The organism is Nostoc sp. (assembly GCF_036917555.1).
Lineage (GTDB): Bacteria > Cyanobacteriota > Cyanobacteriia > Cyanobacteriales > Nostocaceae > Nostoc.
In genome coordinates, this window is record NZ_JBALDD010000021.1 from 1 (window position 1) to 168196 (window position 168196).

The 168196-nt window shown below is 41.2% G+C and carries 152 protein-coding genes, 3 tRNA genes and 11 pseudogenes; 77 read left to right on the forward strand and 89 right to left on the reverse strand.

Annotation, left to right across the window (positions count from 1 at the left end; genetic code table 11):
• The first annotated feature begins 98 nt into the window (after positions 1-98).
• From V7K60_RS07175 to V7K60_RS07185, 3 genes and pseudogenes are all read left to right on the forward strand, one after another.
• Positions 99-698, forward strand: coding sequence for a transposase (locus V7K60_RS07175; RefSeq protein WP_334924156.1), 600 nt, complete (start codon positions 99-101; stop codon positions 696-698).
• Positions 699-738: 40 nt separating this feature from the next.
• Positions 739-1031: pseudogene (locus V7K60_RS07180) on the forward strand (IS701 family transposase); the annotation flags it as partial.
• 402 nt (positions 1032-1433) lie between these two features.
• The gene (locus V7K60_RS07185; protein ID WP_334924158.1) at positions 1434-2099 is read left to right on the forward strand and encodes a glutathione S-transferase family protein; all 666 of its coding nucleotides are present in this window, start codon (positions 1434-1436) and stop codon (positions 2097-2099) included.
• Between the two features lie 143 nt (positions 2100-2242).
• Here the strand turns inward: V7K60_RS07185 and V7K60_RS07190 are convergent, their stop codons facing one another.
• From V7K60_RS07190 to V7K60_RS07200, 3 genes are read right to left on the reverse strand one after another with little or no spacing between them, the layout of a single operon-like run.
• Complete coding sequence (locus tag V7K60_RS07190; RefSeq protein WP_334924160.1) at positions 2243-2665, reverse strand: hypothetical protein; 423 nt, start codon at positions 2663-2665, stop codon at positions 2243-2245.
• Between the two features lie 31 nt (positions 2666-2696).
• Positions 2697-2990, reverse strand: a complete 294-nt coding sequence (locus V7K60_RS07195; protein ID WP_334924161.1) for a hypothetical protein — start codon at positions 2988-2990, stop codon at positions 2697-2699.
• Positions 2991-3026: 36 nt separating this feature from the next.
• A complete protein-coding gene (locus V7K60_RS07200; RefSeq protein ID WP_334924163.1) occupies positions 3027-3194 on the reverse strand; it encodes a hypothetical protein in 168 nt (55 codons plus the stop codon).
• Positions 3195-3484: 290 nt separating this feature from the next.
• On the opposite strand from V7K60_RS07200, the pseudogene V7K60_RS07205 reads away from it, so the two are divergent.
• A pseudogene (locus tag V7K60_RS07205) lies at positions 3485-3589 on the forward strand (photosystem II protein D1); the annotation flags it as partial.
• 930 nt (positions 3590-4519) lie between these two features.
• Here V7K60_RS07205 and V7K60_RS07210 read toward each other — a convergent pair.
• From V7K60_RS07210 to V7K60_RS07225, 4 genes and pseudogenes are all read right to left on the reverse strand, one after another.
• On the reverse strand, positions 4520-5416 hold the full coding sequence (locus V7K60_RS07210; protein ID WP_334924164.1) for an alpha/beta fold hydrolase: 897 nt from the start codon (positions 5414-5416) through the stop codon (positions 4520-4522).
• 530 nt (positions 5417-5946) lie between these two features.
• A complete protein-coding gene (locus tag V7K60_RS07215) occupies positions 5947-6969 on the reverse strand; it encodes a spore photoproduct lyase family protein (protein WP_334924396.1) in 1023 nt (340 codons plus the stop codon).
• A gap of 103 nt (positions 6970-7072) precedes the next feature.
• Positions 7073-7429: a hypothetical protein gene (locus V7K60_RS07220; protein WP_334924166.1), complete on the reverse strand. Its 357-nt coding sequence runs from the start codon at positions 7427-7429 to the stop codon at positions 7073-7075.
• Positions 7430-7598: 169 nt separating this feature from the next.
• Positions 7599-7773: pseudogene (locus V7K60_RS07225) on the reverse strand (four helix bundle protein); the annotation flags it as partial.
• Positions 7774-7878: 105 nt separating this feature from the next.
• Here V7K60_RS07225 and V7K60_RS07230 point away from each other — a divergent pair.
• Positions 7879-8433: a hemerythrin HHE cation-binding protein gene (locus tag V7K60_RS07230; RefSeq protein WP_334924168.1), complete on the forward strand. Its 555-nt coding sequence runs from the start codon at positions 7879-7881 to the stop codon at positions 8431-8433.
• A gap of 91 nt (positions 8434-8524) precedes the next feature.
• Here the strand turns inward: V7K60_RS07230 and V7K60_RS07235 are convergent, their stop codons facing one another.
• Positions 8525-8728, reverse strand: coding sequence for a hypothetical protein (locus tag V7K60_RS07235; protein ID WP_334924170.1), 204 nt, complete (start codon positions 8726-8728; stop codon positions 8525-8527).
• 273 nt (positions 8729-9001) lie between these two features.
• Positions 9002-9130, reverse strand: a complete 129-nt coding sequence (locus V7K60_RS07240; protein WP_334924172.1) for a hypothetical protein — start codon at positions 9128-9130, stop codon at positions 9002-9004.
• Positions 9131-9238: 108 nt separating this feature from the next.
• Between V7K60_RS07240 and V7K60_RS07245 the strand changes: the two genes are divergently transcribed.
• Complete coding sequence (locus V7K60_RS07245; protein ID WP_334924173.1) at positions 9239-9469, forward strand: DNA adenine methylase; 231 nt, start codon at positions 9239-9241, stop codon at positions 9467-9469.
• 182 nt (positions 9470-9651) lie between these two features.
• Positions 9652-10254: pseudogene (locus V7K60_RS07250) on the forward strand (IS4 family transposase); the annotation flags it as partial.
• Between the two features lie 60 nt (positions 10255-10314).
• Here the strand turns inward: V7K60_RS07250 and V7K60_RS07255 are convergent.
• The 3 genes from V7K60_RS07255 to V7K60_RS07265 all read right to left on the reverse strand — a co-directional run bounded on the left by V7K60_RS07255 (position 10315) and on the right by V7K60_RS07265 (position 14128).
• Positions 10315-10953 (reverse strand): PadR family transcriptional regulator, encoded by a 639-nt coding sequence (locus V7K60_RS07255; RefSeq protein ID WP_334924174.1) that lies wholly within the window; start codon positions 10951-10953, stop codon positions 10315-10317.
• 1200 nt (positions 10954-12153) lie between these two features.
• On the reverse strand, positions 12154-12609 hold the full coding sequence (tsaE, locus tag V7K60_RS07260) for a tRNA (adenosine(37)-N6)-threonylcarbamoyltransferase complex ATPase subunit type 1 TsaE (protein ID WP_334924175.1): 456 nt from the start codon (positions 12607-12609) through the stop codon (positions 12154-12156).
• 130 nt (positions 12610-12739) lie between these two features.
• The gene (locus V7K60_RS07265) at positions 12740-14128 is read right to left on the reverse strand and encodes a gluconeogenesis factor YvcK family protein (RefSeq protein ID WP_334924178.1); all 1389 of its coding nucleotides are present in this window, start codon (positions 14126-14128) and stop codon (positions 12740-12742) included.
• Between the two features lie 174 nt (positions 14129-14302).
• Here V7K60_RS07265 and ruvC point away from each other — a divergent pair, with 174 nt between their 5' ends.
• From ruvC to V7K60_RS07290, 5 genes are all read left to right on the forward strand, one after another.
• A complete protein-coding gene (gene ruvC / locus V7K60_RS07270) occupies positions 14303-14794 on the forward strand; it encodes a crossover junction endodeoxyribonuclease RuvC (RefSeq protein ID WP_334924398.1) in 492 nt (163 codons plus the stop codon).
• A gap of 435 nt (positions 14795-15229) precedes the next feature.
• A complete protein-coding gene (gene infC, locus V7K60_RS07275) occupies positions 15230-15763 on the forward strand; it encodes a translation initiation factor IF-3 (protein ID WP_104908867.1) in 534 nt (177 codons plus the stop codon).
• 353 nt (positions 15764-16116) lie between these two features.
• Positions 16117-19122 carry an MFS transporter gene (locus V7K60_RS07280; RefSeq protein WP_334924180.1) on the forward strand — a complete coding sequence of 1002 codons (3006 nt, stop codon included), beginning with the start codon at positions 16117-16119 and terminating at the stop codon, positions 19120-19122.
• A gap of 185 nt (positions 19123-19307) precedes the next feature.
• Positions 19308-19985 carry a potassium channel family protein gene (locus V7K60_RS07285; protein WP_334924182.1) on the forward strand — a complete coding sequence of 226 codons (678 nt, stop codon included), beginning with the start codon at positions 19308-19310 and terminating at the stop codon, positions 19983-19985.
• 69 nt (positions 19986-20054) lie between these two features.
• Positions 20055-20609, forward strand: coding sequence for a DUF3124 domain-containing protein (locus V7K60_RS07290; protein WP_334924184.1), 555 nt, complete (start codon positions 20055-20057; stop codon positions 20607-20609).
• 203 nt (positions 20610-20812) lie between these two features.
• Here V7K60_RS07290 and V7K60_RS07295 read toward each other — a convergent pair whose 3' ends face one another.
• From V7K60_RS07295 to V7K60_RS07310, 4 genes and pseudogenes are all read right to left on the reverse strand, one after another.
• Positions 20813-21007 carry a hypothetical protein gene (locus tag V7K60_RS07295; RefSeq protein ID WP_334924186.1) on the reverse strand — a complete coding sequence of 65 codons (195 nt, stop codon included), beginning with the start codon at positions 21005-21007 and terminating at the stop codon, positions 20813-20815.
• Positions 21008-21037: 30 nt separating this feature from the next.
• Positions 21038-22591 (reverse strand): cation:proton antiporter, encoded by a 1554-nt coding sequence (locus tag V7K60_RS07300; protein WP_334924400.1) that lies wholly within the window; start codon positions 22589-22591, stop codon positions 21038-21040.
• A gap of 83 nt (positions 22592-22674) precedes the next feature.
• A complete protein-coding gene (locus V7K60_RS07305) occupies positions 22675-22926 on the reverse strand; it encodes a hypothetical protein (protein WP_334924188.1) in 252 nt (83 codons plus the stop codon).
• A 12-nt stretch (positions 22927-22938) separates the two neighbouring features.
• Positions 22939-23220, reverse strand: a pseudogene (locus tag V7K60_RS07310) (putative quinol monooxygenase); the annotation flags it as partial.
• Between the two features lie 167 nt (positions 23221-23387).
• Here V7K60_RS07310 and V7K60_RS07315 point away from each other — a divergent pair.
• Entirely contained in the window at positions 23388-23567 is a 180-nt protein-coding gene (locus tag V7K60_RS07315) for a hypothetical protein (RefSeq protein WP_334924190.1), read from the forward strand.
• Positions 23558-24001: pseudogene (locus tag V7K60_RS07320) on the forward strand (SDR family NAD(P)-dependent oxidoreductase); the annotation flags it as partial. The gene V7K60_RS07315 and the pseudogene V7K60_RS07320, both read left to right, overlap by 10 nt.
• Positions 24002-24120: 119 nt before the next feature.
• Here V7K60_RS07320 and radC read toward each other — a convergent pair.
• Positions 24121-24852 carry a RadC family protein gene (radC, locus tag V7K60_RS07325; protein WP_334924192.1) on the reverse strand — a complete coding sequence of 244 codons (732 nt, stop codon included), beginning with the start codon at positions 24850-24852 and terminating at the stop codon, positions 24121-24123.
• 160 nt (positions 24853-25012) lie between these two features.
• On the opposite strand from radC, the gene V7K60_RS07330 reads away from it, so the two are divergent.
• Entirely contained in the window at positions 25013-25759 is a 747-nt protein-coding gene (locus V7K60_RS07330) for a hypothetical protein (protein ID WP_334924194.1), read from the forward strand.
• A 139-nt stretch (positions 25760-25898) separates the two neighbouring features.
• On the opposite strand, the gene V7K60_RS07335 is transcribed toward V7K60_RS07330, so the two are convergent.
• Positions 25899-26837, reverse strand: a complete 939-nt coding sequence (locus tag V7K60_RS07335; protein WP_334924402.1) for a phosphoribulokinase — start codon at positions 26835-26837, stop codon at positions 25899-25901.
• 277 nt (positions 26838-27114) lie between these two features.
• Here V7K60_RS07335 and V7K60_RS07340 point away from each other — a divergent pair, with 277 nt between their 5' ends.
• Both V7K60_RS07340 and V7K60_RS07345 read left to right on the forward strand, forming a co-directional pair.
• Entirely contained in the window at positions 27115-27276 is a 162-nt protein-coding gene (locus V7K60_RS07340; RefSeq protein WP_334924404.1) for an SDR family oxidoreductase, read from the forward strand.
• Positions 27277-27577: 301 nt separating this feature from the next.
• Entirely contained in the window at positions 27578-29179 is a 1602-nt protein-coding gene (locus V7K60_RS07345; protein ID WP_334924196.1) for an FAD-dependent oxidoreductase, read from the forward strand.
• A 182-nt stretch (positions 29180-29361) separates the two neighbouring features.
• On the opposite strand, the gene V7K60_RS07350 is transcribed toward V7K60_RS07345, so the two are convergent.
• Positions 29362-29484, reverse strand: coding sequence for a hypothetical protein (locus V7K60_RS07350; RefSeq protein ID WP_334924197.1), 123 nt, complete (start codon positions 29482-29484; stop codon positions 29362-29364).
• 97 nt (positions 29485-29581) lie between these two features.
• Positions 29582-29905, reverse strand: a complete 324-nt coding sequence (locus V7K60_RS07355; protein ID WP_334924199.1) for a hypothetical protein — start codon at positions 29903-29905, stop codon at positions 29582-29584.
• Positions 29906-29968: 63 nt separating this feature from the next.
• On the opposite strand from V7K60_RS07355, the gene V7K60_RS07360 reads away from it, so the two are divergent.
• Positions 29969-30631 (forward strand): class I SAM-dependent methyltransferase, encoded by a 663-nt coding sequence (locus V7K60_RS07360; protein ID WP_334924201.1) that lies wholly within the window; start codon positions 29969-29971, stop codon positions 30629-30631.
• A gap of 18 nt (positions 30632-30649) precedes the next feature.
• On the opposite strand, the gene aroA is transcribed toward V7K60_RS07360, so the two are convergent.
• A complete protein-coding gene (gene aroA / locus V7K60_RS07365) occupies positions 30650-31930 on the reverse strand; it encodes a 3-phosphoshikimate 1-carboxyvinyltransferase (protein WP_334924203.1) in 1281 nt (426 codons plus the stop codon).
• Positions 31931-32123: 193 nt separating this feature from the next.
• On the opposite strand from aroA, the gene obgE reads away from it, so the two are divergent.
• On the forward strand, positions 32124-33152 hold the full coding sequence (obgE, locus tag V7K60_RS07370) for a GTPase ObgE (RefSeq protein WP_334924205.1): 1029 nt from the start codon (positions 32124-32126) through the stop codon (positions 33150-33152).
• A 277-nt stretch (positions 33153-33429) separates the two neighbouring features.
• On the opposite strand, the gene V7K60_RS07375 is transcribed toward obgE, so the two are convergent.
• Entirely contained in the window at positions 33430-36471 is a 3042-nt protein-coding gene (locus tag V7K60_RS07375; protein ID WP_334924207.1) for a PAS domain-containing sensor histidine kinase, read from the reverse strand.
• A 392-nt stretch (positions 36472-36863) separates the two neighbouring features.
• Here V7K60_RS07375 and V7K60_RS07380 point away from each other — a divergent pair, with 392 nt between their 5' ends.
• From V7K60_RS07380 to V7K60_RS07390, 3 genes are read left to right on the forward strand one after another with little or no spacing between them, the layout of a single operon-like run.
• Positions 36864-37469 carry a vWA domain-containing protein gene (locus V7K60_RS07380; RefSeq protein WP_104910068.1) on the forward strand — a complete coding sequence of 202 codons (606 nt, stop codon included), beginning with the start codon at positions 36864-36866 and terminating at the stop codon, positions 37467-37469.
• Positions 37470-37523: 54 nt separating this feature from the next.
• A complete protein-coding gene (locus V7K60_RS07385; protein ID WP_334924209.1) occupies positions 37524-38129 on the forward strand; it encodes a vWA domain-containing protein in 606 nt (201 codons plus the stop codon).
• A 26-nt stretch (positions 38130-38155) separates the two neighbouring features.
• Complete coding sequence (locus tag V7K60_RS07390) at positions 38156-38548, forward strand: salt stress protein, Slr1339 family (protein ID WP_334924211.1); 393 nt, start codon at positions 38156-38158, stop codon at positions 38546-38548.
• 91 nt (positions 38549-38639) lie between these two features.
• Here V7K60_RS07390 and V7K60_RS07395 read toward each other — a convergent pair whose 3' ends face one another.
• Entirely contained in the window at positions 38640-38981 is a 342-nt protein-coding gene (locus V7K60_RS07395) for a winged helix-turn-helix transcriptional regulator (RefSeq protein ID WP_334908199.1), read from the reverse strand.
• Between the two features lie 271 nt (positions 38982-39252).
• On the opposite strand from V7K60_RS07395, the gene V7K60_RS07400 reads away from it, so the two are divergent.
• Both V7K60_RS07400 and V7K60_RS07405 read left to right on the forward strand, forming a co-directional pair.
• Positions 39253-39867 (forward strand): hypothetical protein, encoded by a 615-nt coding sequence (locus tag V7K60_RS07400; RefSeq protein ID WP_334924213.1) that lies wholly within the window; start codon positions 39253-39255, stop codon positions 39865-39867.
• Positions 39854-40249: a type II toxin-antitoxin system death-on-curing family toxin gene (locus V7K60_RS07405; protein WP_334924214.1), complete on the forward strand. Its 396-nt coding sequence runs from the start codon at positions 39854-39856 to the stop codon at positions 40247-40249. The genes V7K60_RS07400 and V7K60_RS07405 overlap by 14 nt, the downstream gene beginning before the upstream one ends.
• 210 nt (positions 40250-40459) lie before the next feature.
• On the opposite strand, the gene V7K60_RS07410 is transcribed toward V7K60_RS07405, so the two are convergent.
• Complete coding sequence (locus V7K60_RS07410) at positions 40460-41203, reverse strand: ferritin-like domain-containing protein (RefSeq protein ID WP_334924215.1); 744 nt, start codon at positions 41201-41203, stop codon at positions 40460-40462.
• 186 nt (positions 41204-41389) lie between these two features.
• On the opposite strand from V7K60_RS07410, the gene V7K60_RS07415 reads away from it, so the two are divergent.
• Positions 41390-41965: a thermonuclease family protein gene (locus tag V7K60_RS07415; RefSeq protein ID WP_334924217.1), complete on the forward strand. Its 576-nt coding sequence runs from the start codon at positions 41390-41392 to the stop codon at positions 41963-41965.
• 158 nt (positions 41966-42123) lie between these two features.
• On the opposite strand, the gene V7K60_RS07420 is transcribed toward V7K60_RS07415, so the two are convergent.
• Complete coding sequence (locus V7K60_RS07420; RefSeq protein WP_334924219.1) at positions 42124-43005, reverse strand: carbohydrate ABC transporter permease; 882 nt, start codon at positions 43003-43005, stop codon at positions 42124-42126.
• 24 nt (positions 43006-43029) lie between these two features.
• On the opposite strand from V7K60_RS07420, the gene purN reads away from it, so the two are divergent.
• Positions 43030-43692, forward strand: a complete 663-nt coding sequence (gene purN, locus V7K60_RS07425) for a phosphoribosylglycinamide formyltransferase (RefSeq protein ID WP_334924220.1) — start codon at positions 43030-43032, stop codon at positions 43690-43692.
• 253 nt (positions 43693-43945) lie between these two features.
• Here the strand turns inward: purN and V7K60_RS07430 are convergent, their stop codons facing one another.
• The 4 genes from V7K60_RS07430 to V7K60_RS07445 all read right to left on the reverse strand — a co-directional run bounded on the left by V7K60_RS07430 (position 43946) and on the right by V7K60_RS07445 (position 49242).
• Positions 43946-46528 carry a GAF domain-containing protein gene (locus V7K60_RS07430; protein WP_334924222.1) on the reverse strand — a complete coding sequence of 861 codons (2583 nt, stop codon included), beginning with the start codon at positions 46526-46528 and terminating at the stop codon, positions 43946-43948.
• Positions 46529-47129: 601 nt separating this feature from the next.
• On the reverse strand, positions 47130-47666 hold the full coding sequence (gene pyrR / locus V7K60_RS07435; protein ID WP_334924224.1) for a bifunctional pyr operon transcriptional regulator/uracil phosphoribosyltransferase PyrR: 537 nt from the start codon (positions 47664-47666) through the stop codon (positions 47130-47132).
• A gap of 77 nt (positions 47667-47743) precedes the next feature.
• Positions 47744-48718, reverse strand: coding sequence for an adenosylcobinamide-phosphate synthase CbiB (cbiB, locus tag V7K60_RS07440; RefSeq protein WP_334924226.1), 975 nt, complete (start codon positions 48716-48718; stop codon positions 47744-47746).
• Positions 48719-48801: 83 nt separating this feature from the next.
• Complete coding sequence (locus tag V7K60_RS07445) at positions 48802-49242, reverse strand: Rrf2 family transcriptional regulator (protein WP_334924228.1); 441 nt, start codon at positions 49240-49242, stop codon at positions 48802-48804.
• Between the two features lie 469 nt (positions 49243-49711).
• Here V7K60_RS07445 and V7K60_RS07450 point away from each other — a divergent pair, with 469 nt between their 5' ends.
• Positions 49712-50125, forward strand: coding sequence for an AbrB family transcriptional regulator (locus V7K60_RS07450; RefSeq protein WP_104909531.1), 414 nt, complete (start codon positions 49712-49714; stop codon positions 50123-50125).
• Positions 50126-50231: 106 nt separating this feature from the next.
• On the opposite strand, the pseudogene V7K60_RS07455 reads toward V7K60_RS07450, so the two are convergent.
• Positions 50232-52135, reverse strand: a pseudogene (locus V7K60_RS07455) (chloride channel protein).
• A 473-nt stretch (positions 52136-52608) separates the two neighbouring features.
• Here V7K60_RS07455 and V7K60_RS07460 point away from each other — a divergent pair.
• On the forward strand, positions 52609-52995 hold the full coding sequence (locus tag V7K60_RS07460) for a hypothetical protein (protein WP_334924230.1): 387 nt from the start codon (positions 52609-52611) through the stop codon (positions 52993-52995).
• A 262-nt stretch (positions 52996-53257) separates the two neighbouring features.
• On the opposite strand, the pseudogene V7K60_RS07465 reads toward V7K60_RS07460, so the two are convergent.
• Together V7K60_RS07465 and V7K60_RS07470 are read right to left on the reverse strand one after the other, a co-directional pair.
• Positions 53258-53671, reverse strand: a pseudogene (locus tag V7K60_RS07465) (hypothetical protein); the annotation flags it as partial.
• Positions 53672-53942: 271 nt separating this feature from the next.
• A complete protein-coding gene (locus V7K60_RS07470; protein ID WP_334924232.1) occupies positions 53943-55562 on the reverse strand; it encodes an ArnT family glycosyltransferase in 1620 nt (539 codons plus the stop codon).
• A gap of 608 nt (positions 55563-56170) precedes the next feature.
• Between V7K60_RS07470 and V7K60_RS07475 the strand changes: the two genes are divergently transcribed.
• The gene (locus tag V7K60_RS07475) at positions 56171-57340 is read left to right on the forward strand and encodes a hypothetical protein (RefSeq protein ID WP_334924233.1); all 1170 of its coding nucleotides are present in this window, start codon (positions 56171-56173) and stop codon (positions 57338-57340) included.
• A gap of 13 nt (positions 57341-57353) precedes the next feature.
• Here the strand turns inward: V7K60_RS07475 and V7K60_RS07480 are convergent, their stop codons facing one another.
• Together V7K60_RS07480 and V7K60_RS07485 are read right to left on the reverse strand one after the other, a co-directional pair.
• On the reverse strand, positions 57354-58661 hold the full coding sequence (locus V7K60_RS07480) for a recombinase family protein (RefSeq protein ID WP_334924235.1): 1308 nt from the start codon (positions 58659-58661) through the stop codon (positions 57354-57356).
• Positions 58662-58692: 31 nt separating this feature from the next.
• Complete coding sequence (locus V7K60_RS07485; RefSeq protein WP_334924236.1) at positions 58693-58959, reverse strand: hypothetical protein; 267 nt, start codon at positions 58957-58959, stop codon at positions 58693-58695.
• On the opposite strand from V7K60_RS07485, the gene V7K60_RS07490 reads away from it, so the two are divergent.
• Positions 58948-59274 carry a hypothetical protein gene (locus tag V7K60_RS07490; protein ID WP_334924238.1) on the forward strand — a complete coding sequence of 109 codons (327 nt, stop codon included), beginning with the start codon at positions 58948-58950 and terminating at the stop codon, positions 59272-59274. The two genes, V7K60_RS07485 and V7K60_RS07490, sit on opposite strands and share 12 nt — an antisense overlap.
• Before the next feature lie 209 nt (positions 59275-59483).
• Here the strand turns inward: V7K60_RS07490 and V7K60_RS07495 are convergent, their stop codons facing one another.
• The 5 genes from V7K60_RS07495 to V7K60_RS07515 form a co-directional block, all read right to left on the reverse strand.
• Positions 59484-59936, reverse strand: coding sequence for an Hsp20/alpha crystallin family protein (locus tag V7K60_RS07495; protein WP_334924240.1), 453 nt, complete (start codon positions 59934-59936; stop codon positions 59484-59486).
• A gap of 555 nt (positions 59937-60491) precedes the next feature.
• Positions 60492-61202 (reverse strand): class I SAM-dependent methyltransferase, encoded by a 711-nt coding sequence (locus tag V7K60_RS07500; RefSeq protein WP_334924242.1) that lies wholly within the window; start codon positions 61200-61202, stop codon positions 60492-60494.
• A gap of 507 nt (positions 61203-61709) precedes the next feature.
• Positions 61710-61782: transfer RNA gene (locus V7K60_RS07505), tRNA-Ala, on the reverse strand.
• Positions 61783-61847: 65 nt separating this feature from the next.
• Complete coding sequence (locus V7K60_RS07510; protein WP_334924244.1) at positions 61848-62576, reverse strand: HAD family hydrolase; 729 nt, start codon at positions 62574-62576, stop codon at positions 61848-61850.
• Positions 62573-63460 carry a class I SAM-dependent methyltransferase gene (locus V7K60_RS07515; protein WP_334924245.1) on the reverse strand — a complete coding sequence of 296 codons (888 nt, stop codon included), beginning with the start codon at positions 63458-63460 and terminating at the stop codon, positions 62573-62575. Before V7K60_RS07515 ends, V7K60_RS07510 begins: the two co-directional genes overlap by 4 nt.
• 318 nt (positions 63461-63778) lie before the next feature.
• Between V7K60_RS07515 and V7K60_RS07520 the strand changes: the two genes are divergently transcribed.
• The 3 genes from V7K60_RS07520 to V7K60_RS07530 all read left to right on the forward strand — a co-directional run bounded on the left by V7K60_RS07520 (position 63779) and on the right by V7K60_RS07530 (position 66998).
• Positions 63779-64960, forward strand: a complete 1182-nt coding sequence (locus V7K60_RS07520) for an RtcB family protein (RefSeq protein WP_334924247.1) — start codon at positions 63779-63781, stop codon at positions 64958-64960.
• A gap of 197 nt (positions 64961-65157) precedes the next feature.
• Positions 65158-66078, forward strand: a complete 921-nt coding sequence (locus V7K60_RS07525; protein ID WP_334924249.1) for a helix-turn-helix transcriptional regulator — start codon at positions 65158-65160, stop codon at positions 66076-66078.
• Between the two features lie 107 nt (positions 66079-66185).
• Entirely contained in the window at positions 66186-66998 is an 813-nt protein-coding gene (locus V7K60_RS07530) for a class I SAM-dependent methyltransferase (protein ID WP_334924406.1), read from the forward strand.
• A gap of 235 nt (positions 66999-67233) precedes the next feature.
• On the opposite strand, the gene V7K60_RS07535 is transcribed toward V7K60_RS07530, so the two are convergent.
• The 3 genes from V7K60_RS07535 to V7K60_RS07545 all read right to left on the reverse strand — a co-directional run bounded on the left by V7K60_RS07535 (position 67234) and on the right by V7K60_RS07545 (position 70854).
• Positions 67234-68535 carry a dihydrolipoamide acetyltransferase family protein gene (locus tag V7K60_RS07535; protein ID WP_334924251.1) on the reverse strand — a complete coding sequence of 434 codons (1302 nt, stop codon included), beginning with the start codon at positions 68533-68535 and terminating at the stop codon, positions 67234-67236.
• A 1433-nt stretch (positions 68536-69968) separates the two neighbouring features.
• The gene (locus V7K60_RS07540; RefSeq protein WP_334924253.1) at positions 69969-70379 is read right to left on the reverse strand and encodes a hypothetical protein; all 411 of its coding nucleotides are present in this window, start codon (positions 70377-70379) and stop codon (positions 69969-69971) included.
• Between the two features lie 31 nt (positions 70380-70410).
• Positions 70411-70854: an NAD(P)H-binding protein gene (locus V7K60_RS07545; protein WP_334924407.1), complete on the reverse strand. Its 444-nt coding sequence runs from the start codon at positions 70852-70854 to the stop codon at positions 70411-70413.
• 538 nt (positions 70855-71392) lie between these two features.
• On the opposite strand from V7K60_RS07545, the gene V7K60_RS07550 reads away from it, so the two are divergent.
• A complete protein-coding gene (locus V7K60_RS07550; RefSeq protein WP_334924255.1) occupies positions 71393-71914 on the forward strand; it encodes a hypothetical protein in 522 nt (173 codons plus the stop codon).
• A gap of 41 nt (positions 71915-71955) precedes the next feature.
• On the opposite strand, the gene V7K60_RS07555 is transcribed toward V7K60_RS07550, so the two are convergent.
• Positions 71956-72405 carry a YlqD family protein gene (locus tag V7K60_RS07555; RefSeq protein ID WP_012412623.1) on the reverse strand — a complete coding sequence of 150 codons (450 nt, stop codon included), beginning with the start codon at positions 72403-72405 and terminating at the stop codon, positions 71956-71958.
• Between the two features lie 42 nt (positions 72406-72447).
• Positions 72448-74430, reverse strand: a complete 1983-nt coding sequence (locus V7K60_RS07560) for an AMP-dependent synthetase/ligase (protein ID WP_334924257.1) — start codon at positions 74428-74430, stop codon at positions 72448-72450.
• 229 nt (positions 74431-74659) lie between these two features.
• Between V7K60_RS07560 and V7K60_RS07565 the strand changes: the two genes are divergently transcribed.
• From V7K60_RS07565 to V7K60_RS07590, 6 genes are all read left to right on the forward strand, one after another.
• Entirely contained in the window at positions 74660-74905 is a 246-nt protein-coding gene (locus V7K60_RS07565) for a hypothetical protein (RefSeq protein ID WP_334924259.1), read from the forward strand.
• 922 nt (positions 74906-75827) lie between these two features.
• Positions 75828-76169, forward strand: a complete 342-nt coding sequence (locus V7K60_RS07570) for a CU044_2847 family protein (protein WP_334924261.1) — start codon at positions 75828-75830, stop codon at positions 76167-76169.
• Position 76170: 1 nt separating this feature from the next.
• A complete protein-coding gene (locus V7K60_RS07575; RefSeq protein WP_334924263.1) occupies positions 76171-77064 on the forward strand; it encodes a trypsin-like peptidase domain-containing protein in 894 nt (297 codons plus the stop codon).
• Positions 77065-77081: 17 nt separating this feature from the next.
• Positions 77082-78737 carry a hypothetical protein gene (locus V7K60_RS07580; RefSeq protein WP_334924266.1) on the forward strand — a complete coding sequence of 552 codons (1656 nt, stop codon included), beginning with the start codon at positions 77082-77084 and terminating at the stop codon, positions 78735-78737.
• Positions 78738-78757: 20 nt separating this feature from the next.
• Complete coding sequence (locus V7K60_RS07585) at positions 78758-81550, forward strand: tetratricopeptide repeat protein (protein ID WP_334924268.1); 2793 nt, start codon at positions 78758-78760, stop codon at positions 81548-81550.
• Positions 81543-83051, forward strand: a complete 1509-nt coding sequence (locus V7K60_RS07590; protein ID WP_334924270.1) for a radical SAM/SPASM domain-containing protein — start codon at positions 81543-81545, stop codon at positions 83049-83051. Before V7K60_RS07585 ends, V7K60_RS07590 begins: the two co-directional genes overlap by 8 nt.
• A 4-nt stretch (positions 83052-83055) precedes the next feature.
• On the opposite strand, the gene V7K60_RS07595 is transcribed toward V7K60_RS07590, so the two are convergent.
• Both V7K60_RS07595 and V7K60_RS07600 read right to left on the reverse strand, forming a co-directional pair.
• A complete protein-coding gene (locus V7K60_RS07595) occupies positions 83056-84042 on the reverse strand; it encodes an RsmB/NOP family class I SAM-dependent RNA methyltransferase (protein ID WP_334924272.1) in 987 nt (328 codons plus the stop codon).
• A 360-nt stretch (positions 84043-84402) separates the two neighbouring features.
• Entirely contained in the window at positions 84403-84729 is a 327-nt protein-coding gene (locus V7K60_RS07600; RefSeq protein WP_334924274.1) for a hypothetical protein, read from the reverse strand.
• 530 nt (positions 84730-85259) lie between these two features.
• Between V7K60_RS07600 and V7K60_RS07605 the strand changes: the two genes are divergently transcribed.
• The 4 genes and pseudogenes from V7K60_RS07605 to V7K60_RS07620 all read left to right on the forward strand — a co-directional run bounded on the left by V7K60_RS07605 (position 85260) and on the right by V7K60_RS07620 (position 88211).
• Positions 85260-86681, forward strand: a complete 1422-nt coding sequence (locus V7K60_RS07605; protein ID WP_334924275.1) for a DUF2157 domain-containing protein — start codon at positions 85260-85262, stop codon at positions 86679-86681.
• Positions 86682-86845: 164 nt separating this feature from the next.
• Positions 86846-87556, forward strand: a complete 711-nt coding sequence (locus V7K60_RS07610) for a GDYXXLXY domain-containing protein (protein WP_334924277.1) — start codon at positions 86846-86848, stop codon at positions 87554-87556.
• Between the two features lie 180 nt (positions 87557-87736).
• Positions 87737-88039, forward strand: a pseudogene (locus V7K60_RS07615) (type II CAAX prenyl endopeptidase Rce1 family protein); the annotation flags it as partial.
• Positions 87942-88211, forward strand: coding sequence for a hypothetical protein (locus V7K60_RS07620; protein WP_334924279.1), 270 nt, complete (start codon positions 87942-87944; stop codon positions 88209-88211). The pseudogene V7K60_RS07615 and the gene V7K60_RS07620, both read left to right, overlap by 98 nt.
• A gap of 196 nt (positions 88212-88407) precedes the next feature.
• On the opposite strand, the gene V7K60_RS07625 is transcribed toward V7K60_RS07620, so the two are convergent.
• A complete protein-coding gene (locus V7K60_RS07625; protein WP_334896781.1) occupies positions 88408-88818 on the reverse strand; it encodes a universal stress protein in 411 nt (136 codons plus the stop codon).
• 89 nt (positions 88819-88907) lie between these two features.
• Between V7K60_RS07625 and V7K60_RS07630 the strand changes: the two genes are divergently transcribed.
• The 5 genes from V7K60_RS07630 (at position 88908) to V7K60_RS07650 (ending at position 93696) form a co-directional block, all read left to right on the forward strand.
• Positions 88908-90110 (forward strand): phosphoglycerate kinase, encoded by a 1203-nt coding sequence (locus V7K60_RS07630; protein WP_334924281.1) that lies wholly within the window; start codon positions 88908-88910, stop codon positions 90108-90110.
• Positions 90111-90248: 138 nt separating this feature from the next.
• Positions 90249-91421 carry an AAA family ATPase gene (locus tag V7K60_RS07635; RefSeq protein ID WP_334924283.1) on the forward strand — a complete coding sequence of 391 codons (1173 nt, stop codon included), beginning with the start codon at positions 90249-90251 and terminating at the stop codon, positions 91419-91421.
• A gap of 11 nt (positions 91422-91432) precedes the next feature.
• On the forward strand, positions 91433-92017 hold the full coding sequence (locus V7K60_RS07640) for a DUF4276 family protein (protein ID WP_334924285.1): 585 nt from the start codon (positions 91433-91435) through the stop codon (positions 92015-92017).
• A 50-nt stretch (positions 92018-92067) separates the two neighbouring features.
• Positions 92068-92685, forward strand: a complete 618-nt coding sequence (locus tag V7K60_RS07645) for an NUDIX hydrolase (RefSeq protein WP_334924286.1) — start codon at positions 92068-92070, stop codon at positions 92683-92685.
• 129 nt (positions 92686-92814) lie between these two features.
• Positions 92815-93696: a TauD/TfdA dioxygenase family protein gene (locus tag V7K60_RS07650; protein WP_334924288.1), complete on the forward strand. Its 882-nt coding sequence runs from the start codon at positions 92815-92817 to the stop codon at positions 93694-93696.
• A 378-nt stretch (positions 93697-94074) separates the two neighbouring features.
• Here V7K60_RS07650 and V7K60_RS07655 read toward each other — a convergent pair whose 3' ends face one another.
• Together V7K60_RS07655 and V7K60_RS07660 are read right to left on the reverse strand one after the other, a co-directional pair.
• Positions 94075-96240: a serine/threonine-protein kinase gene (locus tag V7K60_RS07655; RefSeq protein ID WP_334924290.1), complete on the reverse strand. Its 2166-nt coding sequence runs from the start codon at positions 96238-96240 to the stop codon at positions 94075-94077.
• Between the two features lie 71 nt (positions 96241-96311).
• A complete protein-coding gene (locus tag V7K60_RS07660; RefSeq protein ID WP_334924292.1) occupies positions 96312-98003 on the reverse strand; it encodes a serine/threonine-protein kinase in 1692 nt (563 codons plus the stop codon).
• 184 nt (positions 98004-98187) lie between these two features.
• Here V7K60_RS07660 and V7K60_RS07665 point away from each other — a divergent pair, with 184 nt between their 5' ends.
• Complete coding sequence (locus tag V7K60_RS07665) at positions 98188-99702, forward strand: phenylacetate--CoA ligase family protein (RefSeq protein WP_334924294.1); 1515 nt, start codon at positions 98188-98190, stop codon at positions 99700-99702.
• A gap of 88 nt (positions 99703-99790) precedes the next feature.
• Here V7K60_RS07665 and cax read toward each other — a convergent pair whose 3' ends face one another.
• Positions 99791-100912 (reverse strand): calcium/proton exchanger, encoded by a 1122-nt coding sequence (cax, locus tag V7K60_RS07670; protein WP_334924296.1) that lies wholly within the window; start codon positions 100910-100912, stop codon positions 99791-99793.
• Positions 100913-101689: 777 nt separating this feature from the next.
• Positions 101690-105673 (reverse strand): HEAT repeat domain-containing protein, encoded by a 3984-nt coding sequence (locus tag V7K60_RS07675; RefSeq protein WP_334924297.1) that lies wholly within the window; start codon positions 105671-105673, stop codon positions 101690-101692.
• A 156-nt stretch (positions 105674-105829) separates the two neighbouring features.
• On the opposite strand from V7K60_RS07675, the gene V7K60_RS07680 reads away from it, so the two are divergent.
• Both V7K60_RS07680 and V7K60_RS07685 read left to right on the forward strand, forming a co-directional pair.
• The gene (locus V7K60_RS07680; RefSeq protein WP_334924299.1) at positions 105830-106090 is read left to right on the forward strand and encodes a hypothetical protein; all 261 of its coding nucleotides are present in this window, start codon (positions 105830-105832) and stop codon (positions 106088-106090) included.
• Positions 106091-106610: 520 nt separating this feature from the next.
• Complete coding sequence (locus tag V7K60_RS07685) at positions 106611-107003, forward strand: hypothetical protein (RefSeq protein WP_334924301.1); 393 nt, start codon at positions 106611-106613, stop codon at positions 107001-107003.
• Positions 107004-107156: 153 nt separating this feature from the next.
• Here V7K60_RS07685 and V7K60_RS07690 read toward each other — a convergent pair whose 3' ends face one another.
• Positions 107157-107744, reverse strand: a complete 588-nt coding sequence (locus V7K60_RS07690) for a Uma2 family endonuclease (protein WP_334924303.1) — start codon at positions 107742-107744, stop codon at positions 107157-107159.
• Positions 107745-107897: 153 nt separating this feature from the next.
• Here V7K60_RS07690 and fni point away from each other — a divergent pair, with 153 nt between their 5' ends.
• Positions 107898-108968 (forward strand): type 2 isopentenyl-diphosphate Delta-isomerase, encoded by a 1071-nt coding sequence (fni, locus tag V7K60_RS07695; protein WP_334924305.1) that lies wholly within the window; start codon positions 107898-107900, stop codon positions 108966-108968.
• 96 nt (positions 108969-109064) lie between these two features.
• The gene (gene sppA / locus V7K60_RS07700) at positions 109065-110900 is read left to right on the forward strand and encodes a signal peptide peptidase SppA (protein WP_334924306.1); all 1836 of its coding nucleotides are present in this window, start codon (positions 109065-109067) and stop codon (positions 110898-110900) included.
• A gap of 76 nt (positions 110901-110976) precedes the next feature.
• Here the strand turns inward: sppA and V7K60_RS07705 are convergent, their stop codons facing one another.
• Positions 110977-111534 carry an HPP family protein gene (locus V7K60_RS07705; protein WP_334924308.1) on the reverse strand — a complete coding sequence of 186 codons (558 nt, stop codon included), beginning with the start codon at positions 111532-111534 and terminating at the stop codon, positions 110977-110979.
• A 294-nt stretch (positions 111535-111828) separates the two neighbouring features.
• Between V7K60_RS07705 and V7K60_RS35140 the strand changes: the two are divergent.
• Positions 111829-112016: pseudogene (locus tag V7K60_RS35140) on the forward strand (signal peptide peptidase SppA); the annotation flags it as partial.
• A 406-nt stretch (positions 112017-112422) separates the two neighbouring features.
• Entirely contained in the window at positions 112423-112662 is a 240-nt protein-coding gene (locus tag V7K60_RS07710) for a hypothetical protein (RefSeq protein ID WP_334924310.1), read from the forward strand.
• A 116-nt stretch (positions 112663-112778) separates the two neighbouring features.
• Here the strand turns inward: V7K60_RS07710 and V7K60_RS07715 are convergent, their stop codons facing one another.
• Positions 112779-112973, reverse strand: a complete 195-nt coding sequence (locus V7K60_RS07715; RefSeq protein ID WP_334924311.1) for a hypothetical protein — start codon at positions 112971-112973, stop codon at positions 112779-112781.
• A gap of 206 nt (positions 112974-113179) precedes the next feature.
• Here V7K60_RS07715 and V7K60_RS07720 point away from each other — a divergent pair, with 206 nt between their 5' ends.
• Positions 113180-115321: a MarR family transcriptional regulator gene (locus V7K60_RS07720; protein WP_334924313.1), complete on the forward strand. Its 2142-nt coding sequence runs from the start codon at positions 113180-113182 to the stop codon at positions 115319-115321.
• A 29-nt stretch (positions 115322-115350) separates the two neighbouring features.
• Here V7K60_RS07720 and V7K60_RS35145 read toward each other — a convergent pair whose 3' ends face one another.
• Complete coding sequence (locus V7K60_RS35145) at positions 115351-115698, reverse strand: nucleotide-binding domain-containing protein (protein WP_442944348.1); 348 nt, start codon at positions 115696-115698, stop codon at positions 115351-115353.
• A 201-nt stretch (positions 115699-115899) separates the two neighbouring features.
• Here V7K60_RS35145 and V7K60_RS07725 point away from each other — a divergent pair, with 201 nt between their 5' ends.
• Complete coding sequence (locus V7K60_RS07725; RefSeq protein ID WP_334924315.1) at positions 115900-117498, forward strand: Hsp70 family protein; 1599 nt, start codon at positions 115900-115902, stop codon at positions 117496-117498.
• Here the strand turns inward: V7K60_RS07725 and V7K60_RS07730 are convergent, their stop codons facing one another.
• The 7 genes from V7K60_RS07730 to V7K60_RS07760 all read right to left on the reverse strand — a co-directional run bounded on the left by V7K60_RS07730 (position 117499) and on the right by V7K60_RS07760 (position 121224).
• Entirely contained in the window at positions 117499-117711 is a 213-nt protein-coding gene (locus V7K60_RS07730; RefSeq protein WP_334924317.1) for a PIN domain-containing protein, read from the reverse strand.
• An 18-nt stretch (positions 117712-117729) separates the two neighbouring features.
• On the reverse strand, positions 117730-117885 hold the full coding sequence (locus V7K60_RS07735; RefSeq protein ID WP_334924319.1) for a hypothetical protein: 156 nt from the start codon (positions 117883-117885) through the stop codon (positions 117730-117732).
• A gap of 133 nt (positions 117886-118018) precedes the next feature.
• A complete protein-coding gene (locus tag V7K60_RS07740; protein ID WP_334924321.1) occupies positions 118019-118171 on the reverse strand; it encodes a type II toxin-antitoxin system prevent-host-death family antitoxin in 153 nt (50 codons plus the stop codon).
• A 74-nt stretch (positions 118172-118245) separates the two neighbouring features.
• A complete protein-coding gene (locus V7K60_RS07745) occupies positions 118246-118809 on the reverse strand; it encodes a Uma2 family endonuclease (protein WP_334924322.1) in 564 nt (187 codons plus the stop codon).
• A gap of 125 nt (positions 118810-118934) precedes the next feature.
• Positions 118935-119459: a L,D-transpeptidase gene (locus tag V7K60_RS07750; protein WP_334924324.1), complete on the reverse strand. Its 525-nt coding sequence runs from the start codon at positions 119457-119459 to the stop codon at positions 118935-118937.
• Between the two features lie 503 nt (positions 119460-119962).
• Positions 119963-120478: a L,D-transpeptidase gene (locus V7K60_RS07755; RefSeq protein ID WP_334924326.1), complete on the reverse strand. Its 516-nt coding sequence runs from the start codon at positions 120476-120478 to the stop codon at positions 119963-119965.
• Between the two features lie 113 nt (positions 120479-120591).
• Complete coding sequence (locus V7K60_RS07760) at positions 120592-121224, reverse strand: bifunctional 4-hydroxy-2-oxoglutarate aldolase/2-dehydro-3-deoxy-phosphogluconate aldolase (protein WP_334924328.1); 633 nt, start codon at positions 121222-121224, stop codon at positions 120592-120594.
• Between the two features lie 400 nt (positions 121225-121624).
• Between V7K60_RS07760 and V7K60_RS07765 the strand changes: the two genes are divergently transcribed.
• On the forward strand, positions 121625-121891 hold the full coding sequence (locus V7K60_RS07765) for a hypothetical protein (RefSeq protein ID WP_334924329.1): 267 nt from the start codon (positions 121625-121627) through the stop codon (positions 121889-121891).
• Positions 121892-122371: 480 nt separating this feature from the next.
• Positions 122372-122644: a GlsB/YeaQ/YmgE family stress response membrane protein gene (locus V7K60_RS07770; RefSeq protein ID WP_094348080.1), complete on the forward strand. Its 273-nt coding sequence runs from the start codon at positions 122372-122374 to the stop codon at positions 122642-122644.
• A 271-nt stretch (positions 122645-122915) separates the two neighbouring features.
• Here the strand turns inward: V7K60_RS07770 and V7K60_RS07775 are convergent, their stop codons facing one another.
• A complete protein-coding gene (locus V7K60_RS07775) occupies positions 122916-124166 on the reverse strand; it encodes a nucleotide-binding protein (protein WP_334924330.1) in 1251 nt (416 codons plus the stop codon).
• Between the two features lie 146 nt (positions 124167-124312).
• On the opposite strand from V7K60_RS07775, the gene V7K60_RS07780 reads away from it, so the two are divergent.
• On the forward strand, positions 124313-125143 hold the full coding sequence (locus V7K60_RS07780) for a metallophosphoesterase (RefSeq protein WP_334924331.1): 831 nt from the start codon (positions 124313-124315) through the stop codon (positions 125141-125143).
• 218 nt (positions 125144-125361) lie between these two features.
• Positions 125362-126195, forward strand: coding sequence for a metallophosphoesterase (locus tag V7K60_RS07785; protein ID WP_334924332.1), 834 nt, complete (start codon positions 125362-125364; stop codon positions 126193-126195).
• Positions 126196-126813: 618 nt separating this feature from the next.
• Here the strand turns inward: V7K60_RS07785 and V7K60_RS07790 are convergent.
• From V7K60_RS07790 to V7K60_RS07800, 3 genes are all read right to left on the reverse strand, one after another.
• A complete protein-coding gene (locus V7K60_RS07790; RefSeq protein ID WP_334924333.1) occupies positions 126814-127563 on the reverse strand; it encodes a hypothetical protein in 750 nt (249 codons plus the stop codon).
• A 317-nt stretch (positions 127564-127880) separates the two neighbouring features.
• A complete protein-coding gene (locus V7K60_RS07795; protein ID WP_334924335.1) occupies positions 127881-129341 on the reverse strand; it encodes a DnaJ domain-containing protein in 1461 nt (486 codons plus the stop codon).
• A gap of 110 nt (positions 129342-129451) precedes the next feature.
• Positions 129452-130063 carry a J domain-containing protein gene (locus V7K60_RS07800; protein ID WP_334924337.1) on the reverse strand — a complete coding sequence of 204 codons (612 nt, stop codon included), beginning with the start codon at positions 130061-130063 and terminating at the stop codon, positions 129452-129454.
• 28 nt (positions 130064-130091) lie between these two features.
• Between V7K60_RS07800 and V7K60_RS07805 the strand changes: the two genes are divergently transcribed.
• The 5 genes from V7K60_RS07805 (at position 130092) to trxA (ending at position 134164) form a co-directional block, all read left to right on the forward strand.
• Positions 130092-131180 (forward strand): tocopherol cyclase family protein, encoded by a 1089-nt coding sequence (locus V7K60_RS07805; protein WP_334924339.1) that lies wholly within the window; start codon positions 130092-130094, stop codon positions 131178-131180.
• 32 nt (positions 131181-131212) lie between these two features.
• Positions 131213-131286 (forward strand) — tRNA-Arg (locus tag V7K60_RS07810).
• A gap of 399 nt (positions 131287-131685) precedes the next feature.
• Positions 131686-132216, forward strand: coding sequence for a YdcF family protein (locus V7K60_RS07815; RefSeq protein WP_334924341.1), 531 nt, complete (start codon positions 131686-131688; stop codon positions 132214-132216).
• A 149-nt stretch (positions 132217-132365) separates the two neighbouring features.
• Complete coding sequence (locus V7K60_RS07820; RefSeq protein ID WP_334924343.1) at positions 132366-133529, forward strand: GuaB3 family IMP dehydrogenase-related protein; 1164 nt, start codon at positions 132366-132368, stop codon at positions 133527-133529.
• Positions 133530-133840: 311 nt separating this feature from the next.
• Positions 133841-134164 (forward strand): thioredoxin, encoded by a 324-nt coding sequence (gene trxA, locus V7K60_RS07825; RefSeq protein ID WP_104909616.1) that lies wholly within the window; start codon positions 133841-133843, stop codon positions 134162-134164.
• Between the two features lie 154 nt (positions 134165-134318).
• Here trxA and V7K60_RS07830 read toward each other — a convergent pair whose 3' ends face one another.
• Positions 134319-134912 (reverse strand): MarC family protein, encoded by a 594-nt coding sequence (locus V7K60_RS07830; protein WP_334818919.1) that lies wholly within the window; start codon positions 134910-134912, stop codon positions 134319-134321.
• A gap of 211 nt (positions 134913-135123) precedes the next feature.
• On the opposite strand from V7K60_RS07830, the gene V7K60_RS07835 reads away from it, so the two are divergent.
• Positions 135124-135936, forward strand: coding sequence for a carbon-nitrogen hydrolase family protein (locus V7K60_RS07835; RefSeq protein WP_334924345.1), 813 nt, complete (start codon positions 135124-135126; stop codon positions 135934-135936).
• A 207-nt stretch (positions 135937-136143) separates the two neighbouring features.
• Here the strand turns inward: V7K60_RS07835 and fba are convergent, their stop codons facing one another.
• From fba to pdhA, 6 genes are all read right to left on the reverse strand, one after another.
• The gene (gene fba, locus V7K60_RS07840; protein WP_229485451.1) at positions 136144-137223 is read right to left on the reverse strand and encodes a class II fructose-bisphosphate aldolase; all 1080 of its coding nucleotides are present in this window, start codon (positions 137221-137223) and stop codon (positions 136144-136146) included.
• Between the two features lie 386 nt (positions 137224-137609).
• The gene (locus V7K60_RS07845) at positions 137610-138938 is read right to left on the reverse strand and encodes a sensor histidine kinase (protein WP_334924346.1); all 1329 of its coding nucleotides are present in this window, start codon (positions 138936-138938) and stop codon (positions 137610-137612) included.
• Positions 138939-139333: 395 nt separating this feature from the next.
• Complete coding sequence (locus V7K60_RS07850) at positions 139334-139456, reverse strand: hypothetical protein (protein ID WP_334924348.1); 123 nt, start codon at positions 139454-139456, stop codon at positions 139334-139336.
• A 14-nt stretch (positions 139457-139470) separates the two neighbouring features.
• Positions 139471-139542 (reverse strand) — tRNA-Lys (locus tag V7K60_RS07855).
• Between the two features lie 61 nt (positions 139543-139603).
• On the reverse strand, positions 139604-140473 hold the full coding sequence (locus V7K60_RS07860) for an aldose epimerase family protein (protein WP_334924350.1): 870 nt from the start codon (positions 140471-140473) through the stop codon (positions 139604-139606).
• A 65-nt stretch (positions 140474-140538) separates the two neighbouring features.
• Entirely contained in the window at positions 140539-141573 is a 1035-nt protein-coding gene (pdhA, locus tag V7K60_RS07865; protein ID WP_334924352.1) for a pyruvate dehydrogenase (acetyl-transferring) E1 component subunit alpha, read from the reverse strand.
• A 765-nt stretch (positions 141574-142338) separates the two neighbouring features.
• Here pdhA and V7K60_RS07870 point away from each other — a divergent pair.
• A complete protein-coding gene (locus V7K60_RS07870; RefSeq protein ID WP_334924353.1) occupies positions 142339-144630 on the forward strand; it encodes an IMS domain-containing protein in 2292 nt (763 codons plus the stop codon).
• 266 nt (positions 144631-144896) lie between these two features.
• Here V7K60_RS07870 and V7K60_RS07875 read toward each other — a convergent pair whose 3' ends face one another.
• The 7 genes and pseudogenes from V7K60_RS07875 to V7K60_RS07910 all read right to left on the reverse strand — a co-directional run bounded on the left by V7K60_RS07875 (position 144897) and on the right by V7K60_RS07910 (position 150716).
• The gene (locus V7K60_RS07875; protein WP_334693861.1) at positions 144897-145223 is read right to left on the reverse strand and encodes a hypothetical protein; all 327 of its coding nucleotides are present in this window, start codon (positions 145221-145223) and stop codon (positions 144897-144899) included.
• A gap of 242 nt (positions 145224-145465) precedes the next feature.
• Positions 145466-146425, reverse strand: coding sequence for an orange carotenoid-binding protein (locus V7K60_RS07880; protein ID WP_334924355.1), 960 nt, complete (start codon positions 146423-146425; stop codon positions 145466-145468).
• 209 nt (positions 146426-146634) lie between these two features.
• Positions 146635-147098: pseudogene (locus V7K60_RS07890) on the reverse strand (tyrosine-type recombinase/integrase).
• A gap of 53 nt (positions 147099-147151) precedes the next feature.
• Positions 147152-147790, reverse strand: a complete 639-nt coding sequence (gene dhaL, locus V7K60_RS07895) for a dihydroxyacetone kinase subunit DhaL (protein ID WP_334924359.1) — start codon at positions 147788-147790, stop codon at positions 147152-147154.
• 24 nt (positions 147791-147814) lie between these two features.
• Positions 147815-148891, reverse strand: a complete 1077-nt coding sequence (dhaK, locus tag V7K60_RS07900) for a dihydroxyacetone kinase subunit DhaK (RefSeq protein WP_334924361.1) — start codon at positions 148889-148891, stop codon at positions 147815-147817.
• Positions 148892-149092: 201 nt separating this feature from the next.
• Positions 149093-149968 (reverse strand): MBL fold metallo-hydrolase, encoded by an 876-nt coding sequence (locus V7K60_RS07905; RefSeq protein ID WP_334924362.1) that lies wholly within the window; start codon positions 149966-149968, stop codon positions 149093-149095.
• A 133-nt stretch (positions 149969-150101) separates the two neighbouring features.
• Positions 150102-150716, reverse strand: a complete 615-nt coding sequence (locus V7K60_RS07910) for a hypothetical protein (protein ID WP_334924364.1) — start codon at positions 150714-150716, stop codon at positions 150102-150104.
• A gap of 550 nt (positions 150717-151266) precedes the next feature.
• Between V7K60_RS07910 and V7K60_RS35150 the strand changes: the two genes are divergently transcribed.
• Together V7K60_RS35150 and V7K60_RS07915 are read left to right on the forward strand one after the other, a co-directional pair.
• Positions 151267-151524 (forward strand): beta/gamma crystallin-related protein, encoded by a 258-nt coding sequence (locus V7K60_RS35150; RefSeq protein ID WP_442944349.1) that lies wholly within the window; start codon positions 151267-151269, stop codon positions 151522-151524.
• A gap of 227 nt (positions 151525-151751) precedes the next feature.
• On the forward strand, positions 151752-151916 hold the full coding sequence (locus V7K60_RS07915; RefSeq protein WP_334924366.1) for a hypothetical protein: 165 nt from the start codon (positions 151752-151754) through the stop codon (positions 151914-151916).
• A gap of 280 nt (positions 151917-152196) precedes the next feature.
• Here the strand turns inward: V7K60_RS07915 and V7K60_RS07920 are convergent, their stop codons facing one another.
• The 4 genes from V7K60_RS07920 to V7K60_RS07935 all read right to left on the reverse strand — a co-directional run bounded on the left by V7K60_RS07920 (position 152197) and on the right by V7K60_RS07935 (position 154973).
• Complete coding sequence (locus tag V7K60_RS07920; protein ID WP_442944350.1) at positions 152197-152409, reverse strand: DUF6887 family protein; 213 nt, start codon at positions 152407-152409, stop codon at positions 152197-152199.
• Positions 152406-152588, reverse strand: a complete 183-nt coding sequence (locus tag V7K60_RS07925) for a DUF6888 family protein (protein ID WP_442944351.1) — start codon at positions 152586-152588, stop codon at positions 152406-152408. Before V7K60_RS07925 ends, V7K60_RS07920 begins: the two co-directional genes overlap by 4 nt.
• 180 nt (positions 152589-152768) lie before the next feature.
• Positions 152769-153725 carry a heme o synthase gene (locus V7K60_RS07930; RefSeq protein ID WP_334924372.1) on the reverse strand — a complete coding sequence of 319 codons (957 nt, stop codon included), beginning with the start codon at positions 153723-153725 and terminating at the stop codon, positions 152769-152771.
• Between the two features lie 327 nt (positions 153726-154052).
• Complete coding sequence (locus V7K60_RS07935; protein WP_334924374.1) at positions 154053-154973, reverse strand: COX15/CtaA family protein; 921 nt, start codon at positions 154971-154973, stop codon at positions 154053-154055.
• A gap of 404 nt (positions 154974-155377) precedes the next feature.
• On the opposite strand from V7K60_RS07935, the gene V7K60_RS07940 reads away from it, so the two are divergent.
• The 5 genes from V7K60_RS07940 (at position 155378) to V7K60_RS07960 (ending at position 162750) form a co-directional block, all read left to right on the forward strand.
• On the forward strand, positions 155378-156466 hold the full coding sequence (locus tag V7K60_RS07940; RefSeq protein WP_334924376.1) for a cytochrome c oxidase subunit II: 1089 nt from the start codon (positions 155378-155380) through the stop codon (positions 156464-156466).
• A gap of 78 nt (positions 156467-156544) precedes the next feature.
• Positions 156545-158281, forward strand: a complete 1737-nt coding sequence (gene ctaD / locus V7K60_RS07945) for a cytochrome c oxidase subunit I (RefSeq protein WP_334924378.1) — start codon at positions 156545-156547, stop codon at positions 158279-158281.
• 123 nt (positions 158282-158404) lie between these two features.
• Positions 158405-159031, forward strand: a complete 627-nt coding sequence (locus tag V7K60_RS07950; RefSeq protein ID WP_334924380.1) for a cytochrome c oxidase subunit 3 — start codon at positions 158405-158407, stop codon at positions 159029-159031.
• Positions 159032-160262: 1231 nt separating this feature from the next.
• The gene (locus V7K60_RS07955; RefSeq protein WP_334924382.1) at positions 160263-161450 is read left to right on the forward strand and encodes a serine/threonine-protein kinase; all 1188 of its coding nucleotides are present in this window, start codon (positions 160263-160265) and stop codon (positions 161448-161450) included.
• A gap of 220 nt (positions 161451-161670) precedes the next feature.
• A complete protein-coding gene (locus V7K60_RS07960; protein ID WP_334924384.1) occupies positions 161671-162750 on the forward strand; it encodes a PstS family phosphate ABC transporter substrate-binding protein in 1080 nt (359 codons plus the stop codon).
• A 134-nt stretch (positions 162751-162884) separates the two neighbouring features.
• Here the strand turns inward: V7K60_RS07960 and V7K60_RS07965 are convergent, their stop codons facing one another.
• The 5 genes from V7K60_RS07965 to V7K60_RS07985 form a co-directional block, all read right to left on the reverse strand.
• Entirely contained in the window at positions 162885-163220 is a 336-nt protein-coding gene (locus V7K60_RS07965; RefSeq protein ID WP_334924386.1) for a XisI protein, read from the reverse strand.
• Positions 163208-163624 carry a XisH family protein gene (locus V7K60_RS07970; RefSeq protein ID WP_334924388.1) on the reverse strand — a complete coding sequence of 139 codons (417 nt, stop codon included), beginning with the start codon at positions 163622-163624 and terminating at the stop codon, positions 163208-163210. The genes V7K60_RS07965 and V7K60_RS07970 overlap by 13 nt, the downstream gene beginning before the upstream one ends.
• A gap of 91 nt (positions 163625-163715) precedes the next feature.
• Positions 163716-165545: a tetratricopeptide repeat protein gene (locus tag V7K60_RS07975; protein ID WP_334924390.1), complete on the reverse strand. Its 1830-nt coding sequence runs from the start codon at positions 165543-165545 to the stop codon at positions 163716-163718.
• A complete protein-coding gene (locus V7K60_RS07980) occupies positions 165535-166827 on the reverse strand; it encodes an ATP-binding protein (protein WP_334924391.1) in 1293 nt (430 codons plus the stop codon). Before V7K60_RS07980 ends, V7K60_RS07975 begins: the two co-directional genes overlap by 11 nt.
• A 546-nt stretch (positions 166828-167373) precedes the next feature.
• Positions 167374-167700 carry a hypothetical protein gene (locus tag V7K60_RS07985; protein WP_334924393.1) on the reverse strand — a complete coding sequence of 109 codons (327 nt, stop codon included), beginning with the start codon at positions 167698-167700 and terminating at the stop codon, positions 167374-167376.
• Positions 167701-167874: 174 nt separating this feature from the next.
• Between V7K60_RS07985 and V7K60_RS07990 the strand changes: the two genes are divergently transcribed.
• Complete coding sequence (locus tag V7K60_RS07990) at positions 167875-168141, forward strand: hypothetical protein (RefSeq protein ID WP_334924394.1); 267 nt, start codon at positions 167875-167877, stop codon at positions 168139-168141.
• Positions 168142-168196: the final 55 nt, after the last annotated feature.

Genomic DNA, 168196 nt, shown 5'->3' on the forward strand with positions numbered 1-168196 from the left:
CGCTAGTAAAGTAATTTGGCGTTTTACTACTGAAGACGCTCGTGTCAAACTTAAACATCTTTATCCAATTTTTGAACCCGATCAAACAGGTGATTCTAATGCAATATTTTAGTCTTGCCATGCCACTAGATATGTTGGAATTATCTGCTGCTGCAGGAGAAATAGACCTAAAGTATCTAGATGAATCAGGGTTTTGTGCTTGGAGCGAACCAGGTTACACCTATTACTTCAGAGGTAAGCAAAAACATTTAGAACAAACCAAGCGTCGTGGTCGGAGATTAAGTATTATCGCGTTTCTTCAACCTTTAATCAGCTTTGTTTACAGTTTAGTTATTGGTGTTGGTCGTAAATCTTACATCAAAATGATGGAGTCGGAAGCGACTGAAGCTCAAAAGACTGGGCGGACTAGGGTAATTGTACAGGATAACGGACCGATACACCGATGTCTTGAAGTGCAAAAGCTATGGTCAAAGTGGGAAGACATGGGTTTGTACATCTTTTTCTTACCCGCATACTGCTCCCAGATGAATCCAATTGAATTGGAGTGGCAGCACCTTAAAAAAGACGAACTATGTGGGCAAATATTTGATGATCAGCTAGACCTGGCTTACGCCGTGATTGATGGCGTTAAAGCTAGGGGAGAAAAAGGCAACTACAGTATACAACGTATTAAATTTAACTCTAACAACTCTGGTTAATTTTTCGTTACATAGTTATAAATTTTCCTGCCCATTTACTTACACAATGATTAGTTTAAATTCCCCAGCCTTATTAGGCTTAAAGAAATCTCGTCAAATTGAACCTGAGTACAAGAAAATAGTTCTGTTGATTTTTCTGATCATCAACAATGGAACCATGAATCCGGATGGAAGAATACTTCAAATAATCTGCGTCTCATTGCCCAACCACTCTTACTGTTTTGGTTGATTTATCCCTGGATACATATTTTTCCTAATTCTAATTTATTACTGGGCTTCAATCAATTAATTAGTGCAATGAATCAATTTAAACCCTGTTATGCTTCTAGATAATTTCACTTAGTTACTACTTGCTTATTCCGGAGAGTGACAGAAGAGGGTTAAACTTATCACCGTGGATGCGAGGACGACCAGTACCACCATAAGGTAGAGGCGGTTGCCATGCCAGTCGAAAAGGTCGTTTTCGCTCATATGTAACAATGCTGTAAATAACTGTTACATTGCCACCAAGCGCCAGTGTTGGCAAGGCGGTCATGAGCGACCGCGGCCAACTGATGCCGGCAGCATCAGCCGCGCAAAATGTAACACTATTGATAATAATGTTACATCTGTCTTTTTGCGATAGTTCCGCCAGTGCTTTTAATGCCAGCTTTGACGCTGATATCTAGAGTTGCTGTTCTTGCCGGACAGAACACACACCCAAAGCAGAAAATTGGACTGAAAGGAGAAATCACCATGACCCTAACAATGACACCCACTATTACTGCCTTTGAACGGTCGCCTGATGGCGGCAAGGGACTGGCGCGTGACATGCGCGTTCGCTGGGCGCTCGAAGAAGTGGGCCAACCTTACAACGTTCGTCTTGTTTCGTTCAGTGAGATGAAGCAACCCGCGCACCGTGCGCTTCATCCTTTCGGGCAAATTCCAACCTATGAGTCAGGTGATCTCGCCCTGTTCGAGTCGGGGGCGATCGTGTTCCATATTGCAGAGCGCCATACAGGGCTGTTGCCAGACGATGCGAATAGTCGAGCGCGAGCGATCACATGGATGTTTGCCGCACTTAACACGATGGAGCCGCCAATCGTTGATCGGGAAATCGCCACGTACTTAGAGCGTGATCAGGCCTGGTACGAGCAGCGCCTGCGTGTCGTCGAAGGTCGCATCTGTAATCGGCTGGGAGAACTTTCCAATCACCTTGGAGATGCCAACTGGCTTGATGGCGCATTCAGCGCAGGTGACCTGATGATGGTGGAAGTGCTGCTCAGGTTGAAAGACTCGGGTATGCTGGACGACTATCCGAATCTCTCTACCTATGTCGCCCGTGGCGAAGCGCGGCCCGCCTTCAAGCGTGCTTTCGCCGCTCAATTAGCGGTTTTCACTGGCAAGCAACCGACTGGCTGACAATTGATTCGGTGTTGAACAATGAAATAAAATCCAGAGTAATAAAAGGGATGAAAAGCCGTTAAGCAGTATTTTTAGATACTTTCTTGGGCTTGGTAAAGGCTTTTTTAACAATGGGATAACGAGTTCATGGCGTTCTGGGTCTACCAGGAGTCCAACCAGGGGACTTTCCTCGCTTGCTTGGGGTTAGGTGCAGGTGTTCCAATCCGAGCCAAAACTGCGGCAAAGGCGTTAGCGACTCGACCAGGGGATAATTTCTGGCTTGAGTGTTGCCAAGGTAGAGGGCAGTCTTTGATACTATCTTTCGCCAACCATAACTGCCATGAAAGTAAAGGCATCAAATCACTCCAACGTTCTGACTGCTCAGGGGTGGAAAAATGAGGTAACGTCCAATGTAAACGCTGCTTGATAAAACGATACCAGTGGTCAACCGCGAAGCGACGCAGATACTGATGCCAGATCAAATCAATAGTTGGAGTTTGCTCTCCCACCAAGACTTGCCATAAAGGTTTGTAATTTTTCTGTTCACCAACATCTGTTGTGCGCTCAACTTGAATTACAGACATGGAGTGTTTAGCAGACTCTTGAAAATGAAGATTACACCACACACGTAAACAACTGCCCTAACTTTGGGTCATTGACTTCTATAGCTTGGTCTGGTGTCGGCCCTTCGGGTTCGCAGTCGCCTGCGGGAGGGAAACCCTCCTGCAATCTTCTAGAATCCAAGCTATCGTGCTGTAACCTTGCCCTAGTGTCACTGGTTTTGCTCCAGACATGGGTTGAGCTTGATGTTCGTAAGTACAGTCTTTTAATGTACGCGCACCTCTGTCTTGACCAAGCTGTATGATCTCCTGCTAATACCAGTTGTCCTGTTTGTGGCACAGTTGCCACAACTGCATCAATTTTTTGCGTGGTGGCTCTATGGCCTCATAAATGCTCGACCATTGTCGCCGAAAATACTGGTGATATTTGCAACTCTGTAAATGGGTAAACACTACGTGTGACTAACACTGCATCCATCAAGTCAAATAGCGTGTCTTTGCCGTTACCCAAGAGGCTGTACACTCCACCTCGGAAAAGTTTTACGCTTATCAAATATCATGGTCAATCTGTGTATTTTTCCCTAAATCTCAGCATTGACCAAAACGTGGTCAGTCCTGTTGAACTGACCACTTTTTTTCACCATTTAGTCTAAACTCCAGTTATACCAATTCACAATTTGCAATGGGGCTTCGCCCCGCAACGTTTATGCAATGACGCTCCTACGTTGCTAACGCTGCGAAGATCGCAATTGAAAAACGTAAGATGCAGCAAGACAATCCTTACTTACATCTGTTGCCTCATTTTAGAGAATTGGTGTTACAGATGAAACCGCGCCAACGCAGGGTATGGAAGTAATGCACGAGCGTAATGCTCACAACTTCCCTCTGGATTTGGCTGATGCTGATGGTGAAACTATGGCTCTTTCTGCTCCTGCTATCAATGGTTAATTCTAACCACGTCAAATGAAATCAAAGGCGCTCTCCTTGTGGGGGGCGCTTTGTAGTGTTCATGCTGACGGGGCGGTAGTGTACCCGCCTTTGTATGCGATCGCTCATTAAGTCCAAGTCTGCGTAAGTAGTCAAGAATGCTATTACAAATCTTAAATAAATTCCAGTTCATCTATAAAAACAAATTCACACTCAATTGGTGAGAGCCACGTATGACAAATTGTATTATTGTATACTTTAGATTGAATTATAATCCCTGGTTCAAGATACTTCCTACCCACAAAATCTGAATTTCTAAAATAAAAATTTCCACCTACTAACAGTTTAGCTGGCTTTAACCTCCCCTCTTTTTTACCTTGATAATATGCTTGTGAAAGTTTTTAATTGGTGGGATAATGACGTACATACTTCATTACTGATTACCAATTTTAAGGACTTAAACTTAATTTTAAACTTGAAGATAAGCTTGTTTTGTCTTGCTGTTTATGTTCGACTTATAATTTGATTTTTTGGATATAGAAATGCAAAGCTTCTTTGACATTAGTTTTTTGAGTTTTAGCGATTGCCATAACATGAGGAGCAATCTCTAAATCTTTAATCAGGTCAAAGTCCATGTTTTATATCCTAATTGTTAAATTCTATATCAGTTGATATTCATATATTTACAACAACTCTGCTGCACATTAACGCCCAATATTAATAAACAAGTCAATGTGTAGCAATTGTTTACACTACTTGCAAAAACGCCGTATACACTTTGTTCTTGCTCCTCCTGGCGTTTCCTTTCCCTGTCCTCCCATTGCCTCTGCCGATATTCCATTACCTTTTGCACGAAGATAACATCATCAGTATTCAGCCGATAATACCGAACCCGTTTCCTCGATTCCACAGATCGCCTTGACAGGGTAGACAAACCCATTTGTACAATGATTAAAAGTTTTGATGTTTCCGATACTGCAAAATATGTTTATATGTCATGTGTGGCTGTTCAATTTGGGGCGCATGACCGCAATTTTTCAGCTTAATTAGCCTAGAATTAGCAATATCTTGATGGAACTTTTCTGCATCTTCTAGTGGGAGTATATCATCAGCTTCTCCCCACAAAATCAGTGTGGGTTTGTCAACTTGAGAAATTGAATTCGCCAAGTCGCTATAACCACCACTTTTGACATAAGAAATCATCGCATCATACCAAAGTGGCATTTCTTGATGTAGCATTGCACACCCAATAGCTGAAAGGATTTTTGTATCTAAATTAGGTAAAATACTCCCGACATTAAATGCCAAAATGTGGCGTTGACGTAGGTATTCTACAGCCAAGAAGTCAAAAGGGGGAAACAAGTATTTGCTGAATGTTGGGGCACAAGTGTAACCCAAGCTATTAATCAATACTAACGATTTTACTACTTCAGGATAAGTGAGAGTAAAATCGATTGCGGTTGCACCACCCATTGATGCACCTATAAGTATGATAGGTTGATTAATTAAAGTTTTCCAAAATTCATAAAGATGAAGTTTAATAGTATTTGGACTGTATTGAATTTCTTTGAGTCTTTGTGTAAAGCCATTCCCTAATAAATCTACTGCCCATGTTTCATTTTGAGCAGCAAGTAATGGCAATAGATGACGGAACTCTAAAATAGAACTATCGAAGCCGTGCAGCAGTAAAATTGGCGTTCCTCCACAACCTTTATGAATGTAGGTTGTAAGAATTGGCTGTTGGCTGAGGCAAGTTGTCAAGGCAATTGTTTCAATACTTTTAACAAAAGCGATCGCTTCTGAGTCTTTTAGTTGGTTAACTTGTAATGGTAGAAAATTAGTCAACATTATGTTTAACTAGTAAATGCCTGATTGCAGCCTACACCGTCACTAACCAATCACAAACAACAGATTTACATCCGTCAGCAAAGTTAACTAAAACTTGCCACTGCCCTAAATATCCGTTCCATACTGGCTCACTATCGACCAGGTGTAACTTCAACTTCATAGCGACGAGACAATTCAGCCTTACGCTGCTGATATCGTTCAGTAGGTGTTTTCGCTCGTTTGTGACAGTAGATTTGTAGAAAGTCAGGGTCAGTTGGGTGTAAATAAAAAGCACAAAACTTCCAAAATACACCAAATTTATGGAAAATACGAATCCCTTGCTCACAGATTTAGCAATTATCTGGCAAAAAAGCAGCACCAAAGATGTTTTAAGTAAATCGGTAGAGCGATTGAGCTAACTCTCATCAGTTTGATCGATGTCCCAGAGTGTTTAAAGAAAGTGAAAACGATTGCATTTATTGATATATTATGCGATCCCTCTGTTATCCAATAATTAATTTGCTCAAACTGTATTTAAGCAAAGTAGCCTGTTAAGTCCAATAAAGAATTTCCGCATTTGAAAAGCGCCTACTAATCTCCGTCACAAAAAAGCAACGCAGCGCCTTCATTGTGTCCTTGTCGTAAACGTACTTAGTTCCGCCAAACTTATTACGCTTGACACTGCGTTTTGCCTCATCCATCTCTAATTTTGATTGCGGATACCAAGTTTGTAAAACTTCTTTTGACCCTGGTGTGAACCGATGCGAGATTAGTTCAAAAGTAAGGTTACACTCAAAATCCAGTGCCTCGTTTATCTGGTCAAACAAAGAACTATAGTGCATCTGCCAATCGTCTATCGGCATAATTGGCGCAATAACTAAGCCTACTGGATAACCACCACCGCCACGCTCTAATGGTAGCGCTAACCGTCGCAATGCATTCAGTCTGGATGTTACGGATGCTGTGCCACCTTCAAACCTGCCAGAAATCGGTGCTGCATTAACACTCATCCGACAACGGGTATGCCCATTGTGTGGTAAGTCGAGTAACCCATCCACAGCATCAAATTTCGATACCCAACGTAAATGTGCATTACTACGAGTGCCGAAGTAACGGATACATTCAGCCAGGCTTCCAGTTAGATGCTCAATACCCAATGGATCTGTGTAACAGCTAACTTCAAAACTCGTGTTTTTACCTTGTTGCTCGTAGTTACCTAAGTTATCTAATATCTGCGGTAAGTTAGCAAAAACGCGGATGACAGGTGGTCCCGACAAGCTACCAGCTAAGTAGCAGTATTGACAATGAGCCGGACAACCTTCAGCAATGTGAAACTGCCAATCCGCAGAAGGTGGAATGGGACTCAGTTTAAAAGAACTGGGTGGTGCAGTAACCACTGCTAAAGTACGCTTGGCGATGTTGTAAGTATCCCGCTCTGACTCACCGCGCAGTCCCTTGAGACGATTCTGTGATAATTCTTCGATTGGTAAGTTGAGTGACTGTAGACGTGTAAGAATCTGCTGCCCCCAAACCTCATTTAAGGCAGCAGGTGTAAACAGTACCCGTTCAGGTATCCACAATCTTGGCGATCTTATTTGTGTATCTGATACTGAAACCTGGTCTGTAATTGTATTCAGCAATATCTTTCTCCGTTATTTAGTTTGCTGATTTGTGCAATTAATTTTCAAGGACTTGCTTAATTCGTCGCTCTAACAAGTCAAGATCCAAACTACCTTCATCACGGTTAATTCTACGCACAGTCGAATTAACATTACCTAAATTTATCAATAAATCTTGAAGAATTTCTTGCTGCTGACGTGCTTGGGTAACTTCACGTGGCTCCTGTACTAAATCACGCACAATGGTATCTTCAGCACGAGAGGCGATAATTGGATCGCTTTGCCCTTGAATGTGAACAAAGGTTCGTCGCCCAGGACCTCGTTCTTCTTCTATTGGGATAACTGCTGTAACTTGGTCAGAACGGACATATTTTCCAAATCCTAAATGGACTAGCTCTGATGAAAGTATTTTCATATAATATAGGAATCCTAATTTTTAAATCTTACTTATATTATAAAATCTCCAAAAGCGACTTAAAACCATAGACCATACGGGTTATACCCAATTAAAAGTAGTAGTTATATTTGCTTACACCAATTCTATGTGAGGCTGCTCCCGAACATTAGGTATACCTCCTAACTTCGTCTAAATAACTACATTTGACAGCAAATTTCAGCCAAGTCTGAGTTTCTGCTGCAACAGAAGCTTCTGAATAATTCAATTTTGCAATAAAAGCAGCTTCATAACCACGTTTTCTCCATGCAACTGCTGCGATTTGCACAAACACAACCAGATGAACGACAAATTTGATCAGTCAAAATCTTTCTGAGGAGGGACAGACTTACTCAAACCTTACGAGAATATGGAAATAGTGAGGAGAGCTTGTCATAACCGATAAAACCTGTAGTCTGGAGTTAATAATCATGGCCGATGTGACAAATATAGCGACTAAGCTTGCTGATCTAAAGCTTTTTCAAAATGTTCTATTGGAAACTGAGCAAAAATTAATAGCACAGACGGACGACAATACGATTTGCGAGCGGCTCGAAGGAATGATAAACAGCGATCGCTTAAATCTCGGCGTTATTGAAGCAGCTATTTCTAGATACGGCAACGCAGCAGAACCTCGCGACATTACTCAACAACATGCCCAGAAGGTAAGCCAAATGATGAGCGGTTCCGAGTTAACTCTGTATGACAAGTACTTACAGCTTGAGTTGCTAAAGCATCAACAGACAATGACCGGGCTGGTTCTACATAAGGTTGCCCAGTCCTTGAATGATGACCTTCAAGATTTGATGGAACCGCTCAACCGAGTTAATTTTGAAAATCGTGCTCACCAAGAGATTCTTAAAGGCGTTCTTTACTTCGTTGGAACGCGAGAGATAGCTGGTAAGGAACCTGACATGGGTCTGTGGGCTAGCATTGAACAGGGAATTGCAGCCCTTAAGGGTGCTGTAAGCAGCGCGGTAAGCTAGTAGCAATGAGTGGCAGAGGGCGCGTCATTTATGGGAGCGTGATAGATTCATCTGATTTATGCTACATTGAAGCATACTTTTCAAGAGTGGGCTACGTCACAGGGGTAAGTTTGTCCGAGATAGTCACATTCAGATGATTTTTGATAACGTGCCGATGCGTTACAGCCACAGCCAGTACCTTAAACTCCACCATCCGCTCATCAGACGGGAGCAACTGAACGTCTGGCGTCAGAAACTGCAACAGATTGAGATTTTCAAGTAATAACACAGCAGGTAACAGTAATTGTCTTGCCAACCAGTACGGTGTGAACTTCGGTGAAACCAAGTAGTATTTGTAACCTAATAAAGAAAGTGGTTAATAGTAAGCCCCACTTTCTGAGCTGATCCATTCGACCCAATCAGGCGCATCTGCTACCAGTTGAGCAAATCTGTCTGGGCTGACCTCATCAAACTTCAGCATTACCCCACAACGCTCATCACTCGTGAACGTACTTAGTAATTCTTTAACCTGGTCAACCCCAAACTCAAACTGCTCAATTGCTAACTAAGCATAATATTTAACCCGTTTCTACCAAGAATCACTGAGTTTTGCATCTGTGTCCATACCCAAGCGATTATTACTTCCATCTTCATTAATGGGGGGTGTGGACGGCGGATTAATTCCATATTTAGACTGGATTCTAGCCGCATAAGCCATGCTTACCTTCAGTTACGCCGATTACTTCACCAACCTTTGTCGCTAGCTCAAGTTCTTAGCTGTTTTAACTCTTATAGTAGACTTATCTAGATATTTGCTCTCTTCAAAATGGCTAGTCTTCCACATCCAATTCAGTATCAAGGTAGTAAGAGAAACCTTGCTGCAAATATTCTTGGGTTTGTGCCTAGTAGAGTAGGACGGCTGGTAGAACCATTTGCAGGAACCGCAGCAATACTGATTGCTGCCTCTTTTAAAGGTATTACTCAAGAATTTTGGATCAATGATTTGAATAAACCGCTGGTTAAACTACTAGAGTTAATTTATAGAGAAACCAGGTGAGATAGCAGATCAATATACAAAGATATGGAATGACCAGCATGAGGATTCCATATCTCACTATTTGCAAGTTAGAAAAGAGTTCAATAGAACGAATGAGCCAAAACTATTTTTGTACTTACTAGCTCGATGTCTAAAAGGCGCTGTTCGATATAACTCTAATGGACTGTTCAATCAAAGTCCTGCCTGACCCCCATCGCCGTTGCCGTCGTAAATACGGTGAGAAGCTAGACTGGCGTAATATTTCTGCAGAATATTTACGCCACAGTAGTTGCGACGAAGATATCCGTACTGATATTTATCAAGCCACTCTACTCCATAAGGAGTTCGCCCAGCCTTTGAATGTAGTTATTTTAGTGATAACTCATCTCAAGACGAATGCTTGCAGCCATGTCATTCTTTTTTCTAGTGACCTATATTTGTCCGACGACAAAATAATTGATTACTACAAACTGCACTTCCAAATTGAGTTCAATTTTCGTGATGCCAAACAGTTTTGGGGATTGGAGGATTTCATGAACACCAGTCAAACCTCTGTCACCAATGCTGCCAATCTTTCATTTTTTATGGTTAATTTATCCCTTTATCTTCTGGCTCAGTTTCGTCTCTGTAATCCTGGCTCTGGCATTGTTGACTTGAAAGCTTACTATCATGGGTTTCGGTATGTTTGTGAAATGTTAAAAATGCTTCCACAAAAACCTGAGCCTATTTTATTAGCCCAGATTTTTGTCAAGCTTTCTTCTCTCAGTCGTATTCACAATGTTTCTTGTACCGTTCCAGCCTCGTAAATTGGCAAAGGTATTGGTGTTTAGAAAATAAGGACTAAAGTCCTTACTACCAGCCTCTACTTATTTTTCAGCCAGAATCGCGTAAATTTCTCGTTTAACTTGCTCTAAAAGCTCCCGCACCCGATTTATCCGCTCCATATTGCCACTACGAGCAACCTGCACCACTGCAGCAGCTAACTCTGTGGCGGCATTCCGTAACTCAATAAACTCTTGGGGCTTACCTGTAACAAAACTTTTGAAGGTATCCCAAGGAGTGTCTGAAGGTTCTTGTTGGGCACGTTCTGCCAATAATTGTTTACCCTCATCCGTAATCGTATAAATCCGCTTGCCCCCTTCCTGTGCGCTCTTGAGATAACCACCTTCTTCTAGCAATTGGAGTGTTGGATACACTGAGCCAGGACTGAGGCGACGGAAACCACCATAGCGAGTTTCCATCTCTTTAATCAGGTCGTAACCATGACTAGGATGCTCGGATAACAATTCCAGCAAAATGAACTTGATGTCACCCCGACGAGTCCGATATTCATCTCCCCAACCACGACCAAACATTTCATTGCCAAAGTGTTTCTCATGATGTCTACCATGATGCTTGTCATGATGTTTGCCATGTCCAAACCAAGACTTGACAAGCAATGAATCCTCTTCGCTAACTCCTGCCCATGCAGGTGCGCCAAAACGTGACCGAAAATGTCTAAACATAAGTGAATCTCAAATCAACTTTCTCTAATATACGATATATCGGAATATATCGCGATATATCGGAATCGAATTTTGATGAAGATTTGTAACGAAAGCAACTTTGACTAGCTAAGAGTCTACTTAATACTTCTGGCTTTGTACATTTTTAATTCGGAATCGGGTTTTGGGAAAAGGGTACCGGGTTTGGGTTAAAGGTTTTCCCCTTCCCCTTTTCCCCAAAACCTGAGAAGTATTGAGAGTCTACCCATTGCAAAAATGCTTAATCTACGACGTTTAATCGTAGATTAAGCATTTTTGCTCAACTCTGAAGTAATAGGTGTAGCAAAGAGTTCAGTCCACAGACAAAACCCTGTATTTTTACATGGTTTGGTTTTTTCGTGCCAACCTACTTACTACATCTTGTATTTCTAGATAAAATATGTAGAAATACGAGATGTTTTAGTTAATATTTTCTTGAGATTGGTGCTAATTACAGATGTGAATATAATAATTTATTGCTAATTAAAATTATTAAAACTAATTTTGTAAATTTATAAAATAGTTTATTTTTTTGTATAGATTGTGAACTTAATTGGGGAACACTAAGTGTAAGAAAAGTTAAAATTATACAGAAAGTGATGATTACTTAACTTTTTTTACTAACATTCGCTGCTAAATAATCTAGATTCCTTCTTTGAACCACAGTAGGGAACTAATCGGGTTAAATCGAAGCTGACTAAGTTCTCTCAAAACTCTCATTGAACCCAACAACAGTTTATTTACACTTGCTTGATTCGTATACCAACCATCTAAATCAGTTTTTAACTGCTTATTACAGCAATAAAACTAGTAGATGCTTATATCCCATTTAGTTAAGAATCACTTTAGGTTCAATACTATTCGGATAATATAAACCCGCCTGGATTCAAGGGAGTGAAGGAAAAAATAGTCTCCCTTTTAAAGAAAGCCAGTGTGTTGCCAACTTTCCTAAATTTATAGGGACGGGTGTCAGCAAAGCTGACCACCAGTTTTCTATTGAAGAAAAGCTGATTAAATATTTTTGTTTTGGTTGAGATAACAATGTTAGTAACTGACAGTGGCGAACGTGGTAGTGGCAGATAGGACGAGTGTAAAGTTCTCTCTCGATTGATTATTTGCAGGAATTTTTGAGTGTTGCAGTCAAAAAAGTGAAATCCCTCGTACTTTAGTCGGGAGATGAGCTTAAATTGTGGCAATGACTTTGCTAATGGCACAATTGAATGGTGTGAGTTCGACTTGACGAGTGCCTTCATGTCCATAAGTCAAACTCACGCTCAGATAACTATCTGGCTTGTAGGGCAATCGTTCCGCCCATTCAACTGCCACTATTCCTGGTATGACTTCAACACCTTCCCAGTAACTTTCTAAATTTAAGGTTGCAACTTCTTGCGGTTCTAAGCGATATAAATCCAGATGGTAAAGGGGAAAGCGCCCTTCCGTGTACTCATTAATCAGCGTGAAAGTGGGACTGACAATGGGTTCAGTAATTCCTAAACCTTTACCAATGCCTTGAACTAAAGTAGTTTTACCAGCGCCTAAATCACCTTCTAGTAAAATTACACTGCCAGGTATCAGGGATTCACCAAGAGTAATACCTAAGCGCAGCGTCGCTTCTGTATCTGCAAGAAAAATTTTCATGATTGAGGTATTGGGCATTACTGATTAGTCTAAAAAAATGACAAATGACAAATTTTCACCTTCCTTAATTTTGAATTTTGTTAGCGCAGTGTTAGCGAGTCCGTGTTCGCGCAGCGTCTCGTAGAGAGCGTCATTTTGAATTTTGAATTCCCCGAAGGGACTGACCTCTACCGTACCACCGCAATAATACTTGTGCTAGTTTCTGCGGATTGTGACGTACAAAACCTGTTTCGTCTTCATACAAAACATTAGCTGGAACAATCCGTCGCCCTAGTTGAGTTACAGCTTCTCTATCAAGGAAAACAGGATGGGAGTTTTGTTGGGCGTAGCGGATAAGTGATTGCTCCGAAGGGGATTTTTTATGTATTAATACAGCATCAAATAGCCGTCTTTGTCCACAAGCAGCATCGATTGCTCTGATGTGATCGGCAACAGTGTAGCCTTCAGTTTCTCCTGGTTGAGTCATTATATTGCAGATATAAATACGAGGGGCATCTGTTTGAGCGATCGCATCGGCAATTTCTGGTACTAATAAATTAGGAATTAGGCTTGTATAAAGGCTACCTGGGCCAATAATGATATAATCAGCTTCTTTAATTGCCTTAATAGCTGCTGGTACTGCCGGAGGATTAGCCGGAATGCAGCCAATTTTGACAATTTTACCGCCAGCTTTGGGAATACTAGACTCCCCCTCAATCCGACGACCATCAGCTAATTCTGCCCAGAGGCGAACATCACTGAGAGTTGCTGGTAGTACTTGTCCTCGCACCGCTAGAACTTTAGAACTGGCTGCCACTGCTTGTTCTAAATCTCCAGTAATATCACTCATTGCGGTTAAAAACAAATTGCCAAAACTGTGACCAGTTAACCCATCTCCAGCCCGAAAACGGTATTGGAACAATTCTGTTAATAACTTTTCTTCATCTGCTAGTGCAGCCAAACAATTGCGAATATCCCCTGGTGGTAGCACTCCAAATTCTTGACGCAAACGCCCAGAAGATCCACCATCATCGGCGACAGTGACAATTGCAGTAATATTAGCGCTGTAGGTTTTCAGTCCCCTCAACAACGTAGAAAGTCCTGTACCACCACCAATTACCACTATTTTTGGGCCTCGGTACAATCGACGATGAGCCAGCAAGACATCAATGAGTTCCTCTCCGCCTTCTGCTCTTAGTACCTTAGTAATTGAGCCTACCGTGCGAGTTTGCCCCCAAAGCACTAACAGCAAGCCGCCAAGTATCACCAAAGGCCCACTGATATAGTTCGGTAAGAGGTTGGTGATGACTCCCAAGAAACCTCTAACCAACTCAATCATCCAAAAAATTGGGGTCAGCTTAATCCAAATGGCTAACCCCAAACTTGCCAGCAGTACACCCCCAACACTAATCAACAACCAACGTTTTACCGATAGTCCAGGGGATAACCATTTGAACCACTGGTTGACCCGATAAGAAGTACGAGAGCGCGACTGCTTTTGCAGGGCGTTGAGGGCTTGTCTGAGAAAACCAATTGACATACCTGATTTGGAGCAGTGCTACAAACAATAATTAACAGAAAATTTACACCGCTTGGTTTAAAACACCAGGCGTGAAACTATTATATTTATCAATCCTATTAGACTAAGAGCAAGTCGTGAAGATTGCCAGTATTTCTAGTTAAACAATATCCTGGCTTGGTAAAAGTGAATTTAATGGAAAAACGAATTTTAGGATTAGATCCAGGACTGGCAATTTTAGGATTTGGGGCAATTAGCTGCACACAAAATCTCAAAAAGGTGCAAGAGACTACAGTAAATATGCTGGATTTTGGAGTAATTAAAACGTCAGCAGATGTAGAAATGGGACAGCGCTTATGTACCTTATTTGATGATTTACACACCCTGATGGAAGAATTTCAACCAGATTTAGTGGCGATCGAGAAACTATTCTTCTATCGTATGTCAAGTACTATCCTGGTTGCACAGGCGCGGGGTATAGTCATTTTAGTGTTGGGCCAGCGTCGTCTTCCTTATGTAGAGTTTACTCCGGCTCAAATTAAACAAGCTTTAACAGGCTATGGCAATGCTGATAAGTCAGAAGTGCAAGAAGCGGTGGCGCGGGAGTTGGATTTAGATGAAATTCCTAAGCCGGATGATGCTGCAGATGCTTTGGCGGTGGCTTTAACGGCTTCTTATCAGCTGTAGGTGTGTAAAAAGAGAATAAAGTACAAAAATAGTTCATCAAAAATTTTGGTTTAGGGACATAATGCTTTTTCTAAAAGCCCACGAGCCATCACCGATACTGGACTCTCTTTTAGAAAACGCTCAAGGGCTAGTCCTGATGATGTTGCTCAATGCGATCAGCTACGGTGGGCGGTAACGCCATCGCAAAAAGTCTTGCTAAATAATTGTAATAATATTTAATATGAGTCTAGGTTGTCTAATTTAGATTAATTATTGCAGAGAAATTCTCTCAGACTGAGTAAAATGACAAATACAACGAGGCAACTATTTTATAGATTAGTTACCCTAGAACTGGAGACTATGTTTTCAGTCCTGAGTTACTTCTGTATTTTGCCTCTGAGGCATACCAATTTAGACCACACCAAATCCTTCATTTAAGAGCTCCCACTAATCATAATGGCTGTGATTGAGAAGAAAAGAACTCGCGATCTGCCCCAAATTAACGAACGAATTCGCTTCCCGAAAATTCGGGTAATTGACACTGACGGTGCCCAACTGGGAATTATGCCCCCACAGGAAGCACTACAACTAGCAGAAGAAAAAGAGCTAGATTTGGTGCTAATCAGCGATAAAGCTGACCCGCCGGTTTGTCGGATTATGGACTACGGGAAATACAAGTTTGAACAGGAAAAAAAAGCGCGGGAAGCCCGGAAAAAGCAGCACACGGCTGATGTCAAAGAAGTTAAGATGCGCTACAAAATAGAAGAACATGACTACAATGTGCGTGTTAAGCAAGCAGAGCGCTTTTTGAAAGATGGTGATAAAGTCAAAGCGACTGTGATGTTCCGGGGTCGAGAAATTCAACACAGCGACCTAGCAGAAGATTTGCTCAAGCGAATGGCAACGGATTTGGAGCCTTTTGGTGAGCTTCAACAAGCGCCTAAAAAAGAAGGACGAAACATGATGATGCTCATCTCGCCTAAAAAATAATTCTCTAACTGTTTAATAGACCAAGTTTGAAAATCCCCTGGCTATAAGTCAGGGGATTTTTTCCTTTTTTAATTGAATACAATATGGGCTTTGGATGCATATCTGTGCGCCCAAAGCTCTAAGGTCGTTTAAATTTATCTAAAATCGATAGTCCTGAAGGCTGAATGGGAAACATAGTACTCAGTTGCTCAGGACTTTTGCTATTTCCAGGGGATGAGAAAACAGAGGGGCAGGGGAGAAATAACTAATGCCTAATACTTCGGCTTCTCTACGAGACGCTACGCGAACGCTCAGTACAAGTGCCCAATGCCCAATGCTTAATGCGCGGTGATACTACCAGAAAATAAAACTGCATGGAACTGAAAAATCACTGGTTGGCTGCAAATAAAGTTGCTTTACCACGACTACTACAGTGGGTGAATCTCCGACCAGAGGAGAGCGAACGAACCCAGATAATGTTTCTTTTTTACACAATTATATGTGTAGGATTGCGGTGGGCAGAAGACAGTACGGTGGCGCTATTTTTGGATGAATATGGGACTCATCTACTGCCGTGGATGTATATTGCTAGTGCGGCAATGAGTGCCGGACTGGTTTTTTTATACTCTTGGCTGCAAAAGATTTTTCCCTTACGTCGGGTAATTGTGGCGATCGCACCTTGCATGTTGATGCCATTAGTTTTATTAGTTGTATTACGTTGGGGATATCATTTTTCCTACCTGGCAGTTATTTCGGCATTTCTGCTGCGGCTGTGGGTAGATGCACTTTATGTGGTCAATGACCTTAACACCTCCATTGTCGCCAACCAAATATTTAATATTCGGGAGATTAAACGGACTTACCCACTGGTGAGTAGTGGGCTTTTAGTAGCAGATGTGATCAGTGGTTTTAGTTTACCTTGGTTAGTGCAATACACCACGCTGAATAAGATCATCCTCATCGCCTGTATAGTGATTTTATTAGGATCGGGGATTCTATTTTATTTAACTCATCATTATCGAGCAGCTTTTCCTGAAACCCCACAAAGACTAGTTCCTGAACAACAAGCTTCACGAGAGCGTTTCATTAAAAGTCCGCTGAAGCGTTACGTCTGCCAGTTATTTGCTTTTGTGGGTTTGTTGCAAGTCATTGGCTTGTTAATAGATTTTCAGTATCTGCGCGAACTCCAATCCAATTTGAGCGACCGAGAACTTGCGAGCTTTTTGGGTCTTTTTGGTGGGATGTTGGGACTGTGTGAGTTGTTGTTGCAGTGGTTTATTTCCAGCCGACTCATTGAACGAATGGGGGTATTTTTTACTGCCACACTTTTACCAATCACCGTCGGCTTTTCACTCCCAGGAGTGCTGGTATTGCTGCATTTAATTCCAGCCATGCAATCGCAAAGCTTTTTCTGGGGTTTGATAATTGTCAAATTCTGCGATGAACTTCTGCGCTACACCTTTGTCATGAGTAGCGGCCCCATTCTGTACCAACCGATTCCAGAGGCAATTCGCAGCCGGATGCAGACTTTATCTGGCGGAACTGCCGAAGCGATCGCTACAGGTTTGACAGGAGCGCTAATTTTTGTGACTATCTTGTTTTGTGGGCGGTTTGTACCCGAACCACTACAAAAATGGGTGTTGGTAGCAGAAACAATGCTGATAACTGGCACTTGTTTAACAGTAGTTTGGGAATTGCGATCGCGCTATGTGGAACTGTTAGTCTTGAGTGTGGCACGGGGTCACTTGAGCGCAACCAATGTCGGCTTACGATTTTTTAAACAGGGAGTAGTCAAAGCTTTAGCAGAAAAAGGCAGTGAGGCTGATAAACGCTCTTGTATTGAACTTTTAGCCCAAATTGATTCCCAAGGAGCTGCGGAAGTTTTAGCACCGCTACTAATGAAGTTAACCCCAGATTTGCAGCGCCAAAGTTTGGAAGTAATGCTGATGGGAGGTGTAAATCCGGTTTATTTAGCCGCCATCCGGCCTTTGTTAGAAGAATCCCAAGAAACTAACCCCGAAGTTTTTGCTTTAGCGCTGCGCTACGTTTGGCTGGCTGAACCAAATCCTAATTTAAGCCTCTTAGAAGGATATTTACACCCCCGCCAAAACTCACTCATCCGCGCTACCGCCGCCGCTTTAGTCTTACGCCAGGGAACGCCCATGCAAAAGGTAGCAGCTACCCAAACCATGCGCCGGATGCTGACTCATAAGCAAGAACGGGAACGGGTGAATGGAGTTAGAGCGCTTAGAGAAGCAGTTTATTTACAGGCATTACGGATTCACATCCCGAATTTATTACAAGATGAGTCGTTACGGGTGCGCTGTGCCGTATTAGAAATGATTGCAGCCACCCATTTAGAAGAGTACTATTCGGCACTGATTGCAGCACTTTATTACAAATCAACCCGCAGTACAGCTATGTCAGCCCTAGTGCGGCTAGAAAATGAAGCTTTAGAAATGCTGTTGCGGTTGGCTATCAATATTTACAAACCAGAAGTAGTGCGGATGTATGCTTGGCGCACCATTGCTCAAGTCGGAACCCAGCAAGCATTGGAGATTTTATGGGAAAACTTGGAAACATCCTGGGGTACTACTAGGGATCATATTCTTCGCAGCTTACTAAAAATACACAAACAACCAGGACTTAAAGGTTTAGTAGATCGATTTTATGAAAGTCGGGTAGAAAATTTAATTAAGCAAGAATTAAAGTTTTTAGGTGAAATTTACGCCGCATACATTGACTTCCAAACATTAGACCAAAAAGAAAATCATCAATTCAATCAGAGGATTGTGATTGTCTCGGAATTACTGCAACGCGCCCTTATAGAATTAGAATTGGATGTGAAAGAGCGGCTGCTACTATTACTGAAACTGCTTTACTCGCCAGAAAAGATGCAGGCAGCATCCTTCAATCTGCGATCGCTCTCAGTGGTAAACTTAGCGCGGGGGTTAGAAATCTTAGAGCATACCGTAACTTTGTCTTCAAAGTCTTTATTACTGAATATTTTAGATAACCGACCACAGGCAGAAAAATTACAATATCTTGTCGAAGCCAAGCTCGTAGAATATGAGAACATGGTAGTTAGCGATCGCCTCCACAGATTGCTGATGTTAGGTAATTTCCTTTCTGACTGGTGTCTAGCTTGCTGTTTTCATTATGCTCAAGTGACTCGCATCCGACTGACCAGTTCTGAGATTTTAATGAGTTTGCGTCATCCAACCGGCTTTGTCAGAGAAGCTGCGATCGCATACTTAAATATGGTTTCATATCGGGTTCTCCTGCAAATCCTCCCCCAGTTACAAAAAGATCCACATCCTTTGGTGTCCGCTCAAGTTAAAGAGTTACTCGAAAAATACCAATTCAAAAATTGCAATTAAAAAAACCTCCGCTCGAATAATTTTGTGATTTCCAGTACTGCTAAAGGATTTCAAATAAAAAACATCGAATCGCTGTGCAAGCTATTCTGAAGCAGAGGGAGCAGAATTAATAACTAATGACAAATGACAAATGACTATTTGTTAACCTGTAAACTGAAGTAAAAATTCAAAGAATATCAGGAATCATGTACGTACTCATCGGTGGAGCAGGCTTAGTGGGCTTAAGTTTAGCGCAAAAACTGGTAGAACTAGGACATACTGTTGCCGTAATTGACATTGATCCTATCGCTTGCCGCTACGCCCGCGAACAAGTAGGAGCAATGGCTTTTGAAGGCAGTGCTGTGAGTACAGAAGTCTTGCTAGAAGCTGGGATTCGCAAAGCCGGCTCCTTGGCAGCTGTCCTCAGAAGTGATGCCCTAAACTTAGCAATGGTAACTCTTGCTAGACATTATGGTGTTCCCCACCTTTTAAGTCGGATGCGCCACCCCGATTTTGCTGAACCACTGCGGATAGCTGGAGCCAACCATATCATCAGTACTGTTGAACTAGCGGTTTCAACAATGGTGAATGCCATCGAGTATCCCCAAGTAGAATCAATGATGCATTTTGAGCAGGGACAGATTGAGGTTCTGAAACTTTCCATCCCCAACAATTGCTATGTTGCTGGTCGTAGCGTTGCCGAAATTGCTCAGGATTCGCAATTCCCTTCTGGTTCGCTAATTATTGGCTATCAATCCCATCCCCACGAAGATTTGATGATTCCTAACGGCAGTACAATACTGGAACCTCATTCAACTGTGCTGATTGTGACTAAACCAGGATCTTTACATCAAGTCATTGATTTTATTGAACAAAGATGTTGAGCGCAGTTCCTACCTAACTGTTTATTAGGTAGGGTTAGCTACACATATAAGAAAAATTGGTGAGTTTTGATGAAGCTGTATAGATATATTTATTTAGCGATCGCTGTTATTATTCTTGCATCTTGTGAATCAACACCTAAGTCGCAACCCGATGCCATTCCAGCAACCCCATTCCAAAAAACAGTGACACTGGATAATAATTTTAAGATAGCAAGCAGTCAAACTCTTTATGTTCCGGTCTACTCTCATATCTATCATCACAATCGCCAAGAGATTTTTGAGTTAGCAGTTACGCTTAGTATTCGGAATACAGATTTGACCAATCCGATTATTATTACTTCCGTACGCTACTATAACTCAGAAGGGAAACTAGTTAAGCAGTATTTGGAGCGCCCTATACAACTTGATGCCCTAGCTTCCACAGATTTTTTTATCAATAGAAATGATAGCAGTGGAGGTTTAGGCGCAAACTTCATTGTCGAGTGGGTAGCCCAAACAGAAATATCCGAACCGATAGTGGAAGCGGTGATGATTGGCACTGACTTTCAACAAGGAATTTCTTTTATCAGTCCTGGTAGAGTAATTAAAAATCAAAATAACAATAAGCGATCGCTTTTAAAATAATTCATAATGACGCTCTCTACAAGACGCTAAAAGCGTAGCTTGCAACTCTTACAGAGTACGCAGACTCGCTACTGCTACTACGCTAACGTGTAATTCGTAATTCGTAATTCGTAATTAAGTTAATTCCTCGTTCCGATGCTCTGCATGGGAATGTATTCATTGAGTCTGTGACTCAATCTCTTACTGAAGGCAACAAATCTTAATTAGCCAAAACTTAGAGGTTCATTTACGAAGCTCAAAGGTTCACTCACAAAGCTCAGAAGTTCACTCACAAAGCTCAAAGGTTCATTCACGAAGCTCAGAGGTTCATCAACGAAGCTCAAAAGTTCATCAACGAAGCTTAAAGGTTCACTCACGAAGCTCAAAGGTTCATCAACGAAGCTCAGACTATCCCTCATACCCAATGCCCCATGCCCAATGCCCCATATTTAATCATCTTCTAATTTCAGTAATTGTTCATCAAGAGTTTGTATCCGCCCGCGCACAATTTCTTCTGAGAGAATTCGCTTCCGCATTGCCTCATTGAGCGCTCCTTTTTCTGCCAGCAGTAAACGTCGGCGAATGGCTTCAAGTTTACTGCTCTTGCCACTTCTACCTTCCACCTCATCAGGGCGACGATTATATAGTTCCCGCAGCGTCTTTTCTGCACCAGCAATTCGTACCTGATAAGCCGAACGCATCTCTTCATAAACGGCTTTTGGTAATACCCCTGATTTCAACAGGCTGTCTAATTCATCTTGTGCTGCTTTACCCGTCATCAACTGGGCTTGCAACTCTTCAACCTGTTGTTGAACTTCGGAAAATTTAGATAATTTTAAGCGTTTTACCACCCAAGGCAAACTTAAACCCTGTCCCACTAACGACACCAGTACACAGCCGAAGACTATAGCTATCAAGACTTCTCGCCCTGGCAGTGTTGTAGGTAAGCTCAATGCCAGAGCCATTGAGAGTGAACCTTTGATATTACCTAAAAACAGTAAATGTTGCCAGCGTAACGGAATTGGGCGGTCGAACCAACGAACCACTCCTAGCAGTGGATAGACCGTAAGAACCCGCCCGACTTGATAAGCTAAAACTGCAAGTAGAATTGCAGGTAAAGTCCTCCAGAGCGTTACCAGGTCTATTTCTACACCAATCAACAGAAAAATAAAGGTGTTGACGGTAAAACCGGCATATTCCCAGAAACTCAACAAGGTGATGCGACTAGAAGCAGAAGTATTGCGAGAAAGCGCTAAATTCCCGAAAATTAATCCAGCTACAACTACGGCAACAGCACCTGATACACCTAGAAATTCTCCAGCCTGGAAAGTGCCTAATGCAACTGCTACCGTCAGTAATAGACTGCTAAGGGGATCATCCAAACGGGCGAATACAGGTATGCTCAAATAGCCTAAGACTAACCCCACGAGGCAGCCTCCTAGAGAGATAAATAGGAATTGTTGGATTCCCTGTAGTAAGGTGAGTGAACCTGTCGAATATACTTGCAAAACCAGGTTGAACGTAACTAGGGCAGCAGCATCGTTAAATAAGGTTTCTCCTTCAACGATGGTGGAAAGCCGGGAAGGCACCGGTATTTCCTTGAAGATGGCAATCATGGAAACTGTATCAGTGTTTGCCAGCATTACTCCTACAAATAAGGCAGGTATCCAACTCAATCCCAGTCCAAATTTCAACAGGACGGCAATAATACCACTGGAAAGCACAGCCCCTGGCCCAGCTAGAAGGGCAATTGGTTTAAAGGTGCTGCGTAGGCGACTAACATCTGTATTGATTCCAGCTTCAAACAAGAGAATTGGCAGAAAAAGATCCAAAACAAGGGTTGGATTTAAACCAATCGGCCGAGATAATAGCTCAGTGATGGGCAAACCTGCTAATACTAAACCCATAACATAAGGGATTCGCAACTGCCGGGACAGCAGAGCTACACCTGTAGCAACGAGCAAGAGAATAATTGAAACTTTGACTAATTCGGTAACATCCACTATCGCGTTTTGGAAAATTAGTTTGACTTGACTGATAGATTCTCTCTTCATTCATGCCAAATTAGCAAGTTCAGGGTGTGGGTTCAGAATGGAACAAGCCAGTACTCGCTACCATAGCTCGGCAATCCTACCAGCAAACCCAGAGTCAAAGCGATTGCCTGCGGATCATCTAAGCCAAAAACCTGAAAGTTCAAACTTAATTCATTGGCTACTGCTGCTAGTAAACTTTGATTACGTCCAGCTAAAATTAATTCCAGTCCGTTATTTTTAGCAGATTCAGCAATGAGTTTTCCAGCATAGCCAATTGCACCATACAATAACACCCTTGATGTCATTATTATCACCAACTAGGGATTGTTTGCAATCTGCTGCCATAACCTGACTTCAGGTGGTTCAACTAAAAATTGTCCTGATTTTTCCCCTAAAGCTTTAATATACGGCTGCTTTAAGTGTTGAGCTAAAATTTCCTGACTAACCCAGTTTTCATGTAACAGAAACAAAGATGGGTCGTCAACAGATTGGTGCAAATTATAATTAATACAACCTTCTTCTGTAAGAGTGAGAGCTATTACAGGTTGAAATTCCTGCTTGAAATTGTCTTCCAAACCCGGCTTCAGTTTTAGTCGAGCAGTGACGGTTACTTACCACTAAATGCTTGAGGAGGTAATTGCTTTTTCACACGATTCCATAAAAAATTGAACAGTGGATGCAAAAATGCTTTGCGAAATAAAATGTAGTTGCGTGTCGTTTCGACACCACTTGATAACAAGGCGATCGCCCCACATATCCAGAGGTAATGAATGATGGTTCAACCAAAAATGTTAATCATATTCTCAAGGATGGTGCGGACTCTACAGAAGTGGCAAATGCCTCACTACGCGTCTATGTCAACATTGGGATGTGCAGCGATTACTGGACAAGTCTCCATGAGCCTTTATTAGGCAGAACTCCCCAAAAACCTTTTGACTATGTCTGACACATTTAACTAAGTTATTTCTCAAGGGTATGGTTAAACGGGGGTCTGGAAAAATATTAAACTTGGCCTTTACTGCTGCTTTTCAACCAGGGCCACTGATGGCAGTATACTACGCGAGTAAAGCCTATGTCTTATCGTTCTCAGAAGCGATCGCTAATGAATTAGAAGGTACAGGTGTCTCAGTGACGGCACTTTGTCCAGGCCCTACAGAATCTGGTTTTCAACAAAGAGCCGCAATGGAAGACTCAAAATTGGTAAGCGGTCAAAAAATTATGACTGCGGAAACGGTAGCCCAAATCGGCTATCGTGGTCTATTTGAAAACAAAACTGTTGTTGTTCCTGGAATTAAAAATAAGCTCCTTGCGGAATCTGTAAGATTTACTCCCAGAAAGCTAGTGACTAAAATAGTCAGAAATATGCAGGAAAGCAAATAAGTTGTAACATAGCAATCCTAAATCAAACGCGCAGAAACAATATCCCCAACTTTTTAAAGAAGTCGGGAATCTGCGGGTTGCAATTCTCACAAGTCTTTAATTACGAATTACGAATTATTTTAATCCCCCTGTGGATGCTCATCCCATAAGGTTGTCAATTCCCGTAAACTTTGATGATTGCCATTGCCCAAAATCAAATGATCTAGTACTGGAATGCACAAAAGCTGCGCCCCTGCTAACAACTGACGCGTCAATTCTATATCTTCTTGGCTGGGTTCAAGGTTCCCAGAAGGATGATTGTGGGCAACTATTACCCGCGTTGCACCTTGACGAATAACTTCTCGAAAAATATCACGGGGAGAGGCTAGGGTTTCGGTTGCTGTGCCAATGGTAATTACTTGCGTACCCAATAAGCGATTCTTGACATCTAATAGCACCACTGCAAAACGTTCTTGTGTCTGCCACATCAAATCTTGACTGAGGGTAGCAGCAGCAGCAAGCGGGCTATCAATTAATGTGCCATCGTTGGGACGAGATTGAAAAGCGCGTTTACCCAATTCAATTGCTGCTAAAATGCTTGTCGCCTTCGCTGGACCAACACCAGAAATTTGCATCAACTCAGCAGGGCTAACTTCTCGCAGAACTACCAAAGGATCGCGTTGGTGTTTGCCTAATTCGCTCAAAATATATTGTCCCAAACCCACAGCAGATAGTTTTCCCGGCCCTTGACCAGTGCCTAGAAGAATTGCGATTAATTCGGCTGTGGCTAAAATTTTGGCACCATGCGTCATTAATCGCTCACGCGGACGCTCATTTGTAGGTAGGTCGGCAATTCTGAGGCAATAGGTCATAGCAAACTAAAAGAATAGCCACTAAAGATGTAACTATCTTTATTTATCCCTTGTTTGCTCTTAAAATCATCTTTATTTGAGAAAATCTTTAACCTTGGTAAGTTTCTACGGGCTGCATATCTTGCTCTTAACATTAATCAGTTTAAGGAACATAGTCACAATGAAGCCTGAAATTATCACTGCCATCATGGCTGCAATTGTCGCAATCATTAGCGCCATTATCAGCATTTATGGGCAAACTCGTGTTACACAACTTACCGACCGACTCGCCAAGCAACGTGAAGCTGAATCACGTGAAGCTAAGACTATTGCCTTGATGTCGAAGTATCGAGATCCACTATTACGAGCAGCAATTGATCTTCAGAGTCGTCTGTTTAACATTCGTCAAAGAAGATTTCTGCAACACTTTTATCACCGATCGCCATCTGAGCAAGATTATACTATTCATAACACACTGTACGTCATTGCAGAGTTTTTTGGATGGGTCGAGATTTTGCGGCGAGAAATCCAATTTTTGGATCTGGGCGATCTTGAAATGAATCGTCGTCTAAGTGAACTGTTCGTAAATATTACTCAGGCATTCGGAACAGATAGCCTTGAACCTACTTTTCGACTTTTTAATGGTGAACAGCGTGCTATTGGGGAAATTATGCTAGTGTCTCGCACCAAAGACGAATCAAATAGATATGAGTGTATTGGTTATGCTACATTCGTTAAAAAAATGAGCGACCCGGAGTTTGCCCGATGGTTTATGACGCTCAAAGGTGACATTGAAATAATGGCGAATAAATCAAAGACTGATGAACAACGAATCATTGCTATTCATAGTAAGTTAATTGACTTAATCGACTTTCTCGATCCTAATTATGTTCGTATCGCCCCAAAGTACAGAACCAGAATTGAGTAAGTTTTGTCAATGAAATTTCTCTACAAAAACTTTATCAGCCCACACTACACGAAATGACTGGTTCAAGCATTGAGCTGTGTTTTAAGGTAAACTGCAAGGTAGCGATCGCAAACCCTTTAAACCCCTTCATTTTCGCTGATCACTGATAAATTTGCGTTGCTTTCAGCATGTGGTAGGTAATAATCAACTGAGTCAGAGCCAGAGGATAACTTTGCAGTGTTTCTCCAGTTGTACCAGCAATTTTACCCAGTTCTGGATTACTTTCACAATCGCAAATATTTCGTAGATGGGGCATATCAGAACAAATAATATGCTCTAGCTTATTTACCTGTTCTAAAGTGGCATGACCATCAACTTCTAAAACATCCACAGGTTTACTCATATCCCTGTCTAGCCCCAGGCGGATCGCAGAGTCAGAATTCCCATAGCCAGAGTTGATAATCTGGGTAAAATCTGGGTGCGGAATTGTTGGACGAAGTACCAGACGAACATTCAGGTGTCCATTACTTTCATCATCGTCCTCAGTAGGTGGATAAAAACTAATGACTATATCAGACCATTGCCGCTGCGGACGGATAAATTCTGCTGAATCTGGTTCGCGCTTTTCTAATTCCGCTAATACCTGTTCATCTGTGTAGCCACGCTTTTGGGTGTCTCGCTTAACTTTCCACTTAGCGCGTAGTGTTTCCGGGGGTGCAAGGTAAACTTTAACATCGTAGGAATCACGAGCAGCACGGGTAGAATAACCGAGTAATCCTTCAATAATGACGAATTTATTCGGCTTGATATATTGTGGTGGCTCGAATTTGCCGGTTTTATGGCTGTAAACTGGCTTAAGAATTGGTTGTCCTGTGCGTAGCAGCGACAGATGTTGCTGCATAATATCTAAGTGGTTGCAGTCAGGGTGAAGGGCAGTGATGCCAATTTCTGCACGTTGTTGGCGATCGTAACGGTGATAATCATCTGTACAGATGATTGTGACATTTTCTGGGCCGAGTACCTGAGCAATTCCTCGCGTTAGTGTTGTTTTACCAGCAGCGCTGTCGCCGACAATACCAAGAATTATTGGACGGCTCATCATACCTCCCAGAATAGAAACAAGTTTAGTAATAAAATTACCTACATATAGTTTTTATTCTAGAAGGGTTTAAGCAAGTAACTCAAACAAAAACTTGGTATGCAATATAAAAACACATAGGATATTTGGGCGATGCCTACGGTGGTCACTGAGCTTGTCGAAGTGCGGTAAACTACGCTTTTTGCATAATAACAATTTACATGATTGTTAGAATATCTATAAAGAAGGCTCTCAACGAAAATTAGCAAAAAGATTTAATGTCAGCTTTGATGAGGCAATTGACAGTTTCCTTGATGAACAGCGCCCTCATATCGAACTCAAACGACGTGGCAAACCAGAAGAAGTAGCGGCTGTGATTGCATTCCTTTGCTCTGAGCAATCAAGCTTTGTGGTTGGTTCTAACTATCGAGTAGATGGTGGCTCGGTTGCTAGTTTGTGAGCGAAGCGGGTGTAGGGGAAAGTAGTACTCGACAAAATGACGGGTGAAGGCAAGCAGGGGAAGCAGGGGGAGCAGGGGAAGAAAAGAACTTGATTTTCTTACCATAAACCCAGCAAAGTCGGTTTGACAGACTACTAGTTCTGAACATAATATGCAAGTTGTTTGTTGTTATATCAATTCATAATGAATGGGTGTAAAACCTTGCATCTGTACTCAGATTGCATCAGGTTTTCCGGGTTGAAATCTATTGCAGGATTTTAAAGAATTGGTATAACTCTTATTCTTAATTTAAGAGTTAATTATGAAACAGATAGAAGCAGTTGTTGCCAATATCAACGATCTAAATGATGGTGAAATGCGACAGGTGTCTGTCGGCAAAACAGAAATTTTACTGAGTCGTATAGATGGAAACTTTTATGCCGTCGGTGCACACTGCGCTCATTATAAAGCGCCATTGGCAGACGGGGTGTTGAGTGGACATCATGTTGTTTGCCCTTGGCACAATGCCTATTTTGACGTGACGACTGGCGACCAACTAGAGCCACCTGGCTTGGATGCTTTAGCTTGCTATGAAGTACACATTGAAGGTGAAAACGTCATTGTCAGTGTACCAGAGGAAACTAAAGGATTGCGATCGCCTGCAATGGCGCAATTTGATCCCAACGTTGATGGGCGGACATTTGTCATCTTAGGCGCAGGTGCAGCGGGTGTTCATGCCGCAGAAGCTTTGCGAGTAGCTGGATATCAAGGGCGAATCGTGATGATTACTCAGGAAAATAAGCTGCCCTATGATCGCACAAAGCTGAGTAAAGACTACTTCATTGGTAAGACATCTTCTGAGGAAATGCCCCTGCGATCGCCCGATTTCTTCAAAGAACACGCCATTGAAGTGCTGTTGAATAAGCGAGTTGAACAGGTACAAACATCGGCAAAAGCGATCGCCTTCAGCAGTGGTGATTCGTTAACCTATGATGCCTTGCTGGTAGCAACAGGAGGAAAGCCACGCCAGCTAGATATTCCAGGTGCAGAATTGGAAAACATTTTGACATTACGCAGCTTTGATGATGCCGATCGGATTTTGGCAGCAATTAAGCAAAAAGGACAAGCGGTAGTCATTGGCTCCAGTTTTATCGGCATGGAAACGGCATCTGGGCTGAGTCAGCATGGCTTACAAGTAACTGTTGTTTCGCCGGATTCTGTACCTTTTAAGAAAACCCTTGGCGAGGAAATCGGCAAACTATTTCAGCAAGTCCATGAAGAAAACGGCGTTTCCTTTAAGTTGGGTAGAAAAGCGGTACAGTTTGAAGGTAACGGCAAGGTAGAAGCTGTAATTTTAGATAATGGCGATCGCTTGCAAGCAGATATAGTAGTTCTCGGAATTGGTGTACAGCCTGCAACAGACTTTCTTGAGGGTGTTGATTTGCATGCTAAAGATAGCAGTATTGTTGTTGATGAATACTTGTGTGCAGCTGATGGCATCTACGCCGCAGGTGATATTGCCCGTTATCCCGATTGGCGTACAAACGAATCGATTCGCGTTGAACATTGGCGAGTTGCAGCACAGCAGGGGCGAATTGCAGCTCATAACATGGTAGGGAAAGCAGTCAAATTTAGAGGGCTTCCTTTGTTCTGGACAATGCAATTCAAGTTTCCGTTGCGCTACATCGGACACGCCCAAAGTTGGGATGAAATAATTGTAGATGGAGATTTGCAAAAACAGGAATTCATTGCTTTTTACATCAAAAACAATCAAGTCTTGGCAGTTGCAACCAGCCATCGGGATACAGAAACAGCAGCTATCTCAGAATTGATGCGCTTGAACCAGATACTAACTGTTGAGGAATTACGGCGTGGTACAGTTGATTTGATTCAAAGACAGCCTCAAGTTAATAACAAGCAATAAGTTTGAGACAAGAGTAATTTGCCACCTCCTGCATATATGACGAACATCACTGAGCGCTACTTCAACTGTGCCACAAAAATGGAATCGCCTAAGTAGGCTCTGAACAAAACTTACAGCCGTTTTCATGTATTTGAACCACATCTGTTGTAGGGGCACAAGGCCTTGCGCCCCTACCGCCTGGTCTATTTACCTGAAAATAGCTGTAAACTCACGCTAAATCGTTTCGCCAGTTGTCGTTGAGAGCCTTCTTCATTTTTGTGGGCATCAATGACTTTTTGGCGTAGATCGGTGGAGTAAGCTTTCATCTCAATACACAGCTTGGGTCAACACCTCATGCAGAGCGTTATCATCTTCTTTAAGGTTTGGCATGATTTAAAATATCCTGAGCGATCGCTTTGCTTATCATACTGAGTTGCATTTAAATATAATTTTGGCTTTAAAAAAATCATTCACGAGTATCAAAGACTCGTCCACGAGTATCAAAGACTCATCCACGAGTAAAAAAGACTCGTCCACGAATATCAAAGACTCATTCACGAGTATCAAAGACTCGTCCACTAGTAAAAAACACTCGTCTACGAGTATCAAAGACTCATCCACGAGTATCAAAGACTCGTCCACGAGTATCAAAGACTCATCCACGAGTATCAAAGACTCGTCCACTAGTAAAAAAGACTCATTCACGAGTATCAAAGACTCATCCACGAGTATCAAAGACTCGTCCACTAGTAAAAAAGACTCGTCTACGAGTATCGAAAACTCATTCGCTATTCTCCATGCCCAATCCCCATGACAACTAAAACATTAGGACTCGAACAAAACCTCCACAACTATTTACTCTCAGTCTCTCTCCGAGAACCAGAAATTTTAACCCAACTCAGACAGGAAACAGCCCAGTATCCAATAGGGAGAATGCAGATTGCTCCCGAACAAGGGCAGTTTTTGGCGTTACTGGTGCAGTTGCTGGGAGCTAAGAAAACTTTAGAAATTGGGGTATTTACAGGTTATAGTTCCCTGGTGGTAGCATTGGCATTACCGAGGGACGGTAAGGTGGTAGCCTGTGATATTAGTGAGGAATTTACAACGATCGCTCGGCGTTATTGGCAGCAAGCAGGAGTGGCGGATAAAATTCAACTGCACATTGCCCCAGCTTTGCAGACTTTAGATCGGCTACTGGCAACAAAAGAAGCAGAGACTTTTGATTTTGCCTTCATCGATGCAGATAAGAGCAACTATGATGGCTATTATGAGCGATCGCTGCAATTAGTGCGTCCGGGGGGATTGATTGCGATTGATAATGTTCTGTGGTCAGGCAGGGTTGCCGACCCCCAAGTGCAAGATAATAGAACTAAAAGAATTCGTGCCTTTAATCAAAAGCTGCATCAAGACCAGCGAGTAAGTCTTAGTGTAGTAGCGATCGCAGATGGCTTAACTTTGGCACTGAAAAAGTAAGTTTAGCAAAAATAGCTCTTATTGCTCTAACATTTGGAAGAATCGGGTAAAGTAATCTGGAAAAGTCTTCGCTGTGCAACCAGGATCTTTAATTACAATCCCTGGAACCTTCAAGCCAGTGACAGCAAAAGCCATCGCCATTCGATGATCGTGATAGGTTTCAATTGCTGCCGGGGTAATGGGACCAGGTTCAATTTTCAGTCTATCGGCAAATTCTTCAACCTCAACTCCTAGCCGCCGCAACTCTGTGACAACAGCTTTAATTCGGTCAGTTTCCTTATATCGAATATGTTCTACGTTACGAATAGTAATCGGGGAACTGGCAAAGGGGGCGATCGCTCCTAATGTTTGCACTAAATCTGATATATCATTCATATCAATGTCGATACCTTGCAATTGCTTCGGCCCTGTCACTTCGGTGTAGTCATCCGAATCCTTAATTTGGCAACCCATCTGTTCTAAAACATTCAGCCACAGAATATCACCTTGACAGGATTGTTTGGTCAAATGTTTTACCCGCACCCGTCCACCCGTGACAGCGGCGGCGGCAAAAAAGTAAGAAGCATTTGAGGCATCGGGTTCTACTGTGTAATGTCGAGCTTGGTAACGTTGACCGGCTTTAATCTGAAACTGATTATCGCTGATTTGAATCACCTCTACGCCAAAGTCTGCCATCAGACGACAGGTCATTTTGATGTAAGACTGAGAAACCAATGTACCCTCAACCTCAAAAATCGTATCCTGTTGAGCGTAAGGCGCAATCATCAGCAATGCCGAAAGTTGCTGACTTGTTTGGTTGGCTTTCAAGCGAAAATTTCCGCCAGCGAATCCCTGGCTATAGAGGGTGTAGGGCATAAACCCAGAGTTTCCCTCAAAATTAACAGTTGCTCCACCCGTTTGCAGCACCGTTAGCATGTCACCCATCGGTCGTTCTCGCATCCGAGGAACGCCATCTAGCCGATATTCGCCATTACCCAGTGCCACCAGCGCCGAAATAAACCGTGCCGTAGTACCTGATAAACCCACAAATAAATCTGCCTGTTTAGCTGGGATGTCGCCTCCCCTTCCTGCAACCTGAATCTGAGCCAGATTAGGATTCAGAGTTATGGGAATACTCAATTGCTCTAAACATTTGGCAAAATACTCACTGTCTTCACTAAATAAAGCATTTTCTAAAATGGAGTCACCTTGCGCCAAAGCAGCGACAAGCAACGCTCGATTGGTAAGACTTTTAGAACCAGGAATTTCTACCGTGGCATCCACTGGCCGATTCAGAGCAGGAATTGCAATGGTATCCACTTTAAACCTCTACGTAGGCGGTTAGCTACAACTTTATATCTTGCCATATCTTAAGCAAAAGGAGCAGGGGAGTAAGGAGTGTGAGTTACAAGTAAATAGTGAGGAATAAGATTTTAAAACTTATAATTTATAACTCGCCCAGTAACTCAGCACGGGTTAAACCCTAGCTATCCGCTAACAGGACTGTAGAAAGATGCAATTTATCGATCAAGCAAAAATTGAAGTTGAAGCTGGTAAGGGCGGCGATGGTATTGTCGCTTTCCGGCGAGAAAAGTACGTGCCGACTGGCGGCCCCTCTGGTGGTAATGGGGGACGAGGTGGTTCGGTATTTTTCGTTGCCGAAGAAAACCTACAAACTTTGTTGGACTTCAGATACAACCATCGCTTTCAGGCAGAAAAGGGTACTCGTGGCGGGCCAAGTAACTGCACCGGAGCAGGAGGAAAGGATTTAATTATTGAAGTTCCCTGCGGTACAACCATTTATGATGCTGAAACTGGCGAACTGCTGGGGGATTTAATTGAACCTCAGCAGACTTTGCTGATTGCCCAAGGTGGTAAAGGCGGACTGGGAAATCAGCATTTCTTGAGTAACCGTAACCGCGCCCCAGAATATGCCCTCCCAGGATTACCAGGGGAAATAAAGCAGCTGCGTCTGGAGTTAAAACTTTTGGCAGAAGTGGGGATTATTGGCTTACCAAATGCTGGTAAATCCACTTTAATTTCATCTTTATCAGCTGCACGTCCAAAAATCGCAGATTACCCTTTCACTACTCTCATTCCAAATTTGGGTGTAGTGCGGAAACCTACTGGCGATGGTACTGTTTTCGCCGACATTCCCGGACTAATTGAAGGAGCAGCTCACGGGGCAGGGCTGGGACATGATTTCTTGCGCCACATCGAGCGCACGCGGGTGCTACTTCACTTAATTGATGCCACTAGTGATGATGTGGTTAGAGACTACAACACAATTAAGGAAGAATTACAAGCTTATGGACGGGGTTTAGCAGAACGTCCGCAAATTTTGGCGCTGAATAAAATTGATGCAGTCGATCGGGAAACCGTCGATTTGGAGGCGTTAGCCACCCAACTTAATCATCTCTCCTACGCCCCGGTTTTTGTGATTTCAGCGGTTACTCGCTCCGGGTTAGAGCCAATGTTACAGGAAATTTGGGGAATTCTCGACCAAATGAAGCTTCCTGAAGAAGTGGAAGCATTTAGATAATTACTAATTCGTAATGACGCTCTCTACGAGACGCTGCGCGTAGCTTGCAACTCTTACAGAGTACGCAGACTCGCTCTAAGCGAAGCCATGCCGTTCGCGTTAGCGTCTCTGAAAGAGAAGGCTTTACGCTACGCTAACGTAATTCGTAATTACTACTTTTACAGGGAAAGTAGCTGTTGGCAGCAGAAATACTTTTTTTTACTCACGGGATAAAGCTTTTAAAATTACGAATTACGTAGCTTGCTTCTCGCCTATGGCGAGTATTATCAATTACGAATTATGTTGATGTATTCTGGATCAGGGGAATCTTAATCACAAACTCAGCGCCTTGTCCTAGCTGGGAAATACATTCTAAGGAACCGCCATGTCTTTCTGTAATGATTTGGTAGCTAATGGCAAGACCCATTCCTGTACCTTGACCGATGGGCTTGGTGGTAAAGAAGGGGTCAAATAGTTGTTTTTTAACATCTTCTGGTATTCCCAACCCATTGTCGGTAATCTTAATTGTTACCTGATTTGGCTCCTGTAGTTGGGTGCGAATGCAAATTTGTGGGGAAGTTCTTTGCTCTATGTTTCCGGCATTTTCCCAAGGGATAGGACAAATGATCAATGACTCTTCCAAGGCATCGATCGCATTTGACAAAATATTCATGAATACTTGATTTAGCTGCCCTGCGTAACATTCAACCAACGGTAGTTTGCCATATTCTTTAATTATTTCAATTGTCAAGCGCTGGTCATTCCCCTTGAGGCTGTTTTGCAAAATCATCAGAGTACTGTCGATTCCCTCATGAATATCAACAGCTTTCATTTCGGCTTCATCCAAGCGCGAAAACGTTCGCAGGGAAAGCACAATCTCACGAATCCGGTCTGCCCCAACTTTCATTGAGTTAATTATTTGTGGCAAATCTGATTTCAAAAAGTCTAGTTCGATTTGGTCTGCAAAATCCTCAATTTCTAGCCCAGGTTCAGGATAATTACTTTGGTAGAGTTGCAAAAGTGAAAGTAAATCTTGGGTGTATTCCTTGGCAGGAGTGAGGTTGCCATAGATAAAATTAACTGGGTTGTTGATTTCGTGTGCCACTCCTGCGACTAGTTGACCCAAGCTAGACATCTTTTCAGTTTGAATTAAGTGAGTTTGGGTGTTTTGAAGTTCGCGGAGTGCAACTTTAAGTTCTTCGGCTTGTTGTCGTAATTGCGCTTCCGACTTTAGCAGGGCTTCCTTGGCTTGTTTGCGTTCTGCGATGTCTCTAACAACAGCTACCCGACAGAAAGGCTCTCCTGTTTCAGGATGTTTAACCATAAACAGGCTGCAATCAGTGGGAATTTCTATGCCCGTTTGAAAATGCTTATAGCGAAACTCGCCTTGCCAGAAACCATGTTGAAATATCAAAGGATTAATTTGTTGCTGAAACTCTGCAAAAGCTTCTGGTGAATAAAAATCAACCAAGAATTTGGTTTTGGCTGCTTCCAGGCTACTAAGTCCCACCATTTTCAGTCCGGCGGGGTTTACATAAAGAATTTGCCCTTCCATTGAAGCAATACCAATAAAGTCGCTGCTGTTTTCAATCAACGCTACAAATTTTTGCTGTTCCTCTTCAGCTCGTTTGCGTTCTGTGATATCTAACACCATTGAGGCAACGCCAATCACCTGACCATCAGGAGCCACTAACGGGTTGTTATACCACTCACCGACTATCGTCCTACCATCTTTAGTGACGTTCTCGTTAACACTAAAACTTCCTCCACGTTGTGTTAACAGGGCAATGAGAATCTCATTTACGTGCTTTTTAGCGTTTTCAGGTACTATGATCTCAAAATGATTTCCCAGCATTTCCTCTGTGGTATAGCCAAAGATTCTTTCTGCTGCCCGATTCCATGTCTGAACCTGAAAGTTGGTATTCCATTCAATAATGGCTAAAGGTGTTTGTTCAATTAGCAACGCCAGTCTTTGCTTTGAAGCCCTGAGTTCTGCCTCTGCTTGCTTGTATTCGGTAATGTCGCGATAATACCAAACCCTACCGTAATAGTCTCCTAAAGATGATGTCTCACCACAAGCCCCTTGCTGTTTATGCACGGGTGCAGAATAGCGCTCAAAAATTTTTCCAGACTTGAGGAAAATTTCATCACGACAGCTTTCCTCTGGATGCTGGTAAAGATACTCCACCTTAGCCATAAATTCGTCTGGATTTATTAGTTTGTCTAGTACCCATCCCAGAAGTTGGCGATCGTCACATGTTTCGAGGATTGCAGCAGGAATTTGCCATAACTGGGAGAATTTCTGATTAAATGATGTAACTGTAAGATTTTCATCAATAATTAGAATTCCGTCGATGGAAGCTTCTTGTTGAGCTTGGAGTACAGCATTCATGCGGTGTAGGTCTTTCTCTGCTTGCTGGCGATTGTGCAGCGCAGCTTGCTGTTCGCTGATATCGCCAAGCAACCAACGCCAGCCGATCTGCTGACCCTGTGAATTATACATCGCAACCATCCTGATCCGAGCCGGAAAAGCTGTACCTCTTCGTGGCTGTAGATAGACTTCCCAATCCTGCACTTGCTGCAAATTTGCCAGTTGGTTCATAAAGGTTTGGCGGTCTGATTCAGCGATAAACAGGATGAATGGTTTACCTACTAGATACTTTTGTCTCACAGATAGTAAGGCTGCACTTACATAGTTAGCCTCTTTGATGATGCCGCCTACATCAGTCACTAAGTAAGCATTTGGGGCGAGATCAAACAAATCCTGGTAACGCCGATATTCTAATTCAGCCGTTTCACGAGCGATCGCTAATTCTTTGTTTTGTTGGCGCAGTTCTTCTAGGGTTTCCCGAAGTGCCTTGCAGGTTTCCATCAGATTGGTAATATCAGTAACTCTGCCAGTCACAACCGGAGCTATACTGGCATCATTTTGTAAAATTATGTCTCGAATACTACCCACCAGAAATTTATTACCAGTCTCATCCTCAAAGCAAGACTTTTTTGTAGAGATGAGATGGGTTATACCTTGAGCATCAGTAAAAATATCCTGGTTCTCATTAGTAATATTTGTGGTGAAAACTAATTCATCTTTTTCCTGGAACACCTTAGCTTCTGCTTGCAGAAAAAAATCATAGTCTGACTTACCAATTAATTCTTCTCGGCTATGGCCGACGAAATCACAATAGGTATCGTTAAGTAATACCCAGCGATGTTGACGGTCTTTGACAAAAATTGGGTCAGGTATGGTGTTGATCGTCTGATGCAGAAATGCCAAGGAGAAGTTTTGCTGCTGCGTATTTTGTTTTGACGCGGGGTTATCTAAGAAACTAGGATGGTTCATACCCGAATTTATCTCTAAAATTTAGCTAAACAAAAGCTGTTTAGCTCCGTGTGTGTCAGCGTGAGTATAATTTATTATTCCCAGACTCAATATTGATGCAACAGAGGATTGGGAACACTTCGACATGGTTCGACTCCGCTCACCAGCTGGTTCGACTCCGCTTACTAACCGCTCAGTCCATCGCTGGGGATTGGTAAGATTTTGTTTTCGTAGGGGAACAAAGAGGTTAGGTTTGGTTCGGCGATGCCTGCAGTAAATGCTCACCAAGGCATTCATCAACTGTGGCGTGGCTTTTTTGGGTAGCATAATTGATACAAAACCTTAAAATGCTTGCGGTATCGTCAAATTCCTAGATTAGACTAGAACCACAGGGTAACAATCAAAGGAAGATTATGATGAGCGATCGCGACTATACATTAATTATTGATAAAAGCGGTAGTATGTCTACACCCGACCAAGTGGGTGGCAGAAGTAGATGGGAAATCGCTCAAGAGTCTACTCTTGCTTTGGCCAGAAAGGCCGAACAATTTGACCCCGATGGCATCACCGTTTACGTGTTTTCTGGTAGATTTAAACGCTACGATGATGTCACCTCAGCTAAAGTCGCCCAGATATTTCTCGAAAATGACCCTTCTGGCACAACAAACTTAGCTGGTGTACTCCAGGATGCGCTCAATAACTACTTTCAACGCAAAGCAGCCGGTAAAACCAAGCCAAACGGAGAGACAATTTTAGTGATCACCGATGGTGAACCAGACGATCGCAAGGCTGTGTTTGAAGTCATCATTCATGCTACTCGTCAGATGGAACGTGATGAAGAATTAGGAATTTCGATTATTCAAGTAGGTTCGGATGCCCAAGCAACTAAGTTCCTCAAAGCTTTGGATGACCAGTTACAAAGTGTCGGCGCTAAATTTGATATTTGCGATACCGTCACTTTAGATGACTTAGAAGAAATGAGTCTTGTAGATGTATTGACAAACGCAATAACTGACTAATGTGTTGTTTACCCAAGTCCAATAACTGTTAATTCTTAATTGGAGAATTGAATAATGCTAGAAAATCGTGACTATACCTTGATTATCGACAAAAGCGGTAGCATGGCAACCCAAGATCAAAAGGGTGGTAGAACTAGATGGGTTGCAGCCCAGGAATCTACTTTAGCTTTAGCTAGTAAGTGTGAGCAATTTGACCCGGATGGCATCACCATCTATGTATTTTCTGGTAGATTTAAGCGATACGAAAATGTCACATCCAGCAAAGTCTCACAAATTTTCCGAGAGAATGATCCCTCTGGTACAACCGACTTGGCAAGTGTGTTAAAACATGCAACTGATGATTACCTTCAACGCAAAGCAGCCGGTCAAACCAAGCCAAATGGTGAAACAATTTTAGTGGTTACTGATGGTGAGCCGGACGATCGCAAAGCAGTAATGAGGGTAATTATTGAAGCTTCTCGTCGTATTGATCGAGATGAAGAATTAGCCATTTCTTTTATTCAAGTTGGTACAGATCAACAAGCTACCCGCTTTCTTAAAGTCTTAGATGACGAACTTCAAAGTGCTGGTGCTAAGTTTGATATCTGTGACACAATTACTATGGAAGATATGGAAGATTTGAGTCTATCGGAAGTGCTACTCAATGCCATTAACGACTAGCTATAACATTTATAGGAATTGCAAAAATGGATTCCATTGATAAGCTGTTAGCTGAACTCCAAACTGAATACAAAGAAGTACAACCACAACAGCAGTCAAAATCAGCCACACCCAAATCGTTTATTCCATCATCGCCAAAGTCGTCATCTTTCATAGATAATCTTTTGGCAGAAGTTAAGGCTGATTTTGCCCAAGAGGATGCTGCTATTGAGTTAAAAAGACAGCAAGAATTAGAACAAGAACGAATTCGACAAGAACAACTCAAAGCCGAACAACTAGAGACTTTGAAAGTGGAAGCAAAAGAATGGTTAGCCAAAGTAGATCCGCTTTCGTCTGAAGGACTTTGGTTTGAAAGGTTTGCTGAAAGTTACCCCTCAAAATTAGAGGCAGCGATTGAATATTTAAGAAGTAATGAATAAAATAATTCGTAATTCGTAATTCCTAATTTGGAGAAATCTGCTAGCTAAAATTATAAGGTAGCTAATTATTAATTATTATCTATGCTCAATATTAATGGTGATTTGTTCGAGCTAAATGTTGAACAGCCCATTCGTGCATAGCATAGAGAATTGGTTGCAAAGTTTCTCCTAAAGGTGTTAGAGAATATTCTACTTTGGGTGGAATTTGGGGATAAACTTCTCGATGAATAATGCCGTCTTCCTCCATTTCTCTGAGTTGCTGGGTCAGCATCTTTTGCGTAACTCCAGGTAAAGCTCGTTGCAACTCACCAAAGCGTTTGACGCCTGCCATTAATTCTCTAATAATCAAAACTTTCCAGCGTCCGCCAATCACTTTTAGGGTAGTTTCTACTTCACAAGTCAGCCTGAAATGGTTTTCTGCTTCAGCTTTCATAGTTTTTTTTGTAGGAATCACCTAACTCAGGTTTGCTGGATATACCGCTAGTTATCTGATTATTACTTGTTTTAGGTTTTCCATCACTAGTGTAGCAGCTGCGGGAATATGACAATACAGTAGATACTTGCTGTCTTCCGCAGTCAACTGTAGGCACATGTTTGCTGATTACTGTTACAGTAATCAGCAAAGTGCGATCGCTTGTTTTATAATTGGTAACTAGCTATCCAATCAAGTAGAGCCTTCCAGCAAGGCAATCGCTCCACACTTCATGCTCACACAGGAAACAATCTCAACACTTCAAGCACAAATAGAGCGGTTTCAGCAATACCTGGATTTTCCTAATGCACAACATGAAACCAGCGCCAAACTAGCTGAAATAGTCAGTACCAGAGGGATCTCACAAGATGAGCTTAGACAAGAGATAGCTCAACTTCAACAAAAACTTCATAGATTTGTCAAACTGCTTGAAAAAATTCGCGACAGAGCTAGCGTTGGGGAGTTAACAGTACTGTACTTTGTCAAATCCAATTTCTTTTTAAAGGAAATTTTAGACGACGGATACTGGGTTTTATACTGGAGAGAAGACGCGAAAAAAGCAATTGAACTGCTGACATCAGCTTCTGTTGCTCTATATAAGGAAATCAAAAACGCAGTTAGCCCTGAAACTCCCAAAAAAGACATCAACTATGTTGTCTTAGAAACCCTAAAACATAGTCTAAACTCACTCATTGAAGCAGGGTTACGAGTCAACGCGTTCTCCCAAAAGGAGGTTAACGCATTCGATTTAGGAGACATAACTCCTCAAGAATCAGAAACTGTGTTAATCTTCCTATCAACAATGAAAAAATGGGAACCAGTTTACAAGAGACTTGCAGCATCCTAAATTTCTTGGGAAAAAAGACGTAATCCTTATACATGAAGCACTCATAAGTGAAACTGGCGAGTCATCAAACATAATTAATGAAGGCTTGCTGGACTCTGCTCTTTACTCACCTCAAGTAACTTTTGGGGGAGAGTATTTGCATCCCACAATTTATGAACAGGCATCTGCATATCTATTTCACATAGCCTGCAATCACGCTTTTGAGCAAGGTAACAAACGCGCTGCTTTTGCTGCTATGGTGACTTTTTTAAATGCGAATGATTACGATATTGAAATAACAGAGGAAGAAGCTGAGAAATTAACGGTAAAGGTAGTTACGCATGAAATAAGCAAGGAAGAACTGCCTGCTATATTGAAAAATTACGTGACAAATCTTATTTAACATCATTACATTGCGATCGCTCTTAAGGATCTCTGAGATGTTTTAGATATGTGATTTTAATTATGCAAGTTGCTTGAGCATCAATCGAATCATCGCAACATAAATAAATGCTTCAGTTGTCTCAGGTTATGTTGTCAAATATAGAAACCCCTGGCTAAGGAAAGTTTGAGCCAAGGGTAGTTGATCATTAGATACTCAAGATATCTATAATTACGTAGCTACCAACTCAGAATCGATTTCCGACGGCGCACTATCCTGGACTAGCGATCGCGTTTCGCCATCGCGCTGGAGGATACCGCCAACCATTGCCAACAAAGCGTTCACCTTGCGGGTTCGCCACATATCTACAAGTTTTTGCACTTTAGTTGCAGACATCCGTCGCATCATCGCTTCGTAGAGATAAGCAGCATGTCCAGTTTCATCTTGGGCAATACTTAGCATTCCTAACTTCAAGTTCCGAGCGGTTGACTCGTTATCAGGTAATACTTTTGCCATTCGCTTAAAGTCTTTGCTAGCATCTAACTCCAGAATGTATGTGCTAGCCATAAACATATCCCAATCAATCACAGCAGGTTTGAGCTGTTCTTGAGGGTAGCCCTCATAGAATGCTGCAAAAAAGGGACTACGCTGTTGTGATTTTTTTGTGGATGGAGTTTGGGGTTGACGCTTGAAATCTATAACTTGTTTATTCATCTGTTGTAAAGCGTGGGCAAAAATTTGACCATGCTTAGTTTCATCTGATGCATGTTTTGCTAGTTTTTCGGCTAGCCATGTATCGCCTTCGGCAGCTGCGCGATCGCCAAGTGCAGTTAAAAACGGCACCGAGCCAGATTCGGCCAACTGAAACCCCGCAAGGATGTTGGGGCGGGTTTTAGAATCACGAATTTGAGCAGCAGAGTAATACGCAAAGACACCTGAACCAGCTAGATGCAGAATGTGAGTCAAAAAGTTCATCAGAAATTGCCGTTGACAATTGGAAGGTTACAATTCTTATACTAATCTGCATTTTCTATTCGGTTGTCGCCAGAGGGTCTTACCATTTTGGATTTTGAATTGCCTGTGGCAGTATATCAACAGTTAACAAAAATATCTTTTGATTTTGTTAGTATCATCCCACAGAGGTAATGCAGGTAAGTTTGGATGGAGAAATTAACTAAACCAGTGCGATTTTGGCTTTGTGCAACTATCATAATTTTGAATTTGATCGGCTGCGATCGCTTTATTAGTACTTCTGGAGAACCGGTTGAGCGAGTCAGTGATGGCGATACTTTAGTAGTTAAAGATACTGATGGCAAAAACTTTACTGTGCGCTTTGCTTGTGTAGATGCCCCAGAAATAGCCCATACAAACAAAGAAAAACAGAGTAAACGCACAAGCGATCGCAATCAATTTACTTGGGGTGTGAAAGCCCAAGAACGGGTACAACAACTGGTGCAACAAGGAGGCGATCGCGTGACTTTGAATATCACCGATAGCGATCGCTATGGACGTAAAATTGCCGAAGTACGTTTAAAAAATGGCACTTTTGTGCAACAGATATTGTTACAAGAAGGTTTAGCAAAAGTGTATCGTCCTTATTTAAACAAGTGTCCTAGTAAAGATTTAGTTCAACAAGCCGAAGCTAAGGCCAAGGAACAACGGCTCGGCGTTTGGAGCGATACTAAATTTGTAAATCCTTGGGAATATCGCAGCCTATATAAGAAGTTAAAACTCTAGCTCTTTCTAATTCAATACACAACATTTTTTGGCATTGCATACTTGCAGTATGATTTAGCAACTTCCAAAATTTTCCTCCTGCCTCCCCCGGTTACTGAGCGTAGTCGTTGGCACAGCCTCTCGTAGAGAAGTATGCTCCCCCGCCTCCCCCGCCTTCCCTACTCCTCTCCCCAAGTTTGCAGTTGTAAATAAACTAGTACCAACGTCACTGCTAATAACACAGTCGCTCCTGCTGCTGCATAACCAAAATCAAACTGACCAAAAGCTTCTTGGTAAATGTAGTAAACCAGCAAATTAGTCGAGTTCAGTGGCCCGCCGCCAGTCATCACATAAACTTGCTCAAAACTCCGCAATGTAAAAATTGCAGTAGTAATGATTGCAAATATGACAGTCGGGCGCAATCCCGGCAAAGTAATATACCAAAATTGTTGCCAAGCATTTGCTCCATCTAAATCTGCTGCTTCATAACGACTGGGAGGAATTGCTTGCAACCCTGCTAAAAAAACCACCATATTGAAACCCAGTTGTTTCCAAATACTCATTAAAATAATTACCGGCATTGCCCAAAATGTGTCTCCTAACCAGGGTATGTCTGAAATGCCAAAAAAATCTAAAAGTCCGTTAACTGGCCCTGATGTCTGAAACAGCCAGCGAAATCCCAAACCCGCTGCCACAATTGAAATAATTGAGGGTAAAAAATAAACACTTCGCAGGATGCCCCGCAAGGGAATGGAGCGGTTTAATAGTACTGCCAATCCCAAGGAGATAACTAAACTGGGAATGACCGTGGCGATCGTAAAATAAAAGGTGTTACCCAGGACTTGCAAGAAGTCGGGGTTGAGTAGCAAGCGCCAATAGTTTTTTAAGCCTATCCAATAAATACCTTTTAAGGTGAAACTACCAGCAGTAAAACTGAGGTAGAACAAATAGGCAATCGGCCAAATGATAAAAACACCCAGCAAAATTAATGCTGGTGCGAGAAAAATCCACGCGGCTACTGTATCATTATCCAACCACGACTTAGTAGATATTTTTGGCATCTATAATTAACCCTCTTAGCTGTTATGACCCTCCGTCCTGATTCTATCCTTAGCTTGGTTTCTCCCAGCATTAGCAATGATTGCCAACAATTTGCCCCTTTAAAACTAGGAATTATGGCTTCTGGAAATGGCAGCAATTTTGATGTAGTTGCCCAAGCTATCCAAGATGGGCGGCTAAATGCCCAAATTCAAGTTTTAATTTACAATAATCCCTCAGCGAAAGCAGCTGTCAGAGCAGCTAATAGAGGTGTAGAAACTGTCTTATTAAATCACCGCAACTATCAAAACCGAGAAGAGTTTGACGAAAAAATTGTGCAGACATTGCGGCACTACGATGTAGAATGGGTGATTTTGGCAGGGTGGATGCGACTATTAACGTCAGTTTTCATTGATGCCTTTCCTGAGAGGATTATTAATATCCATCCTAGTTTGTTACCTAGTTTCAAGGGAATCCATGCTGTAGAACAAGCCTTAGCATCTGGGGTAAAAATCACTGGTTGTACAGTGCATATAGCTTGTTTAGAAATGGACAGTGGCCCAATATTGATGCAAGCCGCAGTACCAGTACTGCCGGATGATACAGCAGAAACACTCCACGCCAGGATTCAAATTCAGGAACATCGAATTTTACCATTAGCGATCGCTCTAGCAGCTTCTTCGTCAAAAGTTACACTAAGCTTTTCGTAAAAATACATATATTAAGTAGGGGCGCACAGCTACACATTGGTGTCAACTTAAGCTAAAACCCTTTTCAAATCTCGTTCCCAGCCTCTGGTTGGAAATGCTATTCATTGCGGCAGAGCCGCAAGTCTTGAGGCGGAGCCTCAGCGACGGGCATTCCCAGTCGGAGACTGGGAACGAGATAAGAGACAATCTCCACAAGCTGGTTCTAGGCTGGCTTTCATGTTAAGTTGACACCAATGACAGCTGCGCGCCCCTACTATTCATCAGAGTTAGCTTCAGCAGTTTGATACGCTTGTAGGAGCCTAGCATGATCGAGAGTAAATCCTACTTGCATGGCTATCTGGGCAAATAAATCAATCTCAGATTGTTGCCAATCACGGGGTTCAGAACACTGATGTGCAATTAACAAGCCAAATAGCTGCTCATCTTTAATAATTGGTGCTACTAAATTTGCTTTCACACCAAAAGATTCGAGCAGTTTAATGTGACAATCAGCCAAACTAGACTCATAAATGTTGTTGATTGCGACAACGCGACCAGACTGGTACTTTTCTACATAGCCTTGAGTGAAACAAGGGTCATGGATTTTAGACCGCAAAACTTTGGGATAACCTGGAAGCACTGATTCAGCAATAATAATTCCAAACCAATTAGCGTAAAAGTTATAAACTAACACTCGGTCAGTACTCAGTGCTTTGCGAACCTTTTCCACAGTAGTTTTGATGATATCCTCTTCCTTGAGGGATTGGCGAATGCTGCGGATAATATCCACTAGTAACTGACTTCGCATCCTTTCAGCTTCGATTCGTTGCAGGAGTCTTGCATGGTCGAGAGCAAATCCTACTTGCATCGCTATCTGACCAAATAAATCAATCTCAACTTGTTGCCAATCACGGGGTCTGGAGCATTGATGTGCAATTAACAAGCCAAATAGCTGTTTATCTTTAATAATGGGGGCGACCAGATTTGCTTTGACAGCAAAGGATTCGAGTAAGTTAATATGGCAGTCAGCCAAACCTGCTTCATAAATATTGTTGATTGCGAGAACGCGACCAGACTGATACTCTTCTACATAGCCTTGACCGAAACATGGGTCTTGGATTTCAGCTCGCAAAACTTTTGGGTAGGTGAGAACAACTGATTCAGCAATCACTGTTCCAGACCAATTAGCATCAAAGCTGTAAACCATCACGCGGTCGGTACTCACAGCTTTGCGAACCTCTTCCACAGTGGTTTTGAGGACATCCTCTTCGTTGAGTGATTGGCGAATACTGCCGATAGTATCTGCTAACAACTGACTTTGCACACCCTCAGCCTCGATTCGTTGTAGGAGTCTTGCATGGTCGAGAGCAAACCCCACTTGCATCGCTATCTGAGCAAATAAATCAATCTCAGATTTTTGCCAATCACGGGGTCTGGAGCATTGATGTGCAATTAATAAGCCAAATAACTGTTCATCTTTGAGAATGGGGGCGACCAAATTTGCTTTCACAGCAAAGGATTCGAGTAAGTTAATATGGCAGTCAGCTAAACCAGCTTCATAAATGTTGTTTGTGGCTACAACGCGACCAGACTGATACTTTTCTACATAACCCTGACTGAAACAGATGTCTTGAATTTCAGACCGCAAAACTTTGGGATAACCTGGAATCACTGATTCGGCAATTATAATTCCAGACCAATTAGGGTAAAAGCTATAAACCAGCACTCGGTCAGTACTTAGTGCTTTACGAACCTCCCCCACCGTCGTTTTGAGGACATCCTCTTCGTTGAGCGATTGGCGAATGCTGCGGGTAGTTTCTATAAATACCTGAGCTCGATCTGCCTTTGAATCTACCTGTTTTAGAAGCCTAGCGTAGTCAAGAGCAAATCCCACTTGTATGGCTATGTGAGCAAACAAATTAATCTCAGACTGCTGCCAAAAGCGAAGTCTAGAACACTGATGTGCAATCAATAAACCGAATAGCTGCTTGCCTTTGAGAATCGGTGCTACTAAATTAGATTTGACCGCAAATTGCTCCAGCAGCTCAATATCACCATCACTGAGATTGGCTTGATAGATATCATCAATAGCCCGGATGCAACCATTCTGATATTTTTCTATATATCCTGTTTCAAACCCAGTGTTAGAGACTATAACCCCTAACATTTTCGGTAAACCAGGTGCTACTGACTCTGCGATAAAGGTTCCATTAGAGTTGGAGTTGAAGCAAAAGATGGTTACGCGATCAATGCTTAAAGCTTTACGAATTTCTTCTGAGGTAGTTTTGAGAACATCTTCTTCATTGAATGATTCTCGAACCCAGCGGGTAATTTTTATCGATAGCTGGGAGTAATCAGCTTCTGCTTCTTTTTGTTGTAGTATATCTGAAAGCAACTCTGTGAATAAATTTATGTTTCTCTCTAATATCACTAATTCATCTTTGGTAGTGATGGAAGTTTGAGTAAACTCACTGTCTGGACGTAGCTTATTTTTAATAATATTAGAAGTTGCAGCAGCCTTGCTGACTCGACTAATAGCTCGATTAACTACAAAAACAGCGATCGCACCTGCTAAAATTGCTGTCACTCCCATACCAGTTAACAAGAGTGACAATTGTCTTTGTAGAGCAAGTTCAGTTTCTGTTGAACTTTTTGCACTCTCAAGTCTTACTTGCGGAGTTTGTGTGTTAATTAAATTAATGCCATAGTTGTAAGTAGCTGTTCCAATTGCAACTACAGGAAGCACACTAATACTCAGTGCCCAAACTATTGCTTTAGTCTTTAAACTCCATTTTTGTTGCCACAGTCTTTGTTGATGATTTCGTCTTGCTTGGTTTTGAGAAAAAGACTGACTCATAAATGAAACCTGGATTGTTGCAATTGAGAATCAAGTAAATAACCTCACCACCAAATTCTACACAAAACTTATTCAATAAGGACTGGCTTTCAGGAGTATTTTGAGGCACTAGCTTTCTACTTCATGCCCGATAAGGCTTTTTTGCTCTTTGACCTCAAAAAAGTCGGGTTTGATTAACGAGCTTGTTAACAATCAAATTGCGATCGATTGGTTGTAATGTCTTATTTTCTGATTAGGACTTGTGGTTTTCTGACAAGACAGCTAAACAATCTTTATTTTTTAATGAGGTTTTACAGACTTCTCACAGTTACCCTTACCCGTAGTATCATCTTTGCTTGATTACTTAGAGGAGTTTTCAAGTAGATGAGATGAAGAGTGCTGTTAGCGGATAGCTAGGGTTGAGCCAGTGCTGAGTTGCAAGGCCACCCACAAGGGGCCTTGCTCAAACCCAAGTACATAAATACTGAGTAATTATTAATTTACTCTCTTGCCGAAACACTCACTACTCAGCACTGAGTAGGGTAAAAAATGCAGGATTTAAAATCAGACACAAAGAGTTTCTATTTGCAGCCTCCTGCCCCGTGCCTCCTGCCTCCATAGCCTAATCTGCAATCAACTCTACTGCATCTCGCCCATCACAATTTTGTAAATAAACTTTGACAATTTCTTCTTTAGCTGTAGGCAACTTCTTGCCAATAAAATCTGGGTGAATTGGTAATTCTCGATGGCCTCTGTCTACTAACACAGCTAAACGAATCACCTCTGGCCTACCGTAGTCGTTGACTGCGTTCAAAGCAGCGCGAATCGTCCGTCCTTTGAAAATCACATCATCCACAAGTACAACCGTTTTCCCCGTAAGGTCAAAAGGAATTTTGCTTTTCGTTGGAGTCCGCAATCCAATTTTGTCAAGGTCATCTCGATAAAATGTAATGTCCAAAGCGCCGACTGAGACTGCTACACCTTCGAGCGTCTCAATCTGACGCGCCAATAATTCGGCTAATAACGCACCCCTGGTATAAATGCCAAGAAGCACCAGTTGAGACAAATCACGCGTCCTTTCAACAATTTGAGAGGCAAGGCGAGTCAAGGTACGACGGATTTCTTCAGATGAGAGAATTTCAACTACTTTGGCAGACATAGCGAGTCATAAGTTAGGAGTGATAAGTTAAGAGTTAGGAGTTTTTATTCTTAACTCTTAACTCCTAACTCCTAACTTTACATTTTATTTGGGAGCATTAAGAATACAGTGATCGCTATCCCTAACCATAGCAAAAAACAATATCGAGTCAGCTGCAAAGCATTCTGAATAGAAGTTGCAGTAATCGCATAAATAGCATCTCCTAGCAGTGGTTTGTACTTAGCTACCCCCCGATACCAATTTGTACCCCCCATCTGCACACCTAAAAATGCAGCATAGGCGCACTCACTCCAGCCAGAATTGGGACTAGGATCGTTAATTGCATCCCGACGACAAATTTGCCAAATATGCATCGGTTTACCCGATAGCAGCGCCAGAGTCACGACTGTTAACCGACAAGGTAGCCAAGTCAAACAATCTTCTAACCGCGCACAGAACCATCCTAAATAAGTATAGGGTGCTTCCCGATAGCCCACCATTGAATCAAGGGTACTGCTGGCTTTATATGCTAAAGCCAAGGGAGTTGGCCCCACAAATGGTATAAAGACACCAACAATTGCATAAAAAAGCGGAGCCATTACTCCATCGGTGGCATTTTCTGCAACCGTTTCTAAAATGGCTCGTGAAATTTCTGCTTGTGAGAGGTTTTGGGTATCTCGACCAACGTAATTACTTAAAATCTTCCGAGCCTTCTCCAAATCTCCGACTGTTAAAGGTTGTAAAACTGCCTCCGCTGCTGCTCGCAAACTTCTACCAGCAAAACAACTAGCCAAAAGAATGCTATCTATTGCAATTCCTAAGAGTGGATGAACCCATCTGGCAATTTGAATAATCAAAAAGCCAACAAGACCGCTACCAATTATTAAGATAATACCTAGTAAAATTCCAGCTAGGCGTTGTGTTAGAGAATTTTGACACAAGTGGAGAAAAAACTTGGTCAGGTGAGAAATTACCCACCCCATAACTTGCACTGGATGGGGCCAATCCCAAGGATCACCAATTAAATAATCTAAAAATGCTGCAATTATTAAGATATAGATATTATTAGTCATAAGTCACGAGTCAAGGGTTAAAAGTCAAGGGTCAATATTTCGACTATTGACCAGAGGCGGAGCGTCTCCGGCTCCGCTCTTGACTAAACCACAAAACTAGCTTCTTCTCCAAGGGAAGCTTGCCGACTCCGAGCATCGTAATAAAGGTCTGCCAGAGTAATACTGTATAAAGCTTCTTTGATCTTTTGGTTGAGTCTCTCCCAGAGGCTAAACGTTACCCAATCTTCAGCTTGTGTAGGTGCTGGAGTCTGATGAGGTAAATGGCTGGTTTCGCCAACAGCTTCTAAAATTTGTCCTATAGATATTTGTGCAGGCTCTCTTGCCAATTGATATCCGCCGATGCTACCACGAATTGATTTCACTAAAGATGCACGACGCATTTCTATTAGTAGTTTTTCGAGGTAAGGAGCTGGAATATCTTGGCGTTTAGCGATCGCTCTCACAGATACAGGCCCATATCTTGGCTGTAAACTTAAATCTAGCAACGCCTTCACACTATAGTGTCCTCTGGTAGTTAATTTCATTTTGGCAAGCTTTGTTGTTTGTCCTTTGTCTTCCTTGGCACTGCATCTCCCTTAAAAGAAATTCTGATGGTCAGCTTCTGACGCTTAGACTTCTTTAGTTTGTCGTTTCTAAATAACCAATGACTAATTACCAATGATCAATGACTAAGGATCAGTTTTGCTTATCATTCTCTGACTCAGTTCTCATCCTTAAGAAATAGACAACCTTTAGAGCGTTAGTTTAGAAAACTTAAAACTTATATAGTCTAGCAGTAATTCACAAACTATATATATAGTTATCAGCATTGCCAGCATTCTCTAAAATAGATTGTCTTAGCAATATTGGTAATGGCATAACAATTGTGCATCTGAGTGTAATATACTTGGCTAGGTTGAGATAAAAACTAAAGGATTATGTTCCTGTTAGCTCAACCTCAGCTAAAATAAAATCGATTCAAACACTTCAAACATTCATTTTCGACCTAAGTTGATGCCTAAACAGAAAAAAATTGAACCCTTACTCGGCGAAGAACTGCTCAAAAAAGTCAAAGAGCTAGAGAACGAGAGCAAAGAAGACAAAGCCAAAAAGTGCGGCTACTATACCGTTACCAAAAATGGTATAGAGCGCGTCAATATGATGAAGTTCTTAAATGCCCTAATTGATGCTGAAGGCATTCAGTTAGACAGTACACCCAGTGCTAATGGGCGTGGTGGACGTAGTGCTAGCTATAGAATTAGCGTGCAATCGAATGGGAACTTACTTATAGGTTCAGCTTATACAAAACAGATGAATCTTAAACCAGGAGATGAGTTTCTGATCACTTTAGGCAAAAAGCACATTCGTTTGAGACAGGTAGATCCAGAAGATCGCGAAGATGATGAAGCCATAGAAGCCACGGCTTAATAAATGGTCATTAGTCAATTGTCATTTGTACTGTATGAAAACCAATGACTATAAATAGTCATTAGTCAATGGTCATTTTTGGAAACCAATGACTAATGACCAATGACTAATGACTAATGACTATATCTGTAGTGGGTAAGACTGGTAATAGTGGCGAAGCGCCTTGCGTGTTACTGCTAAATTACAGGTTAATGCAATTTGCTCTTTTTCTAATAAACCTAAAATGCGATCGGGTTTATCTCGTGCTACCACTGGTAATTGATGTAAACCTCGAAGACTCATCCGGTCTAAAGCTTCAGATAAAAGTTCATCTTGCCATGCATAGAGAATTTCAGCAGTACAAATGTCTATGAGGGTTTGACTAGATAAATTATCTGGAATTTCAGTTAGGGAATTTGGGTATGTTTGCCAAATAGCAAGGGCACAGTTAATATCTTCCAAAGAAAGTATACCAACTAATTGCTCTGCTTCATCAAATACTAAAGCACTACGGACGCGATCGCGGGTCATTTCCACAGCAGCATCTAACACTCCCAAAGTTGCAGGTAACTTTTTGGGATAGGGATACATGGCATCTTCTACTAAAATTTGCTGCACAATTTCTGCTTGTTCATCTTTCAATTCCGAAAGACCAATTTGTTGTAGATTAGAGTTAGAGTTAAAAGTTGGTTTAATCCTCTCCACTAACCAAACACTCAAACCCACAGCTGCCATCAACGGTAAAACAATCCGATAGTCACGGGTTAATTCAAACAGCATTAAAATAGCCGTTAACGGCGCTCTTACACTAGCAGCCAGCACTGCTGCCATTCCCACCATCGCGTAAGCTGGGGGAGCCGCCATTTGATCGCAAATTGTCGGGAATGCTACGGCTAACATTTTGGCGTAAGCCGATCCAAAAGAAGCACCTAAAAACATTGCTGGTGCGAACAAACCACCGATGAAACCACTACCCGCACTAATTGCAGTCATCAATAACTTCACCACCAACAACACCACCAATAAGTAGAGTGGAAACTCCACATCTTGAAGCATTGCTTCTACAGTTTCATAACCGACACCCAGAATTTGCGGGAAGTGCAAAGCAACAGCGCCAATGATCGCACCGCCAATAATTGGATGAATCGGCTGAGGAATTCGTCCCAAAAAATCAAAACCTGGAACCTTCCCAGCAAAGCAGGCTTTTGCTAAACGAATTGATTGAGTATAAGCCAGAGAAATTAGGCTGGCCCCTAAACCCAAACCAAGATAAAGAGGTAATTCCAAAGGACTGCGAACTTGGTAAACAGGTAAATCAAAAGCAGGTTGTGCCCCCAAACAAATTTGGGCAATTAATGCTGCTACCACCGCCGCTAGTAGCACCACACTGACAGCAGAAGTAGCAAAAGATGTAGCTCCCATCACCACCTCTAGGGCAAAAAAGACTCCAGCGATGGGAGCATTAAATCCCGCAGCCAGTCCAGCCGCCGCGCCAGCACCCAATAGCAAACGTTGTCGTTCTTGAGATACATTCAGGATCACAGAGAACAACATTCCAAAATTTGCGCCAATTTCGACACTCGGCCCCTCTGGCCCCAAAGAAGCACCACTCCCCAAAGAAACAGATGCAGCCAGCATTTTTGTCACTGGTCTTAGTGGTCGCCTAATCTCTGTTCCCTCAGAGGCGGCGATGAGAGATGAAAGTTCAGGGCCAAAGTCTTGAGTGCGCCAGCGCATCAAGCCAACAATTAATCCGCCAAGGGTGGGAACGCAAGCTAAAGTCCAAGCACCCCAGACGCCAATTTGACCCATTAAATTTTCCAGCATCAACTGGTGAATCAGCTGAATTAAATAGTGAAAGGTGACTACACCCATACCAGTACCACCGCCAATGAGCATGGCTAAAAACAGCACAACTGTTTCTGGGGATGGTTGAAAACGATTAATTAGGTGAGCTAGATGAGCGGAAGGTGTAGGAAAGGCAGGTTGTTCCGTTACCTTCCTTAGTTCAGTGGGAGGCAAGAGAGTCATTGAGAGGCGGGGTAAATGTAAGAAAAAATTTAAATTTTTATCTGTTACTTATCATTGTGAGCCATTATTTAGCAACCGGACAAGTAGACTTTATTTGCTTAACTTCCAAAGCTTTAACTAAAAACGTCATTGTGCAAAATTTTTGTGGGGAGAATGGTTAAATGAGAGAGAATTATTTAAGGGTCAGCGATACCTAAGTTAGGCGTAGCTGCGGCTAGTGGGGTGCGAGCGATCGCCAACGCTATTTTTTCTAGAGACAACAAAGTTTTTTCGGCTGGGTGGACGCACCCGTAAACATTAACTATGAGTCATCCTTGCTTAAATCTAGCTATACTCGTGTTGCCACCATTAAGCCATCCTTGGTAGTAATAGAATGTATGTATGATTGATGCCTGATGTTAGATCGTACATTGAATCTCAATTCAATATAGCTATGGTTATAGAGCGAGAAATGGACTAGGCGGACGAGGTAAATGAATATACACACTTTTGATAATCATTATGTTACTTGCCCAATTTGCCAAAGAAATGCTACGCCCAAACCAGTTAAAACGCGCATGGGCTTGTTTTGCTGTCCTTATTGTCAGGAAAGGCTAGTAGTTTGCCAAAGTGGTCATTATGTCCGCGATCCGTTTACTTGGAGACAATTGATGATGTCTTCGTCGCTACGTCGTCAAAGCCGACCTTTAGCGAGGATTCTCAGAGATTTTGTCCTACTCAAGCGTCCGATGGTAGCTTTGGCTGTAGGTAGTGCCATTTTCTTTGGTGCGATCGCTTTGACCCAAGAAAAGACAAGCTATGATCGCCAAATTCTTCCCACAACAGAGAAAGTTAATGACCCAGGAAACAAATCTCAGTAAATGGATTACTTTTGTATAAATCAAATTCTACTTTGATTTTTGTAATATTATAACTAAATACTTTGATAGAACCGTGTCTTATTGCCCCAAATAGGACACGGTTTTATATTATATCCGCTGAAAGAGCGATCGCTGATTAGGTAAGTACTTTAGTACCCAAGGTAAGTATTTTCAGCACTAAAGTGCTGACTACAAACTTTTGTTTATTTATGCTTATATATCTAATTATCATATCAATTTGAAAATCGGGACACCACAGCATCTAAAATTTACTATCTGGCAATACTTGGGGTGAAAAGATTGCCTGCAACAACTCATAGTAAGGGAGAAAATAAGCAGCCTGTTCTGGTTCCAAACGAGAGCAGATTTCAGTACCAAGCAAGTGAATTAATTGCCGCACCAATTCCCAGCGCACCTTTAATCGAGGATACAACATGATACACAGTGGAAATAGCTCTTGTTGTATGGCACTAACATTGTTCTCCAAAATACAGACCCATAGATATACCTGGAACATCTCTAGATCACGGACACTCGAAATGTTAATGTTAGTGTCACTTAAACGACCTGTATGGCATTGATAGTTGGGATACATCTGCATCACCCGTTCTGCAATCTTGGTCGCAATCTCGCTGCACAACGGCAAAAGTTGCTGGACAGCTTGTAATGGTGGCGCGTCGTCAGTATATTCTGCTGCTGCTTGGTAAGCACCTAATTGCTAAATTGAATGAATGAACTATTTCGTCACATTCAAAGCATAGAGAAATCTATTTCGACAGCAAAACCGCAAAATTACGCATTTTATCATTTCTTCAAACTAAATTGCAGGTTTTTTACACTTTTTGGAAGAAGGCGATCGCTACAAGATTATCATTACCTTTTGGGCAATGATCTGATTTTTTCCTGACAAGGGGACAAGGGGAATAACCATGCCCAATGCCCCATATTTATAGCCGATTAGTATCTTTTGTGACTAATTTCCAACCTTCAGCTTGGTCAACTAGCTTCATCGACTCTAGTTCAAGATTATTGAAAGCAGATGCATGAAGTAGAAAGTAGGGTTGTCCGTTGTAGTGCCAATAATATTCCAGTTCACCAACAGAAGCGGGAATGATGGTGCGATCGCTATAATAATCCAACGAGGGACGATGGTAAGGAAAAGATGTGTAAATCTTCCTCGTAGCTGGATTTGCCCGTACAATCATGGCGGCAACTGGTTTAACTGGATAGGCTTCAGATAATTCCCAAACCCAGTAGTTAGATTTCATTAACAGCAGCAGCGAAATATAACTTCCCCAAAACAAAATCTTCAGAAATTGTCCGTCACCTCGTTCTGCCAAAATAGCTGCTAAAGTCATAGTTAAAGCTACTGCGGCAAAAATCAGTTGTAAATCTGTTTTTGGTGTTGTACCTGCACTGAAATAAATGCTACCAGCAGAAGCAGCCACAGCAAGTATTGCCAAACCAGCAACCCAAGCACGAGGATAAGATGAGAGTAAAGGCGAATTTTCCGTATCTGATAATTGAATACCAAAAGCTAAAGCTAAACTAGGGTAAATCGGGAATAAATACCAGGGAACTTTGGTAATCATAAAGGAAATTACCAGTAGATAAACTCCACTCCACGCCATTACTAGTTTTGCCCAGCTAAGGTTGCGATTTTCCCAAGTTAAGCGGACAGTTTGTGGTAAGAATAATAACCACGGCCATGTGTATTTGAGAAGTTCAATTACATAGTACCAAGGTGGTTCAGAATTACCTTCTACAACTGAGCCAATTCGGCCTAATGATGGGTTTGCAATACCAATTTGGGCGAAAGTATAACCATAGTGAATTAGTTGGGCACCATACCAACCAGCTACAGGTAGAATGCCAATTAAGATTGCTATCCAGAGATAGTAACAAGTGAGCAGTCGTGGCGTATCCCAAAACAGAAATACAAGTGCGATCGCACCGAGTAATACACCTAGCAGTCCTTGAGTTAAACAAATAAACCCAAAGCTAATGCCAACACCAAGACAATAACGTAAATCTCGGCGCGATCGCAACACGCACAACATCATCACCATTAAAAAACTTACCATCGCCCCATCCAACATTGCCAGCCGCCCATGACGCACCACAGGTAGCATTGTTAGATAAATCAAGGCACTATAAATAGCAGCCCAACGTTGGCGAAATATCTCTTGAGCAATGCAATACAGTAAAGGTACAGATGTTGCTGTTAAAATTGCTCCAGGGAGGCGCGTTGTCAACTCATTTTCGCCTCCTAGAGAATAAGCCCAAGCTATTAGCAAATGCATCAAAGGTGGCTTGTCATGATATGGTTCGCCTCCGAGAGTTGGATAAAGCCAAGGCATTGAACCTGCTGGGGCGTGCCAAATTTCACGAGCAACCTGTGCCACAGTACCTTCATCCCAATCTCGCAGTGGCAACCCTCCCAGATTGATGCTAAACAGTAATACTGCTGCCAACAGCAATACTATTAGCCATACCCAATCAATCCATTTTCCAACCGTGCGATGCTGTTTTTCCAGATGACTCCAAATAAAGCTTCCTTCTTGCATATTCTCTGGTAATCATTTTACTTGCTGGTTTGATTACATAGAGACATCTAGCGAATCTCCAATGTTGCCACCCAGTAACAACGTATGTTTTTAACAATTGCTAGTTTCCAAGATTAACTCAAATTTTTATAATTAGCGCTATTTTTTGAAAAATTTATATTGGTTATTTAAATAACATTTAAACCAATAAATGATAAAAACAATACAAGTAGTAAATAATTTATTACCTGCTAGATAGTCCGTAAATAAACTTGTATTTTTTTGTCTATGACGCTTGGTTTAAATTTTATCTACTTAGTTTTTATCTGGTTAATTTCAGGAATTTAGTAAGTAATTACTACTTTAATTCAATAGTGTACTGAATACGTTGAAGAACTATATATAATACTTTTCAATAAAATTTTTATGAATATAATAACTATTTATTGCTTAAAAAATATTTAACAATCAATAATCAAAATTATTGTTGTTGAATAAAATCATCTAAATAAGGGGATTTTATATTTTAAATTTAATTAAGTAGATATAGAATTGCAATATTTATGAGATACAATTTTTTAAGCACTTTTGATAACAATAAATAGCTAAAAAGTTATTGGAGACTGTCAATGAATTTACCTGTAGTTGTAGATATTACTCTTGGCTTAGTTTTTATTTACTTGATTTTGAGCTTGCTAGCTTCGGAAATCCAGGAACTAATTGCCACATTATTACAATGGAGAGCTAAACATTTAAGAACTTCGATTGAATTACTTTTAGCCGGTGGTAGTGAAAGTGAAAAATCAGATATTATTAATGCAATCCAGTTGGTACAGAAACTTTATAACGATCCTTTGATTAATACATTGAATCAGCAAGCTAAGGGTAAAGTAGAAAAGCATTTCCAGGAAATTACCAAAAACCCTGATAAACTAGTATTAGAAAAACAAAGTGGACCTTCCTATCTTCCTTCTGAAACATTTGCAACTACTTTATTAGATACTTTAAAAATTCCTCAGCTAATTAATCATGTTAAACATCCTAGTGAAGAAGCAAAAACCAACTTGTACATGATATTAGCCTCTTATAAAGAACTTAAAAAAGGTATAAACGATCCAACGAGTGCAAGTTACACAAAAATTCAAGAAATTTATGGAGAGATTGACCAGAAATTTATAGATTTTGTTAATAATGAGTTACCGGATGAAGTCCCTAATAATTTAATCAAGAGCCTTGGTGTAATTGCTCAACGTAGCAGAATAAAGATTGGTGATCTCACAGAGGAAGCAAATCAATTTAAAAATGAAATAGAAACATGGTTTGATCGCTCTATGGATCGAGCAAGCGGTGTTTATAAGCGCAATGCCAAAGGAGTTGCTATTTTAATTGGAATATCAGTTGCATTTTTAACTAATACTGATACATTTCACTTGGTTAAAAGACTATCGGAGGATTCAGTTATCCGCTCTACTATTACTCAAAGTGCAAGTCAACGAATCGATTATATCAATGATGAAGCAGCCAGAAGGAATATTGAGAAACTATTAGGAAATGCTTCTATACCGATTGGATGGCAAAATATTAATCAACAGTTTGAGTTATTAGATACAACGAAATCGAATAGAGTTTATATCAGAATTTCACAGGTTTTTAAATTAATTTGCGGTTGGATAGTAAGTGGTTTTGCTATTGCTATGGGTGCGCCTTTTTGGTTTGATATCCTTAATAAATTTATCAATGTGCGGAATGTAGGGCCAAAACCTGTTGCGTATACTAAGGATCAACCGTCTCAAAAATAGCGTTTCAATTAAATCAAAAAATAAAAATAACTTGGAGTTTTAATTCTTTATTCTGAAGAGTAATCTCAATTTGCCTGATAAATTCTCGAAAGTAAAATCTTCGTTCTGTTTCCGACAAATCTAACCAAAATTGTGGTATAGAAACAGCTTGAGCAACAGAACGCAAGTTAACTGGAGGGAGAATCGCCAACTTTGCTTCGAGTGCAGAAATTTCTGTGCGGAGTTTGTAAGCTCTTAACTTTGCTGTTTCGGCATCTAAAATTCCAGTTTCAATTAAAGCGGGTAACTGAGCAAGTATTTCTTGCTGACGAGCGATCGCTTGCCCTAAACTGTTTTTGAATGCATCCAACTGAGGAAAATTCATCCCTGCTACTGCCAGAGGTAAATCACGGCAAACGGTTTCAATGGTATGTTCCAACACCTCTTGGTAGGAAATAGCCTTACACTTGGGGCTTTGGGGACAGCTAGTAGAGCGTAAATAAAGATACTCTTTATCTTGGTTGCGTTGAGTAACACGGGTAACTGTCAGATGTGACTGACACTCAGTACAGACAACCAACCCAGCGAGAGAACGCGGTGCGCTAGCAGTTCGGGATGGTAAACGGCTGTTACGGCGTAAAAGTCGGTCAACTTGGGCTGCTTCTTCCTTAGAAATTATCGGAATATGGGTATTGGAGATAATTTCACCATTTTGGTAAGCTGTATTGCCGCGATAGACTGGATTCGTCAGCCAGCGTCTTCCTGTGGTGACGGAGATTTTCTTGCCGTATTTTTTCGCCAAGTAACGCACTGAACCCCGCAGGGAACCATAGAGTAAAAAGTGTTCAAAAAAATCTTTTACCACTGGTGAAGTACTGCGGTCAATGGTATATTTTCCCTTACCTCTGCGATAGCCGTAGGGAACTTTGCCGGGTGGCGGTGCAACCTCAAGACGATTACGGGCGTGTCCTTGGCGGATGCGGCGACTACGTTGCTGACGTTGGATTGCGTGTAGCAAATTCAGCAAGTTAGCGCCCAGAGGGTAATTTTCGGAAGTGTAGGGCTGTTCAGTGGCGATTACTGCGATTCCCATGACTTCAAGTTGATTGAGATGATCGCTAATTTCCTCTACAGTATCTCCCAATTCTTCCAACCGACGAATCAAAAGATAATCTGCTGGTTCAGTTTGGCAATCGGTAAATAATTGTTGTAATTGCGATCGTTCAGAAGAGTCTGGCTTGCCCAAATCTTCATAAACCCGATCCACCTCCCATCCCCAATCGCCTCGATCGGGAGAAGATTCTAATAGCGGATCGGTGTAAGAGTAAGCAATTATTTTCAAAGGTTTAGCGCAGCATCACAAAGAAATGATATCAGTTGTAACTACTAGCTTGACGACAAAACATTAAGTGATACTGTCCGCCTAGTGCCATGAGTTCGTCATGAGTGCCTACTTCGATAATTTGACCATGTTCTAGTACTACTACTCGATCTGCTAGTTTTGCCAAAGCGAGACGATGGCTAACTACAACAGCTATTCTCCCTTTCGCCAGGTTACGCAAAATATTGTAAATCTCATGTTCTGTTTTCAGATCGAGGTTCGCCCCAACAAATAATAACAACCAAAAATGGGGAGCCACTCTGAAAGTATACTTGATACAATCCCAGGATTAGAACTGTGGCAATTTTATGGCCCCTCAACTCGTAAGGGTGATCGCATTTATTTACACCTATTAATGAAACCTTACGAAACAATATCAGTTAGGGGTATACCAATCAAACAAGTAAAATCGGTGTTTGTTCTTGCTGACGGCACAGCACTAACCTACACAAGTCGCTGTGCAATTATTGATTCTATCCTTAATTCTAATCCGTTAGGAGAATTAACAATTGATGTACCTGAATCAGTAATTAATCCATACGTTACAGTGATTTGTATTGATATTGATTCTTGAGTAATTAATGTAAATTCATTAACAGTACAGCGATCGCTCCAATTCTTAGAGGAAAAGAGAGCGACACCGATAGCGTAGCATTAGCAACGTAGGAGCGTCACAGCACATTAAAGTAGCTTAAATTAGAGATCGCATACAAAAAACCCCAGTCATTTCTAACTGGGGTTTTAGCTATCTCAATCAATTATTGGAGGTGAGTAGTTTCGCACTTATGAAGCAGGTTGTTCTAGATTAACCTTGACAACTTTGTTCTTTTCTTGCTCGGACTTGGGCAGTGTTAAATTCAAGATCCCGTCTTTATAATCTGCGGTAACATTGGTATTTTCAACCCTAGCAGATAGAGGAATTACACGCTGGAACTTGCCGTAGTAAAATTCACTCTTGGTAATACCCTTGTCTTGGGTTTTAGTTTCCGACTTGCGCTCACCGCTAATGCGAACAGCGTCTTGGGTGACTTGAATATCTAAGTCTTTAGCTTCCAGTCCTGGCAGTTCTAGCTTGACATGAATCGCATCATCGGTTTCGTACAACTCAGCAGCTGGTACTCTGATAAAGCCTTTTTCAAGCCGTGCAGAAGGTACTCTGGTATCTCCAAATAAGCCATTGATGTGACGTTCTAAAGCGTTCAATTCTTGCCAGGGGTTGTAACGAACTAGTACCATAACTCTTTCTCGGTAAAATTCAGCTATTGTTTAATCGTTTTTGCACTTGATTTTGTGCTTATGTATTCATAATAAGTATGGTTCAAACTCCTGTAGATTCGGTAATCATCACCTAAGAAAATGATGATTACCGCACTTAATTAGACTAAAAAAAAGATTACGGTTTACTCTAATTTTTCAGTTCGGTAAACCAGAATAATAATTATTAAGACCAATAATAGACCTCTTGCATAAGTCGAATAGACCCCCCTTAATCCCCCCTTCTAAAGGGGGGAAACTTGAAATATTGCCCCATCGCCAACACATCGGGGAGGGTTGGGGAGGGGTGATTCAAGGATTTTTGCAAGAGGTCTAATAATCAACTACCTAATCTGCTGTTGAGTGGTAGGTTTAGCTGATTGGGTTCCACCAAGGTCATCACTGGGAATTACAACCCAATAGATTATCTCCTAGAAGCAACTCTGTACTGTCATTATCTACGATGACTTTTAGTTTTTATGCACAGAAAATAGAAAGTTTTTTTGAGAATCTGTAAAATCCCTACGCAGTTAGGAATTAGGTTTTGACTGTATAATTGAAATCTGTCAAAGAATTATGCCTTTGATATTCAATCCGCACTTGCTTAACGTCAAGCTCAAATTCTAAAAATACGAGTTTTTCTACTTGCTGTAATCCCACATTTTCAAACTGTGCTAATTCTGAGTCTGATAATGGCCAAGGTGGGCCAGAGGGTTCAACTTCTGCATCTTGAACATGAGTAATCAGCAAAAGTGTGCTACCAGGAGCAACAAAGGAGGCAACTGAAGAAATAACCCAAGAACGCACATTCAATGGCAAAGCTTGAATATTACGACATTCAAAAACAAAATCAAAAGCTTGATGCCATTGTGAGGGAATTGCTAACAAATCTGCAACTATATAATTGACAGTCGAATCTGGAAATCGCTCTTGACACCAAGCGATCGCTGTCGGTGAAATATCAAAGGCAGTTACTTCAAATCCCAGATGAGCTAAAGCTTCGGCATCATCTCCCAAGCCGCAACCGATGACTAGCGCCTTTTGCCCAAAAGCGAATGGTTGATGATTCGTCAACCAATCTTGTAGATAAGGATGAGGAGTTAACTTTGCCCAAGGAATTTTTGATGTATCACCTTTAGCTTCGGTATATAACACTTCAAACCATGCCGATGGTTCTGATTTTTGTATAGCTTCGGTAGCTAACTGTTTAACATAAAATCGTAAATCTTCAGGTTGCTGTTCAAACATAAAAACTTGACATTACTAACAATTGTGCAAAACTTCCGAATACCCTAAGTATTGTAGATCAGGAAAAGCGATGCCTACAGTTCACTCTATTACACTATCAGGCAAGGATTTGTCACAGTTAAAATTGTTTTGGCAGTAGTACAGAGCCTGTGATCGCACGTAAAACGCAGCTATATAGTAGCGGAGCCTCTGCTTGGGTGAAAACAGCAAAACAAGAGGTTATATATTTTTGTAATCAGACTGCAAATAAAGTGCTTTAAAGCTATTCTTGTAATTCAAGAGCCTTGGGCTTGCTGTAATAAATTAAATTAGAAAACATATATTTAGCCGAGTTTTACAGGCTGATTTTGAACAATAATTCTTTAAAACTGATTTCAACTCTGGACAATAATTCTTTAAAATTGATTTGATTGCTGAAAGCCGCGAAAATACGTAACTTATGCCCCTGAACTTGGGAAAAATGGACATTAATTCTTTAAAATGGACAATAATTATTTAATGGACATATGGAGAATAACGGATTCGAACCGATGGCCTCTGCGGTGCGATCGCAGCACTCTACCAACTGAGCTAATTCCCCTTAATCGGTGCCAAGTCAAGAGCACTATTACTGATTAACTCAAGACATTATCACCATAGACTATTCTAACATTCAGTTACCGATGGTTGAGCCTGTTTTTGGGAATAAACTTTTTGCACCCGTTCGAGTTCCAAATCGCTAAGATAATCAACAGTCCAGTTACAGCAGCGTTGGAGCATGTGGAATGGGTAAGTATTTGCGACACCAACTACTTGCATAAGCGATCGCTTTGCTGCTTCGATACCTGCTGGAGTATCTTCAATTGCCAGACATTCCTGTGGTTGAAGATTTAATTCGGGATATTCTTTATTTAGGCGTTTTACTGCCAGTAAATAACCATCGGGTTCTGGCTTACTGGTGGTGATGTCATCACCAGCGACGATAATTTTAAAATGTTCAGCTAGTTTAGCGCGATGGAGTATCAATTCTATTTCTTTGCGAAAAGCGCCACTGACTAATCCTAGTTTCAGATTGCGCGATCGCACCTGAAATATTAAGTCTTCTACACCTGGATATAAAGGCAGTTTCTTTATTTTCTCTAGTTCCACCGTATAAGCTTCGGCTTTGCGGCACAGCAACTGAGTTAAATAGTTTTCATTGCCTACTCTACCACGATTAGCGAGTAGCTGCTGAAAACAAGCGCGATCGCTGCGTCCTAAAGAAGCTTGACGCTCACTCACCCTTTGGGGTTGGAGATTTTCTTCCATGAGAATCTCATCGATCAGTTGCAGGTGGATTGGCTCATCGTTAATGATTACACCATTAAAATCAAAGAGAACTGCCTTTAAACTCATGCCATTATGCCAAACGCTGGAGAACCAAGTCCCTCCAAATCATTATTATCTACTGATGTGGCAGTATACTGACGGACATTTTCGGTTGCTATTGGTTTAATGCCGCTAGTTACCTGATTTATCCACCATACATCCTGCGATCGCACTGCTTCAAATCCGGCTGCACCCATATTCGCCTCTACGCTACCAGCAGCATACTCACGAATATATGGCTCCTCAAAAACGTCATTGAGCCATTCTAACTGACGCAGAGTCTTCTGATTCCCATCTAGAATTAGTACTTGTCCTCCAGTTACCAGCAACCGGAAGCTTTCCTGCAGAATTGCTAAAGACACTGCATCTGGTGTTTCGTGGAATAGCAAAGAAGCTGTTACTAAGTCAAATGTTGCATCCCTCAAACCAGTTTTTTCAGCATTTCCGTGTCGCCAGACTATCTCCAAGCCAGCATTTCTAGCTTTATCTTCCGCCCTTACCAGCATATAGGGTGATAAGTCCAAACCAATAACTTCTGCTTGGGGGAAAGCCTGTTTTAACATTAAAGTAGTGGAACCAGTGCCGCAGCCTAAATCGAGTATGCGTCGTGGTTTTACCTTGACGGCATCAACTAAAGCCTGACGGACAATACTTTCATTTGGCGGCAAAACATAGTGGGTAATCGGATCGTAAGTAACTGCTGCATCGTAAGTCAGATATCCGCCAACAATACCGTGAAAGTTTTGATTACTGTAGTACCACGGAATTATGACATCATCTCGTCGATAGCGATCGCTCTCTTTCTCCCAATTAATACTATCAGCGTAACGCCGTAACCCGTCTTCATCAATCAAAAGACGCACTACAGGGGATAAAAAACGTTCCCAGATTGTATCTTGACGCACTGCCATATTGTGTCAGAACTTTAAGGAGCTATTTAAACAAAGTTATTTTCTTTACAAATTTTAATACATTTGGGAAGCATCTGCTTTCTCCCTGTGGTCATATGTTGATGATTGTAATTTATTATGTTACATATGTAATATACAAATGTAACTCCTAAAAGTAGTTCTTCAGCTTCACGAAAATTCAGAGAGCCAAATCAAAGACAATACAACATTTATATTGCTACAACTAACTAAGTAATGGGTTATAAGTCATGCCGATAATTATCACTACCCTATACCCAATCCCAAATCTAAAATTTAAAATCCAAAATAGAAAAAATTATGCCCTACGAAAAATTAGAAATTACCACACCAGCACCCGTCTTATCTTGGGCAAATCACTCTTTGGGGTCGGAAGAAACCAAGATGGCCAAGAATGTGGCATCATTACCATTTGTATTTAAGCACGTGGCATTAATGCCAGATGTTCACTTAGGAAAAGGTGCTTTAGTGGGTTCCGTAATTGCAACTAAAGAGGCAATTATTCCAGCAGCTGTCGGTGTGGATATTGGTTGCGGTATGAGCGCTATCAAAACAGCATTTACCGCCGAACAATTAGAAGGTAAACTAAAGAAAATCCGCTTGGATATTGAAGCAGCAATTCCGACTGGATTCAACGAAAATAAAGACGTTGAAAAATCTGTCAGCAACTGGCAGCACTGGGATGATTTTAAAGACTTGCATCGCGGTGTGCAAGACCTACAAGGTAAAGCAATGAAACAGATGGGTTCTCTCGGTGGAGGAAATCACTTTATTGAAGTGTGCCTCGATACAGAGAATCAAGTTTGGCTAATGCTGCATTCTGGTTCGCGTAACATTGGCAATAAACTTGCCCAGTGTCATATTCACACAGCCAGAGAATTAGCAAAAATGGCAGGTAATTTATTACCTGACCCGGATTTAGCTCACTTTGTCGCTGGTACGCCAGAATTCCAGGCATATTGGCACGATTTACAATGGTCACAAAACTATGCGCGTGTCAACCGCGATGTGATGATGGCGCGTTTTAAGCACATAGTTGAGAAGCATCTGGTAGGTGGGAAGGCAACTAAACCTTTATTGCAGGTTAATTGTCATCACAATTACGCCGAAAAAGAAGTGCATTTTGACGAGGATGTGTACGTTACTCGTAAGGGTGCAGTCCGCGCCCAAACTGAAGACTATGGGATTATTCCTGGTTCGATGGGGGCAAAGTCTTTCATTGTTAAGGGTAAAGGTAATGCCCACAGCTTCTGTTCTTGTTCTCACGGTGCAGGGCGTTTGATGTCTAGAAATAAAGCAAAAAATGTCTATACGCTTGATGATTTAATTGAGCAAACAAATGGTGTAGAATGCCGCAAAGATGAGGGCGTGTTAGATGAAATCCCTGGTGCTTATAAACCGATACAACAAGTTATGGAAAACCAAGCGGATTTGGTTGAGGTTGTAGCAACGCTCAAGCAAGTTCTTTGTGTTAAGGGATAAGTTTGTTGGGTGGGTAATACCCACCTTTTTTATTTTTTAAACGCAGAGGTACGCTGAGGAAGAAATGAGTGTTTTAAGTGAATGGACTGAGCAAATAGAGGCATCTGCTAGCGCTAGCGAAAATAAATTAATAGTGTAATTTTGTCACGCATTAGCTTACTATCTTTTTTGTAGTAGCTCATAAGTGAGTAGGCAACATGAAATCTGAACAACTCTCAGCCATTGATGTGGCAAGTGGAAATCTTGTGCCGATGAGCAGTAAATCTCCTATTTTATCCAGCACTAATCACTGGAACGGGATTGTGCTTGAACAGCATCATTTACCCGCCTTTGAATGTCCAGAGCTTTGCTTACAGCAGCACAGCATTAATATTTGGCTTGGTAATTCATGTCAAATAGACTGGCGACTAGCAGGTGGAAGGTTACACAGTACGCAGATGAGGAGAGGTTTGGTTAACATCACTCCAAAGGGGATTCCGACTCAAGCACGTTGGCACGAGGAAATAAAATTTCTCCTAGTCTCCTTTGATTCCAGTCTATTTAAGAGAGTAGCAGATGATCTGATCGTTGGGAGCGATGTCTACGACAGGCTACGCCTACGCACTATTGAAATTATCCCACAGCGCGGAGTCTGCGATCAGCAAATTTTTCATCTGGGAATGGCACTTAAAGCAGAGCTTGAAGCCGGATATCCATCTGGTAAGCTATATGGTGAATCAGTTGCCATTGCTCTAGCGGCTCATCTCCTCAAAACTTATTCTGGAACACGGCAACCAATTGCAGAGCTTGAAGTTAATCTTTCTGAGCGCCAATTACGGCAGATAATTGATTATATTTATGACAACTTAGCATTAGAGTTAACGTTGGTAGAACTGGCTAGTCTAGTAAATATGAGTTCCTATTCATTCTGTCGTTGGTTTAAACGTTTAATGGGTATATCTCCACATCAATATATCATTAAATGTCGAATTGAACGAGCTAAATTTTTACTTACTTATAGTCAGTTACCTATTATCGAAATTACATATCAAATTGGCTGTTCTAGCCAAAGTAACTTTACGACTATTTTTCGTAAGCATGTAGGAATCACACCCAAAGCATATAAAGAAATGATATAAAATTTGGGATTTGGCAAGATTTCAATATTTTGAAAGCAAGTTTTCAGAAGACAGAAGCTTTACTCACAATTTATTCTCATAATTGTCCAGTGAAAATCGAGAATATCATGCAAAATAGCCAATACGAACAAGAGTATAAGAAAAAAGTAATTGATTTCTTTGATAAGAGAACTAGCTACGACAACGATTACACAATTCATCGCGCTCTGCCTCTATTAAATTTAGTTCAACTTAAAAAGGGACAAGAAGTGTTGGATATCGCAACTGGCACAGGTATCATTGCCATTGCTGTTGCACAAATTGTCGGCTCTGAAGGAAAAGTAATTGGAGTAGATTTTTCTTCAGGGATGCTAGCTCAAGCACAACATAAAATTGAAGAATTAGGCTTGCAAAATATCGAACTTATTGAGGCTGATGCTGAGTATATCAACTTCAAAGATGAGAGTTTCAATGTAATTCTTTGCTCTACAGCAATAGTGTATTTCAAAGATATTCCTGCCGCTCTACGTAAATGGTACCGTTTCCTCAAACCAGGCGGAATTGTGGGTTTTTCTTGTTGTTCTGAGGAATCTTGTGAAGCACCACTCATCATCGAAATTTGTAACAAATATGATATTTTGCTGACAAGTATCAATGAGCCAACAGGTACACCCAAAAAGTGTCATTATCTGCTTGCAGAGGCTGGTTTTGAAAATATTGAAGTTAAAACTCAACAACTAGGTTTCTACCGCAATCTAGAGCAAGTTAGAGAATGGAATGGAGGATGGTTTCATCCCAGAGAAAATCCCTTGTTACAGGTTACATTTGAACAAATGGCAGAATTAAAAGCAGAGTATCGTCAAAAAATTGAAGCAGAAGCAACTGAGCAAGGCACTTGGTACGAAAATCTGACTTTTTTTGTAACTGGTCGAAAGATTTAGAGCAAACTCTAATTTTTTATTGTATTTAGCTAATTCATTAAATCAGCCTCACTGGCAAAATCTAGTAATACTTCATCCAATCAGTTTAGACATAAACTCATGTAGAAACGTGGTATCGCTACATAGTTTGGACATAAAAAATTTAAATGTAGGTATTATTTATTGTTAGCGCTACTCTACGAAAAACTGCTGTTCGCTGATAGCGCTAACATTTAAATTTGGTGTCTTTTCAAAACTACAGTGTCAAAGATTGAGGATTTGTCTCAATCAATTTTGCTAAATCTTGCAAGAACGCCGCAGCATGGGCACCATAAATAATCCGGTGGTCAGAAGTAATATTCACCTGCATTTGTTGCCGCACGCCAAATAAACCGTCAGGTGTTGCTACTACTTGCGGACGGGATGCCCCGATCGCTAAAATTGAACCTTGTCCAGGCGGTAAAATTGCATCAAATTTATCCACGCCAAACATCCCCAAATTGGACAGGGTAAAAGTACCACTGTTGTATTCTTGGGGCTGTAGTTGTTTTGCCCTGGCACGTTCTACCAAAGACTTCCAAGTACGCGATAGAGAATATATATCCACTGCGTCTGCATTTTGCAGCACAGGCGTAATTAATCCGCCATCATCCATCGCTACTGCTACAGAAATATTGATATCAGAATGATAAACAATACCCTGGTCTGAGTAGCTAGCATTTAACAATGGGTGTTTTTGCAATGTCACTGCTACAGCTTTCGCCAGTAGCGCTGTCATTGTCACGCCTTTGGATTTAATTTGTTTATAAAGTTTGTCTAATCCATCGGTGGTAATTGTATAACCGACACGGAAGACGGGCACGGATATGGTGGCTACCATGTTCCGCACTACGGCATTTTGGAAGGTAGTTAGAGGTACGGTTTGACCAGGAACAGCCGCTGCCACGGGTGCGGGTGCTGGTGTCCGAGGTGCTGGGGGTGCAACTGGAGCGCTGGTTGGTACGGGTGCTGGTGGGGCAGCTGGGGCAGTGGCGGGTTGTTTGCCTTTATTAGACAATGCTTCTACATCTTCGGCGACAATGCGTCCGTGGGGGCCACTACCTTGGAGTGTAGTTAAATCAACTTTGAGTTCTTTGGCTAACTTGCGGGCACGGGGTGAAGCTACAAGCCTTCCTTCTTTGTGGTTAGACCCGTTTTGAGACGCTAAGGCAGGTGTTGCGGCTGAGGCTGTGGCGGCAACTGGTTCAGGGGAAGAGGTAGTAGTAGCAGTCGCGCCGCCAGAATTAGCCTGAGATTTGGCAGTTTCAATTTCAGCTTCCGTTTCGGCGATGAAGGCGATCGCAGATCCTACCGGGGCAGTTTCACCAGCTTCAACTATGATATGGGCAAGAAAGCCTTCATAAAAGGTTTCTACATCCATATCTGCCTTATCTGACTCTACAACCACCACTGTTTCGCCTTTTTCCACTTTGTCCCCAGGCGATTTTACCCAAGAGACGATTTTGCCTTCCGTCATAGTGGAACTCAGCGCCGGCATAAATACTTCGTGAATGCTCATAGGGTGGTTTGGAAATCAATGGTTTATGGACTTTAACAGTTTTTGTCAGATCGAATTGTATCTTGATGGGAGAGTTTTAGACTGTTTATATTTTAGGTTGGGCATTGGGAATTGGGCATTGGGGTAAACAGTTCCTCTTTTCCGAGTTCCGTTAACAGCAAGGGCTAAACGCCCCATTGGCACAGCCTCTCGTATAAAATAAAGCTAACAGCACTCCTGAAGGGCATTGGACATTCATTCAGTAAATCGCAAAGTTTTTTTCCAACAGAGCGATGCCTACGGCGGGCTACACCTACGTCACGAGTTTGTAACTTGAGATACATTTCTTGCTGAACTATTTTAACTCGTAGGTTGGGATAAATTACTTTTACTTATAGTTAAGCAACTTTCAACGACTGATAACCCGATGGAATATAAATATCTTTAATAGTTTCATATTTGTGCTCAACAACTTGACGTAGAAAAGCTAATATTTGCTAAATACTAAAAAATTTACGATAAATTAATCGACTACCATAAGCGTTTTAGACTAATCTTAAACCAAAAAAGATAAATACAAATATTGACTAAAACAAAAGAAATACCAACAAATAATAATCGCAACACGAGCTTTTTATTATTCGTTTGGATTCGACATATATTTTTTAATCTATAACTGCTCTCAATGCCAAACCTTCTTCTATAATCTGGATGGATGTAAGATGAATTTATTTTTGGTTGATAAACAATATAAGCCAAATATTCGATTCATATTGCTTTATTTTACCTTTTTTGTATTTGCATATAATCCATCAATCAAAGCTAAAAAGAATTGTCTTTTCCTTGAGTCATTGTACAAGTAGTTTTATAACTAGTCCTACCTTTAAGAAATCGATTTATCCCTACTTTTTTTCCTTAACTACAGTGCTGGCATTACAAATGGAATATCTAAAACCTGCAACCATCTGATAACAGAAATGTTCTCAATACCTCTATCTAAATAAAGTATTTTTATATTTATTTTAAGAGCCTCAAGTTCAGCTAATAAGTAGGTTATGATGGCAACAAAGATTTGCATCTAACCAACGTACTCTTCTTAACGAAGCACATAATTATTTTGCCATTTGTTAATATGTATAAAGTTGCATAAGCATAAAAATAACAAGTACCTTTGGCGCTCCCCTTGAGAAAAACTTTGCGATTTTCTGAAAGTAAAGAAAGCCATTGAACGCGGCTTATCAGTTGCTGAAACGGTAAGCCTGACCGGGATCAGTATGTCCAGTGTGAAGCGGTATCGAATAGCAAATCGAAAAGGCCTCAACTCAAATGTCAAGGTCTTTGTGACGAATTATTTATGATTCGGCAAAACTACCCATATAGTGAGCCTGTAATGAAAAAAATAAAGAGGCTACCCCTTTTGAAGCAGCCTTTTTATACAAAAACAATCACCCTTTTTAAAAAGCAGCAGCAAATTCCTTTGCAAAATCTTCCAGCTTTACTTTTCCCATAGCAATTGGCTTATGCAGGTCATAATCCTGCAGTAATGCGCCACTGTGAATGCTGGCACCCATTTCAACAAAGTTGGCTGCAATATGTGTCGGCATTCCTTTGTTTTCCAAACCGTCTTGCATTTGCTCATTGGTAAAAGTTGCCCATTTTAAATCCGGCTTGCCAATAGCAATGCCTAAGATGTGAGCGGCTTCGTTGGCCGTATGCTCGTCGCTTCCCACATATCGCACTTTCTTGCCAGTAACAGGTGTTTCTATCTCTTGTGTCGCGGCGGTGGCAATATCTCTTGGGTGAACCATTGCAATCCTGTCATCGCCACCATAGTTTGCGCCGATAAAGCCCAGCCCTTTGATCATATCTACAAAGCTGTACAAATTGGTGTAGAAGTTAAGTAGGGCGCAGATGAGTAATGGCTATGTCTGACAGCTCATTCAGAATGCTTTCTGTATGGTGAGAACCAAGGATGAATCCGGTGCCATTATCTAAATGCGCGCCCGTACTGCTGAGATGAACAAGACGCTTTACGCCCGACTGTTGAATGGCTTGGGCATAGTTGCTGCCGATTCTCCGGTAATACTCTACCTGATCGGGTTCGGTAAAGTCTGGCGGCACCATAGCAAACACGGCATCGGCATCGGTAAAAGTAGACACCAGGAAATCAACGTCTTCCAGTGAGCCAATGGCGGCGGTGGCGCCTAAGGCTTCAATGTCTTTTTGCTTTTCCGGCTTGCTGCTAATAACCGTAACCGTATGACCTTTTTGTACTAACTCCTCTGCCAGTGGCTTGCCGATGTTTCCTAAAGAACCTGTTACTATAGCTTTTATAAATATTTCGTTTTTGTTTGCGAGGGTTTCTGAATCGGTTAGTGCTAGTTATTTTGGTGAACTCAATAGTAATTATTAAGATGGGCGTACATTCCTTATAATTTCATTTTTTGAAACTCTTTTCATTTATATAAGTTTTATTAATAAGTCAGGTATTATTTAGAACTAATATGTATGATGAATTGAATTGGCGTAGGCGCAGCCCTTGAGAAAAACTTTGCGATTTACTGACATTAGCTTTTGACTAATGAGAAAGAACAAATGACAAATGACTAATCGATTGACTTTAGGAACCTAAATATGGGTTGGAGGTCTATAATACAGAACTATCCACAATGGTTAGCCAATATCTTGCTCAATCTCGTTTTAGTCATTGACTTGCAAAAACCACCACGAGTTTCTCACAGATTAAATGGGATTACTATTTAATATTCCTCATAACCACTACTTAAGATACAAGAGCTTCTTATAGAGGATATAGGATGCAGTTCAATCTAGAATTCAAAATTGGTAATAAACCTATTTGAAATTCCTGTTTACTTTTATGTCGGCAAAGCTAAAATTCTTTTTGATTGTGATATTAAGTATCTCTGCCACGGCTGGTGCTGGAGTTTATATTATCCAGCAGCAGCAATCTGCACCGATTGTTGAGACTAGTGATGAGCAAACCCAGCAGGTGGGAGCAATACATCAGTCTCAGGAAGTTGCAGCATTCTCAGAGCGTTCTGATTATCAAACTATACCTTTAGAAAAGCTTAACTCATCTCTTCAAGGTAGTAATCCTACTACCCTCGCCCTGAATGCCTTTGAGGACATGGCAGTGGGAGGATCGCGAGAGATAAAGGTAGTTTATCCACAACCAAATCAGGCGTTAGTGACGATTACGCAAATCAAGCGGGGAAATAATTCAGTTGGGACGGTTAAATATCGAGCGGAGATGACAACCTTTGGGCGATCGCTTTTTATTAGCTCACCTCCAGTGTGGCAAATTGTTTGGGCTGGCTCCCAGGTGGAATGTTGGGCTGGGAGCCGCTCTCACACTAAGTTAAATCATATCTGTCATTAGTCATTAGTCATTAGTTACTGGTCACAAAACAAATGACAAATTTAAATGTCGCCGCGAATTTCTTCTACAACGCCATCGCGCAGAACGATTTCGACTTGCATTTTGCTAATCAGGTTATCACCGATTTCTACACGGAAAAAGCCTTCCATTTGGAATTGGTTGACTTCTTGATCTTGCTGGAGAAACTGCACTTGCTGGAGGTTTTGCAGCAACTGATTTTTCTGCTCTAAAAATTCACTCTTCTTTTGATTGACTTGGAGTTGAATATTGTCAATTTGTTGGAGGGTCTGAGGACCAGGTGGTTGCAGACTCTGCTTTTGAATTGCTGCGATCGCTCTTTGTCCTTCAACGTCTAGCTGTTGCAGTTGCTGGTCAAGTTGATTGATTTGGGTTTGCAGCTGCTGTTGTACTTCCTCTTTCCAGAGGGGAGTCACAATAACTTTGACGTTGACGACACGTTTCAGAAGCAAATTAGATTTGGAGACATCCATAAATATTTCACGTTCACTCTTTACAGTTAGCAGGTGGAATCATCAGGCAAACATGCCGTCAATAATATCGCGATAGCGTTCCGTGACGACATGTCGGCGAACTTTTAGTGTTTGTGTCATCAAGCCATTTTCGATGGAAAACGGTTCCAGGATGAGTTTAAACGTTCCGATGCGGTCATCTGGTCGATAGCCTGGACGATTTTGGACTTCTCGATTCAATTCTTGGCGAAATAAATCCTGGATCATTCTACTCTCGAAGTCAATTTTTTGACTATCTGAGGAAGTCACTTGATCGCCCAGCGTATCCAGCGTTAGATTCTGACTTGCTGCCCATTTTTCTAAGGCTTCGACATTGGGGACAATTAAGGCTCCCAGGCTGCGCTGATCTTGACCGATGAGCATAATTTGATCGATGTATGGCGATCGCAAACACACATCTTCGATCGGCTGTGGCTCGATGTTTTCCCCGTTAGTTAATACAATCGTATCTTTAGCCCTGCCAGTCAGCACTAAGTCGTCTTGTGGTGTCAGCCAACCCAAATCGCCACTATCAAACCAACCTTCAGCGTCAATTGCTTTCGCTGTCGCTTCGGGATTTTGGTAATAGCCTTGCATAATCTGCGGGCCTCTCAACAATACTAAGCCTCGCTTCTCTATTGGTAAAGGCGCTTTTGTCTCAGGATCGACGATTTTAGCTTCTGTAGCCGGAAGTGGTAGCCCTGATGCACCAATCAAATTCCGCCAAGGACGCCGCACGTGGGTGACAGGAGAAGTTTCTGTCAAGCCATAGCCTTGCAAAATCTGCACACCAATAATTTCAAAGAAATTATCTATGTGTCTGGGAAGCGCACCACCACCGCTAATCATCTGCTTAACTTGTCCTCCTGTGGCTTCCCGAACTTTGGCATAAACCAGTCGTTCTCCCAAGGCATGGAGGGGCAACAAAGCTGATGCTTGTATTTTAGCTGCTAATCGTTCGACGGTTGAGGCATGAAGATTATTTAAACTCAATCCCTGAGCAACTCGCCGCGCTTTGATATATTTCTCGCTAATACCCAATAAAGAGTTAATTAGGTGTTGCTTGTTCGCTGGTTGTTCCCGAAACTGCTTTTGCACTCCTTCATAAATCGATTCCCACAGGCGGGGTACACCCACCATGTAGTTGGGTTTAAATTGTCTCAAATCCCCTTTTACGGAGCGCAAATTAGTATAAACTTGGGTGCAACCTTGAGATAGTAGGTAGTATTCAACGGTTCGTTCGTAGCTGTGCCACGAAGGTAAGATACTGAGAACGATATCACCAGCGTTTGGTTGCAATACTGTCCCAAATGTTGTTACTTGGTGCATTAAATTGTTATAAGACAGCATTACACCCTTGGGTTTACCTGTGGTGCCAGAGGTGTAAATTAGAGTTGCCAGAGCGTCACGATTTTGCTTGACTGGCACAAAATTATGACTTTTCCCAACCTCAAGCAACTGCGAAAAGTTGAGTACCTTTAGGGTTTGGGTTTCGTCTGTTGGTGGTGCTTCATCGGAAAGTAAGATTACCACTTGAATTGGTAAATCTTTGAGGCGGTCTTGTAGTTTTTTAAGTGTTTTTAAATCCTCTACTACGATCGCTGTACTGCCGCTATTAGCGATGATAAACAGCAGTTCTTCTTTATCAGCTTGGGCACTACGCACCGCATCAACGCCTCCAGCAGTCATTATGCCTTGATCGGCAATAAACCACCGAGGACTATTGTCAGCAATTAGAGAAATGCGATCGCCTACCTTTACTCCCAACGCCTGTAACCCAGCAGCAAATAGTTGCATTTGCTCTGACAACTGGGTATAAGTAATCACTACTTCTGGTTTAGCGTGAGGATTACGCAGGGCGACAACATCACCAAATCGTTGAGCTGCCAAAGGCCAAATTTCTGGTAGCGATTCCACATTTGTGTAATCTACCAACCGCTTTAATGCCTGCCGTTCTCGCTCACTGATGTTAGATAAAAAAGAAGACGCGGTTTGGGTTGTTGACATAACACCTTACTTAAAGATTTTAAACTGATCGTTTTCCAGCTTATTTTGTTATTACGCTACAATATCCAGCCTTATTATCCACATACCCTTCTGTGTATGATAATTCCAGGAATTCAACGTTTATATTTACAAAAATTTATGTTAAAGTTAATTTACATAGAGTGCAAGCAATGATTGTGTTTGCATCTAAGAACAGTGATCGCCTATGTTTCACAGGAGATGATTACCTATGAATTTTATCGACACCATAATGCTAACGCTGCTTAATATTGCTGCTTGCATAGCGTTACCTAAAATTTTAGCTATCCTTTTGGCTAATAAAACCAAACTTACTGAAGCGTTGGCAAATGGTTCCAAATTACAAGCAGCCAAAATTGAACTTACAAGTTTTCCTTATTGTACAGCTTACCAATTGACAGGTAGCCAATTTTGTAAATTTAGTCCTGATTTTTGTGCCAAGTGTTCTCCGAATTGATGAACTGTTTGTCAGTGAAAATTCCTCAGTGCTTCCGACAACCAAGTATTCAATTAACTCTTCCACACATATTCATTCTAATTTCGACAGCTTCAGATCCCTGACTTATTCAAGAAGTCGGGGATATTTTTGTTCGTAACTCCCGCAAAGATTACTAAACCTCGTCCATATTCACATTTACTTGATTACGCTTGTCTGTGTACCGGATTCTGTAACAGGCTCTTTAGGAAACTCGCAGCGTTCTGCTTCAGTATCAAACAGTGACATCTCCTACACTGAACCGATTTAATTAAATTTACATTACGTAATATAGCTTAATTTCTTCTTGCCTACTTAGTTAGATTTAAGTAATTTTCTAGCAGACTCCGTATAATTACTAATTGAACTAAAGCTACAGATATAACTAATATAACAATTATTAAATCTATTACATGACAGTTAAGCAGTTTATAATGCCCAAGCAGCAAGAAGTTTGTCAGTTTATTTAGAAACTTCACAAATTTCTAGTAGGCTATCAAGTCAACTATGCTGGGTAGATAAGTTTGTAGTCAAGACCTTAGTCCTTGTGTTAATCACTTAAGTGCTTACTACATAGCAGGCAAAGTTAGCTTAATGGATTACTAGAGTTCATGTCATTAATTCTGATAGGTAAGGGTTACGAGATCCTCGGCTTCTTGAAGAAGTCGGGGATTTCGCAACCCTGCAAAATTAATGAGACAGATTCTAGTAAACTGTCAATCAATAAATCATGGGTGGGGAGAGTATTGGCAAAAGCTTAATGAAATGGGAGAAGAAAGTAATGAATTGCTGGAGAAGTATTTAACGAGTTAACCATTAAATTAAAATAAGATTACAAAATTTTCTGCCAACTCTTTTGATGGTCTATACATTAAACTATTAGTTCCAAATAACAGGTTTCACTATGAATCAGAAACAGATTGCAGAGTTTTCTCTCAAAGATGGCACGAAGTTTTTAGCTGAAGTTGATGAGCTAGAAAATAGCAATGCTCTTGTACGTGTTGCTAGACCAGACACAGGGCAAATGGTAGTTGAAGCTAAAAAGAAATTTGAGGATGTATTAGATCAAATACAACCTGTCGCTTCAGCAATTATCACCAAACTGAGTCACCTTAATACACCTGTTGGTGAGGTAGAGGTTAAGTTTGGTATTAAGCTAAATGCAGCGGCGGGTGCAATTTTTACTTCTGTAAGTGGTGAAGCTAACTACGAAATTACCTTGAAATGGAAGCAAGACAAGGCATAGTATGGTAGCAAGTACAGATAATTATATTCAAACTTTTAGGTCAGCGATCGCCCGGATTTTTCATACCAATGGTGCAGTAGTTGGTGTAGGTTTTTTAGTCTCTGGGCGAACTCGAAATTACATCCTGACATGCGCTCATGTTGTTACCTCAGCCCTATCCTTACCAGAGGATATAGTTGAAGCTCCTAGTAATGATATTTATTTAGATTTTCCCCTAATTGCATCAGGACAACAACTAAAAGCTAAAGTTGTTTTTTGGCAACCCGTCGTTAGCAATGCATCAACCTCTGAGCCTGAAGATATTGCCGGGTTGCAAATTGAAGGGCAGTTGCCTAAAGAAACCCAAGCTATTCAAGTAATAAGAGCTAACAATATTTGGCAGCATCCTTTCCGCATATTCGGTTTCCCTAACGGACATAATGATGGCGTTTGGGCCACAGGTGTGTTGCGAGACGGCCAAGCAAAGAGATGGGTGCAACTGGAAGATAGTAAGGTAACTGGCTACAGAATAGAACCAGGTTTTAGTGGTGCGCCGATATGGGATGAAACTCTTGTAGGAGTGGTTGGGATGGCAGTAGCGGCAGAGAAGCGGCGAGCAGATATCAAAACTGCTTTCATGATTCCTGCAGATGTATTGATTGAAGCATGGGATGAAATCGGCCTGTCGATTTTGTCAAATGCACATACCCAGACTATTCCTAGCAGAGTTCAACAACTCAAAATCAAAACTTTGCAACAACGCTTTGACGTTCTAAGTAGTGATTATGAGACAGCTTACAATCAACTTAACTATACACTTAGTGCGAGCGATCGCAATATCATTCAACGCCAAATTGATACCATCCTACAAGAACTTGAGCGAGTAGAAAGCGAACTTAATGTCATAAACCATTAATTTAATACCTAAATAAAATGAAAAGCTCTTTAGATTTACGAAAGAACTATCTAGAACAGTTGATAGCCAATTTAAATACTGAGGTTGAAAGTCTCAGCAACCAAATAGGATGGACGCTGAATAATGTAGATAAAAGTAAATTACAAAAGCAACTTCAAGATAAAATCAATGAAATAGAAAAAACTGAATTAGAATTAAGCCAGATCAATCAACAATCTCTAGAGCTTGAGCCTGATAAGATACCATTTACTAATCGGGATGCTGCAATTAATGAAATCACAGCAACTAATTCTCCTCCTTATCGTCTGGTGACAGCGCCTGAAGGTTATGGAAAAACAGAATTTCTTAAACAGATCATGGGACGGTTTCAAGAATTACAATGGTGTTGTGCTTACGCTTCTATCTCTGGTTATGAAAGTATTGAAGACTTAGAAAAACGATTAGCAAATTCTTTGCAACTTACGCTCCCTGAAGGACATGATTTAAGTTGGGGAGAACGTTTAGGCTCACTATTGCATAGAAATTGGGCTAAATGGCAGTCACAGGGCAAAAAAGGTATTGTGCTGCTAATCGATCTGGATGGCAGTGCCCCACAAAAGCAACGTTTAAATGAACTTTTTAATGACTTCAAGGAATTTGCATGGAGAATTGAAAAATGTTTAAAAGAATTACAGTTCTTTAAAGATAATTCCCGGAGACTTCGAGTTGTGATTGCAGCTCGCTGTCTGATCGATCTCCCATTAGATCGGACTTTTCCTAAACTAATACTCTCTCCTTTTAACTGGGAAGTAATTCAGGATACAGCAACAAAATATCTCAAGCCTATAGAGATGACTTCTGAAAGTCTTGCTTTACTTGCAGGACACTTACTCTATTTAACAGGTGGACATCCAGGGGGAATTGCTGAAGCACTAAAAGTTTATCGAGATGGTTGTTACACCGTTAGTTGGCTTTTAAACAGTTATGGCAACCAATTATGGGAAAAAAACCTCAAAAAGTGTAGAGATCAGATTAAAGAAAGCTTGACAAAAGAAAATAATCATCTATACGAATCTATTGAAAAATTGAGTATATTTCCTATACTTAATGGGACTTGGATATTAAAGGAGGCTGTTCAAAGATTTAAGTTACCTTTCAGTGATGATAGTTTTAAATTAAATGCTGAACTGACAAAGACATCTATTTTTACTCGTGATAAAACGATTATCAAAGATGGAATGACACGGCGGCTATTAGTTATTGGTCTGCTCCGAGAAACCTCGCCTGATAACTTTCGCTCGCTTTGTAGCGAAGCGGCTCAAATCTGCTGGGAATATATTCACGAACTGAAATCAAAGAATAATTCTGCTGTTGCGGGTACTTGGTCTATGCAGTATTTTTTTCAAAGTCTTCAGAAACATGCTGGATTTATCAATTTTGGCCCTAATAGTCTGGCTTATCGACAAGAACTCCATAATGATTTCTTTGACAAAACTGTTGAAGAAACTCTAGGAATATTCCGCAATACAGATCGAGAGCAATTCCATGAATTTATTTATACGCTGAAATCTGAAGTAGAAAACGACTGGGAATTTCAGTTTGTTGTCAATTACTATCTACACAATGATGAATATAATGACGCACCCTATCAATATTTAATTCAAAAGCTTGATGAAGCTATTCAAAATAACTAACAATTAAATAGGAGTCTATTATGTCTGAACTAAATAAATTAGAGTTTGTTGGTCGTGCAGAACATCTAAATCGAATTATTTCCCTTGTTCAAGAGTCTAATAAACTACGTGTAGTTTTAGTAGAAGGTAGAGGTGGTATTGGCAAAACTTGGTTGCTTCATGCATTAAAATCCCGTCTAAACCAAGTTCAAATTGGAACAAGTGAAATTATTGATTGCGATATCCCTGTTTTTAATGATGCAGAAGATTTATACACTCAAATCGCCAAACAATTATACGACTATACATATAAAGAATGGTTGCTGCGGTTACGACAACTGCGAGAAGATGAAAATCGCCTCAGTCAAATTGCATACGAACAAGAACGCAGACAACTTGAAAAGTTCTTGGTCGATGAAATTAATCGAAAATCCAGCCAACAGAGATTGGTATTTCTAATTGATACGGTTGAGAAGTTAGGACAAGCAGATATCAGAGAGCAAGTTTGGGAGTGTATTGGTGATTTATGTCATCAAATAGAGAATGCCGTATTTATTTTAGCAGGTCGCCCTAATATTGCTCATCAAATTCTAGAAAAATCATTCAAAGAAGAAGAATTAACTTATTTAGAATTAAATGAATTTACTCATGAAGATGTACAAACATACATTCGTTGCAAGGAAGAGCAGCTTCACTTTACTCTCGGACAAGAATTGGTTAAAAAGATCATAGTTCTTTCTGGTGGTAGCCCGATCATGATTGAATTTGGAGTAGAGTATGCTTATCGGGAAGTCATACCAGATTGGTTAGAGATTGAAGATATAGAAACTATTCCCAGCAGATTAGAAAAAACTGGTGGATTTGAAGCTGAGATGGTTCGACATATTACACAGCTTCGGACATCAATGGATCGGTTAACTCTGTTGCTTTCACGTATCTACCCATTAGATAGCTCTGATATTGCTAATTTATTAGAACTATCTACAGAAGATGCTCAAAGATTATTTATTGATGCACAAAGCTACTTTTTTATCAAACCAGTAATCGGTGGTTCTCAAATATCATTACATGATATTGTGCGAGACTTGGTTGAAAAATACGTATGGGCAGATATTGACCCCGATTTGGAATGGAGAAAACGAGATAGTCGGATTGCTGCCAAATATTTTGAGCAAAAAGATTATGATTTAGGGCCACAAAAAAGGATATTGGAGGTTCAACGTTACTCTGATGATTCTCATGAAGTTGCTAACATCAAGTTTCTGATTGAAGAAGTTAAGCAACTGCGAGAATTTAATACTACGCGATGGCTCTGGAATGCTTTATATGCCAATCCAATAATCGGCTTTGAAACTTGGCAGGAAGTTACTGATAGGATACGCCGCCAATCAAAAAAAATTGGTTTTGTAAATCAATTATTGGTAATTGCTAAACAGTTTGAAACAGAGCTAAATCCCGATCAAAAATTTAAATTGATTATTTTTGAATCAAAGATTGTTCACGCTCTTAAAGATAAGAGTACAAAAGAAAATGAACTAGTGAAGCTAGAGGGAATGCTATCCGCTCAATCTTCTAATTCTTCTCATCAAGCGGATATTTACAATGTCTTGGGAATGCTAAATACTAAGTTACACCTTTATGCAGAAGCTTTAAAATATCAACAAGAGTGTTTAGCCCTAGTTCAAGGTAAAAAGCTATCATACGCTATTCCTGCTGTAGCTAACCTAGTTGGTTATCTGCATCGACAACTCAACAACTTTCAGGAAGCTGAGAAATATTACAAACTAGGTTGGGAGGCTGCTATGGAAATTGATACTCCTGACAAAGGCTTAACTCAAGTTATGGCTAGCATTCAGAATAACTTGGGATTTTTGTACGGACAACAAAAAGATTACGTAAAGGCTGAACAGTGTTTTAAGGCTGCTATTGATATGTGGTCGAGTGTTGAGAGTGAACGCGAAATAGCCAATGCCGAAATTGCCTCTGCTACTATTTTGGTAGATAATGGTAATTATGTTAAAGCTAAACAACTACTTGAACGAGCGTTAAGCCGTTGTGACAATGAAGAAAACGATAATCAAATATTGTGTAGGGCATACTTTCAGTTAGGCTTAAATCAGTGGTTTAGTGCTGAGGTAGTAAATGAAGCTGTTTGGGATGTGACACAGGTGCAGTGGGATCTCAATGTGCTAAGTCTTGCTCAAAATGCTTTAGAAAAAAGCCTGAAACTGGCAGAGAAATACGGACTTGAAGAGGAATTACCTGGAATTTTGCACCAAATTGCTAGTGTCTATTGGCACCTTGGGTTTCAAACAGGCGATCGCACGCTACAAGACCAAGCTTTAAAACTCAATGATCGCTCTTATCAGACTAGTTTAGAGTACAATGACATGCGGTATGCCATCGATAGCCTGGTAGGTAAAGCAGAGTTTGATTATTATGCAAAAGCCTACGAGCATATTTCTGATTATGCCCAAGAACTTAGCGATCGCTTCCAATCATATCAAAATATCCATACACTATACTTTGGCCGGATGTTACGGATAGAAGGTGATGTTGCATTTCAACAAGCTAACTACAACTTTGCTTTTAGTAAATATGCTCAAGGAATACCCCAAATCTTTCAACATGGAGGTTTCGGGCCGTATTCGATCAAACATGAGCTAAATTTGCTCCAAAAGAAAATTGAACGGTTGCCTATAGAACTTTCTAAAACTCTGATTCAGCAACTAAAATCTCACTGGAAAGATCATAAAGCTCTCAAGGAATGGTGCGATCAACAAATGTTCCTGACTAGAATACGTGCCACAAAACAGCCATCTTCTCATGCTTAGTAAAAAAATTGAGCGACCCCAAATTTTAGTTTCTTTTAATTCTACTTATCTACCAACTGGCCAATGCGACTGTGATGGAGGGGATTGTGCCTGTGACTTATCCCCTTTAACAGAATTAAGCTCAGATATTCGATTATCTCTGGGGATGTTGGACACAGAATTTGTGAGAGTTCCTAACTCGCAGATAATGAATTTAGATGATACTTATTCTATCTGTTATGGTACTTATCATAAAGTAGCAGTTTTGAATCAATCAGCGATATTTTTACTCGAACAATTTACAAATCCTCAGAGATTAGATGATATTGCAATAGAGCATCCTGACATTGACCCAATAGACTTACAGACAGCTATTCAGGAACTATATCAAGCACGTTTAATTGCACCGAATAATTATTGCTCATTTAACTTAAATGAAATACCAGAAACTTTAACAGCATGGTTGCATATCACCGATCGCTGTAACTTAAGATGTGATTACTGCTATCTTCCGCATGTAGCAAAGGATATGTCAATAGATATAGGTAAAGCAGCTATTGAATCTATATTTTGCTCTGCTATCTTAAATCATTACCGCCGTGTCAAACTGAAATATGCAGGAGGAGAGGCATTACTATGCTCTCCTTTAATTAAGGATCTCCATTTGTACGCTCAATCTCTTACTAAAGAAACAGATATCATATTAGATGGAGTCGTTCTTAGTAATGGAACATTGATTACGCCTGAGATTATTGAGATGCTACAAATCTTGAATCTGCGTCTAATGATTTCACTAGATGGATTATCAAATTTCCACAATATCCAACGTTCTTATGCAAGCGGAAAGGGATCGTTTCAAGATGTTGAACGAGGTATTAAGATTGCCTTGCAAAATGGTTTAATACCAGATGTTTCCATCACAGTTAGTGGGCGGAATGCAGAAGGATTACCCGATCTTCTAGAATGGATATTAGAATATAATCTGCCATTTAGTTTAAATTTCTATCGAGAAAACGAACTGTCAGCTTCTTATGAAGACTTGCAACTAGAAGAATCTCGGCTAATTGAGGGAATGTTGGCAGCATTCAAAGTTATTGAATTGAAATTACCTAATCGAAGCTTACTAGGTTCATTGATTGATCGTGCTAATTTAGCATCTCCTCATAAACGAACTTGTGGAGTTGGGCAAAGCTATCTCGTATTTGATTACAAAGGGGAAATTGCTAAATGCCAGATGCAACTACATAAAACTATATCTTCTTCTAAAACTCAAGATCCTTTAACTCTGGTGCGACAAGATAAAGCAGGTATTCAGAATTTGTCAGTTGAAGAAAAAGAAGGCTGTCGTACATGTGAGTGGAAATATTGGTGTACAGGTGGTTGTTCTCTGGCAACGTTTAAAGCTACAGGTCGTTACGATATTCAATCTCCAAATTGCAATATTTACAAAGCTCTCTATCCTGAAGCTCTCAGACTAGAAGGGTTACGCTTAATCAAATATAGTTCCCCAACTAAGTCATAACTAATTATACAGACATGATATAATTTGAATTTTTCAAATTTTGGTAGATATACAGCGAAGAGATTGTATTTAAATCTATTTCTTTAGGCTCCTCTTCATCCTCATTAGTATTTTTAAATAGGACTGTAAATGCACCAGCACCTAACCTATCTTGAGGAAATATCCGATAACAAGGCATCGTCATTAAATGCGATTGATATTTGGCTAAATTACTAATTTCTATCGCTTCAAACTTGGGAAACCGTTCCAAAAACCATTCACAAACTTGCTCATTCTCTTCAGGTGAATATGTACAAGTCATATAAGCAAGATAGCCTTGTGGTGAAACAATTTTAGCAGAATTAGCTATAATACGCTTTTGCCGATTTGCACTCTTATTAATAGCAGTTGGATGAAAACATCCAGGCGCTTTTTCACCTTTAGCAAGTAAAGATTGTCCAGTACACGGAGCATCTACTATGACTAGATTGCTAGAGCCGGGAAACATTTCGGCAAATATGCTCGAATCTCGATTAACCACTGCGCTAGGGCTAACCTGGCAACGCTTCAAATTAGAAATTAGCATTCCCAGACGTTTGCCAATTACTTCATTACTGATGAGCAATTCAGGTTTTAAAGCTCTCCAAGCGAAGATACTTTTACCTCCCGGTGCGGCACACATATCAAAAACTAAACGCACTGACTCAGGAATACCTAACAAAGTAGTAGCTGCAAACACTGAAGAAAAATCTAAACAATAGAAATATCCTTTTTCATGCAAGGGATGCTGACCAGGTTTTTGTCCTAAAGATAAGCGGTCTATAAATTGTGGTTGCCAAGAGATTGGTGTTTCCACTGCCAAAGGTGAAATATCTAGCTTTTCTTGACACCAAAGAATACTAGGTGAAAAAGGCTGAGGATTCATTAAAGCCTCGATAAATTTTTCTTGTTCATCTAGATTAGTGAACAAACGCCGCGAGACTTTAAGTAATAAATTAGAAGGTTTTTCCATGAAGATTATGAATTATAGCAATCGCTAAGGCAGTTAGGACGCTGTGCGAAGAACATCTTCTATCGCATATCGAAGAGGCTTTTCTGCGATCGCCGCTCAACCCGCCCCAAGGTTACAGCAACTTTGCCTCGGTTACATTAGGTTACAGTAACCTGTTACACTAGTTAAACCCTTTAGTTACAAGGCTAATGGGTGTAATTGGTGGTAGTATGGGGTCGTGGCTCAAGAAGGAATGACAGAATATCAAACGTGTAGCGAATGAAGTACTTGGTGGGGAATAAATCGTTGTGCGCTCCAAGAGTTTATTTCTATCCTCGTTAGTTTTTAACGAGGATTATTTAATTAATATTAAGTAAGTCATCAAGAATTATTTATAGTTAACTGTAACAAGATAGATTCAAGACTTTGTAATGCTGCGTTTGTGGTGCGCTGATGTTCTTCAAAATTACGCTGGTGTTGTTCGTGACCATCACGTAGCTCAAGTAATACATCATCCAAAATTGCACTACGAGCTAAAACACGGTCAACATTATCTGTGAGGGTGTCAATCTTTGTTGTAAGTTCCCTCATTTCTTGCCTTAGTTCATCTACTTGTTCCTGGGTATTAGCTTGTCTTTCAGCTAATCCTAAGATTATTTGTTCAGCGCGGTCTAGTCGGCTAGGGAAGTATTCGGGTGTGTCAGTCATCTTTCTTCCTGTTGAACTTCTACAATTTTACTTCCATAACCGAGTCTAACCTTCGTAGCGATCACTTTCACTGGGAAGGGTTTACTGCCAAGACAAAAAATATTTTATGAAAGTTTCACAATAAAAACTGAGATAACCCTGATTTAAATTACAGTTTCTATTAAAGAGAATTAGTAAATAGTTACTGAGGTATTAAAATGTTTCATTTTGGATTAATTGCAGGTGTCATGGGTACAGCTACTGTAGGCACTTTTATTACATCAAAGTGAATCAACTTAAAAAGCTATTGAAAATAGTAAAGAAGTTTTAAAAATTGATGTGAAAGCAATTACACTTGATTTTCGTAAGAATAGTTGAACATCAAAGTTTTCTTATCAATTACGAATTACGAATTAGTAGGTTGTATCTGAATCAAAATCAAACTGTTACACAAGAACAATGTAATTAAGGCTTTTGGCTTCATACTCAAAATATAATGACCGCCATTGGGATCGCAATGGCCAAGCTACCCCACTGCACCGGAGAAGGTCATGTTCTTAGATAGTTTTCAGGAAAAATTACGCAAACAAGCACAATTATGGAGGGATGAAGGATTTATTAGTTCTTCGCAGTATGAGCAGATAGCAGAACGTTATCAATTTAAAAACCTGGAAGCTGCTGCACGCGATCGCAATAAAGCGATCGCGATCACTATCGGTAGCATACTTTTATGCTTAGGCATAATTACCTTTGTATCAGGAAACTGGCAGGGAGGATCGCGAGAAATCAAAATTATTCTGATGATGAGTTTGTTTTTTGCGATCACGATCACTGGATTTTACAGCTGGAGACCACCTGAAGGAAAGAAGCCAGAACGAAGCAAACGCCTACTGGGAGAAGGATTATTAATTTTAAGCGCCTTCATCTTCGGTGCAAATTTACTGCTGATGGCCCAGATGTTCAATATCATCGGTTCAGCTTCCCAACTGTTTCTCGCTTGGGGATTCGGTGTTGTGGTCATGGCCTTCAGTTTATCCTTAAATTCTTTAGGAATTCTGTCAATTGTCCTCGTGGAAATCGGCTACTGGACTGGACTAGAAGACTTATGGTACGCAACAGGAGAGTTAACTTGGTCGCGGCTAGTAGTGCAGCATATGCCTTTGTTGGCATGGCTAGTATTTGTACCTTTAGCTTACTTCTGTCGATCCCGTTGGATTTTTGGTCTAGCAGCCTTTGTTTTTGCTAGTTCCTTACAAGCTAACCTTAATCCACTGCCACTGCTGAATTATGCTGATATAGCTCCTTGGGTGGCATCTTTTGCTTTTGCACTGCCACCTGCATTATTCTGGAGTTATGATGATTTACTGTTTCCAACCATAAATTATAGATTGTTTCAATCTATAGCCCGTAATTTAGCGTTGCTATGCTTTGGCATCGTCTTTTACGTTTTGTCTTTTCGTTGGGTCTGGGAATCTCTAGATAATAGTTTTAATCAGCCAACGAATTTGACAAACTTATTCGAGTCTCTGCCAATTATCGATTTAGGGATTCTCAGCGGCTTGGCAGTATTACAATGGTTGTTTCTACTGCGCCAAAGAAATAATCCTCCGCGCCGCGAAGTGATTTTCACCACTGCTGTCATTAGTACATTTCTTGTCTTTATTGCAATAGTACCTTTTTGGCATCAAACTATCAGCCGGATTGATGAACTTGGCATTTTTATTTTCAATGTACTTCTTGCAACATTAGCCTGGGGACTAATTCAAGAAGGATTGAAATTAAGCAACAGAAGTTCCTTTTGGGGCGGTATGCTGTTAGTAACACTGCAAATTATCAGTCGCGTGCAGGAGTACGACACCGACTTACTTTTTAAGTCGCTGGTCTATGTCCTGTGCGGTTCTGCTTTAATTAGCGCCGGACTCTGGTTTGAACGCCGTCTAACTGGTGGCTCTAGCTCTACAAGTAAAAAGTAGTGTAAATTCAGAATGGGCTAAACCCTAGCTATCCGCTAACAGAATTCAGAAATCTGCCCATCATCAAAATCTCTGTGCGTCAAAATTTTTAAAGTTTCTCTGCGTCAGTCCTAATCTTGTTACTTTTAACCTCCTCAAGACCTCTGCTTTTTAGGACTACGCTCATGACTAATACTTCTTCTGAATCTAAAAATAAACCCTTGTCTCCCGAAGCCGAATTTTCCAATAAGGTGACTTTTCGGGATTACTTGATTGCTACTGAACAAAAATCGAATAAGCCCTTACCTTTTTGGCGGTTACTTGCTCCCCTGGCGCTGCAAACAGGGCTAATTATGGCAGTACCAGCCCAAGCAGTTTATACAGACGTAACAGGTAAGACGGTGATTTTACAAACCGTACCTGTAGACCCTAACAATGTGATAGAAGGTAACACCTTAGCGTTAGATTACAACATATCCCGTACCTCAAATTTGAGCAGACTACCTGGCTGGCAAACATTAGTCAGCAAAGGTCGTGGAAGCGGCAGAAGATTGCCTGAAGGAACCAATATTTACGTAACTTTGCAAGAGCAATTATCTTCTGGTCGCGGTGTTCCGAGAGCTTGGAGACCGTTACGAGTAAGTAGCGATCGCCCTACAACTCTTAGAGCCAACCAAGCAGCTTTAAAAGGTGTTTATCAGGATGGCTCTGTTAACTACGGCTTGGAAACATATTACATCCCAGAAAACCAACGGCAGCAGATTCAGAACGACTTACAAGCCCAACGCGCCCGCAGAGGACAAGTACCACCTATTGTGGTAAAAGCGAAAGTAGATCCACAAGGTAAGGCAGTGCCACTTAGTATGTGGGTGCGCGATCGCAACTATCGTTTTTAAACTGTTGGGCAAATAAACAGTACATGTTTACACCACGCCAGGTTTGTCTCCGAAGTTCTGAGCGCCGACTTACGACGCTCAGAATTTTCTGTTTGTCATTAGACATTTGGTGATAAAGAATGTAGAGACGTAGAAATACTATGTCTTTACAAGGGTTTTAGGTAAAGCATATTTAATTTCTCAACACGTCCAGTATCAGATATTCTGATCAAATTCGACCCTGTAACGCAGGATTATGATTTTGATGGTGTCAAACTTTCGCCTTTAGAGCAATTCCAGCAACAATTACAGGTAACAATGGCACGTTATCGAGTTGGTGATGGAACTGGTGGTGCAATAGTATCACCTGCTACCTTATGTATCCAAGACGCAAGCCAAGCACTTTATGCTGCAATACTGGCAATTAAAAACCAAGTTACTACAACTCCTCAAATTCAAACTTGGATACGCGCAAACCCCAATCACCCGCAAACATTATGTTTTTCTTTTTTTAGCTGGATTTTTGGGAGTTACATGTACTGTTGCATATACCCTAACAGGATCTTTATTTGCGATCGTTTTAATTCACTGGATTGTAGTAGTAGTTTGGTTAATTGTTTTTGGAGGAATCAGAAAATTAGATAATAATCAAAAAATTCAGAACACTAAGGTTTAAGGAGGCAGGAGGTAGGAGGCAGGGGGCAGGAGGCAGGAGGCAGAAGTCAATAATGCTCGATTAAGGCTAAAACTTGATGCCTGTATTTAGCATGACTAAATCTAGGACAACCTTCCTCAGCCCCGTTTTTACAACAACCGCAGAACTTTTTATTAGCGATCGCACTACAAATTTACTAGTATTGAGCAACACACTGCTAAGGCACAATCAGCACTGGGCAAGGGGAAAGGTTAATCACGCGAGTAGTAACACTATCATCTGCTCCCTCTTCAGTCAAGCCTAGCCCCCGACAGCCCATGATAATTAAATCTGCCCCAATTTCATCAGCGACATCGCAGATCGTAAAAGCTGGTTTGCCTCGCCTTTCTAAGGTTTCAGATTGAATTCCTTGCCCAGAAAATAAAGATTGGGCATTTTCCAGCAGTTTCGCAACTACCTCTGGCGACACCATCGGATCGTCTGCACTGGGCGCGTCTGGAGGCGGTTCTTCTACCACAGACAGCAGCACCAAGCGACTGCTGTACTTTTTGACTACGTTGGTAACAACATCAGCAGCTTCCCGCGTTTCCCGGCTTTGATCGATAGGAAATAATACCGTCTTAAATATATCTGTCACTTGGGTACCCCTGACTCCGGTAAAATCTTGATGGTTCTACTTTCAAAACAATAACAAAAAGGCAATCAGGAGAGTTTGGTGTGTCCAAAAAAAGTTTAGCAAGTTTATCTTCGGCTGATATATCTGGGAAACGTGCCTTAGTGCGGGTTGACTTTAATGTACCTGTGGACGATCAAGGCAACATTACCGACGATACTCGCATTCGCGCCGCTCTACCAACCATCCAAGATTTGACGCAGAAGGGAGCTAAGGTCATTCTCACCAGCCATTTTGGTCGTCCCAAGGGTGTGGATGACAAATTACGCCTAACTCCCGTTGCCAAGCGTCTGTCTGAGTTACTGGGGCAAGAAGTCATTAAAACTGATGACTCCATTGGCGATGAAGTTGCAGCGAAAGTTGGCGCCCTGCAAAATGGCCAAGTGCTGTTACTAGAAAATGTCCGTTTTTATCCAGAAGAAGAGAAAAATGATGCAGAATTTGCGAAAAAATTGGCAGCTAATGCTGATTTTTATGTAAATGATGCTTTTGGTACTGCACACCGCGCTCATGCTTCTACTGAAGGCGTGACTAAATTCCTCAGTCCTTCTGTGGCTGGATATTTGGTTGAAAAGGAATTGGAATATCTGCAAAACGCTATTGAAAATCCCCAACGTCCTTTGGCGGCAATTATTGGTGGTTCCAAAGTTTCCAGTAAAATTGGCGTAATTGAAACGTTGCTGGAGAAGTGCGACAAGCTAATCATCGGCGGTGGAATGATTTTCACATTCTACAAAGCTCGTGGTTTAAATATCGGTAAGTCGTTGGTGGAAGAAGACAAGCTAGAACTAGCGAAATCTTTGGAAGCTAAGGCTAAAGAACGGGGCGTTACCTTCTTGTTACCCACGGATATCGTATCAGCAGATAAGTTTGCTCCTGATGCTAATGCGACAACCGTCAGCATTGAGAACATCCCCGATGATGGTATAGGTTTGGATATTGGCCCAGACTCAGTAAAAGTTTTCCAAGAAGCCCTTGCAGATACCAAAACAGTAATTTGGAACGGGCCGATGGGTGTGTTTGAGTTTGATAAGTTTGCCGCAGGTACAGAAGCGATCGCTCATACCCTGGCCGAAATTGGCAAAACTGGCACAACTACCATCATTGGCGGTGGCGACTCAGTAGCGGCTGTGGAAAAGGTTGGTTTAGCTGATCAAATGAGCCACATCTCCACCGGCGGCGGCGCTAGCTTGGAGTTACTTGAAGGCAAGGTATTGCCTGGAATTGCAGCTTTAGATGATGCTTAAGAAAATTAGCTCTTAAGCTACTGAAAAAAATCTGGTAGTTTTTGACAATTGTAGTAAGGGTGCGGTATACCGTACCCTTACTGTATTTATTAGCATTTTTGGCAACCATACTACCAAAATTGTGGAGGTGAAACTGTAATGGCAAGAATTGAAGAAATTTCTGTCAAAAACTATAGGGTTTTGCAAAATATTACCCTAAAAGATATTAAACCTTTTTCCGTGTTCCTTGGCCCTAATGGTAGTGGCAAGACTACTTTTTTTGATGTGATAGGTTTTCTTTCAGATTGCCTTACTACTAATGTTCGCAAAGCCTTAGAAAAGCGAGGAAGATTTCAAGAAGTTATCTCCCGTGATTGTCAAGGTCAAGAAATTGAAATTGTAATTAAGTATCGTGAAGATAATAAATCTCCTAAAATAACCTATACAGTTGCTATAGCTTTACAAAATGGAGCGCCAATTGTTTCCAGAGAAACTCTCAAATGGAAGCGCGGTTCTCGTGGACAACCATTTGATTTTCTGAAGTTTGAAAATGGGGGAGGTGAAGTAATTAGTGGTGAAGATCCCGAAATTAATGATAAAAGAATTCACTATCAAATGGATGACCCCAGTTCCCTGGCTATTAAAACTATAGGTCAATTATCAGATAACCCACGCATTGCTAGTTTACGCCGTTTTATTGAGGGATGGTTTCTCTCTTATTTCATACCAGATCAAGCTCGTCAGCTAGCGACTGCTGGTGCAATGGAACATCTCTCTCGTGAAGGAGACAATATTGCCAATGTAGTTCAATACCTTGCTGATGAACATCAAGAAACTTTATCCAAAATTTTGAAGTTACTGGTTAGCCGTGTTCCCCAGTTAGAAAAAGTGGAATCGGAGCCAACAATTGATGGCAGACTAGCTCTTTTATTTAAAGATGCACCTTTTAGTAAACCATTTTTAGCAAGGTTTTCCTCAGACGGCACACTAAAATTACTGGCATATTTGATATTATTAAATGACCCTAATCCTCCTCAATTACTTTGCATTGAAGAACCAGAAAACGGACTGCACCATCGACTGCTTGATTCTTTAAGTGAGGAAGCCCAGGCTTACTCGCAACGCGCACAAGTATTTGTTTCTACCCACTCGCCTTTTTTTGTTAACACAATAAAAGATGCTAGACAACTCTGGATTTTCCAACGCGATGAGAAGGGGTATGCAACTGTTACAAGGGCTGACCAAATCCATGATGCTAAACATTTTATAGAATCCCAAGCAGGCTTAGGTGATCTGTGGTCTGAGGGATATTTTAGAGGATTACCTTACTAGTAGTAGTAATTATGCATATAGAGTTTTTAGTAGAAGAACCTTCAACTGAAGTTGCTTTAAATTTTATTGTTCCTAAAATCATAGGTGATACTCATACGCTGAAAATTCATAACTTTCAAAATAAAGCTAGACTTTTAAAAAGACTGCCTGAGCGGATGAAAGCTTATGCTAACTCTGTGCAGGATGACTGGCGGATCGTGATTTTAGTAGATGAAGATAGATGTGATTGTCAAGAATTAAAGAGGAAACTTTGTGATGCTAGCAGTATTGTGACTAAACACAAAGGAAATATTGTTCTCCATAGAATTGCTGTAGAAGAACTGGAGTCATGGTTTATAGGTGATGTGACAGCAATTAGGGCTGAATATGAAAAGATTCCTATTTCTTTATCCCAGCAAGCCAAATTTCGGAATCCAGATACTATCAAAGGTGGTACATGGGAGCAACTAGATAAGATCCTCAAAAAATATGGCTATGAGACAGGTTTACAAAAAATCAACTTTGCTGAGAAAGTTTCTCCGCACATGGATGTAGAAAACAACCTCTCTAGAAGTTTTCAGATTTTTAGAGATGGACTAAGAAATATTATCAAATAAAATTTATCAACCAGGCACTTGCACTAACTTACACAAACTTGGAAAAAACTGTGGAAAATAAATGGCTGGAATGGGGGCAAAAATTACAAGCGATCGCTCAAAATGGTTTGACTTATTCTGAAAACCCTTTTGATATCGAACGTTACAAACAATTACGAGCGATCGCCACGGAAATCATGGCGAGTTACTCAAATGTAGAACACAGCTATGTCCTCGATTTATTTAGCCGCGAACTAGGATATGCAACTCCCAAAGTTGATGTGCGAGGCGCAATTTTTCGTGATGATACTATATTGTTAGTCAAGGAACGAGTAGACGGCTGTTGGACTTTACCTGGTGGATGGGCTGATGTTGGTGAGTCGCCTAGTGAGGTAGTTGTGAAAGAAGTATATGAAGAATCGGGATATCAAGCACGCGCTATCAAACTTCTAGCAGTCTATGACAGAAACAAACAGGGACATCCACCATTACCGTTTTATGTCTACAAGCTGTTTTTTCACTGTGAACTTATTGGTGGTTCTCCATCATCAAGTATTGAAACTGAAGAAGTAGGTTTTTTCCCTGAAGGTGCGTTACCAGAACTTTCTCTCGGACGTGTGACACCAGCACAAATAAATCGACTTTTTCAACATTATCGCCAACCAGATTTACCGACAGACTTTGATTAGTAGACCCTTGAATATTTAATATACTTGGCCAACTTTTTTAGGTAAGATACTACTACACAAATCTCTTATCTGCACTAATTAACTATATAGTTTACTCCGATAGTTTCCTGCCAAAATAAATAGATAGCAATGACTCAAATTACTCAACAACAACAGCCAATCCAGCACCATCCAAGACTCGGAATTGAAGTCCTGCGCGGTTGCAATCTTAACTGCCTCACAAATCTAGAGTCGCGTGAATTAAAAGAATCACTTTGGAAACATGGCGTTGTAGTCGTCAGACAACAACAGCTTACCGCACAACAATTAAAAGAATTTGCCGAGCAGACTTTTGGCAATTTTATGTTTGGCGGTCCTCCAAAAACATTAGATCCTGATATTAGTCCAGACTTACAAAGCCAATATGTCTATATATTGGGCAATCCTAAGGGGCCGATTCCCGATCCAGTCGGGAAATATGCGTGGCAATGGCATCATGATAAAGATGGTCTCCCCAGTACAGAGGGACTAGATATGAACGCACTATATGTTGTGATGCTTTATGGAATACAAGTGCCGGAAGGTGTAGATGGGCAACCTCACACTACCGAGTTTCTCGATATGGTAGAAGCGTACAATAACTTAGATCCTCGACATCAGCAGCAATTAGAGCAGATGTCGATGTATCACTTGCCACCAATGTTTTCTAAAAAACCCAATGTAGAGACTGATATACCGAAGAAACTGCATCCGATTGTGTCCACTCACAAAGTCACTGGTAAAAAGGGATTATATTTAGGTTCGGACACTGCGATCGCAGTTGGTATGGAAGATAGACCAGAGTCAGCAAAACATTTCTGGGAGGATTTGTTTGCGACTGTTCTAGACTGCACGCCGGTCTACTCCCATGTTTGGCAGCCAGGAGATATTATTTTTTGGGACAACTCACAGGTGATGCACAGAGGTAGACCCTATGATCCAACCAAGCACCAGCGAATTGCGTTGCGTTTAGGTGTAGTGCAGACAGGTTGAAAGACACTACTACAATGTCTAAGCTAGTAATGAAAAGTTTGTAGTAAGCACTTTAGTGCTTAGAAAATTAAAGACTAAAGTCCTTACTACAAACTTGCTTACCTATCAATTTAAACTTGACAGACTATTAGTACAGCGCGGCAAAAATCAAGCCACCATTTTAATTAAATAAATAAAAGCCTTGATATACAAACTTTTGACTTTTGACTTTTGAACGCCAGTTGCTTCTCCCTTGGCGTTAGCCTCTCCCTTTGGGAGAAGGGGAGACGCAACTGGCGTTCAAGTCGGCAGAGCCGACGAGTCGCCTCAAGTCGGGAAACCCGCCCACGGCGCTGTCTCTCCAACGCACTGGCTTCTTTTGACTTCCGCCTTGCGGTACTAGGGCGTTGTCTCAGGAGTTGGTATTGGTGTAGGTTCCGGTTCAGGTGTGGAGGTTTCGATAGGCGTGGGTGTTGGCGTTGGCGTTAGCGTGGGAGTTGGTGTTGGCGTAGATGTTTCCGTGGGTGTTGCTGTTGGAAATGGGAGAGGAGTAGGATTTTCCGCTGTAATAGTGAGTTGATAATCTACTGGTTTCGTTGCTGTGGAAACCACAACAAACTCATAAAATCCATTTTCTGATAATTTAGTTGACAAACTACGCTTGGTAGAATCTTCTAAAAATCGAATTTTGCCAGAGGGTGAATAGACTGATAACAAGACTTGGGAATTTGCTTCTAGCTTCAAGTCTAGAGATTGGTCTTTGGCAAGTTCAGCAATGAAGACTTTACCACCACCAGGTTGGAGAGTACTGCTGACTGTTTTGCCAGTAGCCCCAGGATTAAAGACAAGTTTCTGGAAAGCGCTACCAGCAAGGATTGCACTGAGTTGATCGCTAACAAATCCGTACCAAACTTGTCCAATGGGCTGACTCTGGAAACTTTTACCCCGTTGCTCAGGGAATACACGTAAGAATGGAGCATCTCCCAAATCATATAAAGAACGACTACCAACGTTGATTTTGTTGACTTCCACTTTCCAGCGATCGCGTTCAGCAGTTGTGTAAGTTCCCAGTTTTTGGCGTGCATTATTACTCAATGGTGCAAGCTTTTCCAACAATTCCGAAGCTGTTTTATCCCATTCTGCGCGTAAACTCTCATCTTCAGGGCCATTGCTGAGAGTACGTCCCCGTAAACTGGGATTTCTCTCCCAAAAAACTTGATTCACCAAGTTCACGTAGAAGTTAGAGTCAATACCCAACTGTTGACGGCGATCGCTTAATCTTTCTTTGCGTTCTCTTTCTGCTGGCGAATATTGTGCTAAAGGATCGGTTGGTTGTTCGCTAGTTGGAATGGGGCTGGCTGTTGGATTAGGTTCGACTTCCCCGACATCGCGCCTGCCATTCAATCCCCACCAAATTAATCCCACACTACCAACGACTAGCGCCGCCACAATGAAGGTTTTTGTTGGTGTCCACCAGGAGGAAGAGGGGGAAGATGAGGGATATGAGGGATATGGAGGGGTTGGGGAAGGTGGGGGAGGTGGGGAGACGGCGACGGTGGCGGATGTGGGTTGTGGTGGAGTTGGATATTGAGTTGGCGGATAGTTTGCTGGCGGTGAGTTGAGGGCTTGGAGTACTTGACGGGCTGATTGATAGCGATCGCTTGGTCTGGCAGATAGCATTTTATCTAATACCTGTGCCAAATTTTGACTCAGATTAACTTCCCGTCGCCATTGCCAACTGAGAGTATAGGTATCAATTAATTCTTGGGGTTGTTTCCCTGTCAGTAAAACCAACATTGTTGCCGCCATTGCATACAAGTCGCTGTGGGGAGATACTAACCCTGTTTGCATTTGTTCTGGGGGCGCAAATCCGATTTTACCTAATAAGGTTGGTGCTGGCGGAGGTGCATCCATACCGGGTTGGTAATATTCGGAAGCTACGGTTGCTACTACTTGTTTGACACCGCCGAAATCAATTAAAACTGGCAATTTGTCAACAGTGCGAAGCATTAAATTATCTGGGGAAATATCTCGATGAATTACTCCTAGAGAGTGAATATATTCCAACACTGGCAAAATTTGCTGGAACAATTGGCGTATTTCCGCCTCTGTAAAGCGCAAACCCTGTTGTATCCGGGCATTTAACAAAGAATTGTAAGTTTCCCCTTCTACATAATCTTGCACCAAAAATAGATATTCTTTGCCCCCTAAATTCAGCCGCAGCAGTTCCCGGAAACGGGGAATTTGGGGATGTTGCAGTTTATAAAGAACACTCGCTTCTCTCTCAAAGAGTTCTTCGGCTTTTTGAACAATGTAAGCGGTTTGAACTTGGGGGGAAAATTCTTTTAAAACACAAAGTTCTCGGAAACGGTTGACATCTTCAGCTAAATAAGTGCGTCCGAAGCCACCTTGGCCAATTTGACGCACTATCACATAGCGATCGCCTAAAGTCAGTCCCGGTTGGATACTATAACTCATGGGCGTATCCAACATTTCACCACACTGGAGACAAAAGCGACTACCTAAGGAATTTTCATGTCCTTTAGAACAATATATTTTTGTCATTTGTCATTTGTCATTTGTCATTAGTTATTAGTTATTAATTATTAGTTACTCTTCCCCAGTCCCCAGTTCCCTTATTTGCCAGATTGTACTTTACTGACTTGATCGGCTGCGATCGCATACCAAATTTGACCAAAAGTCTGTTGATTGAGTTTCTTACGCTGCTGATTGGGAAACAACCGATCGAATTTTTCATTTGTGTCTTTAGTCAACTGATCGATTGTATAGTTCCCAAACTGACCCGATCGCGCTTGTTGTCTCCATGTATCGTAATCTTTTTGACTATAGTTCCCTAATTTTCGACGAACTGCTGTACTGAGTTTAGCCTGTTCTAGTTTATCCAATAAATCGTCTGCGATACCAGACCATTCATCTCGTAAACCAGCGTCTTCAGGTTTAGATGTCAGGCTACGTCCTTTTAATTCTGGTTTTTTTGTATAAAATAAATCATCTACTGTGCGAATAAAAAATCCTTCAGTAATTTCTAATTCTTGACGACGACTGATAATTTTCTGGAGGTCGCTATTTTTTCCTTTGTCGCCGACTGGTTTTCCAGTTGGAAAGTGTGGGATTTGCGGTAATGAAGGTAATGAAATTGATGGTATGGTGATTGAAGTTACGGCCCGAATGGCTGCATTTCCCGCCGCTAAAGTTAATCCAACTAAAGCCGTTCCCCCTAAACTCATCACAAAAGGGCGAATCCAAACAGGGAAAGTTCTCGGTTTAGCAATCACTTGCGTTTGCCTCTGGAATCTACTCATAACAGCACTGGCGCGTTGTCTTCCCGGAGCAACGACCATCGTTTTAATCTTGCTAGTAATATAATTACCTGGGGATTTAGTCGCAGTTGACGATGGTAAATCTCTGAGGATTTGCTCGGCTCGTTGGTAGCGATCGCTCGGTCTATAAGCCAGCATCTTTTTTAACACCGCTTCCAGTTTGGGACTAACTTGGATTTCCTTTCCCCATCCCCAAATTCCCTGATAGCTGTCGTATAGTTTCTGCGGTTCTTGACCTGTGAGCAACACTAATGTTGTCACCGCCAAAGAGTATAAATCACTACTGAAAAATGCTTTGCCCTGCCGTAGCTGTTCTTCTGGAGCGTAGCCTTTTTTACCCAGCAAAGTGTTATTTCCAACCAACTTGGTGCGCCAAAAGCCCTGAGAAGCTGGCAATTGCTTGACGCCACCAAAATCAATTAGCACTGGTAAATTATCAGAACACCGCCAGATTAGATTGTCGGGAGAGATATCACGGTGAATTACATCTCGTGAGTGGATGTAGGATAACACAGGTAAAATCTGTTGCAGGAGGGTGATTACTTCCTCTTCACTAAAGGTTTTTCCTTGACTTTGACGCTGTTCTAATAACTGGTAATAATTGTCACCATCTACATAATCTTGTACTAAAAAGAAAAAATCTTTAGTGCCTATCTTCACTTGTAGCGAGGCGTGAAAACAGGGAATCTGTGGATGCTGGAGTTTTTTCAGGACACTCGCTTCTCTCTCAAATAACTCTTTAGCTTTTTGTAAATCTTGATTTTCTTGTACTTGGGGTGCAAATTCCTTCAGCACACAGGTTTGATGGGATTTATTGATATCTTCCGCCAAATAGGTGCGTCCAAAGCCGCCCTGCCCTAGATGACGGATAATTTGATAGCGATTATCCACAACCTGTCCCACAGCAAGAGGTAATGGTTCACCACAATGGGTACAAAAGCGGTTACTACCATTATTTGTGTGTTGTTTACTGCAATAGAGCTGCATGGTGCTGAAGGATAAATTAAGGTTTTATTGAAAGACTACAACGCGTATACCCTCATTTTCGGATATTCTACGAATTACGTTAGCGAGTCCACCTTCGCTTTGAGCGTCTCCTAGAGAGCGTCATTACGAATTACGAATTATTTTAACGGTGTTGGTTCTAATTAAGAATAAATAAGCAAGCGTCATGAACGGCAAATTAAGACAGCAGCAAGTAATTAAAGCATTTGAAGACTTTTTGTCTACCCCCTTAGAAACGATACTGCAACGGCATCTCAACACTCAAATTCCGTCAGCTTTGAGTTTATTTCACGATGTGGCGGCTAATGTCCCAGCTTACAAGGCGTTTTTAGAAGAAAGGGAAATTAATCCCACGACTATTCAAACTTTAGAGGAGTTTCAGAAATTACCAGCGATCGCTAAACAAAATTATATACTGCGTTATCCTCTAGCTGACTTGTGCCGTAACGGACAACTCCAAGAGTGCGACATGATAGCTGCTTCATCAGGTTCTAGTGGTAAACCGACATTTTGGCCTCGTTTTTTCACAGATGAACTCCAAATAGCCACACGCTTTGAACAGATTTTTCACGATAGTTTCTATACAGATAGCAGACGTACCCTAGCAGTGATTTGTTTCACTTTAGGCACTTGGGTAGGTGGGATGTTTACCACTAATTGCTGTCGTTATCTTGCTAGCAAAGGTTATCTCATCACTGTAATTACTCCTGGTAATAACAAAGAAGAAATTTTGCGAGTTGTGCAGGAACTTGGTTCAGGTTTTGAGCAAGTGGTGTTATTGGGATACCCGCCATTTTTAAAAGATGTGATTGATACTGGTATCGCTCGTGGTGTGGAGTGGCAGCAATATCAGATTAAATTAGTTATGGCGGGAGAAGTATTTAGTGAAGAATGGCGAAGTTTAGTTGCTGAAAGAGTTGGTTCGCGAAATCCTTGTTATGATTTTGCATCACTTTACGGCACGGCGGATGCGGGAGTTTTGGGTAATGAAACACCGTTAAGTATCTACATTCGCCGTTTTTTGGCAGAAAATCCCGATGTAGCTAGAGCTTTATTTGGGGAATCGCGTTTACCCACACTAGTACAATACGATCCTTTCACTCGCTTTTTTGAAGTACAAGATGGCGGATTGCTGTTTTCGGGAGATAACGGTATTCCCTTAGTGCGTTATGACATCTTGGATACTGGCGGGATAATTAGTTATGACGCTATGCTGCAATTTTTAGCAGAATGGGGATTTAACCCTCTCGAAAATCTGCGTTCTGACACTCAAGAATTACCAAGAGGTATTCATCAGCTACCTTTTGTTTATGTCTTTGGGCGTTCTAACTTTACAGTTTCTTACTTTGGCGCAAATATTTATCCCGAAAATGTAACGGTGGGATTAGAACAACCAGTAATTCAAGAATGGGTGACAGGTAAATTCGTGTTGCAGGTGAAGGAAGATGCTGACAAAAACCGATTTTTATCTGTAGTTGTGGAATTAGCAGTTGGGGTAGAGGGTAGCGAAGCTCAAAGACTTGCGATCGCATCTTCCATTCTTTCACAACTGCTCCGCTTAAATAGCGAGTTTGCTAATTATGTTCCCCCAGAATATCAAACACCACAAGTTACATTAGCTCCAATGGGTGATTTTGAATATTTCCCGATTGGGGTGAAACATCGTTATACCCGTCAATAGAGTTTGGTTTCGCTTTCATCTCCAAAAAGCGTTTAATAATCAGCCAGATATAATTAACGGCATAACAGCGCCATTGCCCGATTAGCGCTCAAACTGGATGGAAGTAGAAGGCAGCACCCAATATAGCATAGGTTGCTAGCAGCAACATCCCCTCTAACCAGTTAGAGCGACCATCCAAACTAATTAAGTTGGCAATAACCACTGCAATGATCACTGCAACAACCTCAAACAAGTTAAAGTTTAAATCCATTGGTTGTCCAATTACCTGCCCAACTAGCACAAGCAGCGGCGCAACCAACAAAGCAACTAGTAGACTCGATCCCATTGCTACAGATACTGACAAATCCATATTGTTCTTAATCGCTACTCGGACAGCAGTTACATATTCGGCTGCACCTCCAACTAGTGGTAATAAAATTACTCCAGTAAACAAAGGTGTCAATCCTAGTCCTTTTGTTGCCTCTTCAACTGCACCCACAAAAATCTCAGACACAAACGCTATACCAATCGTTGCCACAAGCAAAATACCAACCCAAAGGCTCAAGTTTGGCTTTGAATGTTTATCTTGCTCTGTGGCGGCCTCGTCTTCAGAAACATCTTCTAGTTCTACAACCCCAACATCGTAAAGGTAGCTGTGAGTCTTCAAGGAGAATAACAGCGTAAAACCATAAACTACAATTAAAATGACTGCTACAAAAATCGACAGATTAGTAATAGCGCTTTGCTTGACCACATTAGATGTAGTGATCACCATTGCAGGCAGTACAATTGCAGTCACTGCTAGTGTCATTGTCGAGCCATTGACTCGCGCTGCCATTGGCTGAAAAGTCTGCTCTTTATAGCGTAACCCTCCCAGAAACATAGATAGCCCCATTACCAGCAGTAGATTACTGATAATAGTTCCAGTAATGCTGGCTTTAACAATATCTACCAAGCCTCCTTTGAGAGCTACTAGAGCAATAATTAGCTCAGTTGCATTACCGAAGACTGCATTTAACAAGCCTCCGATAGAAGGCCCTAAAACCACAGCAATTTCTTCTGTGGCTTTACTCAGCCAAACTGCTAACGGAATAATTGCAAGTGCTGAAAGTCCAAACACCATTAATGCATCCCATTCTAACTTTTCTGCCACAATAGCAATAGGAACGAAAACTAGCAAACCTATTGAAATTAGATTTTTAGTTTGTATATTTTTGAGTTCGGTTGGCATGAGTATATAACTCTAATAATGATAACTATTGTTTAATTCATTGAAATACAGCAGATTGCAACTTCTCTACGAGAGGCTACGCCAAGGTGAGGTACAGATTATCGTAAGGGCACAACATTGTTGTGCCCCTACCCGTGTACTTCATTTACCTGAAATACTCTGTAACTGCACAATAGAAGCAGTTTTCCTTGTCTGTAACACTTACTAAAAAACTTACAGTATATAAATTTCCTTTTCCTAAAGAATTTTATCTGCTGCGAAAAACTTTGCTAACTGGCTAAAGATGGATGAGGCTGGTAAATAAACTAATCCCTTTGACTGCTGTAATTGCTACTTATTACAATTAACGCTTTTCCATCACTCTTAGGACGTTAGGGATTTCCAAGAAATAAATTATCCAAATAAACTAACCGCAGAGACGCAGAGAACGCAGAGAGAGGAGAAATAGAGAAGATTTTTGCGTCAGTTTTGGGATATTTTTTTATTTGAAGTCTTTTAATTAACTTATCGCGGCGATCGCAAAAACGATGCCTGCGGCGGGCTACGCCTACGCATTCCCATTCTGTTCACAATATCTGTTTTATTAGGGGCGATGTCTGCAACGGGCTACGCCTACGCATTCCCTGGATTGCGGAAAGATCGGACGCGATAGATTTACGAGACGCTTACGAGATGCGATGAATCGCGTCTTTACAAGGGATTGCTGCTTCCACATTTCGCTTATGTTTTGGCTGGAGGAAGTATTTTTCTTTCCTACTCTTTATCTTTCGCTTTCTCTTATTGATGCCAAGCTTGATAAAAAGCGGAGTAGGGCATACTTTGGGCGCACTTCCAGATAACTTTGTAGCAATTATCAAATCGCTCAAAGTCATTTTTGTAAGTTTCAGGTGATAAGTAATCCTTCAACAGGGTGACAACACTCGGCATCTGTTTCTGTAATATAATTTTCTCTAAGCTAGATGCCGCTTCCCATCGGGTGGTAGAATCATCCAGTTGTGGTTTGCCGATTAACTTCACCAAAGCAGCGATCACTTTTTGGTTGCCTGGGTCAATTTCCCCTAAGCTTTCTGCCGCTAGCCTTCGGGTAAAATCATCCACTTGTGGTCTGCCGATTAATTCCACCAAAGCATCAATCGCTTTTTGGTTGCCAGAGCCAATTTGTCCTAAACATTCTGCCGCTTCCCATCGGGTAGAATCATCCAGTTGTGGTTTGCCAATTAACTTTACCAAAGCATCAATCGCTTTTTGGTTGCCAAAGCCAATTTCCCCTAAGCTTTTTGCCGCTTGACTTCGGGTATCATAATCCAGTTGTGGTTTGCCGATTAACTCCACCAAAGCATCAATCGCTTTTTGGTTGCCAGAGCCAATTTGTCCTAAACATTCTGCCGCTTGGCTTCGGGTATCATCATCGAGTTCTGGGTTGCCGATTAACTCCACCAAAGCATCAATCGCTTTTTGGTTGCCTGGGTCAATTTTTCCTAAGCTATATACCGCTTGCCATCGGGTATCATTATCGAGTTCTGGGTTGCCGCTTAACTCCACCAAAGCATCAATCGCCTTTTGGTTGCCAGAGCCAATTTTCCCTAAGCTATATGCCGCTTGTCTTTGGGTAGAATCATTGAATTGTGGTTTGCAGATTAACTCCACCAAAGCATCAATCGCTTTTTGGCTGCCAGAGCCAATTTCCCCTAAGCTTTTTGCCGCTTGGCTTCGGGTATCATCATCGAGTTCTGGGTTGCCGATTAACTCCACCAAAGCATCAATCGCTTTTTGGTTGCCTGGGTCAATTTTCCCTAATTTTTCTGCCGCTTGGCTTCGGGTATCATCATCGAGTTCTGGGTTGCCGCTTAACTCCACCAAAGCATCAATCGCTTTTTGGTTGCCAGAGCCAATTTTCTCTAAGCTATATGCCGCTTGCCATCGGGTAGAATCATTGAATTGTGGTTTGCCGATTAACTCCACCAAAGCATCAATCGCTTTTTGGTTGCCAGAGCCAATTTCCTTTAAGCTAATTGCCGCTCGCCTTCGGGTAGAATCATTCAGTTGTGGATTGCCGATTAACTCCACCAAAGCATCAATCACTTTTTGGTTGCCAGAGCCAATTTGCCCTAAGCTAACTACCGCTTGCCTTCGGGTAGAATTATTCAGTTGTGGTTTGCCGATTAACTCCACCAAAGCATCAATCGCTTTTTGGTTGCCAGGGTCAATTTTCCCTAAGCTAGATGCCGCTCGCAATTGGGTATCATCACTCAGTTGTGGATTGCCGATTAACTCCACCAAAGCATCAATCGCTTTTTGGTTGCCAGAGCCAATTTCCTTTAAGCTAATTGCCGCTCGCCTTCGGGTAGAATTATTCAGTTGTAGTTTGCCGATTAACTCCACCAAAGCATCAATTGCTTTTTGGTTGCCAGGGTCAATTTTCCCTAAGCTAGATGCCACTTCTATTTGGGTATCATCATCCAATTGTGGTTTGTTGATTAACTCCACCAAACCAGCGATCGCTTTTTGGTTGCCAGAGCCAATTTCCTTTAAGCTAATTGCCGCTTGCCATCGGGTATCATCATCCAGTTGTGGTTTGCCAATTAACTCTACCAAAGCATTAATCGCTTTTATGCGATTTGTCCGAGGCAGTGCTGTCCATACTCCCTCTGCGATTGGTGTGAGAAATTCTACCCACTCGTTTTGTTCAACTTTAAACTCGCCAAAGCGCCATTTAACAATTTCCGCCACAATAGCATCTGCGTAGCAAGAATTTTTCCACTCATCAACCCCCGCAGCAGCGAGAAAATAAGCGCTAAACTCGTAAAATCCCCTTCTAACTTCATCAATAGCTCTGCATTCTCCGCACCCATCATCAAATTCCACCAACGCCTGAATAAACTTTTCCTTCTTGTCTCTCTCCACATCCTCACGTCCCAACCACAGCAAAATCACCTCTTTCCACTGCGGTGCAAAAATGCGATAAATGCCTAGCGCGGGTTTGTCGGGAACATGATTCAGAAACTCGTCCCAATTCTCAACCGCCAACCCTGCAAAATATTCCTCAAATGTGGGATGGTAGAAAGCGTAAACTTTCTCTTTTGTTGCTGATTCTGCAGCCACTCCAACTTCATTTAACCATCCCAACTTTAACGCTAACCAAAATAAAGAATTTTGCTGTTTTGCATCACCTAATTCCTCACGCACAAACTTATATTGTAGCCGAAACCGTGACGTTTCTTGGTCGATTGCCCGTTTTGCCAAACGTCCCAACGCTGCGTTTAATTCCTCTTGCTGCTGTTCTGTGGTACGGAAGCGGTTTTCTTTCCACTTGTAAACCTCTTCCACAAACTGCTGATAAAGTCCGGCTTTAGTTTCCGGTAAACCTTTATCGGAACCTTGCCAAGTGCTACACAACAGCGCTAACCGCAAAGGATTTTTAACTAAATCTTGGATGCGCTGACGTTCAGCTTTATCTAATTCCTGCCATAATCTTTCCCCTTTGTCTGCATCCTTGTTGTGAAACCAACGCCGAATAAACTCTTGCACTTGTTGCGGATATTCAAAATTGAGTAACCGATACGTCTCAAAATTTTCTAAAGCGTTGGCGTTTGCTTCCCAAACATTCACCCGACAAGTCAGCACAACCCGCGCATTTTTCACCCATCCCGTCAACTGCTGGGAAATCTCAGTTAATGGTTGGAGTGAAGACATTTCATCTGCTGCATCCAACAACAACCACACACGATTATTCTTGAATAAATGTGCAAAAGCGTTTTCCTGTTCTTCTTTTACACGCACAACTTCTAAAGCATTTTTCAGCCAATCTTGCAGCAGATAATTTTCTACACTCTTTCCTTGCAAGTCTGCCAAAGAAATCCAAATTGGTAAACCCAGATTGTTGTTTAATATCCAAAAAGCTATAGTTTGCAACTGAGTAGTTTTTCCCGCACCCGGTTCCCCAATTAAAGCGATGCGGTGTCCTTGAGTTTTACCAACACCATCACCGATAATTTTCTCTAAAAAAGCCTCATGTTCAAATCGCTGCTTTTCTTCATAACTCGGTTCGTAAAGTTGCGAACCTTGTTCTGGGGAAATATCCTCGCTGCACTTCTTCGGTTTGTTACGCTCTACCAATGCTAAAGGGACATGAATTGCCTCTAGCTCAAATTTCATCTCATCATCAGCAAACAGCAACTCATTTGTGGTGAGACGCTCGTGCTTTTCCAGCATAGCGCCGCAGATTTCTTGCCAATCGAAGCTATTATCTGTTGTTTGTACCTGGGATGTTTCTTTTAAATTCGCCTTTTGGTATTCCTTCCACTTCTGCTTAACCACCTCCAGATTATCTTTTATCGTCGCTGTCTGATGTTTTAGCGTCAGGGTAAATTTCCAATAACCTTGACTCTTCGTAGATTTTTGGTCTTCTCGCACTCCCAATTCTTTCAACCAGTCGAGTGCAGTTTGAAGCTCGTCTAATTCTCTTTTGTCCTGAGAAACGTTAGGTTCTGCTTTTTGCGGGGGAAGTTTTAAACTTTTGCCAGCTTCTTTAATCTGGTTGAGTAAATATTCCTTCTTAGTACCAACGTCAGTTGTTTTGCTTCTGTTTCCTCTTGTCTGTTCGCTTTTATATCCGGTAATTCGCAGCTTATCAGCATTCCAGACAACGCAAAGTGGAAGTTTTGACTCACAGTCTTGCTTTTGGGACAGTTGCAGCAATGCTTCTACCAGACTGAGTACATTTTTTAAAACTGATTCATCTCCACGAATATTTCTTGACATCAGTCTGAAATAATTTTGAATTACCCAAACAAACAAGCTTCCCCAAGCCGCAAAAGCTGATGATACAAGCATTATAAACGTTGCGTGGGGGATGTGTATGGGGAAACACCCAAAAAAATAATTGACCTTGTAAACCCAAAAACAAGGTGAATTCTGATGTCAGCTAAAAAACGTGGTAAAAGTGCAAGTCAAAGAGCGATGTCTTCGACGGGCTACGCCTACGCTTTCTTGCTAATTCTGCAAACAATGCTAATTGGCGTAAATGCCGAAAACCGCCTTCAGCAGGGAGACTCCACAATCGAGGTTTTAATCTGGATGATTAACCAGTGTATTCCAGTCCTGAAACAAGCCAGCAGTTTCCAAAAAAAACAGAAAAAGAGCCTGTTACCCAAACATCGCCGTTCTGAGGATCAATAATATCACAAACCCCTCTTTGCTCGGTCGAATTACCCCCCTTAATCCCCCCTTTCCAAGGGGGGAAACAAGAAATCCAGTTCCCTCCCCAATACATACGGGGAGGGTTAGGGTGGGGTAAAACCTTAGTTAATCAGCTATTTCAGACTTGTGTACACCACCGTAGCCTTATTCTTGGGGTGGGCTTCTTCGGGTTGAATAAGTAGTCAAGCGGACAAGCCCATTCGTTCAGAACACAAGCCCATTCGTTCAGAACACAAGCCCATTCATTCAGAACACAAGTCCATTCGTTCAGAACACAAGCCCATTCGTTCAGAACACAAGCCCATTCGTTCAGAACACAAGTCCATTCATTCAGAACACAAGTCCATTCGTTCAGAACACAAGTCCATTATCGTGTAATTACTGAGCTAGCAATTCAATCTTATTACAAAAAATACCTTTTCTTGCAAGTTTTACTGAACCACTATACTGTTCCATTGAGACACTCTAGAAAGATAAGTTTAGTAAAAAGTCTGCATTCATGCCACGCCAAAAAAGAACCTCTCCCGTGCTAGAAAAAACCGAACAGAGAGTAATCGGATTTAAATCGATTAATTCCAGCCTCGACTTTGGTGATTCGATCAGTTTAAACCATTTAACCGAGTTAACCGGGCAACTCCGCAACCAGATTGACGAGTATAATATGATGCTAACTGCCATTGACTCAGCAAAGGCAAAAATAGAAACCCTTGAAAAGACCATTCGGGAAACTTCAGAACGCTTAGTCAGTGGTGTGGTGTTGAAGTATGGCAAAGACAGCCGGGAATACGAAATGACAGGCGGAGTACGCAAAAGCGATCGCATTCGTAAAGCCACTATCACCCGGTTAAAATCCAGCGCCGACTCGAAAGCGGCTGCTACACAGACAGCGTGACGGGCAACAATTAGGCATCATTCACGGTGAATGATGCCCATATTTAGCGTAGGCGTAGCCCGCACTTCTCTACGAGACGCTGCGCGTAGCTTGCTTCCACGAAGTGGTAAGACAAAGCTCAGTGACCACCGCAAGCATCGCACGATCGCAGTTTTATTCCTCAATCAACTCAAAATTCACCCGTTCGTAAATATCACGCAAGGTAATTTGAAATTCGATAGAATTTAAGACTAAAACTGCATCTTTACCTTCATATTCCTTAAAAATCCATTGTCCTTCTGTTTGCTTAATAAATTGTTCGACAGCAAAACTATACTGGTCAATCATAATATATTCTTGAAAGCCAGGAATTGAACGATAATATTTAAACTTATCTGTTTTGTCATAATTTTTAGTTGAATTTGATAAGACTTCAACAATTAATAAAGGATTAGTAATAGTTGTTGTACCTATTCCCTCATAAATAGGCTTACCTTTGATGACTATAATATCAGGATAAGTATAAAGGCGATAACGAGGGATTGATAATTTCACATCCCCTATGTAAATCTCATAATCTTGTCCTTGCACAGTCAGGGGAAATTTTATACAAAAATTAAGTGCAATTTTGTTGTGGTTAGTTGTTCCCCCTGTCATGGGTATAATTTCTCCATCTATATATTCATTTTTATATTCAGCCTTCTCTTCTAATTCCAAATATTCTTCAGGGGTGTAGTAGCGCTTTTCTGTTTGTAAAACCATATTAATTAACTCACCAAATGGGGGAATGGTTCTGTTATCAATAGCGTAACGTACCCGAAAGATAGCGAAAATAAAGATTTTTGTTATACAAATACAGTTGCAGACAATGTAACAATAGCGATCGCAAGCAAATACTTTTAGCCATACCCACCAGTGAACGCCCCTACCAATATCTCTGCACAAACTCAGAATCGCAAAGCCGATCACATTCGCATCTGCTTAGAAGAAGACGTTCAGTGCGATCGAATCACCAATGGACTGGAACGTTATCGTTTCACTCATTGTTGCTTACCCGAACTCAACCACAACGATATTGATATCAGTACAACTTTTCTGGGAAAAAACCTTGACGCACCCTTGTTAATTTCTTCCATGACTGGCGGAACAGAACAAGCCGCAATCATTAACCAACGTTTGGCCCAAGTTGCACAACACTACAAAATTGCAATGGGTGTCGGTTCCCAGCGAGTAGCGGTAGAAAAACCCCAGGTGGCTGATACTTTTGCTGTCCGCAAGTATGCCCCTGACGTTCTACTACTTGCAAACTTGGGGGCTGTACAACTTAACTACAAGTACGGTTTAGATGAATGTTTGCGCGTAGTTGATATTTTAGAAGCTGATGCCTTGATTTTACACATTAACCCTTTACAAGAGTGCATTCAACCCAAAGGTGATACTAATTTTCGGGGTTTGCTTGACAAGATTTCTATATTATGCTCAAAATTGCCAGTACCAGTGATTGCGAAGGAAGTTGGTAACGGCATTTCAGCAGCGATCGCCGAGAAACTTATTGCCGCTGGGGTAGCAGCAATTGATGTCGCGGGTGCAGGCGGTACTTCTTGGGCAAAAGTAGAAAGCGAACGGGCAGAAAATCCTTTACAACGTCGCTTAGGGAGGACGTTTGCCGATTGGGGTTTACCGACAGCAGAGTGCATTACAACTATTAGAGCGATGTCTACGACGGGCTACGCCTACGCCAAAGATATACCCTTAATTGCTTCAGGAGGTTTGCGTCATGGATTGGATGCCGCCACTGCGATCGCCTTGGGAGCAGATATAGCTGGTTTAGCAATGCCTTTCTTGCAAGCAGCAGCAACATCAGAGACAGCAGTTGCGGAACTGGCTGAGGTATTAATCGCTGAAATCACCACAGTTTTATTTTGTACTGGCAACACCACCTTGTATCAGTTAAAGCACTCTGGCAGTTTACAGCGCATAGAATAGGTAAACAGGTCATTGGTCATTAGTCATTAATCCTTTGGTTATAACCAATGCCCAATGTCCCATGCCCAATAACTAATAACTAATACTAAATAACTAATGCGTAATTTTATCAAACAAACTTTTGCTAGTTTAGTTGGCACCTTACTAGGACTAATTATTTTCAGTGGTCTGGGAACCACTGGACTGTTTTTACTGATATTGGCTGCTAGCTCCTCTAAAGATAGTGGGCCAAATGTGAAAGATAAGTCCGTGTTGGTTTTTGACTTGTCAATGAAAATTACTGATGGCGAACCTAATTCAGGCGAACTGTTTCAAAACACAATATCAGGTGTGGATGAAGATAGGATGGCACTCCGCAAAGTTGTGGAAACTTTGGAAAAGGCACGGCGCGATCCGCGCATTGTTGGGATCTATGTGGATGCAACGAACACAAGCCAAACTGGTAGCGTCGGCTATGCCTCTCTTAAAGAAATTCGGAAAGCGCTAGAGCAGTTTCGCACTGCGGGGAAAAAGATTGTTGCATACGGCAGTGATTGGAGTGAAAAGGAATATTACGTTAGTTCAGTGGCAGATTCCATTGTCCTTAATCCTTTGGGAATGATGGAAATCAACGGTTTGAGTTCACAACCAATGTTCTTTGCAGGAGCATTGCAGAAATATGGTATTGGTGTTCAAGTCGTGCGAGTAGGGAAATTTAAAGGGGCAGTTGAACCGTTTATTCTCCCCAAGTTGAGTCCAGAAAACCGTGAACAAACTCAGAAATTGTTGGATGATGTTTGGGGAGAGTGGCGCACTGCTGTCGGCGCAAGTCGGAAAATTGAACCCAATAAATTGCAAGCGATCGCTGATAATCAGTCTTTACTAGAAGCCACACAAGCCAAAACTAGCGGTTTAGTCGATCAAGTACAATACCCCGATGAAGTTATCGCTGACCTGAAAAAGTTGACAAATAGCGATAAAGAAGACAAAACATTCCGACAAATTAGCCTGAATAGCTACGCACAAGTTTCTGGTAAATCATTGGGTGTAGAACGTAACTCCAAAAATCAAATTGCCGTTGTTTATGCTGAGGGCGAGATTGTCGATGGTAAAGGAGAAGATGGGCAAGTAGGAGGCGATCGCTTTGCGAAAATCTTCAATAAAATACGACAAGATAAAGATGTGAAGGCTGTTGTATTACGAATTAATAGTCCTGGTGGTAGCGCTACCGCAGCTGAAGTCATGCAGCGAGAAGTGAAATTAACTCGTGAGGTAAAACCAGTTGTAGTATCAATGGGTGATGTCGCCGCCTCTGGTGGTTATTGGATTGCTAGCGACTCTAATCGTATTTTTGCAGAACCAAATACGATTACAGGTTCTATAGGGGTGTTTGGAATCTTATTTAATGGGGAAAAGCTGGCCAATAATAATGGTATTACTTGGGATTCAGTGAAAACTGGACGCTATGCTGATAGTCAAACAGTTTCACGTCCGAAATCGCCTCAAGAGTTAGAAATTTATCAGCGCAGTGTTAACCGTATTTATAATATGTTTCTGAATAAAGTTTCTCAAGGTCGGAAACTCCCAGAACAAAAAGTAGCAGAAATTGCTCAAGGAAGGGTTTGGTCGGGTGAGGCGGCTAAAGAAATTGGTTTGGTGGATGAAATTGGTGGTTTGAATACTGCGATCGCATACGCTGCCAAGCAGGCGAAACTAGGAGAAGACTGGGAAGTCCAAGAATATCCTCGCACTAGCAGCTTCGGAGAACGCTTTTTTGGGCGTGCAACAGAAGAGGCGCGGACTGCTTTCGGAATTGAGGGTACGCAACTCAAACAATCCAATCCCCTCACCGCTGAATTTCAGAAATTGCAACAGGAAGTAGAGATTCTGCAAAAAATGAACGACCCACAGGGGATTTACGCCCGTTTGCCTTTTAACTTGAAGATTGAGTAATTTTTTGTAGGGGTAACTCATGAATTGCCCCTACATTTTGTACTTGATACGATTAATTTTGCTCTAGAGATTAATGTTATAACCAGTGCTTTGGATACGTCCTTTCTGCTGCTAAATTATTAAAGATCACAGCGCATAGCACTAGAATCATCGATCCCTCAAAGGCAGGTGTTAGCAGAAATTGCCAGTCCGGTTTTGTCATCATAACGACTAATGCAACAGCACCTGAAGGTGGGTGTACAGTTCTGGTAAACTGCATAATTGCGATCGCACTAGAAACAGCCATTCCCATTGCCAAGGGAGAGGAACCGAAAAAATGCAGAATTATCAGACTCACTATAGCAGCTAAAAGATTACCCCCAATGACATTACGAGGTTGAGCCAAAGGGCTGTCAGGGACACCAAAGATCAAGACACTTGTAGCACCAAAAGGAGCCATCAGCAAAGGAGAATTAGTTTTGACAGCAAGGTAGGACGTTGCTGTGATGGCTAAAAAACTACCGATCCAACTCCAAAAAACATGCCGATGATCAGGTCTTTCTATTGGACAGGTTAGCGGACACGAGCGCCATCTACCAAAGGTTTTAAACCAATAATTTTGCCACTTCAACCGAACTTTTTTACTATCGATCATGAATCAACCACTCGATACTCATGACTCCTTGAATTGACTGAGCAAGGCTTTGCTTACAGCTATTTTCAGGTAAATAGACCACGCGGTAGGGGCACAGCATTGCTGTGCCCCTACGACAGATGTGGTTCAAATACATGAAAACTGCTGTAAGTTACAATAACATGACATTTAGGAAAAAAATCTCTAAAAAGTATCTAAATACACAGATTTTTTTGTTTTATTGGAGTTTTGCCTAAATAGGCTAATTTGAACAGTGAGGCAGATGAGTTGGACTTGCCAAGGTCGTAATCAGGAGAACGCTTTTTTGGGCGGGCAACACAAGAAGCGCGGACTGCTTTCGGAATAGAGGGGACGCAACTCAAACCATCCAATCCCCTCGCCGCTGAATTTCAGAAATTACAACAGGAAGTAGAGATTCTGCAAAAGATGAACGATCCACAGGGGGTCTACGCCGCTTGCCTTTCAACTTGAAGATTGAGTAGATATTTTTTTGAGCATCAGTGAGCAACAACTCACACAATACTACGTCAAACTAGTTTTGAGGATTTGTAGTAAGCATTTTAGTCCTTGTTTTCTCAGAGCTAAAGTCTTTGCTACACAATTGTCTACGTATCAATTTAAAGATAGATTACTACGGCGAGGCGCATAAGTTTGCCTCGCCAGCCATAAACCAGCTGACATTTACTGCCCGGATGTGTAAAGTAGTTGAGAGTCAACTACAAATTTCCGACCTTAGACAGAATTTTAGATTTGGAATTTTGCTGAAGCAGCCCGCTTAAACAGTGGCTCAAGTATGGAAAAATCTACAATTCTTTATCTAGACTAAGTGTATTCACATATTGAGCCAATTTAAAGTCTAAAATACAAAATTGAGTAAAACATCCATCTATGGCTAGAAAAACACAACGTCTTTTACTGCTAATTATTTCTTGTAGTATCACTGGTGTAATTTTAGGAGGTACTGCTGGTTGGGCAGAAAGTAGTCTTTGCTTGGAAGACAGTAAGGTTACAAGTGAGTGCCTAACCCAAGATCCATTCCAAAAAACTATCCAAGGAATGAGTACTGGATTGTTAGCTGGGGCTGGGGCCGCTTTTGGTGCAGTCTGGCAGTTACGGAATGAAGATTGAGCATGAACTCCAACTAACCCGAAACTTCGGGTTAGATTAGGTTTCTGGACTAATTAGCCAATGCCTCCACTTCGATTTTCGCCCAGCATAAAGTCATGTAGGTCAATCATCCTGATTTATATGGCTTTGGAAGAATACCGATTTATTAATGCACGAGCAAATTTCTGGTGTTGTTCAGCTAGATATTGAGGAGAGATGAACTGAGCATTACCCATAAAACGATACACCCAGCGACAAAACTCCTCCAGCGATCGCTTAGGCAATTTAACAATGTAATCTACGTAAATAGGTTTGCCATGTGTCTTATTCATAAGTCTGGGTTAATCGCCTGGATTGGTGAACGAAATAATCAGCTTTTTCGCCACCTACGCTATCAAATTGACAAAAAATAGCTTTTACCCAAACAGGCGATCATCCCTGCGTCAAACAATCCTGATTAATAGCACCCCACTGATCCCAATAAGTCCTTATAATAAATGTTACAATGCATTCAACTATCTACTTACTAGTATAAATTATGTCTTATTCAGTATCAGAGAAAGATAATTTTTTAGAAGCTGTTGCTTCATTAAAGAAGTATCGTAGAGCAGAATTGATTGATGAAAATGGTAATAACTTGTTAAGTAGTTTATATACTGATTTGTTAGCAAACGAACAAATCTTAAAAACCTGCTTGAAAGGAAATACGACATTTATTATTGGTAGGAAGGGGACTGGAAAATCTACAATTTTTTTAAAAATACAACAGGAACTCAGAAAAAAAGATAATAATTTATCATGCTATGTAGATGCTAAAACTATTTTTGAATCTTCAAAATCTGAGTACGTTAATGGACTAGAAGAATTAAAAAATATTGTATCTAATGATGTGCTACAAAACTATCTTATAGAGCGAAATTTTATTCAAACTATTCTATCAGAGCTTAGGAAAGAAATTGATAAGAGATCGTATACTTTAATTGATAAAATAAAAGAACTGTTTGGGACAGATAGATCGTCCATTGTCCGCGAGAAACTTCAAAAGTTACAAAATAGTATAGAAAATAATGAGCTTCTAAAATCTATAGAGTTACCTTTGCTGCAACAAATTTCTACTCATAGAAAAAATGCTGATGAAAAAACAAATGAAAGCGCTTTTGGAAAAAATAGTCAGTTAGGAGGAAAACTAGATTTAAAAGAACAAACTATTAACGCAAGCTATTCTGAAAATAGTAATTCAAAAAACTTACAAAAGAATGCTACTGAGGTTGATAAGCAATTTTCTGATATATTTTTAAAAGTTTTTCAAGTTAAAGATATTATAACCCAAATTAAAGATATATTATCTCTTCTAAATGTTAAAAATTTAATAATTATTGTTGATGATTTTTCTGAAATTGATGACCAAGCAATGCGAGTATTAATTGATGTTATATTAGCTCCATTAAATAATTGGTCAGACGATTTTATTAAATTCAAAATAGCTGCATATCCTAATAGAGTATATTATGGAAAAATTGACAAAAGTAAAGTAGATATAGTCGATCTTGATTTTTACAATCTTTATTCAGAATTAGACAGAAATAATATGGAGGAAAGAGCTATAGATTTTACTAGAAGGCTAGTTGAAAAACGCATTAAATATTTTACTGAAAAGCCTGTTGAGTACTTTTTTGACACGAAAAAAGAACCTTTAGAATCATATTATGAACTAATTTTTCAGATATCAATGAATGTCCCAAGAATAATCGGTTATATTCTTTTCTATTGCTGTGAAAGAAATATAGTATTTGATAAACCGATTAATAGAGATTCTCTTGAGGCGGCATCTCAAAAGTATTTTGAAAGAAACATTGAACATTTCTTCGATAATACTACTTACTCCATGATGTCTTTTGACGAAAAAATATCTATTTTACAGTTAAAAGAATTGTTACAGCAATTTGTAGACAGTCTAAGTAATACTAGAAAAAAAATCATTATAGGTGAAATTACAGGAAATCAATATGAAGATGTTAAAACTAATCCCTACACAAGTCATTTTTATTTTAAACCTACATATGAACATTTTTTAAAAACTTTGGAACTGAACTTTTTTATAAGTAAATATAGTGAAAGGAGTGATAGAAATAGCGAAAAACAATCCATTTACTGCTTAAATTATGGCCTCTGTAAAAAAGAAAATTTAAGATGGGGAAAGCCTAAAGGTTCTAATTACAGAACATATTTCATCTCTAAATCATTTGATTTTAATAGTTTAATAGATGATTTTTTAAAGAACTCCAAGCGAATCATCTGTATTAATCCTAAATGCAAGAAAAGTTTTCCATTTGAAGAACTACATTATCTTGAATATAATAAAATGTTGTGTCCAGAGTGCCATAGCCCTGTGAACATAATTTCTAACTCTGAGACAATACAATTAGAACTTGAAAAGATTGACAAGAGTAAGCTGTTACCACATATAGAATTGAGTATTTTGTATGAAATTAATAAAACAGAAAAGGATTTAAAGCCTGGAGAAATTGCTGAAGAACTTGATTGCTCTTATCAATTAATTGGAAAAAGAGCAAAGAAACTAAATGAAGAAAAGAAATTAATTTTGAGGATAAGAGTTGAAGGCGGCAAGGTAGTTTATAAACTTACAGACAAGGCAAAGAATGATTACTTTAATACATAAGTTATCACCGTTCGCGTAATAGTATTTGACTATTTGTTACAGAACATTGGATATGGAACGCTAATTAGAGACAATCTCAAAGCTAGAAGGGGTTCAGCCGGCATACGCACTAGTATTATAATTACTTTCACTCTTTTTACGCCTACGATTCGCCCGTACTGACGCACTACACAATCCATGTAGTGAATTCCTTTATAGGATGAGCGTTCTGTTGTAACTAATCCTTTTCCTGCTGGGTGTCCAAGATCATTGTTCATTTCAGCTTCAGACCTTTCAGCATCTACGTGTGAAGTGAGTTTTAAGCACCTCATGCCAATAAGAAAAAGACTGGAACTATGATAAAGCCTGCTGTTGAGTTTATTGCTCCTTTTATACATTTACAGCCACTGATTTCCATGCTTTTTGACAAGCCAATTGTCTAACTGTGCTAACACTTCGCTGCAACGGACTGAATCGATATCGGGGTTGGGATGCAAAGAAGCAAGCGTATGGGCGCATTTGCATTCTTGGTAGCTTATAGAGAATAATCAAAAATAAAGCAGCTTTGGCATCTTCGTGCGAGAGAATAAATATAAAATATGGCGATCGCAATCGATTTTGGTACTAGCAACACAGTCATTGCTCGTTGGAACCCCGTAACCCAGCAGCCAGAAACCCTGACTCTACCAGGTTTATCAATTAAACAAAGTCTCAATCCGCCACTGATTCCCAGCTTGGTTTATGTTGAAGACGCAACCCAAAATAAAGTCTTAGTCGGGCAACAAGTACGCGATCGCGGTTTTGACCTCAAAGGCGAAACGCGATTTTTCCGCAGCTTCAAACGCGGTATTGGTGCAGATATTCAAGGTTTTTTACCCGAACTAGATGGGCAAATTGTCACCTTTGAACAAGTAGGGCAATGGTTCCTCACCAAAGTAATTGAAGAACTAGCGCCCCTGCAAGGTGGGTTAGATTCTCTGGTGTTAACCGTACCTGTAGACAGTTTTGAAGCCTATCGTCATTGGTTGGGGACAGTATGTCAATCCCTTCCCGTCGAACAAGTGCGAATGTTGGATGAACCCACAGCCGCCGCCTTGGGTTATGGCTTGGCAGATCAAGAAATTCTCTTGGTGATTGACTTTGGTGGCGGTACTTTAGATTTGTCCCTTGTGCGGTTGGATCGAGGTGTCCAAGCAACCACCAAACCACTTGGATTTATCCTGAAATGGGGTAATAAGTCTCTGGCTGAAGATTCAAAACAAAAAGTCAAAACTGCCCGTGTCTTGGCGAAAGCTGGTCAAAATCTGGGTGGTACTGATATTGATAATTGGTTAGTAGATTACTTCGCCAAAACTCAAGAGTTGGCGGTAAGTCCTTTGACAACAAGATTGGCAGAACGAGTGAAAATTCAGCTATCAACTCAAAATCAAGCTAGTGAAGTTTATTTTGATGATGAGACATTTGAAAGCTATGAACTGGAACTAAACCGCGATACTTTTGATAATATCCTTAAAGAACACGCTTTTTTTGAGTTATTGGATGAGTCGATGACGACACTGTTGCAGCAAGCAAGACGGCAAGGGATAGAACTTCCAGATATTAATGCAGTTTTGTTAGTTGGTGGCACAGTGCAATTGCCGGCAGTGCAGACATGGATCAAACAGTATTTTGAGCCAGAAAAAATCCGTTGCGAACGTCCCTTTGAAGCGATCGCTCAAGGTGCATTACAGTTAGCACAAGGGATACAAATCAAAGACTTTCTTTACCATAGTTATGGTATCCGCTACTGGGATCGTCGCAATCAGCGTCACAAATGGCATTCTTTAATTAAAGCTGGACAGGCATACCCAATGAGTCAGCCAGTAGAATTAGTCTTAGGCGCTTCTATGGAAAATCAGCCTAGTATTGAATTAATTGTGGGAGAATTGGGAGCAGATACAGGTAGTACTGAAGTTTATTTTGATGGCGATCGCTTAATTACTCGCCGTATGGACAATAGTGAAACCAGCGTCAAACCCCTCAACGATCAAGAAGGGGCGAGGACAATTGCCCAACTGACACCAACCGGATATCCTGGAAGCGATCGCATCAAAATCCACTTTCAAGTTGATGAACAACGCTTTTTGCGAATCACCGTTGAAGACTTGTTGACTAATGATACACTTTTGGAAAATCAACTTGTGGCACAGTTGAGTTAATTAACTAAAAGGATTTAAAAGTGGGATACCACAACCGTCAAAATCCCGGATGTTGCGCGTTACTAAGGTCAATTGATGAATTTGAGCAGTAGCAGCAATCATCATATCTGCTTGGGTGTGTGTTTTCCCACTTAATCTTAGTTGACCTTGCAATTCCCTGGAGCGCTTGGCAATTTCAATGGTGATGGGCAATACTTGACAGTTATTTTCCAAAAAGCTCTCAAACCATATTTAAATTCTAGGATTAGGCTTGGATGTCAGTCCATAAAATATTTCTTCAACGGTGATGGCACTCAGAACTAATGAGAAATCTCTTTCTGCCCATTTCAATACACCAGAGTTAGGTTGGAGTTTTATTAATTCGCTGATAATATTAGTTAGTATCACAAAGAAAAGTCATCAATGGCATCAGCCAAAGGGTTAGGACGGTGTTGGCGGGAGGGTACTTCGAGGATATAATCTTCCTCAGCAGCTATCTGACGTAGTTCTTTGAAAACATCGCTAGAGAAATCTTTTCTTGCTACTTGCGCCGCGTCAAAAATTCTTCAAACATCTCAGCTTCAACAACAACAGCCACCAGTTGATTTCGGTTGTAGATGAGTTGCAGTTCTTTAGTGACAGCATGAATTAGTTCAGAGAACCTCTGTTTCGCTTCTGCAATTCTCCAGTTCATCTAAAACCTCTTTTATTCATCATCATGTCTATATTTCTATCAAAAAGCATACACCTAACGGCGAATGTGTATTTCTAACCAGCCATTTTTAACCATCCAAAAACTTGATTGACAGTTAATGCAAGTTCAATTTCCGGTAAAACAGGCAAAAAATCTTCTCCCTGGAGTAGCACTGGCTGCTGCTCTGGTAGAAATACCAAAATACTCAGATCATCAGGGTCAAGAAACCATCCTAGGCGACTGCCATACTTCAGACAGTGAAGAATGTTCCCAATTACTTTATTGGGTTTTTGTTCTGGCGAGAGAATTTCAATCGTCCAGTCTGGTGGAAGTTTAAAATTATCAGGTACTTGATCGTCAACTGTGAACGGTATGCGTCTCCACTGAAATACAGCTACATCAGGTACAATTGAGCGTTCCCCAAAGCTACACCGTAATTCGGGAAACCCATAGGCAATCTTCTGATTCTCTGTGACTTCATTGATCACAGCACAGAGTTTACCTTGTAAGCGGCTGTGTCTCCCTTTTGGCATTGGCTTTTGAATAATTTCTCCGTTAAGATATTCACTCGCCGGCTTGGTTTCTGGGAGCTTCAGAAACTCTTGCAATGTCAGAGGTTGAGTAATTATGACGCTCATAGCTCCTGAATCCCTTGAAGATTGTTTTTAGTCTAGCAATATGTATAGACAGGTGCTTAACTCCGTGAACGCACCCGTCTATACATCAAAGGAAAAATTGCAGATTATTGATTACGAATTACCGATTATTTCCGCACCACTACTAAAGTTCCTGTTGAAGCCCAGTTGTAAAGATTACGAGCTTGCTTAACAGGTAAATTTACGCAACCGTGGCTGACTGGAGTCCCAAAACGGTTGTGCCAATAAGCACCGTGAATGGCATACCCTCTGTAGAAATACATTGTGTAAGGAACGTCAGGAATGTTGTAGCCTCTGCCTCGCATCCGGTGAGTACGATACTTAGAATTAATCCGAAATCTACCTATGGGTGTAGGAGTCGACCGCTTACCTCCAGAAATGAGGTATGAATGAACAAGTTTATGACCTTCCCATGCACGTAAACGTTGTTCTGACAAATCAATTTCAATCCAACGAGGTTGACTAATATTATTAGTGCTGTTTTGATCGACTGAGGTGGCTGTTGCTGTAGTCGAGTTGGGTATACCTGTTAGCGGTGATGACCAAGAGAATAAAGTCACCACCATCAGCGCCACACCTGTACAAAAAGTTCCTGAAGAACGAATCCCACCACGGCGAATCCAAGTTTGCATTATGCCTCATCTTCTAAACTACGCAAAAATCATCAAGTGAAGTAATTTTCTGGAAAACTACAAATTTCCAGATCGATTACTTGCTTTCTGTGGAGGATTTACGCAATTCATCCGCTAATGCTTCTGAAAACAAGTCCTAAGTTAATCCGCATCCAATTTGCACATTTGTCATTTGTCCATAATTAAATGATCAGTCCTAACTAGTGACTAATGACCCATGACTAATTACAAAGGACAATCTTTACAAAAATCTGTCATTTAAATGCTTAAATACAAACTTTCCCCAAATTTATATTTGCATTTGTAATTTCATACAGGAATTGTCAGGATTTCCGCTTATTTTTTGGGCAAATCGTTAAATGCCCTTTTCTAGATTTTATTCCAAGTTCAGTAATTCCGACTCCGAAGATTCCCAGCATAAAATATTGCTGGGAATCACTTAATTGTCTTGATTTATTGTTATTTATAATTTTACCTAAATTGCTTTTTAGCTGCTTCACCTACTATTTATGAATGACTATTGGTGTCCCTACCGATGCCCACTCGAATAGCCATTTTGCATGTTTGGGTGCGATATTCACACAGCCGTGGCTCATTGGAGTACCAAATCTCTTATGCCAATAAGCTCCGTGAATAGCGTAATTACCTTGGTAAAACATCGCATAAGGAACGTTGGGAACATTATAGTTTTCTCCCTGCATCCGCGTAGTTTTAAACTTGGATTGAACCTTAAAAGTACCAACAAGAGTAGGAGTGGCTTTTTTGCCAGAGGAAATAGCACTTCCATAAACAACTTTGTCACCTTGCCAAGCTATCAATCTTTGCTTTGAAAGATCAATTTGAATCCAGCGCTGATTTGATTGTTGTAATGTCTGGATTTTTTGTGCAATCACTTGATTTTTGGAATTTGCCCAAACTTCACTGGTTCCAGTAGTAGTAAAAACACTTAAGGACAGTACTGTACCAGTGAGGATTATTTGTAAGCGACGCACCCAGTCAGGAGAAATTTGTCTTTTCATTTTAGATACACTCACACTCAAATCATGGGGTCTTGAGAAACTTATCAGGTTTCACCTTTATTTCCATATCTATTGCTTTAATAGACGTGAATGTTTGATGATTTGATTCTAAGTTAACCTAACTGTTGCATTAGGTTTTTTGCCTGAGTTGCGATCGCTGACCAATTTCCCTCTGTGACAAGCTTTTGGGGAAATAATTCCCCGCTCAAACCGACAGCGATCGCTCCGGCTTGCAAAAATTCTTTGGCATTTTCTAGAGTCACGCCGCCAGTAGGAATTAAGGGAATCTCACCCAGTGGCCCTTGCAAACTTTTGATATAATTAGTCCCTCCCACTGCCTGCACGGGAAACACTTTTACACAACTAGCGCCTTGACTCCAGGCGGTAACAATTTCTGTAGGAGTCAGCGCTCCTGGTATGATAGGCACATTTTTTTCTTGTGCTGCTTGAATCATTGCCGAATCAACGTGGGGTGTAAACAGGAATTGTGCCCCAGATGCGATCGCATCTTGTAACTGCTGCACATTAAATAGCGTACCAGTGCCAACGATACAGGCTGGTAATTCCGAACGTAGTTGACTGATTAATTCCCCAGCGCGATCACTATTCCAGGTAATCTCAATTAGCTGCATTCCCCCAGATACTACAGCCATTGCCATTTGTTGTCCCACTTCGATTTGAGGAGCACGGATGACTGCGATCGCTCGGTGTTTTTCCAACTGTGATAACCAAATTTGATTAGGCATTTTGACTAGAGATTCGGGACTGGGAGTAGGGATTGGGACTAGAGAATAGTTTTCAATAGACCTCTTGCGAAAGTCCCTAACACCCCACACCCCTTCCTTTGATAAGGAGAGGAGCGTTTGCTTTACTCAAATGCGGGGTGGGGTTCTTTATTTTTGATTTATGCAAGAGGTCTAATCTAGTAAATACCTAATTTTTAATACTAATGCCCAATGCCCCTCAAGAATGCTGAGTAATGAGTGCTGTTAGCGGATAGCTAAGGTTTAGCCCCATACCCAATCCCCTTAAAACTTGCTTATTGCATCAAGCTATGAGATATTAAACCTAAATAACATAAAACCTATCGTATTACCGTAGTTTAAAATTAATGCCTCAGCATTTGGGTCTAAAGGAGTAATTAAAATGACAATTACACGACAAAACACAGCAGCATCCTTACCAATCACCATTCACGATTCTGAAAGCGCCGATATAACTAACTTTTGGAAGCTTGTGCGACTAGGTGCAAATGGCTTTTGGTGGCGCACTAAGGCATATACAACGATTCTGGGCGTTATGCTGCTAACCTTAGTAAGTCTGATTTTTCTAAGTATGCATTGGTCTTACCGCAGACTGTTCCCATTTCTCAGCCATCAAGTTATTGGTAGCGATCATGGGATAAGCAATTAAAAATTAAAAACTAGACATGAACTTGCAAAGGGATAAACGATCGTCTCAATTACCTGATCTTGCTTCCTTTACATTACTTTAGAGACAGTCTTTAAAAACTCAGCTTAATTCTTCTAGTAGAGGAGAGAGCTAATTAAAAATGCATATACTGCAATTACCAAGCAATAGTTTATATAAGCCCCTAGTTAAAGACCTACTAGGAGCTTTTTTTTAATTGACTATTTACCTCAAATGGGTCATATAGCAGTGGTCAGACAGCTTAGGACATTGGCAAATCCTAAGAGAACGGGGCTGTCACACCTATCCATAGCCGACTTGTCCTCAGCAGGGTGGTAGCCGCAATATATATATTAAAAAATCTAGTAGCAATTAAACTATTCCTAACGGATATTTATAATTAATTCTGATGGTAGATTAAGTCAGAAATGAAGCTCGTTAATATGTACTTGTAAGTTAAAAACTTTTACCAACTTAACAACAATGAATATTCTTGCTTGGATTGTTTTAGGTCTAATTGCTGGTGCGATCGCAAAAGCTATCTATCCCGGTCATCAAGGTGGCGGAATTCTAGGAACAATTGTGTTAGGAATCATCGGTGCTTTTGTTGGCGGTAGTTTGGGTGTATTTTTCAGTACGGGAACTTTATCTCTAGCAGCTCCTAGTCTCAGCATTCCAGGTATTGCAGTAGCTGTACTTGGTGCAATTGTCGCAGTTTTCCTGTGGAATTTACTAACCAACCGCAGTGCTGTATAAAAAATTGCGGTAAATCAATGACAAAGATTTAGCAAATTCATTTAACTATTTTTAACTGTGAATTAAATTAAAAAAATAGCGCCACCATAATAACAGGTAGGCGTTATTTTTTTGATTGTTTTGCAATAAAATATCAAAATTAGCCTTAGTAGGGCGTGTTAGGGCTTGGAGGGGGTTTAAAATAAGAAAATCCACCGAACTTAGCGCAGATATTGCTAAAAATTTTATAAGAAGATTAGCGATCGCTAAGTGTAAACTTATCTTAATAGTCTTAATTAGCTCTAAGAATTCCTATACCAGCTTCTCTTTCAATATAATCTGCTAAGTTGATAAAATCTTCACGCGGGTAGCATCTTCCGCCAACTAGATCAAAGGCTAATCTACTGGCAGGGTTTTCTGGATTTTCGAGTATATGTATACCCCAGTAGTAAAGTAGGTCGCTAGTCCGAATACAAACTTCTTCTGGATCTATACAATGAAATTTTTTATCTATTTTACTAATTTCTTTATAGGCATTAAAATAAACTTCTTTTAGAAGCTTTAAGCGCTTAATACCAGGGTCTTTAAAGTTGTTAACTAATACAAATAAATGAGCTAAATTATTGATTTCACGTATTTCTTTAACAGTATCTTGAATAACTTTACCGTGCTTACTTATTCCCAATGGATTAAAGGTTGTTGGGATAATACAATAATCTAATCGCTTAACTAGCTCTGGGGGATTACGCTCTAATGCTGGTGAGCAATCGCAAATTACTATTTGACAGTCACGGGCAGCATCTTCATCCCAATCATTTCCATCAAAAACTTGAATAGTTGTACCTACCCCTTTAGGATTTGGAACAAAAACCCCATCACCTACTAATTTTTGCAGATTTTGTTCTGGGTCTAAATCCACAAGTGCTACATTAAATCCTTGCAGTGCTAATGCTCCTGCTAAATGCCCTGCTACAGTTGTTTTTCCTACTCCGCCTTTACAAGTAAAAACTCCAAAATAAACTTTTTTTGACGTAGTTTCTTCAGGAGTTTCAGGATTACCTCTGCCCCCAATGACGTAATCACCATCAATCCCAACCAGCTTATTTTCATGGGCAATCCCACAGCGAATTTTAGTATCTTTACCCCAGGTTCTCATTAATGCTAATGCTGGTCCGCCAAATCCTTTTGTAGTTATGAACCAACCAAAATTAAATTTTTTGCCTTCGTCAGAATCTAAAAAGTCAGCAAACTTTAAAAGCTGTGGCGCTGTTACGTTACTTTTTAGCCATTTAACCTGAACAACACCAACTAGGTTTCCTTTTTTGACTACTAGATCATAGCCAGGCTGATTGGTCTTTGCAGTTTCAACTGTCCAATCTGCTTTATAGAGCAATTTTGCTACGTGCTGCTCAAAGTGGGTAAAATCCTGGATAAATTGTGACTCTAATAATGACGACATAAACAGCTTTAGATGTTTTGGTTCAACGTGGTAGTACGTAATACAATATACTTTACCCAAATAAACTGACATAATTAACAGCAAAGTTACGTCTGATTTTAACTAAGTATAAATACACTAAAATATACAGCTTTCATAAAATTTCCAATAAGTTGCTCTGGTCGCTGTACACAAACCGATAATGTTCAGTTAAGCTGTAAACGCTATGATTGAGCTTTATTAAACGTTTTATGCATTGGTTGTTATCTGGGCCGTTGAGTACAGAAGCTTTGACGGTTAACATTGTAGGGTTGCCTGCATCGTTACAAGGTAAAAAGCTGGTGCAGTTGTCAGATTTTCACTACGATGGTTTGCGGCTGTCAGAAGAGATGTTAGAAAAAGCGATCGCACTTACTAACGAAGCTGAACCAGATTTAATTTTATTAACTGGTGACTACGTAACTGACGATCCGTCGCCAATTCACCAACTGGTACTTCGACTCAAAAATCTGCAAAGTCGCAGTGGTATCTATGCGATTCTTGGCAATCACGATATTTATTACAAACAGGCAAAAGCCGAAGTTACAGAAGCCCTTACTAGTATTGGAATTCACGTCCTTTGGAACGAAATTGCCTATCCATTAGGAAAAGAATTACCACTAGTTGGGCTTGCTGATTATTGGTCACGGGAATTCCATCCTGCACTAGTTATGAACCAGCTAAACTCTGACACACCCTGCATCGTTTTATCCCATAACCCAGATACTGCGGAGATATTACAAACATGGCGAGTCGATTTACAATTATCTGGTCATACTCACGGTGGTCAAATCGTGATTCCTGGAATTGGTCCTGTGGCGTTATTTTACGAAAAGCTTGTAAAAAAAATACCCAGAAAAGTGCGGCGTCGATTCCCGTTTTTACAAGTAAATGTTTCTGTAGTCAACCATTGGGAATGGGTGCAGGGTTTGCATCGGCTAGATAAAAATCAGCTATATGTCAATCGTGGTTTGGGAACTTACCTCCCAGGACGCTTATTTTGCCGCCCAGAAGTTACTATAATCACCCTACAAGGTGAGTAGGTAATTCCAAATTCAAAATAAAAGAACGCAATTACAGCAGGTATTCTGGCTAATGAGTGCTTGCAAACTCAGTCAGAACCTGCTTACTTTCATCGCAGAATTTAAATCAATGAATTAATTGTATTTAAAGTAAATGACATAAATTATTGCATTTTATCAAGTTACATTTTAATTTTTGGTAAGCTGTAAACGCTGGTATGAGGTGTATCGGTTGTCTTATGCATTGGTTGTTTACAGGGCATTTAAGAGTAGATAAAATAACGGTTAAGATTGCGGAACTTCCTGCATCTTTACAAGGTACAACGTTAGTACAGTTATCAGATTTTCACTATGATGGTTTGCGACTGTCGGAAGAGATGTTAGAAAAAGCGATCGCACTTACTAACGAAGCTGAACCAGATTTAATTCTATTAACTGGTGACTACGTAACTGACGATCCCACACCAATTCACCAATTGGTGCTTCGACTCAAACATCTGCAAAGTCGCTGTGGTATCTACGCCGTACTTGGGAACCACGATATCTATTACAGCCACTCCAAAGCAGAAGTTACACAGGCGTTAACCAGCATTGGGGTGCATGTGCTTTGGAATGAAATCGCCTATCCATTAGGAAAAGAATTACCATTAGTAGGACTAGCTGATTATTGGTCACGGGAATTTTACCCCGCATCAGTCATGAATCAACTAGACTCGATTACACCCCGCATTGTTTTATCTCATAACCCAGATACAGCCAAGATATTGCAACAATGGCGCGTAGATTTGCAACTATCTGGTCATACCCACGGTGGTCACATCGTCATTCCGGGCATTGGCCCTGTAGTACTTTATTATAAAAAGCTCCTCAAACAAATTCCCAAAAAATTGCGGCGTTGGGTAACATTTTTCTTAGGAGACTGCTCGAAAGTAGTCCGATATTGGGAGTGGGCGCAAGGGTTTCACAAGGTGGAAGAAAATCAACTATATGTCAATCGTGGTTTAGGAACTTATAAACCAGGACGTTTATTTTGTCCGCCTGAAGTGACTGTAATTACCTTAATTAGTCATTAGTCATTAATCATTGGTGATTGGTCACTGGTCTAAATAAATGATAAAGGACAAATGACTAATGACAGCCCTCACTGGTCAGAGTGCAATTTCAAATGCATAACACTCAAAGCAGAAACCGCCTGAAGCTACGATGGATAAATCTCAATAGCTTGGGGCGGTTTCTTGAAGATTGGAGAATTTAGAAATGACTAACTTAAAATTTGGTGGACAGTATTTGCGTTGGCGTAGCCCGTCGTAGACATGGCTTTACTCAGAATTGCACATCCTTACATTCCAACTAGGCAGGCATTTTCTGGCTGTGCATTCTAAAACCTCCAAAACAACTCATTGAACTCAAGGCAAAAACACATTCAATGGATGCCACAACCAAAAGAGCGATCACAATGAGATTAGAGCAGGAGGCACAGGCTCTAACTTGAAAGTTTTGTTTAACTTTTAACCTGTTTGTACCTTGGTCTTAATCTAGCATTGTGTTTGTTTAGCTACAAGACACGTTTACTAAACTTGAATACCATTAATTTATTGCAACAATTCAGAAATCTTACTTAAAAATTGTCCTACTTGATAATATTGGCATTCACGCCAACATTACCAAGTGGACTGAAAGTTCAGAACCCGTTATTGAGGAGAATCGCCTGCGGTAGAAGAACCGCTATTAGATGTACTGTTTGACTGGTCTACTCCTTGAGGTGTAGTACTTTTAGAAGTGTCACTTTTCGTACCAGGAGCAACAGTATTAGTAGAACTATCGTTCTGCGAAGCCGGAGTATTAGTAGTTGGACTCGTCGCCGGACTTTGTGTCGCTTTAGGGGCTGGCTGGGTTATAGAAGGTGCTTTTTCTGCCGCAGGCTGCTGGGGTGGAATAGTAATGTTAATATCCGGTTGGCGAGGTGCAGACGGAGGTGTAACCTGCTGTTGGGGAACAGGAACAGCAACAGGAACAGGGACTTCCTTAATGGTTTCGATTATCTTCGTTTGTGGTTGAGGAGACGCGCTGGGCGTTGGATTACTCTTACTCGGTACAGGAACCACAACCGGCACAGTATTGTTAACTGCTGCGTTATTCTGCTGGTTGAAGTACCAAACCCCACCTATAACCAAACCAAGCAGGGAAGTAATGATAATACCCAACAGCAAACCACCACTAGCATTGTTTTCATCACGCTGGGCTAAATCTGCTTGCTGGTAGTTACGCTCAACATTTCGACCTTGTACGTAACCGTTGGTGTAAGAGTTGGGATTAGCTGCGCTATTCTTGACTGTTTCAGTGTTTCGTGTCAAATCAGTATGAGTATTACCATTAATATCAGTGTAAGATTCTTGTTTGACTTCACTGTTTTTGATTTCGCGTTCATTGGGAATAGACATAGCCGTTGATTTAACTCCTCAGATTAAGATATTGACAAACTAAAGCTTTGTGAAAACAAAAGGTTTTAATGAACTGAAAATATATGTTGCTGATAAATATTGAGTTTTATTTGCTACTCAACTGTTGGTAATCTCAGAGTAACCTCTGAGATCAAACAAGTGGCTCTATCTCCAGGGAGTTAATACTTAATCTTTAGAGAGTGAATACTTAATCAAAGGAAAGAGTATACCAAAGATGGATGTTATTATGCTGTCAGATGATGATTTGATAAAAAATTTAGTAATTTGGTTCAATTATCTAAATTTTTAATTTGTTGTTAGATATCGGATCGGCAAAGCTTGATTGTCATATCTCGACTACCGCTAACCAAAGTTTTGCCATCAGGACTGAAAGCGACAGAGTTAACCCAATCTGAATGGTTATCCAAAGTGTAAAGTTCTTGTCCTGTGTTAACATCCCATAGCTTCACAGTACAATCTGCACTACCACTAGCAAGATGCTGACCATCGGGACTAAAAGCGATCGCACAAACATAGCTGCGATGTCCAGCAAGAGTATTAATTAGCTTACCTGTACTACTGTCCCATAGCTTGATAGTTTGGTCATAACTGCCACTAGCTAAAATTTGCCCATCAAGGCTGATAGCAACACACATCACCCAACCTGAATGGCCGTTGAGAGTTTGCAGCAGTTTTTTACTCTTCAAATTCCACAGCTTAATGGTATTATCCGCACCGCCACTTACAAAAATCTGTTGTTTTCGGCAAATAGCAAGGGAGTAAACCAAGCCAGAATGACCTTTGAGGACTTCCAGTAATTGTCCCATCTCTATATGGGAAACCTTGATAGTAGTGTCTGTACCGCCACTCAAGATAGTTTGACCATCTGGACTAACGATTACAGAAAAAACTGGGGTTGAATGTACCTTGAGGGTCTTGAGTAATTTACCTGTAGATACTTGCCAAATCATTATGCTACTGTCATCACTGCCACTAACCAGAGTTTGGCTATCTGAGCTAAAGGCTAGGCATCTTACCCATTTTGTATGACTAGTGAGAGTATGTAGTAATTTACCTGTGTCGAGATGCCAAATCTTGATAGTATTATCACTACTTCCACTAGCCAAAGTTTGCCCATCTGGACTGATTGCAGTTATAAAAACCCAGTTTAAATGAGTTAGGGTGTGTACACATTTCCACGGTGAAGGTTGAGACTGTGATTCAGATGGTGGTGGTGGCGTTGGTGGCTTTGGCGGTGGCGATGTCGGTTTGGGTGGTGGCGGCGTTGGTGGCTTTGGCGGTGCTTTTTTCTGTTTCAGTTCCAGTTCTCTGGCATTTTTCAAATCTGACTTGGCTCTATTTTCATATCCTAGTTTCGAGCAAGCAAGCCCTCGGTATTTGTAGGCTTCAAAGTAGTTGGGGTTGAGACGAATCGCTTGGGTAAAGTCTTCAATTGCTTCAGTATATTTTCCTCTTTGAGCTTTCTCCATGCCCAGTTTGTAGAAACTTTCAGCATTAGATGGAGTGAAATCAATTTTGGTGGAAGTGGAAGCAGATTGATTTGTCTCATTTGGCTGATAAGACTTTAAGCTTGCATAAGCTTGATTGATCTCTTTGATTTTTTCTTCTGCTTCTAGCTTTTGCTGCGGTTCAAAAAAACAATCTGGATGCCAAGTCTTAGCCATCTGGCGGTAAGCTTGCTTGACCTCATCAGCAGATGCACCTGGTTTTAACCCAAGGATATTGTAAATATGATTTATATTGAGGACATCGCTCATACTAAGAAATCAGCAGCAAATCTTACTACACTTAGCATTCCCAAGTATAAGTATTATCTAACTTCAGTTCTGGTGTTGTCGCCTAAAGTGTCTTAAACTATATTCGCTCCTTATCTCCAACGCCGATTTAGCCGCAGTAAACTTTTTATCCTCTGACAAAATCTTTCTACCAGAGGTTGAGGCTTTGATACATATCTGGGTGAACGTGATGTACGCGCAGCGCCCGGATTTCTTAACTCTTCTTCTATTTGTGCAGCTTTATTTAAATCTGAAGCGGCTCTATATTCGTATCCCAATTGTGAGCAAACTAGCCCACGATATTTATACGCGTCAATATAGTGAGGATTGAGACGAATTGCGTGGGTAAAATCTGCGATCGCATCCTCATATCTTCCTTGAATAGCATTTTCTACTCCTAAAGTGTAGAAAGTTTCTGCATCCCAACGATTGACAGATATTTTTGGGGGATTTTTAGGCGAAGATGAAGATGGATTTTCAGGAATGCGAGGCTCAGATGGAATTTCAGATTTGAGCCTGTTGTAAGCTGCGTTGATTGATTTGATTTTTTCTTCAGCTTCCTGTTTTTGCCTTTGATCAACAAAGCGATCGGGATGCCAAATTTTCACCAGTTTACGGTAACTTCGCTTCACCTGTGCTTGAGACGCACCGGGTTCCAGCCCAAGAATTTCATAAGCATCATTGATATCAAAGACATCGCGCATACTGAAAAAATCGCAACTATCTAAATCTATGTTAACTATTCCCCTAAATTCTCTCCAAACACCCCATTCTGGTTATCACTGGGATGGTAGTAATCGCCGCTTCTTTGAAGGTTGGTATTACCGCGTCACGTTACCAGAAATTGGGCAAACATTCGCCTTTATGTACTCCATTGAAGATCCCATCGGCGGTAAACCTTACAGTGGCGGTGCAGCTCAAATCCTCGGCCCGGATGATGAGTACCTCTGCCGTACTTTTCCTGATGTCAACAAATTTTGGGGTAGTCAGGATGTTTTGGGTTTAGGTCATTGGGGTAAAAATAATTTGCAAGTTTCTCCCCTATACCTCCTGCCAGCAGAGTTTGAGTATCATGTCGAAGAAGGTTATCAAGCTACAGCCACCTTGAATCAGGGAATAATTCGCGATCGCGCCACCAATAATTATTGCCGTTGGGATTATGAAATTCAACCAGTATACGGTTGGGGCAATCAAAATGTCATTCAGCAATCAACCGCAGGCTGGCTGTCATTCTTGCAGATTTTTGAACCTGGATGGCAAATTTTGATGGCTCACGGTTTGGCCAGTGGGAAGATTGACTGGAAGGGCAAAATCTACGAATTCACTAACGCCCCAGCTTACGGTGAGAAAAATTGGGGTGGTGCTTTTCCTCAGAAATGGTTTTGGATAAATTGTAATTGCTTCGAGGGCGAACCCGACTTAGCATTAACTGCTGGCGGTGGACGGCGGGGTGTGCTGTGGTGGATGGAATCTGTAGCGATGATTGGACTGCACTATCAAGGAAAGTTTTATGAATTTGTTCCCTGGAATTCACAAGTAGAGTGGGAAATTCAGCCTTGGGGTAGGTGGCAAATGAAAGCTAGCAACTCCAATTACGAAATTGAATTAACAGGAACCACGAATTTATCTGGTACACCTCTACGTGCGCCGACAGCAGAAGGTTTAAGATACTGTTGCCGGGACACCATGCAAGGAAAACTAAATTTAGAGTTACGAGAACTAAATGGGAGAAAATCTAAAATAATTTTAAAAGCAGAAAGTTTTCTTTGTGGTTTAGAAGTAGGCGGGGGCCCTTGGGATAATTGTTGGCAGTCTCGCTAAAACTACTGCTATAATTATATATGCTTCGAGTTGGGGTTGTAGCTCAGTTGGATAGAGCGGACGCCTCCTAAGCGTCAGGTCGTGCGTTCAAGTCGCACCAGTCCCGTTATGTTTAAACAATTCATATATGTAGCAATTCACAGGGTAACAGCATTGCTGTGCCTCTAACAGTAGTAGGCCAGTTCGCCCAAGTTGACATATCCGCTCACGCAACTGGCTCCTATATTCCCTGTAATTGAGAACTACTAGATAAAGTGGTTAGAACCCTTTGATGAATCGTCCGATATCGGTTAGGATAATCCATCAATTAGAGGAAAAACTCCAGGCACGCTTAATCGCGCTGTTACACGAAAACCAGTCAAATTTATATTTGGGCAGATTCTTTAGAAGTTTGCTACTCTACTATGAATTGTTTTTTCTTATATCCAGAGAAAATTGTGCATTAAGTAAATTAAGTTATTGAGCCTTGAATAAGCTACTCTTTACAAATAAATCTTTTCATTTTATGGCTTTTGTCCTACCAATAATTACGTGGTGGGGATACAAAGAAGTACAAAACCAATTTGTGCAGCCGCAAGCAGTTGTAGTATTAGGTGGTTCAACGAGACATTTAGAGCGAGAAAAATTTACCGCAAGATTTGTTCGCGAGCATCCAAATATACCGATTTGGATTACAGGCGGCAGTCCACGTACATTCACCCAAAAAGTGTTTACCAAAGCTGGTGTTGATCCTCAACGTTTACACTTGGATTATGAAGCAGTAGATACAGTAACTAATTTTACTACTTTGGTAGATGATTTGCAAGCTCGTGGCATTAAAAGCGTTTATTTGATTACTTCAGACTTCCACATGCGTCGGGCTTGTGTCATTGGCGAAATTATTTTGGGTAGTCGGGGTATTTATTTAAAACCAGTGCCAGTTCCGTCAGAAAAACCCCCTGAATCTATCGAAAAATCTATTCGTGATGGAGCTAGAGCGATAATTTGGTTAGCAACTGGTTACACTGGTGTGGATGCCGCTAAAAATAGACGATAAATAAAACTAATTTTGGATTTTGAATTGGTCAAAATCCAAATGGCTAATGACAGCCGTTACTAATCACTTAATATCGTTCGGGAAAAAACGCCCCAAATTTTCCCACAATTTGATACCCTAGCTTAAACAGATTTGAGTAAAGTTAAAGCGTGGAAATTCAACTTGGGCGGGGAAAAACGGCTCGCAGAGCTTACGGAATAGATGAAATTGCTCTAGCCCCTGGTAACAGAACACTAGACCCTAGTTTGGCAGATACTAAGTGGCGTATTGGCAATATTGAGCGAGAAATCCCGATAATTGCTAGTGCTATGGATAGTGTAGTAGATGTTCGTATGGCTGTACGTTTGTCACAGTTAGGAGCATTAGGTGTCCTCAACTTAGAGGGTATTCAAACTCGCTATGCCGACCCAGAGCCAATATTAGATCGGATTACCTCTGTAGGGAAAGATGAATTTGTTGCCCTAATGCAAGAACTCTATGCCGAACCAATAAAACCGGAATTAATTGAACAACGTATTCAGGAAATTAAAGAACAAGGTGGCATTGCCGCAGTGAGTGCGACTCCAGCGGGTGCAAGTAAATATGGCGAGGTAGTGGCAAAAGCGGGAGCGGATTTATTTTTTGTCCAAGCTACGGTAGTTTCTACTGCACATTTGTCACCAGAATCTTTAGTACCACTTGATTTAGCAGAATTTTGCCGTTCCATGCCCATCCCCGTGGTATTGGGTAATTGCGTGACTTACGAAGTTACGTTGAATTTGTTGAAAGCTGGGGCGGCTGGGGTACTGGTGGGAATTGGGCCTGGTGCGGCTTGTACTTCTCGTGGGGTGTTGGGTGTAGGTGTGCCACAGGCGACTGCGATCGCAGATTGTGCCGCAGCACGAGATGATTACTATAACGAAACTGGCAACTATATCCCCATTATTGCTGATGGTGGTTTAATCACCGGTGGCGACATTTGCAAATGCATCGCCTGTGGTGCTGATGGTGTGATGATTGGCTCCCCCTTTGCCAGAGCCACAGAAGCCCCTGGACGAGGTTATCATTGGGGTATGGCGACTCCTAGCCCAGTCTTGCCCCGTGGCACTCGCATTCGTGTTGCCACCACTGGTAGCCTAGAGCAAATACTCATTGGCCCAGCAGGACTAGATGATGGCACCCACAATCTTTTAGGAGCCTTAAAGACCAGCATGGGTACTTTGGGAGTAAAAAATATTAAAGAAATGCAGCAGGTGGAAGTTGTGATTGCACCTTCTTTATTAACCGAGGGCAAAGTTTACCAAAAAGCTCAACAATTAGGTATGGGTAAATAGAATTGGGGACTGGGAACTGGGAAAGATTTATTTTAATCCTAATCCTTAATCCTTCAATAAATTTTTCTAGCCCCCTAAACAATTGCTGGAAAAATCCGATATGTCGCTTACAATAGAAATAGCGGAGACGCATGTTTCCGTTCACTCCTCACACCACACTCCGCCCGGACTACTGTTCGGGCGGTTCCTTATGTTTGTAAATAAAATAAGAGAGCTTCTTTGCAAATGTACATCCTCGCACTCCCAAGCTGAGGTTTTTGCTATGGTAGAATTTTCACCAAGTTCAGATATTATTGGCGAAGGTTTTAGGCATGTCAACAGCCGCACAAGTTACCGATTCTAGTTTCAAGCAAGAAGTACTCGACAGCGATGTACCCGTTTTAGTTGACTTTTGGGCACCCTGGTGCGGACCATGCCGTATGGTAGCTCCTGTTGTCGATGAAATCTCCGAACAGTACAAAGGTCAAATAAAGGTCGTAAAAGTCAACACAGATGAAAATCCGAATGTTGCTAGTCAGTACGGCATCCGTAGCATTCCCACATTAATGATTTTTAAGGGTGGACAAAAAGTGGATATGGTGGTCGGCGCTGTGCCTAAAACTACATTAGCTTCTACTCTCGAAAAGCATCTTTGAAACTCAATCGGCAATAAAATCCTCTTGAGTTATCCATTTTGTTCTAACTTTAAGTTAATTTTCATAAACAAGTTTGAGAGGCACGAATTTGTCGTCTATCAAACTTGTTTACATTTGTATACATTTTCCGATTCCGAATATTTTTAGGAGTTTTCTAGCTCAAAAACAACTCCCTAATTCCTGTACTACCAATTTCCACTGCTAGCGCCGCCAACAGAAAACCCAAAAGTTGAGTCACAATTACTCCACCTTCTGCACCAATCCACTGGTCAATCAGATTTGCTAAACGCAAAATCAACCAAGTGATAAACATTGCGCCTACGATACCCACCGCCACAGCAATATGTGGACTCTGTGATTTTGACATCAGCAACATCACCGTTGTCAAAGTCCCCGGCCCCGCTAGCAGCGGTAAAGCTAGTGGAGTAATTGCGACATCGCGTCCTTCTTCAATAATCGGCTGATCTAATTCTCCCCGCAGCATTTGCAAAGCAATTAACAGCAACAATAGTCCTCCTGCTATTCGCAAAGAGCCGATACTGATTTCCAAGTAATTTAAAATTATTTGCCCTGCAAAGGCAAATAGCAAAAGAACTGCGATCGCAATGATAATTGCTTTATCTATAACTTTGTTTCTTTGGTCTGGCATCATGCCCTTAGTCAAAACTAAAACAATCGGTATATTGCCCACAGCATCCGCCAAGACAAACACAGCGATAAATGTTTGAATGAGAATAGGAATATCCACAGTAGACAGCTTTATATCAAGGTTTGATCACAACCTAATCTTTATCTTGCTCAGTTTGCTAGAACCCAGAGGAAGATTAAGATCAGTAATAAAACCAGTGTGTTAAAGAAAAGCAATGCTGACGCATTTCTAATTAAATTCCACAAATGTTGAAGTAGCGATATATTTTGATAATCTCTTTTCCATAAATCAACTGTTTGTTGTTGAATCTATGAAGTCTTATTTAGCCGCCGCTATTCAATTGACCAGTGTAGCCGATCTACACAAAAATTTGGCACAGGCAGAAGAATTAATAGAGCTTGCCGTGCGTCAAGGTGCTGAATTGGTAGGTTTGCCAGAAAACTTTTCCTATATGGGAGAAGAAAAAGATAAACTCGCACAAGGTGATGCGATCGCTCTTGAAAGTGAAAAATTTCTCAAAAAAATGGCTCAACGCTTTCAAATTACCATCTTGGGCGGCAGCTTTCCAGTTCCGGTAGATAATACAGGCAAAGTTTATAACACAACTCTACTCATCGACCCCAGCGGTCAAGAACTTTCCCGCTACTACAAAGTACACCTATTTGATGTTGATGTCCCCGACGGCAACACCTATCGCGAATCCAGCACAGTTGTGGCTGGTACGCAACTACCCCCCGTCCATTTTTCAGAAAAGCTCGGTAATTTAGGGCTTTCTATTTGTTATGATGTCCGATTCCCAGAACTGTATCGTCATCTGGCAGAAAAGGGAGCCGATGTTATCTTTATTCCCGCCGCTTTTACCGCTTTTACAGGTAAAGACCACTGGCAAGTACTACTACAAGCCAGAGCCATCGAAAATACTGCCTACGTCATTGCTCCCGCCCAAACGGGGAATAACTACGCCCGTCGTCTAACCCACGGTCACGCGGTCATTATCGACCCTTGGGGTGTAATTTTAGCCGATGCTGGAGAAAAACCGGGAATTGCGATCGCAGAAATCAAGCCCACTAGGCTCGAACAAGTCCGGCGTCAAATGCCCTCTTTACAACATCGGGTGTTCTAGGTACTGGGAACTGGAGAAGAAGCAAGGGAGCAGGGAGCAAGGGAGAAAAGTTTTCCCCTCTGCCTCTTTTTAACAGCCAATGCCCAATTCCCAAACCTGAATGAATAAAATAAAAAACCGGGTAAACACCCGGTTTCTGACAACATTAAAACCCTCAGTTTTTGAGGAGCATAGCAGTAATGTCCCCCTATTTATTTGTTGTCAAAATTAAACTTTAGCAGCTGATTTGGTAACAACGTTAAGTTCACCTTTAGCATACTTAGCAGCAAAATCTTCCAAAGAAATTTGCTTAATCTTGCTAGCGTTGCCAGCTGTGCCAAATTGCTGATAGCGTTCAGCACAAACCTTCTGCATATATGTAATAGAAGGCTTGAGGAAGTGACGAGGGTCAAACTCCTCTGGTTTTTTAGCCAAAGCTTCACGTACAGCAGCAGTAATAGCCAAACGGTTGTCGGTGTCGATGTTTACTTTACGTACACCACTCTTGATGCCTTTTTGGATTTCTTCTACAGGTACACCGTAGGTTTCAGGAATTGCACCACCATATTGGTTAATCAGTGCAAGCAAATCTTCAGGTACAGAAGAAGAACCGTGCATTACCAAGTGGGTGTTAGGCAGACGGCGGTGAATTTCTTCAATGCGACTGATAGCCAAAATTTCGCCAGTCGGCTTGCGGGTAAACTTGTAAGCACCGTGACTTGTGCCAATGGCAACAGCTAAAGCATCTACTTGAGTTGCTTCTACGAAGTCAACAGCTTCATCGGGGTCGGTTAGCAATTGGGAATGGTCTAGTGTACCTTCAAACCCGTGACCATCTTCAGCTTCACCAGCACCAGTTTCTAGAGAACCCAAGCAACCAAGTTCACCTTCAACACTGACACCCAGAGCATGAGCTACATTTACAACTTCGCGGGTAACACTAACGTTGTACTCGAAGCTAGCGGGGGTCTTAGCATCAGCTTCTAAAGAACCATCCATCATCACGCTGGTGAAGTTGTTCTTAATTGCTGAGTAGCAGGTAGCAGGTGCATTCCCATGATCTTGGTGCATGACAATGGGAATGTGAGGATAGGTTTCTACCGCTGCCAAAATCAGGTGGCGAAGGAAGTTTTCTCCTGCATAATTACGAGCGCCACGTGAAGCTTGTAAAATTACGGGGCTATCTGTCTCGACAGCAGCCTTCAGGATCGCCTGAATTTGCTCCAAATTGTTAACGTTGAAAGCTGGGATGCCGTAACCGTTTTCGGCTGCGTGATCCAACAGCAGCCGCAGTGGTACAAGCGCCATAGATAGTCCTCCTAATGTGGTTGTCAGCTAGTCTGTGTGAAAGAAGCGTAATAATTACGCTAAATCTTAAGAGTTTTTTCAACTTATAGGAAATTATAACTAGTGTCGTGTGTCTATGTTGAAAAAGTTTACGCCATCGCTCATAAACATGCCCTATACTTCACCTATTCTACTGTATGGTAAGCTACCCTACGTTTAAAGGCTTTGGTAGCTCTGTATCCTAGATTGCTGACTAAAGGTGAGCGCATACGACAGTTGGGAACGCTTTTCTGCCAGACGCTACGCGATCGCATTTCCTAAATGAACGATCAAAGATCGCCTTTTCTAAGTCTTCAAATTCAGTAGACCGAAAAGTTCTGTACTAAAGTAAAATTAGATACCTAAATTTATAAAACATTGTTTATACAGTTATGTAGAATCGGGATCTCAATCACAAACTCGGTTTCCCGATCGGGTATGGAATGGCACTGCAATGAGCCATTATGCTTTTCAGTAACAATCTGGTAGCTAATCGACAACCCCAATCCAGTCCCCTTGCCAACTGGCTTAGTGGTAAAGAATGGGTCAAACAATCGTTCTTGAGCGAATTTTGGGATACCTTGACCGTTATCTACAATCCGAATCTGTACCAAATGTGAATCAAGCATCTTAGTACAAATCAGAATTTGACTGGGCTGTTGCTCAATCTCGCTAAATGTACGCTGTAGGTCTCGTTCTTCAAGGGCATCGATTGCATTACAAATGATATTCATAAATACCTGGTTCAGTTGAGAAGCTTTGCACTCAACCAATGGTAGGTTGCCATAATTTTTAACCACTTTAATTTCCTGGTCAAACTTGCCTTTTAGGCGATGCTGCAAAATCATCAGCGTATTATCAATGCCCTCATGGATGTTGACCTGCTTGATCTCAGCTTCGTCCATACGGGAGAAGTTCCGTAAAGAGTGGACAATCGTTTGAATCCGCACTGCTCCAACTTCCATTGAGGAAAGTAACTTGGGCAAATCTTCTAGCAGGAAATCTAGGTCGATCTCCTCACTTTCATACTGGATTTCCGCCACTGGTCTGGGATAATGCTTTTGATACAACCGCAGCAGTCTTAATAGGTCTTGAGTATAGTCATTGGCAGGCTTGAGGTTGGCATAGATAAAGTTCACTGGGTTATTAATTTCATGCGCTACCCCAGCGACTAACTGCCCTAAACTAGACATTTTCTCATTTTGCACTAGCTGAGTTTGCGTTCGCTTCAGTTCAAGTAAGGTAGTTTCCAACTCAGTTGCTTTTTGACGCAGCTGAACTTCTGACTCTTGCAAAGCTTTTTCGATTTGTTTACGAGTACTGATATCACGAGCAATTTTGGAGACACCAATGATTGTACCTGTCGAATTTTTAATCGGAGAAATTGTCAACGAGATATCAATCAGTGTCCCATCTTTGTGTTGACGCACGGTTTCAAAGTGTTCAACTCGTTCTCCTTGTCTCAATTTCTGAATAATTTGGGCTTCCTCGTTGATCCGATCGGCAGGAAAAAGTATTGTTCCATGTTGACCAAGTACTTCTTTTCCTTTATAGCCAAATATTCTTTCTGCACCAAGATTCCAGCTAACAATCACTCCATCTAAGGTTTTGCTGATAATGGCATCCTCAGAGGACTCCACAATTGCCGCTAGGCGAAACAAAGCTTCTTCAGCTTGCTCGCTTGTCAAATTTTCCATATTAATTTACTTCCTAAATTAATAGATAAAGGGCATAGCCAAATTCTTGACTATTGTGTGTTCCAAATACTCTTTTTTTAGTTTTATAAAAGGAAAAAAGTCAGCTTTACACAACTTTAATTAGTATTCCCTTAAGTATTAAATAATTAACATTTAAGTTTTTATAACTTACGTTTTATACGTATGTACTATATAAAATTTAAGCTTTTGAGCCATATTTAACAGCCAACACTCAAAATTCGCCTGTATCTGTTACTTCCAATTTAAAAGCTCAAATTCAGTTATTTACCTTTAGCCCACACTAAAGTAACCGTAAAATCACTGAAATAGGTGGACAACTTAGTTAATTTCGATTAATCTGTAATCTTTCTTCCATCTTCAGCAAAAAGCGATGTCTACGACGGGCTACGCCTACGCTCATCCAAAAATTTTTTATTCCCCAGAGCGATCGCATTCACAATTTTTTTGATAGCGGTAGAGCTAGCCTCGACTTTTATCCTCAAAGACTTAGCAAGCATTTTTTCCTTGAATATGGGTCGCCCGGGATTCGAACCCGGAACTAATCGGTTAAAAGCCGAGTACTCTACCGTTGAGTTAGCGACCCTTTCGCTGCATTTCGCAACTTTGCAATCATAGCATATATATCTGTAGATTTGTAAAGGAGTTTAGAAAAAATTGGCAGTCAACCTTATAGATGCTGTATGGCTAGCTCCTGGTGCTAACACAGTCAGGTTATCACCAGTATTTAGAGAGTTACGAGTGGCACTCCACGGTTCTAGACAGTAGAATTCTTTGCCTTTGACTGTCCAAAATACCAGGTAGGTAGAGAAATCATCATAATCCAAGGTGAGTTTTAACTTCCGGCTGCGATCTATCGCGGTGGCTGATTGACTCGTTAACTGTTCAAAGGCAAAATCAATTTCATCACGGCTAAAGTCAAAATTGCCGTCAAAAGATTGAATTTCCTTAGTTTGATTATCTTGATACTGCTTAGAAGGAATTTCAAGCTCTAACTGAGTTTTATCACCACACAGAAAGTAGGGATGGAAACCAGCCGAAAAGGGCATTGGTGTAGATGATAAGTTTTTATACTGCTGGCGGACTTCTAGGGTCTTACCTTGAAGTTCGTAAGTGAAAGCCAGTTGAAAATCAAAAGGATAAACAGCCTTGGTTTGCTCATTGCTATTCAGAACTACAGTCAGACTAGCTTGATCTTTAGTTTTTTGTTCTGTTGCTGACCACGGCAATTCACGAGCAAAACCGTGTTGCTTGAGAGTATATTTTTGACCGTTATAAATGTAAGTATTATCTGGTAGATTGCCACAAATAGGAAACAAAATTGGATTTCCACCTCTGACACTCAACTCAGCATGAGTAAAGCGTTCAGTGTCTAAGTAGAAAATTTCTTGCCCTTGAATGCGCCAACGGGTGATGATACCGCCGCGTTCGGGTACGACTTCCAATTGAGAACCAGCGGCTTCATCAGAAAGAATGTAGGTCTTGTACTGTTGCTGTTGAACTGCAATGCTAAACACAAATTTTAGTCCTGGGTAAAGTGGAGTGCTGAGTCCTGAGCAGAATAAAAAGTACTCAGCACTGTTTATTCGTCTTCTGCAAACACGAAACGATATAACTCGCTGGGGTCTGGTTCAGGGCTGCTTTCAGCGAATTTAACTGCCTCGTCAATTACATCCTGAATTTTACGGTCAATAGCTTTGATTTCTCCCTCATCCGCCAGATTTTGCTCCACCAAATAAGCTGCCAACTTCTTAATTGGGTCACGGGCGAACCAAAATTCTTTCTCAGCTTTGCTCCGCATTTCATCTGGGTCAGCCAAGGAGTGACCCCGGAAGCGGTAGGTAAGTGCCTCAATTAATGTTGGTCCCTCACCTGCACGGGCACGGGCTACAGCTTCTTGGGCCACGGCTCGGACTGCTAGTACATCCATGCCATCGACTTCCACGCCCACCATGTTAAATACACTGGCTTTTTTATAAATCTCTGGCTGGGAAGTTGCTCGCTCGTGAGACATCCCAATGGCCCACTTATTATTTTCGACTACAAACAGAATTGGCAGTTTCCATAGGGCTGCCATATTTAGCGTCTCGAAAAATTGACCGTTGTTAGCTGCACCGTCGCCAAAAAAGCAAGCTGTCACTTGGTCAGCATTTTTATCTCCTAGCACTTCGCGGCGGTATTTGGTTTGAAAAGCCGCTCCAGCTGCTACAGGAATTCCCTCAGCTACAAAAGCATAGCCACCCAGCAAGCGATGTTCTGCAGAAAACATGTGCATGGAACCACCGCGCCCTTTGCTGCAACCTGTGGCTTTGCCAAATAATTCTGCCATTACCTCTTTTGCTGGTACACCCGCACTCAGAGCATGAACGTGGTCGCGGTAGGTACTACAAACGAAATCTTCACCCGGTCGCATTGACTGTACAACACCACTGCAAACGGCTTCTTGACCGTTGTACAAATGGACAAAACCAAACATCTTGCCCCTGTAGTACATTTCAGCGCACTTGTCTTCAAACAAGCGTCCTAATACCATGTCCTCATACAACCGTAACCCTTCTTCCTTAGTAATTTGCGTAGTAGCAGGATTAAAAGTGGGTAAAGTACGCTCTTGAACCATTATTTTTGAGTATCCCTGTTGTACAACTTAAAGTTACAGTCTTAAATAAGTTGGTCTGATAACACCTCAGCTTTTAACAGGCTAGCGTTTGTAAGACTCAACAATCAAACTTTATTTATGCACCAAAAAAGGGTCTTAGGGAATAGCTGAATTTTTAATTTTTGATTTATTAACTTTTCAGCTCATACCCCGTGAGGATTTGACTCTAACGGCAATATCTGCCGCTTTAGGTTTTCTCTCTCACTATTCCCCTTCACAGACTAGCAATCAAGATAGACTAGTTTCTGCATATCCATTAACAATTTAAAAAAAAGGAGGCAAAAATCTATAATACCCAAATAGGTAATTGTAATTAAGGGTAAATTATGATATGATTTTTTTTCTAGTTATCAGGGTAAATCGCCAGTAGTGGTATTTTTGTTACTACATAGTGCGAAAATCCCAAAAAAATCAATCATCAATAGATTCTTTCAACCACAACATTTATGCCGTGATTAAAAGCGGTAGTTGTGGTTTGTGGTATCGAAGGCTGATAATAGTCGTGTTAAACAAAAATACTAAGAATTAAAACAAACAATTGAGGCTTTCTAGGCGAAAGCAAAAAATTAGTACTAGAATGTGACTCAAAATTTCGGGAAGGTACAAAACAAGTTGTTGCAATATACACTTGTAGAGTGAGTTCTAGACGGCATTTTTATGGCACGGTTTTACGGCCTGGAACGCTCTAGGTGAATTATGTTGATCACGGTGCAGGGGAAGTAGGCTGTGCGAATTCCGCTAGATTACTACCGAATTTTAGGACTACCGTTAGCGGCAAGTGATGAACAATTGCGACAGGCATACAGCGATCGCATTGTACAATTGCCGCGACGTGAGTATTCTCAGGCAGCAATTTCTTCTCGTAAACAACTCATAGAAGAAGCTTACGTGGTTTTATCAGATCCAAAACAACGCAGTACCTACGATCAGCTTTATCTTGCCCACGCCTATGACCCTGATAACCTTGCTGCTGCCGCAGTAGCACTGGAAAATCGTCCAGAAAGCACCAAAAGGGGTATTGACACCCAGAGTCTGGGTATCGAAATTAACCAAGACGAATTAGTTGGCGCTTTATTAATTTTGCAAGAGTTGGGGGAATACGAACTTGTACTGAAACTAGGTCGTCCGTACCTAGTAAATAAAAATGGTGCTACAAGTGCAAGAAAGAGCAATAATTTAGCAGACGAAGAAATACATGAAAGTGCTGAACATCCAGATGTTGTTCTCACTGTTGCCCTTGCTTGTCTAGAATTAGGTCGCGAACAGTGGCAACAAGGTCACTATGAAAATGCTGCCATATCTCTAGAAACTGGTCAAGAACTACTAGTACGCGAAGGGTTGTTCGCCAGTGTCCAGGCGGAAATTCAGGCTGATCTTTACAAATTGCGACCATATCGAATTTTGGAGTTACTAGCACTACCTCAAGAAAAGACTGCCGAACGAAGCCAAGGTTTGGAATTATTGCAAAACCTCTTGGAAGATCGTGGCGGGATTGATGGCACGAACAATGATGACTCTGGTCTAAATATAGATGACTTTCTGCGATTTATCCAGCAGTTACGCAACCACTTAACAGTCGCCGAGCAGCACAAGTTATTTGAAGCCCAAAGCAAACGTCCTTCTGCTGTTGCCACTTACTTGGCTGTTTATGCCTTGATAGCGCGGGGATTTGCTCAACGGCAACCTGCTTTAATTCGTCAAGCAAGGCAAATGCTCATACGTCTGGGCAAGCGCCAAGATGTACATTTAGAACAGTCTCTATGTGCGTTACTTTTGGGACAAACTGAAGAAGCAACTCGTGTTTTAGAACTTAGTCAGGAGTACGAAGCTTTAGCTTTTATTAGAGAAAAATCTCAAGACTCTCCAGATTTGTTACCGGGGCTGTGTCTATATGCAGAACAGTGGTTGCAACACGAAGTATTTCCCCATTTTCGAGATTTAGCAAACCAGCAAGCTTTTTTAAAAGATTACTTTGCTAACCAACAGGTACAAGCTTATTTAGAAGCACTGCCAACGGATGCAGAAACAACTAATGAGTGGGCTGTAATTAACCCCCAAAATTTTCCCCAGCCGCAGACAAATAATTCGCCTTTACCTAAGAATTCAAATAGGACTCCAAGGCAATTTAACCATAGCAGAACACCAGATCTAGATTTGCCAGACACACCAGAATATTCAAACTTCTCACCATCTATGTGGAATTCATCTGGAAGCGTAAAATCAGAGGTTCCTGCTGCTGAACGGACGAGCAGAGGCACTAAGGAGCATTTGAACGGTTCAGCTAAAAGTGCTACACCTGCTCATAACCAAAAGCGTCGGCGGAGAAAACCTACTCCATCTACTATCCGAGAGCGTGTGCCAGATAATCGTCCTCATTCTCGTCGTCCTCGGCGGCGGCGAACTTTTGCTAACACAATTGAAGGGAAAACACGGCTGGTATGGAGAGTGTTTATTTCTTTGGTGAGTCTATTAGTTTTCTGGGTGTTAGCCACAACAACTTTTGGATGGTTAAAAAATCTGTTTTTTCCTAAACGACCTGCACCTGTTTCACAGTTGTTTGTACAAATAAATCAACCACCAATATCTATTCCTGATCCAAATAGTAAACCACAAGGACTAGATGGCCCTTTAACAGATGCAGCGGCAGAGGAAATCATTCGCACTTGGCTATCTACTAAAGCCGAAGCTTTAGGGCCGAATTATGAGATTAATAATTTAGAGCAGATTTTAACTGGTTCAGCTTTGTCTCAATGGCGGGTGATTGCTCAACAGGCTAGGTCTGACAACCGCTATCGCAAGTACGACCATAGCGTAAAGGTGGAATCTGTAGAGAAAATTGATTTATTTGCAGATCGTGCCGCAGTCGTAGCTAAGGTGAAGGAAGCGACGCAGTTATATGAAAATGGTCAGTATAAAAACTCTTCTAATGAGAATTTGCGAGTTCGGTACGATTTGATTCGAGAACGAGGTAAATGGCGTATTCAGAGTACATCTGTTGTGAATCAGATAATTAGATAAGTTGAAGTTTTTTGGTGATGTCTACGACAGGGTAAGGATGATTCCGCCAATTACTAAACCAATAAGTTGAGAACGGGCTAGTTCTGGGTGTAGTCTTAACAGTAGCCTGGAGCCGATGACATCTCCACGCTGCAAAGTGCAGCTCTCGTTAATTCTGGCAGCGGCATATAGGCACACGCTAAATAAAGCGCGATCGCGCTCAAGAGCAGGTTAATCTGGGGCTGAATGCTTTACTGTCAGTACCATTTGCTAATGACTATAACAGCCTACATCCGTGACAGAACAGCAACCTTGGATAGCTTGTCTTTATCCAGCCCTTGGAGTTCATTCAGATGTAGCCAGCCTTCTTTAACTAATCCAGCAAAGACAAACAGCAGAACCGAGTATTGGTAGTCATACTTACCCTCAATTTCATGCCTTTTAGCACTCAAGAAATCGTGTAACTGCCAGAGTTCACCCAAGTCCACAAGCGTACTTGCCTGCTTTTGAACTTGTTTAAGTAAAGCCTCAATTTCTCGTTCGTAGGCCTTATCAAAGGCAGTTCGAGCTATCTTCTTCTCAATGTCCGTCCATTCAGCTTCACTTGCTTGCATGATTCAACCTGAAATTTCTGCGATAGTTATTTGGTTAAGATTGTTCCGTTTGCCCAGATTAATTGAGCGCTATAGGTTAAGAAAGCGCTCAGTATGAGCATCGGCGATTTACTTGTCTCTTGCGTCTGTTTAGTAGTTCACCAACCCCGAAATAACGCCTGTATGTAAGTTGGATAAAGGGGAAAGGAAATAAATCTTTCCCCCTTTGCCAATAGTTCACTTTCGTTAACGAAAGTGAACTACTAGCGAACTAGGTTCAAAAGTTCTTTGGGAGAAGCTAATAAGTCAATGGCTACGAAAAAGATATTACCTTGCGGGTTGAGCAAGAATCGCCAAGCCATATTCATGCCTACTGCTGCACCAAACCAAGGGGTTTGAACCTTGCCTGTCACTTTCACCTGAGTATAGCCATCGTCTGTAGGTTCAGCGACACCGCGTTCTGGAAGCAAACTCAGGTTCTGGCATTCTTCCCGGAAGAACCGCAAGATCGCATCTTTGCCCACGATCGGTCTCTGGAAGGGAGGCTGCAAAGCACCGTCTGCCACGAACAGTTTGATCAGCTCATCAAAGTCATTTGCATTCAATAGGTTCATGTAACTCAACACGGTTGGGTTGTCGATATCTTGAATGGTGACTTGAGTGCGTTCTTGCATTTGTTTGGGCGCGACCACAGGTTCAGAAATTCTGGTGTAGCCGCCTAGTTTACTTGCATCAAACCCCATGTCCACAACGGAGTTCCGCAACACGGTAATCTGTTGTCCTTGATCCAAGCCTTTGAGAGTTGACAATACAGCATTAGCGTTAGCTGATAGCTTATAGCCAGCTGGAATTGGCGCGACAATTCCTTGCTCCATCCATTCTCCAAGCTGATTCCAGAAACCTAACTTAATATTAGGCGACCAAGTAGCATAGGTACGGCAAATGGTTGTATCTGCATGGTTTGCCAGATCGCACATCACCTGAGTTTGCTCAGGAAATGTCATTTGCTTGATTTGCTTCAGGGTTCCTTCTGCAAACTGCATACTGGCTGCGCCAGGAGCCGCAACCGTCACGGTCTTACCCATCTCCAAGAAAGCGAACCATGTCCATGCAAGTTGATCTTCGGCGCTAAGTTGGTTGAATCGAGCAGTTAGAGCTGGCACGGCATCAGCCGACAGTGTATTGGGGAAAATGCCACGAGCGGATTCGATAGTAATTGCCATACAGAGGATTACCTCACTAAGTTTTTAACTGACACAATGTGGAGCAAGACACATAGCTTACAGTTCTGCTCCTCAATCAAAATATCACAAATATTTACAAAATTTAAAATATGTTTACATAAACTAGTGCAACTTACTTCCGTTGTCAGCTGTTATACCGCGTCGGGAATCGCGCCAGTTAGAGTTGATTCTTTAATTCGCTTGGAATGTTACAAATCGCCCCAATCAAAATTTAGGAACCGCCCAGCATTCAGCTTGGTATATTTTTCAGTGTGTTTGATATCGCGGTGTCCCAGAAAGTCTTGAATTTCTCTAGTGTTATAACCCTGATTCACCAGATAGTAACCGCAAGCATGCGCATCATGTGACAGTGAACTTTGATATCAAGCCCTGCCTGCGCTGCCAGTCGCCCAATCAGTTTTCGCGCTGCATCAGTAGACATTACCTCACCGCGCTCGGAAACGAAAATGTATTTGCTATCAGGTAGCATCTCTCTAAGTTCTTTAAGCAAAACCAATTCATCATCTCTCAAGGGATGCACCCCAGAGTCACTGCCCTTTTCCCTGGTGATGAAAATCTGACGTTCGGCCCACATCAGTGCATCCCAGCGCAAACCGCATTTAGATCCTACAGCTTCTCCTACCCTCAGACCGTGGCGAAACATGATCAGCATCAGTGTATAATCACGATGAGAATAACGAGCTTTGCGTTATAGTACAGCCAGCGTTATTCCCCAGAACTTTCCAACACCCCTAACAAACTCTTCAACATCAAATAAGCAGAAGTCCCTCCTGGATCTGGATGTCCGATACTCCGTTCTCCCAGGTAGCTAGCTCGTCCCTTTCTCGCCTGCATCGGTATAGTTTCTTGCAACCCCCTTTGGGCTGCTACTACAGCCTGTTGCATAGCTTCCACCGTCCCCTTACTTTCTTCTACAGCTTGCCCAAAAGCGGCTACAGATGGAGACAGTACATCCACCATCGTTTTGTCTCCTAGTTGCGCTTTACCACGTTGCAGCACGCCGTCTAATCCTGCTTGAAGCATTCCTAAAACATTTTGGTCTGTTAATTCTTCCTTACCAACTACTGCTGTACTGGCTCGCAAAAACCAAGTGCCATAAAGGGGGCCACTAGCACCGCCAATAGAAGAAATTAAAGTCATACTCACAGCTTTAAGAATGCTGCTGATGTCCTTGTCTATAAGAGTTGATAACTGAGCGCTTACTTTTTTGAAGCCACGATCCATATTGATCCCGTGGTCAGCATCTCCGATCGCAGCATCTAATTCTGTCAAATATGCTTTATTCTGCTCTATCTCGGTTGCATAAGCCTGCAACCATTGTAATATCTGCGCTTGAGTCACCATATCAACATAATTCGTAATTCATAATTATGAAATTCCCCAACGCCAACTTGGCGTTTTTACTGGTGCATCCCATAGCCGGATCATCTCATCATCTAATTTCAACAAGGTAATAGAGCAACCTTGCATTTCTAGAGATGTGATGTAAGGGCCTATCAAGTTTCGCACAATTTGCAATTCTTGCTGTTCGCAGATTTGGGCGAGTTTGCGATAAACAATATACAGCTCAGAAATCGGAGTTCCACCCATACTATTGACAAAAGCTAATAAGCGATCGCCTTTGGCAAATGGTAGACTTGTTAACTCTACATCTACCCATTCTCCTTTATCTTCATCCCACTCTCGTAGTGTGCGGCTGTATGCTGCATCCTCAATAAGCGATCGCGTCAAAATTTCGGTAATCTCATCTACTGATTTGATAGCTGTACGTTCTGTTCCTGGCTCACCGTGGATACCGATACCTAATTCAATTTCGCGATCGCTCAATTCAAATGTCGGCGTTCCATTCGCGGGCACTGTACAAGATGTTAGAGCAATTCCCATACTCCGCCCATTCAGATTTACTCGGCGACACAAATTTGCTATCTGTGGCAAATCATACCCAGCCTCAGCCGCCGCACCACAAATTTTTTCTGCCAGTATTGTTGTTCCCACACCTCGGCGTCCTTGGGTATAAAGGCTATCTTTCACTGCTACATCGTCATCAATCAAAATATTTAGCGATCGAATGCCTTCACTACGGGCTAACTCCGTTGCCATCTCAAAGTTCATCACATCGCCACTGTAATTTTTGACGATATAAAGGATACCAGAGCCTCCATCTACTTGCTTGGCTGCTTCTAGCATTTGGTCAGGAGTCGGTGAAGTGAAAACCTCACCAGGACAAGCTGCATCCAGCATTCCTTTACCCACGAAGCCAGCGTGCATTGGTTCATGTCCACTGCCACCACCTGAAATAATTGCTACTTTACCCGGAATAGGTGCATTGGCTCGATAGACAAAGCCGGGATTGTAGTTCAGTTTCATTAAATCGGAATGAGCCGCCGCCATACCTTCTAGACTTTCTTGCACAAAGTCTTCCGGCTTGTTAATCAGCTTTTTCATAATCCGTGTTTGCTTAAAAGGTTGCTAAAACCCAGGTTATAGCGATCGCTGGTTTGTATGCAATACAGTCTGACCTCTCTAAATCTCTCTCCTTTTAGGAGAGAGATTTAGAATTTTCCCCCTTCCCGCCACGGGTTGGGGGTTGGGGGGTTAGGTTTTCGTGGGTTTTGCCATATAATCTCATAATTATGAATTATTTGGTCAATTCAAAGATTCCATCAACTCAATACACTTGTGCATCTGCTGGTGCATGGTTTCCCGATCAGCATGAAACCTTCGTCCATGACCTGGTAGCACCCACTCAAAAGAGTAATTAGCCAAGTTACGCATTGATTTAGTTTGTTCTGACCAAGAATACCAGCAAGCACCGTGGAATGCAGTCAGTTGGTGCAAGCTTTCTGACCAAGCGAGATGATCGCCAGTGAAGAGGAACTTATTTTTGTAGAGTAGGACGGTTTGTCCTTTGGTGTGACCGGGAACTGGGATAATTAATAAATCTGGAGTCAAAGTGAATGGTTCGGAACCAGTTAGCTGTATTTCTACATTGCGAGTATCAGCAGTAATATCATCAGTGTGGAGAATGCGATCGCACTGAAAATGCTCGGCAAACTTTTGATGATCTGCCACATCATCCTTATGAGTTAGGTACATATAACAAATTGGCCCCAGTTTTTCCAACCGCTTGACTAAAGGCGGCGTAAACCGGGGAGAATCCACTAAAATATTACCTTCTGGAAGTTTAATTAAATAGCTAGCAGCACCGTAAGATTTTTCAGAATGATAGCCGCAGTAGTAAACATTTTCCGCTACTAATATTGGAAACTGTTGTTGAGCAACTTTGATATCTTTTGGCTTTTCAACTGTGCCAATAGAACTAGTAGGACAAGCTAAAAGTGCTTCAAGTGCTGCTAATCTTTCAGCCTCATTCGTTGGTTGATGATAAACAGCCGACTGTTCATCTACATCATAAAATACTTCAGGAGCCATCCAGCGACAGGTATCACAATCAATACAGGTACTATCTACATAAAAATCGCCGTTGACATTTTGGGGACGACGCTGATTTAAATGAGCCATATTAATCCTTTTGCTTCCAGGCGCTTACTGGGGAGCGATAAACTTTATATCACTACGTTAGCAAAAGTAACTTGAGACTGTAGCCGCCACTAGTGAGAGCTTTTGAGTATGCTTTGAGGATGAATGTGATATTTTAGTTGGCTTTGCCTTTTGTTGACCAAATGGCTATTGTGATTACAAGGGCAAAAGCAAAAAGATTGGAAGGTTCGGGCACAGATTTGAAACCATCATAAAAGAAACCTGTTACAAGAGGTCCATACTTTTGAGAATCAATAGGAGTTAAATCTGGACTGGTAATAAATTGAATTGTGAAACGCTTTCCATTCGAGATTGTTCCTCCTGTTAAATCTAGTCTAGGGACAAGAGCACCTGCAAAAGCTAAATCAGGAGCAATAGCAATATTTGAAAAAATGTTAGATATGCCGATTTTACCATCTTTATTTACATCTCCCCAGAATACATCATCTGTGACTAAATCAAATTGTGTTAACAATAATAGGGATAATTTATTTATTGTGTACCCTGTATCATTTAACAAATTCTCTTGATTCCCAGCATCAGGAGCATTACTTCCGAAGATATCTTTCAATGGTTGAAAATTTGCTCCCAGTATTTCTCCATTAGGAAAGTTTTTATTAGGTGTAGTAATAATTGGCTCTACCAATATAGCAGAATAAGCTGGAGTAGACAAAAGAAAAAGACTTCCTAAAAAACCTGAACTTAATATTGATATATTTGTAAATTTCATAAGTTTCCTTCCAAAAGTATTTAGAATCTATTAGAATCCTAAGTGGCTGATACTGCTCATTTTATATTTGTATTTATTTTTTCTTATAAAGAATATTAAATATTACCTTTTTGTACTATTTTACAATAATTATTTAATATTAATATTTAATCTAGAAATCTATTGTATTTTAATCTGCATCGCCACGTTGTTAGTTACTAAAATTTTATTATGATATTTTTATAAAAATGTTTAATTTTATACTAAATGATATATTTATTTTTAGCATTTTAAGGGGATAAAATAAACAGGTTGTCATAAAAATATTTATCTTTTAAAACAAATATTAAAAAAATATAATTTAAAGTAAAAATACTAGTTTTTGCTTTAAATTATACTGAAAGTAGTTCTCCAAGCTACCAATTCAAATCTGGAGTTTAATCTATTATGAATCAGCAAGCTTTAACAAGTTTTAACTGTGATGCAGTGAAGGACATTAGTGATGAAGTAGGTGCTACCTATAGTGGTGGACTAGCTAGCATACACTGGAAGTGGTGACCCAGACGTATTTTTGTTTCAGGATAATGGATTTGCTGGAAAGGGATTAAGTGTTAATGCAACTACAGGTGATGGTCTTAGTGATTTGAGAATCTATGGCTTCAACGATAAAACCTCATCGATTTCAATTATAAGAGGGCGATGGACGTTTTACAGAGATATAAACTTCAATGGTCCATTAGTTACTCTCACCAGAGGAAGGTACTCTTCTCCAGGAGCAGCACACATTCCAAATGATACAGTGTCTTCTTTACTACGTGTAGCTCCTTAGAGGATGTTTGAAAAGTCTTGTTGTCGGTATCAAAAGTTTTAGATCCCCCTAAATTCCCCGATAAATTGGGGGACTTTGATTCCGGTTTCCCCATTTTTAAGGGGGGTTAGGGGGGATCAACAAGATGGCTAAAATTATAGCCAACCACTTTTCAAACATCCTCTTAAACTGAAGGATTTGTGTTTACAAAACCATCTGTCTTCAAGTAAAAACTTTTGAGTAGTTAAATGTTCTCATTCCGAACCTTCCTGCTTATAGGAAGGTTCGGTTTCAATTCTGGTAAAATTGGCACACTTAACGCCATACTGAGAGAAGTTGCTGCTTATGGTGGTTTAACTCGTGACGAATTACTTGCATTGCTTTTTGCATACCTATTAAATATCGATAAATAGGTAAGTGTAATTAATAGACCTCTTACATAAATGTTTAAATTGTCATGTTAAGCGGAGCGAAACAGATGGTGAAATTCTTCTCTCCACGGCGCTCTGCTCAGAATGACATTCCTGATTTTTTGACTTTTGCAAGAGGTCTAATGTTTAATAAATTTACTTATGCCTGAAAGTTTACTTACGATCGCAAATTCGCCAAACTTTAATTATTATGTATATTTTTTAATTTCTAGAAATGCGATCGCGGCCCTTTACCAAACGCGATCACTTGACTAGTTAAAGCTTATACTCGACCTTCACCATCTTTAACAATTTTATCAATAAACTCAGGATAATTATCAAAGTCATCGATTGAATTCAAAGGTGGCATTGTTACCCAATTTCCTTCTGTCTTTGACTTATCCATGTAAGCATAGAAAGCTTCATTATCGTCTTGATGAGCCAGCACATAGACTCGTAATTCTTTGAGGCTCATTTCATTAAAATTTGGTTTCATATTTTAAATGGACATTTACCATCACGCTGAATCGCTATCTCAGTTTCTTCACCAGCTATGATGACTATTTCGCCTGTGCGTTCATCTAAACGTACTAGATAAACAGGTCGATACATCATAGTTAATCTTCGGCAAACAAGAAAGCACTGTAGAGTTTGTTCTGCTGTCGGAATAATCAGTAGTCCTCAATATGTTGTATTTATCAGTCTAAAACTTTAGAAGTAGCGTAACAAGTGTGATGCCTAGGGCGGGCTATGACGCTCGCGGACTTGCTACTGCTACGCTATCGGCGTCGCATCTTTGAGAAACCGGGTTTTTCCCAAACCCGATTTCTTTTGGCTTAAATCCCCAGCTAAGAATTAGCCGATTATGAGATGCAGCTGGTTGCTCACCACACTAATTAGATTATGGGTAACGGGAAGACTATCAACTACCATCCCCAGACACAACAGCATCATGTAGGAGATGGAAAACAGAAACAACTCTTTAGCTACAGCGCGATCCTCTGGATTTTGCAACAAACACCAAGATTTGTGGATAAATAATCCTCCCAGAATTACAGCGATCGCACCATAAAGAATTCCACTTGCACCCAAAGGATAAACCAATAACACGGTTGCAAATACTGTCACCAGCGTATAGTACCAAATCTGCTTCACCGTTGCCGTATCACCTTCAATCACAGGTAGCATTGGTATACCCACCTTTGCGTAATCGTCCCGAATCATCAGAGCTAAAGCCCAGAAATGGGGTGGTGTCCACAAAAAGATGATGGCAAAAATTAACCATGCTGACCAGCTTAAAGTGCCTGTGACAGCAGCCCAACCTACTAACGCCGGAATTGCCCCAGCCGCACCACCAACAACAATATTCTGGGTGGTGTGGCGTTTTAGCCAGTGGGTATAGACCAAAATATAAAAGACGATACCAGAGAAAGCTAGCAGGGCAGCTAACAGATTGGCAAATACTGCCAGGAGTGTAAAGGAAATCGTGGCCAGTGCGATCGCAAAAATTAGAGCATCGCGCGGCTGCACCTTACCCGAAGGTATCGGACGATGGCGCGTCCGCTCCATGTCATAATCAATATCCCGGTCATAGACACAGTTAATTGTCTGGGCACTTGCAGCAGCCAAAGTGCCACCGGTGAGAGTTACTAGCAACAGCAATGGGTCTACTTCTCCCTTAGCAGCAATCCACATACTCCCAGCCGTGGTAATCAAAAGCAACGGAATAATCCGAGGCTTCGTTAGCTGGTAGTAACTTTGAATTACCTGGAAAAATGTTTCGTGGTGGCGAGAGACATTAGTCTCAATCATTTTGGCTCTGGTTCCTTATTTTTCAACAACTTACAGCAGAATTCAGGAGTCAGAATTCAGAAGTAAAACAGGTTTTATACCTGGCTTTGAGACTTAGCTTGTGTACAACACTTTCCTTGAAATCTGCTGTATATGCAGCCCTCACTCAAGCTGGCTCTTTCAGGCAAATGAAAACACAGACGTATCATTCAGTGCTGAGTGCTGAGTTAAGAGTAGAGACGCGATTAATCGCGTCTGTACAAGAGTTAGGAGTTAGGAGTTCTTTTCCTGCTCCCTCATCTCCTCCACTCCCTCTCTACTCAGCACGGGCTAAACGCCCCGCTACTGCTAACGTGACTCACTTAGTGCTGAGTCACGTAGTGATAAAACTGTGAAAACCACCAAAGTACCCAGCAAAGTAGCTCCTATAGCTTGGTGAGAGACGGTGAGAGGCTCGACTTGGAGATGTAATTTGAAGGTGGCGAATCCCAACAAGATTTGTAATGTCAACAACCCACCAGCCATATTTGCCAGTCGCCGTAAGGCTGGATGTAGTGCTGGTGTCCGCCAACAGATAAATACCATTGCCAAGGTTGCCACTGTTGGCGGCACCAAACCAGCAATATGACTGTACATTACAGTACAAAGTTGAGAACCGCCGAGGCATTGGTGTAGCGCCCAGCGAGAGCCTACCAAAGCACCTAACAAACTTTGCAGGTAAACTAGAACAGCAGCAGTTAAACCGACCCAAGGCAACTTACCAACGGTTCCATTCCCCTGATAGGGTGTGAGTGCTGTACCAATAATCAGCAGGGTGGTAAAAAATAACAGCGCCGTTCCTAAATGGGCGGTAACGATATCAAACCGCAACAGTTCGGTAACGGTGAGTCCCCCTAAGATACCTTGGAAGACGATTAGAAACAGGGCAAATGTAGATGCCCAAGGCAGCCAAGAGGGTAAAAAACGACGACGCCACCAGGATAAACCGAAAAGTGCGATCGCGCTTACACCAATTAAAGCCGCATCCAATCTGTGAAACCACTCCAAAAACACTTGGAGATTCATTTGCTTGGCTGGCACGAGTTCGCCATAGCATAAGGGCCAGTCTGGGCAAGCAAGTCCAGCATTCATGACGCGGGTGGCACTGCCTATGGCCATCAAAATTAAGGTGGCTATGCACATTTTCCACACCAAGCGCCGAATCATTTCCTTGGGCTTTTGCTGCTGAAGCGCCGCTTCATTTTGTTGTTGTAGGACAAATTCGCTCATGAACGATACCTTCTGCCCGCTCTTGGTGGATCTCTTAAAATTTTCAATTTTCTTTTAGTGTCCCATCTCCACCCTAGCGTATAGGCTATGGGTTTATAGATTAGCACTCACTTATACTTTGAATCACTCCAGCAAAGTTTTGCCTGAAGCTTTAGGTATTTTTCAAGATGTCAAAAATTGATTAATCACAATTAATTTAAGCATTATAAATTTTTCCTTAAATTTTTTCACTGATTTGCATCTATTTTTGGCGTTGTATGATAATAAACTCCTACTCAAAATTAATGAAATAGCCAAAAAAATTAATAAAAATTTCAGACCTTTGTCCCCGATGTCTGACAGCCTAGACTACCTTAGTAAGTGAGTAGCTTCGAGATAACATAGTAAATTCAATTAAGTAAGCCGTGAAGATTCCAAGTTCCATCTGGACATTACTCATTGGCATCGTGCTAACGCTAGCCAGCTTTTGGTACGGTCAAAATCACGGTCTGTTGCCAGCAGCCGCCACTGATGAAGCCGTCTTGGTGGATGGTCTGTTCAACGCGATGATGATCGTTTCTACAGGTATATTCCTGCTCGTCGAAGGTGTTTTAATTTACTCTGCATTTAAATACCGTCGGCGTGCAGGTGACAATGAAGACGGCCCACCAGTTGAGGGCAATGTACCTTTAGAAATTCTCTGGACGGCGATCCCAGCAATTATCGTTATCGGTATTTCCGTTTACAGCTTTGATGTCTACAACGAAATCGGTGGCTTTGATCCCCATGCTATTCATGAAGCACCGATGAATCAGGAGTCAATGAAAATGCCAGGTCATGGGAGTGCAATGGCTGCAACTTTAAACGATACTCCTCCCAGTACTGAACCGAACCTCAATCAAGAAAAATCTGATGAGGCAATGCAAGATCCAGCTACAGCAGAAGTCCGTAATGCTGACCAAATTCCCCAACTGCGGAATGCCCCAGGTGTAGGTATTGTTGCTCCGACAATTGGGGGAACTCCTGATAAAGCTGGTAAACCAGCAGAATTACAAGTCAACGTCACTGGTCTACAATATGCCTGGATTTTCACTTATCCTGAAACTGGTATAACTACAGGTGAAATGCACGTTCCCATCGGGCGAGAAGTGGAAATCAGTATGACCGCCAACGATGTCATTCATGCCTTCTGGGTGCCAGAGTTCCGCCTGAAACAAGATGCTATTCCTGGTAGGCAAAGCGAGATTCGCTTCACTCCCAAAAAAGCAGGAGATTATACCCTAATATGTGCTGAACTTTGTGGCCCCTACCACGGTGCAATGAGAGCGCCAGTAGTTGTTGAGCCACAAGAAGCCTTTGACAAATGGATGCAAGAACAGCTAGTTGCCAGCAAAGAAACACTAAATCAAGCCATTGCTGTTAACCCTGCCGATCTATCCCCCAATGAATTTCTTGCTCCTTACACCAAGGACATGGGAATTAAACCAGAAATCCTCCATCAAGTTCACCATTAATTAATAGTCCATCTTAAAAGTGCAATAACTCAGCACTACTTCGGCTCCGCTCAGTACAAGTCAGCACTCAGCACTCTTATGACACAAGCTCAGTTGCAAGAAACTGCCAATATCCCCGCCCTTAGTGAGGAGCCAGGGATCAGAAAATGGCAAGACTACTTTGGCTTCAACACCGACCATAAGGTGATTGGGATTCAATACCTAGTCACTACGTTCATTTTCTACTGCATTGGTGGCGTGATGGCTGACTTGGTTCGTACAGAACTGCGAACCCCAGAAGTCGATTTTGTCACCCCTGAAGTCTACAACAGCTTATTTACGCTGCACGCCACGATCATGATTTTCTTGTGGATTGTGCCAGCTGGTGCGGGTTTTGCTAACTTCCTCATTCCCTTGATGATTGGGGCAAAGGATATGGCGTTTCCGCGCTTGAATGCTGTTGCCTTTTGGATGATTCCCCCTGCGGGTTTATTGTTGATCACCAGTTTAGTGGTAGGCGATGCACCGGATGCGGGTTGGACTTCCTACCCTCCCCTGAGCTTGGTAACAGGTCAAGTAGGTGAGGGAATTTGGATTATGAGCGTCCTCCTACTAGGTACGTCATCGATTTTAGGGGCAATCAATTTCCTCGTCACATTGCTCAAGATGCGTATCCCTGGTATGGGGGTTCACCAAATGCCCTTGTTTTGCTGGGCGATGTTTGCTACCTCGGCATTGACTTTGGTATCTACACCAGTGTTAGCAGCAGGTCTAATTCTGCTTTCCTTTGACTTAATTGCCGGGACAACATTTTTTAACCCAACTGGCGGTGGCGACCCAGTGGTATACCAGCACATGTTCTGGTTTTACTCCCACCCAGCGGTTTACATCATGATTTTGCCCTTCTTTGGTGCAATTTCAGAAATTATCCCGGTGCATTCCCGCAAGCCGGTTTTTGGCTATAAAGCGATCGCTTATTCGTCTCTTGCCATTAGCTTTTTGGGGCTAATTGTTTGGGCGCACCACATGTTTACCAGCGGTATCCCCGGTTGGTTGCGAATGTTTTTTATGATCACCACGATGATCATTGCCGTACCCACAGGAATTAAAATTTTCAGCTGGTTAGCAACCATGTGGGGTGGAAAAATCCGGCTTAACAGTGCCATGCTGTTCGCTATTGGCTTTGTTGGCACCTTTGTAATTGGTGGGATCAGTGGCGTGATGTTGGCAGCAGTGCCCTTTGATATTCACGTTCACGACACCTATTTTGTGGTGGCACACTTGCACTACGTGCTATTTGGTGGTAGTGTTCTCGGCATTTATGCGGCGATTTACCATTGGTTCCCGAAAATGACGGGACGGATGGTGAACGAATTTTGGGGCAAGGTTCACTTTGCCTTAACAATAGTGGGTCTAAATATGACCTTCTTACCAATGCACAAGCTGGGATTAATGGGCATGAACCGCCGTATCGCCCAGTATGACCCCAAATTTACCTTTCTCAACGAAATCTGCACCTATGGCGCTTACATACTAGCAGTTTCGACATTCCCCTTCATCATTAATGCGATTTGGAGTTGGTTGTATGGTGAGAAAGCTGCCAATAATCCTTGGAGGGCACTTACCTTAGAGTGGATGACGACATCACCGCCAGCGATCGAGAATTTCGATCAAACCCCAGTACTGGCTACAGGCCCCTACGACTACGGTTTGGAAAATGCTAATGAAGGTGTACCTTTATCCGATCCCAATCCCGTCTTATCTGGTGGGCCAAACTCAGTATTAAGAGCAGAACCCGACCCAGCGGTTGCCGCCAATCCCGAAGACCGTAAATAGAGTTAGGAGTTATGAGTTATGAATGATGAGTTATGACTTTAATAAAGTTGTTAGTTCAAAATTTTTAACTCCTAACTTTTAACTCCTAACTTTTAACTCCCCATTCCCCACTTATCAAAATTCATGCAAAGTCAAACTATTGACCCAGCTAAAACCGAACTGAATCATCACCACGCGGCGGAAGCGTCCGTCGGTCATCATGAAGAACATCCAGACCATCGCTTGTTTGGGCTAATTGTCTTTCTGATTGCTGAAGGGATGATTTTTATGGGACTGTTCGGAGCCTACTTGGCTTTCCGTGCTACCTTACCTGCATGGCCGCCAGCAGGTACGCCAGAATTAGAACTATTGCTACCTGGAGTTAACACCATCAATCTAATTTCTAGTAGTTTTGTCATGCACAATGCCGACACTGCGATTAAAAAGAACGATGCGCGGGGTGCGCAAATCTGGTTAGCAATTACCGCTGCAATGGGTGCTATCTTTTTGGTGGGTCAAGTATATGAATATACCCATTTAGAATTTGGTTTAACTACCAATTTATTTGCCAGTGCATTTTACGTTTTGACTGGTTTCCACGGATTGCACGTCACTATCGGCGTTTTGGCAATTGTTGCTGTGTTGTGGCGATCGCGCGTTCCGGGTCACTACAGTAACGAAAAGCACTTTGGTATTGAAGCAGCCGAAATCTACTGGCACTTCGTTGACGTAATTTGGATTATTTTGTTCGGATTACTGTATCTACTGTGAGTATTAATTAATTAGTTGTTCAATCCACGCGGACAACTTAATAAGCCCCCACTAGGGGGCTTTTTTTATTAACAGAATAAAAATATCAGTGAAAAAGATTGTAGAGACGTAGTACTGCTACATCTTTACAAGGGTTAGGATAACGCATATTTATCGTTTACATAAAAAAGTTAAATAAAATGTATATCAAAACAAGCGTAGACTATTCCCACCATTACTTTCACTAGATGCAACTGAGTTATTGCAAGTGATATATATGCGAGTAAAGTCAAAGGTGGGAAAAGTCGGAAAAGTAGGATGTTTTGAAGAAAGTATTGAATAACCACTTAATATACTGTAAATTGATATTCTAAGGACTGAGTAAACCAATAAATAAAGAAAGTTCGCAAATTTATGCGAATTTAATTTCAGGAAATACAGTCCTAATATTTTTTCTAGTCAGGAAAGTGGAAACTTGAAGTTCTTCGAGAGATTGCAATCATTGTAATTCGCCATTTTGCTTTCTCATTTAAGTAGCTCATACCAATTCAAAAAATGTTTACGACAGATAACCCAACGCGCACTCTTGCCTTGCTAAGGGTAGGGTAAGGGTAAATTCTTTTTTAACAATTGGTATCACATATTAATTGTGGTATTTCGTGGAAGCGAATACGCATTACAGATTTGCCAGAATTATGAGTAGATCGAGATCATATATGTGAGTGATTGAAAAGTTACACCTAATTTACCTCAAAAAGCATCACTCGATATTTACTTCAAAAACTTACCCGATCTTTTTTAGTTTTTTCGTCAAACTCACATTGATCTGGCAACGCGATCGCGGTTAGTAATGACTCAAATTTGGTAACAAAATTGCGGCAAACACGTAAGGGCATTTGTGCCTTTAAATTTTACTATCCAAGGTTTTCTCAGTAATCAGACTTAACAATTAAAATAAATAAATATCCTGACTCCTGAATATTATTGTCTGCCCACAGTTTAAATACTGTGAACTAGTGTTAAATTTACTTAAGTGAGAAATTACAGAAGTATTTCATAAATTATTTTTGTATTAAGATAATTATAAAGGTATTAAATAAAGCAATCAAGCAACTAAGCATCCAATTTATCCAAAGCATAGGTCGCGCGATGGCTAACTGCCGCAAATACCAGCAAATTTAGCAACAAGCAGTTATTCATAACCTCACCCAAGCTCTGAATGGTCAGTAAATTAAGAAGTAGTATACGCCACATGAGCCAGAACCCTCTAGTCAGAAAAACACTCCGAAGTCGCTTTGAGACTGTCAAAGTGATGGGAAGCGGAGAATCTGATAATACTTACTTGTTAGGGGGTGCTATACGTAACAGACATCGATATTCTCTCAACAGAAAAACACTTCGGAATCGCTTTGAGATTATTAAACACTTAGGAAGTGGAGGTTCTGCTGATACCTACTTGGCCATTGATTTGGATTTACCAGGACAACCCCATTGTGTCGTCAAACATCTCCACCCAAAAGATTCCAATCCTGCTGTTCTACCCATTGCTAAAAAGCTATTTGATCGGGAAGCGGAAGTTTTATACCAGCTAGGCAACAACCACGATCAAATTCCGAGACTGTTTGCCCATTTTGATGAAGATGGGGATTTCTATTTAGTCCAGGAATTTATTGACGGTCATGCCTTGACTCAAGAAATTGTATCAGGTCAGCCTCTTAACGAGAATACAGTTTTAACTTTATTAAAAGACATCCTCGAAGTGCTGGCTTTCGTCCACCAACACGATATTATTCACCGAGATATTAAGCCTCAAAACTTAATGCGGCGGTACTCCGATCAAAAGATTGTGCTAATTGATTTTGGGAGTATTAAGAAAATTGGTGCTTTGGGAGCAGGCTTAACAATTGCTGTTGGGACTCCTGGCTATATGCCAAACGAACAGGCTAAGGGAAAGCCAAAACTTTGCAGCGATATCTATGCAGTAGGGATGATTTGCATTCAAGCTTTGACAGGTTTAATACCTGAGCAACTACCAGAAGATCCCAGTACTGGAGAAGTTATCTGGCGCGATCGCGCCCAGGTAAGTGATGCTCTGGCAAATATTTTAGATACAATGGTTCGCGATCGCTACAACCAGCGTTATCAGTCTGCTACAGAAGCCTTAGAAGCACTTAATTCTGATTTAGCGTTGTCACAGTCTTCACAATCTTCTGATATCAACCACAAGGCTGATGATACCTATTTGCTAACTTATAAAAACTTCATTTTACTGCTGGGCATCGGTCTTGGTACAATTACTAGTTTGATAGTAATAATTTTAATCTACACATTTATTAATACGGGGACATCGCTTCCAAACCAACCTACTCCACTAAAGAGTTTTCTAGAAAAATTTGTTGAGTTTCCGTTAACTAATACAAATAGTCTACTAGTTAAATAAACACCTAACAGAAGAATCTGTCAAAGCAATTGCACCATTGCAGAAATTACCAAAGAGCAAATTTCATCTCAATGAGAGTTAATCATTTAGTAACAATCATAAAACTGCTTATTAACTAGCTATTACAGATTTATTTTTAATCTAAATATTTCAAGATTACTGTAGGATAAATACTTAGATATTCCTGTAAGATAAATACAATGAAACAATATTTAAAAATATGGACAATACAAATCAAAGGAAAGCTTTAATTAACAGCGAAATTGCCCTCTTTCTCAGAGGTTTGATTATTGGTAAAGTTTTGACAATTATGGTTATTGGCGGATTACTTTGGTGGTTCTTGAAGCCAAATATATTATCGTCCCCCAACAGCGTTAACTCTTCCTCTAATCAAAATTTCAACGGCGTCTCTAATAATGGATCAACTTTTCAGACAGTTGCTGATGTTCCCCCTGCCTCATTCAACTACGGAGGTAGTACCGCTTGGGCATCTATTCGGCGATTGGTAGATTCTCAGATCCAGAGCGATCGCCCGGAACTACAATTACGCTACGTAAACCCTGTTAATGGTAGTCCTGGTTCTAGCTCCGGCATTCGGATGTTGCTTGATGGGAAACTCGACTTTGCTCAGTCCTCCCGTCCCTTCACAGATGAAGAACAAGCTACGGCAAAAGAGCGAGGCTTTACCCTTGAGCAACGTCAGGTGGGTAGGGATGGGATAGCAGTGGTAGTCAATCCATTACTCAATGTATCGGGTTTAACTGTTGACCAATTGCAGCAAATTTATTTGGGGAAAATTACTAATTGGAATCAAGTCGGTGGACCAAATCTACCGATCACAGCTTTTTCCCAACGACCAGAGGATGCAGATGCAGTAATATTTCCTAGTAACAGCGACTTAAAGGGGCAAGCACTTGGCTCGAATGTGCAATATGTCTACTCTGCTACGGAGGCAGTGCGCCAACTCAGTAAAACCCCTGGTGGTGTGTACTACGCTTCTGCCCGTTCAGTAGTCTTTCAATGTAGCGTGAAGGCTTTGCGATTGGGTAGCACTTCCGGTCAGCTAATTGCCCCCTATCGGGAGCCGATGGTTTCGCCCCAGCAATGTCCACCTCAGCGCAATCAGCTAAATACTCAGGCGATCAAAAATGGCAGCTATCCGATGATTGCTAATTTGTTTGTGATTATTAAGCAGAATAAAGGTTCAGAACAGCAGATTGGAAATGCTTATGCCAATCTTTTATTAACTGACCAAGGGCAAAGGGCAATTGAGCAAGCTGGTTTTGTTGGAGTTCGCTAGTAGATTTGAATGACAATTGAGCAAGCTTCCTAACGATCCCCAACTTGTTTAAGAAGTCGGGGATTTAGAGCGATCGCTTTTCTATCCATTTACTACTTGTTCAATATTCATGTATTGATCGCTTGAGTTGAAGTTTACTCGACAGCATAAGAGGTAAACTGGCGCTTAAAAGGAGAATGGAACCCAATAACAATATCAGAAGGAGGTACACCTAACCCAACTAATCGTTCAGCAACAGACTCTTCTGTACCGTTATACTGTATCCATATTTTCCCATCTTGAATATCAAAATGCATAACCGGGCCAAACACCCGCTTATCTCCTTGCCAGCCAACGTAAGCTAGTTGATAATGGTCGTTTTCGTTGTCTAAAATTAATTGTGATTTGACAGTATCGGTATTAGACGTGATCTGTTGATGTTCGCTCAGAATTTGTTTGATAAATTGTCGATAGTGTTCTATTTTATCCATAGCCGAATTTCCTCACGTTTTGGGTCATAAATTATTAACTTAACTTGGTAACGATGAAGGGTGCGTTGGACAAAAGAAAGTTGGAAAAAGTCTTGATATGTTTCGAGCGGAACGGCTAAATAAAGCACTCTGTCTGCTTCTTTCTCTTCAATAGCTTGGCAGTAATTTAAATATTGTCCGAGTGCAGTATGAAATTCACTGATATCTGAATCTGCAATAAAACTCTTAATTTCAACAGCTATTTTTTCTGTATTCCGTTCTGCGGCAATGGCATTTTCAGCTGCTAAGTCTATTTGTAGTTTAATCGCTTCACTAACACGAATTGTAAAAGGGTCGTGAGTAATTATCCACCCATCTTTGATTAATGCTTTTTTTACCTGTTGATGGAAAACATCTTTAGCCATTTTGCTATCTCTAAATTAGAGTCTCAAAATGAAAATATTCCATTTTTATGATATTTTAGCGTTTAGCTTAACCTAAAATTAGATTTTTGCTCTATGCATTGCGTTCCCCGAAGGGGTTGTCGTTCGCGCAGCGTGTCGTAGACAAGACATCGCACTCTCCATTATTCTGCATTGCTGCGGCCAGTTTCTCTAAATTTTGACGAACAGTAATACTACGGTGATGATTTACACCCCAGACTCGTTCACAAATATCTAAAGCTTGCAAATAAAGCGGTTCTGCTTCAGCATAACGTCCAGTTTCACGATAAATTTCTGCCAGATTATTCAGACTTTCGGCAACATTGGGATGATTTTCCCCCAATAGGTGCTTATCAAGTTCTAAAGCTCTTATACATAAGGGTTCCGCTTCATTGTAACGTCCCTGCTCCCTGTACATATAACCAAGAGCATAGATAGTATCTGCTAAAAGCGGATGCGCTTTTTGTAATACACACTGCTTGAGTTCCAATGATTCCAAAAACAAAGATTCGGCTTCACTGTAACGTCCTTGAGCGCGGTATATTAAACCTAAATTGTGCAAATCTGTTGCAACATCAGGATTTTCTTCTCCCAAAAATTGCTTATCTAATTCTATTGCTTGTTGCGACAAAGGTTCGGCTTCACTGTAACGTCCTTGATGATAATAAAGTAGCGCTAAATTATTCAGTATAAGAGCAAAAGAAAGATGATTTTCACCCAGCAGACGTTTTTCAAGTTCTAATGATTGCAGATATAAAGGTTCTGCTTCGTTATAACGTCCTTGTTCATCATATAGTAATGCCAAATTGTTCAGACTGGCAGCGACATCGGCATGGTGTTCTCCCCACAAACGCTTCCTCAGTTCTAAAGCTTCTTGATATAAGAGTTCTGCTTTACTATATTGTCCAGTAGATTTGTAGAGTCCCGCCAAATTATTCAAGCTAGTTGCAAAAGCAGGATGGTTTTCTCCTAGCAGACGTTTCCTCAGTTCTAAAGCTTGTTGATATAAGGGTTCGGCTTCACTGTAGTGTCCCGTTGCACGATATATTCCTGCTAAATTGTTGAGGCTATTAGCTAAGTCTATCTGCAAACCTAATTCATTTTGTAGCTCACTCGCCTGACGCCAATATTTAATTGCTAATTCCTGTTCTTCTTGATAATTTTGAGATTCACCCCGATCTAATCTGCTGTGGTAAATATCGCCCAATCTTGAGTATAACGTAGCCAAGGTGGGATCTTTAGTTCCCCGTTCTTGTTCTACCTTCTCAATTAACCTTTGTAAATCTTGAATGGGTAAGAAAAAGGGGTTGTTTTCATTAGTATCTGCGCTAGCTAATTCTGTGTCTCTAAAAACAAAGCGGATATTTTCTAATTCTTTACCAGGAATAGCATTTGTCTTTTGAGATTCAAACCGGAATACACCATTGCGCCAACTCCAAAAATCAGGGGCTTTTTTAATTAGGTTGACTAAAATTTGGTTAGTTACCCAAAGCACGATCGCAAATGGAAATTCGCGCAATCCTTCCCTTGTCCACTGTAAGTAACCAAAGAATTTCTCCTGTTCTGATTGCTCATTTCCCAATCTGAGAAAATACAATTGTTCAGCACCCGTCACAGTGATTAGCGCCGGGTTCTGCTGACGGAGATACTCTTCTTGTTGCACCAGTTGGTTAAGAGCAGCTTTGAGGCTTGGTTCCTGACGTGCTAAAGTGACTCGATATGCACGCAAGGCGGGTTGTAGTTCAGCTTCATATTCAGCAATAATCTGATCACGAAAGCTAGCATCATCACAAACTGCAATCAGTAAATTTAAGCCCCGCTTTTGAGCTTCAATAGAAACAATTAAATCATCATACGCATCTTGATTTTCTCCTTGATCATCTAATAATTCTTCATTTAACATTAATGGCTCCCTGTCTTTTCAAGCTTTCGATAATAATTGGATGAACATCATACCAAGTTTCATCAGTGCGATACTCTAGAACATACAGCCCATGTAACAAATCTAAAAACTCTGCTTGTTTGGGGTCATTGGGCATAAATTGTTCATACACACTCTGCAAAATATCAATATCAACCTTTCCTAAGCGTATGGAAAAATCATTGCGAATTTTATTGATTGCTTGCAGGAGAATTTTATCATCAATAATAACTTCGGCTGAATGATTTCGCCGGATCGTTCGTAAACATATACGGCAACATTCCTTAGAAATCCGAATTAACTCTCGCAATACACCACCACTATAAATTACGATTTTTTCAGCAGTTTCTGCCGCAATTAATTCACTAGGAATCCGCTTTTGTAAAACTTCACCAAGAATCTTTGTTGCTTCTGGGCGAGGTTGGGCATTTGGGAAGCGATTTTTACCTTTATCAAATATTTTTAAAACAGGCATTGCCACAACTTGATCGTTGGTTTCAGTGGCAATTATTGTGCTAATAAATGTTTCTCGAAGGACTGCGATCGGGATAGTGTAAATAATTTGAAAGTTAGGTTGGCAGAGAGCTTTAATATTATCTCGATAAATTTCGTTAACTCTGCCTAAATCAAGTTTATCTAAATCATCAATAATTACTAAAACGTTTTGTTTAGTTGCAGCTTGAATTAAAGCAGCAATTTCATTAATTCTGGCCACTAAATCTGATAACTTGCGTTCAAACTCTTGCTTAATTTCATCCCGAACGCTAGCATCAGCTTTTAATTTAGAACTAATTAATTTTAAGAGGTCAAAACCGATACTAGCTTCTGTTTGCAAATTTGATTCTTCAGTGCGAGTGCGGGTAGCAAACCACTTATAAAGAGCTTCTTTAGTAGATTGCGGAATATCAACTTTGCGTGCTTCTGCCTCGGTCATTAAATTAACTGCGATCGCAAACAGTATATTAATATGATTAACAGCCGACATTTCAATTTTATCGGCAATAGAAAAGAGAACTACAAAATATTTATCTTGAATTTGTCGGCTAAACTCAGCTAACAAAGTAGACTTACCACATCCTCGATGTCCTGTAAAGACAATTTTGCCATCTCCATTAGGACTATCTTCTACTAATTGGTTCAGGTCTGCAATCAAATCATCACCATATTCGACTCTAAATCTTTCCATTTCGTTCCGTTCCATTAACGGAAACAGTTCGAGATTGCTGTACGCCTCTTGAAAGGAGTTTAATAAGTCTTGAGACATTGGATAGTGCTGTAAACGTGCTAACTATTCATATAATGGCTCATGATTTTTGAAGCACAAGTTTAGGTAATGTCTAGGATAGAGTATGTCTACATAACTTTTCAAATTCAGTTAATAAATAACTACTAGGTGAGTGGTATGTTATGTCTTAAAAAGAGATGCCCTAATCCCCAGATTTCAACCTATCAATAAGTAACAGAGGTCAATAATTAATAAGACTGAATGATAGATTATACATTCGAGAATTTAGACTGAATGATAGATTATACAGATAACATCCTGAAAGCTACTTAACACATAAATAAAATAAAATTTTCAGTTATAAAAATAAATTTTTAGTGTGCTTCGTCTCATCCCCCTCTAGCCGATGCGATGGTAGCTGTTGTTACTATTGGTTATTAGTCTGTCAAGGAATAATTGACGAGTACATTCTTTGTAGAGACGGCGATTTATCGCGTCTCTTTAACGTGTCAGTTTTTTAGACGCGATAAATCGCGTCTCTACATGAGATAAATCATGTCTCTACATGAGGGCTTTCTGACTATCTCAAGCGTATTGGGATAAAACTGGTGACTTGTGTGTACACTGTAGCCTTTTAGGAGAGAGGTCAAAATTGTACCTCACTGGCTCGATAACCGCTATATCACGTCTTTGTAAACTATTATATGAAAGCTCCGTGATTTCAAAACCAGCTTTTGCGACTTCAAAACCAGCTTTTGCAACTTCAAAACCAGCTTTTGCGACTTCAAAACCAGCTTTTGCAACTTCAAAACTAGCTTTTGCGACTTCAAAACCAGCTTTTGCGACTTCAAAACCAGCTTTTGCGACTTCAAAACCAGCTTTTGCGACTTCAAAACCTGCTTTTCTCAACAAATTTCAGCAAATATACCTGCATCTATCTAGTTGGCTAATGCCATCCAATGCTTTTATAATTCTGTAACTTCACCGTGGCTGGTGCATCTGCTTATTGCGTATTTTGATGATATATAAATAACTCAGTGTTTAAGTTCGGGGTTATTTATAAATTAATTCAAACAGGAAAACTATATGACGCAACGCAAACGAAACTCTATAGCACTGACCAAAGCTGAACGACGGATTGAAGGAATGCAGACAATTAACCCTGAGTTAGACTTTAGTAATGGGTTTTCAATTGCTACCTATAACACTAAAGTAATTGAGTTACGAGAGAAGCTAGCGGCTTATAATCAAGCACAAACAATAGTAGATAAGACACACAATGCATTAATAGAAGCAGAACGTCAGTTGAATACTTACAGGACTTACGCAACTGGCACAGCGATCGCCATTTAACAGTACATATATATTACTGAGAGTGAACGTCCAAAAAGGCTCTTGCTTAAATTAA

Coding starts and splice junctions, on each gene's coding strand:
- V7K60_RS07740 (WP_334924321.1), bottom strand. CDS start 118,171: ATGAACTGGAGAATTGCAGAAGCGAAACAGAGGTTCTCTGAACTAATT.
- V7K60_RS07515 (WP_334924245.1), bottom strand. CDS start 63,460: ATGGCAGTGCGTCAAGATACAATCTGGGAACGTTTTTTATCCCCTGTA.
- V7K60_RS07960 (WP_334924384.1), top strand. CDS start 161,671: ATGGACAATACAAATCAAAGGAAAGCTTTAATTAACAGCGAAATTGCC.
- V7K60_RS07610 (WP_334924277.1), top strand. CDS start 86,846: ATGACTAATACTTCTTCTGAATCTAAAAATAAACCCTTGTCTCCCGAA.
- V7K60_RS07765 (WP_334924329.1), top strand. CDS start 121,625: ATGACAATTACACGACAAAACACAGCAGCATCCTTACCAATCACCATT.
- V7K60_RS07595 (WP_334924272.1), bottom strand. CDS start 84,042: ATGGAAAAACCTTCTAATTTATTACTTAAAGTCTCGCGGCGTTTGTTC.
- V7K60_RS07520 (WP_334924247.1), top strand. CDS start 63,779: ATGCCCTACGAAAAATTAGAAATTACCACACCAGCACCCGTCTTATCT.
- trxA (WP_104909616.1), top strand. CDS start 133,841: ATGTCAACAGCCGCACAAGTTACCGATTCTAGTTTCAAGCAAGAAGTA.
- V7K60_RS07705 (WP_334924308.1), bottom strand. CDS start 111,534: ATGATCGATAGTAAAAAAGTTCGGTTGAAGTGGCAAAATTATTGGTTT.
- V7K60_RS07450 (WP_104909531.1), top strand. CDS start 49,712: ATGCCTAAACAGAAAAAAATTGAACCCTTACTCGGCGAAGAACTGCTC.
- V7K60_RS07295 (WP_334924186.1), bottom strand. CDS start 21,007: ATGAGGGATAGTCTGAGCTTCGTTGATGAACCTTTGAGCTTCGTGAGT.
- V7K60_RS07660 (WP_334924292.1), bottom strand. CDS start 98,003: ATGCAGCTCTATTGCAGTAAACAACACACAAATAATGGTAGTAACCGC.
- V7K60_RS07175 (WP_334924156.1), top strand. CDS start 99: ATGCAATATTTTAGTCTTGCCATGCCACTAGATATGTTGGAATTATCT.
- purN (WP_334924220.1), top strand. CDS start 43,030: ATGACCCTCCGTCCTGATTCTATCCTTAGCTTGGTTTCTCCCAGCATT.
- V7K60_RS07585 (WP_334924268.1), top strand. CDS start 78,758: ATGTCTGAACTAAATAAATTAGAGTTTGTTGGTCGTGCAGAACATCTA.
- V7K60_RS07710 (WP_334924310.1), top strand. CDS start 112,423: ATGGCTAGAAAAACACAACGTCTTTTACTGCTAATTATTTCTTGTAGT.
- V7K60_RS07185 (WP_334924158.1), top strand. CDS start 1,434: ATGACCCTAACAATGACACCCACTATTACTGCCTTTGAACGGTCGCCT.
- V7K60_RS07770 (WP_094348080.1), top strand. CDS start 122,372: ATGAATATTCTTGCTTGGATTGTTTTAGGTCTAATTGCTGGTGCGATC.
- V7K60_RS07210 (WP_334924164.1), bottom strand. CDS start 5,416: ATGTTGACTAATTTTCTACCATTACAAGTTAACCAACTAAAAGACTCA.
- V7K60_RS07690 (WP_334924303.1), bottom strand. CDS start 107,744: ATGGTTTTACAAACAGAAAAGCGCTACTACACCCCTGAAGAATATTTG.
- cbiB (WP_334924226.1), bottom strand. CDS start 48,718: ATGACTAATAATATCTATATCTTAATAATTGCAGCATTTTTAGATTAT.
- V7K60_RS07950 (WP_334924380.1), top strand. CDS start 158,405: ATGCAAAGTCAAACTATTGACCCAGCTAAAACCGAACTGAATCATCAC.
- V7K60_RS07330 (WP_334924194.1), top strand. CDS start 25,013: ATGAAGCCTGAAATTATCACTGCCATCATGGCTGCAATTGTCGCAATC.
- V7K60_RS07680 (WP_334924299.1), top strand. CDS start 105,830: ATGTCAGCTAAAAAACGTGGTAAAAGTGCAAGTCAAAGAGCGATGTCT.
- V7K60_RS07565 (WP_334924259.1), top strand. CDS start 74,660: ATGAATTTTATCGACACCATAATGCTAACGCTGCTTAATATTGCTGCT.
- V7K60_RS07280 (WP_334924180.1), top strand. CDS start 16,117: ATGGAACTGAAAAATCACTGGTTGGCTGCAAATAAAGTTGCTTTACCA.
- V7K60_RS07410 (WP_334924215.1), bottom strand. CDS start 41,203: ATGAACTTTTTGACTCACATTCTGCATCTAGCTGGTTCAGGTGTCTTT.
- V7K60_RS07990 (WP_334924394.1), top strand. CDS start 167,875: ATGACGCAACGCAAACGAAACTCTATAGCACTGACCAAAGCTGAACGA.
- dhaL (WP_334924359.1), bottom strand. CDS start 147,790: ATGGTGACTCAAGCGCAGATATTACAATGGTTGCAGGCTTATGCAACC.
- pdhA (WP_334924352.1), bottom strand. CDS start 141,573: ATGGTTCAAGAGCGTACTTTACCCACTTTTAATCCTGCTACTACGCAA.
- V7K60_RS07975 (WP_334924390.1), bottom strand. CDS start 165,545: ATGTTAAATGAAGAATTATTAGATGATCAAGGAGAAAATCAAGATGCG.
- V7K60_RS07905 (WP_334924362.1), bottom strand. CDS start 149,968: ATGGCTCATTTAAATCAGCGTCGTCCCCAAAATGTCAACGGCGATTTT.
- V7K60_RS07265 (WP_334924178.1), bottom strand. CDS start 14,128: ATGTCAATTGGTTTTCTCAGACAAGCCCTCAACGCCCTGCAAAAGCAG.
- V7K60_RS07190 (WP_334924160.1), bottom strand. CDS start 2,665: ATGTCTGTAATTCAAGTTGAGCGCACAACAGATGTTGGTGAACAGAAA.
- V7K60_RS07345 (WP_334924196.1), top strand. CDS start 27,578: ATGAAACAGATAGAAGCAGTTGTTGCCAATATCAACGATCTAAATGAT.
- cax (WP_334924296.1), bottom strand. CDS start 100,912: ATGCCAACCGAACTCAAAAATATACAAACTAAAAATCTAATTTCAATA.
- V7K60_RS07290 (WP_334924184.1), top strand. CDS start 20,055: ATGAAGCTGTATAGATATATTTATTTAGCGATCGCTGTTATTATTCTT.
- V7K60_RS07380 (WP_104910068.1), top strand. CDS start 36,864: ATGATGAGCGATCGCGACTATACATTAATTATTGATAAAAGCGGTAGT.
- V7K60_RS07685 (WP_334924301.1), top strand. CDS start 106,611: ATGCCACGCCAAAAAAGAACCTCTCCCGTGCTAGAAAAAACCGAACAG.
- V7K60_RS07965 (WP_334924386.1), bottom strand. CDS start 163,220: ATGGATAAAATAGAACACTATCGACAATTTATCAAACAAATTCTGAGC.
- V7K60_RS07785 (WP_334924332.1), top strand. CDS start 125,362: ATGCATTGGTTGTTTACAGGGCATTTAAGAGTAGATAAAATAACGGTT.
- V7K60_RS07875 (WP_334693861.1), bottom strand. CDS start 145,223: ATGCAAGCAAGTGAAGCTGAATGGACGGACATTGAGAAGAAGATAGCT.
- V7K60_RS07415 (WP_334924217.1), top strand. CDS start 41,390: ATGGAGAAATTAACTAAACCAGTGCGATTTTGGCTTTGTGCAACTATC.
- V7K60_RS07910 (WP_334924364.1), bottom strand. CDS start 150,716: ATGAAATTTACAAATATATCAATATTAAGTTCAGGTTTTTTAGGAAGT.
- V7K60_RS07675 (WP_334924297.1), bottom strand. CDS start 105,673: ATGTCAAGAAATATTCGTGGAGATGAATCAGTTTTAAAAAATGTACTC.
- V7K60_RS07390 (WP_334924211.1), top strand. CDS start 38,156: ATGGATTCCATTGATAAGCTGTTAGCTGAACTCCAAACTGAATACAAA.
- V7K60_RS07430 (WP_334924222.1), bottom strand. CDS start 46,528: ATGAGTCAGTCTTTTTCTCAAAACCAAGCAAGACGAAATCATCAACAA.
- V7K60_RS07490 (WP_334924238.1), top strand. CDS start 58,948: ATGGGGAGCCACTCTGAAAGTATACTTGATACAATCCCAGGATTAGAA.
- dhaK (WP_334924361.1), bottom strand. CDS start 148,891: ATGAAAAAGCTGATTAACAAGCCGGAAGACTTTGTGCAAGAAAGTCTA.
- V7K60_RS07305 (WP_334924188.1), bottom strand. CDS start 22,926: ATGACATCAAGGGTGTTATTGTATGGTGCAATTGGCTATGCTGGAAAA.
- V7K60_RS07635 (WP_334924283.1), top strand. CDS start 90,249: ATGGCAAGAATTGAAGAAATTTCTGTCAAAAACTATAGGGTTTTGCAA.
- V7K60_RS07605 (WP_334924275.1), top strand. CDS start 85,260: ATGTTCTTAGATAGTTTTCAGGAAAAATTACGCAAACAAGCACAATTA.
- V7K60_RS07550 (WP_334924255.1), top strand. CDS start 71,393: ATGTCGGCAAAGCTAAAATTCTTTTTGATTGTGATATTAAGTATCTCT.
- V7K60_RS07240 (WP_334924172.1), bottom strand. CDS start 9,130: ATGGCTTATGCGGCTAGAATCCAGTCTAAATATGGAATTAATCCGCCG.
- sppA (WP_334924306.1), top strand. CDS start 109,065: ATGCGTAATTTTATCAAACAAACTTTTGCTAGTTTAGTTGGCACCTTA.
- V7K60_RS07600 (WP_334924274.1), bottom strand. CDS start 84,729: ATGACTGACACACCCGAATACTTCCCTAGCCGACTAGACCGCGCTGAA.
- V7K60_RS07335 (WP_334924402.1), bottom strand. CDS start 26,837: ATGAGCCGTCCAATAATTCTTGGTATTGTCGGCGACAGCGCTGCTGGT.
- V7K60_RS07400 (WP_334924213.1), top strand. CDS start 39,253: ATGCTCACACAGGAAACAATCTCAACACTTCAAGCACAAATAGAGCGG.
- V7K60_RS07795 (WP_334924335.1), bottom strand. CDS start 129,341: ATGAGCGATGTCCTCAATATAAATCATATTTACAATATCCTTGGGTTA.
- V7K60_RS07590 (WP_334924270.1), top strand. CDS start 81,543: ATGCTTAGTAAAAAAATTGAGCGACCCCAAATTTTAGTTTCTTTTAAT.
- V7K60_RS07780 (WP_334924331.1), top strand. CDS start 124,313: ATGCATTGGTTGTTATCTGGGCCGTTGAGTACAGAAGCTTTGACGGTT.
- V7K60_RS07460 (WP_334924230.1), top strand. CDS start 52,609: ATGAATATACACACTTTTGATAATCATTATGTTACTTGCCCAATTTGC.
- V7K60_RS07540 (WP_334924253.1), bottom strand. CDS start 70,379: ATGATCAAAGGGCTGGGCTTTATCGGCGCAAACTATGGTGGCGATGAC.
- infC (WP_104908867.1), top strand. CDS start 15,230: ATGGCTGTGATTGAGAAGAAAAGAACTCGCGATCTGCCCCAAATTAAC.
- V7K60_RS07525 (WP_334924249.1), top strand. CDS start 65,158: ATGAAATCTGAACAACTCTCAGCCATTGATGTGGCAAGTGGAAATCTT.
- V7K60_RS07955 (WP_334924382.1), top strand. CDS start 160,263: ATGAGCCAGAACCCTCTAGTCAGAAAAACACTCCGAAGTCGCTTTGAG.
- tsaE (WP_334924175.1), bottom strand. CDS start 12,609: ATGAAAATTTTTCTTGCAGATACAGAAGCGACGCTGCGCTTAGGTATT.
- V7K60_RS07285 (WP_334924182.1), top strand. CDS start 19,308: ATGTACGTACTCATCGGTGGAGCAGGCTTAGTGGGCTTAAGTTTAGCG.
- V7K60_RS07560 (WP_334924257.1), bottom strand. CDS start 74,430: ATGTCAACAACCCAAACCGCGTCTTCTTTTTTATCTAACATCAGTGAG.
- V7K60_RS07510 (WP_334924244.1), bottom strand. CDS start 62,576: ATGAGTTTAAAGGCAGTTCTCTTTGATTTTAATGGTGTAATCATTAAC.
- V7K60_RS07750 (WP_334924324.1), bottom strand. CDS start 119,459: ATGCAAACTTGGATTCGCCGTGGTGGGATTCGTTCTTCAGGAACTTTT.
- V7K60_RS07395 (WP_334908199.1), bottom strand. CDS start 38,981: ATGAAAGCTGAAGCAGAAAACCATTTCAGGCTGACTTGTGAAGTAGAA.
- V7K60_RS07475 (WP_334924233.1), top strand. CDS start 56,171: ATGAATTTACCTGTAGTTGTAGATATTACTCTTGGCTTAGTTTTTATT.
- V7K60_RS07555 (WP_012412623.1), bottom strand. CDS start 72,405: ATGGATGTCTCCAAATCTAATTTGCTTCTGAAACGTGTCGTCAACGTC.
- V7K60_RS07850 (WP_334924348.1), bottom strand. CDS start 139,456: ATGCTTGCTAAGTCTTTGAGGATAAAAGTCGAGGCTAGCTCTACCGCT.
- V7K60_RS07530 (WP_334924406.1), top strand. CDS start 66,186: ATGCAAAATAGCCAATACGAACAAGAGTATAAGAAAAAAGTAATTGAT.
- V7K60_RS07255 (WP_334924174.1), bottom strand. CDS start 10,953: ATGTTTAGACATTTTCGGTCACGTTTTGGCGCACCTGCATGGGCAGGA.
- V7K60_RS07375 (WP_334924207.1), bottom strand. CDS start 36,471: ATGAACCATCCTAGTTTCTTAGATAACCCCGCGTCAAAACAAAATACG.
- V7K60_RS07815 (WP_334924341.1), top strand. CDS start 131,686: ATGGCTTTTGTCCTACCAATAATTACGTGGTGGGGATACAAAGAAGTA.
- V7K60_RS07230 (WP_334924168.1), top strand. CDS start 7,879: ATGGCCGATGTGACAAATATAGCGACTAAGCTTGCTGATCTAAAGCTT.
- V7K60_RS07930 (WP_334924372.1), bottom strand. CDS start 153,725: ATGATTGAGACTAATGTCTCTCGCCACCACGAAACATTTTTCCAGGTA.
- V7K60_RS07535 (WP_334924251.1), bottom strand. CDS start 68,535: ATGAGCATTCACGAAGTATTTATGCCGGCGCTGAGTTCCACTATGACG.
- V7K60_RS07970 (WP_334924388.1), bottom strand. CDS start 163,624: ATGGCTAAAGATGTTTTCCATCAACAGGTAAAAAAAGCATTAATCAAA.
- fba (WP_229485451.1), bottom strand. CDS start 137,223: ATGGCGCTTGTACCACTGCGGCTGCTGTTGGATCACGCAGCCGAAAAC.
- V7K60_RS07640 (WP_334924285.1), top strand. CDS start 91,433: ATGCATATAGAGTTTTTAGTAGAAGAACCTTCAACTGAAGTTGCTTTA.
- V7K60_RS07445 (WP_334924228.1), bottom strand. CDS start 49,242: ATGAAATTAACTACCAGAGGACACTATAGTGTGAAGGCGTTGCTAGAT.
- V7K60_RS07220 (WP_334924166.1), bottom strand. CDS start 7,429: ATGAAAATACTTTCATCAGAGCTAGTCCATTTAGGATTTGGAAAATAT.
- V7K60_RS07420 (WP_334924219.1), bottom strand. CDS start 43,005: ATGCCAAAAATATCTACTAAGTCGTGGTTGGATAATGATACAGTAGCC.
- V7K60_RS07720 (WP_334924313.1), top strand. CDS start 113,180: ATGTCTTATTCAGTATCAGAGAAAGATAATTTTTTAGAAGCTGTTGCT.
- V7K60_RS07715 (WP_334924311.1), bottom strand. CDS start 112,973: ATGAATAAGACACATGGCAAACCTATTTACGTAGATTACATTGTTAAA.
- V7K60_RS07760 (WP_334924328.1), bottom strand. CDS start 121,224: ATGCCTAATCAAATTTGGTTATCACAGTTGGAAAAACACCGAGCGATC.
- radC (WP_334924192.1), bottom strand. CDS start 24,852: ATGACCTATTGCCTCAGAATTGCCGACCTACCTACAAATGAGCGTCCG.
- V7K60_RS07575 (WP_334924263.1), top strand. CDS start 76,171: ATGGTAGCAAGTACAGATAATTATATTCAAACTTTTAGGTCAGCGATC.
- V7K60_RS07385 (WP_334924209.1), top strand. CDS start 37,524: ATGCTAGAAAATCGTGACTATACCTTGATTATCGACAAAAGCGGTAGC.
- V7K60_RS07665 (WP_334924294.1), top strand. CDS start 98,188: ATGAACGGCAAATTAAGACAGCAGCAAGTAATTAAAGCATTTGAAGAC.
- ruvC (WP_334924398.1), top strand. CDS start 14,303: ATGGAAAAACGAATTTTAGGATTAGATCCAGGACTGGCAATTTTAGGA.
- V7K60_RS07470 (WP_334924232.1), bottom strand. CDS start 55,562: ATGCAAGAAGGAAGCTTTATTTGGAGTCATCTGGAAAAACAGCATCGC.
- V7K60_RS07725 (WP_334924315.1), top strand. CDS start 115,900: ATGGCGATCGCAATCGATTTTGGTACTAGCAACACAGTCATTGCTCGT.
- V7K60_RS07915 (WP_334924366.1), top strand. CDS start 151,752: ATGTTCTCATTCCGAACCTTCCTGCTTATAGGAAGGTTCGGTTTCAAT.
- V7K60_RS07845 (WP_334924346.1), bottom strand. CDS start 138,938: ATGGAAAATTTGACAAGCGAGCAAGCTGAAGAAGCTTTGTTTCGCCTA.
- ctaD (WP_334924378.1), top strand. CDS start 156,545: ATGACACAAGCTCAGTTGCAAGAAACTGCCAATATCCCCGCCCTTAGT.
- V7K60_RS07790 (WP_334924333.1), bottom strand. CDS start 127,563: ATGTCTATTCCCAATGAACGCGAAATCAAAAACAGTGAAGTCAAACAA.
- V7K60_RS07245 (WP_334924173.1), top strand. CDS start 9,239: ATGGCTAGTCTTCCACATCCAATTCAGTATCAAGGTAGTAAGAGAAAC.
- V7K60_RS07980 (WP_334924391.1), bottom strand. CDS start 166,827: ATGTCTCAAGACTTATTAAACTCCTTTCAAGAGGCGTACAGCAATCTC.
- V7K60_RS07805 (WP_334924339.1), top strand. CDS start 130,092: ATGTTAACTATTCCCCTAAATTCTCTCCAAACACCCCATTCTGGTTAT.
- V7K60_RS07570 (WP_334924261.1), top strand. CDS start 75,828: ATGAATCAGAAACAGATTGCAGAGTTTTCTCTCAAAGATGGCACGAAG.
- V7K60_RS07920 (WP_442944350.1), bottom strand. CDS start 152,409: ATGAAACCAAATTTTAATGAAATGAGCCTCAAAGAATTACGAGTCTAT.
- pyrR (WP_334924224.1), bottom strand. CDS start 47,666: ATGTCTGCCAAAGTAGTTGAAATTCTCTCATCTGAAGAAATCCGTCGT.
- V7K60_RS07360 (WP_334924201.1), top strand. CDS start 29,969: ATGACAACTAAAACATTAGGACTCGAACAAAACCTCCACAACTATTTA.
- V7K60_RS07745 (WP_334924322.1), bottom strand. CDS start 118,809: ATGAGCGTCATAATTACTCAACCTCTGACATTGCAAGAGTTTCTGAAG.
- V7K60_RS07655 (WP_334924290.1), bottom strand. CDS start 96,240: ATGACAAAAATATATTGTTCTAAAGGACATGAAAATTCCTTAGGTAGT.
- V7K60_RS07580 (WP_334924266.1), top strand. CDS start 77,082: ATGAAAAGCTCTTTAGATTTACGAAAGAACTATCTAGAACAGTTGATA.
- V7K60_RS07350 (WP_334924197.1), bottom strand. CDS start 29,484: ATGAAAGCTTACTCCACCGATCTACGCCAAAAAGTCATTGATGCCCAC.
- V7K60_RS07800 (WP_334924337.1), bottom strand. CDS start 130,063: ATGCGCGATGTCTTTGATATCAATGATGCTTATGAAATTCTTGGGCTG.
- V7K60_RS07755 (WP_334924326.1), bottom strand. CDS start 120,478: ATGAAAAGACAAATTTCTCCTGACTGGGTGCGTCGCTTACAAATAATC.
- V7K60_RS07500 (WP_334924242.1), bottom strand. CDS start 61,202: ATGTTTGAACAGCAACCTGAAGATTTACGATTTTATGTTAAACAGTTA.
- V7K60_RS07935 (WP_334924374.1), bottom strand. CDS start 154,973: ATGAGCGAATTTGTCCTACAACAACAAAATGAAGCGGCGCTTCAGCAG.
- obgE (WP_334924205.1), top strand. CDS start 32,124: ATGCAATTTATCGATCAAGCAAAAATTGAAGTTGAAGCTGGTAAGGGC.
- V7K60_RS07495 (WP_334924240.1), bottom strand. CDS start 59,936: ATGGTACTAGTTCGTTACAACCCCTGGCAAGAATTGAACGCTTTAGAA.
- V7K60_RS35145 (WP_442944348.1), bottom strand. CDS start 115,698: ATGTATAAAAGGAGCAATAAACTCAACAGCAGGCTTTATCATAGTTCC.
- V7K60_RS07880 (WP_334924355.1), bottom strand. CDS start 146,425: ATGGCAATTACTATCGAATCCGCTCGTGGCATTTTCCCCAATACACTG.
- V7K60_RS07835 (WP_334924345.1), top strand. CDS start 135,124: ATGAAGTCTTATTTAGCCGCCGCTATTCAATTGACCAGTGTAGCCGAT.
- V7K60_RS07620 (WP_334924279.1), top strand. CDS start 87,942: ATGCTGCAATACTGGCAATTAAAAACCAAGTTACTACAACTCCTCAAA.
- V7K60_RS07315 (WP_334924190.1), top strand. CDS start 23,388: ATGAATGATGGTTCAACCAAAAATGTTAATCATATTCTCAAGGATGGT.
- V7K60_RS07650 (WP_334924288.1), top strand. CDS start 92,815: ATGACTCAAATTACTCAACAACAACAGCCAATCCAGCACCATCCAAGA.